200 protein-coding genes, 2 tRNA genes and 1 pseudogene are annotated in these 203831 nt (G+C 63.8%); 106 read left to right on the forward strand and 97 right to left on the reverse strand.

Going from position 1 to position 203831, the window contains the following annotated elements:
- Both AC0L27_RS24885 and AC0L27_RS24890 read right to left on the reverse strand, forming a co-directional pair.
- Nucleotides 1-980: efflux RND transporter periplasmic adaptor subunit (locus tag AC0L27_RS24885; protein ID WP_473320596.1), on the reverse strand; the 980-nt coding region annotated here is incomplete at its 3' end.
- A 231-nt stretch (nucleotides 981-1211) separates the two neighbouring features.
- On the reverse strand, nucleotides 1212-2231 hold the full coding sequence (locus AC0L27_RS24890) for an SAM-dependent methyltransferase (RefSeq protein WP_354209436.1): 1020 nt from the start codon (nucleotides 2229-2231) through the stop codon (nucleotides 1212-1214).
- A gap of 219 nt (nucleotides 2232-2450) precedes the next feature.
- Here AC0L27_RS24890 and AC0L27_RS24895 point away from each other — a divergent pair, with 219 nt between their 5' ends.
- The 4 genes from AC0L27_RS24895 to AC0L27_RS24910 all read left to right on the forward strand — a co-directional run bounded on the left by AC0L27_RS24895 (nucleotide 2451) and on the right by AC0L27_RS24910 (nucleotide 5423).
- Entirely contained in the window at nucleotides 2451-3476 is a 1026-nt protein-coding gene (locus AC0L27_RS24895; protein WP_354209437.1) for a flagellar motor protein MotA, read from the forward strand.
- 4 nt (nucleotides 3477-3480) lie between these two features.
- On the forward strand, nucleotides 3481-4509 hold the full coding sequence (locus AC0L27_RS24900) for a peptidoglycan -binding protein (protein ID WP_354209438.1): 1029 nt from the start codon (nucleotides 3481-3483) through the stop codon (nucleotides 4507-4509).
- A gap of 165 nt (nucleotides 4510-4674) precedes the next feature.
- Nucleotides 4675-5121: a GNAT family N-acetyltransferase gene (locus tag AC0L27_RS24905; protein ID WP_354209439.1), complete on the forward strand. Its 447-nt coding sequence runs from the start codon at nucleotides 4675-4677 to the stop codon at nucleotides 5119-5121.
- Between the two features lie 80 nt (nucleotides 5122-5201).
- Nucleotides 5202-5423, forward strand: coding sequence for a hypothetical protein (locus AC0L27_RS24910; RefSeq protein ID WP_027570257.1), 222 nt, complete (start codon nucleotides 5202-5204; stop codon nucleotides 5421-5423).
- A gap of 513 nt (nucleotides 5424-5936) precedes the next feature.
- Here the strand turns inward: AC0L27_RS24910 and AC0L27_RS24915 are convergent.
- Nucleotides 5937-7763: an ABC transporter ATP-binding protein/permease gene (locus tag AC0L27_RS24915; protein ID WP_354209440.1), complete on the reverse strand. Its 1827-nt coding sequence runs from the start codon at nucleotides 7761-7763 to the stop codon at nucleotides 5937-5939.
- A gap of 212 nt (nucleotides 7764-7975) precedes the next feature.
- Between AC0L27_RS24915 and rpmE the strand changes: the two genes are divergently transcribed.
- Nucleotides 7976-8203 (forward strand): 50S ribosomal protein L31, encoded by a 228-nt coding sequence (rpmE, locus tag AC0L27_RS24920; RefSeq protein WP_007599895.1) that lies wholly within the window; start codon nucleotides 7976-7978, stop codon nucleotides 8201-8203.
- A gap of 162 nt (nucleotides 8204-8365) precedes the next feature.
- Here the strand turns inward: rpmE and rcdA are convergent, their stop codons facing one another.
- Both rcdA and AC0L27_RS24930 read right to left on the reverse strand, forming a co-directional pair.
- Nucleotides 8366-8875, reverse strand: coding sequence for a protease adaptor protein RcdA (gene rcdA / locus AC0L27_RS24925; RefSeq protein WP_354209441.1), 510 nt, complete (start codon nucleotides 8873-8875; stop codon nucleotides 8366-8368).
- A gap of 514 nt (nucleotides 8876-9389) precedes the next feature.
- On the reverse strand, nucleotides 9390-9581 hold the full coding sequence (locus AC0L27_RS24930) for a DUF1192 domain-containing protein (protein ID WP_354209442.1): 192 nt from the start codon (nucleotides 9579-9581) through the stop codon (nucleotides 9390-9392).
- Between the two features lie 111 nt (nucleotides 9582-9692).
- Between AC0L27_RS24930 and AC0L27_RS24935 the strand changes: the two genes are divergently transcribed.
- Both AC0L27_RS24935 and AC0L27_RS24940 read left to right on the forward strand, forming a co-directional pair.
- Nucleotides 9693-10691, forward strand: coding sequence for an NAD(P)H-quinone oxidoreductase (locus tag AC0L27_RS24935; RefSeq protein ID WP_354209443.1), 999 nt, complete (start codon nucleotides 9693-9695; stop codon nucleotides 10689-10691).
- Nucleotides 10692-10845: 154 nt separating this feature from the next.
- The gene (locus AC0L27_RS24940; RefSeq protein ID WP_275172242.1) at nucleotides 10846-13722 is read left to right on the forward strand and encodes an EAL domain-containing protein; all 2877 of its coding nucleotides are present in this window, start codon (nucleotides 10846-10848) and stop codon (nucleotides 13720-13722) included.
- A gap of 13 nt (nucleotides 13723-13735) precedes the next feature.
- On the opposite strand, the gene AC0L27_RS24945 is transcribed toward AC0L27_RS24940, so the two are convergent.
- Complete coding sequence (locus tag AC0L27_RS24945; RefSeq protein WP_018454627.1) at nucleotides 13736-14005, reverse strand: DUF7662 domain-containing protein; 270 nt, start codon at nucleotides 14003-14005, stop codon at nucleotides 13736-13738.
- 144 nt (nucleotides 14006-14149) lie between these two features.
- On the opposite strand from AC0L27_RS24945, the gene AC0L27_RS24950 reads away from it, so the two are divergent.
- A complete protein-coding gene (locus AC0L27_RS24950; RefSeq protein ID WP_354209444.1) occupies nucleotides 14150-15646 on the forward strand; it encodes a sensor domain-containing diguanylate cyclase in 1497 nt (498 codons plus the stop codon).
- Between the two features lie 152 nt (nucleotides 15647-15798).
- On the opposite strand, the gene AC0L27_RS24955 is transcribed toward AC0L27_RS24950, so the two are convergent.
- Nucleotides 15799-16674, reverse strand: a complete 876-nt coding sequence (locus AC0L27_RS24955; RefSeq protein ID WP_007599884.1) for a UTP--glucose-1-phosphate uridylyltransferase — start codon at nucleotides 16672-16674, stop codon at nucleotides 15799-15801.
- A gap of 203 nt (nucleotides 16675-16877) precedes the next feature.
- Between AC0L27_RS24955 and AC0L27_RS24960 the strand changes: the two genes are divergently transcribed.
- Both AC0L27_RS24960 and AC0L27_RS24965 read left to right on the forward strand, forming a co-directional pair.
- Nucleotides 16878-18275 carry a lytic murein transglycosylase gene (locus AC0L27_RS24960; protein WP_473320599.1) on the forward strand — a complete coding sequence of 466 codons (1398 nt, stop codon included), beginning with the start codon at nucleotides 16878-16880 and terminating at the stop codon, nucleotides 18273-18275.
- A gap of 203 nt (nucleotides 18276-18478) precedes the next feature.
- Nucleotides 18479-20173, forward strand: a complete 1695-nt coding sequence (locus tag AC0L27_RS24965) for an SGNH/GDSL hydrolase family protein (RefSeq protein ID WP_473320600.1) — start codon at nucleotides 18479-18481, stop codon at nucleotides 20171-20173.
- 165 nt (nucleotides 20174-20338) lie between these two features.
- Here AC0L27_RS24965 and AC0L27_RS24970 read toward each other — a convergent pair whose 3' ends face one another.
- Nucleotides 20339-20713, reverse strand: a complete 375-nt coding sequence (locus tag AC0L27_RS24970) for a CsbD family protein (RefSeq protein WP_027515488.1) — start codon at nucleotides 20711-20713, stop codon at nucleotides 20339-20341.
- A 73-nt stretch (nucleotides 20714-20786) separates the two neighbouring features.
- Nucleotides 20787-21524: an SDR family NAD(P)-dependent oxidoreductase gene (locus tag AC0L27_RS24975; RefSeq protein ID WP_354063055.1), complete on the reverse strand. Its 738-nt coding sequence runs from the start codon at nucleotides 21522-21524 to the stop codon at nucleotides 20787-20789.
- Between the two features lie 98 nt (nucleotides 21525-21622).
- Between AC0L27_RS24975 and AC0L27_RS24980 the strand changes: the two genes are divergently transcribed.
- Both AC0L27_RS24980 and AC0L27_RS24985 read left to right on the forward strand, forming a co-directional pair.
- A complete protein-coding gene (locus AC0L27_RS24980) occupies nucleotides 21623-22402 on the forward strand; it encodes an SDR family NAD(P)-dependent oxidoreductase (protein ID WP_354101103.1) in 780 nt (259 codons plus the stop codon).
- Between the two features lie 191 nt (nucleotides 22403-22593).
- On the forward strand, nucleotides 22594-23481 hold the full coding sequence (locus AC0L27_RS24985; protein ID WP_027570245.1) for a TauD/TfdA dioxygenase family protein: 888 nt from the start codon (nucleotides 22594-22596) through the stop codon (nucleotides 23479-23481).
- 154 nt (nucleotides 23482-23635) lie between these two features.
- Here AC0L27_RS24985 and AC0L27_RS24990 read toward each other — a convergent pair whose 3' ends face one another.
- Nucleotides 23636-24280: a YqgE/AlgH family protein gene (locus AC0L27_RS24990; protein WP_275172249.1), complete on the reverse strand. Its 645-nt coding sequence runs from the start codon at nucleotides 24278-24280 to the stop codon at nucleotides 23636-23638.
- Nucleotides 24281-24422: 142 nt separating this feature from the next.
- Here AC0L27_RS24990 and AC0L27_RS24995 point away from each other — a divergent pair, with 142 nt between their 5' ends.
- The 3 genes from AC0L27_RS24995 (at nucleotide 24423) to AC0L27_RS25005 (ending at nucleotide 27898) form a co-directional block, all read left to right on the forward strand.
- The gene (locus AC0L27_RS24995; protein ID WP_354063050.1) at nucleotides 24423-25262 is read left to right on the forward strand and encodes a protein-disulfide reductase DsbD domain-containing protein; all 840 of its coding nucleotides are present in this window, start codon (nucleotides 24423-24425) and stop codon (nucleotides 25260-25262) included.
- A 246-nt stretch (nucleotides 25263-25508) separates the two neighbouring features.
- On the forward strand, nucleotides 25509-26876 hold the full coding sequence (locus tag AC0L27_RS25000) for an oligosaccharide flippase family protein (protein WP_473320602.1): 1368 nt from the start codon (nucleotides 25509-25511) through the stop codon (nucleotides 26874-26876).
- Between the two features lie 197 nt (nucleotides 26877-27073).
- Nucleotides 27074-27898, forward strand: coding sequence for a sulfite exporter TauE/SafE family protein (locus AC0L27_RS25005; protein ID WP_275172252.1), 825 nt, complete (start codon nucleotides 27074-27076; stop codon nucleotides 27896-27898).
- A gap of 45 nt (nucleotides 27899-27943) precedes the next feature.
- Here the strand turns inward: AC0L27_RS25005 and AC0L27_RS25010 are convergent, their stop codons facing one another.
- The 12 genes from AC0L27_RS25010 to cysG form a co-directional block, all read right to left on the reverse strand.
- Nucleotides 27944-28732, reverse strand: coding sequence for a 3-hydroxybutyrate dehydrogenase (locus AC0L27_RS25010; protein ID WP_275172253.1), 789 nt, complete (start codon nucleotides 28730-28732; stop codon nucleotides 27944-27946).
- A 1-nt stretch (nucleotide 28733) separates the two neighbouring features.
- Nucleotides 28734-29909, reverse strand: coding sequence for a patatin-like phospholipase family protein (locus tag AC0L27_RS25015; RefSeq protein WP_354209454.1), 1176 nt, complete (start codon nucleotides 29907-29909; stop codon nucleotides 28734-28736).
- Nucleotides 29910-29987: 78 nt separating this feature from the next.
- On the reverse strand, nucleotides 29988-30491 hold the full coding sequence (locus AC0L27_RS25020) for a CAP domain-containing protein (RefSeq protein ID WP_275172255.1): 504 nt from the start codon (nucleotides 30489-30491) through the stop codon (nucleotides 29988-29990).
- Between the two features lie 186 nt (nucleotides 30492-30677).
- Nucleotides 30678-31712: a sulfate/molybdate ABC transporter ATP-binding protein gene (locus tag AC0L27_RS25025; RefSeq protein ID WP_354209456.1), complete on the reverse strand. Its 1035-nt coding sequence runs from the start codon at nucleotides 31710-31712 to the stop codon at nucleotides 30678-30680.
- Nucleotides 31702-32613, reverse strand: coding sequence for a sulfate ABC transporter permease subunit CysW (cysW, locus tag AC0L27_RS25030; RefSeq protein WP_473320605.1), 912 nt, complete (start codon nucleotides 32611-32613; stop codon nucleotides 31702-31704). The genes AC0L27_RS25025 and cysW overlap by 11 nt, the downstream gene beginning before the upstream one ends.
- Nucleotides 32614-32622: 9 nt before the next feature.
- The gene (cysT, locus tag AC0L27_RS25035) at nucleotides 32623-33429 is read right to left on the reverse strand and encodes a sulfate ABC transporter permease subunit CysT (protein ID WP_210351243.1); all 807 of its coding nucleotides are present in this window, start codon (nucleotides 33427-33429) and stop codon (nucleotides 32623-32625) included.
- 66 nt (nucleotides 33430-33495) lie between these two features.
- Nucleotides 33496-34509 carry a sulfate ABC transporter substrate-binding protein gene (locus AC0L27_RS25040; RefSeq protein WP_473301936.1) on the reverse strand — a complete coding sequence of 338 codons (1014 nt, stop codon included), beginning with the start codon at nucleotides 34507-34509 and terminating at the stop codon, nucleotides 33496-33498.
- 108 nt (nucleotides 34510-34617) lie between these two features.
- Entirely contained in the window at nucleotides 34618-35346 is a 729-nt protein-coding gene (locus AC0L27_RS25045) for a phosphoadenylyl-sulfate reductase (RefSeq protein WP_354209464.1), read from the reverse strand.
- The gene (locus tag AC0L27_RS25050; RefSeq protein WP_354209466.1) at nucleotides 35343-35858 is read right to left on the reverse strand and encodes a DUF934 domain-containing protein; all 516 of its coding nucleotides are present in this window, start codon (nucleotides 35856-35858) and stop codon (nucleotides 35343-35345) included. The genes AC0L27_RS25045 and AC0L27_RS25050 overlap by 4 nt, the downstream gene beginning before the upstream one ends.
- A complete protein-coding gene (locus tag AC0L27_RS25055; RefSeq protein WP_354209468.1) occupies nucleotides 35845-37500 on the reverse strand; it encodes a nitrite/sulfite reductase in 1656 nt (551 codons plus the stop codon). Before AC0L27_RS25055 ends, AC0L27_RS25050 begins: the two co-directional genes overlap by 14 nt.
- An 11-nt stretch (nucleotides 37501-37511) precedes the next feature.
- Nucleotides 37512-37829: a DUF2849 domain-containing protein gene (locus AC0L27_RS25060; protein WP_354209469.1), complete on the reverse strand. Its 318-nt coding sequence runs from the start codon at nucleotides 37827-37829 to the stop codon at nucleotides 37512-37514.
- Nucleotides 37826-39250, reverse strand: coding sequence for a siroheme synthase CysG (gene cysG / locus AC0L27_RS25065; protein ID WP_354209470.1), 1425 nt, complete (start codon nucleotides 39248-39250; stop codon nucleotides 37826-37828). Before cysG ends, AC0L27_RS25060 begins: the two co-directional genes overlap by 4 nt.
- Before the next feature lie 245 nt (nucleotides 39251-39495).
- Between cysG and cysD the strand changes: the two genes are divergently transcribed.
- The 3 genes from cysD (at nucleotide 39496) to AC0L27_RS25080 (ending at nucleotide 44681) form a co-directional block, all read left to right on the forward strand.
- Complete coding sequence (gene cysD, locus AC0L27_RS25070) at nucleotides 39496-40290, forward strand: sulfate adenylyltransferase subunit CysD (protein WP_027515469.1); 795 nt, start codon at nucleotides 39496-39498, stop codon at nucleotides 40288-40290.
- 19 nt (nucleotides 40291-40309) lie between these two features.
- Nucleotides 40310-42226 carry an adenylyl-sulfate kinase gene (gene cysC, locus AC0L27_RS25075; RefSeq protein ID WP_354209471.1) on the forward strand — a complete coding sequence of 639 codons (1917 nt, stop codon included), beginning with the start codon at nucleotides 40310-40312 and terminating at the stop codon, nucleotides 42224-42226.
- Nucleotides 42227-42515: 289 nt separating this feature from the next.
- Complete coding sequence (locus AC0L27_RS25080) at nucleotides 42516-44681, forward strand: malate synthase G (protein WP_354256196.1); 2166 nt, start codon at nucleotides 42516-42518, stop codon at nucleotides 44679-44681.
- Nucleotides 44682-44779: 98 nt separating this feature from the next.
- Here AC0L27_RS25080 and AC0L27_RS25085 read toward each other — a convergent pair whose 3' ends face one another.
- A complete protein-coding gene (locus AC0L27_RS25085) occupies nucleotides 44780-44935 on the reverse strand; it encodes a Thivi_2564 family membrane protein (RefSeq protein ID WP_007599832.1) in 156 nt (51 codons plus the stop codon).
- 272 nt (nucleotides 44936-45207) lie between these two features.
- Between AC0L27_RS25085 and AC0L27_RS25090 the strand changes: the two genes are divergently transcribed.
- Entirely contained in the window at nucleotides 45208-47301 is a 2094-nt protein-coding gene (locus AC0L27_RS25090) for a methyl-accepting chemotaxis protein (RefSeq protein WP_354256199.1), read from the forward strand.
- 71 nt (nucleotides 47302-47372) lie between these two features.
- Here AC0L27_RS25090 and AC0L27_RS25095 read toward each other — a convergent pair whose 3' ends face one another.
- Complete coding sequence (locus AC0L27_RS25095; protein ID WP_354209474.1) at nucleotides 47373-48026, reverse strand: DUF2865 domain-containing protein; 654 nt, start codon at nucleotides 48024-48026, stop codon at nucleotides 47373-47375.
- A gap of 17 nt (nucleotides 48027-48043) precedes the next feature.
- Entirely contained in the window at nucleotides 48044-48862 is an 819-nt protein-coding gene (locus tag AC0L27_RS25100) for a L,D-transpeptidase (protein WP_354209475.1), read from the reverse strand.
- Between the two features lie 209 nt (nucleotides 48863-49071).
- Here AC0L27_RS25100 and AC0L27_RS25105 point away from each other — a divergent pair, with 209 nt between their 5' ends.
- The 5 genes from AC0L27_RS25105 (at nucleotide 49072) to AC0L27_RS25125 (ending at nucleotide 53194) form a co-directional block, all read left to right on the forward strand.
- Nucleotides 49072-50184 (forward strand): AI-2E family transporter, encoded by a 1113-nt coding sequence (locus AC0L27_RS25105; protein WP_354209476.1) that lies wholly within the window; start codon nucleotides 49072-49074, stop codon nucleotides 50182-50184.
- Between the two features lie 77 nt (nucleotides 50185-50261).
- Nucleotides 50262-50633, forward strand: a complete 372-nt coding sequence (locus AC0L27_RS25110) for an ElaB/YgaM/YqjD family protein (protein ID WP_007599824.1) — start codon at nucleotides 50262-50264, stop codon at nucleotides 50631-50633.
- Nucleotides 50634-50709: 76 nt separating this feature from the next.
- On the forward strand, nucleotides 50710-51165 hold the full coding sequence (locus AC0L27_RS25115) for a hypothetical protein (RefSeq protein WP_354209477.1): 456 nt from the start codon (nucleotides 50710-50712) through the stop codon (nucleotides 51163-51165).
- A 189-nt stretch (nucleotides 51166-51354) separates the two neighbouring features.
- Nucleotides 51355-52497 (forward strand): OpgC domain-containing protein, encoded by a 1143-nt coding sequence (locus AC0L27_RS25120; protein WP_354256202.1) that lies wholly within the window; start codon nucleotides 51355-51357, stop codon nucleotides 52495-52497.
- A gap of 88 nt (nucleotides 52498-52585) precedes the next feature.
- Complete coding sequence (locus AC0L27_RS25125) at nucleotides 52586-53194, forward strand: TetR/AcrR family transcriptional regulator (RefSeq protein ID WP_354209621.1); 609 nt, start codon at nucleotides 52586-52588, stop codon at nucleotides 53192-53194.
- On the opposite strand, the gene AC0L27_RS25130 is transcribed toward AC0L27_RS25125, so the two are convergent.
- The 15 genes from AC0L27_RS25130 to urtA form a co-directional block, all read right to left on the reverse strand.
- A complete protein-coding gene (locus tag AC0L27_RS25130; RefSeq protein ID WP_354209479.1) occupies nucleotides 53191-54858 on the reverse strand; it encodes a CHASE domain-containing protein in 1668 nt (555 codons plus the stop codon). The two genes, AC0L27_RS25125 and AC0L27_RS25130, sit on opposite strands and share 4 nt — an antisense overlap.
- Nucleotides 54859-55155: 297 nt before the next feature.
- Nucleotides 55156-55779 (reverse strand): urease accessory protein UreG, encoded by a 624-nt coding sequence (gene ureG / locus AC0L27_RS25135; protein ID WP_275172272.1) that lies wholly within the window; start codon nucleotides 55777-55779, stop codon nucleotides 55156-55158.
- 159 nt (nucleotides 55780-55938) lie between these two features.
- On the reverse strand, nucleotides 55939-56667 hold the full coding sequence (locus AC0L27_RS25140) for an urease accessory protein UreF (protein ID WP_354209622.1): 729 nt from the start codon (nucleotides 56665-56667) through the stop codon (nucleotides 55939-55941).
- Nucleotides 56648-57265 (reverse strand): urease accessory protein UreE, encoded by a 618-nt coding sequence (locus AC0L27_RS25145; RefSeq protein ID WP_473320609.1) that lies wholly within the window; start codon nucleotides 57263-57265, stop codon nucleotides 56648-56650. The genes AC0L27_RS25140 and AC0L27_RS25145 overlap by 20 nt, the downstream gene beginning before the upstream one ends.
- A gap of 14 nt (nucleotides 57266-57279) precedes the next feature.
- Nucleotides 57280-57579 (reverse strand): putative quinol monooxygenase, encoded by a 300-nt coding sequence (locus AC0L27_RS25150; protein WP_007599815.1) that lies wholly within the window; start codon nucleotides 57577-57579, stop codon nucleotides 57280-57282.
- A 142-nt stretch (nucleotides 57580-57721) separates the two neighbouring features.
- Nucleotides 57722-59437, reverse strand: a complete 1716-nt coding sequence (gene ureC, locus AC0L27_RS25155; RefSeq protein WP_354209481.1) for an urease subunit alpha — start codon at nucleotides 59435-59437, stop codon at nucleotides 57722-57724.
- A 37-nt stretch (nucleotides 59438-59474) separates the two neighbouring features.
- A complete protein-coding gene (locus tag AC0L27_RS25160; RefSeq protein ID WP_275172275.1) occupies nucleotides 59475-60014 on the reverse strand; it encodes an HD domain-containing protein in 540 nt (179 codons plus the stop codon).
- Nucleotides 60015-60071: 57 nt separating this feature from the next.
- Entirely contained in the window at nucleotides 60072-60377 is a 306-nt protein-coding gene (locus tag AC0L27_RS25165; RefSeq protein ID WP_007599812.1) for an urease subunit beta, read from the reverse strand.
- A gap of 111 nt (nucleotides 60378-60488) precedes the next feature.
- The gene (locus tag AC0L27_RS25170) at nucleotides 60489-60791 is read right to left on the reverse strand and encodes an urease subunit gamma (protein ID WP_275172276.1); all 303 of its coding nucleotides are present in this window, start codon (nucleotides 60789-60791) and stop codon (nucleotides 60489-60491) included.
- A gap of 24 nt (nucleotides 60792-60815) precedes the next feature.
- A complete protein-coding gene (locus AC0L27_RS25175) occupies nucleotides 60816-61646 on the reverse strand; it encodes an urease accessory protein UreD (RefSeq protein WP_354209482.1) in 831 nt (276 codons plus the stop codon).
- A gap of 31 nt (nucleotides 61647-61677) precedes the next feature.
- Nucleotides 61678-62373, reverse strand: a complete 696-nt coding sequence (urtE, locus tag AC0L27_RS25180) for an urea ABC transporter ATP-binding subunit UrtE (protein ID WP_007605420.1) — start codon at nucleotides 62371-62373, stop codon at nucleotides 61678-61680.
- Between the two features lie 3 nt (nucleotides 62374-62376).
- The gene (gene urtD, locus AC0L27_RS25185; protein ID WP_275172278.1) at nucleotides 62377-63138 is read right to left on the reverse strand and encodes an urea ABC transporter ATP-binding protein UrtD; all 762 of its coding nucleotides are present in this window, start codon (nucleotides 63136-63138) and stop codon (nucleotides 62377-62379) included.
- Entirely contained in the window at nucleotides 63135-64313 is a 1179-nt protein-coding gene (gene urtC / locus AC0L27_RS25190; RefSeq protein ID WP_354209483.1) for an urea ABC transporter permease subunit UrtC, read from the reverse strand. The genes urtD and urtC overlap by 4 nt, the downstream gene beginning before the upstream one ends.
- On the reverse strand, nucleotides 64310-65917 hold the full coding sequence (gene urtB, locus AC0L27_RS25195; RefSeq protein ID WP_354209484.1) for an urea ABC transporter permease subunit UrtB: 1608 nt from the start codon (nucleotides 65915-65917) through the stop codon (nucleotides 64310-64312). The genes urtC and urtB overlap by 4 nt, the downstream gene beginning before the upstream one ends.
- A gap of 84 nt (nucleotides 65918-66001) precedes the next feature.
- Nucleotides 66002-67327: an urea ABC transporter substrate-binding protein gene (urtA, locus tag AC0L27_RS25200; RefSeq protein WP_354209485.1), complete on the reverse strand. Its 1326-nt coding sequence runs from the start codon at nucleotides 67325-67327 to the stop codon at nucleotides 66002-66004.
- Between the two features lie 480 nt (nucleotides 67328-67807).
- Here urtA and AC0L27_RS25205 point away from each other — a divergent pair, with 480 nt between their 5' ends.
- The 3 genes from AC0L27_RS25205 to AC0L27_RS25215 all read left to right on the forward strand — a co-directional run bounded on the left by AC0L27_RS25205 (nucleotide 67808) and on the right by AC0L27_RS25215 (nucleotide 70196).
- Complete coding sequence (locus AC0L27_RS25205) at nucleotides 67808-69403, forward strand: DEAD/DEAH box helicase (RefSeq protein ID WP_354209487.1); 1596 nt, start codon at nucleotides 67808-67810, stop codon at nucleotides 69401-69403.
- A 23-nt stretch (nucleotides 69404-69426) separates the two neighbouring features.
- On the forward strand, nucleotides 69427-69714 hold the full coding sequence (gene infA / locus AC0L27_RS25210) for a translation initiation factor IF-1 (protein ID WP_007599789.1): 288 nt from the start codon (nucleotides 69427-69429) through the stop codon (nucleotides 69712-69714).
- 269 nt (nucleotides 69715-69983) lie between these two features.
- On the forward strand, nucleotides 69984-70196 hold the full coding sequence (locus AC0L27_RS25215) for a cold-shock protein (RefSeq protein WP_007599788.1): 213 nt from the start codon (nucleotides 69984-69986) through the stop codon (nucleotides 70194-70196).
- 100 nt (nucleotides 70197-70296) lie between these two features.
- On the opposite strand, the gene AC0L27_RS25220 is transcribed toward AC0L27_RS25215, so the two are convergent.
- From AC0L27_RS25220 to AC0L27_RS25235, 4 genes are all read right to left on the reverse strand, one after another.
- On the reverse strand, nucleotides 70297-70935 hold the full coding sequence (locus AC0L27_RS25220; protein WP_473320613.1) for a TadE/TadG family type IV pilus assembly protein: 639 nt from the start codon (nucleotides 70933-70935) through the stop codon (nucleotides 70297-70299).
- Between the two features lie 5 nt (nucleotides 70936-70940).
- The gene (locus AC0L27_RS25225) at nucleotides 70941-71519 is read right to left on the reverse strand and encodes a TadE/TadG family type IV pilus assembly protein (protein WP_354209489.1); all 579 of its coding nucleotides are present in this window, start codon (nucleotides 71517-71519) and stop codon (nucleotides 70941-70943) included.
- Between the two features lie 261 nt (nucleotides 71520-71780).
- Nucleotides 71781-72275 (reverse strand): pilus assembly protein N-terminal domain-containing protein, encoded by a 495-nt coding sequence (locus AC0L27_RS25230; protein WP_354209490.1) that lies wholly within the window; start codon nucleotides 72273-72275, stop codon nucleotides 71781-71783.
- Between the two features lie 153 nt (nucleotides 72276-72428).
- Nucleotides 72429-73256, reverse strand: coding sequence for a sterol desaturase family protein (locus tag AC0L27_RS25235; RefSeq protein ID WP_473320615.1), 828 nt, complete (start codon nucleotides 73254-73256; stop codon nucleotides 72429-72431).
- Nucleotides 73257-73516: 260 nt separating this feature from the next.
- Between AC0L27_RS25235 and AC0L27_RS25240 the strand changes: the two genes are divergently transcribed.
- From AC0L27_RS25240 to AC0L27_RS25285, 10 genes are all read left to right on the forward strand, one after another.
- Nucleotides 73517-73681, forward strand: a complete 165-nt coding sequence (locus tag AC0L27_RS25240; RefSeq protein WP_106941836.1) for a Flp family type IVb pilin — start codon at nucleotides 73517-73519, stop codon at nucleotides 73679-73681.
- A gap of 73 nt (nucleotides 73682-73754) precedes the next feature.
- Nucleotides 73755-73895, forward strand: coding sequence for a hypothetical protein (locus AC0L27_RS25245; protein ID WP_275172371.1), 141 nt, complete (start codon nucleotides 73755-73757; stop codon nucleotides 73893-73895).
- Nucleotides 73896-74014: 119 nt separating this feature from the next.
- Nucleotides 74015-74539 (forward strand): A24 family peptidase, encoded by a 525-nt coding sequence (locus AC0L27_RS25250; protein WP_275172286.1) that lies wholly within the window; start codon nucleotides 74015-74017, stop codon nucleotides 74537-74539.
- Between the two features lie 126 nt (nucleotides 74540-74665).
- Entirely contained in the window at nucleotides 74666-75463 is a 798-nt protein-coding gene (gene cpaB / locus AC0L27_RS25255; protein WP_275172287.1) for a Flp pilus assembly protein CpaB, read from the forward strand.
- An 11-nt stretch (nucleotides 75464-75474) separates the two neighbouring features.
- Complete coding sequence (locus AC0L27_RS25260; RefSeq protein WP_354209623.1) at nucleotides 75475-76950, forward strand: type II and III secretion system protein family protein; 1476 nt, start codon at nucleotides 75475-75477, stop codon at nucleotides 76948-76950.
- Nucleotides 76951-76967: 17 nt separating this feature from the next.
- Nucleotides 76968-77705 (forward strand): CpaD family pilus assembly protein, encoded by a 738-nt coding sequence (locus AC0L27_RS25265; protein ID WP_354209491.1) that lies wholly within the window; start codon nucleotides 76968-76970, stop codon nucleotides 77703-77705.
- A complete protein-coding gene (locus tag AC0L27_RS25270) occupies nucleotides 77702-78970 on the forward strand; it encodes a CpaE/TadZ family protein (protein WP_354209492.1) in 1269 nt (422 codons plus the stop codon). Before AC0L27_RS25265 ends, AC0L27_RS25270 begins: the two co-directional genes overlap by 4 nt.
- 21 nt (nucleotides 78971-78991) lie before the next feature.
- Nucleotides 78992-80455 (forward strand): CpaF family protein, encoded by a 1464-nt coding sequence (locus tag AC0L27_RS25275; protein ID WP_275172290.1) that lies wholly within the window; start codon nucleotides 78992-78994, stop codon nucleotides 80453-80455.
- 16 nt (nucleotides 80456-80471) lie between these two features.
- A complete protein-coding gene (locus AC0L27_RS25280) occupies nucleotides 80472-81449 on the forward strand; it encodes a type II secretion system F family protein (RefSeq protein ID WP_354209493.1) in 978 nt (325 codons plus the stop codon).
- A gap of 9 nt (nucleotides 81450-81458) precedes the next feature.
- Entirely contained in the window at nucleotides 81459-82433 is a 975-nt protein-coding gene (locus tag AC0L27_RS25285) for a type II secretion system F family protein (protein ID WP_275172292.1), read from the forward strand.
- Nucleotides 82434-82507: 74 nt separating this feature from the next.
- On the opposite strand, the gene AC0L27_RS25290 is transcribed toward AC0L27_RS25285, so the two are convergent.
- From AC0L27_RS25290 to AC0L27_RS25300, 3 genes are all read right to left on the reverse strand, one after another.
- Nucleotides 82508-83350: a tetratricopeptide repeat protein gene (locus tag AC0L27_RS25290; protein ID WP_354209494.1), complete on the reverse strand. Its 843-nt coding sequence runs from the start codon at nucleotides 83348-83350 to the stop codon at nucleotides 82508-82510.
- A gap of 94 nt (nucleotides 83351-83444) precedes the next feature.
- The gene (locus AC0L27_RS25295; protein WP_354209495.1) at nucleotides 83445-84956 is read right to left on the reverse strand and encodes a metallophosphoesterase family protein; all 1512 of its coding nucleotides are present in this window, start codon (nucleotides 84954-84956) and stop codon (nucleotides 83445-83447) included.
- 257 nt (nucleotides 84957-85213) lie between these two features.
- Nucleotides 85214-85417, reverse strand: a complete 204-nt coding sequence (locus AC0L27_RS25300; RefSeq protein WP_354209496.1) for a hypothetical protein — start codon at nucleotides 85415-85417, stop codon at nucleotides 85214-85216.
- A 202-nt stretch (nucleotides 85418-85619) separates the two neighbouring features.
- Between AC0L27_RS25300 and AC0L27_RS25305 the strand changes: the two genes are divergently transcribed.
- Both AC0L27_RS25305 and AC0L27_RS25310 read left to right on the forward strand, forming a co-directional pair.
- Nucleotides 85620-86993: a leucyl aminopeptidase family protein gene (locus AC0L27_RS25305; RefSeq protein ID WP_354209497.1), complete on the forward strand. Its 1374-nt coding sequence runs from the start codon at nucleotides 85620-85622 to the stop codon at nucleotides 86991-86993.
- Entirely contained in the window at nucleotides 86986-87864 is an 879-nt protein-coding gene (locus tag AC0L27_RS25310; protein WP_473320620.1) for a C40 family peptidase, read from the forward strand. The genes AC0L27_RS25305 and AC0L27_RS25310 overlap by 8 nt, the downstream gene beginning before the upstream one ends.
- Nucleotides 87865-87869: 5 nt before the next feature.
- Here the strand turns inward: AC0L27_RS25310 and AC0L27_RS25315 are convergent, their stop codons facing one another.
- The 6 genes from AC0L27_RS25315 to AC0L27_RS25340 all read right to left on the reverse strand — a co-directional run bounded on the left by AC0L27_RS25315 (nucleotide 87870) and on the right by AC0L27_RS25340 (nucleotide 96362).
- Nucleotides 87870-89507, reverse strand: coding sequence for an ABC transporter ATP-binding protein (locus AC0L27_RS25315; RefSeq protein WP_275172297.1), 1638 nt, complete (start codon nucleotides 89505-89507; stop codon nucleotides 87870-87872).
- 4 nt (nucleotides 89508-89511) lie between these two features.
- Nucleotides 89512-90693: an ABC transporter permease gene (locus AC0L27_RS25320; RefSeq protein ID WP_354209499.1), complete on the reverse strand. Its 1182-nt coding sequence runs from the start codon at nucleotides 90691-90693 to the stop codon at nucleotides 89512-89514.
- On the reverse strand, nucleotides 90693-91802 hold the full coding sequence (locus tag AC0L27_RS25325) for a microcin C ABC transporter permease YejB (protein ID WP_007605353.1): 1110 nt from the start codon (nucleotides 91800-91802) through the stop codon (nucleotides 90693-90695). The genes AC0L27_RS25320 and AC0L27_RS25325 overlap by 1 nt, the downstream gene beginning before the upstream one ends.
- Nucleotides 91799-93679, reverse strand: coding sequence for an extracellular solute-binding protein (locus AC0L27_RS25330; protein WP_354209500.1), 1881 nt, complete (start codon nucleotides 93677-93679; stop codon nucleotides 91799-91801). Before AC0L27_RS25330 ends, AC0L27_RS25325 begins: the two co-directional genes overlap by 4 nt.
- Nucleotides 93680-93693: 14 nt before the next feature.
- A complete protein-coding gene (locus tag AC0L27_RS25335) occupies nucleotides 93694-95595 on the reverse strand; it encodes an extracellular solute-binding protein (RefSeq protein WP_354209501.1) in 1902 nt (633 codons plus the stop codon).
- Nucleotides 95596-95807: 212 nt separating this feature from the next.
- A complete protein-coding gene (locus tag AC0L27_RS25340) occupies nucleotides 95808-96362 on the reverse strand; it encodes a c-type cytochrome (protein WP_354209502.1) in 555 nt (184 codons plus the stop codon).
- 220 nt (nucleotides 96363-96582) lie between these two features.
- On the opposite strand from AC0L27_RS25340, the gene AC0L27_RS25345 reads away from it, so the two are divergent.
- Both AC0L27_RS25345 and AC0L27_RS25350 read left to right on the forward strand, forming a co-directional pair.
- Complete coding sequence (locus AC0L27_RS25345; RefSeq protein ID WP_354209503.1) at nucleotides 96583-97323, forward strand: 3-deoxy-manno-octulosonate cytidylyltransferase; 741 nt, start codon at nucleotides 96583-96585, stop codon at nucleotides 97321-97323.
- Between the two features lie 21 nt (nucleotides 97324-97344).
- Entirely contained in the window at nucleotides 97345-98190 is an 846-nt protein-coding gene (locus tag AC0L27_RS25350; RefSeq protein WP_085351723.1) for a prephenate dehydratase, read from the forward strand.
- 69 nt (nucleotides 98191-98259) lie between these two features.
- Here the strand turns inward: AC0L27_RS25350 and AC0L27_RS25355 are convergent, their stop codons facing one another.
- Complete coding sequence (locus AC0L27_RS25355; protein WP_354209504.1) at nucleotides 98260-99273, reverse strand: LLM class flavin-dependent oxidoreductase; 1014 nt, start codon at nucleotides 99271-99273, stop codon at nucleotides 98260-98262.
- Between the two features lie 391 nt (nucleotides 99274-99664).
- Here AC0L27_RS25355 and metF point away from each other — a divergent pair, with 391 nt between their 5' ends.
- From metF to AC0L27_RS25375, 4 genes are all read left to right on the forward strand, one after another.
- Nucleotides 99665-100585, forward strand: coding sequence for a methylenetetrahydrofolate reductase [NAD(P)H] (gene metF / locus AC0L27_RS25360; RefSeq protein WP_354209505.1), 921 nt, complete (start codon nucleotides 99665-99667; stop codon nucleotides 100583-100585).
- Between the two features lie 6 nt (nucleotides 100586-100591).
- Nucleotides 100592-104455: a methionine synthase gene (gene metH / locus AC0L27_RS25365; protein ID WP_473320623.1), complete on the forward strand. Its 3864-nt coding sequence runs from the start codon at nucleotides 100592-100594 to the stop codon at nucleotides 104453-104455.
- A 603-nt stretch (nucleotides 104456-105058) separates the two neighbouring features.
- On the forward strand, nucleotides 105059-105847 hold the full coding sequence (locus AC0L27_RS25370) for a hypothetical protein (RefSeq protein ID WP_354062966.1): 789 nt from the start codon (nucleotides 105059-105061) through the stop codon (nucleotides 105845-105847).
- A gap of 83 nt (nucleotides 105848-105930) precedes the next feature.
- Nucleotides 105931-106938, forward strand: a complete 1008-nt coding sequence (locus tag AC0L27_RS25375; protein WP_473320625.1) for a DUF3592 domain-containing protein — start codon at nucleotides 105931-105933, stop codon at nucleotides 106936-106938.
- A gap of 196 nt (nucleotides 106939-107134) precedes the next feature.
- Here the strand turns inward: AC0L27_RS25375 and AC0L27_RS25380 are convergent, their stop codons facing one another.
- Nucleotides 107135-107764 (reverse strand): glutathione S-transferase family protein, encoded by a 630-nt coding sequence (locus AC0L27_RS25380; protein WP_354209508.1) that lies wholly within the window; start codon nucleotides 107762-107764, stop codon nucleotides 107135-107137.
- A gap of 154 nt (nucleotides 107765-107918) precedes the next feature.
- Here AC0L27_RS25380 and AC0L27_RS25385 point away from each other — a divergent pair, with 154 nt between their 5' ends.
- Nucleotides 107919-108866, forward strand: a complete 948-nt coding sequence (locus tag AC0L27_RS25385) for a threonine/serine dehydratase (RefSeq protein WP_354209509.1) — start codon at nucleotides 107919-107921, stop codon at nucleotides 108864-108866.
- A gap of 128 nt (nucleotides 108867-108994) precedes the next feature.
- Here AC0L27_RS25385 and AC0L27_RS25390 read toward each other — a convergent pair whose 3' ends face one another.
- Nucleotides 108995-109588: a GNAT family N-acetyltransferase gene (locus AC0L27_RS25390; RefSeq protein WP_354209510.1), complete on the reverse strand. Its 594-nt coding sequence runs from the start codon at nucleotides 109586-109588 to the stop codon at nucleotides 108995-108997.
- 190 nt (nucleotides 109589-109778) lie between these two features.
- Nucleotides 109779-111284, reverse strand: coding sequence for a glycerol kinase GlpK (glpK, locus tag AC0L27_RS25395; RefSeq protein WP_354209511.1), 1506 nt, complete (start codon nucleotides 111282-111284; stop codon nucleotides 109779-109781).
- Nucleotides 111285-111480: 196 nt separating this feature from the next.
- Between glpK and AC0L27_RS25400 the strand changes: the two genes are divergently transcribed.
- Nucleotides 111481-112839: an MBOAT family O-acyltransferase gene (locus AC0L27_RS25400; protein WP_354256212.1), complete on the forward strand. Its 1359-nt coding sequence runs from the start codon at nucleotides 111481-111483 to the stop codon at nucleotides 112837-112839.
- A gap of 1 nt (nucleotide 112840) precedes the next feature.
- Entirely contained in the window at nucleotides 112841-113734 is an 894-nt protein-coding gene (locus AC0L27_RS25405) for a hypothetical protein (protein ID WP_275172313.1), read from the forward strand.
- 14 nt (nucleotides 113735-113748) lie between these two features.
- Here the strand turns inward: AC0L27_RS25405 and AC0L27_RS25410 are convergent, their stop codons facing one another.
- From AC0L27_RS25410 to AC0L27_RS25435, 6 genes are all read right to left on the reverse strand, one after another.
- On the reverse strand, nucleotides 113749-114522 hold the full coding sequence (locus AC0L27_RS25410) for an SDR family NAD(P)-dependent oxidoreductase (protein ID WP_275172314.1): 774 nt from the start codon (nucleotides 114520-114522) through the stop codon (nucleotides 113749-113751).
- Nucleotides 114523-114679: 157 nt separating this feature from the next.
- Nucleotides 114680-115822 carry a pimeloyl-CoA dehydrogenase small subunit gene (gene pimD / locus AC0L27_RS25415; protein ID WP_354209513.1) on the reverse strand — a complete coding sequence of 381 codons (1143 nt, stop codon included), beginning with the start codon at nucleotides 115820-115822 and terminating at the stop codon, nucleotides 114680-114682.
- A gap of 131 nt (nucleotides 115823-115953) precedes the next feature.
- On the reverse strand, nucleotides 115954-117144 hold the full coding sequence (pimC, locus tag AC0L27_RS25420; RefSeq protein WP_354209514.1) for a pimeloyl-CoA dehydrogenase large subunit: 1191 nt from the start codon (nucleotides 117142-117144) through the stop codon (nucleotides 115954-115956).
- Nucleotides 117145-117284: 140 nt separating this feature from the next.
- Nucleotides 117285-118472: an acetyl-CoA C-acyltransferase gene (locus AC0L27_RS25425; RefSeq protein WP_354209515.1), complete on the reverse strand. Its 1188-nt coding sequence runs from the start codon at nucleotides 118470-118472 to the stop codon at nucleotides 117285-117287.
- Nucleotides 118469-120163 carry a dicarboxylate--CoA ligase PimA gene (gene pimA, locus AC0L27_RS25430; protein WP_354209516.1) on the reverse strand — a complete coding sequence of 565 codons (1695 nt, stop codon included), beginning with the start codon at nucleotides 120161-120163 and terminating at the stop codon, nucleotides 118469-118471. The genes AC0L27_RS25425 and pimA overlap by 4 nt, the downstream gene beginning before the upstream one ends.
- A 205-nt stretch (nucleotides 120164-120368) precedes the next feature.
- On the reverse strand, nucleotides 120369-122465 hold the full coding sequence (locus tag AC0L27_RS25435) for a 3-hydroxyacyl-CoA dehydrogenase NAD-binding domain-containing protein (RefSeq protein WP_275172319.1): 2097 nt from the start codon (nucleotides 122463-122465) through the stop codon (nucleotides 120369-120371).
- A gap of 128 nt (nucleotides 122466-122593) precedes the next feature.
- Between AC0L27_RS25435 and AC0L27_RS25440 the strand changes: the two genes are divergently transcribed.
- The 10 genes from AC0L27_RS25440 (at nucleotide 122594) to AC0L27_RS25485 (ending at nucleotide 134819) form a co-directional block, all read left to right on the forward strand.
- The gene (locus AC0L27_RS25440; protein WP_199198222.1) at nucleotides 122594-123460 is read left to right on the forward strand and encodes an IclR family transcriptional regulator; all 867 of its coding nucleotides are present in this window, start codon (nucleotides 122594-122596) and stop codon (nucleotides 123458-123460) included.
- A 66-nt stretch (nucleotides 123461-123526) separates the two neighbouring features.
- Nucleotides 123527-124324, forward strand: coding sequence for an ABC transporter ATP-binding protein (locus AC0L27_RS25445; protein WP_275172320.1), 798 nt, complete (start codon nucleotides 123527-123529; stop codon nucleotides 124322-124324).
- Nucleotides 124321-125034: an ABC transporter ATP-binding protein gene (locus AC0L27_RS25450; RefSeq protein ID WP_275172321.1), complete on the forward strand. Its 714-nt coding sequence runs from the start codon at nucleotides 124321-124323 to the stop codon at nucleotides 125032-125034. The genes AC0L27_RS25445 and AC0L27_RS25450 overlap by 4 nt, the downstream gene beginning before the upstream one ends.
- 12 nt (nucleotides 125035-125046) lie before the next feature.
- Nucleotides 125047-125925, forward strand: coding sequence for a branched-chain amino acid ABC transporter permease (locus tag AC0L27_RS25455; protein ID WP_007599708.1), 879 nt, complete (start codon nucleotides 125047-125049; stop codon nucleotides 125923-125925).
- Nucleotides 125926-125927: 2 nt separating this feature from the next.
- Nucleotides 125928-126947 (forward strand): branched-chain amino acid ABC transporter permease, encoded by a 1020-nt coding sequence (locus AC0L27_RS25460; protein WP_473320628.1) that lies wholly within the window; start codon nucleotides 125928-125930, stop codon nucleotides 126945-126947.
- 31 nt (nucleotides 126948-126978) lie between these two features.
- Nucleotides 126979-128214 (forward strand): ABC transporter substrate-binding protein, encoded by a 1236-nt coding sequence (locus AC0L27_RS25465; RefSeq protein WP_354209517.1) that lies wholly within the window; start codon nucleotides 126979-126981, stop codon nucleotides 128212-128214.
- Nucleotides 128215-128334: 120 nt separating this feature from the next.
- Nucleotides 128335-129561 (forward strand): ABC transporter substrate-binding protein, encoded by a 1227-nt coding sequence (locus AC0L27_RS25470; protein ID WP_354209518.1) that lies wholly within the window; start codon nucleotides 128335-128337, stop codon nucleotides 129559-129561.
- Between the two features lie 238 nt (nucleotides 129562-129799).
- Nucleotides 129800-131029, forward strand: a complete 1230-nt coding sequence (locus AC0L27_RS25475) for an ABC transporter substrate-binding protein (protein WP_275172325.1) — start codon at nucleotides 129800-129802, stop codon at nucleotides 131027-131029.
- A gap of 188 nt (nucleotides 131030-131217) precedes the next feature.
- Nucleotides 131218-132501 carry a glycerate kinase type-2 family protein gene (locus AC0L27_RS25480; protein ID WP_354209519.1) on the forward strand — a complete coding sequence of 428 codons (1284 nt, stop codon included), beginning with the start codon at nucleotides 131218-131220 and terminating at the stop codon, nucleotides 132499-132501.
- 221 nt (nucleotides 132502-132722) lie between these two features.
- Nucleotides 132723-134819 (forward strand): putative bifunctional diguanylate cyclase/phosphodiesterase, encoded by a 2097-nt coding sequence (locus tag AC0L27_RS25485; RefSeq protein WP_354209520.1) that lies wholly within the window; start codon nucleotides 132723-132725, stop codon nucleotides 134817-134819.
- A gap of 54 nt (nucleotides 134820-134873) precedes the next feature.
- On the opposite strand, the gene AC0L27_RS25490 is transcribed toward AC0L27_RS25485, so the two are convergent.
- Entirely contained in the window at nucleotides 134874-135383 is a 510-nt protein-coding gene (locus AC0L27_RS25490) for a MarR family winged helix-turn-helix transcriptional regulator (protein ID WP_275172328.1), read from the reverse strand.
- Nucleotides 135384-135559: 176 nt separating this feature from the next.
- Between AC0L27_RS25490 and AC0L27_RS25495 the strand changes: the two genes are divergently transcribed.
- Genes AC0L27_RS25495 through AC0L27_RS25505 form a run of 3 tightly spaced genes read left to right on the forward strand, consistent with a single transcriptional unit; the run spans nucleotide 135560 to nucleotide 139105 of the window.
- Nucleotides 135560-136600 carry a branched-chain amino acid ABC transporter permease gene (locus tag AC0L27_RS25495; protein ID WP_354062929.1) on the forward strand — a complete coding sequence of 347 codons (1041 nt, stop codon included), beginning with the start codon at nucleotides 135560-135562 and terminating at the stop codon, nucleotides 136598-136600.
- A gap of 7 nt (nucleotides 136601-136607) precedes the next feature.
- Complete coding sequence (locus AC0L27_RS25500) at nucleotides 136608-138377, forward strand: branched-chain amino acid ABC transporter ATP-binding protein/permease (RefSeq protein ID WP_354209521.1); 1770 nt, start codon at nucleotides 136608-136610, stop codon at nucleotides 138375-138377.
- The gene (locus AC0L27_RS25505; protein WP_354209522.1) at nucleotides 138374-139105 is read left to right on the forward strand and encodes an ABC transporter ATP-binding protein; all 732 of its coding nucleotides are present in this window, start codon (nucleotides 138374-138376) and stop codon (nucleotides 139103-139105) included. Before AC0L27_RS25500 ends, AC0L27_RS25505 begins: the two co-directional genes overlap by 4 nt.
- 236 nt (nucleotides 139106-139341) lie before the next feature.
- Here the strand turns inward: AC0L27_RS25505 and AC0L27_RS25510 are convergent, their stop codons facing one another.
- Nucleotides 139342-139965: a pyridoxamine 5'-phosphate oxidase family protein gene (locus tag AC0L27_RS25510; protein ID WP_354209523.1), complete on the reverse strand. Its 624-nt coding sequence runs from the start codon at nucleotides 139963-139965 to the stop codon at nucleotides 139342-139344.
- 120 nt (nucleotides 139966-140085) lie between these two features.
- Here AC0L27_RS25510 and AC0L27_RS25515 point away from each other — a divergent pair, with 120 nt between their 5' ends.
- Complete coding sequence (locus tag AC0L27_RS25515) at nucleotides 140086-140970, forward strand: LysR family transcriptional regulator (protein ID WP_354209524.1); 885 nt, start codon at nucleotides 140086-140088, stop codon at nucleotides 140968-140970.
- Between the two features lie 85 nt (nucleotides 140971-141055).
- Here AC0L27_RS25515 and AC0L27_RS25520 read toward each other — a convergent pair whose 3' ends face one another.
- Together AC0L27_RS25520 and pobA are read right to left on the reverse strand one after the other, a co-directional pair.
- Entirely contained in the window at nucleotides 141056-141475 is a 420-nt protein-coding gene (locus AC0L27_RS25520) for a PaaI family thioesterase (protein ID WP_275172333.1), read from the reverse strand.
- Between the two features lie 220 nt (nucleotides 141476-141695).
- On the reverse strand, nucleotides 141696-142865 hold the full coding sequence (gene pobA, locus AC0L27_RS25525; protein WP_275172334.1) for a 4-hydroxybenzoate 3-monooxygenase: 1170 nt from the start codon (nucleotides 142863-142865) through the stop codon (nucleotides 141696-141698).
- 214 nt (nucleotides 142866-143079) lie between these two features.
- On the opposite strand from pobA, the gene AC0L27_RS25530 reads away from it, so the two are divergent.
- The 9 genes from AC0L27_RS25530 (at nucleotide 143080) to AC0L27_RS25570 (ending at nucleotide 151956) form a co-directional block, all read left to right on the forward strand.
- On the forward strand, nucleotides 143080-144096 hold the full coding sequence (locus AC0L27_RS25530; RefSeq protein WP_275172369.1) for a TRAP transporter substrate-binding protein: 1017 nt from the start codon (nucleotides 143080-143082) through the stop codon (nucleotides 144094-144096).
- A gap of 133 nt (nucleotides 144097-144229) precedes the next feature.
- Nucleotides 144230-144739 carry a TRAP transporter small permease gene (locus AC0L27_RS25535; protein ID WP_195800841.1) on the forward strand — a complete coding sequence of 170 codons (510 nt, stop codon included), beginning with the start codon at nucleotides 144230-144232 and terminating at the stop codon, nucleotides 144737-144739.
- 2 nt (nucleotides 144740-144741) lie between these two features.
- The gene (locus AC0L27_RS25540) at nucleotides 144742-146061 is read left to right on the forward strand and encodes a TRAP transporter large permease (protein WP_275172335.1); all 1320 of its coding nucleotides are present in this window, start codon (nucleotides 144742-144744) and stop codon (nucleotides 146059-146061) included.
- A gap of 10 nt (nucleotides 146062-146071) precedes the next feature.
- On the forward strand, nucleotides 146072-146533 hold the full coding sequence (locus tag AC0L27_RS25545) for a DUF3237 domain-containing protein (RefSeq protein WP_354209525.1): 462 nt from the start codon (nucleotides 146072-146074) through the stop codon (nucleotides 146531-146533).
- 271 nt (nucleotides 146534-146804) lie between these two features.
- Nucleotides 146805-147614, forward strand: a complete 810-nt coding sequence (locus AC0L27_RS25550; protein WP_247283469.1) for a crotonase/enoyl-CoA hydratase family protein — start codon at nucleotides 146805-146807, stop codon at nucleotides 147612-147614.
- Nucleotides 147611-149497 carry a feruloyl-CoA synthase gene (locus tag AC0L27_RS25555; RefSeq protein WP_354062916.1) on the forward strand — a complete coding sequence of 629 codons (1887 nt, stop codon included), beginning with the start codon at nucleotides 147611-147613 and terminating at the stop codon, nucleotides 149495-149497. Before AC0L27_RS25550 ends, AC0L27_RS25555 begins: the two co-directional genes overlap by 4 nt.
- Nucleotides 149498-149522: 25 nt before the next feature.
- Nucleotides 149523-150284: an SDR family NAD(P)-dependent oxidoreductase gene (locus tag AC0L27_RS25560; protein WP_354209527.1), complete on the forward strand. Its 762-nt coding sequence runs from the start codon at nucleotides 149523-149525 to the stop codon at nucleotides 150282-150284.
- Between the two features lie 10 nt (nucleotides 150285-150294).
- Nucleotides 150295-150726, forward strand: a complete 432-nt coding sequence (locus tag AC0L27_RS25565) for an acyl-CoA thioesterase (RefSeq protein WP_275172339.1) — start codon at nucleotides 150295-150297, stop codon at nucleotides 150724-150726.
- A gap of 78 nt (nucleotides 150727-150804) precedes the next feature.
- Complete coding sequence (locus AC0L27_RS25570) at nucleotides 150805-151956, forward strand: ABC transporter substrate-binding protein (RefSeq protein ID WP_354209528.1); 1152 nt, start codon at nucleotides 150805-150807, stop codon at nucleotides 151954-151956.
- Nucleotides 151957-152146: 190 nt separating this feature from the next.
- Here AC0L27_RS25570 and AC0L27_RS25575 read toward each other — a convergent pair whose 3' ends face one another.
- Together AC0L27_RS25575 and AC0L27_RS25580 are read right to left on the reverse strand one after the other, a co-directional pair.
- Complete coding sequence (locus AC0L27_RS25575; protein WP_354209529.1) at nucleotides 152147-152875, reverse strand: glutathione S-transferase family protein; 729 nt, start codon at nucleotides 152873-152875, stop codon at nucleotides 152147-152149.
- A 39-nt stretch (nucleotides 152876-152914) separates the two neighbouring features.
- Entirely contained in the window at nucleotides 152915-153235 is a 321-nt protein-coding gene (locus AC0L27_RS25580) for a hypothetical protein (RefSeq protein ID WP_354209530.1), read from the reverse strand.
- A 113-nt stretch (nucleotides 153236-153348) separates the two neighbouring features.
- On the opposite strand from AC0L27_RS25580, the gene AC0L27_RS25585 reads away from it, so the two are divergent.
- Nucleotides 153349-154047, forward strand: coding sequence for a helix-turn-helix transcriptional regulator (locus AC0L27_RS25585; protein WP_007599649.1), 699 nt, complete (start codon nucleotides 153349-153351; stop codon nucleotides 154045-154047).
- 13 nt (nucleotides 154048-154060) lie between these two features.
- Nucleotides 154061-154384, forward strand: a complete 324-nt coding sequence (locus AC0L27_RS25590; protein ID WP_354256223.1) for a YkgJ family cysteine cluster protein — start codon at nucleotides 154061-154063, stop codon at nucleotides 154382-154384.
- Here AC0L27_RS25590 and AC0L27_RS25595 read toward each other — a convergent pair.
- Both AC0L27_RS25595 and AC0L27_RS25600 read right to left on the reverse strand, forming a co-directional pair.
- A complete protein-coding gene (locus AC0L27_RS25595; RefSeq protein WP_007599645.1) occupies nucleotides 154381-154779 on the reverse strand; it encodes a hypothetical protein in 399 nt (132 codons plus the stop codon). The genes AC0L27_RS25590 and AC0L27_RS25595 overlap by 4 nt on opposite strands.
- Before the next feature lie 300 nt (nucleotides 154780-155079).
- Nucleotides 155080-155427 (reverse strand): DUF3307 domain-containing protein, encoded by a 348-nt coding sequence (locus AC0L27_RS25600; RefSeq protein ID WP_018458457.1) that lies wholly within the window; start codon nucleotides 155425-155427, stop codon nucleotides 155080-155082.
- 402 nt (nucleotides 155428-155829) lie between these two features.
- On the opposite strand from AC0L27_RS25600, the gene AC0L27_RS25605 reads away from it, so the two are divergent.
- From AC0L27_RS25605 to AC0L27_RS25620, 4 genes are all read left to right on the forward strand, one after another.
- Nucleotides 155830-157275: a type 2 periplasmic-binding domain-containing protein gene (locus AC0L27_RS25605; protein WP_275172344.1), complete on the forward strand. Its 1446-nt coding sequence runs from the start codon at nucleotides 155830-155832 to the stop codon at nucleotides 157273-157275.
- Between the two features lie 121 nt (nucleotides 157276-157396).
- On the forward strand, nucleotides 157397-157615 hold the full coding sequence (locus AC0L27_RS25610) for a hypothetical protein (protein WP_354062908.1): 219 nt from the start codon (nucleotides 157397-157399) through the stop codon (nucleotides 157613-157615).
- Nucleotides 157616-157727: 112 nt separating this feature from the next.
- Complete coding sequence (locus AC0L27_RS25615) at nucleotides 157728-158837, forward strand: cyclic nucleotide-gated ion channel (RefSeq protein ID WP_354209532.1); 1110 nt, start codon at nucleotides 157728-157730, stop codon at nucleotides 158835-158837.
- 29 nt (nucleotides 158838-158866) lie between these two features.
- Nucleotides 158867-159652, forward strand: a complete 786-nt coding sequence (locus AC0L27_RS25620; protein ID WP_354209533.1) for an enoyl-CoA hydratase/isomerase family protein — start codon at nucleotides 158867-158869, stop codon at nucleotides 159650-159652.
- Nucleotides 159653-159712: 60 nt separating this feature from the next.
- On the opposite strand, the gene AC0L27_RS25625 is transcribed toward AC0L27_RS25620, so the two are convergent.
- A complete protein-coding gene (locus AC0L27_RS25625) occupies nucleotides 159713-160357 on the reverse strand; it encodes a glutathione S-transferase family protein (RefSeq protein WP_354209534.1) in 645 nt (214 codons plus the stop codon).
- A gap of 83 nt (nucleotides 160358-160440) precedes the next feature.
- On the opposite strand from AC0L27_RS25625, the gene AC0L27_RS25630 reads away from it, so the two are divergent.
- Both AC0L27_RS25630 and AC0L27_RS25635 read left to right on the forward strand, forming a co-directional pair.
- Entirely contained in the window at nucleotides 160441-161460 is a 1020-nt protein-coding gene (locus AC0L27_RS25630) for a helix-turn-helix transcriptional regulator (protein ID WP_354209535.1), read from the forward strand.
- Nucleotides 161461-161559: 99 nt separating this feature from the next.
- Nucleotides 161560-161793: a hypothetical protein gene (locus AC0L27_RS25635; RefSeq protein ID WP_018459448.1), complete on the forward strand. Its 234-nt coding sequence runs from the start codon at nucleotides 161560-161562 to the stop codon at nucleotides 161791-161793.
- A 68-nt stretch (nucleotides 161794-161861) separates the two neighbouring features.
- Here the strand turns inward: AC0L27_RS25635 and AC0L27_RS25640 are convergent, their stop codons facing one another.
- From AC0L27_RS25640 to AC0L27_RS25650, 3 genes are all read right to left on the reverse strand, one after another.
- The gene (locus AC0L27_RS25640; RefSeq protein WP_354209536.1) at nucleotides 161862-162809 is read right to left on the reverse strand and encodes a fatty acid desaturase; all 948 of its coding nucleotides are present in this window, start codon (nucleotides 162807-162809) and stop codon (nucleotides 161862-161864) included.
- Nucleotides 162810-162824: 15 nt separating this feature from the next.
- The gene (locus AC0L27_RS25645) at nucleotides 162825-163841 is read right to left on the reverse strand and encodes an alpha/beta fold hydrolase (protein ID WP_354209537.1); all 1017 of its coding nucleotides are present in this window, start codon (nucleotides 163839-163841) and stop codon (nucleotides 162825-162827) included.
- A gap of 154 nt (nucleotides 163842-163995) precedes the next feature.
- Nucleotides 163996-164799 carry an MBL fold metallo-hydrolase gene (locus tag AC0L27_RS25650; RefSeq protein WP_354209538.1) on the reverse strand — a complete coding sequence of 268 codons (804 nt, stop codon included), beginning with the start codon at nucleotides 164797-164799 and terminating at the stop codon, nucleotides 163996-163998.
- A 292-nt stretch (nucleotides 164800-165091) separates the two neighbouring features.
- On the opposite strand from AC0L27_RS25650, the gene AC0L27_RS25655 reads away from it, so the two are divergent.
- The 4 genes from AC0L27_RS25655 to AC0L27_RS25670 all read left to right on the forward strand — a co-directional run bounded on the left by AC0L27_RS25655 (nucleotide 165092) and on the right by AC0L27_RS25670 (nucleotide 167269).
- Nucleotides 165092-165637 carry a sigma-70 family RNA polymerase sigma factor gene (locus tag AC0L27_RS25655; RefSeq protein ID WP_354209539.1) on the forward strand — a complete coding sequence of 182 codons (546 nt, stop codon included), beginning with the start codon at nucleotides 165092-165094 and terminating at the stop codon, nucleotides 165635-165637.
- Nucleotides 165634-166281, forward strand: a complete 648-nt coding sequence (locus tag AC0L27_RS25660) for a ChrR family anti-sigma-E factor (RefSeq protein ID WP_354209540.1) — start codon at nucleotides 165634-165636, stop codon at nucleotides 166279-166281. The genes AC0L27_RS25655 and AC0L27_RS25660 overlap by 4 nt, the downstream gene beginning before the upstream one ends.
- A gap of 80 nt (nucleotides 166282-166361) precedes the next feature.
- Nucleotides 166362-166946 (forward strand): RNA polymerase sigma factor, encoded by a 585-nt coding sequence (locus AC0L27_RS25665; protein ID WP_354209541.1) that lies wholly within the window; start codon nucleotides 166362-166364, stop codon nucleotides 166944-166946.
- A 20-nt stretch (nucleotides 166947-166966) separates the two neighbouring features.
- On the forward strand, nucleotides 166967-167269 hold the full coding sequence (locus AC0L27_RS25670) for a hypothetical protein (RefSeq protein ID WP_354209542.1): 303 nt from the start codon (nucleotides 166967-166969) through the stop codon (nucleotides 167267-167269).
- 54 nt (nucleotides 167270-167323) lie between these two features.
- On the opposite strand, the gene AC0L27_RS25675 is transcribed toward AC0L27_RS25670, so the two are convergent.
- The 3 genes and pseudogenes from AC0L27_RS25675 to AC0L27_RS25685 form a co-directional block, all read right to left on the reverse strand.
- Complete coding sequence (locus AC0L27_RS25675) at nucleotides 167324-167899, reverse strand: TspO/MBR family protein (RefSeq protein ID WP_473320635.1); 576 nt, start codon at nucleotides 167897-167899, stop codon at nucleotides 167324-167326.
- Entirely contained in the window at nucleotides 167827-168228 is a 402-nt protein-coding gene (locus AC0L27_RS25680) for a DUF2177 family protein (RefSeq protein ID WP_275172357.1), read from the reverse strand. Before AC0L27_RS25680 ends, AC0L27_RS25675 begins: the two co-directional genes overlap by 73 nt.
- Nucleotides 168229-168385: 157 nt before the next feature.
- Nucleotides 168386-169182: pseudogene (locus tag AC0L27_RS25685) on the reverse strand (DUF1295 domain-containing protein).
- Nucleotides 169183-169382: 200 nt separating this feature from the next.
- On the opposite strand from AC0L27_RS25685, the gene AC0L27_RS25690 reads away from it, so the two are divergent.
- The 3 genes from AC0L27_RS25690 to AC0L27_RS25700 are packed head-to-tail and all read left to right on the forward strand — an operon-like array spanning nucleotide 169383 to nucleotide 172710.
- On the forward strand, nucleotides 169383-170696 hold the full coding sequence (locus AC0L27_RS25690) for an NAD(P)/FAD-dependent oxidoreductase (RefSeq protein ID WP_354209544.1): 1314 nt from the start codon (nucleotides 169383-169385) through the stop codon (nucleotides 170694-170696).
- 3 nt (nucleotides 170697-170699) lie between these two features.
- On the forward strand, nucleotides 170700-171482 hold the full coding sequence (locus tag AC0L27_RS25695; RefSeq protein ID WP_354209545.1) for a DUF1365 domain-containing protein: 783 nt from the start codon (nucleotides 170700-170702) through the stop codon (nucleotides 171480-171482).
- 10 nt (nucleotides 171483-171492) lie between these two features.
- On the forward strand, nucleotides 171493-172710 hold the full coding sequence (locus AC0L27_RS25700) for an SAM-dependent methyltransferase (RefSeq protein WP_275172361.1): 1218 nt from the start codon (nucleotides 171493-171495) through the stop codon (nucleotides 172708-172710).
- Between the two features lie 31 nt (nucleotides 172711-172741).
- Here the strand turns inward: AC0L27_RS25700 and AC0L27_RS25705 are convergent, their stop codons facing one another.
- Both AC0L27_RS25705 and AC0L27_RS25710 read right to left on the reverse strand, forming a co-directional pair.
- Nucleotides 172742-172990: a hypothetical protein gene (locus tag AC0L27_RS25705; protein WP_354209546.1), complete on the reverse strand. Its 249-nt coding sequence runs from the start codon at nucleotides 172988-172990 to the stop codon at nucleotides 172742-172744.
- A gap of 307 nt (nucleotides 172991-173297) precedes the next feature.
- On the reverse strand, nucleotides 173298-174668 hold the full coding sequence (locus AC0L27_RS25710) for a sigma-54 interaction domain-containing protein (RefSeq protein ID WP_473320636.1): 1371 nt from the start codon (nucleotides 174666-174668) through the stop codon (nucleotides 173298-173300).
- A gap of 225 nt (nucleotides 174669-174893) precedes the next feature.
- Here AC0L27_RS25710 and AC0L27_RS25715 point away from each other — a divergent pair, with 225 nt between their 5' ends.
- The 6 genes from AC0L27_RS25715 (at nucleotide 174894) to AC0L27_RS25740 (ending at nucleotide 180193) form a co-directional block, all read left to right on the forward strand.
- Nucleotides 174894-175727: an alpha/beta fold hydrolase gene (locus tag AC0L27_RS25715; RefSeq protein ID WP_354209548.1), complete on the forward strand. Its 834-nt coding sequence runs from the start codon at nucleotides 174894-174896 to the stop codon at nucleotides 175725-175727.
- Between the two features lie 14 nt (nucleotides 175728-175741).
- Nucleotides 175742-177367, forward strand: a complete 1626-nt coding sequence (locus tag AC0L27_RS25720; RefSeq protein ID WP_354209625.1) for an MFS transporter — start codon at nucleotides 175742-175744, stop codon at nucleotides 177365-177367.
- 122 nt (nucleotides 177368-177489) lie between these two features.
- The gene (locus AC0L27_RS25725) at nucleotides 177490-178488 is read left to right on the forward strand and encodes a CobW family GTP-binding protein (RefSeq protein ID WP_354101109.1); all 999 of its coding nucleotides are present in this window, start codon (nucleotides 177490-177492) and stop codon (nucleotides 178486-178488) included.
- Nucleotides 178489-178516: 28 nt separating this feature from the next.
- Complete coding sequence (nthB, locus tag AC0L27_RS25730) at nucleotides 178517-179239, forward strand: nitrile hydratase subunit beta (protein ID WP_354062866.1); 723 nt, start codon at nucleotides 178517-178519, stop codon at nucleotides 179237-179239.
- An 8-nt stretch (nucleotides 179240-179247) separates the two neighbouring features.
- Entirely contained in the window at nucleotides 179248-179871 is a 624-nt protein-coding gene (gene nthA, locus AC0L27_RS25735) for a nitrile hydratase subunit alpha (RefSeq protein ID WP_354062864.1), read from the forward strand.
- A gap of 40 nt (nucleotides 179872-179911) precedes the next feature.
- Nucleotides 179912-180193, forward strand: a complete 282-nt coding sequence (locus tag AC0L27_RS25740; RefSeq protein ID WP_473320670.1) for a nitrile hydratase accessory protein — start codon at nucleotides 179912-179914, stop codon at nucleotides 180191-180193.
- A 169-nt stretch (nucleotides 180194-180362) separates the two neighbouring features.
- Here the strand turns inward: AC0L27_RS25740 and AC0L27_RS25745 are convergent.
- The 9 genes from AC0L27_RS25745 to AC0L27_RS25785 form a co-directional block, all read right to left on the reverse strand.
- Nucleotides 180363-180438, reverse strand: a tRNA-Phe gene (locus tag AC0L27_RS25745).
- Nucleotides 180439-180612: 174 nt separating this feature from the next.
- Entirely contained in the window at nucleotides 180613-180795 is a 183-nt protein-coding gene (yacG, locus tag AC0L27_RS25750; RefSeq protein ID WP_354062795.1) for a DNA gyrase inhibitor YacG, read from the reverse strand.
- A 154-nt stretch (nucleotides 180796-180949) separates the two neighbouring features.
- The gene (locus tag AC0L27_RS25755) at nucleotides 180950-181579 is read right to left on the reverse strand and encodes a Maf-like protein (protein WP_007597557.1); all 630 of its coding nucleotides are present in this window, start codon (nucleotides 181577-181579) and stop codon (nucleotides 180950-180952) included.
- A 156-nt stretch (nucleotides 181580-181735) separates the two neighbouring features.
- Entirely contained in the window at nucleotides 181736-182203 is a 468-nt protein-coding gene (locus AC0L27_RS25760) for an arsenate-mycothiol transferase ArsC (protein ID WP_354209550.1), read from the reverse strand.
- Nucleotides 182204-182209: 6 nt separating this feature from the next.
- Nucleotides 182210-182707 carry a UPF0262 family protein gene (locus AC0L27_RS25765; protein ID WP_354209551.1) on the reverse strand — a complete coding sequence of 166 codons (498 nt, stop codon included), beginning with the start codon at nucleotides 182705-182707 and terminating at the stop codon, nucleotides 182210-182212.
- Entirely contained in the window at nucleotides 182704-183999 is a 1296-nt protein-coding gene (gene hisD / locus AC0L27_RS25770) for a histidinol dehydrogenase (protein WP_354209552.1), read from the reverse strand. Before hisD ends, AC0L27_RS25765 begins: the two co-directional genes overlap by 4 nt.
- Nucleotides 184000-184152: 153 nt before the next feature.
- Complete coding sequence (locus AC0L27_RS25775) at nucleotides 184153-184590, reverse strand: DUF2948 family protein (RefSeq protein WP_354209553.1); 438 nt, start codon at nucleotides 184588-184590, stop codon at nucleotides 184153-184155.
- Nucleotides 184591-184670: 80 nt separating this feature from the next.
- Nucleotides 184671-185330 (reverse strand): NAD(P)H-binding protein, encoded by a 660-nt coding sequence (locus AC0L27_RS25780; protein ID WP_354209554.1) that lies wholly within the window; start codon nucleotides 185328-185330, stop codon nucleotides 184671-184673.
- A gap of 26 nt (nucleotides 185331-185356) precedes the next feature.
- Complete coding sequence (locus AC0L27_RS25785; protein ID WP_354209555.1) at nucleotides 185357-186295, reverse strand: SDR family oxidoreductase; 939 nt, start codon at nucleotides 186293-186295, stop codon at nucleotides 185357-185359.
- An 83-nt stretch (nucleotides 186296-186378) separates the two neighbouring features.
- Here AC0L27_RS25785 and AC0L27_RS25790 point away from each other — a divergent pair, with 83 nt between their 5' ends.
- Complete coding sequence (locus AC0L27_RS25790; RefSeq protein WP_354209556.1) at nucleotides 186379-187032, forward strand: TetR/AcrR family transcriptional regulator; 654 nt, start codon at nucleotides 186379-186381, stop codon at nucleotides 187030-187032.
- A 6-nt stretch (nucleotides 187033-187038) separates the two neighbouring features.
- On the opposite strand, the gene AC0L27_RS25795 is transcribed toward AC0L27_RS25790, so the two are convergent.
- The 5 genes from AC0L27_RS25795 to AC0L27_RS25815 form a co-directional block, all read right to left on the reverse strand.
- Complete coding sequence (locus AC0L27_RS25795; RefSeq protein ID WP_275173981.1) at nucleotides 187039-187863, reverse strand: alpha/beta fold hydrolase; 825 nt, start codon at nucleotides 187861-187863, stop codon at nucleotides 187039-187041.
- A gap of 19 nt (nucleotides 187864-187882) precedes the next feature.
- The gene (locus tag AC0L27_RS25800) at nucleotides 187883-188392 is read right to left on the reverse strand and encodes a hypothetical protein (protein WP_354209557.1); all 510 of its coding nucleotides are present in this window, start codon (nucleotides 188390-188392) and stop codon (nucleotides 187883-187885) included.
- 282 nt (nucleotides 188393-188674) lie between these two features.
- Nucleotides 188675-188983 carry an EthD family reductase gene (locus AC0L27_RS25805; protein ID WP_007615494.1) on the reverse strand — a complete coding sequence of 103 codons (309 nt, stop codon included), beginning with the start codon at nucleotides 188981-188983 and terminating at the stop codon, nucleotides 188675-188677.
- A gap of 213 nt (nucleotides 188984-189196) precedes the next feature.
- The gene (locus AC0L27_RS25810) at nucleotides 189197-190903 is read right to left on the reverse strand and encodes an FAD-dependent oxidoreductase (RefSeq protein ID WP_354062778.1); all 1707 of its coding nucleotides are present in this window, start codon (nucleotides 190901-190903) and stop codon (nucleotides 189197-189199) included.
- Nucleotides 190904-190929: 26 nt separating this feature from the next.
- Nucleotides 190930-191142 (reverse strand): hypothetical protein, encoded by a 213-nt coding sequence (locus AC0L27_RS25815; protein ID WP_354209558.1) that lies wholly within the window; start codon nucleotides 191140-191142, stop codon nucleotides 190930-190932.
- A gap of 315 nt (nucleotides 191143-191457) precedes the next feature.
- On the opposite strand from AC0L27_RS25815, the gene AC0L27_RS25820 reads away from it, so the two are divergent.
- The 6 genes from AC0L27_RS25820 (at nucleotide 191458) to AC0L27_RS25845 (ending at nucleotide 197655) form a co-directional block, all read left to right on the forward strand.
- A tRNA-Thr gene (locus tag AC0L27_RS25820) sits at nucleotides 191458-191532 on the forward strand.
- A 361-nt stretch (nucleotides 191533-191893) separates the two neighbouring features.
- Complete coding sequence (locus tag AC0L27_RS25825) at nucleotides 191894-193144, forward strand: site-specific integrase (RefSeq protein ID WP_473320639.1); 1251 nt, start codon at nucleotides 191894-191896, stop codon at nucleotides 193142-193144.
- Between the two features lie 297 nt (nucleotides 193145-193441).
- Nucleotides 193442-193765, forward strand: a complete 324-nt coding sequence (locus AC0L27_RS25830; RefSeq protein ID WP_473320641.1) for a hypothetical protein — start codon at nucleotides 193442-193444, stop codon at nucleotides 193763-193765.
- Between the two features lie 386 nt (nucleotides 193766-194151).
- Nucleotides 194152-194574 carry a hypothetical protein gene (locus tag AC0L27_RS25835; protein ID WP_473320643.1) on the forward strand — a complete coding sequence of 141 codons (423 nt, stop codon included), beginning with the start codon at nucleotides 194152-194154 and terminating at the stop codon, nucleotides 194572-194574.
- 3 nt (nucleotides 194575-194577) lie between these two features.
- Nucleotides 194578-196869 carry an AAA family ATPase gene (locus AC0L27_RS25840; RefSeq protein WP_473320644.1) on the forward strand — a complete coding sequence of 764 codons (2292 nt, stop codon included), beginning with the start codon at nucleotides 194578-194580 and terminating at the stop codon, nucleotides 196867-196869.
- 339 nt (nucleotides 196870-197208) lie between these two features.
- A complete protein-coding gene (locus tag AC0L27_RS25845) occupies nucleotides 197209-197655 on the forward strand; it encodes a hypothetical protein (RefSeq protein WP_473320645.1) in 447 nt (148 codons plus the stop codon).
- 12 nt (nucleotides 197656-197667) lie between these two features.
- Here AC0L27_RS25845 and AC0L27_RS25850 read toward each other — a convergent pair whose 3' ends face one another.
- A complete protein-coding gene (locus tag AC0L27_RS25850) occupies nucleotides 197668-198351 on the reverse strand; it encodes a recombinase family protein (protein ID WP_473320647.1) in 684 nt (227 codons plus the stop codon).
- Between the two features lie 343 nt (nucleotides 198352-198694).
- Here AC0L27_RS25850 and AC0L27_RS25855 point away from each other — a divergent pair, with 343 nt between their 5' ends.
- From AC0L27_RS25855 to AC0L27_RS25870, 4 genes are read left to right on the forward strand one after another with little or no spacing between them, the layout of a single operon-like run.
- Nucleotides 198695-198994, forward strand: coding sequence for a hypothetical protein (locus AC0L27_RS25855; RefSeq protein ID WP_473320649.1), 300 nt, complete (start codon nucleotides 198695-198697; stop codon nucleotides 198992-198994).
- A gap of 2 nt (nucleotides 198995-198996) precedes the next feature.
- Complete coding sequence (locus AC0L27_RS25860) at nucleotides 198997-199719, forward strand: HK97 family phage prohead protease (protein WP_473320651.1); 723 nt, start codon at nucleotides 198997-198999, stop codon at nucleotides 199717-199719.
- On the forward strand, nucleotides 199716-199910 hold the full coding sequence (locus AC0L27_RS25865) for a hypothetical protein (protein WP_473320653.1): 195 nt from the start codon (nucleotides 199716-199718) through the stop codon (nucleotides 199908-199910). Before AC0L27_RS25860 ends, AC0L27_RS25865 begins: the two co-directional genes overlap by 4 nt.
- Nucleotides 199907-200494 carry a hypothetical protein gene (locus tag AC0L27_RS25870; protein WP_473320654.1) on the forward strand — a complete coding sequence of 196 codons (588 nt, stop codon included), beginning with the start codon at nucleotides 199907-199909 and terminating at the stop codon, nucleotides 200492-200494. The genes AC0L27_RS25865 and AC0L27_RS25870 overlap by 4 nt, the downstream gene beginning before the upstream one ends.
- A gap of 47 nt (nucleotides 200495-200541) precedes the next feature.
- Here the strand turns inward: AC0L27_RS25870 and AC0L27_RS25875 are convergent, their stop codons facing one another.
- On the reverse strand, nucleotides 200542-200919 hold the full coding sequence (locus tag AC0L27_RS25875; RefSeq protein ID WP_473320656.1) for a response regulator: 378 nt from the start codon (nucleotides 200917-200919) through the stop codon (nucleotides 200542-200544).
- Nucleotides 200920-201057: 138 nt separating this feature from the next.
- Here AC0L27_RS25875 and AC0L27_RS25880 point away from each other — a divergent pair, with 138 nt between their 5' ends.
- The gene (locus AC0L27_RS25880) at nucleotides 201058-202191 is read left to right on the forward strand and encodes a sensor histidine kinase (protein ID WP_473320658.1); all 1134 of its coding nucleotides are present in this window, start codon (nucleotides 201058-201060) and stop codon (nucleotides 202189-202191) included.
- Nucleotides 202192-202313: 122 nt separating this feature from the next.
- Here AC0L27_RS25880 and AC0L27_RS25885 read toward each other — a convergent pair whose 3' ends face one another.
- Nucleotides 202314-202589, reverse strand: coding sequence for a hypothetical protein (locus AC0L27_RS25885; protein ID WP_473320660.1), 276 nt, complete (start codon nucleotides 202587-202589; stop codon nucleotides 202314-202316).
- A 143-nt stretch (nucleotides 202590-202732) separates the two neighbouring features.
- On the opposite strand from AC0L27_RS25885, the gene AC0L27_RS25890 reads away from it, so the two are divergent.
- Together AC0L27_RS25890 and AC0L27_RS25895 are read left to right on the forward strand one after the other, a co-directional pair.
- A complete protein-coding gene (locus AC0L27_RS25890) occupies nucleotides 202733-202987 on the forward strand; it encodes a hypothetical protein (RefSeq protein ID WP_473320661.1) in 255 nt (84 codons plus the stop codon).
- Nucleotides 202988-203484: 497 nt separating this feature from the next.
- Nucleotides 203485-203831: ATP-dependent DNA ligase (locus tag AC0L27_RS25895; protein WP_473320664.1), on the forward strand; the 347-nt coding region annotated here is incomplete at its 3' end.

Consider the following 203831-nt stretch of genomic DNA (forward strand, 5'->3'; position numbering starts at 1 on the left):
ACGAACACCTCGCTGCCGCCGCCGCCATTGCGCTGGATCGCCTGCTGCGGCACCGCGATCGCGTCGCTATCGAGGCCCTGGTCGATGCGGACGCGGACATACATGCCCGGCAGCAGCTCGCGCTTGGGATTACGGAACTCACCGCGCAAGGTCACCTGACCGGTATTGGCGTCGACCTTGGCATCCGAAAAAAGCAACTTGCCGTCGAGCGAGTAGAGAGTGTTGTCGTCGAGCACGAGATGCACCTTGGCGGCATCGGGCGCGATGCGCTCGAGATCGCCGCTCTCGAAGGCACGGCGGAGCTGGTTGAGCTCGTTCACCGACTGGGTGAAGTCGGCGTAGATCGGATCGAGCTGCTGAATGGTGGCCAGATTGGTTTCGTTCTGGACCGCGAGCGCGCCTTCGCTGACCAGGGCGGCACCGACGACGCCGTCGATCGGCGCGCGCACGGTGGCATAATCGAGATTGAGCTTGGCGCGCGCGAGATCGGCCTTGCGGCCCTCGACCTCGGCATGGGCCTGGCGTTCGGCGGCAATCGCCTTCTCGTTCTCGGCTTCGGGCGCCGCGCGCTGGCTGGTGAGCGTGGCGATGCGGCGCGCCTGCTGTTGGGCCTGCATCAACGCGGCCTCGGCCTTGGCGACCGCGGCGTCGTTGGCCATCACTTCGACCTCGAACGGACGCGGATCGATGCGGTACAGCGGATCGCCCGCCTTCACTTCGCTGCCTTGGCGGAACAGGCGCTCGACCACGATGCCGGACACGCGCGGCCGCACATCGGAGACGCGTGTCGGCGCAATGCGGCCCGGCAGCTCGCGCACCACGGCGCGCGGCTGCGGCTTGACGATGACGATGCTGACGTCGGGGTCGTTGGGCTGGGCGGCTGAAATGGCGGAGCTGGATTCGTCGCAGCCTGCCAACAGCGGCGTAAAGGCCGCGAGCATCATTGCAACGCATGCCGATCGCGCGCGAAGTCCTGACATGAAGTTAAGTGCCCCGATATTGTTGAAAACTGATCACGCGCCGCGGGACCCCGTTCTGGGTGATTCCGCGCGGCCGATGCCGCCAAAATAGAGGGGACTTGCTGCGACGCAACGCACGTTGCGGGCGGCCCAATGTCACACGGTCTAAGGTGCTGGGTTAACGAGGTTTTCTGCGCCTCACCCGATTGTGAGTCCGGTTCCACCGCCGCGTGCTGCGACGGAACATCGCAATTACCCCGCCGCCTTCATCCGGTAGTGGCTGACGCCCCACTCGGTTCCGTCGGCATAACCGAACAGGCCCGAGGTTGCGAGAAAGAACCAGCGCCAGCGTCGCATCCGCTGGGCGGTCTCCTCGCCATGGATGTTGCGCAAGGCCGCCTCGATCAAAGAGCGATGCACGTCGAAATTGGCGAGCCAGTCGTTGGCGGTGCGCTGATAATGCGTGCCGCTCCACAACCATTCCTTCTCGACCGTGAAGATATCGTCGAATTGCCTGACGAGGTGATGGCTCGGCATCAGCCCGCCGGTGAAGACGTGCTGCGCGATCCAGTCGTCGCGATCGGCCCGGTCGAACAGGTGAGAGCCGGAGCGATGGGCGACGATGTGCATGAAGAACCGTCCCTCCGGCGCCAGCCACGCGCGCAGGCGCGTCATCAGCTTGCGCCAGTTCATCACGCGCTCGAACATCTCGACCGACACGATGCGGTCGAATTGCCCGTCGGGCGCGAACACGTTGATGTCCGCCGTGACCACCCGCAGGTTGAGGAGACCGCGCTGCCGCGCCTCTTCCTCGATATGGGCACGCTGCGCCTGCGAGCTCGACACCGCCGTCACCTTCGCGTGCGGAAACTGCCGCGCCATCCACAGCGACAGCGAGCCCCAGCCGCAGCCGAGATCGAGGATGGTCTGACCGTCGGCGAGAGCGGCATGCTCGGCGGTCTGGCGCAACGCCTCCTCCTCGGCCTCCCGCAACGTGGTCGCGTCGGTCTTGTAGAAGCAGGACGAGTATTTGCGGTTGGGGCCGAGCACCTTCGCAAAGAACGAAGCGGGCACCTCGTCAGGCCCGGCATCCGCGTCCTCGGCGATCGGCCGCAGCATCATCCGCCCGGCGAAGGCGGCATCGTCGGCCCCGCCCAGCGCGGACAGGCGGGTCACCGTGCGCGAGCACAGACGCTGGATCGCCGCGCGGATCACGACATCAGGCAGCGGCACCCGTTCGGCAGTCCCGATGATCGCGGACACGACGCTCATGCGACGACTCCGTCTTGGGCGGCAGATCTTGGGCGGCCGGGGGAAAAGTGCGAACTGAACCTGTGGAATGCCGACGATTTGGAAAGTACGTCCTTACCAAAGCCCGGTTTCCGCTTTGGGTTCCCCAGCTCTCCCCGAAATCGGCGCATCCGGCGCTTTTTTTGGGCTGGCGCTGTGCCATAGTGCGCCCCGCAAGCAAGTTAACGGATGATACCGGCCATGCCGCCAGGCGCCTCGCCCCGCTCTTCCATCGACATCGAATATACCAAGCTATCCTCGCCCAGCGTCTTCCTGGTGCGGATGCTGGTCTTTCTGGTGCTCTGCGCTCTGGTGGGGGTGGTGCTCTACAAGCAGATCATCCAGGCCTTCTTCGCCAATCCCGGGCTCAATGCCCTGATCGGCGGCGTGCTGTTCATCGGCATCATCCTGGCCTTCCGCCAAGTGATCCGGCTGTATCCCGAAGTCTCCTGGGTCAACAATTTCCGCATCGCCGATCCCGGCCTTGCGCCCGCCCGCCACCCCAAGCTGCTGGCGCCGATGGCGATGATCCTCGGCGGCGAGCGCACCGGGCGGATGTCGATCACCCAGACCACCATGCGGCACCTGCTCGATTCGATCGCGACCCGCCTCGACGAGGCCCGCGACATCTCCCGCTACATGACCGGGCTGCTGGTCTTCCTCGGCCTGCTCGGCACTTTCTGGGGCCTGATCGAGACGGTCGGCTCGGTCGGCAAGGTGATCGATGGGCTCAAGGTCGGCGGCGATTCCGGCGCCCTGTTCGACACGCTGAAAGAGGGGCTGGCCGCCCCGCTCGGCGGCATGGGCATCTCGTTCTCGAGTTCGCTGTTCGGCCTCGCCGGCTCGCTGATCCTGGGCTTTCTCGACCTGCAATCAAGCCAGGCGCAGAACCGGTTCTACACCGATCTCGAAGACTGGCTTGCCACCACCGTGCGCGAATATGGCAGCGGCGAGGTGGCTGTCGCCGCCAGCAGCGGTGGCGGCGGCATTGCCAGCGGCGAGCTTCAGGCCGTCGTCGAGCGCTTGCGCTCCGTGCTCGAGGAAGGCAGCGGCAGCCGCGGCACCACCGCGGCGATGGCGAGCCTCGCCGAAGCCATCCAGGCGCTGGTCTCGCATATGCGGACCGAGCAGCAGATGATCCGCGAATGGGCCGACGGCCAGGGCGAGCAGAACCGCGAGATCCGGCGCCTGCTGGAGCGCATCGCGCGTCAGCCCGAGAAGGGTTAGCGACATGGCACTGGCGCGCGGCCGCCGCGGCGATACCTCCTTCAACTACTGGCCCGGCTTCGTCGACGCGCTGTCGACGCTGGTGCTGTCGATCGTGTTCCTGCTGTCGGTGTTCCTGGTCGTGCAGTTCTTCCTGTCACAGGAGGTCACCGGCAAGGACAAGGCGCTGGAGCTGCTCAACGCCAAGATCGCGCAGCTCAACGAGCTGCTGTCGCTGGAGAAGCTCGGCAAGCTGACGCTCGACGACCAGGTCTCGTCGCTGAAAGCCGGCCTCGCTTCGGCCGAGAGCGAGCGCGACCGCATCAAGGGCCTCTATGACGGGCTCGCCGCGGCCGGCAACGACGCGCAAGGCAAATCCTCCGAGCTCGGCAAGGCACTGGACTCCGAGAAGGCGGTTTCGGCCCGCGCGCTGGCGCAGATCGAGGTGCTGAACCAGCAGATCAGCGCGCTGCGGCGGCAATTGGCGGCGCTGGAAGAAGCGCTCGACGTCTCCGAGAAGCGCGACAAGGAATCGCAAAATCGAATTGCCGATCTGGGGTCTCGCTTGAATGTCGCCCTGGCGCAGCGCGTGCAGGAATTGTCGCGCTACCGCTCGGAATTCTTCGGCCGCCTGCGCGCCATCCTCGGCAACCGCCCCGACATCCGCATCGTCGGCGACCGCTTCGTATTCCAGTCCGAAGTGTTCTTCGACACCGGACAGGCGGTGCTGCTGCCCGAGGGCCGCGCCGAGCTCGACACTCTGGCGGCCGCCCTGATCGAGCTCGACAAGAAGATCCCGAACGAGATCCCCTGGGTGCTGCGCGTCGACGGCCATACCGATGTGCGCCCGGTCAACGGTCCGAACTTCAAATCGAACTGGGATCTCTCGGCCGCCCGCTCGATCTCCGTGGTGCAATATCTGGTCACGCTCGGCGTGCCGGCCCAGCGCCTCGTCGCCGCCGGCTTCGGCGAATTCCAGCCGCTCGACACCGCCAACACCGAGGAAGCCTACAAGCGCAACCGGCGCATCGAGCTGAAGCTGACGGAGCGGTAGTGTGAGGGTCGCGCGATACTCGCCACAACGTCATGGCCGGGCTTGTCCCGGCCATCCACGATCTTCGGTCTTAGCTGATGGAAAGGCGTGGATGCCCGGGCATAGGCGAGCGGAAGCGACGCCGTCCTTCGGACGGCTATGCCCGGGCATGACGACTTTCGTAAAATGACCGCCCTCCACCTCCGTCCCTACCGACCCGAGGACGAGGCCGCCTCGATTGACCTCTGGCATCGCACCTGGCAGCAGGCCTATCCGCAGATCGACTTCGCGGCACGCCTGGACTGGTGGCGCGAGCGCTGGCGTAGGGATCTGGTGCCGAAGGCCTCGATCGTGGTCGCGGAGCAGGACGGCGCGCTGACCGGCTTCGTCACCATCGACGGCGACGGCTATCTCGACCAGCTCGTGGTCGATCCCGCGCATTGGGGCACGGACGCGGCACGGCTGCTGGTCGATGAGGCCAAGCGCCTGTCACCAAGGGGCGTGACGCTGCTCGTCAACAAGGACAACAGCCGCGCCATCCGCTTCTACGAACGCAACGGCTTTGCCCATGCCGGCGACGAGGTGAATCCGACCTCGGGCCGGCCGGTGCTGAAGATGATGTGGCGGGCGTGACGCCCGTCACGTCGGGATCCCGGGACGTCAGCTAGTCGTTGTGCCCGGAAGTTGCGCCGGCAAGCGGATGGAGATGACCGATGAAACTGAGCGATCTGGCCAAGGGATCTTCGGTCCTGCTCGGCGTCATCGTCGCCGGATATGTCTCGACGAGCTACGTCGACCAGCGGTTGGCCACGCCGGTCAAGACGACGAGTGCTCCGACGAATGGCCTTGGGCCATCGGCCTGCGTTGATGAGGACGGGAGCTGGAAGAACTGGCCATGGCCGAATGTGCCGGCGCTATCGCCGAAGTGTCGATGATCGGCGCTGTTCGCCCACTCGCCGCGACGCGCTCTCGGCTCAGGCGGAGTTCAAGATTGAACTGCCACATTTCGGCTTGGCGGATCGCGCGCTGGCTGTATTCGCGAAGCCGGATCGACTCATCGATCGCTCGCCGCGCCCGCTCCAAAAGTTCGAGAGTTTCCTTGCTGTATGGCTGGGCCATGAGGCGCACTCCCGTTGAGGCGGGAGCGCAAATCATCTCTCAGGCACCGACGCCTACGGACGAGCCTTTGGCCGGCGATACCTGATTAGGCGCCACATCTGGGGGAACTGCAAGGTCCATCCACTCGGCTAAGGGGCGTGGGCTGACCTATCCGAAGTTGCGGAAGCCTACGATGAGCAATCCAAAATCTCCGCTGTCATTCCCCGCGAAGGCGGGGAATCCAGTACGCTGCGGCTTCTCGATTGCTCGCTACGGTCTCGGAGTACTGGATCGCCCGCCTTCGCGGGCGATGACATTGTGAGTGGGGCAGCAGTCCGAACGCCTCCGCCTCACGCCCCCTCGAACTGCAGCCTCGCCAATCTTGCATAAAGCCCGTTCGCGGCCACCAGCTCCGCATGCGTGCCCTGCTCGACGATCCGGCCCTGGTCCATCACCAGGATGCGGTCGCAGGACAAGACGGTGGCGAGGCGGTGCGCGATGACGAGGGTGGTGCGGTGGCGCATCAGCTCTTCCAGCGCGGTCTGCACCAGTGTCTCGCTTTCGGCGTCGAGCGCGGAGGTGGCTTCATCCAGCAGCAGCAGCGGCGCATCGCGCAGGATCGCACGCGCAATCGCGATGCGCTGGCGCTGGCCGCCGGACAGCGTCACGCCGCGCTCGCCGAGCGGGGTGTCGAAACCTTCGGGCAGGCGGCGGATGAATTCGGCGGCGTGCGCGAGCTCGGCCGCGCGCTCGACCTCGGCGTCGGTGGCATCGGGCCGGCCGAAGCGGATGTTGTCGCGGGCGCTTGCCGCGAACACGTTGGATTCCTGCGGCACCAGCGCGATGCGCGAACGGAATTCACGGGGATCGGCGGATTTGACCGGCACGCCGTCGAGCGAGATCGCGCCGCTGCGCGGATCGTAGAACCGCAACAGCAGATGAAAGATCGTGCTCTTGCCGGCGCCGGACGGACCGACGATCGCAACCTTCTCGCCGGGGCGCACGGTGAACGACACGGCATCGAGCACATTGACGTCGCGCCGCGCCGGATAGGCGAAGCTGACCTGGTCGAAGCCGACTTCGCCGCGCGCCGGCACCGGCAGCGCGCGCGGCGAGGCGGGCGCGGTGATGTCGGGCTGCACATGCAGGATCTCGAACAGGCGCTCGGCAGCGCCGGATGCCGCCGAGATCTCGCCCCAGACCTCGCTGAGCTGGCCGAGACCGGCCGCGGCGAAGGCCGCATAGAGCACGAACTGGCCGAGCCGGCCCGGCGTGATGGTGCCGGTCAGCACGTCGTGCGAGCCGATCCAGAGGATCGCGACCACGCTTGCGAACACGATGAAGATGATGATGGCGGTGAGCACGGCACGGGCCTGCGTGGACGTGCGCGCGGCCTCATAGGCCTGCTCCACCTCGCCGCCGAAGCGCCTCTCGGCGAGGCTCTCGCTGGTATAGGCCTGCACGGTTCGGATCGCACCGACCAGCTCGCTCGCATAGGCGGACGCCTCGGCCAGCGTGTCCTGCGCATTGCGCGACAGACGGCGCACCCAGCGCCCGAAGGCGACCAGCGGCAGCACGATCAGGGGAATGGCGAGCAGCACGAAGCCCGATAGCCGCGGGCTGGTGATCACCATCATCGCCGCGGCGCCGAAGAACATCATCAGGTTGCGTAGCGCGATCGAGACCGAGGCGCCGACGGAGGATTTGATCTGGGTGGTGTCGGCGGTGAGGCGCGATACCAGCTCGCCGCTGCGCGCGGAATCGAAGAAGGCCGGCGACAGCGACAGCAAATGGGCGAAGACGTCGCGCCTGAGATCGGCAACGATGCGCTCGCCGATCGTCATCACGAGGTAGTAGCGCGCGGCGCTCGCCAGCGCGAGCACGGCGACGACGGCGATCATCACCGAGAAGTAGCTGTTGATCAGCTCGATGCCTTCAGGCGTCAGGCCGAAATCGATCATCCTGCGCACCGCGACCGGCACCAGCAGCGTGGTCAGCGCCGCGATCGTCAGCGCGACGAAGGCCAGCGCCGCGCGGCCGCGATAGCGCGCGACATAGGGCGCAAGCGCCAGCAGCGGCCGCAGCTTCGCGCGGCTCTTCGCCGGCGCCTCGATCAGGTCGGCTTCGATCGACGGGGCTTCCGCGGGCCCGGTTTCAAGCCGTTCAACTGCGCTCATGAGATCCGACCAAAAGACAAAGAGAGGTGGTCCGCTCCAGATAGGCCGGGCGAGCGGGAGTGGCAAATCCGGGATGTCCCTTAGGGGGTCGCCCGGTCCCCTACCAAGGCCCTGCAATGGCTTGTTTTACAGGGCCTCGTGGGGTATAGACCGCGCCAAATCCGTCATTCGATAGCCACTCAAGTGAGGCGCCGGGGCGCCGAGGAATTGCCATGAAAGCCGAAATTCACCCGAACTATCATACGATTAAGGTCGTGATGACCGACGGAACCGAGTACCTGACCCGCTCCACCTGGGGCAAGGAAGGCGACACGCTGAACCTCGACATCGACCCCAAGTCGCACCCGGCCTGGACCGGCGGCAACGCCCAGCTGATGGATCGCGGCGGCCGCGTCTCGCGCTTCCAGAAGAAGTTTTCGGGCTTTCTCAAAAAGGATTGATCCGGCCGCAAGGCTGGAGACGAAAACGCCCCCGGAGAGCCGGGGGCGTTTTTTGTTTTTGGGGGATGCTCGTCATTGCGAGGAGCTCTTGCGACGAAGCAATCCAGACTGTCTCCGCGGAGGGATTTCTGGATTGCTTCGCTACGCTCGCAATGACAAGGGCTACCGCTCGAACGCCGCCTTCAGTGCGTTGAGATGCGGCACCAGCGGGTTGCCGATCGAGGAATGATCGACCGGCGGGGTGTGGATGGTGGTGTCAAGGCGGCGCACGCGGGTCTGGAGGCTCATCGAGCGATTGATCAAATCCTGGAGCTGCGACGGCAGCTTCTCGATGCTGTCGGTCGAGCCGGGATCGGCGGCGGAGAGCTTGACCTTGGTTTTTTCGCGGTTGGCTTGGCCGAGCGTCATCTCGCCTTCCTTCACCGCGCGGTGCAACAGCAGCCACGAAGCGAGCTGCATCAGGCGGGTGGTCAGGCGCATGCTCTCGGTCGCATAGGTGAGGCTGACGGCGCGATCGAGCGCCTTGGCTTCGGTGCGGCCGGCGCCATCGAGATAGGCGGCGGTCTCTTCGACCAGGTCCATGCCCTCGCGGAACAGGACGCCGAACGCCGCAGAATTGGTGAACCGCTCGCTGAGTTGAACGAGAGCGCCTTCGGCTTGCAAACGTTCCATGGTTAACGCCCCTTACGCAACTGTCTGACTGCCCGGCTTTGGCGCCGGCTTATGATGAACAAATCATTGCGCGGGCGGGACGCCGAGTCCAGTGACAAGCGCGGATATGGTTTCCGCGGGTCTTTGCTCGGAATTCAACCGCGGCGAGACGCAAAAAGGCAGAGCTGGGCGCAAAAAAAGAGCCGCCGGAAAACCGGCGGCTTTGAAAGTTGATAACAGGGAGGCGTCAAACAGAGTGGACAGGAGCCACTCGGTGTCCAAACGAGGACAGTTCCCAGTCATAAACTCGAAAGCTTAATGTGGAGTAAACGAGCGATTATTTTGAGGGTTCGTTAGCCATGTCGGTCAGTGGCCGAGTGGGGTGCGCGAACAAACTTCCGTCGCCCCGGCGAAGGCCGGGGCCCATAGCCACAGGGAAAGTCGTCGCGCGAGCCGGCAACTCCGAGTCTTCGTAAAACTGCTCGCCCGGCGTATGGGTCCCGGCCTCCGCCGGGACGACAGCTATTGTGTGGCTCTACGACTTGAACACGCTGTTGGCCGCATCGCGCGAGGCGCGCTTCTTTGTTGTGGCTTCTTCCAATCTTGCGATCTCGCCCTTGAGCAGCGCGATGCGATCGGTCAGTTCCTCCACTGACAAGAGTGAGAGATCCTGTCCGATGTCATGGCTGATCTTCTTGCGCAGACGGTCGTCGTCTTCCATCGCCATCCTTGTTCCTCCTGCGTTCGCATCACAAGCGGCTGAGGCGGTTGCCAGCCTGCATTGCGCTGGCTAAGCAATGGCCTCGTTCCATCCCGCACCTTTGCTCAAGGACACATCATGGACAAGCTGCCCGCGCAAATGACCGTGGTCGCCATCTCAAAACCCGGCGGACCGGAAGTGCTGGTGCCGGAACAACGGGCGCTGCCGCAGCCCGGTCCCGACGAGATCCTGGTCAAGGTGCAGGCCGCCGGCGTCAACCGGCCCGACGTCGCGCAGCGCTCCGGCGCCTATCCGCCACCGCAGGGCGCCAGCGACCTGCCCGGCCTCGAGATCGCGGGCGAAGTGGTGGCCGTCGGCAGCAACGCCAAGCGGCACAAGATCGGCGACAAGGTGATGTCGCTGGTCGCCGGTGGCGGCTATGCGCAGTACTGCATCGCCCAGGACGGTCAGGCGATGAGCGTGCCGCCGTCGCTGTCGATCAAGGAAGCCGGCGCACTGCCGGAAACGCTGATGACGGTTTGGCACAATGTGTTCGAGCGCGGCGGCTTGAAGTCCGGCGAGACGCTGCTGATCCATGGCGGCTCTTCCGGCATCGGCACCATGGCGATCCAGCTCGCAAAAGCGTTCGGCGCCAAGGTGATCGTCACCGTGGGATCGCAGGACAAGATCGATGCCTGCCTCAAGCTCGGCGCCGATCGTGCCATCAACTACAAGGACGAAGACTTCGTCGCCGTGGTCAAGGCGGAGACGAACAATGCCGGCGCCAATCTGATCCTCGACATGGTCGCCGGCGACTATGTCGATCGCAACTATGACGCCGCCGCACTCGACGGCCGCATTGTGCAGATCGCGACCCTCAACGGGCCCAAGGTCACCGTCAACATCGCCAAGGTGATGGTGAAGCGCCTGACCCATACCGGCTCAACGCTGCGCCCCCGTAGTAATGCGGACAAGGCGGCGATGGTGGCCGCGATCGAGGCGAAGGTGATGCCGCTTTTGCGCGAAGGCCGGGTCAAGCCGCTGATGGACAGCACTTTCCCGCTGGAAAAGGCATCCGACGCGCACCGGCGGATGGAAACCTCGGCACATATTGGCAAAATTGTGTTGGAGGTCTAGGCCAACGGCCCACAGGGCAAGCCGGAAACCCTTTGATTTTCCTTGCTTTCGTGGCATCTATCGCGACGCACCGAACCATCCTGTTCCGTTCGGAAAACGCCGTGCACCGAAGAGGCTGCACCGAAGAGTTTGCGTCGAACGCGGAGAACTGACCTTGCGTCTGATCAGGTGCCTCGCGCCCATAGCGCTGGGCCTCATGATTCTCGTCTGCGCGTTCCCGGCGCGCGCACTCGACGCTGTCAGCGTCCGCGGTGACGCGCCCGCGATCGACCTCACCGGCGTGCTCGAGCATCAGCGCAGCGACGCCGACCGCATCCAGGTCTCCACCGCGCCCGGTACCGACGGCATCGTCCGCCGCATCGAGGTGCGCGCCCGCGAAGGCGGCCAGAACTGGGTGGTGTTCGCGCTCGCCAACAACACCGACGACCAGCTCGACCGCCTGATCGTCGCCCCGCATTACCGCATCGTTTCCTCGGGGCTACTGTGGCCCGACCTCGGGCTGTCGCGCATCGCGACCATCACGCCCTCGACCGGCGACCGGCCGGAGCGGCAGGAGAGTCCGACCGCCGACGTCTTCCGCATCACCCTCGATCCCGGCGCCGTCGTCACCTTCGTCGCGGAGCTGCGCACAGACAAGCTGCCGCAGCTCTATCTGTGGGAGCCGGAATCCTACAAGGACAAGGTCAACTCGTTCACGCTGTACCAGGGCATCGTGATCGGCATCTCCGGCTTGCTGGCGCTGGTGCTGACCATCCTGTTCGTGGTCAAGGGCAGCATCATGTTCCCGGCCGCCGCGGCGCTGGCCTGGGCGGTGCTGGTCTATATCGGCGTCGATTTCGGCTTCTGGGGCAAGGTGCTCGACATGTCGAACAACGCCGAGCGCATCTGGCGCGCGGCGGGTGAGGCGATCCTGGCGGCGACGCTGCTGGTGTTCCTGTTCGCCTATCTCAATCTCAGTCGATGGCACGTGCGCTATTCCCACATCACGGTGGGCTGGCTCGCGTTCCTGGGTTCTCTCGTTGCGCTGGCCCTGTTCGACCCCGCGGTGGCCTCCGGCATCGCGCGCATCTCGCTGGTGCTGATTGCCTTCGCCGGCTTCGCGCTGATCGTCTATCTCTCCACCCACGGCTTCGACCGCGCGGTGCTGCTGATCCCGACCTGGTTCCTGCTGGTGGTCTGGGTGGTCGCGGCCGGCATGACGGTCGCAGGCTCCGTCACCAACGACATCGTCGGCCCCGCCCTGCTCGGCGGCCTCGTGCTGATCGTGATGCTGATCGGCTTCACGGTGATGCAGCATGCGTTCGCGGGCGGCGGCGCCACCACCGGCGTCGTCTCCGACATCGAGCGCCGCGCGCTGGCGCTGGCCGGGTCCGGCGATTTGATCTGGGACTGGGACGTTTCCGCCGACAAGGTCTTCACCAGTCCCGAGACCGAGGCCCTGCTCGGCCTCAAGCGCGGCACGCTGGAAGGCCCGGCCGCCTCCTGGCTGGAAGTGCTGCACCCGCTCGACCAGGACCGTTTCCGCGCCGCGCTCGACAGCGTGCTCGACCAGCGCCGCGGCCGCCTGGTGCAGGATTTCCGCCTGCGCACGCCGGACGGTCACTTCATGTGGTTCGCGCTGAAGGCGCGCCCGGTGGTCGGCTCCGACGGCGAGGTCTCGCGCGTGGTCGGCACGCTCACCGACGTCACCGAGCTGCGCAACGCCGAGGAGCGCCTGCTGCACGATTCCGTGCATGACAATCTCACCGGCCTGCCCAACCGCAAGCTGTTCATGGACCGGCTCGGCGCCGTCGCGCATTTCGCCAAGACCATGCCGACGCTGCGGCCGACGCTGATGGTGATCGACCTCGACCGCTTCAAGCAGGTCAACGATTCCGTCGGCATCGCGGTCGGCGATTCCATCCTGCTGACGCTGGCCCGCCGCCTCACCCGCATCCTGAAGCCGCAGGATACGCTGGCGCGGCTTGCGGGCGACCAGTTCGGGCTGATCCTGCTCTCGGAGCAGGACCCCGCCCGCATCACCGCCTTCGCCGAGACGATCCGCAAGACCATCCGCGCGCCGATCGCCTTCAACGAACGCGAGATCTTTCTCACGGCATCGATCGGTCTCGCTTTGTCCGATCCGCAAGTTCAGCTCACGGACGAGATCATCAAGGACGCCGAGCTTGCGATGTATCACTCCAAGCGCATCGGCGGCGACCGCATCGACGTTTACAAGTCCGCGATGCGCGCGCGAAAAACCGACCGGCTGACGCTGGAGAGCGAACTGCGCCGCGCCATCGAGCGGCAGGAGCTCACGATCCTGTATCAGCCGATCGTGCGGCTCGAAGACCGTTCGGTCGCCGGCTTCGAGGCGCTGGTGCGCTGGGATCATCCCAAGCTCGGACGCATGGCGCCGTCGGAATTCATCACCATCGCGGAAGAGACCGGCCTGATCATCGACCTCGGCATGTTCGTGCTCGACCAGACCGCCAAGCAGCTCTCGATCTGGCAGCGCGCGATGCGCTCGCGCGAGCCGATCTTCGCATCGGTCAACGTCTCCTCGCGGCAATTGCTGCGCCATGATCTGATCCACGACATCCGCACCGTGCTGTCGCGCTCGTCGGTCGCGCGCGGCACGCTGAAGCTGGAACTGACGGAATCGCTGGTGATGGAGAATCCGGAGCACGCGGCGCAGATGCTGACGCGGATCCGCGAACTCGGCACCGGGCTGTCACTCGACGATTTCGGCACCGGCCATTCGTCGCTGGCCTATCTGCAGCGCTTCCCGTTCGACACCATCAAGATCGACCAGTCCTTCGTGCGCACCACCAACCGCGGCACCCGCCCGGTGATCCTGAAGTCCATCATCGCGCTCGCGCACGACCTCGGCATGGACGTGGTCGCCGAAGGCGCCGAGACCGATTCCGACGCGGTCGAGCTCTACCAGATGGGCTGCGAGTACGCGCAAGGGTTTGCCTTCGGCGAACCCATGGACGCCGACGCCGCGATGCGCCTGCTCACGGAAGTCCGTCTGGAAGCGGCGAGCTAACTTCCCCTTCGTCTCACCCAGGCCTGCGCCGGTCGCTCTTCAGCTTCGTGAACCGCACGCTCGCACCGTCCGGCATCCGCATCGCCTTGAAACCCGCGGCGAGGCAGGCTTCGCGCTGCGGCATCTGGATGTCCGGGCTGCGCAGGCTGTCCCACCATGAGGCACGATTGGCCGCGCGCGGCAGGGCCGCGCCGATGATCTCTTCGATCTGTTCATAGGTCAGCACGAATTCCGCCTGCTTCTGCCGCATCAGATAATCGCGCAACGCGTCGTAGTCGTTCACCGCTGTCCTCTTCGCTGGTCGAAGGCCCGCTTTGCCCAAAAACGTGAGCCGCGGAAACCAATTTTTAACTCATTCCGGCAGCGCCGTCCCGGCTTAAACACTACTCAAGCTTTCGGGCGCATTCACTGGTGTCGGGAGCAAACGATGTTGTCTCGATGGCGCGACGTCACGGCCCGCCGGCCATGGCGGCTTTCGGCGAAGCTGCTGATCATCTCGTCCGTGGTGACGGTGATCGGCTTTTCCGCCATTTGCGTCAACGTCATGCTGGACATGCGCCGCGGCGAGGAGGCGCTCGCCCGCCAGACGCTGGAAAACCTGGCGACGACCATCGAGTCCGACGTCAGCCGCAACATCGAGATCTACGATCTGGCCCTCAAGGCGGTCGCCAGCAACATGCTGCTGCCGGAAATCGCCACGGTCTCCAAGCCGATCCGTCACCTCATCCTGTTCGACCATGCGACCACGGCGAGGCATTTCGGCGCGATCCAGGTGTTCGACGCCGACGGCCGGCTGACCATCGACGCCTCGACGCTTGATCCCGTTGCCGAGAACCGGAGCGACGAGGATTACTTCAAGGCCCATCGCGACAATCCGCAAGCCGGGCTCTTCATCAGCCGGCCGATGCTGTTCCGCGGCGCCTATTCGATCGTGCTGAGCCGGCGCATCAGCGACACCGACGGCGGCTTCCTCGGCGTCGTCGCCGGATCGATCCGCTTCAGCTATTTCCACGAATTGTTCGAGCGGCTGAGCCTCGATCCGGACGACACCATCACCGTGCTCAAGCGCGACCGTACCGTCATGATGCGGCGGCCGTTTGATCTCGACGTGATCGGCACGAATCTGGCCGCCCGGCCGGTCTGGAAGGCCGAAAATCTGAAGATCGGCGGCGCATTCGCCGGACAGGGGCCGATCGACGGCACGCCGCGGCTCTATGTCCGCAGCAGTGGGACCGGCCCGCTATTCGTGGTCGCAGGCAAGCCCCTGAAGGCCGTGTTCGAGCTCTGGCAGAGGGAAGCCTATCGCATCGGCGCCGTGGTCCTGGCGCTCAGCCTGTTCATGCTGGCATCGACGCTGGTGCTCGCGCGCGAGATCGGCCGGCGCGCCGAGGCCGAGCGCAAGCTCGAGGAGATGGCGACGACCGACGCGCTCACCGGCCTGAAGAACCGCCGCAAGTTCGACCAGGTGATCGACGTCGAATGGCGCCGCGCGATGCGGCAGCAGACGCCGATCGCGCTCTTGATGATCGATGCTGATCACTTCAAGGCCTACAACGACACGTTCGGCCACCAGGCCGGCGATCAGGTGCTGGTCGGCATCGCCATCTGCATTTCCGACTCGGTGAGCCGCGCCGGCGACTGCGCCGCGCGCTATGGCGGCGAGGAATTCGCCGTGCTGCTGCCGGGCACCTCGGTCACGGACGCCCTCGATGTCGCCGAGAAGATCCGCACCAAGGTGCAGGGATGGTCCGACGACCACACGAGCTCGACGGTGTCCTGCGGCATCGCGAGCCTCGTTCCCACCACCGGCATGGACTGGCCGCTGCTGGTCGCCGCCGCCGACAAGGCGCTCTACGCAGCAAAAGCCGGCGGCCGCAATCAGTCGGTGGTCGCGAGCCTGCCGAAGCTTTCGCTGGTGGCTTGAGGGATTGTGCCCTCGGTGTCGTCCCGGCGAAGGCCGGGACCCATAACCACAAGGCATAGTTTAGCGAAGACCCGTCGTTCGGTACTGCCACCGGCCGCAACCGATGGATCACGCGGTATGGGTCCCGGCCTTCGCCGGGACGACTGCAATCACTACTGCCCCAGATACTTCTTCATCTCCGCGATCAGCCCGTCACGCAACTCGGGACGCTTCAGGCCGTAGGCGATGTTGGCGCGGAGGAAGCCGGGCTTGGAGCCGCAATCGTGGCGCTCGCCTTCGAACTCGACGCCGTAGAATTTTTGCGATCTGGCGAGGCCGATCATGGCGTCGGTGAGCTGGATCTCGCCGCCGGCGCCGCGCTCCTGCGTCTCCAGGATCTTGAAGATCTCCGGCTGCAGGATGTAGCGGCCGGTGATCGAAAGGTTCGAGGGCGCGGTGCCCTTGGCCGGCTTCTCGACCATGCCGTCGACCTCGAACATCTTGCCGGTGCGTTTGCCGACGCCGCAGATGCCGTATTGATGGGTCAGATGGTCGGGCACCGGCTCGACCGCGATGACGTTGGATTTTTCGCCGAGCTTGCTGGCGGTGTCGATCATCTGCTTCAGGCAGCCGGGCGAATTGAGCACGAGTTCGTCGGGCAGCACCACCGCGAACGGTTCGTTGCCGACGATGTCGCGCGCGCACCAGACCGCGTGGCCGAGGCCGAGCGGCGCCTGCTGGCGGGTGAAGCTGACGGCGCCGGCTTCGGGCTGGTTCTGCGCCAGAACGTCCTGCTCGGTCTTCTTGCCGCGCGCGGCCAGCGTCGCATCGAGCTCGAACATCCGGTCGAAATGATCTTCGATGACACTTTTGTTGCGGCCGGTGACGAAGATGAAGTGCTCGATGCCGGCTTCCCTGGCCTCGTCATAGACGTACTGGATCAGCGGCTTGTCGACGATCGTCAGCATTTCCTTCGGCATCGCCTTGGTGGCGGGCAGGACGCGGGTGCCGAGGCCGGCAACGGGAAATACGGCTTTGCGGATTTTCATGGGATTGATCGAATACCTGAGGAACACGTGAAGGGAGCAATGGCATCTTGCTAGCTTGTTTGCAGCCGCCAACAAAGGCGGATGTGGGGCCTCATCCTCACAGAGTTAAGAAAAAGGCCACCATCAAAATTTCACCTTTGTTAAGCTGTTGGCAACCGTAGCCAGGCCTCCTGAGGGCGGATTTTGGCCGGACAGGTGTGGACATGATGCAATCAATGGCAGGGCTGGCAAAACGGGGCGGGTCCGTGACCGGTGCGACGATGATTGCGGTCGCCCTGCTGTTCCCGCTTCCCGCCGGCGCGCAGGCTCAGAACGGACTGTCCAATCTGTTCGGCGGTATTTTCTCCGGCCCGAACCCGGCGCCTTCGCAAGCAGCGCCCGGGCCCAGCGGCGTTCAAACGGGAGTTCGACCCTGGACCGGCGAGGACGGCGCCTCCGGCCATCCGCTGATGACAGCCGCCGCGATCCGGGAGGCCGCCGGTAACTTCAACAATTGCGTCGCAGCCATGTGGCCCGATGCCGCACGGCGCAACATCACGCAGGAAAATTTCCAGCGCTTCACGGCTGGGCTCGCGCCCGATCTGCGCATCATGGACCTGATGGACTCGCAGCCGGAGTTCACCAAGTCGATCTGGGATTATCTCGACATCCTCGTGAACGAGAACCGCCTCGCCAAAGGCCGCGAGGTTCTGGCCAAATACAAGGCGCAGTTCGACGCCACCGAAAAAGCCACCGGTGTCGACCGCTACATCATCGCCTCGATCTGGGGCATCGAGTCCAACTACTCGACGCAGATGGGCGACCGCAGCGTGCTGCAATCGACCGCGACGCTCGCCTGCGTCGGCCGCCGCCAGGCTTACTTCAAGGACGAATTCCTCTCCGCGCTGGAGATCGTCAACCGCGGCGACCTCAGGCCCGAACAATTGCGCGGCTCCTGGGCCGGCGCCTTCGGCCCGACGCAGTTCATGCCGACCGCATTCAAGCGCTTTGCCGTGGACGGCGACGGTGACGGCCGGCGTGACGTCGTCGATAATCCCTCCGACCTGATTGCGTCGACCGCCAACAATCTGAAGAAGGACGGCTGGCAGGCCGGCCAGACCTGGGGCTACGAGGTCGTGGTGCCCCAGGGCTTCAACTACATGCTGGCCGACCGCGCCAAGGCGATGACGGTGGCGCAGTGGGAGAAGCTCGGCCTCAAGCGCCCGACCAACCAGCCCTTCCCGCATCCGGCCGAGAAGGCCTATTTGCTGGCGCCGGCCGGCGCACAGGGACCGGGCTTCCTGATGCTGCAGAACTTCCGGGTCATCATGAAGTACAATCCGGCCGAGGCCTATGCGCTGGCGATCGGCCATTTCGCCGATCGCCTCCGCGGCGGCCAGCCCTTCGTGCAGCCCTGGCCGCGGCAGGAACGGGAGCTGTCCCGGACCGAGCGGCTGGAACTCCAGCAACTGCTGGCACAGCGCGGCTTCTACAAGGGCACCCCCGACGGCCAGTTCGGCGGCCAGACCCGGGAGGCCCTGCGCAACTTCCAGGCCTCGATCGGGGTCCCCGCGGATGGATTTGCCTCCTCCGACGCGCTGGACCGGCTGCGCGGGCGGTAAAATCGCGCCGAAAGTAACCCTGAACAGGGATTTTGGCCGGCAGCCTTGACCGGGGCGGCGGTTCACCGTGTATGGGCCAATAATCTTGGGCCAAGGATCCCAGTATCTGAAGAGAATCTGAAAAGAGAATCTGCCCGTTTGGCGCCCGATTCCGTTATTATATTCGAGCCTGTCCCGATCCCCGTTGCACGTGCCGAGATCGCATGTCGAAGAAGTCCTTTTTCAAGGTGCTGACCGAGACCGGCCCGCTGATCGCGCTGGGGACGGCGCTTGCGATTCTGGTCTCGATCGCGGGACCCGCCTCGGCGCAGTTCTTCAACTTCCCCGGCTTCGGCGGCCCGCCGCAGCGCGCGGCTCCGCCGCCGCCGCGGAACGGCGGAGGTGGAGGTGGAGGCGGCGGATGGTTCGGCGGCGACTTCTTCGCGCCGTTCCAGCAGCAACAGCCGCAAGCACCGCGTCAGGACTTTTCGCGCGCGCCGGCGCCGGCCAAGCGCGACACCATTCCCGACAGGAACGTGTTGGTGATCGGCGACGCCATGGCCGACTGGCTCGCCTATGGTCTCGAAGACGCCTACACCGAGCAGCCCGACATGGGGGTGATACGCAAGCACAAGACCACGTCCGGCCTGATCAAGTACCAGCCCAAGGGTGAGCCCTCGGACTGGACGGCTGCTGCGAAGGGCATCCTCGAGAGCGAGAAGCCCAACGTGATCGTGGTGATGCTCGGCCTCAACGACCGCATCGCGATCCGCGAGGCGGCGGCGCCCGATAAATCGGATAAGGCAACGGACAAGGACAAGAAGAACGACAAGGGCGCGCGCGGCAAACCACCGGCCAAGCCCGGCGATGCCAAGCCCGGCGACACCGCCGCGAAGCCGGACGACAAGCCGGCCGATGCCGACCTGCCGCAGGATGATGCCGACAACGCCGACGCACCCGCGGTCGCAGCGCCCGAGAAGACCGCACGCAACCCGAACGGCCTCTACGAATTCCGCGACGAGCGCTGGGTCGAGCTCTACGGCAAGAAGATCGAGGAACTCGCCAACGTCCTCAAGTCCAAGGGCGTGCCGGTGCTCTGGGTCGGCCTGCCCGCGATCCGCGGTCCCAAGGGCACCGCGGACATGCTGTTCCTGGATTCGCTCTATCGTGAAGGCGCGGCCAAGGCCGGCATCACCTATGTCGACGTCTGGGACGGCTTTGTCGACGAGGCCGGCCGCTTCCTGCAGAAGGGCCCGGACTTCGAAGGCCAGATCCGTCAGCTCCGCAGCGGTGACGGCGTCTATTTCACCAAACCCGGCGCGCGGAAGCTCGCCCACTATGTCGAACGCGAGATCACCCGCCTGCTCGCCGGGCGCTCCGGCCCGATCGCGCTGCCGAGCGAACCGGCGACCCCCGACACCAGTGCCGAACCCGGCAAGCCCGCGCCGCGGCCGCTGGCCGGCCCGATCGTGCCACTGGTTGCGGCCTCGATCTCGACCGATCAATTGCTGGGTGGGCCGGGCTCACGTCCTGCCGCCGTCGATGCGCTCGCTGCGAAGACGATGGTGAAGGGCGAGCCTTTGGCTGCGCCCGCCGGCCGCGCCGACGATTATGCCTGGCCGCGCCGCGAAGTCGGCCGCGAGCAGGCCAAGGGCGATACGCCGGTCGCCACGACGACACCCGATGGTGGCACGCCGGGTGCGGCCGCAGCGATCGCCCCGCCAAAGCTTGCGCCGAAGAAGCCACCGGCGCCGCAGCAACCGGCACAGGCAGCGCCATCGATGCGTGATTTCTTCGGCTTTGGTTCGCCGCCGCCCCCGCCGCGTCAATTGGCGCCGGCGCCGCGCAATCCGAATCCCAACCCTGCGATCCCGCGGCCGCCTGGCAACGTCGGGCGATCGGCGGAAGTGTTCCGGTAATTTTCTCAGCTGAGGTCTCGTGTCCCGGACACGCTGCAGCGTGAAAGCTGCGCAGAGCCGGGACCCAGCGTGTCCGACAGCCGCAAAAAGAATGGGCCCCGGCTCAGCAACGCGGCGTTACACGCCGCACTGCGTCCGGAGCCCGATGTATATCGCGCGTTGGCTTTAGCCGTAATAGCGCCAGCGCGGCGGCGGGCGGCGCGAAGGCCGCGCCATCAGCAGCGCGAGCGCGAAGCCGATGCCGCCGGCGACCAGCAGCGCACCCATCGGGTTGTCCTGCACCTTCTGGGCAATCGCCTGCGAACCGTCGCGCAAGGTTTCGGCCGGCTTGTCATAGGCGTCCTTGGCATAGCTGGCCGCGGTGTCCGTGGCGTCACGTACCGCATCCTTAGCCTGCCCGTAGAGATTCTGCACGGTGCCGGCGGCTTCGCGTGCCTTGCCGGACGCCTGTGTCTGCGTATCGCTGGCCATATCTCCGATAGCGCCTTCCGCGCGTCCGGCGAATTCCTTGGCCGATCCGACAATCCGATCTTTATCCATGATGCTCCTCCTCGGGGGTCAGCCCAAGTAACCGATCAGGAGCGGCGCAGTTCCATCTGACTTGAAATTGGACTCAGAGAATGAGCCCGCCGTCGACGACCAATGTCTGGCCGATGATGTAGGACGACAGCGGCGATGCCAGGAACAGCGCAGCGCCCGCCATGTCAGCCGGGGTGCCCAATCGCCGCAGCGGAATGCGTGAAAGTGCACCTTCGAGCCGCTTGGGATTGTCGGTCGTCACCTTGGTCATCTTGGTGTCGACCAGACCGGGCGCGATGCCGTTGACGCGGATGCCATCCTCGGCCCAAGCCTCGCCCAGCGTCCGTGTCAATCCGACCGCGCCGGTCTTCGACGCGTTGTAAGCGGGATTGCCCATGGTGGAATGATAGGCCGCGGTCGAGGACACCATGATCAGCGATCCCTGCGAGTCCCGCAGCATGGAATGAAAGCGCGTGGCGCAGGCCATCAGGCTCATCAGGTTGACCTCGACGACCTTGCGAAAGCCGGCCATCTCGAACTCGCCGCGGCGATAGAGCACCGCGCCCTGCGCGAGCACCAGGATATCGAGCCGATCGAACGACGGCTTGAACGCTTCGACCGCTCCGGCATTGCCGACGTCGAGTTGCGCGTAGGAGAGACCGGTGAGATCCGAGCCTTCCTCTTGCGAATATTCCTTCGCGTGAGCACGCGTGCCGCAAACCGCAACTTGCGCGCCCCTGACGCGAAAGGCTTGCGCGATACCGTTGCCGATGCCGCTGGATCCGCCGACAACCAGCACCTGCTTGCCTGAGAAATCGAGCTCGTTCGTCATCGCTGGCCTCCCCGATTGTCTTGCTTGTTTGACCTGTCTGCGGATCGATGACAGCCTTGTCAATCACAACAAGAACAAGCATGGCACAGGGAAACAGCATGTCCGATTTCAAACAGCTCAGCCGGTCCGTGAAGGGCCTGACTGTTCTCGTCACCGGCGCCGCCAGCGGCATGGGACGCGCGACGGCACGCGTGTTCGCCACTGAGGGCGCCAACGTTGCCGTCACCGACTATGACGAGCAGGGTGCGCTGGCCGTGGCGAAGGAGATCGCGGCAAGCGGCGGAGGAGCGAAAGCCTGGAAGCTCGATGTTGCCGACGGCGGCGAGATCAAGCGCGTGGTCGGCGACGTCGCTGCGCATTTCGGCGGGCTCGACATCATCGTCAACAATGCCGGCATCTCCGTCCGCATCGCGATCGACGACGAGGCCTATGAGGACGCCTGGGCTAGGGGTATCGCGGTGATGCTGACGGCGCATCCGCGCATCATCCGCGCCGCGCTGCCTCACTTGCGCAAGTCGAACAGCCCCCGCATCGTTAACATCGCCTCGACCGAGGCGCTCGGCGCCACCGCATTGCACAGCCCCTATTCGGCGGCGAAGGGCGGCGTCGCCAGCCTCACCCGCTCGCTCGCGGTGGAGCTCGGCCGCGAAGGCATCACCGTCAACTGCATCTGCCCGGGGCCGATCCGCACCGCCATCACCGACCGGATCTCGGAAGAGCACAAGACCATCTACGCCAGACGCCGCACCGCGCTGGGCCGCTACGGCGATCCCGAGGAGGTCGCGCACATGACGCTGAGCCTGTGCCTGCCGGCAGCGTCCTTCCTCACCGGCGCGGTCATCCCTGTCGACGGCGGCCTGATGGCGCGCAATGCTTGAGCGGCTGTAGCCCGGATGGAGCGCAGCGCAATCCGGGGAGGTCTCTCCGCGGCACGATGCCCCGGATTGCGCTTCGCTCCATCCGGGCTACGGGCTGCCATGCGCGCCCAGCGTTGACATCGCCGGCCGCCGGAGTAGTTTTTTTCTTCAACAGAGCGGGACCAACCGCTCGCGGTTCCGGGAGAAACGTCATGACGATCGCCATCCGGCAGCTTCACAAACATTTTGTCGGCGAGGTCTCTGGCCTCGACCTGCGACAACCTCTCACCGAGGCCGAGGCGCGCGAGATCGAAGCCGCCATGGACAAATATGCGGTGCTGGTGTTCCACGACCAGGACATCACCGACGAACAGCAGATGGCCTTTGCGCTGAATTTCGGCCAGCGCGAGGACGCGCGCGGCGGCACCGTGACAAAGGAAAAAGACTACCGGCTCCAATCGGGCCTGAACGACGTCTCCAATCTCGGCAAGGACGGCAAGCCGCTGGCAAAGGACAGTCGCGCGCACCTGTTCAACCTCGGCAACTGTCTGTGGCATTCCGACAGCTCGTTCCGTCCCATCCCGGCAAAATTCTCGCTGCTGTCCGCCCGCGTGCTCAACCCGAAGGGCGGCAACACCGAATTCGCCGACATGCGCGCGGCCTATGACGCGCTCGACGACGAGACCAAGGCGGAGATCGAGGACCTCGTCTGCGAGCACTCGCTGATGTATTCGCGGGGATCGCTCGGCTTCACCGAATACACCGACGACGAGAAGCAGATGTTCAAGCCGGTGCTGCAACGCCTCGTGCGCACCCACCCCGTCCATCGCCGCAAGTCGCTCTATCTCTCATCGCATGCCGGCAAGATCGTCGGCATGAGCGTCCCGGAGGGCCGGCTGCTGCTGCGCGATCTCAACGAGCACGCGACACAAAGCGAGTTCGTCTACGTCCACAAATGGACGCTGCATGATCTCGTGATGTGGGACAACCGCCAGACCATGCACCGCGTCCGCCGCTACGACCAGTCGCAGCCCCGCGACATGCGCCGCGCGACGGTGGCGGGCACGGAGCCGACGGTGCAGCAGCAGGCGGCGGAGTAGGCGCTACTCAGCAATCGGTGTCATCGCCCGGCTTGACCGGGCGATCCAGTATTCCGAGACAGTTGTGATAGAGCCGATACGCTCCGGCGTACTGGATGCCCCGGTCAAGCCGGGGCATGACAGCGGAGGGTGATACACGACAGCGAGAATGGCGCTACGCGTGCCCGGCCTCGTTCGAGAGCATGCCGGGATCGATGCCGATCTTGCGCAGCGCGCGTCCGTATTTTTCGTCGACGTCATCGCCGAAGATCAAATCCGAATCCGCGTCGCAATGCAGCCAGCCATTGCTCTGGATTTCGGTCTCGAGCTGGCCCGGCGCCCAGCCGGCATAGCCTAGCGCGAGGATGGCGTGCTTGGGGCCGGAGCCGTTGGCGATCGCGCGCAGGATGTCGACGGTCGCGGTGAGGCAGACGCCGTCGTCAATGCGGAGCGTCGCGTTTTCGATGTAGAAATCGCTGGAATGCAGCACGAAGCCGCGGCCGGTATCGACCGGACCGCCGCGCAGCACCTTCATGCTTTCGGCATTCTCCGGCAGCTTGATGTGCTCGCCCTTGTTGATGATGCCGAGCTGCTGCAACAGCTCCGGGAAATCGATGCTGCCGGCCGGGTGGTTGACGATGATGCCCATCGCACCTTCGGCGGAGTGGGCGCAGAGATAAATCACCGAACGCTCGAAGCGCTCGTCGCCCATTACCGGCATGGCGATCAACAACTGGCCGTCCAGGTAGCCCGCCGAACTGGGCAGCGCGGGGCCGGGCTTGCGGGTGCCTTCGCCTGTCCTCTTGCCTGTGGGAGCCATCGGTGAAGCACTCCGGTTTCAATTCCTATCCTGATGTCGGGCCGGCCGGCTGTCAAATCAAGGCTTTCAGGGACTTGATTCAAGTGCGTCCATCACAAGCAATTCAATGGTTTGCCGCGGGGCGACCCTGTAAAGACGTACCATGCTGACAAGAGTTCCCCTGCGTGCGGCAATTGGCGTCGCGACAACCCTGCTCGCGTCTTCGCTGGCGCTTGCAGCCCATGCCGACGATTCATCACCGTGGCAGCGCGACGGACATTCCGCGGTGCGGTTGCTTGCGGGATCGCGCAGCGGCGCCGTCCTGCTCGGCGGTATCGCCTTCCAGATCCAGCCCGGCTGGAAAACCTATTGGCGCATGCCGGGCGATTCCGGCGTTCCGCCGCGCTTCGATTTCTCGAAATCCGACAATGTCGAAGCGGTGACGGTGATGTGGCCGGCACCACAAAAATTCGACGACGGCGCGGGCGGCCATTCGATCGGCTATCACGACCAGATCGTGCTGCCCTTGCGTATCATCGCCAAGGCGGCCGACAAGCCGGTGACGCTGCGCGCCGAGATCAATTATGCGGTGTGCGAAAAGCTGTGCATCCCCGTCGAGGCCCGCGCCGAGCTTGGCTTCAACAGCGTCGCCTCGACCGAGGACGCCAATCTGCGTGCCGCGCTCGACACCGTGCCGAAGCCTGCCACCATCGGCGATCCCAACCCGCTCACCATCCGCGACGTCAAGCGTGACGGGCCCAAGAATGTCGTGGTCGACGTGGTCGCGCCGGATGCGCGCACCGTCAATCTGTACGTGGAAGGCCCGACGCCCGATTGGGCGTTGCCCATCCCGGCACCGGTCGAGCCCAGCCCACCGGGCGTGAAGCGATTTTCTTTCGAACTCGACGGACTGCCGCCCGGCGCCAAACCCGACGGCGCAGCGCTGAAGTTCACGCTGGTCGGACCGGAGAAGTCGTACGAGTTCAACACCAATCTGGAGTAGTTGTCGTCCTGGCGAACGCCAGGACCCATTACCCCAGGGAGTAGTTTGGCGAAGATTCCTAGTATGGAACTGCTACCCGATCCCTCCCGATAGATCACGCGGTATGGGTCCTGGCTTTCGCCAGGACGACGTTTGGGGTTGCAACACACTCCACCCAACCGAATCTTAACGAATGGTTGCTAATCCCCAAGGCTAGCGCAGAAGCCTGCCGCGGCATGCGCGTGCGCGCCTTGGGGACCCTTCGAATTGGCCGTGATGGATGCAGAACCCGCAACGACCGGACCTGCCGGCCTCATCGCGCGGCTGCGCGAGAAATTGACGGGCGGGTCGAGCGAGGCATCGCTGACGCGGCGGCTGGCCGGCACCATCTTCGTCATCCGCGTGATCAGCGCGGGCCTTGCCTATTTCTCGCAGGTCCTGCTCGCGCGCTGGATGGGGACGTCGGACTACGGCGTCTATGTCTATGTCTGGACTTGGGTGCTGCTGCTCGGCAGCATGATGGATTTTGGCATCTCGGCCTCCGCGCAAAAGATCATTCCGGAATACCGCGCCCGTGGCGAGCATGCGCTGTTGCGCGGCTTTCTCTCGGGCAGCCGCAGGCTGACCTTTGCCGTTTCCGCACTGGTGTCGCTGGGCCTCGCCGGTCTCGTCAAACTATTGTCGCCCTGGATCGATCCGGCCGAAGAGCTGCCGCTCTATATTGGCTGCACGACGCTGCCCGCCTTCGTCGTCGCCAATACCCAGGACGGCATCGCGCGCTCGCATGACTGGATGCAGCTCGGCCTGATGCCGCAATTCATCATCCGCCAGGCGCTGATCATCGGCATCACGGCCTGCGCCTTCCTGCTCGGCTATCATCTCGGCGCGGTCGCCGCGATGATCGCGAGCGCCGGCGCGGTGTGGATCGCGATGACCGGGCAGATGGTGGTGCTGAACCGCAAGCTCGCCGGTCACATCGAGGCGGGCCCCAAGGCCTACGACATCGGCGGTTGGCTCGCCGTGTCGCTGCCGATCCTGCTAGTCGAAAGCTTCTACCTGCTGCTGTCCTACACCGACGTGCTGGTGCTGCAGCAATTCCGTCCCTCCGACGAGGTCGGGGTCTATTTCGCCGTGGTGAAGACGCTGGCGCTGGTTTCGTTCATCCACTACGCGATGTCGGCGACAACAGCGCATCGCTTCGCCGAATACAACGCAAGCGGCGACAAGGCGCGGTTGTCGGCTTACGTGGCGCATGCCATCAACTGGACGTTCTGGCCGTCGCTGGCGGCGACCATGGTGCTGCTCGCGCTCGGCAAGCCGCTGCTCTGGCTGTTCGGGCCGCAATTCGTGGTCGGCTACGACATCATGTTCGTTGCCGCCATCGGCCTCGTGGTGCGCTCCGCGATCGGCCCGGTCGAACGGCTGCTCAACATGCTCGGGCAGCAGAAGATCTGCGCGCTGGCCTATGCGCTGGCCTTTGCAATGAACCTGGTGCTCTGCATCGCGTTGGTGCCGCGCTTCGGCGGCCACGGCGCTGCGGCCGCGACCTCGATCTCGCTCAGCTTCGAGACGGTGCTGCTGTTCTGGATCGTGCGACAGCGGCTCGGCCTGCACGTGCTGGCGTTCGGGAAATAGGACCAGCGCCCCGGCTCTTCCACGCTTCCGCTGGGGAACAACCGTTTCGCGGCACGCCGAGGAGCGCGGCTAAACTCCTGCCCGTTCAGGAGGGACAGCAAGATTTTTCTTATTGCTTCCAGATGGTTGCGCCGCAGGGAAAGTTTATTCTACGTCATATTGCCCAACTGACGAGATAAACCTAAGATTCCCTGGACATGATCGATCCACTCTACGTCGCCTCCGGTTTCGGCGTCGGCCTGCTGGTCGGGATGACCGGCGTCGGCGGCGGTTCGCTGATGACGCCGCTGCTGATCCTGCTGTTCGGGATTCATCCATCGACCGCGGTCGGCACCGACCTGCTCTATGCCGCCGCCACCAAGACCGGCGGCAGCGTGGTGCATGGCTGGTCGCGCAGCGTGCACTGGCCGGCGGTGCTGCGGCTCGCCTGCGGCAGTCTTCCGGCGAGTGCGCTGACGCTGCTGGTGCTGTGGAAGCTCGACCTCAAGAGCGATTCCGAGCGCAATCTCGTCAACCTCGTGCTCTGCTTCGCACTGCTGCTGACTGCGACCTCGCTGATCTTCCGCAGATCGATCATGGAGCGCTATCGCCGGCGCCTGGAGCAGGTCGATGACCGCACCACGGCGATCGCGACCGTCGTCACCGGAATCGTGCTCGGTGTGCTGGTCTCGATTTCATCGGTCGGCGCCGGCGCGGTCGGCGTCACCGTTCTGCTGCTGCTCTATCCGCGCCTGCCGATGGCGACCATCGTCGGCTCCGACATCGCCCATGCGGTCCCGCTGACCCTGATCGCGGGAATGGGGCACTGGGCGCTTGGCGACGTGGATTGGGCATTGATGGGCGTGCTGCTGTTGGGCTCACTGCCCGGCATCGTCGTCGGCAGCTTCAGCGCAACGCGCGTGCCCGAGACAGTGCTGCGCCTGACGCTTGCCAGCGTGCTGTTCGTGGTCGCCGGCAAGATCATGTTCGCGGAGCTGCACCTGTCCTCGGCATTCGAGACGGCGCTGGCGTGGACGCACTGAACGAAATGGCGGAGCTCGGCTCCGCCATTCGCCGGCGGTCGCGCTCTACTCCGCGGTCCAGCCGCCGTCGATCGACAGGTTGGTGCCGGTGATCTGCGCCGCATCGGCGCCGCACAGGAACAGCGCGAGGGCTGCGACCTGCTCGGAGGTGACGAACTCCTTGGTCGGCTGCGCGTCGAGCAGCACGTCGTTGATGACCTGCTCGCGCGTGAGATTGCGCGCCTTCATGGTGTCGGGGATCTGCTTCTCCACCAGCGGCGTCCAGACATAGCCGGGGCTGATGCAGTTGCAGGTGATCTTGTGGGTCGCGACCTCCAGCGCCACGGTCTTGGTCAGGCCGGCAATGCCGTGCTTGGCCGACACATAGGCCGACTTGAAGGGCGAGGCGACCAGCGAGTGCGCGGAAGCGGTATTGATGATGCGGCCCCAGCCCTTCTTCTTCATGCCGGGCACGGCGGCGCGAATGGCATGGAAGGCCGAGGACAGGTTGATCGCGATGATCTGGTCCCATTTCTCCGGCGGGAATTCCTCGATCGGCGAGACGAACTGGATGCCGGCATTGTTGACGAGGATGTCGACCGAACCAAAACTCTTCTCGCCGAGCGCGATCATCCCGGCGATCTCGGCCGGCTTGGTCATGTCAGCCGGCGAATAGACCGCCTTCACGCCGAAATCGGACTCGATCTTGGCGCGCTCCTTCTCGATGTCCTCCGGCGAGCCGAAGCCGTTGATGACGACATTGGCACCGGCGGCGGCGAAGGCGCGCGCATAGGCGAGCCCGATGCCGCTGGTCGACCCGGTCACGACGGCGTTCTTGCCTGACAAACTACCCATATTACTCGCTCCTTTTTGCCGGGGGCGCAGTGACGTCCCCCGTGAGATCGTAGGTCACCATGGTCTCGCCGGATTGCGGCCGCTCGAGCCAGTCCTTGTGGCGCATCGACAGATGCACGTCACGCACGCCGGCTTCCCAATGCTCGACCATGGCGACATGCGAGAAATCGTAATCCTTGGACGAGGATTCGTAATTCTTGCTGCGGTAGATCAGGTGCACCACGGTAACGGTGCTTTCGCGCGATACCTTGGCCAAGAATTCCACGGAAGGGTCGTTCTTGAGATAATCGGGCAATTTGGAAATCAGGTCGCGCACGGCCCTGCGGGCGTTGTGCACCTGTTTGTTCTTGTCGGTGTTCATCCGCGTGCGGCTGGAGAAGCGGATGTCCTTCTCGCGCTCGGTCGCCTCGAGCAGCGAGGTCGGCAGGTCGCCGCGGGCGCTGAACAGGTCGATCTGGAAGATCAGGAGATCGCGGTCCGTCTCGGCGTCCAGCACATAGTCGAGCGGCGTGTTGGAGGCGATGCCGCCGTCCCAATAATGCTCGCCATCGATCACGACGGACGGAAAGCCGGGCGGCAGCGCGCCGGAGGCCATGATGTGCTCGGGGCCGATTTTCTTGCCAAGCTTCCTGAACTCGAAATTGTCGAAATATTTGAAGTTGCCGGAGGTGACGCCGACCGCGCCGACCGACAGCCGCGTCTTCAGATCGTTGATGCGGTCGAAATCGACCAGACGCTCCAGCGTCTTCTTCAGCGGCGCGGTGTCGTAATAGCTCTCGGCCTGCGGGCTGCCGGGCGGCCAGAGCGGCGCGGGCGGGATGCGCGGCGTGAAGAAGCCGGGCACGCCGAAGGTCGCGATCAATGCGGCGCTGGTCGAGTTGAACAGCTCGCGGCTATGGTCGCTCTTGCCGATCGGCTTCCACGGCACCGGCGCGGAGACCATCTCCCAGAATTCCTTGAGCCGCTTGACGCGCGTCTGCCCTTCGTTGCCGGCGATGATCGCGGCGTTGACCGCGCCGATCGAGATGCCGGCGACCCATTCCGGCTCGAAGCCGGCATGGCAGAGCGACTGATAGGCGCCGGCCTGATAAGAGCCGAGCGCGCCGCCGCCCTGGAGGACCAGGACACGTTGCGCGTTCGCGGGGATTGTTGCGACGTCTGGGCTATGATCAGTCATGCGGAAACAATAGCAGATGGCGAGCGACCGTGGCGACAGTCTGCCGCGGCGTCAATGCATCCCAGGATCAAGTCTGGCTTATCGAGAGTCCGTCGAGGCCAGGATCATGGTCCAGAACACCTTGTATTTGGTGCCGGGAGCATAGCCCGCCGCGATGCCCAATTTTGTGACACCGCTCTTGAGCATGTTGGCGCGGTGCGGGGGCGAGTCGCGCCAGCCGGAAAACGCTTCCGCCAGCGTATGATAGCCGGCCGAGACATTCTCGACCGCAACGGTCGCCGGATAGCCGCCGGCGCTGAGGCGCTTGGCCAGCGGCGCGCGGACGTCATGATCCATCTTGTTGGCCGCCGCCATGGCCTGGGACTGGGATTCGGCAAGCCGCATCAGTTCGGGGTCGATCACGACGATGCCGAGCCCGTTGTTCTGGCGGTATTGCGAGATCATGATCGCCGCCGCCTGCGCATCGAGTTTGGCGCCCGGGACGGACATATCGGCATACATGGACGGCTGCTGGACCGGCGCTTCGTTGCCGGCGCAGCCGGCGAGCAGCAAAGTGATGAGTATTGCGGCCGCGGCGCGCATGAACAGGAGCCCCCAAATCAGGGGCCGTTGTTGCATACCAACCGTGGCTGAAAGGTGAATATTGAAGAAAATCGTCGAAGTCGTTCCGGGGCGATGCGAAGCATCGAACTATGGTGCGCAATTGCGCACCTGAGAATCTCGAGATTCCGGGGCTGGTCCTACGGACCATCCCGGAATGACGGAGATCTAGCCCGCAAATATCCGGTAGCGGCGGGGCTCGAGGCCAATCGTGTCGCCGGCGCGCAGTTCCCGACCACGAGGCGCATCGATCTCGATCGTTTGCCCGCCTGACAGTGCCACCTCGGCCCGCTGCACGGGACCGAAATTCCGGACATGCTGCACGGCCCCCTCGAAGGCGCCGCTGCCGGGCGGGCCGACCAGCATGTCGTGTCGCCGCACGAACAGTCTTGACGCGCCAGGCGCAAGCCCGTCGGCCGCGAGCCGAAGCGGCCGGTCGCCGAGCGTGACGACGCCGTCGGCGATCAGGACCGGAAGCTCGATGGACTCGCCGATGAAGCCGTGGACGAAGGCGGTCGCGGGGCTCTCATAGACGTCATCGGGCGAGCCGATCTGCTCGATCTTGCCCTTGTCCATCACCACGACGCGGTTGGCGACTTCGAGCGCCTCTTCCTGGTCATGGGTGACGAAGATCGAGGTGACGTTGATTTCGTGGTGCAGCGAACGCAGCCATTTGCGCAGCTCCTTGCGCACCTTGGCATCGAGCGCGCCGAAGGGTTCGTCGAGCAGCAGGATACGTGGCTCGATCGCGAGCGCGCGGGCCAGCGCGATGCGCTGGCGCTGACCGCCGGAGAGCTGGCTCGGATAACGGTCGGCGAGCCAATCGAGCTGCACGAGATCGAGCAGTTCCTTGACGCGCACACGGATGGTCGCTTCGTCCTTGCGGATCGCGCGCGGTTGCACGCGCAGCCCAAAGGCGACGTTCTCGAACACCGTCATGTGGCGGAACAGCGCGTAGTGCTGAAATACGAATCCGACGTGCCGCTCGCGCGCGCCCTGCGCCAGCGCGTCCTCGCCGTTGAAAGACACCTCACCGGAATCGGGCCAGTCGAGCCCGGCGATGATCCGCAGCAGCGTGGTCTTGCCGGAACCTGATGGACCGAGCAGCGCGAGCAGCTCGCCGTCGTTGACCTTGAGGTCGACGCCGTCGAGGGCCGCGAAGCTGCCGAACTTCTTGACGAGATTCCTGACTTCAATGCTCACTTGCGTCATGTCCTTCGTCGAGGTGACTTTCGAGAACGGTCTTGGCGATCAGCGTGATCAGCGCCAGCATCGCGAGCAGCGAGGCGATCGCGAACGCCGCGACGAACTGGTATTCGTTGTAGAGAATCTCGACCAGGAGCGGCATCGTGTTGGTCTCGCCGCGAATATGGCCGGAGACGACGGAGACCGCGCCGAACTCGCCCATCGCGCGCGCATTGCAGAGCAGGACGCCGCAGAGCACGCCCCATTTGATGTTGGGCAGCGTGACGCGGAAGAAGGTTTGCAGGCCCGAGGCGCCGAGCGAAATCGCGGCCTCCTCCTCCTGCGTGCCCTGCTCCTGCATCAGCGGGATCAACGCACGCGCCACAAAGGGGAAGGTCACGAAGGTGGTCGCAAGCGCGATGCCGGGCACCGCGAACAGGATCTGGATGTCATGATCGCGCAGCCAGCTGCCGAAATAGCCCTGAGCGCCGAACAGCAGCACGAAGACGAGGCCCGAGATGACGGGGCTGACCGAGAACGGCAAATCGATCAGCGTGATCAGGAAGGTCTTGCCCGAGAATTCGAATTTTGCAATCGCCCAGGCCGCGACCAAGCCGAAGACGAGATTGAGGCCGACGGAAATTGCCGCAACCAACAGCGTCAACTTGATCGCGGACAGCGCCTCCGGGTCGGCCAGCGCGGCGAAATAAGCGAGGACTCCCTTCGAGAACGCCTGCGCGAACACCACGACCAGCGGCAGCACGACGAAGACAGAGAGAAAGGTCATCGCGAGCGCGATGATGACGATGCGAACCGCCCTCGGTTCGGTGCGCAGGTTGTCCCGCGCGGCCGCCGCATGAGCGCGTGCCTTGGCGTCGGGGGCCGAGAGTTGGACGGAATCTGCGATCTGCATCGTCATGATCCGCCCTCAGCGTACCGGAATCCGGCTCTGCGCCCAGCGCTGGAGCCGGTTGACGGCGAAGATGATGACGAAGGATACGACCAGCATGACCACCGCGATGGCGGTCGCATCGGCATAGCGGAATTCGGACAGGCGGATCACGATCAGCAGCGGCGCGATCTCGGAGACGTTGGGCAGATTGCCGGCGATGAAGATCACCGAGCCGTATTCGCCGACCGCGCGTGCGAAGGCGAGCGCGAGCCCGGTGAGCAGCGCCGGACCGAGTGAGGGCAGGATCACGCGAATGATGGTCTGCCAGCGGCTCGCGCCAAGGCTGCCCGCGGCTTCCTCGATCTCAGGATCCAGATCCTGGAGCACCGGCTGCACCGTGCGCACCACGAACGGGATACCGATAAAGATCATGGCGACGAAGATGCCGACCGGCGTGAACGCCACCTTGATACCGGCCGCCGCGAGCGGCGCGCCGAGCCAGCCCTTCTCGGCGAACAACGCGGTCAGCGCGACGCCGGCGACCGCCGTCGGCAGCGCAAAGGGCACGTCGACGATGGCATCGAACAGCCGCCTTCCCGGAAAGCGGTAGCGCACCAGCGCCCAGACGATGATGCTGCCCATCACGAGATTGACGCAGGCCGCCGCGAAGGCGAGCCCGAAGGACACGCGCAAGGCATTCAGGGTGCGGCGGCTGGAGAGGATGTTCCAGAACTGCTCGGGGCTCAACTCGAGGGATTTCAGGAAGAGGCCGGCGAGCGGAATCAGGATGATGATCGACAGCCAGGACAGCGTCAGTCCCATCGTGAGACCGAAGCCTGGCAATGTCCGGCGTCGTGCTACGATTGCGCTCACCAGGCCCCCTGTTTAAGCCCCGTCGACAGCGCCCGATCAGTTCTTGTAGATCTGATCGAAGACGCCGCCGTCGGCAAAATGTTCCCTCTGCGCCTTGGTCCAGCCGCCGAAAAGTTCGTCGATCGTGAACAGCTCGACCTTCGCGAAGGAGCTTTCGTGTTTTTTAGCGATCTCGGGATCGCGCGGACGATAGAAGTTGCGCGCCGCGATTTCCTGACCTTCCTTGGTATACCAATATTGCAGGTAGGCGTCGGCGGCGTTGCGCGTGCCTTTTTTATCGGCAACCTTGTCGACGATCGTCACCGGCGGCTCGGCCAGGATCGAGAGCGGCGGCGCCACGATCTCGAATTTTTCCGGACCGAATTCCTTGAGCGCGAGGTACGCCTCGTTCTCCCAGGCGAGCAGCACGTCGCCAACGCCGCGCTCGACGAAGGTCACGGTCGCGCCGCGCGCACCGGTGTCGAGCACCGGCACCTGCTGATACAATTTGCCGATGAAGTCCTTGGCCTTATCGGCCGAACCGTACTTCTTCTGCGCAAAGCCCCAGGCCGCCAGATAATTCCAGCGCGCGCCGCCTGACGTCTTCGGGTTCGGCGTGATCACGGCGACGCCCGACTTGAGCAGATCGCCCCAGTCCTTGATGCCCTTCGGATTGCCCTTGCGGACCAGAAACACGATGGTCGAGGTATAGGGCGACGAATTTTGCGGCAACCGCTTCTGCCAGTCAGCCGTCGTGAGGCCTTTGCCCGCGATGGCGTCGATGTCGTAGGCGAGCGCGAGCGTCACCACATCGGCCTGCAATCCGTCGATCACGGCGCGCGCCTGCGAACCGCTGCCGCCATGCGACTGCTTGATCTCGACGCTCTTGCCGGTTTCCTTCTGGTAGGAATTCGCGAACGCCTTGTTGAACTCGACATAGAGCTCGCGCGTCGGATCGTACGATACGTTCAGCAGATTGATGTCAGCGGCGAGAGCCGAGCTTGCCAACAAGCCTGTCACGAGCAGTCCTGCCGCGAGCGGAACGATACGACGCATCATGTCCATCTCCATTCACATCAATGACGGCGGCGTCATCGATGGCAGGCATAACTCGGGGCGAAACGCGCTTAAGTCAACGGAACCGGATTTTCTTGTTCGTAGCCGGGCAGCGTAACTTTGCTACGAAGTCTTCATCGTGTGGATGCCGCATTCCGTCTTGGCCCGGCCGCGCCAGCGACCGGCACGCTCATCCTCACCTTCGGCCGTTCTGCTCGTGCAAGGCATACACCCGACCGACAGGAATCCCGACGCAATCAGAGGATGACGCGGCAATTTGGCGCGGGCGAAGATCGCCTCGAGTTCCTCGCGCGAAACATTGGCAAAGGGATTGAACTTCAACCGCGCACCATCGTCCTCGACCACCGGGATGTCGGCGCGCGAGTTGCCCTGGAAGCGCTTGCGGCCGTTGAGCCAAGCGTCGAACGGTTTCAGCGCCCGCGCCAACGGCTCGACCTTTCGGATACGGCAGCAGGCGTCGGGATCGGAGAACCAGAGGTCGCGTTCGGGATCTTCGCGCGACAGCGTCTCCTCGGCGGGCTTGATCGAGCGGACGTCCTTCAGGCCCAGCGTCGCGATCAGCGTGTCGCGATAGGCCAGCGTCTCCTCGAACAGCCAGCCGGTGTCGAGGAAGATTACCGGGATGGCCGGATCGACATCGGCCATGACCTTCAGCAGCGTCGCCGATTCCGTGCCGAAGGACGACACCAGCGCGAGCTTGTCGCGCCCGACCGTCTTCAGCGCAGCGGCGATGATTTCGGCGGGCGAGGCATCGCGCAAGGCGCGATCGAGCTCCTCCGCCGAAGGCAGCGCAGTGACGGACGTCGAAGCCTGAGGCGCGACTACGTTCACGTGCCGACACCCTCGGAATGACGCAGTTGCATGCGCCGGTGCAGCGCCGTGATGCGGCCGTCACCGGTGGGCTGGTAGAATACCGAGTAGCGCTTCGCGGTCTGCATGAAGGCTTCGGCGTCAGCCTGCTTCTTGACGTCGAAGGAATCGAAGCCCGCGCGCAGCATGAACACGAACTGGTCCCGCAGGATCTGGCCCGTCGCACGCAATTCGCCGCGGTAATTGTAGCGTTCGCGCAGCAGCCGCGCCTGGCTGTAGGCACGTCCGTCGCGGAAGGTCGGGAACACCAGCGCGACGACCGCGATCTTGCCGAGGTACGGCACCAGCTCGGCGATGTCGCGATTGTTCGGCCAGATCACACCGACCTTGCCGGTCCGCCTGAGCAACGCGTCGGCGTCGCCGACGAAGCGCTCCGCCGGCACCAGGATGTCGCCGCCCTCGGGCAGCGGCGTGTCGACCGCGAGCTTGACGAAGCCGTCGTCGGCGATCTTTCCGCCGTTAACGAGTGGCATAAACGCGCTCCTTGAAAGGTTCGACGCCGAGGCGCTTTACGGTGTCCATGAACAGCTCTTCAGGCCGCTCGCGTAGCGCCAGATAGGCTTCCACGATGTCCTCGACGACGTCGGCGACCTCGTCGAACTTGACGCCGGGGCCGATCAGATTGCCGAGTGCGGCACTCTCGTCGGCGCGACCGCCGATGGTGATCTGGTAGACCTCCTCGCCGTTCTTCTCGACGCCGAGAATGCCGATGTGGCCGACATGATGATGGCCGCAGGCGTTGATGCAGCCGGAGATGTTGATGTGCAACCGGCCGATCAGATTGGCGAGCTCGTGATTGGCGAAGCGCCGCGTCAATTCCTGCGCGATCGGGATCGAGCGCGCATTGGCCAGCGAGCAATAGTCGAGACCCGGGCAGGCGATGATGTCGGTGATCAGATTGACGTTCGGCGTTGCCAGCCCGAGCTTGTCGAGCGCTTTCCACAGCGCGGGCAGGTCGCGCTTGGCGACATGCGGCAAAGCGAGGTTCTGCTCGTGTCCGACGCGGATCTCACCGAACGAATATCTGTCGGCGAGATCGGCGAGCGCATGCATCTGCTCGGCGGTAGCATCGCCCGGAGGCGCGCCGATCGGCTTCAGCGAGATCGTGACGATGGAATAGCCCTGGACCTTGTGCGGGGCGACCGAGTTCTTGCGCCATGCCTCGAAATCGGGATCGGCCGCGGCCTGCCGCAGTTCGTCCGGCATGTGCGGAAGCTTCTCGTAGGCGGGATAGCTGAAGCGCGAACGGATGTCCTCGACAACCTCGTCATCGATCTGGAGCGAGGAGTTGCGGATGTGCTGCCACTCCTCCTCGACTTCGCGCGAGAACTTCTCGATGCCGAGCTCGTGCACCAGGATCTTGATGCGCGCCTTGTAGATGTTGTCGCGGCGGCCGTACTGGTTGTACACCCGTAGGATCGCCTCGATGTAGCTGAGAATGTCGCGGCCATGCACGAAGTGCTTGATGGTCTTGCCGATGAACGGCGTGCGCCCGAGCCCGCCGCCGACCAGCACCTCGAAGCCGGTCTCGCCCTTCTCGTTCTTGATCAGCTTCAGCCCGATGTCGTGGATCTTGATCGCGGCGCGGTCGTGGTCCGACGCGGTGATCGCGATCTTGAACTTGCGCGGCAGGAACGAGAATTCCGGATGCAGCGTGGTGTGCTGGCGGATCAGCTCCGACCAGATGCGGGGATCCTCGATCTCGCCGGGCGCCACGCCGGCCCACTGGTCCGAAGTGACGTTGCGCATGTTGTTGCCGGAGGTCTGCATCGCATGGATGCCGACTTCGGCAAGATCGGCCAGCGCGTCCGGCAATTCGGCAAGCTTGATCCAGTTGAACTGGATGTTCTGCCGCGTCGTGAAATGGCCGTAGCCACGGTCGTATTTGCGCGCGACGTGGGCGAGCGCGCGCAGCTGGTTCGACGCCAGCGTCCCGTAGGGGATCGCGACCCGGAACATGTAGGCGTGCAGTTGCAGATAGACGCCGTTCTGCAGCCGCAGGATCTTGAACTCGTCCTCGGTGAGCTCGCCGGACAGGCGGCGCTTCACCTGGTCGCGGAATTCCGAGACGCGCTCGTTGACGAGCGTGCGGTCGATTTCATCGTAAGCGTACATGCGAGAATGCCTTAAACCTGGACCGGCTGTCCGATGGTCACACCGGTGCGGCGGATCTGTTCGCGCAGATTGCCGGGTTCGATCCTGCCGTCCGCACCGACCTGTACCGGCGCGATATAGGGACCGATCGCGCCGACGTCATCGGCAACGGACTCCGCAAGCAACGCTTTCGCCTCGTCGGAGTTGCGCACGATCGCGGCTTCCGACAGCTCCGCGGACCAGCTCTTGGCGGCGGTGCGGTAAACCACGATGCCGTCCCAGGTGCGGTTGGCGGTCACGACCGAGGGACCGGCGATTTTGATCTTCTTCTGTTCAAGCGGGGAGGTCATTCGGCTGCATCCAATAGGTCAGAGATGATTTGCTTTGGGGTTTGGCGGCGAAGCGAGCCGGCATGCCGGACCACATCGCCGATGATGAGAATGGCGGGGCCGCCATTTGTCCGTCGCACCAGTTCGGGCAGGTCGCGCAGCGTACCGATCGCACCTTGCGCATCGGGACGCGTGACGCGGGCGAACACGCCGACCGGCGTCTCCGGCGAACGGCCGGCGGCCAAGAGGCCGGCGCGTACGGCCGGCGCAGCCGTCATGCCCATGTAGACCACGACGGTCATCCTGGCGTCGGTCAGCGCCGACCAGTCCACGACTTCCGCGTCGCGCGCCTTGTGCGCGGTGAGGAAGGTGATGCGGGTTGCTTCGTGACGATAGGTAAGCGGCACCTCGAAATCGGCGGCGCCGCCGAGGCCTGCAGTGATGCCGGGAATGATCGAATAGGCAACGCCGGCCGCACGCAACGCTTCGACTTCTTCGCCGCCGCGGCCGAACACGAAAGGATCGCCGCCCTTCAGCCGCACTACGCGCTGGCCGGATTGCGCAGCCTCGATCATGCGCTTGTTGATGGCGTCCTGACCGATGCCGGGCTTGCCGACGCGGCGACCGACCGGCACGCGGCTGGTGTCACGGCGGATGCGGTCGAGAATTTCAGGCGAGACCAGCTCGTCATGGAAGACGATGTCGGCATCCTGGAGCGCGCGCAGCGCCTTGATGGTCAGCAAATCCGGATCGCCGGGACCGGCGCCGACCAGCGCGACCGAGCCCTCCGGCTTGTCGGCTCGCGCGAACGCGGATGGATCGGAAATCGCCTTGAGGGCGGCTTCGGCCTCACCCTTGCGGCCCGCAAGCAGGGATGCGCCGATCGGGCCGTCGATGACGCGCTCCCAGAAACGGCGGCGCAGCGGAAACTCGGCAATACGTTCGTTGATGGATTTGCGGAAGCCGCCGATGAACTCGGCCAACTCGCCGATCCGCGCCGGCAGCAGTGCCTCGATCTTTTCGCGCACGCGCCGCGCCACCACCGGCGACGTGCCGCCGGTGCCGACGGCGACCACGACATCGCCGCGATCGACGATCGCCGGGAAGATGAAGCTCGAATGCTCGAGATCGTCCATGACGTTGACGGGCAGGCCGAGCGCCTTGGCGCGGACCGACATCGCCACGCCGACATCGCCTGCGCCGGCGCAAACGACGGCGATGATTCCCGAGAGATCGGCGGTCAGTGGATCGGTGGCCGCGACGTCGATACGCGCGGCGTCCTCGGAGCCCAGACCCAGGTCCTGATTGCCGTCGATCGCATGCACGCGAATGCGCGCACCGGCGGCTGCGAGCACGCGCAGCTTGGCGCGCAGAAGCTCACCCGCGCCGATGAGAACCACCGGACCGGCCTTGAGATCGAGGAACACCGGCAAGAACCGCATACGATACTCGCTCCCCCCAGATCCGGGGTTGACTGGAATTATTTTCTATATATGTGTCGTTTCGAGCGCGCAAAGAGAAAATTTTTTCTTCTCTCTTGCGCCGCAACTATAGAATTTTCGCCTTCAAACGCAAAGTGGCAGAGATGCATCTTCTCAAGGACAATTCCACTGCTGTCGGCTTGGGCAGCCCGGCCGCCGCCGAGCGCGCGCGCACGCAAGAATTTTCTGCTGACCTTGCCCCGAGCATGGACCATCTCGACCAGCTCGAGGCCCAGAGCATCTACATCTTCCGCGAAGCCTTTGGCCGCCTCAAGAAGATCGCCCTGCTGTGGTCGCTCGGCAAGGACTCCAACGTCATGATCTGGCTGGCGCGCAAGGCCTTCTTCGGCCGCCTGCCGTTCCCGGCCCTCCATGTCGACACCGGCAAGAAGTTTCCGGAAATGTATCGCTTCCGCGATCACTACGGCAAGGAATGGGATCTCGATCTACGTGTCGAGCCTTGCCCGCCGATTGATGCCGTCGACCCAACGCTGCCGCCCGCCGCACGTTCCGCCGCGCGCAAGACCGAGGGCCTCAAGATGGCGCTCGCCAAATACGGTTTCGACGGCCTGATTGCCGGCATCCGCCGCGACGAGGAGGCGACGCGTGCCAAGGAGCGCGTGTTCTCGCCACGCGGCTTGGAAGGCAATTGGGACGTGCGCGACCAGCCGCCGGAGTTCTGGGATCATTTCAATGCGTCGCCGCCGCAGGGCGCCCATTTGCGCATCCATCCGATCCTGCATTGGACCGAGTCCGATATCTGGGCCTACACGAAGCGCGAGAACATCCCGATCATCCCGCTGTATCTGTCGCAAAACGGCAAGCGCTATCGCTCGCTGGGTGATCAGGACATCACCAATCCGGTCGCCTCAAACGCGTCGAACATCGACGAGATCCTGATCGAACTCGAGCAGACCAAGGTGCCGGAACGTTCCGGCCGTGCGCTCGACCACGAGACCGAGGACGCTTTCGAGCGCCTGCGTGTCGCCGGCTATCTCTGATCAAGGACGCGAGCGCGATATGAACATGATCGTCACCCCCGCTTCGCCCGCCACCCCGAACGGCACGACGCGACCGCAGGTCCGCATCGTCATCGTCGGCCATGTCGACCATGGCAAGTCGACCTTGGTCGGCCGCCTGCTGCACGAGACCGGCAGCCTGCCCGACGGCAAGCTCGAGATGCTCAAAGCCGTCAGCGCGCGGCGCGGCATGCCGTTCGAATGGTCGTTCCTGCTCGACGCGCTCCAGACCGAGCGCGACCAGGGCATCACCATCGACACCACGCAGATCCGCTTCCGCACCAATTCGCGCGACATCGTGCTGATCGACGCGCCCGGCCACGCCGAATTCCTGCGCAACATGATCACCGGCGCCTCGCAGGCCGACGGCGCGGTGCTGATCATCGATGCGCTCGAAGGCGTGCGCGACCAGACAAGGCGGCACGGCTATCTCCTGCATCTGCTCGGCGTGAAGCAGGTTGCGGTCGTCGTCAACAAGATGGACCGCGTCGACTTCGCCGCCGAGCGCTTCAAGGAGATAAGCGACGAGATCTCGGCACATCTGCAAGGCCTCGGTGTGAAGCCCACGGCCGTGATCCCGATTTCCGCCCGAGACGGCGACGGCGTCGCCGAGCGCACCGATCGGATCGGCTGGTACAAGGGCCCGACCGTCGTGGAGGCACTCGACCGGCTCGAACCGGCGCGCCCGCTGGAGGCGCTGGCGCTGCGGCTGCCGGTGCAGGCGATCTACAAATTCGACGATCGCCGTATCGTTGCGGGCCGGATCGAATCCGGCAGCCTCATCGCCGGGGACGAAATCGTGATCATGCCGGCCGGCAAGATCGCCAGGATCAAGACGGTCGAGAGCTGGCCGGTGACGCCGGTCGCGGGCCGACAGGGTGCAGGCCGCTCGGTCGGCATCACGCTCGACCGCGAGCTGTTCCTCGAACGCGGCGATATCATAGCGCATACGAACAGCGCGCCGCGCGAGACGCGACGGCTGCGCGCGAGGATCTTCTGGCTGCACGACAAGCCGCTGGCCAAGGGCGACCAGCTCCTGGTTCGCTGCGGGCCAAAGGAAAGCCGTGCCACCGTTGTCGCGATCGAGAAGGCGGTCGATCCCGGCGAGTTGTCGAGCGTCGAGAACAAGGCAATCGGCCGCAACCATGTCGGCGAGATCGACATTTCCCTTTCGAATCCGATTGCCACCGATCCCTACACGGAAAATCCGCGCACCGGCCGGCTCGTGATCGAGGTGTCCGGGCGCATCGCGGGCGGCGGTCTCGTGCTGTCGGTCGATGCCGGCCAGCGCGCCCTGCCCGTCGACATCGTGCCGGTGGAATCCGCGCTGCGGCCCGACGAACGCTCCGCGCGCTATCGTCACAACGGCGCCGTGGTCTGGCTCACCGGCCTCCCCGCCTCCGGCAAGTCGACTCTCGCAAAAGCACTGGAGCGGCGGCTGTTCAGCAATGGCGGCTCGCCGATCCTGCTCGACGGCGATACGCTGCGCGCCGGCCTCAACAGCGACCTCGGCTTCTCCGCCGCCGATCGCAGCGAGAACATCCGCCGTCTCGCCGAAGTCGCGACACATCTCGCGCGCAACGGCCACATCGCCATCGTCGCGGCGGTCTCGCCCGCCCGCGAGGATCGCGCCACCGCGCGCTGCATCGCCGACACTTCGTTCCGCGAGATTCACGTCGCGACGCCGGCCGGGATCTGCGAGGAGCGAGACCCCAAGGGCCACTACAAGAAGGCCCGCGCCGGCGCGCTCGCGTCGTTCACCGGTATCGGCAACGACTACGAGCGGCCTGAGGCCGCCGAGCTCGTGATAGACACCTCGACGCGCACGGTCGCCGAGGCCGCGGACGAGATCGAACAAATGCTCAAGACGACCGGCGTGCTGTTCGACGAAGTCGTGGACCTCGCCGCGAATATTTGAAGGCGGGCTGCTGCCCCGCTGTCGTCGCCCGGCTTGACCGGGCGACCCAGTATTCCACCGACAGCCGTGATTCAGCCGAGAGGCCGCGGCGTACTGGATTCCCCGCCTTCGCGGGGAATGACACCGTGCGTACGCCCACCCGCCTTGACATTTTGACAACTTTTGGGGGCCTTCTCACGGCCCCGATTTTGGGGCTAATAAGACCCCGAAAGCCGCTCCTTGGAGCGCATTTTGCTGCGGTCGGGTCAAAAGCAGCCAAAAACAGCCATTTCCAACAAGAAAGCCCATCATGAAACGCGTCGACGCCCACGGATTGAAGATCGCTCCCATCCTGTTCGATTTCATCGCCAAGGAAGCGGCCCCGAAGACGGGAATCGCGCCGGATGCGTTCTGGGCCGGGCTTGCCGCCATCATCAAGGAGCTGGGGCCGAAGAACCGCGCGCTGCTGGCGGAGCGCGACACGCTGCAGGCCAAGATCGACGACTGGCACCGCGCCAACAAGGGCAAAGCGTTCGACCTCAACGCCTATACCGCGTTCCTGAAGGAGATCGGCTATCTCGTCCCGGAGCCGGCGACGCAGAAGGTCGAGACCGCCAATGTGGACGAGGAGATCGGCAAGATCTGCGGCCCGCAGCTGGTCGTGCCCCTGACCAATGCGCGCTACGCACTCAACGCAGCGAATGCGCGCTGGGGCTCGCTCTATGACGCCTTCTACGGCACCGACGCGATTCCGCACGATCCATCCGAGAGCGGCAAAGGCTACAACAAGGCGCGCGGCGACAAGGTGATCGCAAAAGCGAAAGCCTTCCTCGATGCCGCCGTGCCGCTGGCGACCGGCAGTCACACCGACGTCACCGCCTATAGCGTGGTCGCAGGCCAGCTCGCGGTGAAGCTGAAGAGCGGCAACGCCACCGCGCTGAAGAACGCCGCGCAATTCGCGGGCTTCCAGGGCGACGCAGCCGCACCGAGCGCGGTGCTGCTCGCCAACAACGGCCTGCATGTCGAGGTGAAGATCGACCGCAGCAGCGCGATCGGCAAGGACGATCCGGCCGGCGTCGCGGACATGGTCATGGAGTCCGCGGTCTCAACCATTCTCGACATGGAAGACTCGGTCGCGGCGGTCGATGCCGAGGACAAGGTGCTGGTCTATCGCAACACGCTCGGCCTGATGAACGGCACGCTGTCGGCCGATTTCGAGAAGGGCGGCAAGACGCTGACGCGCTCGCTCAATGCCGACCGCAGCTACAAGACGCCTGACGGCAAGGGCGAGGTCAAGCTGCACGGCCGCAGCCTGCTCCTGATGCGCAATTGCGGTCACCACATGTTCACCGACGCGGTGCTGGACGACAAGGGCGAGGAGATTCCGGAAGGCCTGCTCGACGCCGCCGTCTCCGGGCTTCTTGCCGTGCATGATTTGAAGGGCAACTCCAAGGTCAAGAACAGCCGCACCGGCTCTGCCTATATCGTCAAGCCGAAGATGCACGGACCCGACGAGGTGTCGCTGACCTGCGAAATCTTCGACCGCGTCGAGAAGATGCTGTCGCTGCCAGAGAACACGCTCAAGGTCGGCATCATGGACGAGGAGCGGCGCACCACCGTCAACCTCAAGGCCTGCATCCAGCGCGCCTCCAAGCGCATCATGTTCATCAACACCGGCTTCCTCGACCGCACCGGCGACGAGATCCACACCTCGATGGAGGCGGGGCCGATGATCCGCAAGAACGAGATGAAGGCGCAGGCCTGGATCAAGTCCTATGAGGACTGGAACGTCGATATGGGCCTGATCTGTGGCCTGCCCGGCCATGCCCAGATCGGCAAGGGCATGTGGGCGGCGCCGGACAAGATGGCGGACATGCTTGCCCAGAAGCTCGCCCATCCGCAGGCCGGTGCCACCACCGCCTGGGTGCCCTCGCCGACCGCCGCGACGCTGCACGCGCTGCACTACCACCAGGTCAACGTCACCGCGCGCCAGCAGGAGCTCGCAAAGGCCGGGCCGCGCGCAAAGCTCGAGGACATCCTGACCATCCCGGTGTCGAAGTCGAACTGGGCGCCCGATGACGTCAAGCAGGAGATCGACAACAACTGCCAGGGCATCCTGGGCTATGTCGTGCGCTGGATCGACCAGGGCGTCGGCTGCTCCAAGGTGCCTGACATTCACGACGTCGGCCTGATGGAAGACCGTGCCACCCTGCGCATTTCCAGCCAGCACCTCGCCAACTGGCTGCACCAGGGCGTCATCACCGAAGCCCAGGTAATGGAATCGCTCAAGCGCATGGCGGTCGTCGTCGACAAGCAGAATGCGGGCGATCCCATCTACAAGCCGATGGCGCCCGCCTTCGACGGCACAGCCTTCAAGGCGGCTAGCGACCTCATCTTTAAAGGACGCGAGCAGCCCAACGGCTACACCGAATACATCCTCACCGCTCGCCGCCGCGAGGCCAAGGCGGCTGGCTGAAAAGGCCCTTGGCTGACAAGGCGGCCTGCTGATCCGACTAGAACACCAAAAGCCCCGGCTCGCGCCGGGGCTTTTTCGTTGCGGCAGCTACGCTCCCGCTAGAACACTGCCAGATATTTCAGCAGCGACACGATACCGATAATGATGACGACCACGCGCGCGATCTGCTTGGCGCGGCCGTCCATCGGCAGCATGTTGATGAGGTAAAGTACGAGAATGACGACGAGAAAGGTGACGAGGACGCCGACCAACATTGTTAGGACCCCCATTAGGCCAGTTGCTGACGCTTCTTAACGCACAACTCCCGCGCCGGTTCCATTGAGGCAACCCTCTGCAACTTCTAGTAATTCCGTACTTCTACCGTCAGCCGGCCTGCCTAAAATTTTACCCTTTTCCTTTCAGATGCAGACACCGTTTGGCCCCTGAGCCACAAACGGCATGCGATTGCCTGGTCTTGCGTGCCCCTCTTTTCCGATGTTGCCCGGGGCGATTTCACGAACTTTGTAATGGGAATTGGGGGACTTCGATGCTGAATCGTCTGACCGTATCCGCGCTGCTGAAGGCGGTGATCGCGATCACATCGATCTGCGTGGTGATCGCACTCTCGCTCACCGCCTACGAGTCCTGGGATCGCCTGAAGACCGCCAACCGCATTTCGCAGATCGCCGACACGTCCGCCGATCTGTTCAAGGCGATGCACAATCTACGCACCGACCGCTCGACCACGGTCCGTCTCCTGAACGCGACCGAGCCGATGGACGGCGAGATCGAGAAATATCTGCGCGCCCTGCGCGATGCCCAAATGCCCGCCATGGCGCGCGCGCTCCAGCTGCTGCCCAGTATGGACTTCCCGCAGTCGGGCACCCTGGTACCGGAGCTCGCGCGTCTGTTCAAATTGCTGACCGAAGAGCAGAAGCAGTTCTGGGAGGATGTCGCCAAGCCGAAGGACCAGCGCCGCGCCAGCCTGCCCAAGGAATACATGGAGACGACGCAGGGCCTGCTCGACACGCTCGACAAGCTCTCGAACACCTTGGCCACCACCGTCAATCACCTGGACGCAGCGATCGACCAGCTCCTGTCGATCAAGCAGAACGCCTGGCTGCTCCGCAACACCGCGGGCGAGGCGTCGCTGATCGTCTCGACCGGACTGGCCGCCGGCAAGATCACGCCGGAAGGCCGCTACGCTTATACCCAACATGTCGGCGGCACGAGCGCGATGTGGAAGGCGCTGGAGTTGTCGACGTCCGGCATGCAGTTGCCGGCTGGGCTCGCCTCCGCGATGGCGGCCGCCAAGACCTCCTATTTCGAGCCGCAATATCTGGCCTTGCGCGACCGTCTCGCCGACGCGCTGGTCAAGGGTGAGAAGCCCGAGATGACGGCGAACCAATGGAGCCCGCTCACGGTCGGCCGCATGGCGAGCGCGGTCGCAGTGGCAGAAGGTGCGCTCGATGCTGCCAAGATCCACACGCAGGAGCAGCGCGGCGCCGCAGAGCGCGCACTGATCGTGCAGCTGACGCTGCTGGCGCTCGCCGTGGGGCTTGCCGTCGGCGCGATCATGCTGGTCAATCGCCGCGTCATCACTCCGCTCAACACCATCCGGGACGCCATGCTGAAGGTCGCCGGCGGCGACCTTGCCGTCGATAGCGGCTATCTCGATCGCAACGATGAGATCGGCGCGCTTGCCGGCGCGCTGGAGACCTTCAAGCAGCAGGCCAACGAGAAGCTCAAGATCGAGGCGCAGGAGCGCGAACGCAATGCGGGCGCCTCCGCGCGCCAACGCGCGGTCGAGACCTATGTCGGCGAGTTCGAGGGCGCGGTGCGCAAGACGCTCGGCGAATTGAGCGAAGCCTCCGGCGAAATGCGCAAGACCTCGGGCGATCTCTCTGCGGTGTCGCGGCAGACCAACGACCGCGTGCAGGTCGCGGGCAAGGCCTCCAATGACGCCTCCATGAGCGTGGACAGCGTCGCCGCGGCAGCCGAAGAGCTCAGCGCCTCGATCAACGACATCAGCCAGCAGGCCGCGCATGCCGCAGGCATCGCCAGCCGCGCCGTGACCCAGGCGCGCGACACCGACGGCACGGTGCAGGGACTTCAGAAGTCGGCCGGCCGCATCGGCGAGGTCGTCGGCCTGATCAACACCATTGCGCAGCAGACCAATTTGCTCGCGCTCAACGCCACGATCGAGGCTGCCCGCGCCGGCGAAGCCGGGCGCGGCTTTGCCGTGGTCGCCTCCGAGGTGAAGTCGCTGGCGAGCCAGACCGCCAAGGCAACCGAGGAGATCTCCGAGCAGATCGCCGACATCCAGAAGGTCGCGGGCGACGCCATCAGCGCGATCCAGACCATCGGCGGCATCATCGGCGAAGTGAATGAGGTCGCGACCGCAATCGCTGCCGCCGTGCAGGAGCAGGGCGCGGCCACGCAAGAGATCACCCGCAGCACCCAGTTTGCGGCGCAGGGCACCAAGAACGTCTCGGACAACATCACCGGCGTCAAATCCGATGCTGACGCTGCTGCCGCCGCCGCCGACAACGTGAAGCACGCCTCCGAGATGCTGGAGAGCCAGAGCCGCCAGCTCGGCCATGAGGTCAGCGACTTCCTCGGCAAGATCCGCGCGGCGTAGAACGGGCCGTTAAAGAGAGCCGCGCCCACATCCTCGGTGTCGTCCTGGCTTTCGCCAGGACGACGTTGAGGCTACTCCTTCGCCACCACCGGCACTTGGCGGAATCTTGCGCGCACCGAATCCGGCAGCGGAGAGAAATTCATTGCGACGCCGCGGCGGTCGTTGGCATTGCGGCTGGCGACCACCAGACCGTCGGCGCCCGCGACGATGTCGCCCTTGCGCAAGGTGGGATCGTCGTCGACCTTGACCTGAGCGAGCCCGACCGGATCCTTGCCGTTGCAGGTGCAGCCTGCGACAATCTCATTGCGATAGCGGAACGCGTTGGGCAAGTCGGAATAGGATTTCCCCTTGTCCGTCGTCGCGTCGTCGATGTTGCCGCCATAGACGAGCGAGGTCTCCGAGGCCGGGCAGAAGCTCTTGCAGGATTGCGCCTTGCTCTCGGAATCATTTCCCTGCGCCGGGAAATAACGTCCGTCGCAGCCGCGCACGCAATAGGCCGTGCCGCCGCCATAGGATGCCCGCTGGCGCGGCGTGTCGTAGCGCGGCGAGTCATCGGTCTGGAACGGCATGCGAATCTCGGGCGCCGGCCGCCCGCGGAAGCCGCCGAACAGCGCCGAGAAAAAGTCCTCCGCATGGGCCGATGGCGTCAGCGCGAGGCCGAAGGAGGCAACGGCGACGAATGCCGCCGCGCCACCGGCGAGTTTGCCGATCGAACGTCTCTTCATGTGACCTCACTCGACGCTTAGTTGACGGCCGAATTCGAAATGTTCAGCGCCTGCCGGCCCGAGGGCAGCGCCGTCACGGCCGGACGCTTGCGCACGGAATCCCCGCCTTTGGCCATCAGCGGCGCGTTCTTCGGCAGCACAACGACTTTGGCGCCGACATTGACGCGGCCGAACAGGTCGGTGACGTCCTCATTTGTCATGCGGATGCAGCCAGACGAGACGAACTTGCCAATCGTGCTGGGATCGTTGGTGCCGTGAATGCGGTATTCGCTCGACCCGAGATACATCGCACGCGCGCCGAGCGGATTGCCGGGGCCGCCAGCGACGAAGCGAGGCAGATAGGGTTGGCGCGCAATCATCTCAGCAGGCGGATGCCAGTCCGGCCATTCCGCCTTGCGGCTGACGCTCTGCACGCCCGACCAGGTGAAGCCCTCGCGCCCGACACCGACGCCATAGCGGATGGCGCGGCCCTGTCCGAGCACGTAGTAAAGATAAGTATTGTTGGTATCGATCACGATGGTACCGGCCGGCTCGCTCCGATCGAAGCTGACAATCTGCTTGCGCAGGCGATCGGGCAGCGCGGCATCCTCGTCGGGCGCCTGCGCGCTCTGGCTTGCATAGCCTTGGTTTGGATAGCCTTGGTTCGCATAGACTTGGTTCGCATAACCCTGCGAATAGCCCTGGTCCTGAGGGTAGGCCTGGTCCTGCGGATAGGTGTAGCCCAGTGTTTGTGCGCTTGCGGCGCCGAACGGCACTGCCAGCAAAGCGGTTGCGAAGGCGAAGGCGGTGATGCGGCGCGGCGATAAGCGGCGTCGGACTGCAGAGAACTTCGTCATGTGCTGCCCCGTTGGATGCCCGCATCAGGGTGATGCGCTGGTTCGATCAACGCGGTCGAACCGGCACAAGTTCCGCGGCGCGATGCAGCAGCGACGTCACAGTCAAGCGAGCATCTCTTCACGAAGCCGCGATGGAACCCGCAGGAGGCTTGGACGTTCTTGTCTGGTCGTGGGCGCGCGGACCGAAGACTCCGTGCCGGAGAGGTATTGTGCGCGTCCTTCCCAGTGAACGTATGACTTCCGGCAACGGCGAAGGCACTCCGCTTCCCGAGAGCCACGGCGAACTCCCGCCGGTGATCCGCCGCACCGAGCTCGTCGCCTTCTCGCTTGCCGGACTTCTCCTCATCGCAATCGTCGCGGTGCTCTATGTCGGAAAGGCGTTCTTTCTGCCTGTGGTGATGGCGTTCGTCACCGGCACGATGCTCTCGCCGGCAGCGACCTTCCTGGAGAAACAGAAAGTGCCGCGGAGTCTCGCCGCCGCGCTAATCGTGTTCGCGGTGACCGCCGTAGTCGGCTTCATCGTCGCGCTGATTGCCTCGCCGGCGATGGAATGGAGCTCGCGCCTGCCCGAACTCGGCGCGCAGTTGAAAGACAAGGTCCACGTGTTCGACCGGCCGCTGGCGCTGTGGCGAGAGCTGCAGACGATGCTCGGCGGCTCGGAGGGATTGCCGAGCCTCCAGATGCCGAAATTCGAGTGGGTGCAGCCGACGATCGAATTCCTGTCACCGACCTTTACCGAATTCCTGCTGTTCTTCGTCACCCTGATCCTGTTCATCGCCAGCTGGCGGGACCTGCGACGGGCGATGATCATGACCTTCAGCGATCATGACGCACGGCTGCGCACGCTTCGCATCCTCAATGAGATCGAGGTCCATCTCGGCAACTATCTCTTGACCGTGACCCTCATCAATGTCGGCGTCGGCGTCGCCGCCGGCATCGTCTGCGCGCTCACCGGAATGCCCAATCCGGCTGGCCTCGGCGCGCTCGCGGCCACCCTCAATTTCATTCCGATCATCGGACCGGTGGCCATGTTCGCCATTCTGGTCGTGGTGGGACTGGTCACCTTCCCGACTGTCAGCGGCGGCCTGATGGCGGCGCTCGCCTTTGGCGGCATCACCTTCCTGGAGGGACATTTCGTCACGCCGACCATCATCGGCCGGCGGCTGGCGCTCAATGCGCTCGCGGTGCTGCTGGCGCTGGCGTTCTGGACCTGGCTGTGGGGCCCGATGGGTGCGTTCCTGTCGTCGCCGCTGCTGATCGTAGCCCTGATCCTGAAGGAGCATCTGTTGCCGGAGGATTCGCCGCAGCTCCCGCAGGACTAACGGTTTCCGTGAACGGAACTTACCCGACGACGAAACGTTTCCCGGCTGTCTCAACCGTCAGCAGCTCGGAGCCCCTGATGTCAACCACCAATGCCGAAGCCGGGATGAGAGACTGGACCGACAAAGCCACCCGAGAACGCCTCGAGAAGGATGTAGCAGCCGTGAAAAGCGATATCGCCGCCCTCACCGATCAGATCACCGACGCGCTCAATACTTTCGCCAACTCATCCGGCAAGCAGGCCCGCCGCGGCTATCGCCAGGCGCGCGAGAACGTGGATTCCGCCATCGACGACATGTCGGAGCGCGGCAGCGCGATGATGGGCGCGGCACAGGAAGCCTACGGCTCGATCGAGGAGACGCTGGAGGACGCGATCAGCCAGCGGCCGCTTGCGACCGTGGGGCTCGCGCTCGGCATCGGCTTCCTGATCGGCGCGGCCTGGCGCCGCTGAGGTCGCGAAGGGGGTATCGAGACGGTGGCGCAGCGGCGCCGCCGGTGCCGGCTTGTGGGATCTGAGGAGCAAGGCCATGTTTCAGCGCATCATTGACGGGATCAGCGCATCCACCGGCACCACTGTGCGGCTGACCTCGCTGGCAGCAGGCGCGGCGTTCGCGCTGTTCATCACCACGTGCTTCCTGTGCGCGGCGGCGTTCATTTCGGTGCTCAACAAATATGGTCCGGTGCAGGCCTGCCTCGCCGGTGCAGGCATCTTCTTTCTGCTGACTCTGACCGCGGCGGTAAGCTATTGGGTCTACAAACGGCAGCTGCGCAAGCAAGCTCATATCGCGGCCGAGCGCGCCTCGAAGTCGGCGGCCTCGAGCATGCTCGCGGACCCCATGCTGCTCGCCACCGGACTCCAGATCGTTCGCGCCATCGGGATCAAGCGGCTGTTGCCGATCCTGGCGATCGGCGGAGTCGCCCTCGGAATCATGGCGAGCCGCGCCGGCCTACCCGACGAGACCTCGGCTGAACCTGCCGAGTAGCAGCTACCGCGAGGTAGAAAATTTCGTCACAAGTCCCGCGAACGCATCTATTGAATAGGCACCGGCGGCCCTGCGCCAAGTTTGGCGCCGCCCGGCGCCGTTTGCCTGCGCCATCACGCAAACGCTACTCGGATAGGCAGGCGGTTGCCGTTAAAAGCAGCGCCCCTGATTCCAAAAGCAATTTTTTCGATGAAACCGTCCGTCCAGGCGAACCTCGCCGCATTCCATCACGACCCCCGGCTCTATTTGACGCTCGGCATCGCCAACTGGTCGGTTTTCGTCGACCACATCCCGAACAACGTCGTCAATTTGCTGACGCTGCGCAACTTCGGCTTCAGCGGCGCCGCAGACTTGTTCGTGTTCGTGGTGGGCTATGGCGTCGCGATCATTCACGGCAGGATAGCACTGGAGCGCGGCTACGTCGTCGCGGCGACGCGCATCTTTCGCCGCGTCTGGCGGCTGTATGCCGCCTATGTCGTGCTATTCGTGATCTATATCGACACCATCGCCTATGTCGCCTCGCAATCCAAGGCGCCCGAGATCATCCACGAATACAACATATCGGGAATTCTCGAGCACCCGCTGCGTATCCTGGTGCGCGGCCTCGTGCTCCAGGAGGAGCCGCTGAATCTCGACCTGTTACAGCTGATGATACCGCTGATGGCCTTCTTTCCGTTCGCGCTGTGGGGGCTGTTGCGGCGGCCGAACCTGACGCTTGCGGCATCGGTCGCGCTGTACGTTGCGGCACGCTGGTTCGACTGGAATTTCCGGGTCTATCCGGACCAGGAGTGGACCTTCAACCCGTTCTGCTGGCAGATGCTGATGGTGCTGGGCGGCTGGTTCGCCGTGACCGGTGCGTCGGGCCGCGCGCTGCACGGCCTGTCCTGGCTGCGCGTGCTCGCAGGCGCCTATCTCGTATTCGCGATGGCGATCACGCTGATGCGCCACTCGCCGGCGCTTGCCGCCTACCTACCGGACATCGTGCTCAACAACATCACGCCGACCGACAAGGAAAACCTCGCACCCTATCGCGTGGTCCACTTCCTCGCGCTCGCTTTCCTCGCGACACATCTCGTCCCGGCCGATCATCCCGGCCTGCAATGGAGATCGCTACGGGCGGTCATCAGATGCGGCGAGGAATGGCTCGCTGTGTTCTGCGTCGGCGTATTCCTGTCCTTAGCCGGCCATCTCATCCTGATCACCGGCGCCAATCTGGTGGTGATGCAGATCGCCGTGAGTCTGGCCGGCTTCGCGGCGATGGCCGCGGTCGCATATTACATCGCCTGGTCGAAGCGGCAGGACCTGCCCGCGGCCTTGCGGCAGCAGGCCTAACCCGGCACCCTCCGATTCCGCTAGGCCGGCCATCACGGCTGGGCTATGCGGAGCGGCAGCGGATTGCGCGAGGAGACCGGGCGTGGTGATGGCGAATGGCGGGGGTGAGGGAGCCGAGACCGCGCCCCGGCGCGGCCGGCCAAGGTCGATCGAGACCGCCAACGCCATTCTCCAAAGCGCCTATGCGCTGATGGCCACCACCGGCCTTGCCGCCACCACCATCGACGCGATCGCGCGCCACTCCAGCGTCTCCAAGATGACGATCTACAAATGGTGGCCGTCCCGCGAAGCCTTGCTGATCGACGCCTTCCTTCACCATGCCGCGCAGATGCTGCCGCTGCCGCCTGCAAGCTCGGGCAGCCCCGCCGCGCGCGCACGCCGCCATGCCGCGGCCTATGCCGAAGCGCTCCAGGGCGAGTTCGGCAAGGTCCAGCTCGCCGTCATCTCCGAATGCATCTCCAAGACCGGCTCGGCGGAGCTGTTCTACGCCCGCTATCTGCAATTCCGGCGCGACGTGCTGATCGAGATGATCGCCGCGGGCCAGAGCGACGGCAGCATTCTGGCGGAAGCACCGCCCCAGGATCTCTACGACGCCATCTATGGCGGCCTATTCTACCGCTACGTCTTCGGCATCGCGCCGATCACGCCGGCCTACGCGCGGACTCTGGTTGACCTCGTGCTGCGGCCGAAGATCTAGGGCGCTTTCCGCGGCGGCCGGATCGGTGCTGACAGCTTGTCGGTGCGGTCGCGCTCGGTCATGTCCTCGACCGTCTCCATCGGCGCGGTCAGCTCGTAGACATAGGAGACATCGGTGAAATAGCGCTTGGCGGTGCCGCCGAGCGCCTCGGGCGCGACGCGGTCGAGCAGGATCAGGCCGAAATCGGAATCGGGGCGGCGCGTCGCTTCGCTGGTGTTGAACTCCTCCCAGCGGAAATAGAAGACCTCGCCGGTCCCCTCGTTCGTCACCGTCCAATTGGCAGTGATGTGCGGATGCTTGCCGACCAGCGACAGGCCCTCGTCGGAATGCGAGGCGAGCTCGAAGAACAGCAGCGACAGGCTCTGCGCCGCGCGCGCGCTGACTGCGATATCAGGACCGGTAACGGCGATGCGGTCGGCATGCGGAATGGCGCGCGCCTCGAACAGGCCCTTCAGCTTGACGCCCTGCCATTGGCTCTCGCTGAGCAGTGAGACGACATTGGACATGGCGTGGATGCGGCCGATCAGGAGCTCGCGCGCGACATCGATGTCGGAGCCATGGCGCAGCGTACGGGTCACGATCGACTGGATCACCGCCAGGATGTTTTTGACCCGATGGTTGAGCTCGTCGATGACGGCCGTCAGCCGGCGCTCGAAGCCGATTCTGACCTGGATTTCCCGGCTGAGCCGCAAATTGTTGTAGGCGACATAGCCGAACAGGCCGCACACCATCGCGGTGATCGCAAAGCCGATCGCCGCCACGATGATCGCAGTCTGCTCGGCGCGGCGCGCCGAATTGGTCTTGGCGTAATAGCCGAGCTGCCAGTCGCGACCACCGAAGCTCACCGTGCGCGTCGCCGACGGCGCCGCCCCATCGGCTGCCGTCGTTCGGGCCGAGACCACGCCTTGATCGTTGGCGACGAGTTCGCCACCCTCCCGGCGCGGATCCTTCAGCGCGACCGCGAACAACGACATGTCGTCGTTGGTCAGCATCAGGGAAGAGAGCTCGTAGGAAAATGTGATGAAGCCCGCCGGCTCCGTTGCGCCCTCGGGGATGACGGGAGCGGCCACAATGATGCCGATCGGCCCGTCGCCTCGCAGGAGGGCAACCGGTTCTGAGGCAACCGATCTCTTCTCCACTCTGGCGCGCGTCAGCATGGCGCTGCGCACCTGATCCTGGTCGTAACTGCGGCCGGGCAGCCCCTTGGTCTCGTTGCTGCGCGGCTCGAGATCCAGCAGCACGTCGATCGGCTGGGTGACACCTGCCGGATCGATCGGCTTGTCGTCATAGGTGCGGATTCGCGGATTGGGGAAGCCGGCGCTCGCGATGGCGGTCTGCGCTGCGGCAAGTTCGTTCGGCTTCAGGCGGGCGACCCAGCCCGCCACCACGAAATCGGTCTTGAAGGCGTAGATGGCCGAGCGCAACGGCTCGAGCATGTTGGGCTTGAGCACCGACGGCGCCCGGAACAGGCCGGAGGCAACCCGCGCGAGCAGTTCGCGCTCGGTGAGCCGGTCCTGGACCAGGCTGGCATGGACGTCGATCGCGCGCGCCAGCGCGATCCGGTCCAGCGCCAGCTCCTGGTCGTGGACGCGATAAGCCGCAAGCCCGGAGAGCAGGGCTCCGAGAAGAGCAATGAAGCCGATGATGAAACCCAGCCTGACCACGCGACTACTCAGGCGAAAGCAGGAGGTCGGCAATAAACACGGAGCATATGGACGCCGCTCGAACGGGCACGTGCCGAAACAGGGTGAACCCCAATGGCCGAGATAATGGAGGAGGAGGCATCGATACGCAACTTGGGTCGCCTGAAAAGCTCAAATCCGCCCAGCCGATGGTCCGGCCGGGGCGGATTTGCTCCGGGCACCGGAGGTAATCAATCGCCCTGACCGAAATTTGTTCCGCGGACACGGCTCTGCCCAACGCGTTAACGGGGAAACGCCTGCGTTAGGTCGTCGCGCCGGTCAGCCGGCCCGTTTCAAGCCGCCTTTGGCCTCAATGAAGCCGATGATGCGGTCCAGCCCCTGGCTCTTCTTCAGGTTGGTCATGACGAACGGCCGCTCGCCGCGCATGCGCCTGGCGTCCGTCTCCATCTTTTCCAGGGAAGCGCCGACATAGGGCGCCAAGTCGATCTTGTTGATGACAAGGAGGTCGGACCGGGTGATGCCGGGGCCGCCCTTGGACGGGATCTTGTCGCCGGCCGCCACGTCGATGACGTAAATGGTGAGATCGGCAAGCTCCGGGGAAAAAGTGGCAGCGAGGTTATCACCGCCGGATTCGATCAGCACGAGATCGAGCCCGGGAAACTTGGCGCGCATATCCGCCACCGCGGCGAGATTCATCGAGGCATCCTCGCGGATCGCGGTGTGCGGGCAGCCGCCGGTCTCGACCCCTGCAATACGATCCGGCGTCAGCGAGCCCGAGCGTACCAGGAATTCCGCATCCCATTTGGTGTAGATGTCGTTGGTGATCGCGGCGATGTCGTAGCGCTCACGCATGGTCTTGCAGAGCAGGTCCATCAGCGCGGTCTTGCCCGATCCGACCGGACCGCCGACACCGACACGCAAGGGGCCGTGGGAAGTAGGCATTGAGTGTTTCCTATTGTCGTCCTGGCGAAAGCCAGGACCCATTACCACTGAACCCGATTGTCACGGCACGCTGGAGCCACATCTGTGCATAGCCACGCGCACTCGTGGTTATGGGTCTTGGCTTTCGCCAGGACGACGATGGAAAGCTGCGCACCCCGCTCATGACCGAAACAGCCGCGTATATTGCGTCTCGTGCCGCAGGCTGGCGAGGTCGGCGCGAAACGTCGCGCCGCCGAGATCGTCCAGCGTCGCATTCAGCGCACGATTTGCAGTCCCGGCAACCGCGGCTTCCAGCCTCACCAGCACGCGTTGGCTGTCGGTCTGGCCGAGCGGAATGAGCCGGCTGGCCGCGGAAATCCAGTTCGAGACCAGCGCATGCAGGAAGGCGTGCAGCGTCGGCGCCAGCGGCACGCCGTGCATCGCGGCGACCACGCCAACAGCAACGGGATAGACCAATGGCGTGCGGCACGACGCAAGCATGGCATCCAGCCCGTCGGCATCCCACGCGGCGCGGGCGATCTCGATGAAAGCACGGCCCTGCGATGTCGTCTCCAGCTGCCGCTCGCGCGACGGCACGAAGGCCGCGGCGAGCTCGGCGATATCGCTCAAGGTGTCGCCCTCGCCCGCTTCAGTGGCGCGATAGGCGTGGACCAGAAAGGTCGCATCGCAGAAGCCCGAGCCATCGCGAAGCATCGCATCGAGCCAGTCCGCCAGCGACGCGGTGTCGGTGATGTCGCCGGCCTCGACCGCCCATTCGATGCCGCTGGAGTAGGAAAAGCCCCCGACGGGAAACGCGGGCGACAGCCAGGTCATCAGCCGGTACAGCGCCGCCGCCTCGCGCTCCGCGAGGTCGCGGGCCGCGACCGGCTCATTTGTGGTCATGAGCATGCTTGTGGCCGTGGTCATGGTCGGGGTGATCGCAATGCTCGTCGTGGTGGTGATGGTGAGCGTGACCGTCGCCATGTGCGGCATGACCATGGTGGTGATCATGACCGTGATGATCATCGTGGCCATGATCGTGATGCGCGTGGTCGTCGTGTCCATGCGCATGACCGGCATCGGCATAGGCGCCGCCCTCGGGATCGAACGGCGCCTCGATCTCGATCACGCGCGCGCCGAGGCCCTTCACCATGGCTTCGATGACGTGGTCGCGGCGGATGCGCAGGCCCTTGGCCATGATCTGCGTCGGCAGATGGCGATTGCCGAGATGCCAGCCGACGCGAATGAGGTGGTGCGGATCGTGGCCGCGGATCTCAAGCAGCGGTTCGGCAGCGGCGACCACCTCGATCAGCCGACCGTCCTCCAACACCAGCGCATCGCCGCCGCGCAGCGCGACGGCATTCTCCAGGTCGAGCAGGAACTCGAGCCCCCGCGTCCCCGTCATCGCCATGCGGCGGCGGTGTCGATCGTCGAAATCGAGCACGACCGTATCCGCCGGCGCTTCCGCGAATCGGTGTTGTCCCCTGACCTGCGTCGCCCGGATCATGCGCTTTTACCCCGTTACCGTGTCTCGACCTTCTCGGGCGTGATCACTTCGATTTTTGGCGGCGCCGTAAAACACTTCACCGCGACGCGGCCGAACGTCTTCATGTGCTCCATGGCGCGATGCGGCACCAGCGCCTCGGCATTCTCCCACTGCTCGACGAACACCATCTTGGCGGGATCGGTGACGCTCTCATGCAGATCATAGGCGATATTGCCGGGCTCTTTCCGGGTCTCCTTGATGCAGGCGGTGGCGGCTGCAATGAATTCGGCGCGCGTTTCAGGCTTGATGGTCAAGGTGGCGACGACGTAGATCACGAGAAATCCTCCCGGCTTTTCTTCTGGGCTTCAGATACCGGGCGGGACCTTAGACCAGGCGGGATCGAACGCAAAACCCGGAAAAGCCGCCCCCGGATATGCGACCAAGACATGGTCCGGAGACATGCGTTGAGGCGCTATTTCAGTACATGAAATATCGCTGCGCCATCGGCAGCACCTCGGCGGGGGCGCAGGTCAAAAGCTCGCCGTCGGCGCGGACCTCATAGGTCTCCGGATCGACCTCGATATTGGGGGTGGCGTCGTTGTGGATCATGCTCTTCTTCGAGATCCTGCCGCGGGTGTTCTGGACCGCATAGAGCTTCTTGTCGATGCCGAGCTTGCGCGCGAGGCCGCCGGTGATGGCGGCCTTCGAGGTGAACACCACGGAGGACGCGGTCACCGCCTTGCCGAAGGCGCCGAACATCGGCTGGTAATGCACCGGTTGCGGGGTCGGAATCGAGGCGTTGGGATCGCCCATGGGAGCGGCGACGATCATGCCGCCCTTGACGACACAATCCGGCTTGACGCCGAAGAAGGCCGGCGACCACAGCACGAGATCGGCGAGCTTGCCCTTCTCCACCGAGCCGATCAGCTTCGAAACGCCATGGGCGATCGCGGGATTAATGGTGTATTTGGCGATGTAGCGCTTGACCCGGAAATTGTCGTTGTCCTTGCCCTTGTCCTGCGGCAGCGAGCCGCGCTGCTTCTTCATCTTGTCGGCGGTCTGCCAGGTCCGGATGATGACCTCGCCGAGGCGGCCCATGGCCTGGGAGTCCGAGGAGATCATCGAAAGCGCGCCGAGATCATGCAGGATGTCCTCGGCCGCGATGGTCTCCTTGCGGATGCGGCTTTCGGCGAACGCGAGATCTTCCGCGATCGAGGGATCGAGGTGGTGGCACACCATCAGCATGTCCAGATGCTCGTCGATGGTGTTGCGCGTAAAGGGCCGCGTCGGATTGGTCGAGGACGGCAGCACGTTCTTCAGTCCCGCGACCTTGATGATATCGGGGGCGTGACCGCCGCCAGCGCCCTCGGTGTGGAAGGCGTGGATGGTGCGGCCCTTGAACGCCTTGATCGTATCCTCGACGAAGCCTGATTCGTTGAGCGTGTCGGTGTGGATCATCACCTGGATGTCGTAGTCGTCGGCCACCGACAGGCAGGTGTCGATCGCGGCCGGCGTCGTGCCCCAGTCCTCGTGCAGCTTCAGCGCACAGGCGCCGGCCTTGATCATCTCGACCAGCGCGGCGGGCCGCGAGGCGTTACCCTTGCCGGAGATGCCGATATTGACCGGGAAGGCGTCGAACGACTGGATCATCCGCCCCATGTGCCACGGACCCGGCGTACAGGTGGTAGCGAAGGTGCCATGCGAGGGACCGGTGCCGCCGCCCAGCATCGAGGTGACGCCGGACATCAGCGCGTGCTCGATCTGCTGCGGGCAGATGAAATGGATGTGGCTGTCGAAGCCGCCGGCGGTGAGGATCTTACCTTCGCCCGCGATCACGTCCGTGCCGGGGCCGATGATGATGGTGACTCCCGGCTGAATGTCGGGATTGCCGGCCTTGCCGATGCCGGCGATCATGCCATCCTTGACCGCGACGTCGGCCTTCACGATGCCCCAGTGATCGACGATCAGCGCATTGGTGATGACGGTGTCCGCCGCGCCCTGCTTGTTGGTGACCTGCGACTGGCCCATGCCGTCGCGGATCACCTTGCCGCCGCCGAACTTCACTTCCTCGCCGTAGGTGGTGAAATCCTTCTCGACCTCGATGATGAGGTCGGTGTCGGCCAGCCGCACCTTGTCGCCGGTGGTCGGGCCGAACATGTCGGCATAGACGGAACGCTTTATTTTGACGGACATCACAAGCCCCGTTTGCGTTTGAATGTTGGATCGGCGCTCACAGCGAGGTCCTCGCTGTAAGCACCATGTCGTCGAATGTCGTATCGATCCAAGAGTTGTCGCCGCGGCAACCGGCGACAACCTGCTCGGCCCAGTCGGTGTAATCGACGAGGTCGTCACGTTCCTCGGCCGTCGGATCGGAATGTACGCGCGCGCCGATATTACTGATCTTGTCGGCGATCTTGATCAGCCTGGCGCCAGCCGATTTTTTCGGTGCGTCGAGCACCTGACGCCGCCGCCGCTCCGGCTTAGGCAGGCTCATATCGTCGGTGCATTCCTCGACAAGCGACGCGACACGGTCGGAGAATTTTTGCGCGAGCTCCTCGCGCGTGGTGTCGGTGTCCTCGATCGCATCATGCAGCCAGCCGGCTGCAACGAGTTCGGCGTCGGCGCCGTCGGTCGCGGTGGCTAGCAGGTTCGCGACTTCGGCGAGGTGGTTGATGTAAGGCTCATGACCGCGGCCCTTGCGCGCCATCCCGTTGTGGCGACGCGCGGCGAGTTCGGCGGCTTCGGAGACGAGGCGGACAGGTGACAGCATGGCAAAGTCCTCCGTTTTCGCCTCAACCGTGCCGCGCCACGCTCGTTCCTGTGGAATTCACAGCTTCCCCATCACGTCGCCGCGGAATCCGTAGATCGTCTTCTTCCCGGCCACCGCGACGAGCTGAACGTCGCGGGTCTGGCCCGGCTCGAAGCGAACGGCGGTGCCGGCGGCGATGTCGAGGCGCATGCCGCGGGCCTTCTTGCGGTCGAACTTCAGGGCCGGGTTGGTCTCGAAGAAATGGTAATGCGAGCCGACCTGGATCGGACGGTCGCCGGTGTTGGCAACCGTCAGCGTCACGGTCTTGCGGCCCGCGTTGAGCTCGATCTCGCCGTCCTGGATGAAGAGTTCGCCGGGGATCATTCTATCCTCCTCGTCATTCCGCGGCTCGCGCAACGAGAACCCGGAATCTCGATCAACAATTGCTGGATTCCGGGTTCGCCCTTCAGGCGCCCCGGAATGACGAATTCAAAACTACCTAATCGGTTCGTGCACGGTGACGAGCTTGGTGCCGTCCGGAAAGGTCGCCTCTACCTGGATGTCGTGGATCATCTCGGGAATGCCCGGCATCACCTGGTCGCGGTTGAGGACCTGCGCGCCCGCCTGCATCAACTCGGCGACGGTGCGACCGTCCCGCGCGCCCTCGAGGATGAAATCGGAGATGAGCGCGATCGCCTCGGGATGGTTGAGCTTGACGCCGCGATCCAGCCGGCGGCGGGCTACGATCGCCGCCATCGAGATCAGAAGCTTGTCCTTTTCGCGGGGAGACAGGTTCATGCGAAATCTCTTCCGTTCACTTCGTCAATTCAACCAGAGTCGCGGTAGCGCCGCGCCGGTGCGCGCCAATACGGCCATCATGTCACCGCGCAAGCGCGCCGCATCTTGGGCACAGAACCGCGCCATTGCAAAGCCATTCCAGGCGGATATCCCGACCTCGCCGGCGAAGGATTCCGAGGCCTCGCGGAGACGCTCGATCAGGGCCTCGTCGCCGGGCACGATCAGCGCCGTGCCGATCGCAGCGCCGCCCTTGGCCACCGCCGATCGCGCAAGCTTGGCGCCGATATTGCCGTCCAGCCTGACCGTCTCGGCGAACACCAGCTTGCCGCCGCGACGCAGCCGCCAGCGGTCGACGAACTCGCCCTGCTCCATCCGTTCACCCATCGCGGTACGGCCGAACACCACGATCTCGCACAGCAGGAGCGAGGCAGTCGCATCGAGGTCTATGTCGAATCGACGCCGCACGCGCGCCCGGTCGAACAGGATCGTCTCCTGCGGCAGCCAGCCGAGATGTGCGCCTGCGGCAACCTTCAGCGCTATATTGAGCTCCGCCGCCTGCCCTGGCGCGCGGTAGACCTTTTCCGCGGCCGCCGTCGTCAGCGTCAGCTTCGAGCTATCTGCGGCCGCGATCTCGATGTCGAAGCGGTCGCCGCCGGCGACACCGCCGGCCGTGTTGACGAACACGCCGGAGAGACCCTCGTCCTCCGGCGAAGGGAAGCGCACGCGCAGGGAGCCGGACTCATGCAAGATCCCGCGCCGCGTCACACCGTCGCGCGCGTGAACGTCGAAGCGCACCGCGCCGCGGGCCCGGTTGGCGTCGAACACCGAAGATGTCGCTAGAACGTCGCTGCGCATCCGCCTCCCCAGCCGGTCGCGGCAGAATGGCCTACAGCGCCATCTGGCGGCTGATTTCGCTCGCGTCCAGATTGGAGCGGTCGCAGGTGAACTTCACCGCGCCGCGATCCATCACCGCAAAACTGTCGCCGAGTTCGCAGGCAAAGTCGAGATATTGTTCGACCAGCACGATGGCGATGTTGCCGAGGTTGCGCAGGTACGAGATGGCACGGCCGATGTCCTTTATGATCGAGGGCTGGATGCCCTCGGTCGGCTCGTCGAGCAGCAGCAGCTTTGGCCGCATCACCAGCGCGCGCCCGATCGCGAGCTGTTGCTGCTGGCCGCCGGAGAGATCGCCGCCGCGTCGTCCGAGCATGGATTGCAGCACCGGGAACAACGAATACACGTCGTCCGGAATGTGCTTGTCCTCGCGCCTGAGCGGGCCGAAGCCGGTCTTGAGATTCTCCTCGACTGTCAGAAGCGGAAAGATCTCGCGCCCCTGCGGCACGAAGCCGATGCCCTTGCGCGCACGCTCATAGGGCTTCAGGCCCGTGATATCGCTGCCGTCGAGCACGATCGCGCCCGACGAGATCGGGTACTGCCCGACCATGGCGCGCAGGAGTGAGGTCTTGCCGACGCCGTTGCGCCCGAGCACGCAGGTGACCTTGCCGGGCTCGGCCGCGATCGAGACGCCGCGCAGCGCCTGCGCCGCGCCGTAGAACAGGTTGATGTCCTTGACCTCAAGCATCGCTCAGCGCCCCAGATAGACTTCGATGACCCGCTCGTTGGACGAGACCTGGTCGATGGTGCCTTCCGCGAGCACGGTACCCTCGTGCAGGCAAGTGACCTTGACGCCGAGCTCGCGCACGAACGTCATGTCGTGTTCGACCACCATCACGGTGTGGGTCTTGTTGATTTGCTTGAGCAGCTCGGCGGTGAGATGCGTCTCGACGTCGGTCATCCCAGCGACGGGCTCGTCAACGAGAAGCAGTTTCGGATCCTGGGCCAGCAGCATTCCGATCTCGAGCCACTGCTTCTGGCCGTGGCTGAGGCTGCCGGCGAGACGGCTGCGGGCATCTGTGAGGCGGATCGTCTCCAGCACCTTGTCGATCTGTTCGGATTCCGCCCGGCTGCCGCGCCAGAACAGCGTGCCCTTGACGCTGTGGTCGACATTGAGCGCGAGCAGCAAATTGTCCTGCACGGTCTGGCTCTCGAACACGGTCGGCTTCTGGAATTTGCGGCCGATACCAAGCTCGGCGATGCGGGTCTCGTCCAGCCGCGTCAGATCGGTGACGCCGTCGAACAGCACGGTGCCTTCGTCGGGCTTCGTCTTGCCGGTGATGATGTCCATCATCGTGGTCTTGCCGGCGCCGTTCGGGCCGATGATGGCGCGCATCTCGCCGGGCTCGAGCGTCAGCGAGAGGTTGTTGATGGCGTGGAAGCCGTCGAACGAGACGTGCACGCCGTCGAGATACAGCATTGCGGAGGTAGCGCGGGTGTCCATGACGTTCATTGCGCCTCCTCCGCCATTTTGGGTTCGGTGACGCCGTCTTCGGCCGCGGCGCTCGCAATGGTCGCGGCGTCGCGCCTTTCCTTCGACGAGTCCCACCAGGCGTTGAAAGTGCCGACGATGCCCTTGGGCAGCAGCAGCGTTACCAGGATGAACATGGCACCCAGCATGAACAGCCAGTAGGGCGCGAGCATGCCGGAGGTGAAGAACGTCTTTGCGTAGTTGACGACGACGGCACCGAGCGCAGCGCCGACCAGCGTACCGCGGCCGCCGACCGCCACCCAGATCACTGCCTCGATCGAATTGCCCGGCGCGAATTCGCTCGGGTTGATGATGCCGACCTGCGGCACATAGAGCGCGCCGGCGACGCCGGCCATGCAGGCCGATACCGTGAACACGAACAGCTTGTAGGATTCGACGCGGTAGCCGAGGAAGCGCGTGCGCGATTCCGCATCGCGCACGGCGATCAGCACCTTGCCGAGCTTGGACGAGACGATGGCGCGGCAGATCAGGAAACCGGCGATCAGCGCCAGGCAGCTCAGCGCGAACAGCGCAGCACGCGTGCCCTCGGCCTGCACGTTGAAGCCCAAAATGTCCTTGAAGTCGGTCATGCCGTTGTTGCCGCCGAAGCCGAAATCATTGCGGAAGAAGGCGAGCAGCAGTGCATAGGTCATCGCCTGCGTGATGATCGACAGATACACGCCCGTGACGCGGGAGCGGAAGGCGAGCCAGCCGAAGCAAAAGGCCAGTAGACCCGGCACGATCAGCACCATCAGCGCGGCAAACCAGAACATGTCGAAGCCGTACCAGTACCAGGGCAGCTTCGAATAGTTCAGGAACACCATGAAGTCCGGCAGGATCGGGTTGCCGTAGACGCCGCGGCTGCCGATCTGCCGCATCAGGTACATGCCCATCGCGTAGCCGCCAAGCGCGAAGAAGGCGCCGTGGCCGAGCGAGAGGATGCCGCAATAGCCCCAGATCAGGTCGATCGAGAGCGCCAGGATGGCGTAGCAGACATATTTGCCCCAGAGCGCGACGAGATAGGTCGGCACTTGCAGGAATGAGCCCGCGGGCAGCAGCAGGTTGGAGAGCGGGATGAGGATGCCGCAGGCCACGACGACGGCAAGGAAGATCGTCGCGCCGCGGTCCAGCGATCGCGTCAGCATGTGAGGGGTCATGCTTCCACCGCACGGCCCTTGAGCGCGAACAGACCGCGCGGCCGCTTTTGAATGAACAGGATGATGAGAACGAGGATGGCGATCTTGCCGAGCACGGCGCCGGCGACCGGCTCCAGGAATTTATTGGCGATGCCGAGCGTGAAGGCGCCGACCAGCGTGCCCCAGAGATTGCCAACGCCGCCGAACACCACGACCATGAAGCTGTCGATGATGTAGCTCTGGCCGAGATTGGGGCTGACATTGTCGATCTGCGACAGCGCCACGCCGGCGATGCCGGCAATGCCCGAGCCGAGGCCGAAGGTGAGCGCATCGACGCGCGAGGTGGCGATGCCCATCGAGGCCGCCATGCGGCGGTTCTGCGTCACCGCGCGCATCTCGAGCCCGAGCGCCGTGTAGCGCAGCATCGCGAGCAGGATCGCGAACACCGCGAGCGTGAAGACCAGGATCCAGAGCCGATTATAGGTGATGGTGATCTGGCCGAGCTCGAACGCACCGCTCATCCAGGAGGGGTTGCCGACCTCGCGGTTGGTCGGACCGAACATGGTGCGCACCGCCTGCTGCAACACGAGCGACAGGCCCCACGTCGCCAGCAGCGTCTCCAGCGGACGGCCATAGAGAAAGCGGATGATGCTGCGCTCGATCACGACGCCGAGCGCACCCGCCACCAGGAAGGCGAGCGGCACCGCGATTAGCAGCGAGTAGTCGAACAGGCCGGGATAGCGCGTGCGGATCACCTCCTGCACCACGAAGGTGGTGTAGGCCCCGATCATCACCATCTCGCCATGGGCCATGTTGATGACGCCCATCACGCCGAACGTGATGGCCAGCCCGATCGCGGCAAGCAGCAGCACCGAACCGAGCGAGAGGCCGTACCAGGCATTCTGCACCATCGACCAGACCGCGAGCGAACTCTGGATCGAGCCGATTGCGCTCGCGGCAGCCTTGGTCACCGAGGCCGGCTGGTCGCCCATGCCGGTGAGCAGCGCCATCGCCTCCTGGTCGCCGCGCGCCTTGATGGTGGCAACAGCTTCGAGCTTCTCCACCTCGGTGGCGTCAGGCTTGAACAACAAGATCGCCGCACGGGCGTCGCCGAGCGCAGCCTTGACGGATCGGTTGGTTTCCTTGGCGAGCGCGCCATCGACGGCTTCGAGCGACGTCTCCTCATGCGACTTGAAGACGGATTGCGCGGCCTGGAGCCGCGCTCCGATGTCCGGTGACTGCAGCGTCAGGCTGCCGATCGCGGCATCGACGCTGCGGCGCAGGCGGTTGTTGAGGCGGACCGCGCTTGCACTGTCGGGTACGCTGGCCACGGCCTGACCAGTCGCGGCATCAATCGACTTGCCGTCCGCGCCGGTGACGTAAACCTTCTTGCTATCGGGATCGGCCATGAGCCGGCCGTCCTGGAGCGCGCTGATGATCGGAAAGGCCAGCGTATTGCCGCTGCTCGCGACGACGCCGATCGCTTCTTCCGTGTCGGAATAATCGTCGTTGGCGAATTTGGCGACCGCATCCTCGAACGGGCCGGCGAAGGCCGGCAGTGCGAACGCGATCAGGAACAACGAGAGCAGGAGCGAACAGACGCGGGCGGACAAATTGGCTGGCACTGTGAAAGACCCCGGCAGAAAAGGGTGGAGAAGGCGGCGGGATCGCCGCCTTCTCCGATCTTGCAATGGAGCGTCAGATCCGGATCAGGAGCCCGAACCGAGACACTTGTTCGTCTTGGTGTTGAAGTTACCGCACTTCTTGCCAACCCAGTCGCCGACCAGGTCCTTGGAGCCGTCGAGTTCCTTCGACCAGGCATCGCCCGCGACAAGACCCGGGGTCTTCCACACCACGTCGAACTGGCCGTTGGCTTTGATTTCGCCAATGAACACCGGCTTGGTGATGTGATGGTTGGGAAGCATCTTGGAGGTGCCGCCGGTGAGGTTCTTGGCTTCGATGCCCGGGAGCGCATCGATCACCTTGTCCGGATCGGTCGACTTCACCTTCTCGACCGCCTTGACCCACATGTCGAAGCCGATCACGTGCGCTTCCATCGGATCGTTGGTCACGCGCTTCGGATTCTTAGTGTAGGTCTGCCACGCCTTGATGAACTTCTCGTTCTCCGGCGACTTGATCGACTGGAAGTAGTTCCAGGCGGCGAGATGGCCGAGCAGCGGCTTGGTGTCGATGCCGGCGAGTTCTTCCTCACCCACCGAGAACGCGACGACCGGGATGTCCTTCGCCTTGATGCCCTGGTTGCCGAGCTCCTTGTAGAAGGGAACGTTGGCGTCGCCGTTGATGGTCGAGACCACCGCGGTCTTCTTGCCGGCCGAGCCGAACTTCTTGATGTCGGCCACGATCGTCTGCCAGTCGGAATGACCGAACGGCGTGTAGTTGATCATGATGTCTTCCTGGGCGACACCCTTGGACTTCAAATAGGCTTCCAGGATCTTGTTGGTGGTGCGCGGATAGACGTAGTCGGTGCCCGCGAGCACCCAGCGCTTCACCTTCTCGTCCTTCATCAGATAGTCGACGGCGGGGATCGCCTGCTGGTTCGGCGCGGCACCGGTGTAGAACACGTTGCGCTCGCTCTCCTCGCCCTCGTACTGCACGGGGTAGAACAGGATGCTGTTCAGCTCCTTGAAGACCGGGAGCACCGACTTGCGCGACACCGAGGTCCAGCAGCCGAACACGACCGAGACCTTGTCCTTGGTGATCAGCTCGCGCGCCTTCTCGGCGAACAGCGGCCAATTCGAAGCGGGATCGACCACGACGGCTTCGAGCTTCTTGCCGTTGACGCCGCCCTTCTTGTTCTGCTCGTCGATCAGGAACAGGATGGTGTCCTTCAGCGTAGTTTCGCTGATGGCCATGGTGCCGGAGAGGGAATGAAGCACGCCGACCTTGATGGTGTCGTCCGCGGCTTTCGCACCAGAAATGGAAGCCAGACCAAGCATCAGTCCGGCGGTCGCGGCGAGAACGCCACGGCGGCTAAATGGCGCCGCCGCTATATCGTGAGTGGATTTGCTTTGCATGAGTGTCTCATCTCCCTGACGCAGACGTGAAAAACGCTGCGAAACGGCCCCAACGGCCGCCTGCGATTAACGGATTCGCAAGAACCGTGCCATGGATTAGACACCTATTAACGCGTTGATTTCGCTTAAAAAATTGAGATAAAAAGAAGGGCCGCCATGGCCAGGCCGCCTAAACATTGAGCAATTCAAATGTATGCGAATGCGGCAGGCAGGTTAATTTCTAAGCAAATTTCTCGCCCTGGCTAAATTTCCGGCATAACTATTTCTGCACCGCGATCGCCGTTTGTGTGGGGTGTGCCTTGAAAGCGCCGCCTCAATGTTCCATATGGAAGCCGAGGCCTCCTGCGAATCAGGAGACCGTTGCGAGCCGCGTGTTCTTAAGCCCTTGCGGGCGTCTGGCTTGCCCCACCCCATCAAGCCATCCGACACCCCAAACACGCAGGTGTCCCTCTCGACACCCTTTTGCGCGCGCCGCGCTGAATGCGCCGGGCGCCCGCTTTTGACATGGAAAGAACCCATCTTTTGACTTCGTTTCAGGATTTCGGCCTCGCCGAACCCATCGCGCGTGCTCTCACCGAAGAGAACTACGTCACCCCCACCCCCATCCAGGCCCAGACGATTCCGACCGCGCTGACCGGCCGCGACGTCGTCGGCATCGCCCAGACCGGAACCGGCAAGACTGCGTCCTTCGCGCTGCCGATCCTGCACCGCCTGCTTGAGAATCGCATCAAGCCGCAGCCGAAGACGGCCCGCGTCCTGGTGCTGTCGCCGACCCGCGAACTGTCCGGCCAGATCCTCGACAGTTTCAACGCCTATGGCCGCCACATCCGCTTGTCCTCGACGCTCGCCATCGGCGGCGTGCCGATGGGTCGTCAGGTCCGCTCGCTGATGCAGGGCGTCGAGGTGCTGGTCGCCACCCCCGGCCGTTTGCTCGACCTCGTGCAGAGCAACGGACTGAAGCTTGGAAGCATCGAGTTCCTCGTGCTCGACGAGGCCGACCGCATGCTCGACATGGGCTTCATCAACGACATCCGGAAAATCGTCGCCAAGCTGCCGATCAAGCGGCAAACGCTGTTCTTCTCGGCCACCATGCCGAAGGATATCGCCGAGCTGGCCGACGCCATGCTGCGCGACCCCGCCCGCGTCGCGGTGACCCCGGTCTCCTCGACCGTGGAGCGCATCCAGCAGCGCATCATCCAGGTCGACTTCTCCGCGAAGCCGGCGTTCCTCGCCCAGCTGTTGAAACAGGAGCAGGTCAACCGCGCACTGGTTTTCACCCGCACCAAGCACGGCGCGGATAAGGTGGTGAAGACGCTCGAGAAGGCCGGCATTCCCGCCAGCGCCATCCATGGCAACAAGTCGCAGAACCACCGCGAACGGACACTCGCGCTGTTCCGCACCGGCGAGATCCGCACGCTCGTCGCCACCGATATCGCCGCCCGCGGCATCGATGTCGACGGCATCACCCACGTCATCAATTTCGACCTGCCCAACGTGCCGGAGACCTATGTGCATCGCATCGGCCGCACCGCGCGCGCGGGTGCCGAGGGCACCGCGATCTCGCTGGTCGCAGGCGGCGAGGAGCTCAGCTATCTCCGCGACATCGAGCGGCTGATCAAGGTGGCGCTGCCGCGTGAGGATCGCCGCACCGACGCCGGCCGCCGCGATGCGGGCCCTCCCCCGCAGCAGCAACGACAGGGTCGGCCGGGCCGCCCGGGCCAGCGTCCGCAAGGCGCAAGGCATGGTGAGGGACGCCACGGTGACGGTCGCCGTGCCGACGAAAGGCATGCGGACGGGCGACACCACAGTGCCGCCAAGCAGGGCGACGGAAGGCCCGGCGAGGGACGGCATGGCGACGCCAGGCGTGCTGACGCACGGCCCGGGAGTGGCCCGAAGGCTTCGAAGGCTCCTCGTCGCGACCACGCCGGCGGCAAGGCGCATTCTTCGCCAAACGGCCGTCCGGAACAGCGTTCCGCGCATAGCGCCGGGGCGTCTGATGGGATACAAGGCGTTGCCTTTTTGCGCCGCGAGAGTCGGCCGAACGGCCAACCGAACCGCAAACCCCATTCGCACTAGCCGTCCACGACCTGGAGAAATTCATGGCTAAGGAAGAGCTGATCCAGTTCGAAGGACTGGTCACCGAAATCCTCCCCGACGCGCGCTACCGCGTGCAACTCGACGCCGGACACGAGATCGTCGCCTACACCGCCGGCAAGATGAAGAAGAACCGCATCAAGACTCTGGCGGGCGACCGCGTGACGGTGGAGATGTCGCCCTATGACCTCGAAAAGGGCCGGCTGATTTTCCGCCACAAGGACGAACGTCCGAGCGGGATGGGCGGACCTCCGCGTCCCGGACAGCGCGGCGGCCAGTTCCGCCGACGCTAGTCGGGGCCCAGCGCGCGAGCGCGGACCTGAAATTCCGACCTGTATGCTGATCCGCCGTGACCATCACGGCGGATCAAAAAATCGTGCACGTCAGCATTGTTTTGGGGCTCTGTTTCCAATAAAATGAATTAATCGATTTTCGGCCGGACGACATTAGCATCCACCGGTACAGCCGGTTCAGACACGCTGACGACCCTTCCAAAAATTCGATCTAACCTGTCCGCGCAAGCGGGCTCTGACATTGTGTTATCTGAGAAGGGACTACCCCCATGAGCATGGGAACCGTGAAGTGGTTTAACGCGACCAAAGGCTTCGGCTTCATCCAGCCCGACGATGGCGGCCAGGACGTGTTCGTCCACATCAGCGCTGTGGAGCGTGCAGGCCTCGGCACGCTGCGCGAAGGTCAGAAGATCTCCTACGAGATCGTGGCCGACCGCCGTTCCGGCAAGTCGGCAGCGGACAATCTCCGCTCCGCCGGTTGAGCCTACCGCTTACGGGCCCCGATCGGCTCGAGCGAACAAATCAAGGAAAGGGCCGGGCGCGACGCCCGGCCTTTTTTCAATCAGGATCTGCTCTCGTATTTCAGCACGGCGACACTACACCGGTGTAAGGAACGCAGGTGACCTGGCGCGGCCGCGTGTAGGAGACATCGCTCAGCGTGATGCCCGACTTCAGGACGAACTTGACAGAAGGTGTGTAGACGTAGCTCGCCTGGCTGAAAATGAGGTAGGTCGACGGGATCAAGAGCGTCGGCGGAATCATCGAGGTGACCGTGGTACCCTGAGCCAGAGCCGGGGGCGGAGCCGTCAGCGTGGCCTGCGTCGCACCGTTCGCAATGGTGGCGGACTTGCTCCATTGAATCTTGGCGACACTGCTTGAATCGATTTTGATCTGAACCACCGTGCCGTTCACAAGCGTAGCGTCGTAAGGCATGATCATCGATATGCTTGCCGTGAACGTGTCCTGCATGTCGCTATTGTCGACCGACGTTGACTGCGACGTCAAATCGGACAGAGTCCGTGCAATCATTGTGACTTTGCGATTGATCGCCACGGCCGACGAAAATTCGACGGTGCCGAAGAACATCACCAGCATCAGCGGCACGATGACCGCGAACTCGGTCGCCGCGATCGCACGCCTGTCGGCGACGAAGTCGCGCACGGAGCTACGGGCATTCCTCCAGATATTCGCAATCGCCTGCATCGGTGCGCTCGGATCCATCTGTCTCAAAAGGGTTCATTCTTGAAGGCCGCGGTCGCCACCAGCAGCCGCTTGTTGCTGCAGCCCATGTTGAAGCCAAGGCCAGTGACGAAGAGCGGCCACTGATAGAACAGCCGCACCACGACGACCTGGCCGCCGCTCCCGGCAACGTACTGCACGCCGGTCGGGTTGAAGCTGCAGGAATTGCCATAGTTGGTGAGGCTTAGCGCGCCGAAGGAATTTGTACTCACGACGTCGACATAGAGTTTGGTGCAATCAAACAGCGCCGGGATCTGGCTGCAGACGTAAGCCTTGAACGTCGTTTGCGTGCAGGGTTTGCTCACGCCGGACACCGCGCAGGCCGCCAGCGAGCCGGATTGCGCCTGCGCCTGCCCGGTCAGCAACGCGCGCGCAGAATTCTGCGAGACACTCTCGAGCACCTGGCTCGCCAAGAACATCAGCGCCGTCTCGATGACGGCGAACAGCAGTGCGAAGAACATCGGTGCGACCAGCGCGAACTCGACGGCTGCGGAGCCGCGGCGGCTGCCGCGAAACCGGCGCAGCGTGGCGAGGAGCGTAAACCTCGTAGGTGCAGGCGAAGGCATCAAATTCCTCAGCGGCAGCAGCAATGATCTGCCATGTTCAGTAGCGGAAACTGATTGTTTAAGTGTTTCAGGCGATCCGCACGGGGCGGCCCGGGCCGTTAAGGGCCGGTTAACCGCGAAAGACCCAGGGCATGGAGACGAGGACACGGAGACGAGGACACGGAGAGAGAAACTCGCGCGCGAGCGTCGGGCGGGGACGATCCTTGCCCCGGCAAATCCGTCAGTCAAACTCGCTGGTTGGTTTTACTTAGTTGGCCTTATTTAGTTGGCCTTGGCGCCCGCACCGGCACTGCCGCTGGCCGAGCCGCTTAACGAACCGGCCTGGCTCATCGCGCTGTTGAAGTAGGTGTCGCTGTCGCCGAGCGTCACGCGGCGCTGGCAAAGCGGCGCGCAGCTGTAGGACTCCCGGTCGATCCCGCGATAGACGGTCACGAGCCGATCGCTCGGACCTTCGACCTGGATCTGGCGGTCGACCAGGATCTCGCCGCCCCGGTCGAGCGCGATGAAATTGGTGGCGCCATAGCCCTTTCCGGTGACGACGATCATGCCGCCGGGCTGGAGCGTGACGTCGGCGATCAGGGGATTGCCGACCACGATGGTTGCCACCTTGCCAGGCAGCCGCACCAGCTTGGCCTGGTCGACGTTGACGGCGATGGTATCGGCGGACTCGGCAACGACGGTAGCCGGCGACGCCAGCACCGCGGCCGCAACCAGAAGACAGACGCGCGCATGACGGCGCAGAAGTTGTTTACGCATACTCTTACCCCCGGGACGTGACAAACCGGCAGAAGCGATCAGATAACAGCCGAGCCGGTGCCCGACCCGGCTAACCTGCCCTCAATTCGTGAACGTTCCGCAAATTCGCCGACTATTGTTTGAACGGACTGGCGTTTCGCGGCCCTTGAGAACCTAGCGACGGAACGGATAGGCAAGCTGCCCTCCGATTTCCTTCGGCATGGTGGCTTCATCCTTGCCGTAATCCTGCGGCAGTTGCCCCTCGGGCATGCGGAAAGTGCCGAACAGCACGTCCCAGATCGGGAACGTGCCGGCAAAATTGGTGTCGCCGCCCTCTGCGAGCGAGGTGTGGTGCCAGCGGTGGAACACCGGCGTCGCCAGCACATATTTGAGCGGCCCGAAGGTCCAGTTCAGGTTGGCGTGCACGAAGGCCGAATGGAAGGTCGTGAACGGGGCGAGCCAGACCATGGCGTTCGGCGAAATGCCGGCCATCAGCAGCACGACATCGACCGCGATCGTACCGAGCACGAGATTGACGGGATGGAAGCGGGCCGCAGAAATCCAGCTGATCTCCTCCGAGGAGTGATGGATCGCGTGGTACTTCCAGAACCCTCCGCCGTGAAACAGCCGGTGCAGCCAGTACAGCATGAAATCGGACAGCACCAGGAACAGCACGGCCTGAACCCAGAGCGGCAATAGCGGCAGCGGGCCGTGGCCATTGTCGTAGAAGGCGATGAGCCCGTCGGCATCATGGATGTTGAAGACGAAGCTCGCGCCGACGATCAGAAGGCTGATCCGCATGACGCGCGCGAACACCGGAACGACAAACCAGTAGCAGATGTCCGTGACGATCTCCCGCTTACGCCACCAGGGCACACCGGGATTGCAGGCCCAGACATGCTCGAGCACGGTGAAGACCACCGCGAGCGCGAAGGTCGTGGGGATCACCTTCGCGATGGTCTCGCCGAGCATCAGGGCGATTTCCATGGGCAGGCTCGACATTGTCGCCTCTCTTGCGAATTGCAGGTCCCGCCTACGCGTACTCCCCCAAATTTAAGGGACGGTGAAGCCGGTGCTGCGCTTGCTGCACATCCGGAACCGGAATGAATCGCAGCTCGCACCTTAAGGCGAAATTCACTCTGGCCAGCGGCAGGCGGGTTTGCCCGATCGAATTAACTCTCCCGAAAGAGCTCGGATCTCATGGTTATTGCGTCAAGCACAACGCCGAACGAGGCGATCCCACCCCAGATGGAGTTTTGTTCATGAAGAACCTGATTGCGCGTTTCGCGAAAGATGAATCCGGCGCCACCGCCATCGAATACGGTCTGATCGCCGCCGGCATCGCGCTGGCCATCATCACCGTCGTCAACAATCTCGGCACCACGCTGAACGCCAAGTTCACCTCGATCAGCACCTCGCTGAAGTAAGCGATCGACGAACGACTGCAAAAGCCCCGGACTTCCGGGGCCTTTGTTTTTCAGACGGCGAGTTCCAGTGGCGTTGAGCAAGTACAGAACCGATGCCGCGGTCGCGGCCAACGTGGCGGAGGCGGCGCAGACCGGCTCGCCGGCTTACTGGGTCTGCCTTGCCCTGCTGCTTGCGACGGTCGCGCTCGCCGCACGCATCGCCCTCCTCTGGTGAGCACGCTTTCGGCGGGTTTCGCTCCTCGAGACCGCCGCCGTTTTCGGTTTGTTTAGCACTGCCGGCTACAATCTGGCGACGCCAGCTCCGCGGCAAACCCAGGCCTCAAGACGCAGCCCATGATCCTCGACCTTGCGCGCCTTCTGCTCTTCCCTGCCCTGATGGCGTTTGCCGCCGCGAGCGATCTCTTCACGATGACGATCTCTAACCGCGTATCGCTGGCGCTGGTCGCTGGCTTTTTCGCGCTCGCTCTCGCCGGTGGCATGGCACCTTACGAGATGCTGAGCCATGTCGGCGCCGGCGCGCTTGTCCTGGTCGTGGCCTTCACCTGTTTTGCGATGGGCTGGGTCGGCGGCGGCGATGCCAAGGTCGCGGCCTCGGTCGCACTCTGGTTCGGGTTCGCGCAGCTGATGAATTTCGTGCTCTACGCCTCGCTGTTCGGCGGGGCGCTGACGCTACTCCTGCTCCAGTTCCGGCAGTGGCCGCTGCCATACGGGCTCGCGGGCCAAGCCTGGCTCGCGCGGCTGCACGCCAAGGAGAGCGGCATTCCCTACGGCATCGCGCTCGCACTGAGCGCGCTGATGGTCTACCCGGAGACCGAGTGGGTGAAGGCGATCGACCTCGCTCACCTCGCATTGCGCTGAACGCATCGGGTAACCCGGCGTTAAGGCGATTTAGATACGCCTCATTAACCATGCTTTGACGAATAGCTGGTCAACTGCCGATTACGGCGGCGTCAGCGTCGCAGCGTTTGTTGGAAAGTGAAGCGTATGAATAGGGCACGCATTGTCGTCCTGACGGTCGCCATCTGCGCCGGCGGTGTCGCCGCGTATCTGGCGAGCGGCTCGGACAATTCTGCACCGCCTCCGGCTCCGGTCGCGCAGCTTCCCACCGTCGACGTCCTGGTTGCGAAGAACGACATCGGCCTCGGCCAGACCGTCAAGCCGGAAGACGTGCAATGGCAGACATGGCCATCCGCGACCGCCAGCGCCACCTTCATCCGCCGCAACGAGCGCCCCGAGGGGGTAACCCAGGTCACCGGCTCGATCGCACGATCCCCGTTCATCCAGGGTGAGCCGATCCGCGACCAGAAGCTGGTCAAGGCCGAAGGCTCCGGCTTCATGGCGGCAATCCTGCCCACCGGCATGCGGGCGATTTCGACAGAGATCTCGCCCGAGACCGGCGCAGGCGGCTTCATCCTGCCCAACGACCGCGTCGACGTGCTTCTGACGCGCCGTCTCAAGAACCCTGACCAGACCAGCGGCGCTCCTGATGTGATCACGACCGAGATCATCCTGGCCAATATCCGCGTCCTGGCCATCGACCAGGCGCCGAAGGAGAAGGACGGGCAGAACGCGGTGGTCGGCAAGACCGTCACCCTCGAGCTCAATCCTGCGCAGACCGCGACGCTCTCCTCCGCACGCCAGAGCGGCACGCTCTCGCTGGCGCTGCGTAGCATCGTCGACGTCAAGCTGAGCGAGATCACGCTCGACGATTCCGCGCAGAAGCGCGAGGGCGTTTCGATCATTCGGTACGGTATCCCAAGCTCGACGGCGAAGGCACGATGAGGACTGTCGATATGAAATGCAGGGCGAAGTTGGCGACGATGCGAACCCCTGTGGTCCGCGCCCTGTCGTTTTCGGCCGCCGTCGCGCTCGCGCTCAACCCGGTGCTGACGCCAGCGGTCGCCGCCGACTATCGCCCTGTGGCGCAGGCTGCGGCCGACGGCCAGATGAACGCGCGATTTCTCTCGCTCGGCGTCGGCAAGTCGATCGTGATCGACCTTCCGCGCGACATCAAGGACGTGCTTGTCGCCGATCCCAAGATCGCCAATGCGGTCGTCCGCTCGGCGCAGCGCGCCTACATCATCGGCGCCTCGATCGGCCAGACCAACATCGTGTTCTTTGATTCCGCCGGCCAGCAGATTGCGGCCTATGACATCGCGGTCAAGCGCGACCTCAACGGCGTGCGGGCCGCACTGAAGCAGGTCCTGCCGAATTCAGACATCCAGATCGACGGCCTGGGGGACGGCATCATCCTGACCGGTTCGGCCGCGAATCCAGTCGAAGCCCAGCAGGCCAACGACCTCGCTGCGCGCCTCGCCGGCGGCCCCGAGAAGGTCGTGAACTCGATCGTGGTCCGCGGCCGCGACCAGGTCATGCTCAAGGTGACCGTCGCCGAAGTGCAGCGCAGCATCATCAAGCAGCTCGGAATCGACCTCACCGCCAACCTCAGCTACGGCACCTCGGTCGTCAGCTTCAGCAACTCCAATCCGTTCACGGCTCTCGGCCACAACCTCGTCGACGGCAACAACCTGACCACCAAGTTCGGCGGGGCCCCGTCGGTGCAGGCCACGCTGCGTGCGATGGAGACTGCGGGCGTGATCCGAACGCTGGCCGAACCGAACCTGACCGCGATCTCCGGTGAATCGGCAACGTTCATCGCCGGCGGTGAATTTCCGGTGCCTGCGGGCTATGCGTGCGACCCCACCACGCACGTTTGTACCACCCAGATCAGCTTCAAGAAGTTCGGCATCTCGCTCAACTTCACCCCCGTCGTTCTCACCGAGGGCAAAATCAGCCTGCGGGTGATGACCGAGGTGTCCGAGCTCTCGAACGAAAACGCGATCACGCTGTCCCAGGCCGTGACCTCGACCTCGGTCAACTCGCTCACCGTGCCCTCGATCAAGACCCGCCGCGCAGAAACCTCGCTGGAAATTCCCTCCGGCGGCGCGATGGCGATGGCCGGCCTGATCCAACAGCAGACCAAGCAAGCGGTCAGCGGACTGCCGGGTCTGATGCAGCTCCCGGTCCTCGGCACGCTGTTCCGCAGCCGCGACTTCGTCAACAACGCGACCGAGCTGGTCGTGATCGTGACGCCCTACATCGTTCGCGCAGTTGCGCAAAAGGATCTGTCGCGGCCGGATGATGGCTTCTCCGCGCCTGCGGATCCGCAGGCCGAGCTGCTCGGCAACATCAACCGCATCTACGGCGTGCCCGGCCGGACCGAACCGGCCAAGAACTATCGCGGCACCTACGGCTTCATCACCGACTGAGGCGGAACGGGGACTTCATGACGATCACTAGACCACCCCAGATTCGCAGACGCGCCATCCACCTCGGCGGTGCGCTCGTCGGCATGGCGCTCGCCCTTGGCGGCTGCCAGCATGACGAAGCGGTCACGGCCTCCATTCCGGACGACTACAAGCAGCGCCATCCGATCGCGATCGAGGAGCAGAATCGCTCCATCGTCGTCTTCGTCGGCCATGCCCGCGGCGGCTTGACCGCCGCCCAGCGCGCCGACGTGATGGGCGTCGCGTCGGCTTGGATGCACGAAGGCACCGGCGCGATCCGGATCGACGTGCCGTCCGGCACGCCCAACGCGCGTCCAGTCGCGGACACGATGCGCGAAATCCAGGCAATGCTGTCGGCGGCGGGCGTTCCGCCGCGCGGCGTCCTCGCCCGCTCTTACCAGCCGGAAGACAGGCGCTTCCTGCCGCCGATCCGGCTCACCTATTCCAAGATCGCCGCGGTCGCGGGTCCCTGCGGCCTGTGGCCGGAAGACATCGGACCTTCGATGAAGAACAAACGCTGGTTCGAGAACAAGGACTATTACAATTACGGCTGCGCCTATCAGCGCAACCTCGCGGCGATGGTCGACAATCCTTCGGATCTCGAGCAGCCGCGGCCTGAAACGCCGTCCTACACGGCGCGACGCACCGCCGCGTTCGAGAAATATCGCAAGGGAATGCCGACGGCGGTCGCCTATCCTGAGGCCGACAAGGCCAAACTCAGCGACACCGGCAGATGATCAGCTACGCTCGCCAGCCCCAAGAAGAGCAGTCCGAGGCATCGCTCCCGCCGGTCGAGGAGCATATTGCGCCTGCGCCGCGCGTTTCCGTCCAGGCTTTCTGCGAGACCGTGGAAACGGCGGCCGCCGTGCAGTCGGCCGGCGAAGACCGCCGTCTCGGCAAGGCCCATCTGAAGATCCAAATGGGCGGTATGGCGGCTGCGGTCGAAGCCTATCGCTCGGCACCCACGCCGAACGTGATCGTGCTCGAAAGCGACGGCCGCAACGACCTCCTGGGCGGCCTCGACCATCTCGCGACCGTCTGCGACGCCGGCACCCGCGTGGTCGTGATCGGCCGCATCAACGACGTCATGCTCTACCGCGAGTTGGTCCGCCGCGGCGTCAGCGATTACGTGCTTGCGCCGGTCGGCGCGATCGACGTCGTGCGCTCGATCTGCAACCTGTTCTCGGCGCCGGAAGCCAAGGCCGTCGGCCGCATCATCGCCGTGGTCGGCGCCAAGGGCGGCGTCGGCGCGTCAACCATCTCCCACAACGTCGCCTGGGCGATCGCCCGCGATCTCGCGATGGACGCGGTCGTCGCCGACCTCGACCTCGCCTTCGGCACTGCCGGGCTCGACTATAACCAGGATCCGCCGCAGGGTATTGCCGACGCCGTGTTCTCGCCCGATCGCGTCGATACCGCCTTCATCGACCGCCTGCTGTCGAAATGCACTGACCACCTCAGCCTGCTGGCGGCGCCGGCGACGCTCGACCGGGTCTATGATTTCGGCGTCGACGCCTTCGATGCCGTGTTCGACACGCTGCGCTCCACCATGCCCTGCATCGTGCTCGACGTTCCACACCAATGGTCCGGCTGGACCAAACGCGCGCTGATCGGAGCCGACGACATCCTGATCGTGGCGGCGCCCGACCTCGCCAATTTGCGCAACACCAAGAACCTATTCGATCTCCTGAAGGCCGCGCGCCCAAACGACCGTCCGCCGCTCTACTGCCTGAACCAGGTCGGCGTGCCGAAACGACCCGAAATCGCCGCGGCGGAGTTCGCCAAGGCGATCGAGAGCCAGCCGGTCGTCTCGATCCCGTTCGAGCCGCAGATCTTCGGCTCGGCGGCCAATAACGGCCAGATGATCGCAGAGATCTCGGCCAACCATAAGTCGATCGAGATGTTCCTTCAGATCGCCCAGCGCCTGACCGGCCGAAGCGAAACGAAGAAGCAAAAGTCGTCCCTGCTTTCACCCCTGATTGAGAAGTTGCGGGGAAAATAGGTCGCCGCATGGAGTTCTTAAGTGTTCGGTAAGCGTAGCGGAACAGACACCGACCCTCGGGCCCCAAAGCCCGGTGCCGTGTCGCCAGAGCCTGCCCAGGCTTCGGCGCCGACAGTGTCGCGCGTGCCGCCGCCGCCGGCAGTCTCCTCGCCGCCCCTTGCCCCGGCGAAGCCTGCGCCGACCATGGAAGCCCGCCGCTCGGACAATTATTACGAGGTCAAGGCGACCATCTTCGGCGCGCTGATCGAGGCCATCGACCTCGCCCAGCTCGCCAAACTCGATTCGGAGTCCGCGCGCGAGGAAATCCGGGACATCGTCAACGAGATCATCGCGATCAAGAACATCGTGATGTCGATCGCCGAGCAGGAAGAGCTGCTCGACGACATCTGCAATGACGTCCTCGGCTACGGTCCGCTGGAGCCGCTGTTGTCGCGCGACGACATCGCCGACATCATGGTCAACGGCGCCGACACCGTTTACATCGAGGTCGCCGGCAAGATCCAACGCACCGGTATCCGCTTCCGCGACAATCAGCAGCTCCTCAACATCTGCCAGCGTATCGTCAGCCAGGTCGGCCGGCGCGTCGACGAATCCTCGCCGATCTGCGACGCGCGCCTGGCCGACGGGTCCCGCGTCAACGCCATCGTGCCCCCGCTGTCGATCGACGGCCCCACGCTCACCATCCGCAAATTCAAGAAGGACAAGCTGACGCTCGATCAGCTCGTCAAGTTCGGCGCAATCTCGCCGGAGGGCGCGGAAATCCTACAGATCATCGGCCGCGTCCGCTGCAACGTGCTGATCTCCGGCGGTACGGGCTCGGGCAAAACCACGTTGCTCAACTGCCTGACCAACTACATCGAGCACGACGAGCGCGTCATCACCTGCGAAGACGCCGCCGAACTCCAGCTCCAGCAGCCGCACGTGGTGCGACTGGAGACCCGCCCGCCCAACATCGAGGGCGAGGGCCAGGTCACCATGCGCGAGCTGGTGCGCAACTGCTTGCGTATGCGTCCCGAGCGCATCATCGTCGGCGAAGTCCGCGGACCCGAGGCGTTCGACCTGCTCCAGGCCATGAACACCGGCCATGACGGCTCGATGGGCACGCTGCACGCCAACAATCCGCGCGAGGCGCTATCGCGCTGCGAATCCATGATCACGATGGGCGGCTTCTCCCTGCCTTCACGCACCATCCGCGAGATGATCTGCGCCTCGATCGACGTCATCGTCCAGGCCGCGCGCCTGCGCGACGGTTCGCGCCGCATCACCCACATCACCGAAGTGATGGGCATGGAAGGCGACACCATCATCACCCAGGACGTCTTCCTCTACGACATGGTCGGCGAGGACGCCAACGGCAAGATCATCGGCCGGCACCGGTCTACCGGAATCGGCCGCCCGAAGTTCTGGGAACGCGCCCGCTATTACGGCGAAGAGAAGCGCCTTGCCGCGGCGCTCGATGCCGCGGAAGTGGCGCCCACGACGTGAGCAGGTCAGCGCAGCCATGAACATGCAAGTCCTTGCCCTCGCCTTCCTTGCCACCGCCGCTGTCGGCGGCCTCGCCTGGGTCTTCCTTTATCCGATGCTGTCCGGGGAACGGAAGGCCGAGAGCCGCCGCGCCTCGATCTCGCGCGCCGAGGCGCCCACGGCCCGCGCGGCCGAGAAGACGCAGCGCTCGCGCCGCGAGCAGGTCGAGACCTCGCTCAAGGATCTCGAGGCGCGGCGCCAGCAGGAGAAGAGCGTACCGCTCAGTGTTCGCCTGTCGCAGGCCGGCCTCGACTGGGCGCCGCAGAAATTCTGGATCGTGTCCGCCGTCGTGGCGGGCGTGCTGTTCGCAGTCGCCTTGTTCATTGGGGGCGGCCTGCTCGGTGCCGCCGGCCTCGCTTTTGCCGGCGGCTTCGGTCTGCCCCGCTGGGCGCTGAGCTTCCTGAAGAAGCGCCGCGAAGCCAAATTCCTGAAGGCGCTGCCCGACGCAGTCGACGTCATCGTCCGCGGCATCAAGGCGGGCCTGCCGCTGTTCGAATCAATCAAGGTCGTCGCCGCCGACGCGCCGGAGCCGCTGCGCTCCGAGTTTCTGTCCATCATCGAAACGCAGGCGATCGGCATGCCGCTCGGCGAGGCCTGCACGCGACTCTATGATCGCATGCCGCTGCCGGAGGCAAATTTCTTCGGCATCGTCATCTCGATCCAGCAGAAATCGGGCGGCAATCTCTCCGAAGCACTCGGTAACCTCTCCAGGGTGCTGCGCGACCGCAAGAAGATGAAGGAGAAGATCCAGGCGATGTCGATGGAAGCCAAGGCCTCGGCCGGCATCATCGGCTCGCTGCCGCCGATCGTGATGTTCCTCGTCTACCTCACGACGCCGGGATACATCTCGATTCTTTGGACTCATCCCACCGGCCAGCTCATGCTGGTCGGCTGCGTCGTCTGGATGTCGATTGGCATCATGGTGATGAAGAAGATGATCAATTTCGACTTCTGATGGTGCCTTATGGTAGAGTTCCTCGTTGCGAAACTTCACGACGTCCACTTCATGACGATGCTGCTGGCGGCCATTGCCGCCAGCGCCACCGTCTATACACTGGTGATGCCGCTGTTCGCCGGCGAAGGCCTTTCCAAGCGCATGAAGGCGGTGGCGAACGAACGTGAGCGCATCCGGCAGCGCGAGCGCGAGCGCCTCCACAAGAGTGAAAAGGTCTCGCTGCGCCAAACGCCGAAGCAGCTCGTCTCGAAGGTCGTCGACGACTTCAACCTGACCAAATGGCTCGCGCAGGAAGCTGCGCGGGACAAGCTCATCATGGCGGGTTATCGAGGCCAGGCGCCCTACATCACCTTCCTGTTTGCCCGCCTGGTTGCCCCGATCGTGCTGTTCGTCGGTTCGATCGTCTACGTGTTCCTGATCGCGCATATGCAGCAGTCGATGCCGATCAAGATCGGCATCTGCGTGGGTGCGGCCTATCTCGGACTTCAGGCACCGATGCTGTTCCTCAGGAACGCGATCTCCAAGCGTCAACTCTCGATCAAGCGTGCCTTTCCCGATGCGCTCGACTTGCTCCTGATCTGCATCGAGTCCGGCATGTCGGTCGAGATGGCATTCCGGAAGGTCGCGGTCGAAATCGTGGGCCAGTCGATCGCGCTGTCGGAGGAGTTCACCCTGACCACGGCCGAGCTGTCCTATTTGCAGGACCGCAAGGTCGCCTACGAGAACCTCGCGCGGCGCACCGGACTCGAGGGCGTCAAGTCGGTATGTCTAGCGCTCCAGCAGGCGGAGCGTTACGGCACCCCGCTCGGCCACTCCCTGCGGGTGATGGCGCAGGAAAACCGCGACATGCGCATGAACGAAGCCGAGAAAAAGGCCGCAGCACTGCCGCCGAAGCTGACGGTGCCGATGATCCTGTTCTTCCTGCCGGTGCTGTTCGTCGTCATTCTCGGACCGACCGGCATCAAGGTCACCGAGATGCAATGACGTTAGACGCGGACCGCGCACGGTCCGCGGCTGCCTTCAAGATTGAACGATCAAGATTGGAAGATCACGTCTGATCAGTCGGGCTGGCCCAGCGAGGCGACCGGAGTCCGCTTCGGCGCACCCCGCCTGACGTCGCTGCGGGTCAGCATTTCCTTGAGATAGGCGACATTGGCCGCAGCCTGGTCCGGCGGCAGGTCCGACTTCACGATGGTCTCGGCTTCGGCGAAGCGGCCCTGGAGACCGACGACCAGACCGAGATTCTGCCGCACTCGCGCGCTTGCGTGCGGTGAGGCATAGGCCTGCCGCAGCGCATCTTCGGCCTTCGGCAGGTCTCTCGACAGCATGTAGGACAGGCCGAGATTGGAGAGCACGCCGGGATCGCCAGGCGCGATCTTGAGCGCGCTCGCATAATAGGAACGCGCTTCCTCGTGACGGCCCATCTGATCGAGCGCGGTCCCCTGCACCGAGAGCAGGCGCCAATCCGGATTGTCGGGCGAATGCGCCTTCGTCAGCACGTCGAAGGCTTGCTGAAAATTGCCGTTGTCGGAGAGCGCGCGGCCGTATTGCGCCATCAGCGCCTTGTTGCCGGGATTGGCGATGGTCGCCTGCTCGAGCACGGCGGCGGCCTGGGCGCGCTGGCCGTTGGCGCGCAGGGCTTGGCCGTAGGCGAGCGCCGCGTCGGCGTCCTTGGGATTGGCACGATAGCGCTCGCCATAGACTTCGGCAGCGCGCGCGGCATCGGTAGGAGCGGCTTCCGCCCGCGGCCCGACCGAGCCCGTGACGTCGGAGAGTTTCGACATCGCCGTGCAGCCGCCGAGGCCCATGGCCAACGCCGCGACCAGCGAGGTGGACGCAAGAAGCCGGGCAAGACTGAGCCGTCCAAGACTGAACCGGTCAAGACTGAACCGTTGACGCATGACGCTTTGACTCTCGAGCCGATTGATCGAGCCGAACGCGCCAGCAATAGACTGTTAACCCTAACGGCCGGTTAATGCCCCCGCCCCGCGCCCATCACTGCGGCGCCTGCGGCGGCATCTCGCCGCCAAGATCCGCATCGAGGCCGAGCGCCTTCGCCTGCTCGTTCAGGTCCCGCAGCAATTGCAGACGTTGCCGCGTCTCGATCTCCACATCGATGCCCGGGCGCGCCACCCACGGCAATTCGCGCCGAAGATCGTCACGATTGATCAGACGCCTCGCGCGGAGCTCGTCGAGCTGAAAATCGTCGATGCCGAGCACATTTGCGGATTGCTCGATCAACCGACGCAGCAGCGATGTCACCACGGCCACGGCGTCGACGTCATGCTTGCGTGCGGATCTCGAGAACTTGCTTTCGAGATCGGCCCAGACGTGAGAGGTGACGAGATAGACGTGAAGCAAATCGGCCCAATCCACCTCGCCGTCGGCATAGAAGGCGCGGCGCAGCAGGAGCCGGCGGGCGAATGCTGCGACCTGATCCCTCTTCAGCGTCGTGCATGCGTCGATCTCGATGCCCGACTGGACGGCCGGATCTCGGGAAAAATCCCGCCCGGCCGGCAGCCTGACGACGCCGTGCGGCAGGTTGGAATCGAGCGGCCTGAAGGCACCATCCTTGCGCGGACGTGAGTAGCGGGCGATCGCAAAGCGGTACTCGATGCGGCCGCCATGGGACATCGGGTGGGACATCGGGCCGAAATGGATGACATTGAAGCCGGCGTCGTCACCGGCCTGCCCCGTCGATGACGGACAGGACAAGACGTAGATCGTGCGCCAGAATGCTTCATCGCTCTCGCTCGTGGCGCGCGGATCGGGAATCGAATAGCGCGTCAGTCCTTCGACATGTCGGTGTCCGTGCAGAACCAGATCGACGTTGAGCGATGTCGCCGCTTCGAGGAAGGTCGCGGGCGCAGCGAGATACATCAGCGGCTCGTCGGGCACGCCGAGAAACCGCTTTCCTTCTCCGGTCGCCTGCGGCAGTGGATGATGGTGCAGCGCCAGCACGCGCACGAGGTTTTCCACCGGCTCGGCATAATCGGCGCGGCCGCCCGACCCGAGGCTCCCCGCGAGTTCGACGCTCAGCCGCGCGGACGCCGAAACTATGGCATTATAGGCTCTCTGGTCGACGTTCCCGCTCGCGAGCGTTGTGAGGCTCGCGCGGTTGGAATCCAGCAGCACCAGATCGAGGCCGGCCTGACGGTAGTAGACGCTCTTCGAGGTCCGCGGCAAGTGCAGGTAATCATAGACGTCGTGGCGGCCTGCACGCTGGCTCGGTCGCTTGACGTCGTGATTGCCGGCGATTGCCTGGATATCGGTGAACAGCCCGGTCTGTCGGAAGGACGCAATGACGGCGAGCGCTTCGTCGAGCGCGGGTGGCGTCGGGTCGTCCACGATATCGCCGGTGATCAGCAGGATGCGATCAGGAATGTCCGCGAAGTCCGCCATCCTCTCGCGAATGGCGGCATTGAGCGTCTCGATCGTCGCAAGCAGCCGACCCGACCCGTCCAGATGCAGGTCGGAAATCTGTACGATGACGAACGATCTATCCATTTTGCGCCGCTTGTTTGCAAATGCCGCGCCGCCCAAACGATAAGAGAAATGCCTTCGAGGATAAGGTTCTCTCCAGTCTCAACCCGGGTCGTGATGAGCCAGGGTAAGAATTGACTCACGTTGCGTGCACAACCGCACGATACAATCTAAAATATCGGCCAATAATGCCACAACCCCAGCGCTAGTAAAGCCCTGCGGCAGCTCGCGTGAACCGCATGAGATACGGGTTCCGCCCGATGATGGTTTCGCTCATCAGCTCAATATTCGATGGCGAGCCGCTTGCGGATTTCGTCAATGCGCTTGTCGAGCGCATCGAACCGCGCGTGAACGGAGCGGTCGTGGAGATAGAAGACGTAACCACCGGCAAGGAACGCGAATATCCAATGATGATGCTCGACATAGCCAAAAATCGCCTCGACCGCCTGGCCGATGAATGTGACCGCGCTCCACACAAATTCCATTGCATTTCCTCCCGGCCGGCTTTGTCGTCGGCCGCCGGAGATCTCCGCACCCGACGGCCGTTGCCGGAACCTAGCATGGCCCCCTTACTGCGAGTAGCGAATCGCTGAACGATGGCAGCAAAGCTGATTGCGGCGGCGACGAAACTCTGCGAAATCTCGTCCGCTCGTATGACCCGCTCGATCTGACGATCCGGACCCGCCAATGCCTTCTGTCTTCGAGACGTCGCCTACCGCCATCCCGATCACCTTCGTCACCAAATCGAGCTGGGATCAGGTCGCCGAGGGGCTACCGGCGGCGCAACGCCAGTTTGCCACTGCGAGCGCGTTTACCGCAAAGCCGGGTGGCTATCTCGCGCTGCCCGCGCCCGATGGCGCGATCGCGCAAGTGCTGTTCGGGCTCGAGGACGAAGGTGCAAGATCGCGCGACCTGTTCCGACCGGGCGCCCTGCCCGGCCTGCTGCCACCAGGCATTTATCGCTTCGCCAATGCGCCGCACGATGCACGGCTCGCCGCGCTCGCCTTCGCGCTTGGCAGCTACCGCTTCGCCCGGTACCGCAAGGCCGATCGCCCCGAGGTCCGCCTCGTGCCACCCGACGGCGTCGACGCGACCGAGATCAACCGCATGGCGGACGCCGCAATGCTGGCGCGCGACCTCATCAACACGCCGGCCAACGACATGGGGCCGGAGGAGCTGGCCGCAGCCGCGCAAGATCTCGCCGCCGAATTCGGCGCAAGCTTTGCCTGCACCATCGGTGACGACTTGAAGACGAATTTTCCGCTGATCCACGCCGTCGGCATGGCCTCGGACCGCGCGCCGCGGCTGATCGACATCGGTTGGGGCGACCCGGCTCATCCCAAGGTGACGCTGGTCGGCAAGGGCGTCTGCTTCGACACCGGCGGGCTCGACCTGAAGCCGTCGAGCGGCATGCTGATCATGAAGAAGGACATGGGGGGCGCCGCCAACGTGCTGGCTCTGGCGCGCATGGTGATGGATGCGAAGCTGAAGGTGCGGCTGCGCGTGCTGATCCCGGCCGTGGAGAACGCGGTGGCGGGGAATGCCTTCCGCCCGCTCGACATCTTCACCTCGCGCAAGGGCATCACTGTCGAGATCGGCAATACGGACGCGGAGGGGCGGCTGGTGCTCGCCGACGCGCTGGCGCTTGCGGACGAGGAAAGGCCGGACCTGCTAATCGATCTCGGCACGCTGACGGGAGCGGCACGCGTCGCGCTGGGGCCGGATTTACCGCCCTTTTACACCAATGATGAGACGCTTGCCGCCGACGTCGCACGATGCGCGGTGAAGGAGAACGATCCGTTGTGGCGCATGCCGCTGTGGCCGCCTTACGATGCGTGGCTGGACTCTAAGACGGCCACCATCACCAACGCACCGTCCGGCGGCTTTGCCGGCTCGATCATCTGTGCGCTGTTCCTGCAGCGCTTCGTCGAACAGGCCAAGAGCTGGCTGCATGTCGACATCTACGGCTGGACGCCGTCGGCGAAGCCCGCACGCCCCGAGGGCGGCGAGTGCCAGGCCGCGCGCGCGATCTACGCATTGCTGAGCGAGCGCTATGCGTGATCCAGGACTCGATCCAAAATACGATCCAAGCCACGATCCAAGGCTGACACCCGCGCGCGGCGACCTCGCCGCAAAGTATCTCGAAGGCAAGGTGCAGGCGGAGCGCTTCGTCACGGGCGAGGAATTCGAGATAATCGAGGCGATCGCGCCCGTGCGCGAGCAGCCGTCGCCGAACGCGATGCTGATGACACAAGCGTTGCGCGGCGAGCGTGTCACGGTCTACGACCGCAACGGCGAAGGCTGGGCGTGGGGTCAACTTTCCGGTGACGGCTATGTCGGGTGGCTGCCGGACGCAGCGCTGATGAAGCCCTCGGCTGCCCCGACCCATATGGTCGTTGCGCTGCGAACCCTTGCCTTCCCCGGTCCCTCGATCAAGCTGCCGCCGGCAGACACGCTGGTGATCGGATCGAAGATCGCGGTTGCACGCGAGGACGGCAGCTTCGCCGTGACGCGCGACGGACAATATCTGCCGAAGGCTCATCTCGTCCCGCTCGGTCATCGCGAGCCGGATTTCGTCGGAGTCGCCGAGCGTTTCGTCGGCACGCCCTATCTCTGGGGTGGAAAGAGCAGCCTTGGCGTCGATTGCTCCGGCCTCGTCCAGGTCTCGCTGACATCGGCGGGGATCGGCTGCCCGCGTGACAGCGACATGCAGCAGGCCGGGCTCGGCCGCGCGCTGGAGCCGCATGAGCAGATGAGCTTGCTGCGCGGCGATCTCATTTTCTGGAAGGGCCACGTCGCCATCGTCAGCGACGCCGGCACGATGGTTCACGCCAATGCGTATCACATGGCAACGGTGATCGAACCAATCGAGCCGGCCATCGCACGGATCAAGCAAGCCGGCAGCGAGGTCACCGCGATCAAGCGGCTCTGACGGCGCTAAGTCGCCGCCGATCCGTTCCCCGCCGTCTCCAGCCGGAACGCCGCCGCAAACAGCGCGCGCGTGTAATCCGTCTTCGGATTCTTGAAGAGCTCGGCGGCCTGGCCTTCCTCGACCACCTTGCCGCCGCGCATCACGATCAGATGGCTGGCGAGCGAGGCAACGACGCGCAGATCGTGCGAGATGAACATGTAAGTGAGATCGCGACGGCGCTGCAATTCACGCAGCAGATCGACCATCTGCGCCTGAATCAGCATGTCGAGCGCACTGGTCGGCTCGTCCAGCACGACGAAATCCGGCTCCAGCACCACCGCCCGCGCGATGCTGATGCGCTGGCGCTGGCCGCCGGAGAATTCATGCGGATAACGGTTGCGGGTATCCGGCTTCAATCCGACGTCCTCGAGCGCCTTGACGACGCGCTCCTCACGCTCGCCGCGCGAGAGCTGCGGCTGATGCACGGTGAGGCCTTCGGCGACGATGTCGGCGACCGACATGCGCGGGCTGAGCGAGCCGAACGGATCCTGGAACACGATCTGCATGTCGCGTCGGAACGGCCGCATCTCCTTGAAGCGGAGACCCTGGATATCCTTTCCCAGGAACACAATGCGTCCGTTCGAGGAGATCAGCCGCAGCAATGCGAGCCCCAGCGTGGTCTTGCCCGAGCCGGACTCGCCGACGACGCCAAGCGTCTCGCCCTTGCGCACGGCGATGCTGACGCCGTCGACCGCTTTGATGTGACCGACCGTCTTGCGCATCAACCCGCGCTTGATCGGAAACCAGACCTTGAGGTCATCGGCCGACATCACCACCGGCGCATCCGGCTGCGGCGGCGCCGGATCCGGCTTCGGTTCCGCGGCGAGCAAGTCGCGCGTATAGGGATGCTTCGGGCTCTTGAAGACCTGCTCAACCGGCCCCTGCTCGACGATCTCGCCGCCCTTCATGACGCAGACCTGGTCGGCGATGCGGCGCACGATGCCGAGATCGTGGGTGATGAAGAGCAGGCTCATGCCGAGCCGGCTGCGAATCTCTGCGAGCAGCGTCAGGATCTGCGCCTGCACGGTGACGTCGAGCGCCGTGGTCGGCTCGTCCGCGATCAGGAGGTCCGGCTCGTTGGCGAGCGCCATCGCGATCATCACGCGCTGGCGCTGGCCGCCGGAGAGCTGGTGCGGATAGCTCTTCAGCCGCGTTTCGGGCTCGGGAATGCCGACCTGCGTCAGCAATTCCAGCGTCCGCCTGCGCGCCTCGGCATTGCTGGTCGGATTGTGCAGCTGGATGATCTCGCCGATCTGCGCCTCGATCGTGTGCAGTGGATTGAGCGAGGTCATCGGCTCCTGGAAGATGATCGAGATGTCGCTGCCGCGAATCTCCCGCATCTCCTGCTCCGACCGGTCGATCAGTTCCTGTCCCTTGAAGCGGATGCTGCCCGAGGGATGCGAGGCGTTCGGATAGGGCAAGAGTTTGAGGATCGAAAGCGCGCTGACCGACTTGCCGGAGCCGGACTCGCCGACCAGCGCCACGCACTCGCCGCGCCTGATCTGGAACGAGACCTTGTCGACCGCGAGCGTGGTGGCGCCGCCCTGGTGGAAGGCAACCGAGAGCTCGCGCACGCTGAGCAAAGGCTGATTGATCGCGTCCATTGGCCTACCTGAACGTCTTGCGCGGATCGAAGGCGTCGCGCACGGCCTCGCCGATGAAGATCAAGAGCGACAGCATGATCGCAACCGAGAAGAAGCCGGAGAAACCGAGCCAGGGCGCCTGCACGTTGGACTTGCCCTGCGACAGCAACTCGCCGAGCGACGGCGAGCCGGGCGGCAATCCGAACCCGAGGAAATCGAGCGCCGTCAGCGTCATCACCGAACTCGACACGATGAAAGGCAGGAACGTCATGGTCGCGACCATCGCGTTCGGCAACAGATGCCGGAACATGATGACCTTGTTCGACACGCCGAGCGCGCGCGCCGCCTGGATGTACTCGAAATTGCGCCCGCGCAGGAATTCCGCGCGGACGAGTCCGACCAGCGACACCCAGGAAAACAACAGCAGGATGCCGAGAAGCACGAAGAAACCGGGTACGAGCACCGACGACAGGATTAGCAACAGATAGAGCGAAGGGATCGCAGTCCATATCTCGATGAAACGCTGAAACAACAGGTCGATCCAGCCGCCGAAATAACCCTGTACCGCGCCGGCCGCGATGCCGACGACGGAGGAGACGATGGTCAGGCAGAGGCCGAACAGCACCGAAATGCGGAAGCCGTAGATCAGCCGCGCGACCACGTCGCGGCCCTGATCGTCGGTGCCGAGCCAGTTGTATTCGAGATCGCGGCAGCTCTTGAGGCCTTTCTTCTCGACCACAGGCTTGCACTGCGCTTCCGTCAACATCCAGGTCGGCCGCGACGGCGCGGGCGTCGGCAGATCGAGATTGTGGGTGTCGTAGGAATAGCGGATCAGCGGCCAGACGATGCTGCCACCCTTGTCCTTGATCAACTTCTGCAAATAGGGATCGCGATAGTCGGCTGCCGTTTCGAAGTCGCCGCCGAAAGTGGTTTCCGAATAGGTGACGACGGACGGCCAATAGAGGTGGCCATCATATTTGATCAGGAACGGCCGATCATTGGCGATCAACTCAGCGAACAGCGATACCACAAACAGGATCAGGAAGATCCAGAACGACCAATAGCCGCGCCAGTTCGCCTTAAAATTCTGCCAGCGGCGCCTGTTGAGCGGCGATGGCACGAACGGTTTGCGCGTCATCGGCACGGCGTCGCCGAGCGGCGATTTCGCAGTGGTTTCGATCGGCGTGGTAGGGGCGGCCAGTGTCATCAGACCTCCCGCGCCTCGAAATCGATCCGCGGATCGATCCACATATAGGTCAGGTCAGAGATCAGGTTGATCACGAGGCCGACGAGCGAAAAGATGAAGAGCGTACCGAACACGACGGGGTAGTCGCGGTTGAGAACGCTCTCGAAACTGAGCAGTCCCAGCCCGTCCAGCGAGAAGATGGTCTCGATCAGAAGCGAGCCCGAGAAGAAGGCGTGAATGAAGGTGCTGGGAAAGCCGGCGATGACGATGAGCATCGCGTTGCGGAAGACGTGACCATAGAGCACCCGATTCTCGCTGCAGCCTTTCGCGCGCGCGGTCATCACGTATTGCTTGCGGATCTCGTCCAGAAACGAGTTCTTGGTCAGGAACGTCATGGTGGTGAACGCACCGAGCCCCATGGCGATCAGCGGCAGCGTCAAATGCCAGAAGTAATCGATGATCTTCCAGTACCACGGAAACTGCGACCAGCCGTCTGACGTCAGTCCGCGCAGCGGGAACCAGTTGAAGAACGAACCGCCGGCAAACAGGATGATCAGCAGGATCGCGAACAGGAAGCCGGGAATGGCATAGCCGAGCACGAGCACGCTCGAGGTCCAGGTGTCGAAGCGCGTCCCGTCCCTGACCGCCTTGCGGATGCCGAGCGGAATCGAGATCAGGTAGGTGAGCAGCGTCAGCCAGATGCCGAGCGAGATCGAGACCGGCAACTTCTCCTTGACGAGCTGCAGCACGCTGACGTCGCGGAAATAGCTCTTGCCGAAATCGAAGCGGGCGAAGTTCCAGACCATCAGCGCGAAGCGCTCCGGCGCCGGCTTGTCGAAGCCGAACTGCACCTCCAGCTTTTTGATGAAATCGGGATCGAGGCCTTGCGCGCCGCGATATTTCGAATTGATGGCATCGCCGCCCGCGCCCAGTTGCCCCGGGGCGCGCTGCGCAAAGTCGCTGCCGCCCGAAATGCGCGAGGTACCGCCGGTGTCGGCACCCGAGAGCTGCGCGATCACGCGCTCGACCGGGCCACCCGGCGCGAACTGCACGACGATGAAGGAGACGAAGAGGATCCCGAGCAAGGTCGGGATCATCAGCAGGATACGGCGGGCGATATAGGCGCTCATGGCTGTTTCGCCTGCTCGAGCTTGGCGGCCTTGCCGCCATCATGCCACCAGATGTCGGGGGCGCCGACTCCGTTGGCATAACGCGGCAGCTTCTGCGGACGGCCGAACTGGTCCCAATAAGCAAGCCGGTGCGTCTTGTTATACCATTGCGGCACCCAATAACGGCCGGCACGGAACAGGCGATCGAAGGCGCGGCAGGCGACGGTCAATTCCTCGCGGGAGTCAGCCGCCATGATCTTCTCGATCATGGCATCGATGGCAGGACTGGCGATGCCCGCGAGATTGTACGAACCCTTCGTTGCCGCGACCTGCGACGAGAAGAACGAGCGCATGGCATCGCCCGGCGTCGCCGACATGCTGAAGCGTTGAATCGTCATATCGAAGTCGAAATCTTCCTGGCGCGCCTTGTGTTGTACGGCATCGACGAGGCGCACGCTCGCTTCGATGCCGAGCGTCGCGAGATTCTTGATGTAGGGCCCATGGTGCGGCTGGAATGAAGGCTCGTCCAACAGAAATTCGATCCTGAATATCTCGCCGTTCGGCAGCACCCGCTTGCCGTCCTTGATCGGCAGGCCGGCGTCGCTGAGCAATTGCTGCGCCTTGCGCAGCAGGCTGCGGTCCTGCCCGGAGCCGTCTGAGACCGGCGGCGTGAACGGCGCGGCGAACACCTCGTCGGGAATCTGGCCGCGAAACGGCTCGAGCAGCTTCAACTCTTCCGGCGGCGGAGGCCCGCCGCTGGCCATGAGGTCCGAGTTCTGAAATGGCGACACCGTGCGGGCATAAGCACCGTACATGATGGTCTTGTTGGTCCACTCGAAGTCGAAGGCGTCGATCAGTGCCTCTCGTACCCGAGGATCCCTGAACTTGTCGCGCCGCGTGTTGATGAACCATCCTTGTGCACCGGACGGCGTGTCGTCGGGTACGACCTCCATCTTGACGCGACCGTCCTTCACCGCAGGGAAGTCGTAGCGCGTCGCCCAGAGACGGGAGGTGAACTCCTCGCGGTAGAGATAGTTCTTGCCGGTGAAACCTTCGAAGGCGACATCGCGGTCCCGGTAGAATTCGTAGCGTACAACGTCGAAATTGTAGCTACCGCGACAGGGGGGCAGATCGGCAGCCCACCAATCCTTGACGCGCTCGTATTCGATGTAGCGGTTGACCTCGAACTTGCCGACCTTGTACGGGCCCGAACCCAACGGGATCTCCAGAGACGTTTCGTCGAACGGACGGGAGGCATAGTAGGCTTTCGAGAAGATCGGCAGGCTCGCCACATAGAGCGGCACGTCACGCGCGCGTCCCTTAGCAAAAGTGACGACAAGCGTCGCCTCGTCGACGGCTTCCGCGCGGACCATGTCGCGCATCTGCACGATGATCAATGGGTGCCCCTTGGCCTTCAGCGACGTCAGCGAAAACGCCGCGTCGTGAGCGGTGAGCTTGGTGCCGTCATGGAATTTCGCCTCGGGCCGTATCGTGAAGCGGTAGACCAGCCTGTCCGCCGATATATTTACAGATTTCGCGGCAAGCCCGTACATCCCGTCCGGTTCGTCGTTGGCTCGCACCATCAGCGGCACAAAGGTCATATCCATGCCCTGCGCGCCGTCGCCTTTGAGGATGAAGGCATTGAGCGAGTTGAAGGTCTGGTAGGACTGGTTGTAGGCGCGCACCGACGGGATCAGCGAAAAAGTGCCGCCCTTCGGCGCGTCGACATTGACGTAGTCGAAGTGATGGAAATCGGCGGGATATTTGAGGTCGCCGAACGCCGACATGCCGTGGGCCTCGGCGGGCATCTCGGACGCTGTCGCGCCCCGCAGCCGGGCGGCGCTGAACGCGCCACCGACACCCAGGGCCAGCACATGCCGGCGTGAAAGCTGCGTCATGCGAGAAATGCCCCTCACGACTTCTTTGCGATCCGCGCCGCCTTGTCCGCGTCGTACCACCAGATGAACGGAAAGCCGGACTGACCGTATTTGGGCAATTCCGCCGGCCGACCGAAGCGATCCCAGCGCGCGGTGCGCACCTTCGTATAAGTCCACTGCGGCACGACGTAGTGATTCCACAGCAGCACGCGGTCGAGTGCCTTGGTTGCCGCGACGAGATCGTCGCGACCCTTGGCGTAGATCACCCGCTCAATCAGCTTGTCGACCGCCGGATTCTTGATGCCGGTAATATTGCGTGAACCGGCGATGTCGGCCGTCTTCGATGACCAGAATTCGCGCTGCTCGTTGCCCGGCGACTGCGACTCGCCCCAGGAGTTGGTGACGATGTCGAAATCCCACTCGCGCGTCCTGTTCTCATACTGGGTGGGATCCACTGTCCGCACGCTGACGGCAATGCCGAGCCGTTCCAGCGACGGCTTGTAGAACAGCGTGATCCGCTCAAAGCTCGGATCCGAGTTCAGCAGCTCAAGCGAGAACTGAGCGCCGGTCTTGACGTCGATCAGCTTGCGGTCGCGCACCTCGTAGCCGGCTTCCTTGAACAAGCGCAGTGCCTCGCGCAGATTGTCGCGCACGGCTTCCGGACTGCCGCCGACTGGATTGGTATAGGCCGTCGTGAAGACTTCGGGCGGGACCTCGGCGCGGACCGTCTGGAGGATCTCGAGCTCCTTGCCCTGCGGCAACCCGGTCGCCATCAGCTCATCGATGCCGTCGAAATAACTGCTGATGCGCTTGTATTGGCCGTAGAAGATCTGCTTGTTCATCTCCTCGAAGTCGAACGCGTAATTAAGCGCGCGTCGCACGCGCGCATCTTTGAACTTGGCGCGGCGCAGGTTCGGCACGAAGGCCTGCATGACGCCCGAGCTGCGATTGGCGAACTCCTCGAGGATCACGCGCTTTTCGGTGACGGCCGGGAAGTCGTAGGCCGTCGCCCAGTTCTTCGCGCTGTTCTCGGTGCGCCAATCGACCTGATCGGCCTTGAAGGCCTCGATCGCCACGGTGGCGTCGCGGAAATACTCATAGCGCAGCTCGTCGAAATTATTTCGGCCCACATTGGCCGCGAGGTCGCGCCCCCAATAATCCTTCACGCGCTCCAGCGCGATCGACCGTCCGGCAACGAATTCCTTGACCCGGTAGGGGCCCGACCCCAGCGGCACTTCGAGCGTGGTGGCGGAGACATCGCGCTTCCGGCCCTGCGGGTCCGTTCCTTCCCACCAATGCTTCGGCAGGACCGTGAGCTGCCCGACAATCTGCGGCAGCTCGCGATTGCCCGGTGCGTCGAACACGAATTTCACCTCGCGCTCACCGACCTTCTCGGCCTTCACCACATGGCTATAATAGGCCGAGTACATCGGGTGGTGCTTCTTGAACGAATCGAGCGAGAAGATCACGTCGTCCACGGTAACAGGCTTGCCGTCATGCCATTTGGCTTGCGGCCGCAAGCGGTAAGTCACGGAGGAGAAATCATCCGGATGGCTGACGGCCTCGGCCAGCGCGCCGTATTCGGTCGAGACTTCGTCGAGCGAGGCCGTCGTGAGGGATTCGTAGATGAATGCCACGGCACCGGCGACTTGCCCCTTCACACCGGAGACGACGATGTTGAAATTGTCGAATGTGCCGACGGCGATCTGGCGTGCGACGCCGCCTTTGGGCGCTTCCGGATTGACGTAGTCGAAGCGCTTGAAGTCGGCGGGGTATTTGACCTGTCCGAACAGCGACAGCGCGTGTCGCCAGGTCAGCTCACTGGCGGATTGCGCGTGTGCCGCGCCGACGACGGGAAGGCCCCCTACGGAACCAAGGACGGGGAGCGCTGCGGCAGCGGTGCCGGTGAGCAGGAGATCGCGTCGGGTAATGGCCAAATCCACATTCCTGTCTTGAAGGAGGCTACTCCTTTAAGTTCCCAATATAGGCGAGGTTTCGACGGAATATGTTGCTTTTTCCTCATCTTGGAAGCCCGGCCGCTCCATCCGGTGCGGCCAAACGCCCTGATAACGTCACCGCGCGGCCCGGATATAAAAACGGCCAGGCTTTTCAGCCCGGCCGCATAGTCCAAGATGGGGTTTCGAGGCTTTTACTTTGAGGCCGTCGGCAGCGGCTGCGGATGCTCCGAGAGCGAATTCAGATAGGCAATGACGTCGGCACGCTCGGAATCCTTGGGAATGCCGGCGAAGCCCATTGCGGTGCCGGGGATGAAGCCCTTCGGGCTGGCGATGAACTTGTTGAGATCGTCAAACGTCCAGGTGCCGCCCTTGGCCTTCATGGCAGCCGAGAAGTTGAAGCCGCCACGGCCCTCGCCCCGCTTCTCGCCGACGACGCCATAGAGATTAGGACCGACACGATTCGGGCCGCCCTTCTCGAAGGTGTGGCAGGCGCCGCACTTTTTGGCGGCGGAGGCGCCCTTCTCGACCGAGGCGGTCTGGAGCAGCTTTTCGATCGGCTCGGCAGCCGCGGCGGCAGCGCCGCCTTCCTTGCCGTGGCCGGCGTCTTCCTTCGCGGCGATCTCGAAGCCCGGCTTTTCCGGCATCTTGGGCGAGAACAGCGCATTCGCGGTGAAGCTCGTCACCAGCAGAAGGAGACAGGTGCCGAGCACGGCACCGAGAATCTTGTTCAGTTCGAAAGAGTCCATTTCCGGCCAGGCCCCACACCGCAAGAAGGATCGAGCGGCCCAAAGCGGCCGCCAGGACGAGCCTCGAAGAATCAACGTTCCTTAATTGTTTCCCCGAGTTTTGCCATTGAGATATCGGTTTGCCCGGGGTCTGGCAACCCGTATAAGCGAGCGGGCTTCACGCCCGTCCCCACCCCATTTCCCGGCGCGGAAAACGCCCCGTTTCCAGGCCCTTGACCCGATGACCGATCCTCGCATCCTGGTGCTGATCCCGGCCCGCATGGCCGCGACCCGCCTGCCCGGCAAGCCGCTCGCCGATATCGCGGGGCAGCCGATGATCGTGCACGTGATGCGCCGCGCCGAGGCCGCCGGGATAGGCCGGGTCGCGGTCGCAACCGACACCGCGGAGATCGCGTCCGTCGTGACCGCCCATGGCGGCGAGGCCGTGATGACCCGCCCGGAGCACCCCTCCGGCTCCGACCGCATCCACGAGGCCATGCAGAAGCTCGATCCGGACGGCAAGGCCGAGATCGTGGTCAATCTCCAGGGCGATTTCCCGACCATCACGATCGACAATATCCGCGAGGTACTGCCGCCGCTGCAAGACCCCGCCGTGGATATCGCAACGCTGGCTTCGCAAATCCACACCGAGGAGGAGGATCTCGCGCCGAACGTCGTGAAGGCGATCGGGACCTCGCTCGGGGGCAGACGCATGCGCGCACTTTATTTCACCCGCGCAACCGCGCCGACCGGCGACGGGCCGCGTTACCACCATATCGGCCTCTACGCCTATCGCCGCGCCGCGCTGGAGCGCTACGTCTCACTGCCGCCTTCGCCGCTGGAACTGCAGGAGAAGCTCGAGCAGCTCCGGGCGCTCGAGGCCGGAATGCGCATCGACTTCACCATTGTCGATACCGTGCCCCGCGGGGTCGACACGCCGGCGGACCTGGAAACCGCCCGCAGCATCCTTTCCAAATCCTGAGCCGCTGTTACAAGGCCGAGCATGAGCAAGCTGAAAATCGCATTCCAGGGCGAGCCTGGCGCCAATTCCCACATCGCCATCGTCGAGGCCTATCCCGACGCCGAGCCGATGCCCTGCGCCACCTTCGAGGACGCCTTGTCGGCGATCTCGTCGGGCGAGGCCGATCTCGGCATGATCCCGATCGAGAATTCGGTCGCAGGCCGCGTCGCCGACATCCATCATTTGCTCCCGGCCTCCGGCCTCTTCATCATCGGTGAATGGTTTCTGCCGGTCCGGCATCAGCTGATGGCGGTGAAGGGGACCAGGCTCGAAGACATCAAGAGCGTCGAGAGCCATGTGCACGCGCTCGGCCAATGCCGGCGCATCATTCGCAAGCTCGGCATCAAGCCCATCGTGCACGCCGACACCGCCGGCAGCGCCCGCGACATTTCCGAGCGTAACGATAAGTCCGTCGCCGCGATCGCCTCGCGCCTCGCCGCGCAGATCTACGGCCTCGACATTTTGGCTGAGGACATCGAGGACGAGGCCCACAACACCACACGCTTCGTGGTGCTGGCGCGCGAACCGAAATGGGCCGCACAGGGCTCCGGTCCGCTAGTCACGACTTTTGTGTTTCGGGTGCGCAATTTGCCGGCCGCGCTCTACAAGGCGCTCGGGGGCTTTGCCACCAACGGCGTGAACATGACCAAACTCGAGAGCTACATGGTCGACGGCAATTTCTTCGCCACCCAGTTTTACGCCGACGTCGACGGCCACCCCGAGGACAAGGGCCTCGCTTTCGCGATCGAGGAGCTGAAATTCTTCTCGCGCGAATTCCGCATCGTCGGCGTGTATCCGGGTCACCCGTTCCGCGCGACGATGGAATAGTTTCGTGTCCCGGACGCGCGAAGCGCAAGCCGGGACCCAGAGGCTGCGAGGCGCAGGGGCACGAGTGCCTTATCCGACCGCCTTAAGCCCGAACGCCTCCGCCAGCAGCGAATAGGATTTCTTTCGCGCCTCGTGATCATACACGGCGGTGATCACCATCAACTCGTCCGGCTTGCTCGCATCGATCAACGGCTGGAGCGTTGTCCGCACGGTTGCCGGGCTGCCGACGAACAGACGGGAACGGTTGCGCCGCATCGAGGTGCGCTCCGAGTCGGTATAGGGATAGGCCAGCGCTTCTTCGACGCTCGGCAACGGAAGATACTGGCCGCGATCGCGGCGCAGGCGGTTGAGGTCGAAAGACGCGGCGAGCTTTTCGGCTTCCTCATCCGTGTCGGCCGTGATGACGGCGACCGCGAGGATCGCGCGCGGGCTCGCGCTCCAGGCCGAGGGCTGAAAACGATTGCGATAATGCACCATCGCATCGATCGCATCGTGGGACGCAAAATGATGCGCGAATGCGAAGCCCATGCCGACCTGCGCGGCGAGCTCCGACGAATAATCGCTCGAGCCGAGCAGCCAGATCGGCGGCAACGGCGTATCGTCGGGCATCGCGACGACGTTGTGGTAGGGATGGCCCGAGGGGAATTCCCGGGTCTGCCACAGGATCAATTCGTGCAGCCGCTCCAGGAAATCGTCGCCTTCGCGACGGTCGAGCCGGCTGCGCAGCGCATAGGCCGTGGCACCGTCGGTGCCGGGGGCGCGACCGAGGCCGAGATCGATGCGGCCGGGAAACAACGCCTCCAGCATCTTGAAGCGCTCGGCCACGACCAGCGGCGCGTGATTGGGCAGCATCACGCCGCCGGAGCCGACGCGGATGTGCTTCGTCACCGCCGCGATCTGCCCGATCATCACGTCGGGCGCTGGACTCGCGACCGAGGCGAGGTTGTGATGCTCGGCGAGCCAGTAGCGGACATAGCCGAGCCCGTCGACATGGCGCGCCAGGTCGATGCTGTTGCGCAGCGCCGCGGCGGGCATTGTGCTTGTTGTGACGACGGAGAGGTCGAGGACTGAGAGCGGGATCATCGCGCGCTAAGGTAGCGGAGGGCGGCGCAGCGGCAATGGCAGGGCGCGCAGGTCTGACGTGCAGGCCAGGGGCTCGCGCGACTTCGCCGCGGCGTTGGGACAGAGGTCACGCTGATATCGCAATTTTCATACTGCCCACCTCACGATCTCGTGTCAAGTAGCCCCACATCACCATTATACACCTGATATATCTATAGTTTCAACTGACTGCTCTCATCCCACCTCTATCTGAATCTGCAGGTAATTTTCTATTGTCTAAATGAAAGTGGGCAATTTCCCATCCCTGATGGGCTGTCGAGTGCGACCGCTTTGGCTTATCTTGACCTCTCCCAATCTAGACCTGACCGCCGGCCGCCAACGACCCTGCGAGCCCTTGGAGTGAGTGGTGCCCATGACTGACGCGACGATGCCTGCCCATACCGACGGGCAAGACGGGCACCTGAAGCGGCCTGCGATTTCGTTCGAGTTCTTTCCGCCCAAGACGGAAGATATGGAGCGCAATCTCTGGGACACCATCAACCGGCTGGCCCCGCTCGACCCGAAATTCGTCTCGGTGACCTATGGCGCCGGCGGCTCGACCCGTGAGCGCACCCACGCGACCATCTCGCGCATCCTCAAGGAGACTGCGCTGCTGCCGGCGGCGCATCTGACCTGCGTCGGCGCCTCGCGCGGGGAGATCGACGAGATCGTCGACCGCTATCACGAGGTCGGCGTCCGCCACATCGTCGGCCTGCGCGGCGATCCCGCGGGCGGCATCGGCACGGCCTATTCCAGCCATCCCGACGGCTACCAGAGCTCCGCCGACCTCGTCGCCGGCATCAAGAAGCGGCACGGCGATATCGAGGTGTCGGTCTCGGCATACCCTGAGAAGCACCCCGAGGCGCGCGACTTCGACGATGACATCGACACCCTGCAGGCCAAGGTCGATGCGGGCGCGACCCGCGCGATCACGCAGGTGTTCTTCGATAACGAGCTCTATTTCCGTTATCTCGACCGCGTGCGCGCGCGCGGGATCAACATCCCGATCGTGCCGGGCATCATGCCCATGCATAATTTCAAGCAGGCGCGAGCCTTCGTCACCCGCGCCGGCACCTCCGTGCCGGACTGGTTCGCCGCGAAGTTCGAGGGGCTCGACGAGGACGCCGAGACCCGCAAGCTGGTGGCGGCCACCGTCGCCGCCGGCCAGGTGCAGAAGCTCGCGAAGCACGGCGTCGACACCTTCCATTTCTACACCATGAACCGCGCCGATCTCGTGTTCGCGATCAGCCATTTGCTCGGCATTCGCGCCAAGAGCGCGCAGAAGGCGGCTTAAGACACCATGACCGTATCCACCTCTCCCAAGCGAACCGCCCTGCTCAACGCCGCGCGCGAGCGCATTCTCGTGCTCGACGGCGCCATGGGCACGATGATCCAGAATCTCCAGTTCGACGAGGTTGCCTTTCGCGGCGAGCGCTTCAAGACCTTCCATCGCGATTTGCGCGGCAACAACGACCTCTTGATCCTGACCCAGCCGCAGGCGATCGAGGACATCCACGCCGCCTATCTGCGTGCCGGCGCCGACATCGTCGCCACCAACACCTTCTCCACGACCTCGATTGCGCAGGCCGATTACGATCTCGGCGACATCGTCTACGAGATGGCGCGCGAAGGCGCCCGCCTCGCCGGCAACGCCGCGCGCCGCGTCGAAGCCGAGGACGGCAAGCCGCGCTTCGTCGCCGGCGCCATCGGACCGACCAACCGCACCGCGTCGATCTCGCCCGACGTTTCCAATCCCGGCTACCGCGCCGTCACGTTCGACGATCTGCGCAAATCCTATGGCGAGCAGATCAACGGCATGCTCGACGGCGGCGTCGATCTGCTGCTGGTCGAGACCATCTTCGACACGCTGAACGCCAAGGCGGCGCTTTACGCCATTGCCGAGATCACGGAAGAACGCGGCATCGACATGCCGGTGATGGTGTCGGGCACCATCACCGACAAGTCCGGCCGCCTGCTATCCGGCCAGCTGCCGGAAGCGTTCTGGCATTCGGTACAGCACGCCAAGCCCGTCACCATCGGCTTCAACTGCGCGCTCGGTGCGGAAGATCTGCGCGCGCATATCGCCGATATCGGCCGCGTCGCCGACACGCTCGTTTGTGCTTATCCCAATGCCGGCCTGCCCAACGAGTTCGGCCAGTATGACGAGACCCCGGAATACATGGCCCGCCTGGTCGGCGAGTTCGCGCGTGATGGTTTGGTCAACATCGTCGGCGGCTGCTGCGGCACCACGCCGGACCATATCGCTGCGATTGCCGCTGCGGTCGCGCCGCACAAGCCGCGCATCGTGCCGGAGATCGGACCTCGCTTGCGGCTCTCCGGCCTCGAGCCGTTCATCCTGACCGACGCCATTCCTTTCGTGAACGTCGGCGAGCGCACCAACGTCACCGGTTCCGCCCGCTTCCGCAAGCTGGTCACCGCCGGCGACTACACCGCCGCGCTGCAGGTCGCGCGCGACCAGGTCGAGAACGGCGCGCAGATCATCGACGTCAACATGGACGAGGGTCTCCTGGACTCGGAAGCCGCGATGGTGACCTTCCTCAACCTCGTCGCCGCCGAGCCCGACATCGCCCGCGTCCCCGTCATGGTCGACAGCTCGAAATTCTCTGTGATCGAGGCCGGCCTGAAATGCGTGCAGGGCAAGCCGGTCGTCAACTCGATCTCGATGAAGGAAGGCGAGGACAAATTCATTCACGAGGCCAGGATCGCCCGCCGTCACGGCGCGGCCGTCGTGGTGATGGCGTTCGACGAGGTCGGCCAGGCCGACACGTTCGCCCGCAAGACCGAGATCTGCAAGCGCGCCTACGACATCCTGGTGAACCGCGTCGGCTTCCCGCCGGAAGACATCATCTTCGATCCGAATATTTTCGCGATCGCGACCGGCATCGAGGAGCACAACAATTACGGGGTCGACTTCATCGAGGCGACGCGCTGGATCCGCAAGAACCTGCCGGGCGCGCACATTTCTGGCGGCGTGTCCAATCTGTCGTTCTCGTTCCGCGGCAACGAGCCGGTGCGCGAGGCGATGCACTCGGTGTTCCTGTATCACGCCATTAAGGCCGGCATGGACATGGGCATCGTCAATGCCGGGCAGATGATCGTCTATGACGACATCGATCCGGAATTGCGCCAGGTCTGCGAAGACGTCATTCTCAACCGCGACCCCGGTGCGTCCGAGCGTCTGCTGGCGCTCGCGGAACGATTCCGCGGCAACAAGACCCAGACCAAGGAAGCCGATCTCGCTTGGCGCGAATGGCCGGTGGCGAAGCGGCTGTCGCATTCGCTGGTGCACGGCATCACCGAGTTCATCGAGCAGGATACCGAAGAGGCCCGCAAGGCTTCGAAGCGCCCGCTCGACGTGATCGAGGGACCGTTGATGGCCGGCATGAACGTGGTCGGCGATCTCTTCGGTGACGGCAAGATGTTCCTGCCGCAGGTGGTGAAGTCGGCCCGCGTGATGAAGCAGGCCGTCGCCTGGCTGATGCCGTTCATGGAAGAGGAGAAGGCGCGCAATCTCGCCAACGGCATCGGCACGGAAGGCTCCTCGTCCGCCGGCAAGATCGTGCTCGCGACCGTCAAGGGCGACGTCCACGACATCGGCAAGAACATCGTCGGCATCGTGCTCCAGTGCAACAATTACGAGGTCATCGACCTCGGCGTGATGGTGCCGGCGGCCAAGATCGTCGAGACCGTGAAGGCGGAGAAGGCCGACATCGTCGGGCTGTCAGGCCTGATCACGCCATCGCTCGACGAGATGGCGTTCTTCGCCGGCGAATTGCAGCGCGAAGGCCTCAAGCTGCCGCTGTTGATCGGCGGCGCGACGACGAGCCGCGTGCATACGGCCGTGAAGATCGACCCGAGCTATCGCGCCGGCCCCGTGGTGCATGTCAACGACGCCAGCCGCGCGGTTGGTGTTGCGTCTGCTCTGCTGTCGCCCGAGAGGCGCGAGGCCTACGCCGCCGAAGTCCGCGCCGAATACGCAAAGATCTCGGATGCGCATATGCGCGCCCAGGCCGACAAGAAGCGGCTGAAGCTGGCGACCGCCCGCGCCAACCGCGTGCCGGTCGACTTTGCCGCGAACAAGCCGGTGAAGCCGACCTTCCTCGGCACCAGGAGCTTTGACGACTACGATCTCGCCGAGCTCGTGCCCTATATTGACTGGACGCCGTTCTTCCAGACCTGGGAGCTCGCCGGGCGCTTCCCCGCCATCCTCGACGATGCCAAGGTCGGCGAGGTCGCGCGCTCGCTCTACGACGACGCGCGCAAGATGCTCGACCTGATCGTCGAGGAAAAATGGTTCCGGGCGCGGGCCACCGTCGGCTTCTGGCCGGCGAACGCCGAGGGCGACGACATCGTGCTCTATGCCGACGAGAGCCGGACCAGGACGATCGCGACGCTGCACACGCTGCGCCAGCAGCTCGAGAAGCGCGAGGGCCGTTTCAACGCCGCGCTGTCCGACTTCGTCGCGCCTGCCACCACCGGCGTGCCCGATTATGTCGGCGGCTTCGTCGTCACCGCCGGCATCGGCGAGGATGTGGTGGCCGATCGATTCAAGATGGCCAATGACGACTACTCCTCGATCCTGTGCAAGGCGCTGGCCGACCGCCTTGCGGAGGCCTTCGCCGAGCGCATGCATGCCCGCGTCCGCCGCGAGTTCTGGGCCTATGCGCCGGACGAGGCGCTCTCGACCGACGAGTTGATCCTAGAAAAGTACCAGGGCATCCGTCCCGCCCCCGGCTATCCCGCGCAGCCCGATCACACCGAGAAGGCCACGCTGTTCGAACTGCTCGACGCCGAGAAAACCGCAGGCGTGAAGCTGACCGAGAGCTTTGCGATGTGGCCGGGCTCTTCCGTGTCGGGGCTCTATCTCGCCAGTCCCGAGAGCTATTATTTCGGCGTCGGCAAGATCGAGCGCGACCAGGTCGAGGATTATGCCGCGCGCAAGGGCATGAGCGTCGCCGAGGCCGAGCGCTGGCTCGCGCCGATCCTGAACTACATCCCGGTGCGAGAGGGCGCGAGCGACAAGGCGGCATTCGCGGCAACGCCTGCGAACGACGAGACGTCGAAGGAGCTTGCCTCGCATCCGCCGGGCTGCATCTGCGCGGTGCATTTGGTCTGGCAGAAGAAGCGCGCGGGCGCGGGTTAGGCGCCTCCAAACAAAAAGCGAAAATCAACCCCATGCACAGTAGACATGAGGTTGAAAAGGCTCAATCATTTTCGGTCTTGCCGAAATGGCTTGCGGCGTCGGGCAAAACACCTGTATGAATGCATGATCGCCGACCGCGCCCGTTTGACACTCGCTGCCTCGTCCGTCGCGATCATGGGCGCGTGCCACACGTTCGGTGTCGTCCGTTCGGTGTCGTCCTGGCGAAGGCCAAGACCCATACCGCGTGATTCATCGATGACGATCGCTGGCAATACCGAACGACCAATCTTCGCCAAGTGACCCGGTGGGGGTAATGGGTCCCGGCTTTCGCCAGGACGACGGTGCAGCAAATGCTCAACCTGTACCGGAACGACGCAACACATCGAACAGCTGCAGATGCGCCCTCGCAAGAATCGGACGCGTGTGAACTCGTTCACTTGTCCGCTCAACCTTGGTTCGCTACTCTCTCGGCCTACTACCTTCAACCGACGATTTGCTTGGGATCGAACATATGAAGCAGTTCATTGCACCGTTCGTCGCCGCGATCGCTCTCGTCGTGCTGCCCACGATTGCCGCGGCGGACTGTCCGAAAGGCTATGTGCCATGCGGCGAGAAAAATCAGTTGTGCTGCCCGGGAAAGTAGCAAGCCGCAAATGGCTTTGGCTCGGTAGCGGGGTCTTTGTCGCGATCGGCCTCGTGATGGTCGCGGTCTTTGTCGGCTTCCCGCGAAAGAAGCAAACCATCACGGCCATCCTCTCCGAGACCGGATATTTCGAGGTGGTGCCGCCAAGCACGTTCGGCGGCCCCGGCACGATCAACACGATCGAGTATCTCAGCAACGGCCGGCTGGAGCTGCATCCGACTTGCGAGGTCGATCCAACGCTGCTGACCGGCAAGATCCAGAAATCGCGGACCGTCGACCGGGACCTGAAGCAGTCGCTTGAGAAAAAGCTCGACGTGTCGGCCCAGGTCAGGGACAAGCTGTCGGCTGTCGCCGGAATGCAGCAGGTCGAGGCCGTCAACCTCAAGCTCGAGAACGCCAACATTCTGCTGATATCGGACGAGTCGCTGATCTCTGCCCGCAACGCCTTGCTCAAGGCCGAGTGTGAGGACGCGGTCACCCAGAACGTTTCGAGCGGCGCCGTCGTGTGCCAGACGCGGTCCGTGCTGGAGGCCGACGTCGTCTACGAGATCAAATATCAGAATACGATTTCGATGGAGGAGCGGGCCAAACTGACATCCGAGATCGCGACGAAGCTCGATCTTGACGTCCATGAGGGGGCGAACGACAAGGTCTCCGGCTCCCAATTGTTCTTTGGCATCAGACTGTCGCCAAATCCGATCGTGATGCACTCTGCCTCGGGCGAGATCAAGCCCTGCACGAGGAGATAAAATCCGCGCCGTCCCCCTGCCATGAACGCAACGCGCGCTGGCTGCGACCAATGGCGGTCGCCGCCGAAGCGCAGGGGAATCGGATGCTGAACGCCCAACAATTGATGTGGACCCAGATTGCCGCCGGCGTCGCCGTGCTGCTGTTTGGATTGACGCTGTTCAATCTGGTCCGCATGTGGGGCCGGATGGTCGCGGTGCGGAGCTGGGACAGAGTGGAGGGCATCATCACGGTTTCCCGGGTTGACCAGCCGGCGGCACACGGCTCGGACGATCGGAATGACGCCAAGCCCATCATCCGCTATCGCTATCAGGCCGGCGGCCAGGAGCTGGAAGGCGACAAGGTCTTTGTCGGCGGCACCGTCATCACGACAAGGGTCCTGGCCGCAAAACTGACCGGACGATATCCGGTCGGTGCCCATGTCGACGTCCATGTCGATCCGAAGCAACCGACCGAGGCGCTGCTGGAGCCCGCCGCCGCGCAGAACGTCGCGGCACTGGTGGCGTTCACAATGGTGTTCGGCATCATCGCCGCCACCCTGACCGTGCATTCGTTCGCAGGCCACGTGCTCTACGCCGACAAGGGCGTCCCGCTATTCGCGTTCGCGGTGCCGATCATCGTGCTCGTGGGCGGGGTGTTCCTCGCCGCCGATTATGTCCGGACGCGCCGGCTGGCGAGCGCCAGCCTGCGCTGGCCGACCGCGTCGGGCAGGGTCATCCATTGCGACGTGATCGAGGAAATCGTCGAAGAGAAGACCGAGCACGACAATCGACCGACGACGTCAAAGCTCGTCCCCCGCTATCAGGTCGACCTGCGCTACGCCTACAGGGTCGGCAAGCGCGACTTCATCGGCACCGAAGTCGATTGGAACGGCACCATGATCTCCGGCCTGCGCGAGGTCGCCGAAGAGGGCGCGGCGAAATACCGGCCCGGGAAGAGCGTTAAGGTCTATTACGATCCGGACCGGCCGGGGCAGGCCGTGCTGGAGCCCGCAAGCCGGAAAGGCGCGCTGGGGCCGCTGATCGGTGCCGCGGTCTGCGCGGTCGTCGGCGGCCTGTTCCTGATGATCCTGATCAAGGTCGGGTTCGCGTAGCGGCGCCGCGACGCGTCGTCTGTCGATCGAGTGCAAAGGCGGCGCCACACTCTCCGTCATTGCGAGCAAAGCGAAGCAATCCAGACTCTCTCAGCTGTCGACAGACTGGATTGCTTCGTCGCTTCGCTCCTCGCATGACGAGCTTGGGGCGCAAGCTTTCCATTCGGTCGGCGCCGCCGCCCGCATGCAAGCGGATTCACCCTTTCGGCGGTGCCAGCGGTTGCACGATCTCCCGGAACGGCGCCAGCGCCTCGCAAGCGTCGGCGTGCGCCGACAGCGCCGGATAGCGCGACGGTTCGAACAGAAGCGGGTGCGCCTCGCGGGTGAAGCGGACGACGCAGGCCACCGCGATGTCGGCGTGACCGATGCGATCACCCAACCAGTACGGCGTGCCCACCTTGGCGCGCTCGGCCTCCAGCGCTTTCAGCACGTCCGCGATCTGCGCCTGGCAACGCTCGACCCACAGCGCAAGCTGCTCCTTCCGCAACACGCGCTCGTAGAGCAGACTGACCGCCTTGTCACCGAGGCCGGAAGCGAGCGCGCAGATCCGCAAATGGCGCCGGCGCTCGGCGCCGGAGCGCGGCAGCATCGCCTTCTCCGGCCCTACCAATTCGTCGAGATAGTCCAGGATGACCGTGCTCTCGATCAGCGCCTCGCCGTCGTCGAGCACCAGCGTCGGCACGCGTCGCAGCGGATTATAGGGCGCGATCTTGTCGGCGTCGCCGAAGGTCGACCACGGCCGGTGCTCGAAGGCGAGCCCGTAAAGCCGCAGCGCGATCGCGACGCGGCGGACGAAGGGGGAATCATATTGGCCGATCAGGAACATGGTTATGCGCTCTTCTGGCTTTGGACGAGGCAGGGCCGATCAGTTTCCACGGCAAGGCCGCAGTAGCGCAAGCAAAATCATGGAAGTGGAGCATTGCGCCGGATGCAACGGCGCCGCGACAGCGTCTCCCGGATGCGCTATCAAGGACGGCATCATGACAGCAACAATGGACATTAATCGGGAGCGGATCGCGGTGACCGAGGCCGTCATCCGCCCGCACATCCGGCGCACGCCACTCCTCCAGGCCGATCTCGCCGATTTTGGCCTGCCGGCTTCACCCGTCATTTTCAAGCTCGAGATGCTGCAGCATTCCGGATCGTTCAAGGCGCGCGGCGCCTTCGCCAACCTGCTGTTGCGCCAGTTGCCGGAGGCCGGTGTCGTCGCCGCATCGGGCGGCAATCACGGCGCGGCGGTGGCTTATGCGGCGCAGCGGCTCGGCGTTCCCGTCACGATCTTCGTGCCCGACATCACCTCGCCGGCCAAGGCCGAGCGCATCAAAGGCTATGGCGCGAAACTCGTGATTGCGGGCAGCCGTTATGCCGACGCGCTCGCCGCAAGCGAAACCCACGTCGCGCAGACCGGCGCCATGGCCGTGCATGCCTACGACCAGGTCGAGACCTTGCTCGGCCAGGGCAGCGTCGGCATGGAGCTGGAGCAGGATGCAGCGGGCATCGACACGGTGCTGGTGGCAGTCGGCGGCGGCGGCCTGATCGGTGGTATGGCAGCCTGGAGTGCCGGCAGGACGCGCATCGTCGCGGTCGAGCCGGAGCAATCGCCAACGCTTCACGCCGCCTTCGCGGCGGGCGCGCCGATCGATGCGCCCGCGGGTGGCATCGCCGCCGATAGTCTCGCCCCGCGACGTGTCGGACAATTGATGTTTCCGATTGCGCGGGCCCACGTCGAAAAGGTCGTGCTGGTCACCGACGATGCGATCAGGCAGGCGCAGGCGGCATTGTGGTCGAGCCTGCGCCTGGTGGCCGAGCCTGGTGGCGCGGCCGCATTTGCCGCCTTGCTCTCCGGTCGCTATCGTCCCTCACCCGGCGAGCGGGTCGCGGTGCTGATCTGCGGCGCCAACACCACGGCAGTCAATTTCAACAGCTAGCGAGCTTCGCGGTGCCGGCGCTCCGTCATTGCGAGCGCAGCGAAGCATCCAGTATCTTTCCACGGAAACAGTCTGGATTGCTTCGTCGCAAGGGCTCCTCGCAATGACGGTGGGGAGGCAGCTGCGCACTAGCCGATGATCGGCACATGCTTCGCCGCCGTTCGCGGAGCGGCGCCATCGAGGCGCGGATCGTCGGCAATCTCGATCTGGCGGCGGAACGGGCGGAAGCCGGAGCGCTGGTAGAATGCAACGGCGGACGGATGATCGAAGGTGCAGGTGTGCACCCAGACGCGGGACAGGTCGCGTGACCACGCGATTTCAAGTGCACGGTTCATCATAAAGCGGGCGGCACCGCTCCCGATCAGTTTTGCGGTGACACCGAAATACACGAGCTCGCACTGGCCGGCTTCGCGAAAGTCCAGCTCCAGCAGGCCTTCATCGCGGCCGTCCAAGACAAGCGCATAGACCTCGACGCCCGGTGCGTGGATGATTGCGGCGAGCTCGGCGTCGTGCATGCGCGTCCGCGAAAACCACAACCACTCCTCGCCGACGCGGCGATGGAGGTCGCGATACCAATGAAGCGCGTGGGTATCGACCTTGCGCAGGATCCAGGCGCCGGGCGAATCGTCACGGCGCGGAGGGGGCGTGGTCATCTCGAGATGGGTGACGACGGCAGCGATCTTGCCGGGGGAAATGTCGGAATAACCGTCGGGGAGGATCATTGCGTTCCTGTAGCGCGGAGTGCGACTTACGCATTCTATGTCGTCCCGGCGAAGGCCGGGACCCATAACCACAGGGAGTGGTTTGGCGAAGATTGGTCGTTCGGGATTGGCACTAGCCGCAATCGATAGACCTCGCGGTATGGGTCCCGGCCCCCCGTGCGCAATTGCGCACTAGGCCGGGACGACTAAGCTACCCCTCGCCCTCATCGCTCGCGAGCACGCCCTTCACCGCCCTCGCCCAGCCCGCCAGCTTCCGCTCGCGCGTCGCCTGGCTCATGTTCGGCTTGAAGCGGTGCTCGAGGCGCCAGTTGTCGGCGAACTTGGTCGGTTCGGGATAGACGCCGGCCTGGAGGCCGGCGAGATAGGCGGCGCCCAGTGCCGTCGTCTCCTGGATCACGGGGCGATCGACCGGCGCGTCGAGCAGGTCGGCGAGGCGCTGCATGGTCCAGTCGGACGCGGTCATGCCGCCGTCGACGCGGAGCACGACGCTGGCCACCTCCGAGCTCGGCCAGTCGGCGCGCATCGCGGCCCAGAGATCAAACGTCTGGTAGCAGACGCTTTCGAGCGCGGCGTGGGCAAGCTCGGCCGGGCCGGTGTTGCGGGTGAGGCCGAACAGCGCGCCGCGCACGCGCGGATTCCAGTACGGCGCGCCCATGCCGACGAAGGCCGGGACGAGATAGACGCTCTGCATGGAGTCCGACTGATCGGCAAGAGGTCCGGTCTCGGCCGCGTGCTTGATGATGCCGAGGCCGTCGCGCAGCCACTGCACCGCGGAGCCCGCGACGAAGATCGAGCCTTCGAGCGCGTAGGTGCGTTTGCCACCGAGCTGGTAGGCGATGGTGGTGAGCAGCTTGTTCTTCGAAGCCACGGGCGTAGTGCCGGTGTTGAGCAGGGCGAAGCAGCCGGTGCCGTAAGTCGACTTCATCATGCCCGGACGGAAGCAGGCCTGGCCGATGGTCGCGGCCTGCTGGTCGCCGGCGATGCCGGAGATCGCAATCGCGCCGCCGAACAGGTCCGGCGTGCTCTCGCCGAAACGGGCGGAGGAATCCTTCACCTCGGGCAGCATCGAGCGCGGCACCCCGATGATCTCCAAGAGCTCGTCGTCCCACTGGCCGGTGTGGATGTTGAACAGCAGCGTGCGCGAGGCGTTGGTGGCGTCGGTGGCATGCACCTTGCCGCCGGTGAGGCGCCACAGCAGATAGCAATCGACGGTGCCGAACATCAATTCGCCGCGCGCGGCACGCGCACGCGCGCCGGGGACGTGGTCGAGAATCCAGGCGACCTTGGTGCCGGAGAAATAGGGATCGATGATCAGGCCGGTCTTCTGCGAGATCACCGGCTCGCGGCCGTCAGCTTTCAGTTTCGCGCAGATGTCGGCGGTGCGGCGGTCCTGCCAGACGATGGCGCGATGCACGGCCTGCCCGGTGGCGCGGTCCCACACCACGGTGGTCTCGCGCTGGTTGGTGATGCCGATCGCGGCAATGTCCTTTGCGCTGATGCCGGCCTGCGCGATCGCGTCGCGGCAGACCGTCACGGTCGAGATCCAGATGTCCTCCGGCTCGTGCTCGACCCAGCCCGAGGCGGGGAAATGCTGCGGAAACTCGGCCTGCGCCTTCGCGGCAATGGAAATGTCGCCGCGAAACACGATCGCGCGCGAGGAGGTGGTGCCCTGGTCGATGGCGAGGACGAAAGACATGGCGGCGAACCTTGATGTTTTCTTTGGCGTTGTCTTTGACGTTGTCCCGTGAGGGGATCATTGTGTCGGCCCAAAAAGGAGCGGATTGGAGGCGGAAGGTCAAGCCCACCGCGCTCGTCGGGCCAAGCGGCGCGTGCGGAGGGGCTAGGACAGAGAATGCGAAAATGCTACATGCCGGGCGGGCAAATGGGGCGGCATGACCTTCACGTCTTTTCAGTTCGGCATCTTCGTCGCGATCGTGTTCGGCGTCTATTACCTGCCTTCACTGCGCGGTTTCCAGGTCCCGCTGCTCGTCCTCGCAAGCGTGTTCTTCTATGGCTTCGGTCAGCCCGAGCTGCTGCCGCTGCTGCTCGTCGCGGTCCTCGGCACCTATCTCTGCCTCGTGCTTGCGTTTGATAACCGAACTTTCTGGATGCCGGCCGGCATCGTTTTCAATCTCGGCCTGCTGGCGTTCTTCAAATACAAGTTCCTGTTCGTTGACGCCGCCGCGGCCCATCTCACCAGCGTCGGGCCGATCGACTTCCTGCTGCGGCTGCCGCTGCCGATCGGCATCTCGTTCTTCGCGTTCCACAACATCAGCCTGTTGGTCGACCTGACGCGCGAGAAACGCACCGTCCGCTTGCGCGAGGTGTTCCTCTACATCATCTTCTTCCCGCAGCTCGTGTCCGGCCCGATCACGCGCGCGGCCCAGTTCATGCCGCAGATCATTCCCAAGCGGCTTGGTGACGTCGCCTTCGTCGAGGCCGCGAAGTGGATCCTGGTCGGCTATTTTTTCAAGCTGTATGTGGCGAACAATCTCAACGAGATGACGTCCTACATGGACTTCCCGCTCTACGAGACGCTGCGCACGCAGGATCGCTGGCTGCTGGTGTTTCTCTACAGCTACCAGATCTACGCCGATTTCTTCGGCTACTCGGCGATTGCGCTCGGCCTCGGCCTGCTGTTCGGCTATCGCCTGCCCGTGAACTTCAACCTGCCCTACATCTCGACCTCATTCTCTGAGTTCTGGACGCGTTGGCACATCTCGTTGTCGAGCTGGCTCAGGACCTATTTGTACATTCCGCTCGGCGGCAACCGTCATGGACCGGGACGAACCTGTCTCAACCTGATGATCGTGATGACGCTTGGCGGACTCTGGCATGGTGCCAGCCTGAGCTACGCTCTGTGGGGCATGGCGCACGGGATCTTGCTCGTGATCGAACGACCGTTCCTGAAACTCATGGGCGATGGAAGCCCCGCGGTGCGGGTGATCCGGATGGGCATCGTCTTCTTCTGCGTCACGATGCTCTGGATCTTCTTCAAGCTGCCGAACTTCGACCACGCGCTCAGCTATCTCAAGGGAATGTTCATGGCGACGGACGCGCCCAATCCGCCAAAACTGTTCACCAATCTGGCTTTGCTCTATGCCTTGCCTGTTATCATCCAGCATGCGGGCATCGGCGCGCTGATCGAAGGCCGGTTGCGGCGATGGGAGCCCTATCTCTATGGCGCGCTCGCAGCGCTTGCCTGTCTCGAAGCGGGGCCCGACAGCACTTTCATCTACTTCCAGTTCTGACATGCCGCAGGATGTGACGCTTTCATGGCTGGTCAAGTGCGCTGCTGCTGCAACCGCGCTGCTGCTGGCCTGCGCCTTCACCACGGCGCGCTTCGGCTCGGCCCTGCAGCAGCCGGCGGTCACGACCCGCGGCGGCAGCCTCGTCAGCCTGAACCGCTATGTGCAGGATCCCACGCCTGAAGTCGTGCTGGTCGGCAGTTCGGTCGCCTGGCGTCTCAAGGAGGAGTATTTCTCGCCGCCGCGCGTCCGCAATCTTTCGTTGGCGGGCGGCTCGCCGGTGACAGGTCTCGAGATCGTCGCGAACCGGCCGAACCCGCCGAAGATTGTGCTGATCGAGACGAATGTCCTGACGCGCGAGTCGGACAGCGCGCTGATCGAGAAATTTTCCGGCGGCGCGCGCACGGAAGCGCTGCTGTTGCGCCCGGTGCGAACAGCGATCGCGGGCTATGAGACGTGGAAACACGGTGAACCTGATCCCGCCCGGGCGCGCGCCGAGCGGGATCGCCTGCTCAGCCAGCCGCCGGGCACGTTCGACAACAAGGTCTATCTCGACCGTGCGCTGGAGCAGATGAACGAAGCTGACCCGACCGTGCCGGTACGCGCGAATGTGGTTCGCATCAGGCAGCTCATTGACGAGCTCCAGCGGCGCGGCACCCGCGCGTTTCTGATCCATGTTCCCTTTGCGCCGGAAATCGAAGGCTCCCGCATGGTCCGGATCACCAACGAGATCGTCGACGAAGCTTTCCCGGATCGCGCGCTTTGGCTGCCGATCGATCCGCCGCGACGCGAGCTGCGTTGGGACGACGGCGTGCACCTCGACGAACGTTCGGCCCTGATCGTCGTACGCGCCATCGAAAGCGCCATCGAACGCACCTTGGCCGAGCGCCGCCCGTAGCAGAGGACCGGCGACTACGGCGCCGCCGTCGTCACGCCGCCGTCGATGACGATGGTCTGTCCGGTCATGAAGCTCGACGCATCGGAGGCGAGGTAGGCGACTGCGCCTGCGATTTCGTCGGGCTCGCCGATGCGGCGGAGCGGGGTGGTGGCGGTGCGGCGTTTCAGATTCGCTTCGTCTTCCCACAGCGCACGGGCGAAATCGGTCTTGACGAGGCCGGGCGCGATGCAATTGACGCGGACGCCTTTCGGGCCCCATTCGCCGGCGAGCGAACGGCACAATGCGAAGTCGGCGGCTTTCGAAATGCCGTAGGCGCCTATCACGGTCGAGCCGCGCAGGCCGCCGATCGAGGAGATGATGACGACGGAGCCGTTGCCGCGCTCGGCCATTTGCGGGATCGCCAGCGCGGAGAGCCAGATGTTGCTCTTGACGTTGCTGCCCATGATCTTGTCGAAGGCCTCGTCGGTGATGTCGAGCAGCGGGCCGTAATACGGGTTCACCGCGGCGTTGCAGACGAGGATGTCGATCTTGCCATAGTGCTTGGTCGCACCCGCGATCAGCGCCTCGACCTCTTGCTTGCGCGCGATGTTGCAGGGGATGACGGCGGCCTCGCCACCGGCCGCCTTGATGCCGTCGGCGACCTCCTGGCAGGCGTCCGCCTTGCGCGAGGAGACCACCACTTTGGCGCCGAGCTTTGCGAGCAGTTCGGCGGAGGAGCGGCCGATGCCGCGGCTGGAGCCGGTGACCACGGCGACCTTGCCGGTGAGATCGAACGGGGTGTTTTTCATTGTTGTTGCTCCCTCTTCTGATTCAGCTCGCTTGCTTCATCGTCATGGCCGGGCTTGTCCCGGCCATCCACGCCTTTGTCTCGCCGCCAAGCCGTGGATGCCCGGGACAAGCCCGGGCATGACGATCTTTATGCGGCTGCCGCCTCGCGATCCGGCACTAGATCAACCCGCCACCGTCCGCCACGCGGCGCTGGTGGTAGTCGGTGTCGCCGAACGAGTTCTCGATCATGGTCAGGCGCTTGAAGTAATGGCCGATCTTCGCCTCCATGGTCATGCCGATGCCGCCGTGGAGCTGGATCGCCTGCTGTCCCACGAACTTTAGCGACTTGCCGATCTGCACCTTGGCCGCGGCAACGGCGTTGCTGCGCTCCTTGGCGTCCTCGAAATCGGCAGCCATGGTCGCGAACATCGACATCGATCGCGCCTGCTCGGCGGCGACGAACATGTCGGAGGCGCGGTGCTGCAGCGACTGGAACGAGCCGATCGCGACACCGAACTGCTTGCGCGTCTTGATGTACTCGACCGTGGTCTTCAGCGACTCGTCCATCAGGCCGACCGCTTCGGCGCAGAGCGCGATGCGGGCTTCGTCGACCACACGCTCGATCAGCGCGAGCGAATCGTCGGGATTGCCGAGCGCCGCATCGGCACCGACCTCGACACCGGTGAAGGTGATGTCGGCGGCGTGCAGGCCGTCCTGGGTCGGGTACGACTTCTTGGCGACGCCCTTGGCATCGGCCGGCACCAGGAACACGCCGATGCCGCTCTTGTCGCGGCGCTCGCCCTTGGTGCGCGCGGTCACGATGAGGGTGTCTGCGTTCTCGCCGTTGAGCACGACGAACTTCTCGCCGTCGATGACCCAACCGTCGCCCTTCTTCTTCGCCGTCGTCGTGACGTCGAAGAGATCGTAGCGCGAGTTCTTCTCGAGCTGGGCAAAGGCGAGCGTCTTGCTGCCGTCGACGATGCCGGGCACATGCGCGGCCTTCTGCGCATCGCTGCCCGCATGGCGCAGGAAGCCGCCGCCGATCACGACGGTGGCGAGATAAGGCTCGAGCACCAGCGCCTTGCCGAGCGCTTCCATCACGATCATGGTCTCGACGCCGCCGCCGCCGAAGCCGCCATCGGCCTCCGCGAAGGGCAGACCGAGCAGGCCTTGCTCGGCGAGCTTGCCCCACACGGTTTTGCTCCAGCCGCCCTTCTCCTTCATGTACTTCTTGCGACTCTCGAAATCGTAGGAATCGGTCAAGAGGCCGTCGATGCTTTCCTTGAGAAGCCGTTGCTCCTCGTTCAGATCAAAATCCATGTTCTTTGCTCTCCGGTATCGATTTCGTCATGCCCGGCCTTGTGCCGGGCATCCACGTTCGTCGCAGCGCTAGGCGTGGATGGCCGGGTCAAGCCCGGCCATGACGGTGAGTGCGTGTTGATAGTGTAGGATCACAGCCCCAGCACCGCCTTGGCGATGATGTTGCGCTGGATCTCGTTGGAGCCGCCGTAGATCGAGACCTTGCGGTTGTTGAAGTAGCTCGGCGCGATCTGGGCGGTCCAGTCCATGGCTTCGTTCGAGCCGTCGTCGCCGTGCACGTCATAGGGTGCTGCGAACGGGCCGATCACTTCCATCAGCAGCTCGGTGGTGGTCTGCTGGATCTCGGAGCCCTTGATCTTCAGCACCGAGGAAGCCGGATTGGGCTTGCCCTTGCCGTGTTTGCCTTCGTCGGCGACGACGCGGAGCTGCGTGAGCTCGAGCGCCTTGAGCTCGATCTCGCAGGCCGCCAGCTTGTCGCGGAAGGCCGCGTCCTGAATGATCGGCTTGCCGCCGGATTCGACCTTGGAGGCGAGATCGCGGATGCGGCGCAGCCGCTCCTTGGAGACGCCGACGCGGGCGATGCCGGTGCGCTCATTGCCGAGCAGGAATTTCGCGTAGTCCCAGCCCTTGTTCTCCTCGCCGATCAGGTTCTCGATGGGCACCTCGACGTCGTCGAAGAAGACCTCGTTGACCTCGACGCCCCCGTCGATGGTCTGGATCGGACGCACGGTGACGCCCTTGGACTTCATCGAGAACACGATGAAGGAGATGCCCATCTGCTTCTTGGCGGTCGCATCGGTGCGGCACAGGCAGAAGATCATGTCGGCGTGCTGGGCGAGCGTCGTCCAGGTCTTCTGGCCGTTGATGATCCACTTGTCGCCCTTGCGCTCGGCCTTGGTCTTCAGCGAGGCGAGGTCGGAGCCGGAGCCGGGCTCGGAGAAGCCCTGGCACCACCAATCGTCGACATTGGCGATGCGGGGCAGATATTGCTTCTTCTGCTCTTCATTGCCGAAGGTGTAGATGACAGGACCGACCATGCTGACGCCGAAGGCGAGCGGCTGCGGCGCCGGATAGGACTGCAGCTCCTCGTTGAAGATGTAGTGCTGCACGGAGGTCCAGCCGGTGCCACCATATTGCTTGGGCCAGTGGCTGACGCCCCACCCCTTCTTGTTGAGGATGCGCCACCACGTCACCATCTCGTCCTTCGAGAGGTGGCGGCCCTCGACCAGCTTGCGCCGCGTATCCGGCGGCACGTTGTCGCGGAAGAATGACCGCACTTGCTCGCGAAACGCCTGCTCTTCTTTCGTGAATGCGAGATCCATCGGATCCTCCTGTTTCCTCGTCGTCCTGGCGAAAGCCAGGACCCATTACCACCCGCCTTCGTTGTGCGAAGGCAACTGCTGTCTGAGCACCACACTCCGGCTGCGGAGTATGGGTCCCGGCTTTCGCCGGGACGACGCAACTACTGCAACACCTCAAAAAGCCCCGCCGCGCCCATGCCGCCGCCGACGCACATGGTGACGACCGCGTACTTCGCCTTGCGGCGGCGGCCTTCGATAAGAGCGTGGCCGGTGAGGCGCGCGCCCGACATGCCGTAGGGATGGCCGACCGCAATCGCGCCGCCGTCGACGTTGATCTTGTCGGGGTCGATGCCGAGCTTGTCGCGGCAATACAGCACCTGCACCGCGAAGGCTTCGTTCAGCTCCCACAGGCCGATATCGTCGACGGTGAGGCCATGACGCTTGAGCAGGCGCGGCACGGCGAACACCGGGCCGATGCCCATCTCGTCCGGCTCGCAGCCGGCGGAGACGAAGCCGCGGAAGATGCCGAGCGGGTTCAGCCCGCGCTTGGCCGCTTCCTTGTCGCTCATGATCACGCTTGCGCTGGCCCCGTCCGAAAGCTGGCTGGCATTGCCGGCGGTGACCGAAAATCCCTCGCCGCGCACGGCCTTGAGGCCGGCAAGACCTTCAGCGGTGGTCTCGGGGCGCGGGCCCTCGTCCTGAGAGAGCGTGACGTCCTTGAACGAGACTGCACCGGTCGCCTTGTCGGTCACCGCCATTTTGGTGGTGATCGGTGCGAGCTCGTCCTTGAACTTGCCGCCCTGCTGGGCCGCGGCCGTGCGGCGCTGGCTTTCCAGCGAATATTCGTCCTGCTTCTCGCGCGAGATGCCGTAGCGCTTGGCGACGATTTCGGCGGTGTCGATCATGGGCATGTAGACCTCGCCCTTGATCTCGAGCAGCGCCGGATCCTGCGCGTGGAAGCCGTTCATCTTGTCGTTCTGCACCAGCGAGATGGACTCTCCGCCGCCGCCGACCGCGATCTCGACGCCGTCGAAGATCACCGAACGCGCGGCGAGTGCGATCGCCTGCAGGCCGGAGGCGCATTGCCGGTCGATGGTGGTGCCGGCAACGGTGACGGGGAGACCAGCACGGAGCAGCGCCTTGCGCGCGATGTTGCCGCCGGTCGCGCCCTGCTGCAGCGCTGCGCCCATCACCACGTCCTCGACCTCCTTGGGGTCGATCTTGGCGCGCGCGACGGCCTCGCCGATGGCGTGGCCGAGCAGGGTTGCGCCCTCGGTGGCGTTGAGCGCGCCGCGATAGGCCTTCCCGATCGGGGTGCGGGCTGTGGAAACGATGACGGCGTCGGTCAAGAGCGATCTCCTGATGCAAGTCGGGTGGCAAGTTGGGCGGATTGTGATGGTTTCTGCTGCTGACGCAACTCATGGCGCGACAGCTTTCCGACCGGCGTGCGCGGCAGATCGTCGACGAATTCGACCTCCGCCGGCAATTCGTGCTTGCCGAGCTTGCCGGCGAGCTGCGCGCGCAGCTCGTCAAGCGAGAACGGCTTTGCATCCGGCTTCAGCTTGATGAAGGCTTTGGCGGCCTCCCCGCGGTACTGGTCGGGGATGCCGAGCACGATCACCTCGTGCACGCCTGGTATGGTGTAGATCGCCTGCTCGATCATCTGCGGATAGACGTTGAAGCCGCCGGAGATGATCATGTCCTTCTTGCGGTCGACCAGGAAGAAATAGCCGTCGGTGTCGACATAGCCGATGTCGCCGGTGAGAAAGCGGCCGTCGACAAAGGCCTCGGCCGATCCCTCGGGCTTGTTCCAGTAGCCTTTGGTGACGTTCGGGCCCTTGATGCGGATCTCGCCAACTTCACCCGGCGGCAGCACCTTCGTGGGATCGTCCAGGGCAACGACGTCGAGTTCGATGCCGGGCAGCATCAGTCCGATCGAGCCAGGCTTCTCGGGACCTGTGGGCGGATGGCCGGTGCCAGGCGAACAGGTCTCGGTCATGCCCCAGCCGCTGCGGAGCTTCTTGCCCACCTTGCGCTCGAAGAAATTCGCGATCTCCACGGGCAGCGGCGCGCCCCCGGAGCCGATCGTCGCCAGCGAGGAGAAATCGCGCTTGTCGAGATCGGGAAGGGCTGCGATCGCAATCCACATCGTCGGCACGCCGGGAAAATAAGTCGCGCGCTTGATTTCGATGTCGCGCATCACCGCTTCGACGTCAAAACGCTGATGCAGCGAGATCAGATTGCCACGCCTGAGCGAGGACAGCAGCACGACGGTGAGCGCATAGATGTGGAACAGCGGCAGCACGCAGATCACGCGCTCGACGACGTCGCCGCGCGTCGCGCGCGACGGCTTGCCCCAGACGTCGTAGATCGACACGGCCGAGGTGAGATTGCCATGGGTCAGCATCGCGCCCTTGGGCAGCCCGGTGGTGCCACCGGTATATTGCAGCAGCGCGACGTCGTCCGCCGTCACCGACGGCCACTGTGCCGGCGCGGTAGCGCCCTCGACGAAGGTCTTGAAGGTGACGATGCGGGGATCATTGGGGACCGCGGCCTGCGGCGTGCCGACCTTGCCCCAATTGTCGTCCTCGCAGACGACCAGGCGGTCGATCAGGCCCTTCTCCAGGAATTTCAGCGCGGTCGGCAGCAGTGCCGCGAGGTTGGAGGTGACGAGCAGGCGCGAACCGGAATCGGAGACCTTGTGGGTCAGCGCGATCTCGCCGTCGAGCGGTGATAGATGCGCGACGCGGGCGCCGGCCTTCAGCGCGCCGAAAAAATTGACGGGATGATCGGGCGTGTTGCCGAGGAACAGCGCCACCGAGCTGTTCTTGCTGCAGCCGGCGCGGAGGAATGCAGCCGCCGCACGCTCCGCCATCGCGGCGAGTTCGGTGTAGGTGATCGGACGATCGCGGAATTCCAGCGCGGTGCGCGGGCCGTACTCGGTCGCGGCTTTTGCCAGCAGGTCAGGCAACGAACCCTGGACGATGGTGTCGTCCCAGCGCACGCCCTCGGGATAAAACTGTTCGCCGGGATGGGTCATTAACGATCAATGCTCTGCAAACGTAAAGCGGGCATAGACAGACGGGCTCCCTTCCCCCTTGTGGGGAAGGGTTGGGGAAGGGGGTGCCACGAACTTGGACCTCGCCTGGGGCCACCCCCCTCCCTGACCCTCCCCCACAAGGGGGGAGGGAAAGGAGAGAGCGTTGCCTTGGCAAAGGTGTTCGCAGTCACCGAGCCCAATCCAATCACGCTGCTTTCGAGCCCGCCGCGAGTGACGCGAAGGTCTTGCCTTCTGCCGCCAGCTTCTTCAGCAGTGGCGCGGGCTCGAGGCTGGGGTCGTTGGTCTCCTTGGCATAGTAGGAGAGACGATCGGCGATGTGCTTGAGGCCGACGGTGTCGGCCCAGAACATCGGGCCGCCGCGGTAGATCGGCCAGCCATAGCCATAGAGCCAGACCACGTCGATATCGGACGGGCGCGCGGCAATGCCTTCTTCCAGGATCTTCGCGCCCTCGTTGATCATCGGATACATCATGCGTTCGAGGATCTCGTCGTCGCTGACGATTCGCTTCTTGCGGCCGAGGCGCAGCAGCGTCTCGTCGATCAGCTTCTCGACCTCGGGATCGGGCAGCGCCGCGCGGGAGCCGGCTTCGTATTTGTAATAGCCCTTGCCGGTCTTCTGGCCAAAGCGACCGGCTTCGCAGAGCGCGTCCGCGATCTCCGACTTGATGCCGCGGTCCTTGCGCGAGCGCCAGCCGATGTCGAGGCCGGCGAGGTCGCCCATCGCGAACGGCCCCATCGGCATGCCGAATTTCGTGACCACGGCATCGACCTGCTGCGGCAAGGCGCCTTCGAACAGCAGCTTTTCGGACTGCTTGCCGCGCTGGGCCAGCATGCGGTTGCCGACAAAGCCGTCGCAGACGCCGACCACGGCCGGCACCTTTGCGATCTTGCGCGCGATCGAGACCGCCGTCACAAGGGCATCCGGCGCGGTCTTGTCGGCGCGCACGATCTCGCACAATTTCATGACGTTGGCGGGCGAGAAGAAGTGCATGCCGAGCACGTCCTGCGGGCGTTTGGTCGACTTCGCGATCTCGTCGATGTTCAGGTACGAGGTGTTGGAAGCGAGCACGGCACCCGGCTTGACGTACTGGTCGAGCTTGCCGAACACTTCCTTCTTCACCGCCATGGTCTCGAACACGGCTTCGATGACGAGGTCGGCATCGCCGACGTTCTCGATGCCCACGACGCCGTTGATCAGCGCCATGCGCTTGGCGGGCGCATCCGCCGGGATACCGCCGCGCGCCGCGGTCGCTTCCCAGTTCTTCTGCATGATGCCCATGCCGCGCTTGAGCTGCTCCTCGCCGGTCTCGATCAGGGTGACGGGAACGCCGGCATTGGCAAAGGACATCGCGATGCCGCCGCCCATCGTGCCGGCGCCGAGGATGGCGACGCGGTTCACGGGCCGCGGCTTGGTCCCTTCGGGAACGCCGGCGATCTTGCTGGCCTCGCGCTCGGCGAAGAAGGCATAACGCTGCGCCTTGGACTGATCGCTGGCGACGAGCTTCAGAAAGCCTTCGCGCTCCTTCTTCAGACCTTCGTCGAACGGCAGGTCGATGGCGTAGCCGACCGCGTCGGCCGCCGCGAACGGCGCTTCCAGGCCGCGCGACTTCTTGGTCATGGCGGCAACCGCATTGGTGAAGATCGAGCGGTCGGCCTTGGCCGCCGCGATCTTGGAATCATCGTCGCGCAGACGGCGCAGCGGACGCTTTTCAGCCAGCAGCTTTCGCACGAAGGCTTCGCCTCCGGCGGCCGGGCCCTCGACGATCTCCTCGATCAGACCGTTCTTCAGCGCTTCCGCCGCGCCGATCGGATCACCGCCGACGATCATCTTGACCGCAAGCTCCGGTCCGACCGCGCGCGGAAGGCGCTGGGTGCCGCCGGCGCCCGGCAACAGGCCGAGCTTCACCTCGGGCAGGCCGAGCTTGGCTTCCTTTACTGCAACGCGGAAATGACAGGCGAGCGCGACCTCGAGGCCGCCGCCGAGCGCGGTGCCGTGGATCGCGGCCACGACCGGCTTCGGCGAATTCTCGATCTCGGAAAGCACGTCGTTGAGGGCGGGCGGCTTCGGCGGCTTGCCGAATTCGGTGATGTCGGCGCCCGCGATGAAGGTGCGGCCGGCACAGGTCAGCACGATGCCCTTAATTGCGGGATCGGCGACCGCGGCCTTGATGCACTCCAGAATTCCGCCGCGAACCGCCGCGCTCAGTGCATTCACCGGAGGGCTGTCGACCGTGACGATCCCGACTTCGTCATGACGCTCAAGCTTGACCACTTCGCTCACGGTGTTCCTCCTTGGTGGGGTAACTTTTGTTCAATTTCGCACTGCGGAATTTAATTCCGCATCTTGACGGCAGGGTTATTTTGAAGCACGTGGCTTGTCAACGACTCCGCGCAAGAAGCAGATCAGGGATGAAGCGTACAGGAAAGAAGCCAGCGACCGATCGGAATTTCGTCGTCGCGCTTTCCCGCGGACTAGACGTATTGCGCGCATTCCAGCCCAGCGACGGACTTCTTGGCAATCAGGAAATCGCGGCCCGCACCAATTTGCCCAAACCGACCGTTTCGCGGCTGACCTATACGTTGACCAAGCTCGGCTATCTGACGCCGGTTCCCCGCTTCGAGAAATATCAGCTTGCGCCGGCCGCGATGGCGCTCGGCTACGCCGCGTTGTCCAATCTCGGCGTTCGGCATTTGTCCGAACCATTCCGCGAGGAAATGATGCGCGCCACCGGAGGGGCCGTTGCCGTCGGCGGCCGCGACCGTCACAGCATGATCTATTTCGGGCAAAGCCGCGGCAGCGAGACGGTCGGCGTTCAACTTGACGTCGGCTCCCGCGTGCCGATTGCAACCAGCGCGATGGGCCGCGCCTATTTCTGGGCGCTCGAGGAAAACGATCGGGCGGAACTGTCTCGTGTCTTGCGCGAACATTACGGCAGCCGCTGGCCCAAGATGCGCGACGGGCTGGAACGTTCCGGCGAGACGGTCGCGAAATACGGATTTGCGATTTCGGTCGGCGACTGGCACGACGACATCGGCGCCGCCGGCGTCGCGCTCAGGCTCAACGACGGAACCGGTCCTTACGCATTCAATTGCGGCGCGCCCGCATTCCGCTTCACGGAAGAGCGATTGATCAACGACATTGGACCGCGTCTGCTTGCGATGGTAAGGAACATCGAAGCGGCACTTGGGGGTCTGATGCCGCATTCCAAAAAAGACGTCAGCAAAAAGCTGAAATCAGGAGGGAAAGTTGCGCGTGTGGCCGAGGGGATCAGATAGCCTTTGTCGTCATCGGGAGCGGTTCACATCGCCCCTTCGCTCACCGAACAGAGTGGGCGAGACGAGATGACGCAGGCACAGCTCGCGCAGGGGACATCGCCCCTGCTCGCGGTTCGCGACGTCAGCGTCGTGTTCGGCGGCATCGTCGCGCTCAACGGTGTGTCCTTTGACATGCACAAGGGCCAGATCCTCGGTTTGATCGGCCCCAACGGCGCCGGCAAGACTACGCTCTTCAACTGCCTCTCGCGGCTGTACCAGCCGTCGTCCGGCAACATCCTGATGGAGGGCGCGAGCATCCTGACGCGCCCGCCGCACCGGATCGCTGAGATCGGCATCGGCCGCACCTTCCAGAACGTGGCGCTGTTTCCGAACCTCTCCGTGATGGACAATGTCCGCGTCGGCACCCATGCCCGCACCTCCAGCGACATCATCAGCGACTCGCTGCGTCTGGCCTGGATTCGCCGCAGCGAGAGCGAGGTCAACAAGAAGGTGCACGAGATCCTCGCCTATCTCGACCTCGAGGACGTCGCCCACACCGTCGTGTCCGGCCTGCCGTTCGGCACGCAGAAGCGCGTCGAGCTGGCGCGCGCGCTCGCTGCCGATCCGAAGATCCTGCTGCTCGACGAGCCCGCCGGCGGTCTCAACCACGAGGAAGTCTACGCGCTCGGCGATCTCATCCGCCGTATCCGCGACGACCGCCACATGACCGTGCTCCTGGTCGAGCATCACATGGGTCTCGTGATGTCGATCGCCGACCACGTCGTCGCACTGAATTTCGGCAAGAAGCTCGCGGAAGGCACGCCGGCCCAGGTGCAGGCGGATCCCGAAGTCATCAAGGCCTATCTCGGGAGCAAGGACCAATGACGACGCTGCTCAACGTCAAGGACCTGCGCGCCTATTACGGCCAGGTCCAGGCGCTCCACGGCCTGTCCTTCTCGCTCAGCGAGGGATCGCTGACCACGCTGCTGGGAGCCAACGGCGCCGGCAAGACCACTACGCTGCGCGCGATCTGCAACATGGTGCGCTCGACCGGCGGCATCGAGTTCGACGGCAAGCCGCTGAACAACCGCTCCACCGAGAGCATCGTGCGGTTCGGCATCGCCCATGTGCCGCAGGGCCGCGGCACCTTCACCACCATGACGGTGGAGGAAAACCTCCAGCTCGGCGCCATCACCCGCAAGGACAGCGCCGGCATCATCTCCGACATCGAGCGCATGTATGCGCATTTCCCGGTGCTCAAGCAGCGGCATACCCAGCAGGCCGGCACGCTTTCGGGCGGCGAGCAGCAGATGCTCGCGGTCGCCCGCGCCCTGATGCTGCGGCCGCGGCTGATGCTGCTGGACGAGCCTTCGTTCGGCCTGGCGCCGCTCGTCGTGCGCGACCTGTTCGGCATCCTCGGCAAGATCAATCGCGAGGACAAGGTGTCGATCCTGGTGGTCGAGCAGAACGCCCAGCTCGCTCTTGAGCTCGCCGACCAGGCCTATGTGATCGAGACCGGACGCATCGTGATGTCGGGCAACGCCAAGGACATCGCGAACAACGAAGAAATCCGCAAATCCTATCTGGGTTACTGAGGAGCCGGCACGATGGAGCTGTTCACCAACCAAGTGCTGGCCGGCATCGCCACGGGCGCGATCTACGCCTGCATGGCGCTCGCCGTGGTCATGATTTACCAGGCGATCGATCATCTCAACTTCGCGCAGGGCGAGATGGCGATGTTCTCGACCTTCATCTCCTGGCAGCTGATGCAATGGGGCATCCCCTATTGGGCCGCCTTCGTGATCACGCTGGCGTTGTCCTTCGTCGGCGGCATCGCGATCGAGCGCATCCTGTTCAAGCCGCTCGCCAAGGCGCCGGTGCTGACCAATGTCGCCGGCTTCATCGCGCTGTTCGCGATCATCAACTCCTCGGCCGGCCTGATCTGGGACTTCACCATCAAGCAGTATCCGACCCCGTTCGGCTCCTCACCGTTCCTCGGCAGCCAGCTGATCTCGACCCACCAGGCCGGCATGATCGGCGTCACCGTGCTGCTGCTGCTCGGCCTCTACTTCTTCTTCCAGTACACCAAGATCGGCCTCGCCATGCGCGCGGCCGCCTCCGTGCCTGAATCGGCCCGGCTGGTCGGCATCAACACGAGCTGGATGATCGCGCTGGGCTGGGGCATGGCATCCGCGATCGGTGCGATCGCCGGCATGCTGATCGCACCGGTCGTGTTCCTCGAGCCCAATATGATGGGCGGCGTGCTGATCTACGGCTTCGCCGCGGCGGTGCTCGGCGGACTGACCAGCCCGTTCGGCGCCGTGGTCGGCGGCTTCCTGGTCGGTGTCTTCGAAAACCTCGCCGGCACCTACATTCCCGGCGTCGGCAACGAGCTGAAGCTTCCGATCGCGCTCGCGCTGATCATTTCCGTCCTGGTCGTCAAACCCGCTGGCCTGTTCGGCCGGCAAATCGTCAAGCGAGTTTGATCATGAGCGCTGCAGAAGAAGTCGTTGCAGAAGGTCATCAAGCGGTCGAGGCCGTTGCGAAGCGGGCGATGACGCTGGGCACGGGCACTTCCCTGTTGGTGCTGGCGGTGCTGTTGATCGTGCCGATGTTCGTCAAGAACTTCATCATCTTCCAGATGACGATGCTCCTGATCTACGGGCTCGCGGTGCTGGCCTTGAACATCCTGACGGGCGGCTCCGGCCAGTTCTCGCTAGGCCAGAGCGCCTTCTACGCCGTGGGTGCTTATACGTCGGCGGTGCTGATGGAGTACTTCAACGTCAACTATGCGCTGACAATTCCGATTTCCGCGGTGGTCTGCTTCGGATTCGGCTACCTGTTCGGCAAGCCGGCGCTGCGGCTGTCGGGCGTCTATCTCGCGCTCGCGACCTTTGCCCTTGCCACCGCGATGCCGCAGCTGCTGAAGCTGAACTTCCTCGAGCACTGGACGGGCGGCGTGCAGGGCCTCGTCGTCACCAAGCCCGACGCGCCGTTCGGGCTGCCGATGTCACAGGACACGTGGCTCTACTACTTCTCGCTCGCCGTCGTGCTCGCGATCTACATCTTCTCGGTAAACCTGCTGCGCTCCCGGTCGGGCCGTGCCTTCATGGCGATCCGCGACAACGAGATCGCGGCCTCCTCGATGGGCGTCAACGTCGCACTGTACAAGACGCTGGCCTTCGGCGTGTCCGCTGGCATCACCGGCGTTGCCGGCTCGCTTGGCGCCATCGCCGTGCAGTTCGTCGCGCCCGACAGCTATACGATCACGCTGGCGATCTCGTTGTTCCTCGGCATGGTCGTCGGTGGCGTCGGCTGGCTGCCAGGCTCGTTCGTCGGCGCAGCCTTCATCATCTTCGTGCCGAACATGGCGGAGGGCATCTCCAAGGGCCTCTCCGGCGCGGTGTTCGGCGTACTCCTGTTCGCCGTCATCTACCTCGTGCCGCACGGCGCCAGGCAGATCGCGATCATGGGCCAGCAACTCGTCGGCCGGCTCAGGAAGAACTGAAAGTCCGTTAATTAAGCCAAGGAGACCCGAATTGCTTTTTGAAAGAACACTGCGAACCGCTGCGCTGGTCACGGCAACGGCGGTCATCACTCTCACCTCAGGCGCCGCATTCGCCCAGAAAAAATATGACACTGGCGCGTCCGATACCGAGATCAAGATCGGCAACATCATGCCGTACAGCGGTCCGGCGTCCGCCTATGGCATCATCGGCAAGACCGAAGAAGCCTATTTCAAGATGATCAACGACAAGGGCGGCATCAACGGCCGCAAGATCAACTTCGTCACCTATGATGACGGCTATTCGCCGCCGAAGGCCGTGGAGCAGGTCCGCAAGCTGGTCGAGAGCGACGAAGTAATCGTCGTGTTCAACCCGCTCGGCACGCCCTCGAACAGCGCGATCCAGAAGTATTTGAACGCCAAGAAGATCCCGCAGCTGTTCGTCGCCACCGGCGCCACCAAGTGGAACGACCCGAAGAACTTCCCCTGGACCATGGGCTGGCAGCCCTCCTACCAGAGCGAAGCGCAGATCTACGCGAAATGGCTCTTGAAGGAGAAGCCGGACGCCAAGATCGCGATCCTCTATCAGAACGACGATTTCGGCAAAGACTACCTCAAGGGCACCAAGGACGGCCTGGGCGCCAAGGGCGCGTCCATGATCGTCATGGAAGAGAGCTACGAGGTGTCGGAGCCGTCGATCGATGGTCACATCGTCAAGATCAAGGCCGCCAATCCCGACGTCCTGCTGATCTACACGACGCCGAAATTCGCGGCCCAAACCATCAAGAAGACCGCCGAGCTGAGCTGGAAGCCGCTGCAGATCCTCACCAACGTGTCGATCTCGGTCGGCAGCGTGATGAAGCCGGCCGGCTTCGAGGCTGCGCAGGGCGTGCTGTCGGCGGCCTATGCCAAGGACTCCACGGACCCGCAGTGGGCCAACGACCCCGGCATGAAGAAGTGGAACGAGTTCGTCGACAAGTACATGCCGGGTGCCGACAAGTCCGACACCAGCATGGTCTATGGCTACGGCGCGGCGTCGACGCTGGCCAAGGTCCTGGAGATGTGCGGCGACGATCTGACCCGGGCCAACATCATGAAGCAGGCGGCTTCGTTGAAGGATTTTGCACCGGACACCCTGCTGCCCGGCGTCAAGATCAACACCGGCCCGACCGACTTTGCCCCGATCGCGCAGCTTCAGATGCAGCGCTTCAAGGGCGAGAAGTGGGAACTCTTCGGCGAGATCATCAGCGGCGACATCGCCACCGAGTGACACCCTGACGCTATAGTCCAACGCTTCAAGAAGCCCCCGCGAGTCATCGCGGGGGCTTTTTGTTGACGTCTTGCATCAATCTTGTTCAATGCGGCGACGATCCGTTCCGGGTGGAGAAAGATGACTGCCGTTCGATTTCAGGTTGCGGCCGTTCTGGCTGCATTCGCGTTGTGCACTGCGATGAGCGGCCCGGCACTGGCCCAGAAGAAATACGACGCCGGCGCTTCCGATACCGAGATCAAGATCGGCAACATCATGCCCTATAGCGGCCCGGCGTCCGCCTATGCGGCGATCGGCAAGGCCGAGGAAGCCTATTTCAACAAGATCAATGCCGAGGGCGGCATCGGCGGCCGCAAGATCAAGTTCATCTCCTACGATGACGGCTATTCGCCGCCGAAGACGGTGGAGCAGGCCCGCAAGCTGGTCGAGAGCGACGGGGTGCTGCTGATCTTCGGCTCGCTCGGCACCTCCACCAACGGCGCGATCCGCAAATACATGAACGAGAAGAAGGTTCCGCAATTGTTCGTGGCGAGCGGCGCTTCGAAGTGGAACGATCCGAAGCAATATCCCTGGACCATGGGCTGGCAGCCGAGCTACGCGAGCGAGGCGCGCATCTACGCCAAGTACATCATGAAGGAGAAGCCGGACGGCAAGATCGGCGTGCTCTACCAGAACGACGATTTCGGCAAGGACTATCTCAAGGGGCTGAAGGAAGGCCTAGGCCCTAAGGCCTCGATGATCGTGCTGGAAGACGGTTACGACACTTCGGAGCCGGCAATCGACGAGCACGTCGTGAAATTGAAGGCCTCCGGCGCCGACATCTTCGTCAGCATCACCACACCGAAATTTGCAGCGCAAGCGATCAAGAAGGCGGCCGAGATCGGCTGGCATCCGGTCCACATCATCTCCAACGTCTCGGCCTCGGTCGGCGGCGTGCTCGAGCCGGCCGGGCTCGAGGTCTCGCAAGGCGTCCTGTCGGCGAGCTACACCAAGGACGGCTCCGACCCGCAATGGAATGCCGACGACGGCATGAAGAAGTTCTACAACTTCCTCGCCAAATACGATCCCAAGGCTAACAAGCTCGATGCCGGCGTAGTGTTCGGCTATGCCGCCGCGCAGACCATGGTGAAGGTGCTGCAAATGTGCGGCGACGACCTCACCCGCGACAACGTCATGAAGCAGGCCGCCAGCCTGAAGGATTTCGAACCCGACACCCTGTTGCCCGGCATCAAGATCAACACCGCAGCCGATAATTTCGCCCCGATCGAGCAGCTCCAGATGATGAGGTTCAAGGGCCGGAAATGGGAGCTGTTCGGGGACATCATCTCGAGCGAGCTCGGCCACTGAAGCCGCGCAACTCAAACTCGCTCCTGATCGGTTGATCAACTCAGACGGATGCACCTTCTCGCAGTCGCACACGAGCGGGCGGGCGCCCTGACTACTAAAGAAGCAGCTCCTGCGACCCCGCCGCAGGGGCTTTCTGTTGTAGGCATCAGGTAAATCGTATTGAATTGCGGCTGCGTCACCAAAAACGAGCAACACAAGAAAAGGGACGCACACACACCAAGAAAATAGGGAGATAGGAATGCCCGCTGTCACCGGCAAACTTGCGGCCGCGTCACTTGCGCTCGCGCTCATTGCGGCCTCGGCCTCCACTGCATCGGCCCAGAAGAAATACGATACCGGCGCGACCGATACCGAGATCAAGATCGGCAACATCATGCCCTACAGCGGCCCGGCCTCCGCCTACGGCATCATCGGGCGGACGGAAGCCGCCTATTTCAAGAAGATCAACGACGAAGGCGGCATCAACGGCCGCAAGATCAACTACATCAGCTACGACGACGCCTACTCGCCGCCGAAGACGGTGGAGCAGGCGCGCAAGCTGGTCGAGAGCGACGAGGTGCTGTTCATCTTCAACTCGCTCGGCACGCCGCCGAACTCGGCGATCCACAAATACATGAACTCGAAGAAGGTGCCGCAGCTCTTCGTCGCCACCGGCGCCACCAAGTGGAACGATCCGCAAAACTTCCCGTGGACCATGGGCTGGCAGCCCAACTACCAGAGCGAGACGCAGATCTATGCGAAGTGGCTCTTGAAGAACAAGCCGGACGCCAAGATCGCCGTGCTTTACCAGAACGACGATTACGGCAAGGACTATCTGAAGGGCCTGAAGGACGGCCTCGGCGCCAAGGCCGCGTCAATGATCGTCATGGAGGAGAGCTACGAGACATCCGAGCCGACCATCGACAATCACATCGTCAAGCTGAAGTCGACCGGCGCCGACGTCTTCATGAACATCACGACGCCGAAATTCGCCGCGCAGGCGATCAAGAAGAACGCCGAGATCGGCTGGAAGCCGCTGCACTTCCTCAACAACGTCTCGGCCTCCGTCGGCAGCGTGATGAAGCCCGCCGGCTTCGAGAACGGCCAGGACATCATCTCGGCCGATTATCTCAAGGACGTATCGGATCCCGCTTGGACCAGCGATCCCGGCATGAAGGACTTCTTGGCGTTCATGACCAAATACTTCCCCGAGGGCGACAAGCTCGATAAGGGCACCATCGTCGGCTATGCCGTGGCCCAGACGCTCGTTCAGGTCTTGAAGCAGTGCGGCGACGATCTCACGCGCGCGAACATCATGAAGCAGGCGGCGAGTCTGAAGGACTTCCGCACCGAGGCGCTGCTGCCGGGCGTGAAGATCAACACCTCCCCGACCGATTTCGCGCCGATCAGCCAGCTCCAGCTCGAGAAGTTCAAGGGCGAGAAGTGGGAACTGTTCGGCGACGTGATCAGCGCCGACGTGGGCGGCTAGCCGGCTCGACCATACGACGACGAGAGCCCCCTGCGAGATGATCGCAGGGGCTTTGCTGTGCCGATTATGATCACGCGATTGCACAATCGAATGATGGCGAAGCCGGCTTACGCTTTGGCGCATGATGCGGTAGGCAGGTGAGCGGCGCGTTTGCCGCCAGTCTTTCCTGTCCGCCAAGGCCTTTCGTCATGACCGACCGACGCCCCCTGCTCCGCGCGCTCTACGACGCCGCCGTTGCCGCCGCTCATCCGAGCACGATTCTGGCGCCACACCTGCGGCCCGCACCGAGGGGACGCGTGATCTGCCTCGCCGCCGGCAAGGGCGCGGCCGCGATGGCCGCCGCCGCCGAGCGGCATTATCTCGACACGCTCGGGCTCGCACCGGAACGCCTCGTCGGCATCGCCACCACGCGCCACGGCTACGGCGTACCGACCCGCCGCATCCGCGTGGTCGAGGCCGGTCATCCCTTGCCTGACGAAGCCGGCCTGAAGGGCGCGGCCGATACGCTCGCGCTCGCGGCCGAGGCCGGGCCCGACGATTTGCTTCTGGTGCTGCTGACCGGCGGCGGCTCGGCGAACTGGATCGCGCCCGTCAACGGCATCAGCTTCGCGCAGAAGCAGGCGGTCAACAAGGCGCTGCTCCGCTCCGGCGCGCCGATCGGCGAGATGAATGTCGTGCGCAAGCACCTGTCGCGGATCAAGGGCGGCCGGCTGGCGCGCGCAGGCAGAAATGCCGCCGAGATCGTGACGCTTGCGATCTCCGACGTGCCGCATGACGACCCCTCCGCGATCGCCTCCGGTCCGACCGTGCCCGATCCGACCACGCTCAATGATGCGCGCGCCATCGTCGCCAAATACAAGCTCGACATCGACGATGCCGTCCGCCGCGCGCTGGACGACCCCGCCAACGAGAGCTGCAAGCCCGGCGACGCCGCGTTCGCGCGCGCGCATTTCGAATTGATCGCGCGTCCGAAGCAATCGCTCGACGCTGCGGTGAAACTCGCGCATGAAGCCGGTTACGAGACAATCGATCTCGGCGCCGACCTCGAAGGCGAGGCCCGCGACGTTGCCGCCGATCACGCCAAGCTGGCGCTTCAGGCCCGCGCGCAGGGCAAGCGCGTCGCGATCCTCTCCGGCGGCGAGCTCACGGTCACCGTGCGCGGCAATGGCCGCGGCGGCCCGAACCAGGAATACGCGCTGGCGCTCGCGGGCCTCTTGAAGGACACGCCTGACATCTCCGCGCTCGCCGGCGACACCGACGGCGCCGATGGCGGTGCCGGAAATCCCACCGACCCCGCCGGCGCGCTGATCGACGCGGCGACGTTCGCGAAGATGACGGCGCAGCGGCTGCATGCGCAGACCTATCTCGACAACAACGACGCGACGACGTTCTTCGAGGCGACGGGCGACCTGTTGCTGCCGGGTCCCACGCTGACCAACGTGAACGACATCAGGGTAATCCTGATCGACTGACCCAGCGGCATCGCTATCCCGCCGGCTCAGCGCGCGGTTCGGCGGGACAGCATGGTTAATGATCTCTGAGTTCTCGTCGGCGTCCTCTTTTCCAGGGGCCGCCATTGCCGCTTTTAACCTCGCGTTCGCTGCAGTTTCAGGAATGCGCCCTGAAATCGGGCGAATCATTGGGCTCATTCACCACCGCCTGCTCTAATCGCGTCGTCCCGGGGGCAACGCGCATGGCGCAGAGTGATCAGGAGGTCGCAAGCATTGATCCGCTCGTGCTCGGCGAGCTGCTCAAGTGCGCCGCCAATAATCTGTGGCTCGGCATCATCCTCTTTGGGAGCGACCGCAGGGTCATTTTCTGCAATCCGCGTTACCGCGAAATGTACGCGCTCTCGCCCGAGCAGGTGCACCCGGGTACGCCGATCAAGGACCTGATCCAGCATCGGCTCGAACTGGGCCTGAACATCCGCGGAGAAGCCGGCGCCTATGTCCGCGCCCGCACGGAGGGTTCGGTCGTCAGCGAGCAGACGGTCCAGCAGTTCGCCGACGGACGAATCATCGCCTACACCATCCATCCCCTGCCCGACGGCGGCGGCATGGCGACGCACGAGGACATTACAGAGCGCGAAGAGCTCAGTGCGCGGCTACAGGAACGCAATTTTCAGTTCGACATTGCGATCAACAACATGTCGCAGGGACTTTGCTTCTTCAGCGCCGACCATCGGCTGCTGGTCTGCAACACGCACTATATCGAAATGTACGGCCTGCCGCCCGACCGCGTTCGTCCGGGCACGCCGCTCCAGGAGATCCTCGACATGCGCTTCGAAGCCGGCAGCGTGCCGGCCATGACGCGGGAGGAATATGCTAGATGGCGGACCGATGTCGCCACATCAGCCGAGGCCATGGACAGCGTCGTCGAGATGCGGAACGGGCGAACCTTCAAGATCAGGCATCGACCGATGCCCGATCTCGGATGGGTCGCGACCCACGAAGACATCACCGAGCAGCGCAAGGCGGAATTGAAGATCGCGCATATGGCGCACCACGACGCGCTGACGGACCTCGCCAATCGCGCCCTGCTCGGTCAGCGCCTCAAGCAGGCGCTCGAACAGAGTGGGATGTTCGCGATCCACCACATCGATCTCGACAAGTTCAAGGCCGTCAACGACACCCTGGGCCATCAGGCCGGCGACATCCTGCTGCAGGATGCCAGCCGCCGCCTCAAGCAGCTCGCGCGCGACAGCGATACGATCGCGCGCATGGGTGGCGATGAATTCGTGATCCTCCAGACCCCGATTTCCAATTCGAGCGAAGCGGACGCGCTGGCGCGTGATGTTGTCAGCACGCTGAGTGCTCCGTTCGGGCTCGACGGACACCAGACCATTGCGGGCGCGAGCATCGGGATCGCCATTGCGCCCGGCGACGGCTCGACGCCCGAACAACTCCTGCACAATGCCGATCTGGCCCTGTATCGCGCAAAAAGCGGCGGCCGCGGCATGCACTGCTTCTTCGAACCGGCCATGGGCGAAGAGGCGCAAAGCCGTCGCGCGCTGGAGCAGGACCTGCGCAACGGCCTTGCCGCCGGCGAGTTCGAGCTGCACTACCAGCCGGTCGTGAAGACCGACGGCGGCGAGATCAGCGGCTTCGAAGCCTTGATCCGTTGGCGACATCCACGGCGCGGACTGGTCGCGCCGAACAGCTTTATCCCGCTTGCGGAAGAGATCGGCCTGATCGTGCCGATCGGCGAATGGGTGATCCGGCAGGCCTGTGCCACTGCAAGCCGGTGGCCGGACCATCTGCACGTCGCCGTCAATATCTCGGCGGTGCAATTCCGTCAGCCGGGCCTGACGGAGGTGATCGTCGGCGCGCTGGCGGCCTCCGCCCTCGATCCGCGGCGGCTGGAGATCGAGATCACGGAAAGCGTTCTGCTGCAGGACAGGCATGGGACGCTGACGACGCTGCACCAGCTCCGCGCACTGGGCATCAAGGTCGCCATGGACGATTTCGGCACCGGCTATTCGTCACTGACCTATCTGCAATGCTTTCCCTTCGACAAGATCAAGATCGATCGGTCTTTCGTCAGCGGCGTGGAAAACAATGCGGCATCCCTCAGCATCGTGCGAGCGGTGGCGGCGCTGGCGCGCGGAATGGGCATGACGACGACGGCGGAGGGCGTGGAGACCGAGGAGCAAAGGGACCGGATCGCAGCGGAGGGCTGCACCGAAATGCAGGGCTATCTGTTCAGCCCTCCCTTGCCCGCCGTGGAAATCGAGCGCCGCTTCCTGTCCGCGGACGCACCTGCCATGCCCGACCGGTTCGCTGCAGCCTAACCGCCGCCAGCCCGCCCGCGGGTTCGATGCTCCGTCGCCGGCGCAACGAATCCGTCAAAACTCGTTGGCGATCTTCGAGAGCATTCCGAGCAGGGCTTCGCGGTTGGACGGCCCGAGCAGCTCGTTCAGCCGGGCCTCGTGCTTGGTGGCGACGAGCTTCTTGGCACGGGCCAGCACGGCCTTGCCCTTATCGGTCAGCACCAGGATGTGCGAGCGGCGGTCGTTGGTGGAGCGGATCCGCGCGCAAAGATCGCGGCTCTCGAGATTGTCGAGCATGGCCACGAAGTTCGGGCGCAGGATGCCGAGGGTGGAGGCGATCTCGGTCTGGTTACGGCCCGGGTTTTTCTCGACCAGCAGCAGCACGGAGAACTGCGCCGGCGTGAGCTGGAGCGAGGCCATGCAGCGCAGGAAATTCTCGAACACCTTGAGCTGTGCCCGCTTCAGGACATAGCCGAGCTGCTCCGAGAGCTCGCCGAGCTGGAGGGCTTCGCCGGGCCCTTCGGCCGCGTCCTTGCGGCCCTTGGCTGTGTCGGCGGATTTTTCAGCGGTTTTGGAAACGGTCATCGCCTCATGCTCGCAATCCCGTTAAGTTCGGGAGGATCGTTCGCCACACTTGATGTTATATTTGATAATTGTTATGGACCATATCAAATATCGTCAGCGCTGTTCAATGGCTGTGAGCGGACCGTCCACCACAATCAGGGGACCGGTCCTGAATCTTTGAGGGGGGGCGTCCGGTCTTGAATACCACCATCATGCTGTTCCTGCTGCAGGACGGCATCACCAATGGCGCGATCTATGCGCTGCTCGGCCTGGCGCTGGTGCTGGTGTTCGCCGTCACCCGCGTCATCCTCATTCCGCAAGGCGAATTCGTCACCTATGGCGCGCTGACCTATGCCTCGCTGGCCGCGGGCCAGATGCCGGGCACGGCAAAACTCGCGCTCGCCCTGGGCATCGGCGCCTTCGCCTTCGACTTGTTCGCGGCGCGCAAGGCGCTGCACGGGCGCCTGATCCTGCGCAGCACCGTCACCAATATCGTACTGCCGGCCATCGTGCTGGCGCTGACCGTCTATTTTGCCGCTCAGAAGCCGCCGGTTGCGGTCTGCATCGCGCTGTCGCTGGTGATCGTGGCGATGATCGGCCTGTTTCTCTACCGCATCGCATTCCAGCCGCTGGCGCACACCTCGGTGCTGGTGCTGCTGATCGCGTCGGTGGGCGTCCATCTCGCGCTTCAGGGACTAGGCCTTTTGTTCTTCGGCGCCGAGGGCCAGCGCGGACCTGCCGTGCTGTCGGGATCTTTCACCGCCGGCGCGCTGCGCTTCACTGGCCAGAGCATTACGGTCTATGGCATCACCATCGCCTTCATCGTCGGGCTGTGGCTGTTCTTCGGGCTCACGCTCTACGGCAAGGCGCTACGCGCGACCGCCGTGAACCGGCTGGGTGCCCGGCTCGTCGGGATCCGCACGACGCTGTCCGGGCAGATCGCCTTCCTGCTGGCGTCCGTCATCGGTGCGCTGTCGGGCATCATGATCGTGCCGATCACGACGCTCTATTACGACTCGGGCTTCCTGATCGGCCTGAAGGGCTTTGTCGCTGCCATCATTGGCGGGCTTGTCAGCTATCCCCTCACGGCGGTCGCGGCGCTGGTCGTCGGCATCGTCGAGGCGTTCTCGTCCTTCTATGCCTCCAACTACAAGGAGGTGATCGTTTTCATGCTCTTGATTCCCGTGCTGCTGTTGCGCTCGCTCGCGGCGCCTGCGGTCGAGGAAGAAAAGGACTGACGCCAAGATGCAGAGCCGGCTCCCCATCCTCATCTTCGCGCTGATCATGGCGGCGATCCCGTTTGTTCCGGGCATGCCCCCGTTCTGGATCGTGCTGCTCGACAATATCGGCCTCGCGGCCCTCGTCGCGATGGGCCTCGTGCTGCTGACCGGCGTCGGCGGCCTGACCTCGTTTGGACAAGCGGCCTTCGTCGGTTTCGGCGCCTACACCACCGCGGTGCTGTCGACGGCCTACGGCATGTCGCCCTGGCTGACACTGCCGTTGTCGCTGGTGGTCAGCGGATTGTTGGCGGTGCTGCTCGGCCTCGTCACGGTCCGTCTGTCCGGCCACTATCTGCCGCTCGGCACGCTCGCCTGGGGGCTCGGCTTGTTCTATCTCTTCAGCAAGCTGGAATTTTTGGGAAGAAACGACGGCATCTCGGCGATCCCGCCGCTGTCGATCGGCTCGTTCAAGATGCTCTCGCCCGGCTCGATCTACTACGCGATCTGGGTTGCCGTGATCCTCTCGGCGCTGCTCACGATGAACCTGCTGGACTCCCGCACCGGCCGCGCCATCCGCGCGCTCCGGCGCGGCCATATCGCGGCCGAGGCGTTCGGCGTGCACACGCCGCGGGCGAAAATGCTGGTGTTCATCCACGCCGCCGTGCTCGCCGGTCTCTCCGGCTGGCTCTACGCCCATCTTCAACGCGCGGTGAACCCGACGCCGTTCGGCGCGCAGGCCGGCATCGAATATCTCTTCATCGCCGTGGTCGGCGGCGCCGGCTATGTCTGGGGCGGCGTCCTGGGCGCGGCGCTCGTCGTGGTCCTGAAGGAAGTGCTGCAGAGCTATCTGCCGCTGATCCTGCCCGGCTCCGGCCAGGTCGAAACCATCGTGTTCGGCATCATGCTGGTGGCGCTGCTCCAGCTCGCACCCGGCGGCGTCTGGCCCTGGCTGATGTCGTTCCTGCCTCAGCGTACCAGTGGCAAAAAGCCGGACACCTCGCTGAAACTGGAGCAGCGCACCCGCTCACCCGGCCAATCCAGCGTCCTGCTCCAGGTCGAGAAGGCGCGGAAGCAATTCGGCGGCGTGGTCGCGGTGAACAACGTCTCCTTCGACGTTCAGGCCCGCGAGATCGTCGCGTTGATCGGCCCCAACGGCGCCGGCAAGAGCACCACCTTCAACCTGATCACCGGCGTACTGTCGGCCAGCTCGGGCTCGATCTCCGTGCTCGGCAACAAGGTCGACAGGGCGCCGCCGCAGGAGATCGTCAAGCTCGGCATCTCCCGCACCTTCCAGCACGTCAAGCTGGTGCCTGATATGACCGTGCTGGAGAACGTCGCGATCGGCGCCCATCTGCGCGGCCATTCGGGGCCGATCTCCTCGATGCTGCGGCTCGACCGCGCCGACGAGGCAAAGCTGCTCGCCGAAGCCGCCCGCCAGATCGAGCGGGTCGGACTTGGCGAGCAGATGCATCAGCTCGCAGGCTCGCTGTCGCTGGGACAGCAACGGATCGTCGAGATCGCCCGTGCGTTGTGCGTCGATCCGATGCTGCTGCTGCTCGACGAGCCGGCGGCCGGCCTGCGCCACATGGAAAAGCAGCAGCTCGCGACGCTGCTGCGGGAGCTGCGCGACGGCGGCATGAGCGTCCTGCTGGTCGAGCACGACATGGGCTTCGTCATGAACCTCGCCGACCGCATCGTGGTGCTCGATTTCGGCACCAAGATCGCGGAAGGAACGCCGGCCACGATCAAGACCAATCCCGAAGTGATCAAGGCCTATCTCGGAGTGGCGGCATGAGCGCACTGTTGTCCGTCGCCGACGCCCATGTCGCCTATGGCAAGGTCGAGGCCGTGCGCTCAGTCTCGCTCGAAGTCGGCCAAAACCAGATCGTCACCATCGTCGGCGCCAACGGCGCCGGCAAGACCACGCTGCTCTCCGCCATCATTGGCATCTTGCCGCTTAAGGGGCGCGTTTCATTCGCAGGTCAGGATCTGTCGCGGCTCGACATCGAGGACCGCGTCGCCATGGGGCTTGGCCTCGTTCCCGAGCATCGCGAATTGTTCGTGACCATGAATGTCGAGGACAATCTCGAGCTGGGGGCCTTCCGCATCGAGAGAAGCAAGGCGAAAGCCTCGATGGAGCGGGTCTACACGCTGTTTCCACGGCTCAAGGAGCGGCGCAAGCAGCTCGCCGGCACGCTCTCCGGCGGCGAGCAGCAGATGCTCGCGATGGGCCGCGCACTGATGGGTGAGCCAAAGCTCCTGATGCTGGACGAGCCGAGCCTCGGCCTCGCCCCGATCATCGTCGCCGACATTTTCCGCATCGTCACCGAACTGCGCGCTGCCGGCGTCTCCGTGCTGCTGGTCGAACAGAACGCCCAGGCCGCGCTCAAAATCGCAGATCAGGCCTATGTCATGGAGCTCGGCGAGTTCGTGCTCAGCGGCAAGGCCAGCGACATCGCGGCGAACGAGCGCGTCGCCGCCAGCTATCTCGGCTTCCAGCACGAAGGCGCGAGCGGGCTGTAAGTTCGGGAATTGTTGGCGCCGCACACTCGGTCTTCTTCCCTTCTTCCCTTCTCCCCTTGCGGGAGAAGGTGGCGCGAAGCGCCGGATGAGGGGTTCTCTCCGCGAATGACGATGTGGGACCATCGCCTGCGGAGAGAGACCCCTCACCCGTCTCGTCGCTCCGCGACGAGCCACCCTCTCCCGCAAGGGGAGAGGGTGCACCGTGCAAGCCGCTCCAGCTTCGTTGACAGGTAAGCTCAACTTTTCCCCTTCTCCCCCTTCATCGCCGCCACCTCCGCCTCCAGCTCCGCAATCCTCGCATCCCTTGCCGCCAGCGCCGCTGCCACATCCGTCGCGTCGAACTTCTGCGGGATGTGCTGCGGGCAGTTCGTGTCCCACGCTTCGATCTTGAACAGGATCACCTGCTCCGGCCGGGCACGATAGCCTTTCGGCATCAGCGATGCCGTCAGCGCCTCGTCGTCCTCGACCACGCGCGCCTCGCCCCAGATCTTCACCCGGCGGCGATGGGCGTAGTCCATCACGAAGATGTAGGCCTTGGGATTTTCGGACAGGTTTCCCTGGGTGATGTATTGCCGATTGCCGGCGTAGTCCGTGAAAGCCAGCGTCTGCTTGTCCAGCACCTTCAAAAAGCCCTTCGGGCCGCCGCGATGCTGGATGTAGGGCTGGCCATTGGCCGAGGCGGTGGCAAGATAAAAGCTGTTGGCGTCGGCCAGGAACGCCGCGAGGTTTTCATCGACCTCGGTGCGCCAGCCGCGCTGCTCGGCATGGGCATAGCCTTCGCGTGATCCTTTTCGGGTCTGGATCGACTTCACCGCCGGCGTGAATGCCACGTCGCTGGCATAGGTGTGAGTTGCCGTCATCGGACCATCTCCTGAAATCCCGGCGCATCCCTGCGTCTTCGCGATCTAAAATGGACCTCCCGGCGACTAAAACAATCAGGCCGCTTGACACTTCATCATTGCGGCATATGCAATAATGCCATGGACCGCCTTGAAGCCATGCATGTTTTCGTCACCGTCGCCGACCTGCGCGGCTTCGCGCCGGCGGCACGAAAGCTGCGGCTGTCGCCCTCCGCGGTGACGCGGCTGATCGCAGCGCTGGAGGAGCATCTCGGCGCGCGGCTGTTGCAGCGGACCACCCGACAAGTGACCCTGACCGACGTCGGCACGCGCTATCTGGAGCGCGCGCGTCGGATCCTGGCCGATGTCGAGGAGGCCGACGGCTCGGCACGGGAGGAGCGCAACCGGCCGAGCGGGCGGCTGGTGGTGTCGGCCCCGGTCGGCTTCGGCCGGCTCCATGTCGGACCTGTCATGATCGCCTACCTCAAGCGCTATCCCGAGGTCGCCTGCGAATTGCGGCTGTCGGACAACCTCGTCAATCTGGTGGAAGACGCCGTCGATGTCGCGGTGCGGATCGGCCATCTCGCCGACTCCTCCCTCGTCGCGCGCCAGGTCGGCGAGATGCGGCGGATCGTGGTGGCGACGCCAGGCTATCTGAAGCGCCATGGCGAGCCGAAGACGCCGGAGGCACTGCTCGCGCACCAGACCATCGCTTTCGGTCCATCCGCCAGCTGGCGCTTCGTGCAGGACGGCCGCGACATCGAGGTGGCGCCGAATCCACGCTTCGCCAGCAACAGCGCCGACGCCGCCCTGCAATATGCCGAGGCCGGCGGCGGCGTGACCCGGGTGCTGGCCTATCAGGCCGCCGAGGGCTTGCGGCGCGGGCGGCTCAGAATCGTGTTGGCGAAATACGAGCAGCCGGCGCTGCCGATTCACATCGTCTACCCGACCTCGCGCCTGCTCTCCGCCAAGGTGCGCGCCTTCGTCGATCTCGTGGTGGAGACCGCGGAGTGGAGGTTTGGGTGACAACTGTCATTCCGGGGCGGTCCGCAGGACCGAACCCGGAATCTCGAGATTCCGGGTTCTCGCTTCGCGAGCCCCGGAATGACAACTATCCTTTCTTCGGCACGACGCGAAAGGTGCCGCTGGCGCGCGCGATCACGGCGTCGTCGGCCTTCGCGAGGCACTGCGCGAAACAGATCGTGCTGCCGGTCTTGATCGCCTCACCCTCGACCGCGAGCCATTGGCCGATCTCGCCGGCGCCGACATAGTCGACCGACAGCGAGATCGTGACCAACGAGGTCGCCCAGCCCGTCGCCTGCGCGCAGCTGTAACCCATGGCGGCATCGGCCAACGCGGCGATCAGGCCGCCATGGATCAGCCCGCGTGCATTGGTGTGCGGCTTTGCCAGCCGCAATCCCACGGTGACGCCGTTGTCGGTCTTCCTGGAGTAAAGCGGCTCCCAGGGGTCGGTGAGTGGGGCCTTGCGAAAATGCGGCTCGAAGCCGGCGGGAATGTCGGTGCTGGTCATGTCTGTCTCGCGTTGGTGGCTGCCGCCATTGAACGCGAGGGACGTGACGGTTGCATCACCTACAAAGTTTTAAACGGAATTTGCGCGGGTGTTTGAAATGGTCTCCCCCCTGTCATTGCGAGGAGCGTAGCGACGAAGCAATCCAGTCTCCCACTGCGGAGGGATTCTGGATTGCTTCGCTACGCTCGCAATGACGGGGGTATGCGGTACGGGCCGCGCCCTAAAACGGCAGCCCCACATAGTTCTCCGACAGCGATGTCATCGCTGCCTGCGACTGCGTGACGTAGTCGAGTTCGGCGAGCTGGATGCGCGCGCCGATCGTGCCGGTGTCGGGGAATTTGTGCAGCATCGAGGTCATCCACCAGGAGAAGCGCACGGCTTTCCAGACCCGCGCCAATGCCTTCGCCGAATAGGCGTCGATGCCGGCGCTGGATTTTTCGTCGTAGAACTCGCGGAATGCGCTCGACAGATAATGCGCGTCGCTGGCCGCCAGGTTCAGCCCCTTGGCGCCGGTCGGCGGCACGATATGGGCGGCGTCGCCGCACAGGAACATTTTGCCGAAGCGCATCGGCTCGGCGACGAAGCTGCGCAAGGGCGCAATGCTCTTCTCGATCGAGGGGCCCGTGATCAGGCTGTCGGCGGCGTCCTGGTCGAGCCGGCGCCTGAGCTCGTCCCAGAAACGGTCGTCCGGCCATTGGTCGACATGGTCGTCCAGCGCGCACTGCACATAGTACCGGCTGCGTTTGGTCGAACGCATGGTGCAGAGCGCAAAGCCGCGGGCGTGGTTGGAATAGATCAGCTCATGGCTGACCGGCGGCGTATCCGAGAGGATGCCGAGCCAGCCGAACGGGTAGATGCGCTCGAACTCCTCGATCGCCGAAGCCGGAACGCTGGCGCGGCTGATGCCGTGAAAGCCGTCGCAGCCGGCGATGAAATCGCAATCGATGGTGTGGGTGACGCCATCCTTCACGTAGGTTACGCGCGGGTGACTGCCGTCGAAATCATGCGGCTGCACGTCCCTGGCCTCGTAGACCGAGGTGAGGCCGGCGGCGTTGCGCGCATTCATCAGATCCAGCGTGACCTCGGTCTGGCCGTAGATCATGACCGTCTTGCCGGTCGCAGCCTTCATGTCGATGCGGTGCCGGCGCCCCGAGAAGGCGAGCTCGATCCCTTCATGCACCAGCCCTTCGGCATGCGCCCGCGCGCCGGCGCCGATCTGGTCGAGCAGCGCAACGGTTCCCTCCTCCAGCAGCCCGGCACGGATGCGGCCGAGCACATAATCGGGGCTCTGCCGCTCCAGAATGACATTGTCGATGCCGTAACGGTGCAGCAGTTGCCCAAGCAACAATCCAGCCGGCCCTGCCCCGATGATTGCGACTTTTGTCCGCAATACTTGCTCCTCCCGATCCTGTAGGCTTTCGTCGCGGCTCGCTTGTCGCAGCCGTCCGCGCACGATAATTATATCATATAACGGTTGGGCAAAAGGGAGTGCGCGGCGGCACGTCGCGCCAGTTCCGGCTTGAACGCGCCGGCCAATTAGATAACATGTTAATTAACGAGACCGGGCCATCGAAGCCCGCCGTCAAAAGAGGGAGAGACGCGTGATGAGGAAAGCCTGTCTGGCGTTGCTGCTGGCAGCAAGCGTGAGCCCTGCGTTCGCGCAGGACAAGACCTTCGATTTGAAGATCTCCCACTGGGTGCCGGCCTCGCATCCGCTGCAGAAATCGCTCGAGGACTGGGCCGCCGCGGTCGAGAAGGATTCCGGCGGCACCATCAAGGGCAAGGTGTTTCCGGCCCAGCAGATGGGCAAGGCGTTCGATCATTACGACATGGCGCGCGACGGCATCGCCGACGTCACCTATGTCAATCCCGGCTACCAGCCCGGCCGCTTCCCGATCATCGGCGCCGGCGAGCTGCCGTTCCTGATCTCGGATGCCAAGGGCGGCTCGATGGGGCTGGACGCCTGGTATCGCAAATACGCCGAGAAGGAGATGAAGGACGTCAAATACTGCCTCGCCTTCGTCCACTCGCCCTCCTCCTTCCATTCCAAGACCAAGAAGATCGTGATGCCGGAGGACGTGAAGGGCCTGAAGATCCGCCCCGCTCACGCCACCATGGCGAATTTCGTCACCTCGCTCGGCGGCACCAATGTGCAGTCCTCCGCGCCCGAAGTGCGCGACATCATCGAGCGCGGCGTCGCCGACGGCGTCACCTTCCCCTGGGGATCGCTGGTGCTGTTCGGCATCGACAAGGTGACCAAGTACGACATGGAGGCGCCGCTCTACACCACGACGTTCGTGTTCGTGATGAACAAGGACAAGTACAATGCGATGTCCGACAAGCAGAAGGCCGCGATCGACAAGAATTGCACGGTCGAGATGGCAGGCGTCGTCGGCGAGCACTGGGGCAAGTTCGAGGATGCCGGCATCGACAAGGTCAAGGCGGAGACCAGCCACGAGGTCTACAAGCTGACGCCTGAGCAGACCGCCGCCTGGAAGAAGGCCGCCGAGCCGCTGGTGAAGACCTGGAGTGACGGCGCGAAGAAGACCGGCGCGGATCCGGACGCGGCGCTTAGCGAGCTGAAGGCCTCGCTGAAGAAGTACAACGCGCTGGCGGAGTAGCTCTTCGTCGAAACACATGCGGCGGCGGGATGCATCTCGCCGCCGTTGTTCTGCAAGCGGGTCGAGACGCGAGGAACGCATTGCGCGTACTCTCCCTCTCCCGCCCGAGGATGGCATCTCTTAGGAAGCTCCCATGAAGCGCGCCTGGATGGATCGCATTATCGATTCGATCGAATGGATTGCCGCGGCTTTCGTCGGCATCGTCGCGCTCGACATCTTCCTGTCGGTGCTGCTGCGCAACACGCTGAACTATGCGATTCCGGATAGCTTCGACATCGGCCGCATGCTGCTCGGCATCCTTATCTTCTGGGGTATCGCCGCAACCTCCTATCGTGGCACCCACATCACGGTCGACCTGGTCTGGGGCAATGTCGGGCCGCGCTACCAGCGCTGGATCGACGTGTTCGCGACTCTGGTGCTGCTGTTCGTCGTGACCGTCCAGACCTGGACGCTGTTCGACAAGGTCCGCGGCACTTACAACGACAACGTCCAGACCTTCGACATGCACATGCCGACCTGGCCTTTCTTCGCGATCGCATGGATCGGCGACGTCTCCGCCGTGCTGCTGATCGCGATCCGCACCTACCGGTTGATCTTCCATCCCGAAGAGATGCACGACCCCAAGCTGAAGGCGACGGAGTAATCATGAGCACCGATGCCGTCGCCGTTATCGGCTTTGTTTCCCTGTTCGCCCTGATGCTGCTGCGCGTGCCCGTCGGCATGGCCATGGGCCTCGTCGGCGTCTCCGGCTTCTCCTATCTCGTCGGCGCCACGCCGGCGCTGAAGCTGGTCGGCCAGACCTCGATGCGCACGGTGACCGACTACACCTTCGGCGTCATTCCGATGTTTTTGCTGATGGGCTCCTTCGTCAGCAATTCCGGCATGAGCCGCGAGCTGTTCCGCGCCGCCAACGGCTTTGTGGGCCATTTGCGCGGCGGACTCGGCATCGCCACCGTCGGTGCCTGCGGCGGCTTTGCCGCGATCTGCGGCTCCTCGGTCGCGACCGCAGCGACCTTCTCCGCAGTCGCTTATCCCGAGATGCGCCGCTTCGGCTATCCGCAATCGTTTGCCACCGGCGTGATCGCGGCCGGCGGCACGCTGGGCGCGATGCTGCCGCCTTCCACGGTGCTCGCCGTCTACGGCATCATCACCGAGCAGGACATCGGCAAGCTGTTCATCGCCGGCATCATCCCGGGCATCCTGGCGATGACCATGTACATGATCACGATCTTCCTGATCGGCTATTTCCGGCCCGACTTCCTGCCCAAGGGCAAGGTGACGCCGTGGCGCGAGCGCTTCGCCGGCCTGAAGGACATCTGGGCGCCGGTGCTGCTGTTCGTGTTCGTGATCGGCGGCCTCTACGGCCTGCCCTATCTGCCGCGCTTCACGCCGACGGAAGCCGGCGGCGTCGGCGCTGCCGGCGCCTTCATCATCGGCGTGGCGACCGGCCGCCTCGACCGCGAGAAGATACTTGCCTCGCTGCTCCAGGCGACGCGCACCGCGGCCGCCGTGTTCACCGTGCTGATCGGCGCCCTGATCTTCGGCTATTTCCTCACGGTGACGCAGACCCCGCAGAAGGTGACGGAATTCCTCACCGGCCTCGGTCTCGGCCCCTACGGCGTGCTGGCGCTGATCATGGTGATGTATCTCGTGCTCGGCTGCCTGATGGACGCCATGGCGATGATCATCCTCACCGTGCCGATCATTTTCCCCGTGATCATGCATCTCGGTTTCGACCCGATCTGGTTCGGCGTCATCATCGTCATGACGGTCGAGCTCGGACTGATCCATCCGCCGGTCGGCATGAACGTCTTTGTCATCAAGAGCGTGGTGAAGGACGTCTCCTTCTCCACAATTTTCAAGGGCGTGATTCCGTTCGTGGCGACAGACCTCGTGCGCCTGGTGATCCTGATCGCCTTCCCGTTGCTGGCGACTTGGCTGCCGACGCGGATGATGGCGCATTGAGAGGCAAGCGATGACCATACCCGTACTGGAAACTAAATACGTCTTGACCGTCACCGCACGCATCGGCGACGTCGTCACCGCCGGCGAGACCGGCATCGGCATTCGCCGCATCATCCCGATCATCGGCGGCGAGGTGACGGGCGCGATCACCGGCAAGGTGCTGCCGTTCGGCGCCGACTTCCAGACCATCCGCCCGAACGAGCTGATAGATCTCGAAGCGAAGTACGCGTTCGAAACCGACGACGGCGCCATCGTCTATGTCGAGAACAAGGGCATGCGCTTCGGCCCGGTCGAGCTGTTGCAAAAGCTCAAACGCGGCGAGCCGGTCGACCCGAAGCAAATCTATTTCCGCACCGTGCCGAGGTTCGAGACCGGGCACGAGAAGTACCGCTGGCTGATGGAGCACATTTTTGTGGGCTCAGCAGCGCGGCATGCGGATCGCGTCGTGATCGACGTGCATCAGGTGATGTGAGAACACAGGCCTTAGGGTCAAGTCGGCGCCACATACTCCGCTCGTCGTCCCGGCGAAGGCCGGGACCCATACCGCGGAATCCATCGATTGCGGATGGTCTGAGCACTTAACGACTGTCGTCGCCAAACTTCTCCCGGTGGATTATGGGTCCCGGCCTTCGCCGGGACGACATAGTATCTTGGAGCAAGGCTCTACCGACCCTGAACTGCCCTTCCCTCCTTGACTCCCCCTGAATTCGTTATACAACATAACTATTCTGACAAGGACGCAAATGACACAGGGAAACGCCGAGACCGCTGACGCGGGCGCCTCCGGGCTTTTGAGGATCGAGCGGGCGGACCGGGTTTTGACCGTCGGTCTGAATCGGCCGGCCAAGCGCAATGCACTCAACGACGGCATCATCCTGGAAATCGGCGAGTGTTTTGCGTCACTGCCCGAGGATATCGGCGCGGTCGTCATCCATGGCATCGGCGACCATTTTTCCAGCGGTCTCGACCTCTCCGAACTGACCGACCATGATGCCACCGGCGGCCTGCTGCATTCGCAGATGTGGCACCGGGTGTTCGACCGCATCCAGTACAGCCGGGTGCCCGTGATCGCGGCGCTGAGGGGCGCCGTGATCGGCGGCGGGCTGGAGCTCGCCTGTGCGGCACATATCCGCGTCGCAGAACCCTCGACCTATTTCGCGCTGCCGGAGGGGCAGCGCGGCATCTTCGTCGGTGGCGGCGGTTCGGTGCGCCTGCCGCGGCTGATCGGTGTCGCCAGGATGATGGACATGATGCTGACCGGCCGCGTCTATTCCGCGACCGAAGGCACCTCCTACGGCTTTGCGCAATATGTCACGGAAGCCGGCAACGGACTCGGCAAGGCGATGGAGCTTGCGACCAAGGTCGCCTCCAACGCGCCGCTGACGAATTTCGCCGTGCTCCAAGCCCTGCCGATGATCGCGGAGGCCAATCCGCAGACCGGCCTGTTGATGGAATCGCTGATGGCGACGGTGGCGCAGAGCGACAAGGAAGCAAAACGCAGGATCCGCGAGTTCCTCGAGCACAAGACCGCAAAGGTAAAGCCGAAATCATGAGCGCGCAGCCGTCGTCCTCTTCCAGCATGGAGCGCGGCGCGAGCACTTCCCCGCTGCGGCCCATTTCGTTCGGCGATCCCGTCGTCAACATCGAGCGGCGCGACGACGGCACGATTTATCTGCGGCCCAAACAGCCGCTCGGCGATTATCCGACCCGCATCACCGACCGCCTGCATCACTGGGCGAGCGCGACGCCGGATCGCGTCTTCATGGCCGAGCGCGAAGGTGGCCGCTTCTGGCGCAAGATCAGCTACGCCGAGCTGCTCGCCGCGAGCCGGCACATCGCCTCAGGGCTCATTGCGCGCGGATTGTCGGCGGAGCGGCCGGTCGTCATCCTCTCCGGCAATTCGATCGACCACGCATTGCTGGCGTTCGGAGCGTTCTATGCCGGCATTCCGTTCTGCCCGGTGTCGCCGGCTTATTCGCTGGTATCGAAGGATTACGGCAAGCTCTCCTATCTGATGAAGCTGCTGACGCCCGGCCTCGTCTTCGCCGAAGATGCCGACAAATTCGCCGATGCGCTCGCCGCCAACGTCTCGCTCGGCACCGAGATCGCCGCATCCTACGGGCGCGTGCCGGGCCGCGACGTCACCTTGCTCGCCGACCTCATGGCGACGCCGATCCGCGGCGATCTGGACGAGGTCCACGGCAAGATCGGCCCCGATACCGTCGCGAAATTCCTGCTGACCTCGGGCTCGACCGGCAACCCGAAGGCGGTCATCAATACCCAGCGCATGATCTGCGCCAACCAGGTGATGCTGCGCGAGACGCTCGCCTTCCTCAAGGACGAGCCGCCCGTCATTATCGACTGGCTGCCCTGGAATCACACTTTTGGCGGCAACCACAATATCGGGCTGACGCTCTACAATGGCGGCTCGATGTATCTCGATGCCGGCAAGCCGGTGCCTGGAGGCATCGAGGAAACGGTGCGCAATCTCCAGGAGATATCGCCGACAGTTTATTTCAACGTGCCCAAGGGCTACGAGTCGCTGCTGCCTTATCTGCGCGACGACCAGGGCCTGCGCGCGAAATTCTTCGACCGGCTGCACGCGATGTTCTTCTCGGGCGCGGCTCTGTCGCCGTTCGTCTGGAACAGCCTCGACGAGCTCGCGGTGAAGGAAAAAGGCTACCGCGTGCCGATGCTGACAGGCCTTGGCGCAACCGAGACCGCGCCGTTCTTCATGTCGGTCAACCCGCGCACCAGCCGCTCCGGCCATGTCGGGCTTCCCGTATCCGGCAACGATGCCAAGCTGGTGCCGAACAACGGCAAAATGGAAGTTCGTTGCAAGGGGCCGAACGTGATGCCCGGCTACTGGCGCCAGCCCGACATCACCGCACAATCGTTCGACGAAGAAGGCTTCTACAAGCTGGGCGATGCGCTCAAGCCTGTCGATCCCGACGATCTCAACGCCGGCTTCGATTTCGACGGCCGCATCGGTGAGGATTTCAAGCTCGGCAGCGGCACCTGGGTCAGCGTCGGCCCGTTGCGCGCGCGCTTCGTTGCGGCCTGCGCACCGCTGGTGCGCGACGTCGTCATCGCCGGCATCAACCGTGACGAGGTCTCCGCGCTCGTCGTGCTCGATCTCGACGGCTGCCGGCTGATCAACCCGACGCTGCCGACCGACGACCTCGTCGTCGCGACCCGCGACCGGCTGGTGCGCGAGGCATTTCGCGAACGGCTGACCCGCTTTCTCGGCGCGGCCACGGGATCCTCGACGCGGATCACGCGCGCGATCCTCATGGACACGCCGCTCTCGATCGACAAGGGCGAGGTAACCGACAAGGGCTCGATCAACCAGCGCGCGGTGCTCGAGCATCGCAGCCTGCTGATCGAGGAGCTCTACGCTGCCAATCCATCGGACCGTGTGATATCGGTCGGGTAAGAAATATCGCACCAGGGAGAACGCCATGTTGTTGAAGGATCAGGCTGTCATCGTCACCGGCGGCGCGTCGGGACTTGGTGCGGCGACTGCGCGAAAGCTGGCGGCGCAAGGCGCCAAGGTCGCGGTGTTCGATCTCAATGCCAAGCTCGCCGAGACTGTTGCCGCCGAGATCAAGGGCGTCGCGGTGGCTTGCGACGTCTCCGATGCCGCTTCGGCGGAAGCTGCGATCGCGCAGGCGACCAAGGCCCATGGACCCGCGCGCGTGCTGGTCAATTGCGCCGGCATCGGCGTAGCCAAGCGCGTCGTCGGCCGCGACGGCCCGATGGCGCTCGCCGATTTCGACAAGGTGATCAAGGTCAATCTGATCGGGACCTTCAACATGCTGCGCCTTGCCGCAAACGAGATGTCCAAGCTCGAGCCGCAGGCGACCGGCGAGCGCGGCGTCATCATCAACACGGCTTCCGTTGCCGCTTATGACGGCCAGATCGGGCAATCGGCCTATTCGGCCTCAAAGGGCGGCATCGTTGGCATGACGCTGCCGATCGCGCGCGAGCTGGCGCAGTTCGGCGTCCGCGTGCTGACGATCGCGCCCGGCCTGTTCCTCACGCCGCTGCTCGCCAACCTGCCGCAGGAAGCCCAGGACTCGCTCGCCGCCGCGATCCCGTTCCCGCGCCGGCTCGGCCACGCCGACGAGTTCGCGGCGCTCGCCCTGCACATGGTCGAGAATTCGTACCTGAACGGCGAAGTGGTGCGCCTCGACGGCTCGCTGCGCATGGCGCCGAAATAGGACGCGGCCTATGTTCGTGAACCGGCGCGACGTCCAGATCCAGTGGGGTGACTGTGACCCCGCCAACATCGTCTATTACCCGCGCTATTTCGCGATGTTCGACGATTCGACGTCGACCCTGTTCGAAGTCGCCGGGTTCTCCAAGCAGGACCTGGTCCGCAAATACGGCTTGGTGGGCATTCCCATGGTCGACACCCGCGCCAAGTTCTACATCCCCTCGACTTATGGCGACTGGATCACCATCGAAACCAAGGTCGAGAGCATCAAGCGCTCGAGTTTCGAGGTGAAGCACAGCGTCTACAAGGGCGAGGCGCTGGCGCTCGAGGGTTTCGAGACCCGCGTCCTGGTCGGCCGCGACCCCGTTAACCCCGACAAACTGAAATCGGCACCGTTTCCTGCGGAAATGGTAGCCAAATTCACGGGGAGCGATGCCCGGAGCTAAATCGCCACATCACCAAAAGAGGGGGCTGAATTACCCCCCGATTTCTGCTTTCAAAGAAACACATAAAGGGAGGAATAGATGAAACGCTTTTACCTGACCGCCGCCGTCACCGCGGCCGCGCTTGCGCTGCCGGCCGTGCCCGCGCTGGCCCAGACCGCCGAGGTCACCATCGGCATCACCACCACCACGACCGGCCCGGGCGCAGCGCTGGGGATTCCCGAGCGCAATGCGCTGGAGTTCGTGCCGAAGGAGATCGGCGGCGTGCCGCTGAAGGTGATCGTGCTCGACGACGGCGGCGATCCCACCACCGCGACCACCAACGCCCGCCGCTTCGTGACCGAATCCAAGGCCGATATCATCATGGGCTCGGCGCTGACGCCGCCGACCATCGCGGTGTCCAACGTCGCCAACGAAGCCGGCATTCCGCATTTCGGCCTGGCGCCGTTCCCGATCACGCCGGAGCGCATGAAGTGGTCGGTGGCGATGCCGCAGCCGATCCCGATCGTGGGCAAGGTGCTGTACGACCACATGAAGGCCAAGGGCGTGAAGACGGTCGGCTATATCGGCTATTCCGACTCCTATGGCGACCTCTGGTTCAACGATTTGAAGGCGCAGGGCGTGCCGATGGGCATGACCATCGCCGACGAGGAGCGCTTCGCTCGTCCCGACACGTCGGTGACCGGACAGGTGCTGAAGCTCGTGGCTGCGAATCCCGACGCCATTCTGGTCGGCGCTTCCGGTACCGCGGCCGCGCTGCCGCAGACCGAGCTGCGCGAGCGCGGCTATCAGGGCCTGATCTACCAGACCCACGGCGCCGCCAGCATGGACTTCATCCGCATCGCCGGCAAAGCGGCGGAAGGCGTGCTGATGGCCTCTGGTCCCGTCATGGATCCCGAGGATCAGCCGGACGAAGCCGCCACCAAGAAGCCGGGCCTCGCGCTCAACTCGGCCTATGAAGCCAAGTACGGCCCGAACAGCCGCAGCCAGTTCGCCGGTCACTCTTACGATGCGTTCGAGATTCTCAAACGCATTATCCCGACGGCACTCAAGACGGCGAAGCCCGGCACGCCGGAATTCCGCGAAGCGATCCGCCAGGCGCTGCTGTCGGAGAAGGAGCTTGCGGCGAGCCAGGGCGTCTACAATTTCACCGAAAAGGACCGCTACGGCCTCGACGAGCGCTCGCGGATTTTGCTCACGGTGAAGAACGGCAAGTACATGCTGGTGAAATAGACGCAGCGGCAGGATTGAGACGACGAGAGCCGGCCCGATGGGCCGGCTCTTTCTTTTGGCTCCTAGAATGGCATTGCCATATTATCGTCATGGCCGGGCTCGTCCCGGCCATCCACGCCTTGCCATACGGCGCGAAGAACGTGGATGCCCGGGACGAGCCCGGGCATGACGAAGAGAATACGCCGCGTTCCTACGCCGCCTGTCGCAGCGGGGTCCAGGCGAACTCCGGATAGTAATTGTCCATCATCCGGTCGACATAGGCGGTGAGGTTCGGAAATCCCTCGGCGCGACGGCGCAGTGCGGATTCGAAGAACGGCGTCAGGATGCCGGCGAGTGCACCGAAGGCGGTGGCATCGACGCCGCAGGGCTTGTTGCCCATCAGATAGGACTTGTCGCCGAGTTGCACCGAGAGCGCAAACAGCGAGCGCACGGCGAGATCGACGTCGTCATCGGGCGCGTGCCGTCCGAGTCCGGAGAGCAGGTAGTTCTCGGCGACACGGAATTGCGCGTCCTCGCGCAACTTCTCGCGATTGTGCTCCGGCGCGCCGTCGAAGAAATGCGCAGGCCCCTTGGCGAAGTTGACCGGGTCGACCCAGCGCGCCCCGACCAGCGCAAAATAAACGTGATGCTCGATCATACGCTCGAATGCCCAAGCTTGTGCGCGCTCGGCAAGCGACAGGCCGGCGTCGAAATCGAAGCCATAGCGGCGCTCGATATGGGCGCGGATGAAGGTGGAATCGGCCACCGCCTCACCGCCATCGTCGATGAAAGGCAGCTGTCCCTTGGGAGAGGCGGGCGGCATCGCCCGCTCCTTACGGTAGGGCAATCCCGCCATCTTGAGCTGCACCTCGGTCTTGGTGACGAAGGGGCTGATTTCCGGCAGGCCGAAGCCGGTGCCAAAGCCGTAAAGCGTGATCATGAAGGCTCTCCTGAAAACGACCGAAAGAGTTGAGGGAACTTAACCGCGGGCTGCTGCCACCATGGTGGCAGCAGCCGTGATATCTTCTGCGAAACGGGCCCCCCGCCAGGCGCGGGCCATGACATGATGGACCAACGCGTCCGCGGCCTCGACCAGGAAGCGGGCCACCGCGGTCGCGAGCGCAAGGCGGAGGTCGACGACCATGAGATCAAGCGATACGAGGCGGCCGCACACCCATGCGTACCAAGCTCGGACTTGCAAACGCAGGACTTGCAAACGCAGGACTTGCAGAGGCTGGACCCGTAAAGGCTGGGTCCGCCACAGCGCCGCGGCCGGGCCGAAATGAGTTGGAATGATCATGGACAAATCCTCTTCAGTCGACGTGTTGACCCGGTATAGAACTCCCCTGCTGCCAACATCCTGTCAGCAGCCGCGCGCCGCCTTGTGAAAAAACCACCGACAAGAGACCCGTCATGAGACGCGCCGACCGGCTGTTTCAAATCATCCAGGTGCTGAGGCGCACGCGTAAGCCGCTGACGGCGGACGCCATCGCGGCCGAGCTCGAGACCTCGAAGCGCACGATCTATCGCGACATCGCCACGCTGATCGGCCAGCGCGTGCCGATCCGCGGTGAAGCCGGCATGGGCTACATCCTGGAAAAGGGTTTTGACCTGCCGCCTTTGATGCTGACACCCGACGAGATCGAGGCGGCGGTGCTGGGCGCGCAATGGGTCGCCGGCCATGCCGATCCCGCGCTGGCGCGCGCGGCTGAAGACTTGATGGCCAAGATCGCCGACACTGTCCCCGAGCGCCTGCGCCCCTTCGTGCTGGAGCCGGCAAGCCGGGCCCGGCCGAGCTGGAACAGGGAGCCGGACCGCCTGGACATGGCCCGCACGCGCACCCAGATCCACGAAGGCAAGAAGATCATGCTGCGCTATCGCGACGAACAGGGCCGCGCCAGCGAGCGCATGATCTGGCCGATTTCGATCGGCTATCTCGAAGCCGTGCGCCTGCTCGCGGCCTGGTGCGAGCTGCGCGGCGACTTCCGCAGCTTCCGCACCGACCGCGTGGTGGATGCGAGCTATCCCGACGAGAGATATCCTGAAAGGCGCGACGTGCTGCGCGCGAAATGGCGGCAGAGCCTGGTCTGGGGCCCGCCCAAGGATACCTGAAGGACACGTGACGATGGACGAGAACGCCCCCATCGACCTGTCGAGCTGCTGCCAGAGTTGCGGCGCCTGCTGCGGCTATTCGGCGAACTGGCCGCGCTTCTCGATCGAGAGCGACGAGGAGCTTGCCGGCATTCCCGAAGCGCTCGTCAACGACCGTCAATCCGGCATGCGCTGTGAAGGCGATCGCTGTTCGGCGTTGCAGGGAGAGATCGGACAAGCGACCGCGTGCGGCATCTACGCAGTGCGGCCGGAGGTGTGCCGCACATGCATGCCGGGCGATGCCGAATGCGCCATGGCGCGGCGGAAATTCGGACTGCCAATTATCGCGAGCGTTTAGGCGGGGACGGCTTCGCTGATCTCGTCGTCGATCTCGTCGTCCAGCGGCGCGAGCACCGAGAGCGGCTTGGTCGACAGCGTGATCGGCTTGCGGCCACCGGACAGCGACGGCGAGGATTTCGCCGCGCCTTCGCGCGCAAGCGCGTAGAGCGTCGAACCGACACGGCCGCCGTTCTCGATCAGGTCGCGCTCGTTGCAGCTGCCAGCGATCGCGACCGCCAGCGAGTGCAGATGGCTGCGGCGATAGCAGAACAGCGCCAGCCTGGCGCGCGCGTCAGGGGAAACACTTTCAACCAGCCTCGGCAGGCCACTCTCGCTGGCGCGGTACATCTCGCCAAGGAGTTCGTCGCGGACCGGGCACGAATCGCCTTCAAAGGTATCGCGGCTTGAAAACATTGCAGTTCTCCCTCTTGTGGGAAGATGCAGTGCAATTCTCTAACGAAAGGTTAACCACGCGGCCCGGTAGTCACCCGGGGTCCTTGCGCCCTGGCAGCGAATCAATGGCCGGAAATGCCTCCACAGCGTCATGGCCGGGCTTGTCCCGGCCATCCACGGAAGCCGAGAGGCGCAAAGAACGTGGATGCCCGGGCCTTCGCCTCGCCGAAGCGGCTTCGGCCGCGCAGGCGGGACAAGCCCGGGCATGACGACCTCTTGTGGACGCCGATGGACGACTACCTACGCCGAGACCGCCGTCCTTCAGTTCGCCGCCATGAAGATGGAGAGGCCGAAGCCGGTCAGATGGTGCAGGGCCTGGTCGACACCGATCAGGGTCCAGAACCAGGGATGCGCAAGATCGACACCGAAATTGGCCGAGACCAGGCCCTTGGCGCGGTCGATCGTGATGTGGATCACGAAGTCGATCAACGCCACAAACCAGAATTTCGGCGCCACGATCAGGATCAGCGGAAGCGCAACCGCAAGGTGAACCAGGCAGTGCACCAGGAGCGGCAGGGCCCAGCCGTGCTTCTGGTCCTTGCCGTGCGCCATCCAGGCAGTCTGGAGCACGAAATCGGCGATGATGTGCTTGAACGTGAGCAGCAACATCCAACCAATGAGGGCTTCGACCGGAACCGCCGATGACAGGGGTGGAAACGACAAGGCGCCCTCATTGACGTGACAAGAAGAATTGGAGCGTTCAGCGCAATCTCTTCCTGGACCGGTCAAATCGCCGGGACGTGCGATTTATGACATCTCCCGCGACGGAATGCAGCCGGGGGGAACCGGAAAATCGCCAACTGTGGCTAACCGGTGATAGGATGACCAATCGCCACGGCCGAGCTGAGTAAGGTTACCTTCGGCTCGGAATTTGCTTTCCGCAGCCTGCGCGCTATCATTGCCGGTAGAGAATATCTTTCTTTTTTCAGACGTTTACGAATTACAGGGCGACCGCAGCGATCACATCCGCGATGCCGCCCGCCACCGGAATCATAAGGCCAGAGTGCTGCCATGAGTACTGAGGGCCCTACCTCATCGCCGATCGAGCCACCGCCCCGGCGACCCAAGGTGATCAAGACCAACCAGCAGCAGGTCTTCCTCTACGTCGTGCTGACCCTGCTGTTGTCGCTTGCCACCGTCTGGGGCGGCCGCATGCTGGTGCACAATTCGGAGACGCTGACCTTTGCCGTCGGCGCCCCCAACAGCGACGAGGCGCTGTTCGCAGCCAAGCTCGCCGCGGTCCTGAAGAACAACGCCTCGCGCTTTCGGATCAAGATCGTCAACAACGCCGACAACGCCAAGGCGATCGCCCAGTTCGATCGCAAACAGGCCGACCTCGCGGTGCTTCGCACCGACGCCAAGGTGCCGTTGCGGGCACGCACGCTCGCGATCCTCGAGCACGATCTCGTGCTGCTGCTCGGGCCCGGAAACAAGAAGATCAAGTCGCTCGCCGAGCTGAAGAAGAAGAAGGTCGCCGTCCTCGCCGACAACGAATCCTCGCTCGCCTTCGTCCGCGGCATCCTCGACATTCCCGACGGTGCGGACGCGGCGAAGATCCAGATGGCGCCGCAGGGCGCAACGCTCGACAAGCTGTTCGCGCCGGCAAGCGGCTTTGGCGCGGTCGTCGCCATCGTCCACGCCTCGCGGGCGGTGCGGGACAAGGCGTATGAGCAGGTCGCCAGGCGCGGCGGCTTCACACTGAACGCGATCGACGAGGCGAAAGTGCTGGCGCGCAAGATCCCCGGCATTTCCAGCGAGACACTGACGGCGGGCATGCTGTCCGCATCACCGGAAATTCCCGACGACGATCTCGACACGATCGGGCTCGAATGGTTGCTGGTCGTCCAATCCAGGATGTCGCCGACGGCGGCCGGGGATCTCGCGCGCATCGTCTACGAGAACAAGTCCGCGCTCGGGCTCGACGGCGGCTTTGCCAGCAGAATCGAGCCCGCGTCCGTCGAGAAGGACGCCTTCGTGATCGCGCATCAAGGGGCGGCCGACTACATCAACGACGACACCAAGTCGTTCATGGATAAGTACAGCGACCTGATGTATCTGGGCGCTGCCGCGCTCAGCGTCATCGGCTCGATCTTCGCCGCGATCTACGCCAAGATCACCCGGATCGCGCCGGAGAAGGCCAGCGAGCTCGCCACCGCGATCCTCGACGTCGGCGAGCGGATCGAACACGCTCATTCGCTGGACCAGCTCGAATGTCTCCAGGACGAGCTGGAAGGCATCTTGCGTGGCGCCGTCATCGGCTTGCGAGACGGCACGATCAGTAGCGACGGGCTCGACACATTCAAGCTCGGCTACGAATTCGTCCGCGACGAGATCGGCATGCGCCGCGACTACCTCAAGCGCCATGCGGGCGAGAGCGGGAAGGCCGCTCACGATGTGGCCCCTCCCCAGCACGACGAGAGCAATGTCGTGGTGGTGAAGACAGCTCAGAGTGCCTGACCTGTCGGTTTGAGGGTCTGCGGCGACGCCTTGCCGGCACGTCCGCGGGCGACCGGGCTTTAGTCCGGGAACCGTGCTCGTCCACAACCGTTTGCTCCCGGGTACAACCGGAGACCGCGCGATGCGTGCACTCCTCATCATCTTCCTGCTGGGCATGCTGGCGGCGGTAGGCTATTTCGCCTATTCCGCGATGGCGGTCGACGGCGAGCCGATCCCGACGGAAGGCTATGTGGCGCTGGCGCTGGGAGCCGGATTTTCCGTTCTTGTCGGCATCGGCTTGATGGTGCTGCTGTTCTTCAGCAGCCGTCGCGGCTACGACGAACCGCCGCATTTCAAGTAGCGGCGCGTGGCCCGTGGCCGCGCCTGTCGTTGACGGCCTCGGCCCGGGCAGGCACTTTGGCACCGAGGTTCCAGCCGGGGACCGCAAAGACAAAACCGAGCCGCCGTCCCGCATGTCCAAGCCGCTGATCTCCGCTCTGGCCCAGTTCGCGGCCGCCACGGCCGGCCGCAACATGACCAGGGCGGCCTATGTGGCAGTCGGCGTCGGCGTGCTCGGCATGATGCTCCTGACGGTCAATCCGGCCTATGAGACGGCGCATCGCTGGGTCGATGCCCTGCTTTGGACCTGCCTCGTCTACTTCGTGTTCGAATGGGTGGTCCGGCTGCGCCATATGGCGCGACAGGGGCGCCTTGCACTCTACATGTCGTCCTCCGCCGGGCTGGTCGACGCGGTCGGAGCGTTGGCCGTGCCGGCCGCGCTGATTCTGGGGATCGAGCCGAGGACGGCGTGGCTGCTCAGTGTGCTCTGGGTCCTGAAGGTGGTGCCGGGGATTCCCGGCCTGCGGCAGCTCCGCCGGGTGCTGGTGCTGGAATCGGGGCCGCTGCTCAGCGTGCTCGTGATCTTCCTGATGGTGGTCTTCCTGGCCTCGGTCGCCGAATATTTCCTGGAACGGGACGTGCAGCCGCAGACGTTTGGCAGCGTCCCGGCCGCGCTGTGGTGGGCCGTCGCTACCCTGACGACGACGGGCTATGGCGACGTCGTGCCGGTGACGCCGCTGGGCCGCATGGTGGCGGCGCTGGTGATGATCTCCGGCCTCGGTGTGTTCGGCCTCTGGACCGGTATTTTGGCGACCGGCTTTGCCGCGGAGACCCGGCGCGACAATTTCCTCAAGACCTGGGAATCCGTCAGCAAGGTGCCGTTCTTCGCGGCGCTCGGACCGGCGGCCATCGCCGACGTCACCCACATGCTGCGCACCATGGAGCTGCCGGCGCGCACCATGATCATCCGCAAGGGTGCGCAGGGCGACTGCATGTATTTCATCGCCGCCGGCGAGGTCGAGGTCGACCTGCCCGGCAAGAAGGTGCGGCTCGGCGATGGCGCGTTCTTCGGCGAGATGGCCTTGCTCGGCAACAATTTGCGCGGCGCCAATGTCTCGACCACTAAGGTGTCGCGGCTTCTTGTGCTCGACCTCGTCGACTTTCGCGTGCTGATGGCGCGGCATCCCGATCTCGCCGAAACCATCGATGCCGAGGCGAAGCGGCGCACGCTCGAAAACAAATGATGGCGACAAGCAAGTAAATGGAGACACGAATGTCGGACTCAGCCGACGCAGCCACTGGCCCGGTGCTCGAACTCATTGGCGCACGCGCCACCATCCGCCTCAACCGGCCCAAACATCTCAACCGGCTTCAGGCCGAGGATCTCGGCGAGCTGGTCAAGCTGTTCGACCGGGTCGAGGCCGATCCTGATATCCGCGTGCTGGTACTGACAGGCACGGGGCGCGCCTTCTCCGCGGGCTATGACCTCAACTCCGTTGCCGAGCGCGCGGTCAGCGCGAGCGAGCAGCAGAGCGCGGGCTCGGCCTTCGAGGTGGTCGTCAACCGGCTGGAGGATCTCGGCGTACCCACGATCTGCCGGCTCAACGGCGGCGTCTATGGCGGCTCGACCGACCTCGCGCTCGCCTGCGATTTCCGCATCGGCGTCGACACCGCCGAGATGTTCATGCCTGCGGCCCGGCTCGGCCTGCACTATTACAGCAGCGGCATCAAACGCTATGTGACGCGGCTCGGCGTCGACAATGCGAAGAAGCTGTTCCTGACCGCGCAAAAGATCAGCGCGCCGGAGATGCTGCGGATCGGCTATCTCACCGATATGGTGGCGGTCGAGTTTCTGGACGAGGAGGTCGATAAGCTCGCCAACATCCTCGCCGGCAACGCGCCGCAGGCGATGCGCGGCATGAAGCGCGCCATCAATGAATTCGCCCGCGGCGAACTCGACGAGCAAGCCGCCGACCAGCGTCACCGCGACAGCATGCGCGGCGACGAAATCAAGGAAGGCATCCAGGCGTTCGCGGAAAAGCGGCCGCCGCGGTTTTGAGGGAGATGGACATTATTGCGCAACAGCGCGCCACACCCTCGGTGTCGGTCCTAGTGCGCCTTACCCACCAGCCGCCGCAGCATGCTGCGCCGCCATCTCATCATCCGCCGCGTTGATGCGTTGGAATGCGGGCCGCACCGTCATGCGTTCGGCATAGCGGACGAACACGTCCTTCTTCGGCACAATACCGAACATCATCGTCCAGCTGAACGCGACGCCCCACAACACATCTGCGGCCGTCATGCGCTCGCCGAGCAGATACGGCCCCTTCGACAGCTGCGCCTCGAGCGCACCGAGCATGGTGTCATAGTCGGCATAGGGCGATTGCGTAATCGGTGCCGGCTCGCGCTGCATGAACTTGTCGATCAGGGCCGGTTCGAACGAAGCACCGTAATAGGCGATCCAGCGCAGATAAGGGCCGCGCAACGGATCGTTCAGCGCGGGCGTCAGCCCGGCCTCCGGAAACAAATCGGCGAGATAGATGGTGATCGCGACCTGCTCGGTCACGAGCTGCCCGCGGTGGTGGATCGCCGGCACCTTGCCGAGCGGGTTGATGGCGAGGTAGGCCGGCTGGCGCTGCTCGCCGGCCTTCATGTTGAGGACGTGAAGATCATAGGGCGCCCCCAGCTCCTCCAGCAGCACCCGCGTGCCGGTGGCGCGGCTTTGCGGCGAATAATACAGCGTGATGCGGTTCGGATCGGTCATGGCAGGTCTCCATCTGGCCGGCTGGCGATGGCGTTGTAGCGGATCATACCTGACATCCTGTGTCAGGTATGGTTTAAAGGATCATGCGCGCGAGCCGGATGCTGTCGATCCTCACCACCCTCCAGGCCAAGGGGCAGGTCACCGCGCCTGAACTCGCGGAGGCCTGCGAAGTCTCGGTGCGCACGATCTACCGCGACATCGACGCGCTCGCGGCGTCGGGCGTGCCTGTCTATGCCGACCGCGGCGCGGAGGGCGGCTATCGCCTGCTCGACGGTTATCGCGTGCGGCTGAACGGTCTGTCGCAGAGCGAGGCGGAAGCGCTGTTTCTGGCGGGATTGCCGGGCCCGGCGGCGGCGTTCGGGCTGGATGCGGCGATGATCGCCGCACAGAACAAGCTGATGGCCGCGCTGCCCGCCAATTTGCGCGAAGACGCCGGACGGATGCAGGAGCGTTTTCACCTCGACGCGCCGGGCTGGTTCGGCGAGGCGGAACAACCAAGGCACCTGCGCACCATCGCCGGCGCGACCCTGCGCGGGACATTGATCAAGATCCGCTACCAGAGCTGGCGCGCCGAGAGGCAGCGCCGCGTCGCGCCGCTCGGTCTCGTGCTGAAAGGTGGCAGCTGGTATCTCGCAGGTCTGGTCGACGGCAGCGTGCGGACCTATCGCGTCGCGCGCGTGCTCGACTGCACCGCGCTCGACGATCGCTGTGAGCGGCCCGCCGGCTTCGATCTCGCCGGCTATTGGCGGGACGCAACGCTGCGTCTCGAGGCGGAGATGCATCCCAATGTCGCGATCGTTCGGCTGTCGCCCTTCGGCGTGAAACTGCTCGATGCACTGAGCCAGCCTTACGTCAGGGCGCGGACGCAGTTCGAAGAGACCGCAGATGCAGACGGCTGGCGCATTGCCAGAGTGCCGACCGGCAAGACGTCATGGCATGCCGCGGCCGAATTGTTGCGGCTCGGGCCAGAGGCCGAAGTGCTGGAGCCGGCCGATCTGCGCGAGAAGATGGCCGAGCTGACGGAGGCGATGGCCGTGCGCTATCACGCGGCGCGGAAAACAGGACGGCGGCGCAATCCGCCGCGAGCGACGAAACACTCCTGAAACACGATTCTCCCCGCGCCGCGTGAACGCATCCGCGTTTCGGCTCGACCGAGATGCAGGGACACAACAACGGCCCCTGCGCCACACTGGAGAATGAAGATGTTTCGTAAGCTTGCACTTGGTCTGATCGCCGCCGGTTCGCTCGGCGTTGCCGCTCTCGCCCCGACCGCCGCGTCGGCCCACGGCTTCCACCATCACTGGGGTCACGGCTGGGGCTTTGGCGGCGTCTATGTCAACAGCGGCGTCAACAATTGCTATCAGGAGCGCGTCGTCCAGACCCGCCACGGCCTGCGCGTCCGCGTCGTGAACGTCTGCGCGTACGGGATCTACTGATATCTCGCATTCACGACAAAGCCCCGATCGCACCGCGATCGGGGCCTTTGCGCGTCAAATTTTTTCCACTAGCCGGCCTGTCTATGCCGCCGAAACCAGGCCCAGGTCTCACGCGTCGTCCTGATGTAGCCGCGGCCACGATGGACGATTTCGCCGTCGACGATCCCGTTCAGCTTCGGCAGCGCGTGGAACGGGATCGAGGGATAAGCGTGGTGCTCGACATGGTAGGGCATGTTCCACGCGATCCATTTGACGATTGCGCCGGTGTAGGTGGTGCGAGTGTTCTGGAACGCGCTGCGGGTGCGCTCGCAGCCGGTGTGCTCCGCATAGAGATAGGGCCGCAAGAAGAACTGCCCAATGATCAGTGGCACGATCCAGACCCAGAGCAGCAGCGCCGACGAGAACCACAACGACAGCACGAGCAGCGCGACATAGAATCCGGCATAGACGCGCGCCTCGGTCACGATGACCGCACGCTTGTTTTCCGGGATCCAGGGCACGGTGACCTTACCACTGATGGCATGGCCGAGCATCAGCCAGAGACGGCCGGCGACCTGCAGCACGCCGCTATAGGCGAGCGCGAGCTGGGTGTCGGATTTCGGTTTGACGCCGACGACCAGCTCGGGGTCCTTGTCCGGATCCTGGGTGTAGCGATGATGGTCCCAGTGAAACAGGCAGTAATATTCGTAAGGCAATCCGATGACGAAACCCGAGAGATAGCCAACCACGAGATTGAGGCCGCGGCTTTTGAACGCGGTCTTGTGCGCGGTCTCGTGCACGGCCATGAACAGGAAGGCGACGAGATAGCCCTGCACCGCCATCAGCGGCAACGCCCAAAAGACACCCCAGGTCGAAGAGACCCTACAGATCAGCGCGCCGACCAGTACAACCAGGCCGTAATGGCTGAGGCTTTGCGCGGCACCCCTGAGATTGGAGCGCACCGACAATTCGCGCAGCATCGCCGGCGTCAGCGGCTTCAAGCGATGGCTGGACTCTGAAATCGTTGCGTCGCTCATGATCGGATGTCTGCCCTACTTGCCGAGAAGCTCTGCGATCTCGGCCTTGATGAAAGCCCGATCGCGCGGATTGTTGACGGGGTTGCCGGCGCGATGGCCATGCAGCGACGGGATCGGATGCAGCACCGCAGAACGCGCGTTGACCAGCCGGCCGAGTTCGTCCTCGTTGTCGCGAACGTCGAAATAGCGATCGGTCGCGCCCGGCATCAGCAGCATGTGCCCCTTGATCGCACCGAGCGCGCGATCGAAATCGCCGTCGAAGGTCGTGCAGCGACTGATATCGCCATTCTGCCAGATGCCGATCTGCGCCAGGAGATCGTTGGCATCGCGCCGGGCAAACGCCGCGTCCCAGGTGCGGACGAGATAGTCGTCCAGCGAGGTGAAGCCTGCTTCGCGCCAGATCTCGTCGCGATAGAAGCCGTGCGACATCGCCCAACCCGCGTAGACGCGCCCCATGGCGCGATAGCCTGCGACGGGCTTCTCGACGAAGCGGCCGTCGCGGAAGGCCGGATCTGCCGTCAGCGCGGCCTTCACGCTTTCCAGGAAGACGTAATTATAGGGCGCGCAACGGGCACTGCCGCAGACGACGGCCGCCCGCTCGACCATATCGGGATGCAGCGCCGCCCAGTGATAGGCCTGCATGCCGCCCATCGACCAGCCATAGACCAGGGCAAGCTTCGAGATGCCGAACTGCTCGGCAAGCAACCGATGCTGGACCGCAATGGCATCGTGATAGGTCGGGATCGGGAATGGCGCGGCGCTATTCGACGGCGAGGACGACAGGCCGTTACCGAACAGGTTCGGGATCACGATGAAGTAGCGTGTGGGGTCGAGCACGCCGTCGGGGCCGATCAGCCACTCGGTGTCGGTGTGCTGCGCGCTGAACGAGGTCGGGTAGAGAATGACGTTGTCCTTGTCCGGACTGAGCGTGCCGTAGGTCTTGTAGGCGAGCTTGAGCGAAGGGACGACGGCCCCGGACCGGAGCGTGACGTCGCCGGCCTCGAAGATCTCGTAGTCGCGCCCTGCCGTCATGGACCGAACTCCCGCTCACGCGACAAGCGCGCCGCGGAAACAGCGATGCATCGATCATGCCGGTCCCGCAGACGCATCATTGCGTCACGCTTAATAACTGTACTTATAGTCCATTTATTGTGAATCAGCAAGATAAATCCGGTCGCAAGCCGGCTCAGGCGATGGCGGCCAGATAGCGCGCGACAGAGGCCGCGAATGCGGCCTTGGCGCCTGCTGCGATGTCGCGACCCCACCAGGCACCGTAGATGCGGTCGAACGCCAGCGGCTCGACGGCCGCCGCAATCCGTCGCACCGCGGCGGCATTGAGCGGCATGTAGTTCGGATAGGAGTACATGAAACTGACGAAGCGGCGATCCATCGTCACCTGCGCGATATCGCCGGCGAGCAGCGCACCCCTGCTGTCCGCACCGCGCGCATAGTGCAGTATGGTGGCGCCGGGGAAATGACCGCCGGTGCGCAACAGCAGCAAATCGTCGGAGATGCGATGGCTTGCGGCGGTCCAGTGCACGATGGACGCATACGGACGCGTCACCCATTGGCGATCATCGGCGTGCAAATAGACCGGCACCCCGCCGAACGCCTCGCTCCAGTCGGCGAGCGCGCCATAGTAATGCGGATGCGAGATCGCAATCGCCTTCAGGCCACCGCGTGACCGCACATGCGCGATCGCCTCCGGCGTCGCCAGCGGTACGCAGTCCCACATCAGGCAGCCGTCCGCGAGCGGCACCAGCAGCGCCCGCTGACCGATGGCAAAGCTTGGCTCGAGTGCGATCCCAGTCAGGCCGAGATCGTCGCGCCAGACGATGCGGTGACGTTTCGAGAGCGCCTCGCGCGTGAGGAAAGTCTGCCCCTTCCAGCCGACGAATTGCCGTTCGTCCTCGCAGATCGGACAGGACGCGGGGGGATTTTTGCCATCCGGGAATTGCGCGCCGCAGGTTTCGCAGGTCCAGAGGGGCATGCCCTACTCCCGACAGAGACGATCCAGCGTCAATAAGGAATTGCTGGCCATGACTGCAAGGCCCACGGTCGGCCAGACCTGCGTGCGGACGGCCCCGGAACCTGTCGCAATGATCATTCCACGGTGATCCAGGACCTGTCTCCGTTCGTTCCCAGACCCACAGGTCGCTTGTCGAGGCGCTATGATCGCTGCTATCCGAGCTTTAGATGCGCCAATCCGGGCGAAGGCTGGTTTTCCCCGGAGGCTTGAAGCGCGGCTGTCGACTGGCACGAGCAAAGGGCCGAACACAAAGGTGGATTGGGCTGATCTGATCGGACGCGTCGCCTCGACCCGGGACCGGGAGGCCTTCAAGCGCCTATTCGAGCATTTCGCGCCGCGCATCAAGGGACTGATGCTGAAGGCCGGGTGCAGTTCGGACGAGGCGGAGGAGATTGCTCAAAATACCATGATCGCCGTCTGGCGGAAGGCAGGCCAGTTCGATCCTGCGACGGCCGGGGCCGCGGCATGGATATTCACCATCGCGCGCAACTTGCGCATCGATTTGTTCCGCAGCAGGACGCGGGCAGACCGCCTGCGGGGCACCTCTGAGCTTCTCGAGACGCCGGATCCCGCCGAGCCCGCGGATGCCGTCATGTCCCGGGTGCAGGATGCCGCGCGGATCAATGCGGCCGTCAAGCAGCTCTCGATGGAGCAATCCATGGTGGTGAGGTTGTCGTTCATCGAGGAGAGGCCGCACCCGGAAATCGCGAGCCTGCTCGGCATTCCGCTCGGAACGGTGAAGTCGCGGATCAGGCTGGCGATGAACCGCCTGAGAGACATATTGGACGAAGAAGCATGACGATCAGCCATCATCCACCGGAAGATCTTCTGGCCGACTTTGCGGCCGGCAGGTTGGAAGAAGCCCATCAATTGGTGGTGGGGGTGCATGTTGCCGGTTGCGCACGGTGCGGCCGGTTCGTGCAGGCCATCGAGCAACTTGGCGGCTTGGCGCTTGAAGATGTCGAGCCGGTGCCGGTCGCATCGGATGCGTTCGAGCAGGTGATGTCACGCATTCACGAGGCTCCTGAAAAACGAGCGGCGCCGACTGCCGAGGTCGCTCGCGGCAACGAGCAGGATGTTCCGGCGGCGCTGCGAAACTACCGCATCGGCAAGCGCAGGCGCATCGCTCCGGGTCTGAGCATGCGGCCGATCGAGTTGTCCGGTTCGGGGACGGCGCGGGCCTTTCTGCTTCGCTCCGCTCCGGGGAGCCGCATGCTCGAACACACGCACACCGGCACCGAACTGACCCTCGTGCTCGAGGGCAGCTTCAGCCACGAGGGCGGCCGGTTTGGTCCGGGTGATTTCGACTATGGCGACGACGAGGTCGATCATCGGCCTGTGGTGGGCGACGAGGGCCCATGTGTTTGCCTTGTCGCAATGACGGGCGACCTGCGCATGAACGGCCTGCTCGGCAGGCTGATCGGGCCATTCGTGCGGCTTTGATCCGTTCGCCTCCTCCTTCCGCCGGGTGATCCGAACGCGAGCCCGGAGCGTTTCGAAGGAAACGCAAGGGGAGACAGGCCATGGCCGGTTTAAGCCTGACACGACAGGCGCAGAGCGAAACATTGCCCGAACTGCTGGCATGCGTTTCGGCGGGCGACACCCGGGCCTTCGCAGCGCTGCATATGCTGACACGGAGCAGGCTGCGCAGGACTGCGCTCGCCGTCGGAACTCCGCCCCACGACATCGAGGACATTCTTCAGGAAACCTATCTGAAGATCTGGCGCAACGCTTGTCGGTTCGACAGCGGCCGCGCTTCGGCGATGACCTGGATGTCAGCCATCGCCCGGAATACCGCCATCGACCATCTGCGGGTCAGAAGACTGCCGACTCACGAGCTGGACGAGGCGCTTCTGATTCCGACAAGTGCTGATCAGCCGGCGATGGACGATTTCGACTACGCCCGCGCCGAACCGATCGCACGCAGCGTGCTGGCTCGTTTGCCGGAAGACCGCCGCAGGCTGGTGGCGCTGGCCTATCTCGAGGGTGAGAGCCGCGCGAGCTTGTCGCGGCGCTTCGGTGTGCCGGTCGGCACCATCAAGACCTGGCTGCACCGAACCCTTCTGGCGGTACGCAAGGACTGCCTCGCCGCATCCGCTGCAGCCTGACGCGGGCGAGGAACCCGCGGGTGCCCGCAGAGATCATCGAATTTCCCAACCGAGGACACCAGGACCCGCTGGTGTCCTCCGTTGCGAGACTCGAGCAGATGGTGAGAGAGGTCGAGCATCTGGCAGCGGACCAGTCCGCGGAAGGTCTCGATCATTTGCTCGCTGTCATGGAGCGCTTCGGCGATCGTCTGGTCGATCTTGCGCACCTCGTGCTTGACGACGATGCCAGGCGGAGTGTCCAGATCGCATTCACGTCGCTCTCCGACAAGATCGCGGTGACCCGAGACGCCTTTGACGAGTGCGATGGAGCGACAGATCTCTGAATTCGGCGCGACGCTCTCCCATTCGACGCCATGAAATCAGCTCTGCGACTGATCTTAATTGAGACGGAGCAACGAGATGTTCAGCAAGGTCGCAAAACCCACCCAGCCGGCGTAGGGAATGAAAAGCGTCGCTGCCAACCGATCGTTCGCCCATTGACGCCAGACAAAGGCAAGGATCGCGGCGAACAGCGCAACAATGACGCCGAGCGCCACGTCCATGCGATGAAGCGAAAAGAAGATGGGAGACCATGCAAAATTCAGGATCATCTGCAGGCCCCATAATCTCATCGTCGTTCCGCGCGGCTCCGCCTCGAAGGTGCGGAAGCCCGCCACGGCGATCATCAGGAACAGAGCCGTCCAGACCGGCGCGAAGACCGCATCCGGCGGATTGAAAGATGGCTTGTTGAGCGCCGAGTACCACGCTCCCGGACGGTTCAGAACCCCGATCAGAATCCCCGCAGCAGGGACCAGAAACAGGAAAGCGGCGCATCGGTACCACCTGCCGGCCTTACGATCGCCATCTTGCCGCAGCGCTCCGTTGTGCGTCCCATCCATGATCAATGCGCCATTCGTTGAGCGACGAGAAATCCGGTCCAGGCGCTGACACCGGCGAGGAAGGATCCCCAGCACACGTCCGCAACAGTGAGCCCCGTCGACCAATTCCTCAGCGTTGCCTGGTTGGTCAGATCGTAGGTCGCATAAGTGAAGCAGCCCAGCATCACGCCGGACGTGAAGGCGCGCAGAGCGCCGCCATCCTGCTGAGACGGCAGCACCGCGAACCAGATCAGGCCGACGGGATACGCCAGATAAAATACTGCCGCGGCTGCGAGGTCGGGCTCCGAGCGCAACATGTCGCCCAGCACCGGCCGGTAAAGCCTCTCAACCATGGTCTTGAGCCAGATCATGTCGAGCGCGACGAAGGTCGCAGCGACCGACAGATACGTAAAGAGCAGGCTCATGTCCGGTCTCCTCTCCGGTGGTGTCGCAACCGGCATGGCAAAGGCAACGCCTGGAAACGACGTGAGCCCTTCGCTGGATCACGTTGCGCCCTCGTTCCGCCTTGCCGCGCAACCTTGTCAGGCCCTTGAACCAGATCGTGCGGCGCGGGAGTTCCGATCATTCCGGCGCCTTCTTGGGCGCTCGTGGAAAGAAAGCGCTGGTGCGTGCCTGATAGTCTCGATACCGGCGGCCGCGGGATCGAAGCATCTGAGCTTCGAGCGGGGGAATTCCGGTCACGTGCACGAGTATCCAGCCGGCGCGATCAGGCTCGCCCAGCCCCATGCGTAGCCCGGCGACAGTGCGATGACCGGGTAGGCCAGCCATCCGAGCCATTCGAAGAAGTAATTCGGATGACGCGACCAGCGCCAAAGCCCGACATCGCAGACCAGGCCCGAATTTGCCTTGTTGCGTTTGAAGCCTCGCAATTGCTCGTCGGCGATCGCCTCGCCTGCAACGGCCGCAAGCATGATGGCGGCGCCAACATAGTCCTGAACGCCCAGGGCAGCCCGTGGCGCGTGTGCAGCCAGGAAGACAGCGAATGGCAGCGGCACCGAGGCGAAGGCCTGCGACTGCAGGAACGCGAACATGCGAAGCGGCGCCTGTGAGCCCCATTCCTGCGCATAGCTCGCATATCGCGGATCGTCGATACCCGCCGCGGCGCGCCGGGCGATATGCGTCCCGAGCCTCACCGACCAAAGCAGCACGAGCCCGCCCGCGAGCATCTGGCGCATCGGCAGCGCCTCGCCAAACGGCAAAAGGGCCGCCACCGCCCCAACGAGGCCGACGGAGTAGGTCCAGATCGTATCGACCCACCCGGAATTGCCGGTTCGCTGCTGAACGATCCAGGCCAGCCCCATCAACAGCGAAAGCGCGAGAGCGATGCCGGCGACGATCAGTATTTGCAGGAAATCCATGCCTCACCATACGCAAACTCGGATCCTTACGTCCGCCCCAGGCCCCGGTTTCACGGGTGATCCACGCTGTCCGCTGGAACGTTTCCTCAGGCGTGTGTGGACGGGTCAGCTATGAGAGCTGTCCTGAGCCGGCGACGAACGACATTGGCCCGAAACCGGATGTTCCGGCCGTCGCTGGTGGTATTGGGGGGCGACAAAGCATGCGTTTGGCGGTGATCGGGACGGGAATTGCCGGCAATGCCGCCGCATGGCTCCTGTCCGAACGTCATGCCGTGACCGTCTACGAGCGCGAATTGCGGCCGGGTGGACACAGTCATACAGTACGGGTTGACTACGATGGCGAAGAGATCGACGTCGACATCGGCTTCATCGTGTTCAACGAGCCGAACTACCCGGAATTGACGTCTCTGTTCGCGCACCTGGGTGTGAAGACCGAGGAGACATGCATGAGCTTCGCGATGTCGGCCGACCATGGCCGATTTGAATGGCGGGGTGGCGGCGAGACCTTCCTGCAGGTCGCCTCCGGCCTGTTTGCCCAGCCGCGCAACCTCTTCTCCCCGTCGTATTTTCGCATGCTGGCCGAGGTCCGACGCTTCAACAAGGAAAGCGTCTCCGACTTGCGGGCTGGCCGGCTCCAGAACCTGACACTCGGCGAATATCTGCGCCAGGGAGCGTTCAGCCCGCGCCTGTTCAGCGATTATCTGGGACCGATGGGAGCCGCCATCTGGTCGTCGCCCTCAGCCGAGATCCTCGCCTTTCCCGCGGAAAACTTCATCGCGTTTTTCGACAATCACCGGCTGCTGCATCTGGATCGGCCGCTCTGGCGGACCGTCCAGGGAGGCAGCCGGCGCTATGTCGAGAAGCTCACGGCCAGGTTCAAGTCCAGCATCCGGCTCGGCTGCGCTGTGACGTCGATCCATCGCACCGAGCACGGGGTGACGATCGGCGACAGTCACGGCAATCAGGACTCCTACGACGCTGTCGTGATGGCCTGTCACAGCGATCAGGCCCTGGCGATGTTGTCGGATGCCGACCCACGCGAGAGATCCATTCTCGGCGCGATCCGCTACGCTCCAAACACGGCCTATCTGCACCGCGACCTCAACCTCATGCCGAAACGCCGCAATGCATGGGCATCCTGGAACTTCTTGCGATGGCGACGCGAAACGCCTGCCCAGAACGATGTCGCGGTGACCTACTGGATGAACCGGCTGCAGGGCATCGACGACAGCAAGCCGCTATTCGTCAGCCTCAATCCCCCTTTTGAGCCGGCGCCTCATCTCACTTTCGGCAAGTTCACATTCGCGCATCCACAATATGACGCGGGCGCGTTTGCCGCGCAGAGGAACCTCCCGCAAATCCAGGGACGCCGCCGCACCTGGTTTTGCGGCGCGTGGACCGGCTACGGATTCCACGAGGATGGCCTGCGCTCCGGCATCGCCGTCGCCGAGGCACTTGGCAGTTCGATGCCGTGGCGACAGTCCGGCGCGTTGCTGGCCCAGGCTGCCGAGTAGAAGATGTTGCAACCGGGCGCTCCAGAACGAACAGCGACGTCATCTGCAGCCGCGCTCTATCTGGGCAGGGTGATGCACGCACGCATGCGGCCCGTGCACCACAGGTTCACTTACCGGGTGATGAACCTGCTCATCGACCTCGACCGGCTTGATGAAGCGGATCGCCAGTCTCGCCTGTTCGGCGTCAATCGCGCGGCAGTCTTCAGCTTTCACGAATCCGATCACGGCAAGCGTAGCGGCGCATCCTTGAGCAGCCATGTGCGACGCCTGGCCGAGCAACGCGATATCGATCTGTCGGGAGGGCGGATCCTCCTTTTGTGCTATCCGCGGCTCTTCGGCTACGTGTTCAATCCGCTTTCGATCTACTTCTGCTATGGCAGCTGCGGCAATCTTGCGCTGCTGATCTACGAAGTCCGCAACACTTTTGGCGAAATCCATTCCTACGTCCTTCCGGTCGAGGACGCTGCTGGCGGCGGTGCCATACGACAATGCCATACGAAGGAGTTCTACGTCTCGCCATTCATGGAGATGCAAACGAAGTATCGTTTCAGCATTGCCCCGCCCGATCAGCAAGTGAGGGTCAGAATCGTGCAGACCGATGAGCACGGTGCTATATTTACGGCCGCATTCTTCGGGCAACGTCGCCCGCTGACCAGCCGCTCACTGTTGGCGACGCTCGTCACGCTGCCACTTCTCACCTTCAAGGTCGTCGCGGCCATCCATTGGGAAGCGATCCGGCTTTGGCTGAAAAATGTTCCTTACGTTCCCCGTCCGAACCAACGCTGAATGTGAAGCCATGGACCTCGCAGCCACTCACCAGACTGCTCGCTTCGATGACGTTCCCTTGCTCGCGCGGCTCGCGCTGCGGCTTGCCTCGCGGCTCAAGCTCGGCACCGTGGATGTTCGCCTTCCCGACGGCAGAACGGTGGTGTTGCGGGGAACGCATCCGGGTCCGTCCGCGACCATCGAGCTCAACAGTTACGCCTTCGCGCGAAGCCTGGTCCTGGGCGGCGATATCGGCATGGCCGAGGCTTACGTTCGAGGCGATTGGAGCACACCGGATCTCTCCCAGCTGCTTTACGTGTTCTGTCTCAACGACGACCTGGTCGATAGCGCCTTCGCCGGCAATGCATTGGTCCGGCTTTGCCGGCGCGCGCTGCATCGGCTGCGCCGAAACACGCGGCTGGGATCGCGGCTGAATATCCACGCCCATTACGATCTCGGCAACGCGTTCTTTGCGGCCTGGCTCGATCCGAGCATGACGTACTCGTCGGCATTGTTCTCGCCCGAGGCGACCGACCTGCTCGCTGCTCAACGGCACAAATACGAACAACTGGCGAAAGCGATCGAACTGCGGCCCGGCCATACCCTGCTCGAGATCGGCTGCGGCTGGGGCGGCTTTGCCGAATATGCCGCCAAAGCTTGCGGCGCCAAGGTCTTGGCGCTCACCATCAGCAAGGAGCAGCACGCATTCGCCAGCCGGCGCATCCACGAAGCCGGGCTCAGCGAGAACGTCGAGGTCCGGTTGCAGGATTATCGCGATCAGGACGGGCAGTTCGACCGCATTGCCTCGATCGAGATGATTGAGGCTGTCGGCGAGCCGTTCTGGCCGACATACTTCAATCAACTGCATCAACGGCTCAAGCCGGGCGGTCTTGCCGGCATCCAGGCGATCACCGTCCGAGACGAGCTCTTTGACAGCTACCGGCGCCGCGTGGACTTCATCCAGAGATACATTTTTCCGGGCGGGATGCTGCCTTCGCCGAATGTCCTGCGCTCGCTCGGCGAACGCGTGCAGATGCCTCTGATCCGCGAGCGGGTCTTTGGACAGGACTACGCCAAGACGATCGCGGTCTGGCGAGCGAGTTTCGGCCATGCCTGGACGGACCTGACCTCACTCGGGTTCGACGAGCCGTTCCGGCGGCTGTGGGAATATTACCTCTGCTACTGCGAGGCAGGTTTCAGGGCCGAAAAGATCGACGTCCGACAGCTTGTATTCGCGCGCCGAAGCTGACGTCGCTGACGTTTCCGGTGTGAACGAACCCTCAGGCAGCTTCCGACGTTGATCGCGCACGCTGCTCGAGCAGGCCGATCGTCGAGACCAAATTGTCACGTCGCGCGCGAAGATTAAGCGCAAGCAGCGGGTATGTCGGCTGCAGCACGTCAAACACCCCTGCTCTCGCCTCTTCCTCGAGAATGTCTGTGTTCATGAGCCGAACGCGCCACCACAAATCGGCGACCAACGCATCGAGCCGGAGTTCGCCAGCAGCACCAGAACGGGACACTTCCTGCATCACTTGCCTCAACCTGAAACGGCCTCGCTACCAAGGCCAGACTTTGGTCCTGGCTGAGCAAGCAGAGTGCCAGCTATGGGCGGCGCGATCTGGTTCCGGAACGGAGTGCTGCGCGAGCCCGCTGGTCAAGGCTTGGCGCTCAAGGCTTGGCGCTGGGGAAGTGTTGCCCGTGGAGGGCGAAAATGGTGCCCAGGAGGGAATCATACGCACCCTCGACAGGACAAATTGCTGTTTGCCCTCAATATGGCGGTGTGAGTCCCCCGGCGCGGTGGCAGAGATTCGCTCCATCGCCAAATCCGCTACCGAGTTAATCCCGCGCTTGATTTGGATCAGAGGCTTGCTCTTTCATAAGCCGATACAAATGCCCGCGACTGATGCCGAGCAGCCCTGCTGCTTGGCGCTTGTTACCGCCGGATCTCTCCAACGCGGCCCGAATTTCCGCTGCGGTTTGGGACCGGATGCGTTCCTTCAACAATCCGGACACATTCTCCGCTTCCGGCTTTGGCAGAGCATGTGCGGTGAGCACCGGCAATTGACCGGTCACGATGAAGCGAGTGAGCACGTTTTCCAGCTCCCGCACATTTCCAGGCCACCCATGCGCGCCTAGGGACGCTAACTGTTTTCGCGATAGATCCCTGGTCTCGCTGCCCAACCGCTCTCCAATCCGGGTGAGCAATTGTCGGGCGAGAAATTCCATATCGTCCCGGTCACGGAGCGACGGCACGTTGATCGGCAACACGCTCAGGCGGTAATAGAGATCCTGCCGAAAGCGGCCGACCTGGGCCAGTTCCGGAAGTGATTGATTGGTTGCGCAAACAATTCGGACATTGACCCCAACCGGAGTTGTGCCGCCTACCCGCACCATCTCATTCGTCTGAAGCACCCGCAGCAAACTGCCCTGCAGATGCAGCGGCATATCTCCGATTTCGTCCAACAACAGGGTGCCCCCGGAGGCAAGCTCGAACTTCCCCGGCTTTCCCCGGCTTCGGGCGCCCGTGAACGCGCCCCCTTCATAACCAAACAATTCAGCTTCAATCAGTTCGCCCGGGATTGAAGCACAATTAATCCAGACAAAGGGGCCCTCGGATCGGCTCGAATTCGTGTGAATCGCGTGGGCGGCCAGCTCCTTGCCGGAACCGGTCTCTCCCGAGATCAACACGGGAAGGTCGTGGCCGGCGACGACCTCGAGCGAGTGCCGGTACGCGTCCATGAGCCCGCCTTCGCCAACGATGTCGCGCATGCTGAAGCGGGAGCGCCATTGCTTGTTCGCCTGCGGCAGTGCCAGTTCGGCTTGCGCGACCCGGCGAAACGTCCTCTTCAAAGCACCGAGATTCGAGAACAGGGCCAGACCGACCGCGCCAATAATGCGGCCATCCTGAAGCACTGGGACCTGTCGCGTAATGAGTTGGTGTCCACGCACTTTCAGGGGATAACCGATATGGCTGCCTTCGCCGCGCGCCACGAGATGGAGCTTGGTTTGTGGACCAACGACATCGGTAATATGTCGCCCAATGAAGTCGTCCGCCTGGCCTTCTAGCAATCTGCAATACGGCTGGTTGATCAATACGATTGTGCCTGACGTATCAACCGCGACCAAGCAGTCCGAGACATGATCGAGGACAAGCTTCAGGAAGCTCGCTTCCTCGGACGACCCGGCGATCCACTGGGACAGAACCATTTACGGAAACCTCAGATCAGCAAACGTTACGGTTGCGCGACATACTGTCTCGCAAACGCGACACTAGCGTCACGTTCGGAAAGCGTCAAACCGTAAGGGCCGCTCCCCGCCGCACGCGTTTTGGCAACGAGAACAATTCATTAGCTGCCCCCGTGCAGCGGGGCGCGGACATGGCACGGCGCTTGCGATCTTACTGTGATGGAATCGACCTCGGGAGGGAGCGAAATGACGACCACAAGAACCATCGCAGTCGGCGATACCGTCGTGCAGGTGTCCGGAGCAGGAATGCCGATGGTGTTCGTGCACGGCTTTACGACAACAGCGGAATTCTGGCGTGAGCAGGTCGAGCCGTTCTCGACCGGTTACCAGATGATTCGCATCAACCTGCCCGGTCACGGTCGCTCACCACGCCCCGTAGATCGAAAATATACGATCGCCGCCTTTGTCGAGGACGTGCTCGGAGTGTACCGCGCATTGTCCATCGAGTCGGCCATTCTCGTCGGCCTTTCGATGGGCGGAACTGTGGCCCAGAGCCTCACGCTTGCCCACCCGAAGTACGTGCGGGCGTTGGTGCTGGTGGGAGCCACGCCTCATGGATTGGGCGCAGATGTCAATGTCGACAACGTACGCAAAGCCATTGACGAACTGGGTGCGGCGACGGCGAGCCAGAAGGTGATCGAACGATCCTTCGGCTCCGCCGCGAGCACCGAGCTCATCGACTTTGCCAGGAACGAGGTCACGCGGACGCCGGCCTTTGTCGCGCGCCAGGCGATTGCCTCGCTCAACGCCTCGGATAGCCGCGCGAAGCTTGGCGAGATCTGCGTGCCAACGCTGGTCCTCGTCGGCGAGGAGGACGTCATCACCCCACCGAGAGAATCGCAAACCTTGGCGGACGGCATTCCGAATAGTCGCCTTCACATCATACCATCGGCGGGCCATTTCCCGATGCTTGAGCAACCAGATACTTTCAATCGCTTGCTGAACGAATTTCTAGCGCAGCAGGACGTGCCGCCACGCCCGACCGAAGACGCGTCGTCTTACACACACCAAGCCGTTTGATGCTGGAGGATCGAATGTCCATTCAAGCTATCGAATCAGAAACCATCCTCGCGTCCAACGGCCTCGATCGCGATACCAAGCGCATTGTCTTCGCGGCCGCCCTGGGCACCGTTTTCGAGTGGTACGATTTTTTTGTCTACGGCTCGTTGGCAGCGTTTTTCAGCACGCTGTTTTTTCCGAAGGGAAATGACACCGCGGCATTGCTCGCAGCATTGGCGACCTTCGGCGCGGGCTTCGTTCTACGCCCACTCGGCGCCATCGTGTTCGGACGCCTCGGCGATCTCGTAGGCCGCAAAAAGACATTCCTCGTAACCATGCTGGTGATGGGCCTCGCTACCGCGGCGGTCGGCCTGCTGCCCTCATTCGAGACTTTCGGCTGGTGGGCGCCGACCATCTTGGTCGGATTGCGCCTGCTGCAAGGGCTCGCCGTTGGCGGCGAATTCGGGGGTGCGGTGACCTACGTTGCCGAGCACTCCGATCCGGACAAGCGAGGCTTCACGACAAGCTGGATCCAGATCACGGCGACGCTTGGGCTGTTTCTCTCGCTGGCAGTGATCATTCTTTGCCGTTCTTCGATGTCGGCGGAGAGCTTCTCGAGCTGGGGCTGGCGAATTCCATTCATCGGATCGATCGCGCTTCTGATCCTCTCTTTGTACATTCGGCTGAAGCTGCACGAGTCGCCGGTGTTCCAGCAGATGAAGGCCGAGGGCAAAGGCTCGAAAAATCCTATCGCTGACACATTTGGTGACAGGCGCAATCTGCGTTTGGTGCTCGTGGCCATCTTTGGAGTCGTAGCGGGGCAGGCGGTGATTTGGTACACGGGGCATTTCTACAGCCTCTATTTCATGACCACCGCACTGAAGATGAGCCAGGATCAGGCCAATTTCTACCTTCTGGTCGCGCTCATTCTCGGCACACCGTTCTTCCTGTTCTTCGGCTGGCTCTCCGACAAGGTGGGGCGCAAGTGGATCGTCGTCACGGGATGCGCGCTATCAGCCCTGCTGATCATGCCGTTATTCCAGAGTCTGGCGACTTACGGCAATCCTGCGCTTGCAGAATTCCGCGCCAAGACTTCGGTGGTCGTGCACGGCGACGATTGCAGCGAGGATCAGTCATGGATTGGCCAGCTATTCCGCCCGCAAGCGACGAAGGAATGTACGCGCGCGAAGGCATTCCTGACTGCGAATGCCGTTCCATACGTCGTGAAGGCCGATACTGCTTCCCTTAGCGTCCAGATCAACGACGATCCGGCGACCGCCTTCGATGGAGCCAAGCTTCTAAAGGAGCTGACCGAACGAGGCCTCCCATCGGCGAAGGCGCCGGCTCAACCCAACGGTCCGATGGTGATCGCCATCTTGTTCGCTTTGGTCTTCCTGGCGACCATGGTTTACGGGCCGCTTGGCGCTCTTCTGGTCGAGCTCTTTCCTGTCCATATCCGCTACAGCGGCGTGTCCGTCGCACTGCAGCTCGGTAACGGCTGGATCGGCGGTTTTGCTCCATTCGTCGCAACGACAGTCGTCATCGCGAGCGGCGACATCTTCGGCGGGCTTTGGTACACGATCGCGTTTGCCGGTTTGACCGCGATCATCGGAGCACTCTTTCTGCCGGAAACCCGTGGTCGCGATATCCGCGGGCAATAGCGCGATCGCATACCTGCGGCGCCGAGTTTCGCCGTCGCAGGTCTTCGTTGGGATGCGCCACTCGAGCGGCGCATCCCACTGCATCAGACATGCGACAGGCGTGGAACAATCTGGCGGCAACAATGGCAACATCACAAAAAATTCCGGTCACTATCCTCACGGGCTTCCTCGGATCCGGCAAGACGACGCTGCTGAATCAATTGCTCGAAAGCGACTTGATGGCCGAGTCAGCGGTCATCGTGAATGAGTTCGGAGCCATCAGCATCGACGCCGAGCTGGTCGTCGGCGTTGACGAGGAGATTCTCCAGATCAACAACGGCTGCATCTGCTGTACGGTCCGCTCGGATCTTGTTTCGACGATCACCAATCTTCTCTCAGGAACAAGGCCCATCCGCCGCATCCTCATCGAGACCACAGGGTTGGCCGATCCAGCCCCCATTATTCAAAGCTTTATTGTCGACGAGGTGCTTTCTGAGGTCACGGCGCTCGATGCAGTCGTGACCGTGGTCGACGCCATCAATATAGACCGGTGGCTCGCCGATCAGGGCTCCGGCGAAAACGTCGCGGCCGAGCAGATCGCCTTCGCCGACGTCCTGGTGATAAGCAAGCTGGATCTTGTCGACCAAGACGCACGCGCCAGATGCGAGGCGACTATTCGGACCATAAATCCCATGGCTCCGATGGTCGGAGCGATCGACAGTCGGATAGACGTCGCCTCAATCGTCGACGTCAAGGCCTTCGATCTGAAAAACTGCTTGTCCATTGAACCGCTGCTGCTCTCTGAGCTCGAGCACGAGCATGATCCCTCAGTGGTCAGCGTCGAAGTACGCGCAGAACGCGCCCTCGACGGGCCTCGATTCTTCCGGTGGCTCAATGTGTTCGTCCTGGAGAATGGTGAGACCCTTCTACGCTGCAAGGGTGTCCTGTCGCTGGCGGGCGAGGCCCGGCGTTGGGTTTTCCATGGAGTCCATATGACGCTCGAAGGTCGACCAGGCAGGGCCTGGGCCTCGAATGAGCACCGCGCCAGCGCGATCGTCTTCATCGGAAGAGGGCTCGACGCAACGCGAATTCGAAATGAAATTTCGGATCTGACCTCGTCGGATACCAGCCTGGTCACGTGATCAAAGCCAGAAGAGGGGCGCTGTAACAATGAAGTTGCAACACTATCTAGGAGGCCTCGAAGGTCTCGATCCGATCTCGCTTGAAACGCGGGTGTTCGTGGAAGCTTGGGAGGAGAGGATCTTCGGCATCCACACGGCGATGATGGCACTGAGTTCGCAACTCGATCTCGAAGCAACACCGAGTACATTCAACACCGAATGGACCTGGGCCGACCTGCGCAAGGGCGCAGAGTCGATGAATCCGTTCGATTACTTCAAATTCCGCTACTATGAGAAGTGGCTGGGCGGAATCTCTGCGTATTTGGTCGCGAAGGGTTACATCACTCAGACGGAACTCGACGCGCGAACCGAAACCTTCTTGACGTCAGCCCCAGTCATGCCGAAAGGCGGAGACGCCGCTGTGGACGCTCGCGTGCGGAAATATCTGCTGATCGGCGACGATCCGAAACGGGAGCGCTCGACCCAACCACGCTTCGCGCCCGGCGAGGCGGTTTGCGTCGCCGATCCGAAATCGGTCGATCACACTCGCTTGCCAGGGCATCTTCGGAACAAGGCGGGCATTATCGATAGCGTGTATCCTGACGCTTACACCTATCTTTGCGAGATCGGGCCGGACGGGATCGGCAAAGCAATGCCCGTCTACTGCGTCAAATTCGATCCCGAAACTCTGTGGCCAGGAAATACCGAGCAGAATTTTACCTTTTACGCAGACCTGTTCGAGGCCTATCTCGAACCGGCCATCGCATCCTGAGGAGCCACATGATGCAACGTTTCGAGTATTCCACGGATCGAGAAACGGTGAACGCGGCGCGCGTCCGCGCGCTGGAGGCTCTGCTTATCGAGAAGGGAGTCATCACGCGCGAGACTGTCGACAAGATCATGGCAATCTTCGCGACTGAAATGGGCCCGTTCAATGGCGCCAAGCTTGTTGCGAAAGCGTGGGTCGATCCGGCATTCAAGAAGGTTCTGGCCGAAGACACCATGGCTGCTGTCGAACAGATGAAGTTTGTGACCGGGGGAGCCGGCGCCGAAGGCGAGCATATGCGAGCGGCGATCAACACGCCGGAGGTGCACAATCTCATCATCTGCACCCTCTGTTCCTGCTATCCTTGGCCGATTCTGGGCCTGCCGCCCTATTGGTACAAGGATCCTTCGTTCCGCGCGCGAGCTGCACGCGAGCCCCGCAAAGTGCTGAGCGAATTTGGACTGAACATTGGGCCGGAAAAGGAAATCAGGACCTGGGACAGCAGCGCCCAGATCCGCTGGTTCGTTGTCCCGGAACGACCGGCGGGCACCGACACCTTCAGCGAAGAGCAGTTGACAGCTCTTGTCACACCTGAGTCGATGATGGGCGTCGCGATCGTCAAGCCGCCGAGCACCTGAAGCGATGCAAACAAACTTCGAGCATTTCGCCCTGGGAAGCATGTTGGGGAAGACCGACATGCCACCCAAGGATAACGGAAGCCTTTGCTTCGGCGCGCCCTGGGAGCGTCAGGCATTCGGCCTGGCGCTTGCTCTCTCCAAACAAGGCTTGTTCGAATGGGAGGATTTCCGCTCGGAAATGATATCAAGCATCGCCGCTTGGGAGGCCACCCACGACAAGACCGACCCAACCTGGGACTACTACGAGATCTGGCTCACCGTAGTTGAGCAGATGGTGCAACGATCCGGCTTGATCGAGCAATCGGCCCGGTCGTCTTTCTAGGCGCCTCGATGTCGGGTCGATGCAGCGGGGCCCCAGAGCGCGGCGGGCTGGACTTGATCGTACGTACACTTAGCGAGCGCTAGGGAGATAGATCTGCGGGGACCTTCGCGCCGATCATCTGGTGAACGTAGCCGTACGAATCGTGCCCCAGCGCACAAAATCGTGGATTTGGTGCCCAGGGGCGGAATCGAACCACCGACACTGCGATTTTCAGTCGCATGCTCTACCAACTGAGCTACCTGGGCGTGCTCCAAAGAGGGGCCAAAGCCCATCGAGCGGGCGGTTTATAGTGGGCTGAAGGCTGCCTGTCCACCCGGCTTCGCCAAGTGGCTTCGCTGGGCGCGGCCCGGCTGTGAACAAAACTGCCGCGGGAGCGCAAGTCGGGCAATTTCTTCAATTAACAAATTGATAAACCGCAATTATTCCTCTCCATCTGCCTCGTCATCCCGGCCGGGGATGACGTAGGAGCCTTTCAGCCAGCGGTTCAGATCGACGTCGCGGCAGCGCGGGGAGCAGAACGGGCGGGTGGCCTCGGACTGCGGCTTGCCGCAGATCGGGCAGGTTTTGAGGGGGCTTGCGGGCTTTTTCACCTGGTTGTCCATGAGGTGCTCAGCTTACACGAGGTGAGAGAGTTCAAGAGCCTGTCGCCAAAGGGGTTCCTCCGGCGGAAGCGCAGGTGTCCCGGCCAGGCCACGCGGAGCGGTTCTACTGTGCATGGGGTTGTTTTCGCGATTTTTGCAGGAGCGGCTTTTCGGCTCACACGGCGGTGGCGTTGAGCCAGCCGAAGCGGATCGGGAAACCTTCGCCGCCGAGCAGCGTCGTGGTCTCATAGAGCGGCAGGCCGACCACGTTGGTGTAGGACCCCACCATCTTGACCACGAACGACCCGGCGATGCCCTGCACGGCGTAGCCGCCGGCTTTGCCGCGCCATTCGCCGGAGCCGATATAGGCTTGGATGTCGTCCTCCGAGAGGCGCTTGAAGCGGACGCGGGTCTCGACCAGGCGCTGGCGGAAGGCCTCCCGCGGCGTCACCAGAGTGATCGCGGTGTAGACGCGGTGGTTACGGCCCGACAGCAGCCGCAGGCACTGCGCGGCCTCGTCGACGAGGTTGGCCTTGGGCAGAATGCGGCGGCCGACCGCCACCACCGTGTCGGCGGAAAGGATGAAGGCGCCGCGCAGCTCGTCGTCGAGCTGCACCGATTTGAGCGCCGCATCCGCCTTGGCCCGCGCGAGCCGGTTGGCGCAGGCGCGCGGCAGCTCGCCCCGCTTCGGCGTCTCGTCGACGTCGGCGGGCCGGAGCGCGTCCGGCTCGATGCCGGCCTGGTTGAGCAGCGACAGGCGCCGCGGCGAACCGGAGGCGAGAACGAATTTGGGGCGGCCGAGCATCAGGTGATTTGGGGAATGAAGCAGGGGGTGAATTGCGCGCGGAACCTATCGGACGGGGGCTGATTTCACAACCCGGGAACCCGGACTTTACTGATTCGACGGGTACAGGATGCGTGTGCCCGCAGTCTGTGACGCGGGTGTTACGGGCGCCGAATGCTACCCGTTCGCCGCGCCCACCTTCGAAAATCGTCGGCGGATGCGCAGCAGGAGCTGGTCGCAGATGTCGCGGTAAGCCGCTAACTTCTGATCGCGGCTGCCTTCCATGGTGGTGGGATCAAGCGTCGGCCAATACTCGACGTCGGCGGCGAGCGTGCGGGTGAGCTCCAGCGCTTTGTGATGCGCCTCCGGCGAGAGCGTGATGATCAGGTCGAAATTCAGCCCTTCCCAATCCTCCAGCTCTTCGAAGGTCTGCGGCTTGTGGGTGGAGATGTCCTGGCCGAGTTCGGCCATCACAGACACCGCGAACGGATCGAGCTCGCCGCGCCTGGCGCCGGCCGACTTCACGTAGAGGCCTTGCGGAAACATGTGCCGCAGCAGGCTCTCGGCCATCGGCGAGCGCACGCTGTTCATCGCGCAGGCGAACAGCACCGATTGCGGATCGCGTGCGCGTGGGGGCGCAGCCATCCGCGTTTAACCCTTCCAATGCAGGACAGTAATGAGCGTGAACAGCCGGCGCGAGGTCTCGAAATCGACCCGCACCTTGCCTTTCAGCCGCTCCTGCAGCGTGCGCGAGCCCTCGTCATGGATGCCGCGGCGGCCCATGTCGATGGCCTCGATCTTGTCCGGCGTCGCCGTGCGGATCGCCTGGTAGTAACTGTCGCAGATCATGAAATAGTCCTTCACGATCCGCCGGAACGGCGTCAGGGACAACAGATGCGCGACCACCGGCGTGCCGTCCTCGCGGCGGATGTCGAACATCAGGCGGCTGCCGGTGATGCCGATATGCAGCGTGAACGGCCCCTTCCCGTCGGCGCCCTCCGGCGCGAACAGATTCTGCTCGATCAAATCGTAGATCGCGATCGCGCGCTCATGCTCGATGTCGGGCCCGGAACGGCCGATCGAGTCCTCGTCGAGCGTGACGCCGACGATGCGATTCTGCGAGTCGTCCTGATCGGGCGGCTGGGTCATGACAAATTGAGGCGCAATCCAATCGAGCGCGAATGGGCATCTAGCCCCTCCGCCTTGCCGAGAATCATCGCGGCCGGACCCAGCGCACGCAGCTGGTCCGGGCCGCATTTCAGGATCGAGGTGCGCTTGAGGAAATCGTGCACCGAGAGGCCCGAAGAGAATCGTGCCGAGCGCGCCGTCGGCAGCACGTGATTGGATCCGCCGACATAGTCGCCGATCGCCTCCGGCGTGTGCGGCCCGAGGAACACGGCGCCGGCGTTGCGGATCCTTGCGGCCAGCGCGTCGGGATCTTGCGTCATGATCTCGAGATGCTCGGCGGCAATCGCATCCGCGAGCGGAATGGCGTCGTTGAGGTTCTTCACCATGATGATGGCGCCGAAATCGGCCCACGAGGCGGTTGCGATCGCAGCGCGCGGCAGCGTCTTCAACTGCGCCTCGACGGCCTTTTCGACATCGGCGGCAAGGCGCGCGGAATCGGTGATCAGGATCGACTGCGCACTGGCATCGTGCTCGGCCTGAGCCAGCAGGTCGGCGGCAATCCAGTCGGCATTGCCGGTGTCATCGGCGATGACAAGCACCTCCGAAGGACCGGCGATCATGTCGATGCCGACCTTGCCGAACACCAGCCGCTTTGCCGCGGCGACATACGCGTTACCGGGTCCCACGATCTTGGCGACCGGCGCGATCGTCGCGGTGCCATGTGCGAGCGCGGCAACCGCCTGCGCACCGCCGACGCGATAGATCTCGGTGACACCGCCAAGCTTTGCCGCCGCCAGCACCAGCGGGTTGAGCTTGCCGTCGGGCGAGGGCACCACCATGACGAGACGCGTCACGCCGGCGACCTTTGCCGGCACCGCATTCATCAGCACGGAGGACGGATAGGCCGCGGTGCCGCCGGGCACGTAGAGGCCGGCGGATTCGATCGCGGTGTAGCGCCAGCCGAGCTCGACGCCGAGCGAATCGGTGAAGCGTTCGTCCTTCGGCAGTTGGCGGCTGTGATAGGTCTCGATGCGATCGCGCGCGAGCTTGAGCGCATCCAGCGTCGCGGCATCGCAGGCTTTCACCGCGGCCTCGATCTCGGCGGCGGTGACGCGCAGGCCGGAGGCATCCAGCGTCAACCGGTCGAACTTTGCCGTGGCCTCGAGCAGGGCGGCATCGCCCCGCTTCGCCACGTCGTCGACGATGACACGCGCGGCCGCCTCGACGTCGGCCGAGGCCTCGCGCTTGGCGGCGAGGAAGGCCCCGAATCGCTGGTCAAAATCGGCGCTGCTGCGGTCGAGACGAACGGGCATCTTGGCTTCTAACTGGTTTTTGGGGGCGCGGCTTGGCTCACCAGGCCCCCTGCTCAATGGCGCGGCGGGGAAGCTGCGTCAACCCTTGGGCCGGGCCGTTCCCCTCCGCCGTCGTCCTGGCGAAGGCGGAATGCGAGGCCTTGGCATGCCACCTCACCCCTCCCCTTCAGCCTCCAATCCCGTCCCCAGCTGATCCGCCCCCAGATCCGTCAGCTCACATTCCAGGCATTCGACGTCGAGGCGGATGGCGCCGCCTTGGGCAAACAGGAGCAGCGCGCTCCCGCCGGGGGCGTCCTGGCCGTGGAATTCGATGCCGACGAGGTCCAGGACAGTGTCCGGCGCGTCGAGGTCGATGTCGCGCGACTTGCACGCGAGCACGCGGTCGAAACGGAGGGCGGCCACCAGCCTGCGCGGCTCGGCCTGGCCGTCCAGCGTCTGCTCCCAGTCCAACCGGCTCATGCCGACCACCAGCCGCTTTTCGCTTTGTCGCCAGATGATGTCAGAGGGCTGCACGCGGGCGTCCTGGACGTGAGCCGAGATCACGGAGAGGTCGTCGGCGTCGAGTGCGATCAGTTTGAGTTGGGGAGACATCGACGGCGCTTCTCCTTCGGGCGGACAGGGCTCAACGCGCGCGGGCGGGGAAATTTCCTTAGAACTAATGCCCCACTGGACTAGAGGCTATTGATATCCTCCATCTCCAGCACCTTCTTGGGATAGCCGGCGCGGACGACATGGATCATGGCGCGGCCGATCTGCTCGGTCGAGGTGACGAGCCGCGGCGAGAGCCGGCGCAGCACCGGCCACAGTGGCCGGGTTGCTGCATACACGGCCTGCACCCACGCGGTCTTGGAGCGGGCACCATGGAGCGGCTGGATCGCTCCAGGCCGGAACATGTAGGCCGCCTTGAACGGCAACTTGAGCAGATCGTTCTCGGTCTTGCCCTTGATCCGCGCCCACATCCGCGAACCCTGCTCGGTGGAATCGGTGCCGGCACCTGTGACATAGACGAATGTCATCTGTGGATTGAGCCGTGCCAGCGCGGTCGCCGCTGCGAGCGTGAGGTCATAGGTGAGGTGACGGTAGCGCTCCTCGCTCATGCCGATCGAGGAGACGCCAAGGCAGAAGAAGCAGGCGTCGAAGCCGGTGAGCTGCGCTTCGATGGCCGAGTAGTCCGTGAAATCGCCGTGCGTGATCTCCGTGAGCTTGGCGTGGCGGACGCCGGTCGGGCTGCGGCCGATCGCAACCACGCGGCCGATGCCGGCATCGACCAGGCATTCACGCAAGACGCCCTGCCCGACCATGCCGGTCGCGCCGAAGATGATGATCCGCATCGGGAGCTCCCCGACAGGCTCGCGGCTCATGCGGCGGCCGCGATCTCGTCGAAGGATATACCGGTCAAAGTCGCCGAGACATCCCACAGCATGGCTGCCGAGGCTAAATCCTTTGCCTGCGGCATGATCTTCGCCGACCGCGGCGGCCCTTTCAATTCGTAGAACCCGTTCGGACCGTAATAGCCGCCGGGCTGCGCCGCCGGCGAGGTCGCCGCCAACAAGATCGGCAGCGCGCCTTCCGCGGCAGACTGGCTGATGAAAGGCTGCAGCCACCGGCTCACACGCGACTGGAACGTGTTCGCACCCGGCCCGTTCGCAATAAGGTCGGTCCGCGCGTAGCCGGGATGTGCGGCAAGGCTGGTCAGACCCCAGCCTGCGGCGAGACTGCGGCGCTGCAATTCCAGCGAAAACATCAGCATCGCCAGCTTGGACTGACAATAGGCCCGCCACGGACGATAGGAATGCCTAGCCTGCAAATCGTCGAAATTGATCGCCCCGGAGCGGTGCGCAAGGCTCGAGACGTTGACGACTCGAGCCGCCTTCGCCCGGCGAAGCTGCGGCAACAGCTGCGCCGTCAAGGCGTAATGACCGAGATAATTGGTGCCGAGCTGCATCTCGAAACCGTCCGCCGTCTGCTGCCGCTTCGGCAGCGCCATCACGCCGGCATTGTTGACGAGCAGGTCGAGCTGCTCGTTGCCGGCGGCAAAGCGCCTGGTAAAATCGGCGACGGAGGCGAGGCTGGCGAGGTCGAGATGCTCGTAGGCGATCAGCGCATTCGGAAAGCGCTCGCAAATGCCCTCGATCCCGCGCAGACCCTTTGCGTCGTTGCGCCCTGTGAGTATGACGATGGCCCCGGCGCCTGCCAGCGCCATGGCTGTCTCGTAGCCGAGGCCGCCGGTCGCTCCGGTCACGACGGCAGTCTTGCCGCTGAGGGAGGGGATGTCTGCCGTGGTCCAGTCGGTCATGCCATAGCTCCGTCGGGGCTGGGAAAAGCCCCGCGACGGTTCTAAATGTGCACTGGGTGCAACTTTGCAAGTGGTGAAATGATTTGAAGCTTTCCAAGGTCGCCGGGAAATCAATCAACAGGCGCACCAAGCCATTGCCGGCAGGAGCAAAGTCCGCCGATGGTCCCGGCCTGCGCCAGCGCAAATTGCAAGAGACCCGCGAGCGGTTGACCCGCGGGGCGATGGCACTATTCCTGGAGCGCGGCTTCGAGGCCACGACCATCGACGACATCGCGGCCGCGGCGGACGTGTCGCGACGCAGCTTCTTCCATTACTTCGCCTCGAAAGAGGACGTGGTCGCGGCCTGGCAGGAAGGCGCCGCCGCCGCGCTGGTCGCGGAGGTCGTGGCGCGGCCGGCGGGCGAAACCATGCTGACCGCGGCGGAGAACGCGATCGCGGCGGCGCTCAAGCGGATCGATCCGGCTGAGGCTGCGGCAATGTCGCGGCTCAAGCGCGACAATCCCGCGCTTCGGGCGCGCGATCAGCTCAAATACGAGAAGCTCGAGCGGGCGCTGGCCGAAGGGCTCGCCCAGCGCGCCAGAAACAAATCGGAGCAGTTGAAGGCGCGGCTCGTCGCCATGATCGCCACCGGCGCGATGCGCGTCGGCGGCGAGAGCTGGATCGGCGGAGGGGCGCGGGAGAAGCCAGAAGTTTTCGTCAAGCGCACCTTCGACGCGATCAGGGCGATATTGGCGTGATGCCGCTCACTCCTTGAAAAACGCCAGCAGGTCCGCGTTGATGGTCTCGGCGTGCGTCGTCGGCATGCCGTGCGGAAAACCCTTGTAGGTCTTCAGCGTGCCGTTCTTGAGCAGCTTGGCCGACAGTGGCGCGGAATCGGCGTAAGGCACGATCTGGTCGTCGTCGCCGTGCATCACCAGCACCGGCACACTGATCTTCTTCAAATCCTCAGTGAAGTCGGTTTGCGAGAACGCGACGATGCCGTCGTAATGCGCCTTCGCGCCGCCCATCATGCCCTGGCGCCACCAGTTCTGGATCACCGCTTCCGACGGCTTTGCGCCGGGACGATTGTAGCCATAGAAGGGGCCGGCCGCGATGTCGCGGTAGAAGCTGGCGCGGCCGGCAGCGAGCTGCACCTGGAAATCATCGAACACGCTCTTGGGCAGGCCGCCGGGATTGGCCGCGGTCTGCAGCATCAGCGGCGGCACTGCGGAGAGGATCGCGGCCTTCGCCACCCGGCTCTCGCCATGGCGCGCGATGTAATGCACCACTTCGCCGCCGCCGGTGGAGTGGCCGACATGGATCGCATTCTTGAGGTCGAGATGGGCGGTCACGGCCGCGAGATCATCGGCATAATGATCCATGTCGTGGCCGTCGGCGACCTGCGACGAACGGCCATGGCCGCGGCGATCATGCGCGATGACGCGATAGCCATGGGTGACGAAGAACATCATCTGCGCGTCCCAGTCGTCAGCCGATAGCGGCCAGCCATGGCTGAACACGATCGGCTGGCCCGAGCCCCAGTCCTTGTAGAAGATCTCGACGCCGTCCTTGGTGGTGATGATAGGCATTGTCAGGCTCCTTGAATGATCAGGCGAACGCCATCGGCTTGAAGCGGCGCCAGGCGCCGATGGTGAGCACCACGAAGAACACCAGCACGAGGCCCTGCACTACGGCGAACACGGGGCCTCCGGGCGGCGCCGGCGCCACGGCGGGTGCGAGCGCGGCGAGCGCCGGCACCTTCAGGAACGACTGGATCACCAGCACGAAGACGTTGAAATACAGCGAGATCATCGCGGTCACGATGTAGATCGGGCGCCAGACACCAGCGAGCTTCATGCCGTAGAGCGCGAGGCAGGCGATCGCGAGCAGGACCAGCGAGATGATGCCGATGATATGCGACGGCAGCAGCTCCTTGAACGGAAACAGGAAGCCGGTGGCGCTGGTGAGGATCGTGAACAGCAGGAAAATCGCGGTGAGGCCCGGCATCGACTTCGAGCCGAGCAGGCCGAACATCACGACGAGGCCGGCCGCGATGCCGATCAGGCTGATGATGACATGAACCAGCGTGAAGGCGGGCAAGCTCAACCCAAGAACCATGACATCTCTCCTACTCTCCGCATTGAGATCGGGATTGATATTACGGTCCTCATCGAATTGCCACATGCGCTGGTGTCACACATGCGTGCGCAGCCATGCGGCATCGTGCGAATCGAAAAACGCATGGCTGAATTTTTTGCAACGCTGTCACAAACGACGGCAATTTGTGGTGCGTAGCTCGGATGGAGCGATAGCGTAATCCGGGATTCTCGCATGCAAATGCAGCGGCCCCGGATTACGCTACGCTCCATCCGGGCTACACGACATACGTCGAATCGCGGCTCACACTTCCTTGGTGTCGAAGATCAAGAGGTCGGCGCCGCCGCTGGCGAATTTCGGCACGTCAGCGCCGGTCGCCTTACCTTCCGGGCTAGCGAATGCCGCCTGGATGTCGGCCGTGCTGTCGAAGGTGAGAATGGCAACGAGATGGATTCCGGAAGGTCCGGCGGGGGAGCCGACCGGCCCCTTGCTGATGGCGTACTTCTTCAGGCCTGGAAGTTTCTTCGCGAGCGGAATGTGGGTCTCGGCATAATATTTGTCGAAGGCCGCAGCATCCGTGGGCGTTTTATACAGCACGACGATTTCAGCCATTTAGTCCTCCCGTTAAGCGTTTTCTTTGTCGATCCTCATGGTGAGGAGGCGCGCGAGCGCCCCTGCGGACGATGCAGGCCCGGCTGTTGCATCCGGGCCTTCATCCTTCGAGACGCGCGCAATGCGCGCTCCTCAGGATGAGGAGATAGTCACGCATCACCCGGCAAGATGGCAAGCCTCAATCGACTTGCCATTTACTTGTCTTGTCCTTGACTAAAGCGCCGGTTTTGCAGCGTCGCCGAGATAGCCGTGCAGGGAGGCAACGACCTGCGCGCCTTCGCCGATGGCGCCGCCGACGCGCTTTACCGAGCCGGAGCGGACATCGCCGACGGCGTAGACGCCGGGCACCGACGTCTCCAGCGGGGCCACCAGCCGGCCCTGGTTCTGCTCGGACTGCGCGCCTGTCACGACGAAGCCGCCGCGATCGAGCGTCACGCCGCAGCCGTCGAGCCAGTTGGTGGCGGGATCCGCGCCAACGAACAGGAAGAGATTGCGGATGTCGGCAAAATCCTCGTCGCTCGAGAGCCGGCTCTTCCAGCGGATGCGCCGCAGCAGCGAGGCCTCGTCGCCTTCGAGCGCCGTGATCTCGGTGTTGAACATCAGTTCGATGTTCGGCGTGGCTTCGATGCGCTCGATGAGATAGCGCGACATGCTGGCGCCGAGGCCGCCGCCGCGGATGATCATCAGCACTTTCTTGGCGTGCCCCGAGAGGAAAACAGCGGCCTGCCCCGCGGAGTTGCCGGCGCCGACCAGCGCGACCTCCTCGCCGGCGCACAGCTTCGCCTCGACCGGCGAGGCCCAATACCAGACGCCGCGGCCTTCGAATTTATCGAGGTTCTCGATCTCGGGCCGGCGATAGCGCGCGCCGCTGGCGACCACCACCGCGCGCGAATGCAGCGGGTCGCAGCCGTCAAGCGCCACCGAAAACGCGCCATCCTTGCGCGTGCAGTCGAGCGACTTCACCGTGACCGGGATCATGATTTCCGCGCCGAACTTTTGCGCCTGGTTGAAGGCGCGCGCGGTCAGGGCCTGGCCGGAAATTCCGGTCGGAAAGCCCAGATAGTTTTCGATGCGCGCGCTGGCGCCGGCCTGGCCGCCGAAGGCGCGGGTGTCGAGCACGGCGACCGAGAGGCCTTCGGATGCGGCATACACGGCGGTGGCGAGCCCGGCCGGCCCGGAGCCGACGATCGCGACGTCGTAGATACGGTCGTTGCGCGGGCCGCCGATCATGCCGATCGCGCGTGCAAGCTCGGTTTCGCCGGGATTGCGCAGCACCGCACCATCGGGGGTGACGACCAGCGGCCAGTCGTCCGGCTTGGGCGAATAACGCGCGATGACGTCGGCTGCGTCGCGATCGCGCGCGGGATCCAGCAGATGATGCGGCTGGCCGTTGCGGGTGAGGAAGCCCTGCAGCCGCACCACACCTGCCGAATGCGACGGGCCGATCAGCACCACGCCGCCGACGCCGCCCTGGAGCAGATTGACCCGGCGCAGGATCAGCGCGCGCATGATGCGCTCGCCGAGCTCGGCCTCGGCGACCAGCAGCGCGCGCAGCCGCTCCGGCGGCAACAGCAGCGTCTCGACTTCGCCTTCGGCGCGGCCGTCGACCAGCGCCGGCCGTCCCGAGAGCTGGCTGAGCTCGGCCAAAAATTGCCCCGGCCCCTGGTCGATCAATGGGGTGACATGGCCAAGGCCGTCGCGCTGGGTGATGGCGACGTGGCCCTTCAGCACGACGAACATGCCGGGCCCCGGCTTGCCGGTCTCGAACAGGAATTCCCCATCGGCATAGTTGCGGACCTCGCCGAAATGTCTCATCCGCTCGATCTCGGCCGATGTCAGCGTCGGAAAGGTCTGTTCAGGGCGGGTGAACCGCGACATCTGCGCGTCACCGTCGGGTCGTTGCGATTCGTCCTGCCCCATTGCCACGTCATGCACTCCAAAAAATTCTAGTCGCCGGTCTTGCCGGCCATCTCGCCGGCGGTCCCCTCATTTAGGGAATCATCTTCGTTCTGCGAGGGGCCGCCACTTGTGGCCCGTTCGCGCGCCTGCATCTTTCGCCGTTTCAGGTTTTCGCGCAGCGCCGATTTGAGCCGGTCGTCGCGGGACGCCCTCGCCTGTCTCGACTCCTGTCGGTCGCCCTTGTCGTTCTCGTCTGCCATCGGGGTCCATTACAGCGATCGGCGATAACATGCCCGAGGAATAAGGCAGCTCAAGAGGCCCGCGCGATCCGATCGTGCGAAAATCGAAATGGATCGAATCCGGCGCATCCGGCAACTGGCCAGTTGGGTGGGGATATCGGAACCGAATCCGGGGAAAGTCGGCCGTTTCGAGCCAAAACAGGCATTTTGGCCTCGATACCGGCCCGATTTTATCGGTTTGGCGGAGCTAGCAAGCTTGCACAGGAGGGGGGCTTGTGGCAGATATCGGCCCGCTTGGTAGGCCCCTCGTGGCGGCCGATTCTTACCCCAGCACATGCTGCCGTAGCTCAGTGGTAGAGCACTCCATTGGTAATGGAGAGGTCGACAGTTCAATCCTGTCTGGCAGCACCATTCCCTGGCTCAAATCACACGTGAAGCAGCCTTCTCGCGGCATGAGATGCCCGAGTTTTGCTTCTACCTTGACCCTCTTCTGTGAAGAGGGCGCAGGGAAGACCGGGTGCCGGCTGGCACCCGCGGTCCGCTGCGCGAAAGTGTAGCGCAAAAAGACCGCACAGCAGCATACAGGTGACGCCGAACACTCGGCCTTCCCTGCGCAGGGGAAAAACGTGAGTCCTATGGAGCGTCGTGGATCGCTGTAGAGCGGCCCTAAGCCATTGATCGTCCGCAATTATCCCGCTTATATTGGCGCAGGCCTTTCGCAGGCATTCGCCGGCAGCTTCGCGACACATCGCGAGAGACAGGGACACGATCAATGGCACGCAAGGTCAGCTTCAGCGCACTGGAAAGCCGCAGCGCGCGGCTGCGTTTGAGAGTTCGCCGCGCTCCGTATCCTGGGCCGACTCTCGCGCGCGGGATCGCGCTGATGTATCGCCGCAACAAGACCAACGGCACTTGGGTGCTCAAGGCGAGCGACGGTCATGGTGCATATTGGACCAAGGGTTTCGCGTTCGCTGACGATTTCGAGGATGCCGACGCCAAGACCGTCCTGACCTTTCACGAGGCGCAGGACGCGGCGAAGAAGCTCGCGCGCGGTGAGGACGGCAGCGCCGACTCCGCACCAATCACTGTGGATGGTGCCCTGAAGGCCTACAGCCGTGATCTGGTTGCACGCAATGCCAACCCGTACAATGCGGAGCATCCCCGCCTGCACCTCACCAGCGTGCTGCTTTCGAAGCCGGTCGCGCTGCTAACGTCCAAGGAGTTGAAGGCTTGGCGCGACGGGCTGATTGGCACTATGGCCGCCAGCACCATCAATCGGCTGTGCCGCTGTGTTTGCGCGGCGCTGGCACTGGCGGCGCAGCACGATCAACGCATCAGGAACAGCGACGCATGGGAGGTCGGGCTTGCCGGGCTTCCTGACGCCACCGAGGTGCGCAACGTCATCATCTCCGACGACAAGGTGCGCGCGTTCGTCGCGACAGCTTACGCGCTCGATGCGAAGTTTGGCTTGCTCATGGACACGCTGGCGGTGACCGGCGCGCGGCCGAGCCAAGCCGTGCGGTTGCGCGTTGCGGATCTGCATGACCATCCGACCAAGCCGAAGCTCATGATGCCAAAGTCGGCCAAGGGCGGTGGCAGGAATCGGAGTCAGAGAAGGATCGAGCGTTACTCGGTGCCGGTCACCGCTCAGCTCGCTGCCAAGCTTAAGCTGGCGGCAAAGGACCGCGCTGAAGGTGCGCCGCTGCTGATGCAGAGTGACGGCCGCCGTTGGAGCGAAAGCCCCGGCCAGAACTGTCACCGCAGTGTTGACAGGACCGTCGCGGCTATCGGACTCGATCCGGCGGAGGTCACGATGTACGCCCTGCGGCATTCGAGCATCGTCAGGATGCTGCTGCAGAACGTCCCGATCCGGGTCGTGGCGAGCTTGCACAACACCAGCACCAGTATGATCGAAAAGCACTACTCCAAGTTCATCACCGAGCACTCCGATGACGTCTCCCGGCACGCGCTGTTGCAGCCGGCGCCACCAAGCCGCGACAACGTCGTCGCACTAGCGAGCTGATCAGCTACCGCGACTCACTTGCTACCCCGGCTAAGCCAGTGGGTGCACGTTCCGACGATGTTCTGTTGCGCTAGTCCTATGTTGAGCAACGCCTACCAGCTCAGTCTGAAAATAATTTTAGCACCTGTCAGCTCCAGCCTAGCTTTTCACGCCCAAAAATTTCTCAGCCGATTGAGGCGCTTAGGAAAATTAGAACCCGCTTAAGGCATTGATTGTGAATTACTAATTTTACTGAAGCGGTTTGACAGCAGCCCGGACTCCTCCAAGTTATGGCTTGCGATGTGGAGGAGTAAAACGATGGCCCGTCAAGATGCCAGGAGGCACCAGCAACCGCCGCCGTTGGCGATGACAATTCCAGAGTTCTGCACGGCTCACAGAATTAGCCAGTCCATGTTTTTCAAAATGAAAAAGCAGGACAAGGACTCGACGCCGCGCGAATTTAAGTGCGGCTCGCGAATTCTGATCTCTTTCGAAAGCGCGGCCGAATGGCGTGCCGCACGCGAGGCAGCGGCTGCATCCGACAAAGTGAACCCCGTGCCGCAAGCTCCGTCTAAGCGATCGGCATCGGCTAAAGCCAAGCTTCCGCGCGCTGCACGTCGCACCGAAGGCGCTGCGGCTTAGCAAATCGGCCGCGCAGCAGGCACTGCGCGACCGGAGAGCTGACGTATCTGATGGGTCATCGAACAGCCGATCAATAACACGTCAGCTTTTAGGTTCCTAGTGCCCGCCGCGCGACCTCCAGATCAAAGGTCCGCGCTCATGTTGTCAGATCAATCATTCTACCGGCTGTTGCGCCTCGCGCAGATGCGCGCGCGCCAGCCACACTTAAGAATCACTGGATTCTGCCCGTGCTCGATGAGTACCAACGCCAGCGCTTGCTCACGTCGCCGGCCAAGTCATCGTGCACGACGATCGCATCGCCGCCGTGCGCGCCTCACGCGCGGCAAATCGTCAGATCCCGACGACGGTAGTAATCCCGACATCGTCAGTTTGCGGAGGGCGCAGCCATGACGCGCCCGCTGAAGCAGCGTGCCTGGACGAAGCGCGACCAGGAAGAATGGTTGGCCCGCATGCCGGTCGTGCTGTGCGAACCGATCAAACACGTCGATGGCGGTCACTGGCTGTGGCGGCACTGGTGCCCGTGGTGCAAGGGCCACCATCACCACTCGCCCGCACCGGGACATCGGGACCCGCATTGCACCAACGCAAACTCGCCGTTCCATCATACTGGCTACATCCTGAAGCTCGATCCGCAATTCGCGGAACGCGATCGGCTCTGCCAGCTGGAGCGCAGTGAGGCTACGTGGCGATCGGAAGCGGTTGCCGCGCGCAAGGCGGCGTGGCTCGCGTCGCCTGAAGGTCAGGCTGCGCTTGATGAGAGCAACGTCACCATGGGCGCGAGCAATAGCCGTCGCGGATGTGGAGATTGAGTGATGCACACCCAGCCCGAGCGCGACGATCACATCAATCGAGATTCCGGCGGACCGACCAGCGATATCGATACCCGCACGTTGACGGTGACGTTTTTTAGGGATGAAAAAGCTCAGGCTAAGCGCATCAAGAGAATGACCCTGCGCGAGTTGGCCACGCGCATCGAGCAGCAGACCGCGGCTGACAAGGCCGGCCTTGACTGGCTCAAGCTTGCGACGTTTGGAAATAAGCGGACAGGGAAAAACTGCCTGCGCAACAACGACAATGTGCTGGAGGTCTCCGGCGTCGAAGGCGATCACGACACTGGAAAGCTGGCGTTCGCCGATGCGGTCGCGATCATGCGCAAGGCTAATATCCGCAGCGTACTCTACACGTCGGCATCGTTCGTGCCGGTCGAGAAGGAAAAATGGCGCATCCTGGTGCCGCTGTCGCAGAACCACCCACCTGACAGCCGCGCCAAATTTCTCGCCCGCGTCAACGGCCTACTCGGTGGTTATCTGGAAGGTGAAAGCTTCACACTGTCGCAGTCCTATTACTATGGCCATATCGAAGGCGCGGCCTACCACGTCGAGGTGATTGATGGTGACTTCCTCGACCTGCGAGACGACACCCATCGCGGCAGCATCTTCAAGGACGGCAGCAAGATCGGCGACAGTGTTGATGGTGCAAGACCGCCACATGTGAACGGTCAGTCGCAGCATCGCTCGCGCGCCGATGACGATCCAGAGCCCGTCCCGTTGCTCAAGATCCAGGCCGCGCTCGGTGCCTTCGGCAGTAATTGCAGCTATGAGAAATGGCTCAAAGTTGCTGCCGCGCTCCACAACGAACGCGGCGAGAGCGGCTTCGAGCTGTTCGATACTTGGTCGGCCAAAGACACCGGCACGGTGACTCTGAACGGGAAGCCAGAGCCACGCTACACACCGGAGAAAGCCAGCAAGCGGTGGCAGGGTGCGCGCTCGATGCGCGACATCACCATTGCCACACTGTTTCACTACGCCGATGAGGCCGATCCGGAATGGCGCGACCGATATGAGGAGGCCGAGAGAGAGCAGATTTACACAGAGATGGCAGCTGCCGTGCGCGGCAAGGTTGCCAGCCCACCAACGGAAACAACCACCACTACCGGCACCACCATCGCCGTTCCGCTCCAGAATGAACCGCTCGGCTGGGATGCTGGCGAGGACGATACGATCCCACCGCCACGCGGCTGGCTGCTGGGCACCAGCTTCTGCCGTGGCTTTGCTTCATCCTTGCTCGGCGACGGCGGCGTCGGCAAGACCGCGCTCAGATACGCGCAGATGTTGTCGCTGGCCAGCGGGTCCCCGCTCACAGGCGAACACGTCTTCCAGCGCTGTCGGGTATTGATCCTCAGCTTCGAGGACGGCCCCGACGAACTCCGCCGCCGCCTGCTCGCCGCCCGGCTGCATCACGAGATCAGTCAGGAGGACCTGAAGGGCTGGCTGTTCATGGCGGCGCTCGGCAAGAAGGACGGCAAGCTGATGGTGCTCGACAACCATAACCGCCCGGTTATGGGCCCGCTGACCGCCAGATTGGAGCACACCATTGTCACTCGCGGGATCGACGCCGTCATGCTGGACCCGTTCGTTAAAACCCACGCGGTCGGGGAGAACGACAACAACAATATCGACGCCGTGGCGCAGATCCTCACGGACATCGGCATCAAGTACAACATCGCGGTCGACGTGCCTCACCATATGGCGAAGGGTCCGGCCGATCCGGGTAACGCCAACAAGGGACGCGGCGCTTCGGCGCTGAAGGACGCGCTGCGGTTGGTCCGCACCGCCACCGCGATGACGCCAGACGAGGCCAAGCTCTTCAACCTGAGCGAGGCCGAGCGTCGCAGCTTGATCCGGGTCGATGACGCCAAGCTCAACATCACGCCGGCTGCGGATGCCAGATGGTTCCGGCTGGTGGGCGTCGATCTGGGCAACGGCAACGACCTCTACGCCAAAGGCGACAACGTCCAGACGGTCGAGCCCTGGAGGCCGCCGGAGCTGTTCAAGGACGTCAGCGTCCCTTGCATCAACCAGATCCTCGACGAAATCGACGCCGGGTTCCCGGACGGCAACCGCTACAGCGACGCCGCTAAGACCGACCGGCCGGCGTGGCGGGTGATCGAGAAACACTGCCCGGGCAAAGGCGAGGGTCCCGCCCGGCTAATGATCCGGACATGGGTCAAATCCGGCCTGCTGATGGTGCAGGATTACGACAACCGGACAACTCGAAAACCCGCCAAAGGACTCTGGGTCGACCACGCCAAAAGACCGTCATGAAGGTTGCGCCATCACCTCGTTTTTGGTGGCGCAACGGTGGCGCAAAAGAAGTTTGCGCCACCATCAATCGGTGCCCTCCAGGGGGTGGTGGTGGCGCAGGCCGTCCACCACCCCTCCTTTGACGGCGCACCGATGGCGCACTGGCATCTCTCCTGCAGCAGGATCAAGGTTACGGTGCGACCATGGTTTGTCGGCAGCATCATGGGTGATTTTGAGTAGTTGGGCCGGTGCAAGTTTTCCAAAGCAAAGGGCGGCGGACGATGCTCTCGCTTAGGGCGGCGGTCGGAGATATGGTCGGATGTCCTGACTCCATCCTCTCAGAGTAAGGAAATTTGAGGCATGCCAACCTCCGACGACCTCGATCTGACTCCGATCAATCCAAAGCGGCCAACCCAGCCCCATAATCGACGGCCACCGCCGGGCAGAGGTCGCGTCAAGGGAAAGCCGAACTTCTTCACGCGAGATGTTCGCGCTGCGATCACGCAGGCAGCGAACAACGTTGGGTCTGACGGAAACGGCCAAGACGGCTTGGTCGGCTACATGGAAGACCTCGCGCGATATCACAAGAAAGCTTTCGCCAACTTGCTGGGGAAAGCGTTGCCGGCGAACGTCGGCCTCGACAATCCGAGCGCCGTCATGGTCGGCACGATCAACATTGTCGGGATTCCGCACGGCCAAACATATGACGGTCAGGCGATGTCGGATCTGTCGCCATCGTTCGAGCATCAACTGCGTCCGGCTATGCGCGTCGTCGAGCCCCTCAAGGTCGGGCCGGCTGAGGATTGACCGGGCCCGCGTTTATTGCCGACCCATCTGTTCGAGAAGCCGCGCGATCTGAGCGGCATTCCAAGTGCCGCCGCGTGCGGTAGAGATACCTTCGGCATTCAGGCCCGCCGCAATGGCCCGTAGCGACGTAGCGCCGCCTTCCTGGAGCCTCCGGACCGCTGGCGCCAGATCAGCGGCCCGTGCCGCCACGCGCGCCTGGATGGCCTCCGCAGCAGCCTTGTGAGCACGCCGCGACGGGACCTGACCACGATCGCCACCGAGGGGTTTCTTTGAGCGAGCCAGCGCCGCTTTCGTCCTGCTGCTGATGAAGCCCGCCTCAAGCTCGGCAACGGCGACCATTTGGGTCAACATGAACCGGCCGGTAGCTCCCTCGATCTGCGGCAGGTCAGCAAAGCGCACATCGACTCCGGCTTCCAACAAGCGGCTCAGAAACGCCACCGAGCGCGTCAAGCGATCGACCTTCGAGACCACCAGCGGACAACGATGCAGACGCGCTGCGGCCAGCGCTGCGTCGAGCTGCGGCCTATCGGAACGCTTGCCGCTCTCGTGCTCGGTGAACTCGCCAACGATCCGCCACTTACCGCCGTTCAGGTAAGTCTCGACAGCCTGCCGCTGTGCAGCCAGACCGAGTCCGCTGCGGCCCTGTCGCTTGGTCGAAACGCGATAATACGCGACGAACTTGCCGAGCGATGTCATTTTGCTACCTTAACCGGTCAACGAGCGTTGACGCGTATGTGACAGCCGATAACGACTGGGTCAACCGGTTTTCGGTAAATTCCCTAGGGAGGGGGAGGCCCTGTGAAACTGAGGGCTCGAAATTGGAGCGCGCACGACCTCACAGGTGAGGCGTGCACGACCTCACAAGTTTTCCAGAAACCTCCCTGTTGCAGTACAGCGCGCGTATCACGCCCATCGTGCACCAAGTTCGCTTGATCTCGCCACAGCCGTGATAATATTCGCGCGGTCAAGGTGGTTCGCGACGGCACGCGACGTTGCCCAACCAGTCGCCCGGCTTCTCACTAGCGCACAGCGGAGGACAATGATGGCCACGCGCAAGGAAGTTCCGCAACGCGGGTCGTTCGTCATTGCGGAAGGCGGCCGTGCCGAGATCCATGACAAGCGCAGCCGGATTCAAAAAGGCCAGTTCATGACGGTCGACGCCGTCGTCGATCGGCCTGCAAAGCTCGAACAGCAATTTCCGATGATGGCCGACCAGATCAAAGCCGCCGGGCCGCTCGGCGGACATGCCTTCGAACGCGAGAGCGCCGCGATTCTGGAGCTGGCGCGGCGGCTGCGGGCGGTCCGCGAGCAACTCCAGGCGACACGGAAACGGAAATAGCAATGCGTGGGTTCGAGCTGAAGCAACGCCTTGCGGAGCTTGCCAAGCGGCACAACGTTGCGCCGGTCGAGCGGCCGGCGATGCCTCTGCTCTCGCCCGTTACCGTTCCGCAGATCGTCGAAGGCATCGCTGCGGCGCCGGATGTTGATAGCGACCGGATGAGCTTCGCGCTGGGCTCGCTGAGTTGGCCCGCTGATCTCAACCAGTTGCCGTTCCTGGTGCGACACGATTCCAACCGCATTGCAGGCAGGTTGCGGCAAATGACCTATGATTCAGCCGGCCGGATTCACGTCGTGGCCGAAGTCACCCATGCCGAAGCCTGCCGCATGGGTGGATTCTCGATCACTGCGGTCGTGATCGAGAGCGAGGTTCATGATGAGCACAGTCTCGCGTTTCATGCCGTCATCCGTAAAGCCGTCATCACGGAAATCAGCTTGACGCCGCAGCCTGCGAACGCCGCCGCCACCGTCACGAGCCGTCGCGCTGTCACCCCGCTCGACCTCACGCACGATGCCGCCGTCGCGGCCATCACCAGGTTGCGCAAGCATCTCGATGATTACGCTGCCGTCGCTCTCCAGGTTGCGCCGGCGTCACGGTCGGCGCGCCCGTCGATCGGTACCGCACCGGCCCACATTCTCGGAACGCTTCCTGCAGCGGTTCTGAAGCCCCGCCGCAGCGAGTTCTCGCGCCTTGTCGCACGTCTGCCAACCGGAGACGGACCATGAGCCCAGCCAACATCCGCAGGGTTCAGGCCCGCGCCGCGCTCTATCTTTCCGACGAAGTCGCGGCCGTCGCCGGCCTCGACCTCGACCAGCTCAAGCAATTTTCGCTCGGCAAGATCTACGCCATTCCCAACCAACAACTCGTTGCGCTGGCAAGGCGCATGGGTCTCCACCTCCAAGGAGAACCGCAATGAGCATGTTCAACCATAAGCCACCCGAGCCCAAGATCAGCGGCACGCAAGCCCTGAGAGATCGTCTTCGCTCGCGCATCGAGCGGCCGAGCGGCACGACCTATGCCAAGGTCGCCGCTGACATTTCTGACACGCTCAACGAAGCCGCCGCTAAAGCCAAGGCGCGCAGCATCGCGGAGACCATGGCACCGCGCGGCGACGAGATTGCGATCAAGGCCTTGGCAAGTTCGCTGCTTGCAACGCTCGCCGTCACCGGCATCGTCGTCACCGGGCAACAGCTGGAGATTTTTGTTGCGGGCGCAGACCTCCCGGCCACGATTAAGAATGAACTCGCGCTTTACCTCAATGCCGGTCACTGGATGTTCGATGCCGATCACGATGCGCTGGTGTCAGCGTATAGGCATGAACCAAGATCGATGGGCATTGCGCCAACGCCTTATGTCCACCCGAATTCGACCATTGCCAAAGCGCAGGCCGACCTGAAAGCTGCGATGCTTGCAGCTCGCGGTCCGACCCCGCTCCGAGCACCAGTTCCGCCAAAAATGCCGTCCATGGCCAGCACCAAGCCGCGGCCGGGGTGGTTGTGACTACCCTGCAGGGCGGAGAGCTTGTCTCGAAGATTGATCCGCGGCGATTAAAGGAAACCGCTCATCTCCCGGACCGTCGCTACGACTTCGCCGGCGCTGTATGGCTTGGAGATAAACCGACTGCCCGTGGGCAAGTCGTCTTTATTGACCTTCGCCTTTCCAGACGTCGCAATGATCGCGATAGGCGGCCAGCGGCCCCTAACGGCAGCAGCGAGTTTGAGGCCATCCATCGAACCGGGCATGTGTATGTCGGTGAAGACAATCGTGATGTCGGCTCGGCGTTCGAGAATGGCGATGGCTTCGTCGGCATTTGCAGCTTCGACGACTTCAACCCCCACGGACTTGATCATATCGACCGCATCCATGCGGATCAGAAGCTCGTCCTCTACAATGAGGACAACCGGCCGCACGTTATCTAATTTCACTGAATAAATGTCTCCATGACAGGATACGCGGGCCTACCTGGGATGGTTCCTCGCATACCTCCCTTATTCGAAAACAGATAGACATTGACGACCGTGAAGTGCACGGTAGCGGATTAGGCAGTAAAATCAGAGATATCGTTGAAAGCTGACCTGCACAGGGCCGAAGAATCTCGTCTTGGCGCCCTTCGGCGCTATGCCATCCTCGACACCCCGCGAGAGGCCGATTTCGACGAGGTCGTGAAGGTCGCGTCCGCCGTCTGCGGTACACCGATTTCCGTGATCAACCTGATCGACCAGGGCCGCCAATGGTTCAAGGCGGAGGTCGGACTGGGCGTCCGCGAAACGCCGCTCGACAGCTCGATTTGCGCACATGCGATCCTGCAACCCGGCCTGTTTGTCGTACCTGACACCACGCTGGACCGCCGTTTCGCCGATAACCCGTTGGTTACGGGCGACCCGCATCTGCGTTTTTATGCTGGCGCACTCCTTGAGACGCCCGAAGGCTTCCCACTCGGAACTGTCTGCGTGCTCGACTACAAGCCGCGTGAGCTTGACGAGACCCAGAAGGCCTTTTTGCGGTTGATGGCCAATCAGGTGATGAAGCTGCTCGAACTTCGCCGGATCAACGCTGCCGAACATCTCGCCAGAGTCGAAGCCGAGGACCTGGTCAGGGAAAAAGAGACGTTGATGCGCGAAGGCGATCATCGACTCATGAACTCATTGCAACTCGTTCAGTCGATCCTCGCGCTTCAAAGCCGCAGCGCACCGAGCGACGAAGCGAGGGCTCAACTCGATATGGCCAGCAATCGTGTGCTCGCCATTGCGACCGTTCACAAGCAGCTGCATCTGACAGGCAGTCAGGAAGAGATCGAGATCGATACTTTCCTGCGCAGGCTCTGCGAAAGCCTCAAACACACCGCGCCCGCTCAGATTACCGCGGTTAATGTTGACGCGGAGAATGCCCGACTTCGGTCGGATGTCGCGAGTGGATTAGGTCTTCTGGTGGCGGAATTGGCCACGAATAGTTTCAAGTATGCATATGCGCCGGGTGAACGTGGGTCGGTTGACATAAGCTTCAGAACAAGCGCGGGCGGATGGATTTTGGAAGTGTCCGATCAGGGGCGAGGATTACCAGCGGGATTTGATATCGATCGGAGTAAGGGCTTCGGCATGCAAGTCGTGAAGGCATTCGTGCAACGGCTAAATGCAACAATGACCGTATCGTCGCGCCCAGGACATACCGCATTCGAAATTGTCCGCGCGGCCAATTGATATTGGCGGCGGCTTCTGGCCCATCTCGGACCTCGCGACTGATACTGGTGATGCCGGCTCGCGCTGCTTACCAGAACTCGAAAACTAAGGCCGCGCGTGACCTATCGCGGACTACGCTCGATCTAAATCCACGAGATATGCGAGGACCAAGTCTTCTGTCTGAGCTTTGAAAGCGGCGTCTCGATAGATGACAATCTCCGCTTCGCCAGCTCTGCAAACGTCAACTTCGCCGTCGACGAGCAAAGTGGCACGCCGTTCGATGTCATTGTGGTCAGGTCCTCACGAACCCAGTCCTCTTTGCATAACTCGAAAGCTTCTGAGAAATTTTTTGCTTCGAAGGCGAACGCAGCTTTGCCGTCAACGTCCATGACGAATATGGAGCCAGAGAAAACGGTCATTGACACTCACTCTCATCAACATGGGACATTCGTGGGCTGGATTGCAGAGGCGTACCCACAGACATCTCCCGCGTAAAGGTCGGCACAATAGCTTGACTCGTTGTTCTCTATTTGTTCTATTGGGAGAAATTCCAGGTTTGGTCATGCCCACACTCGGATATGTCCGCTCGGAAATCGAGCGCATGCGCTCGCAGGTCAGTCGCCAGCGCAAAGAAATCATGCAGCTTCAACGGGCGGGGTTATCGACCGCCTCGGCTGAGACCCTGCTTCAGCGGATGTTGAGCAAGGTTGATGACCTTTGCGCCGAGCGAGACCGGCAGGTGTTGGCTGCAAAGCAAAGCCCGACATATGCCTCCGGCAAGCCAATAAGGGGCACTCCGGCGAACCGAAGGATGTGATGGATAACCTTCGGCGGTTTCCGGCGCCGTGGGTGATGGTGGAGGAGGAGCAATGTTTCCGCGTGAAGGACGCGAACGGCTTCTCCGTTTGCTCCGTGCCTCACCGCGAAGACCTTCACCGGCGCCCGTACCAGTACGCCGAACAATTCCTAACCCGTGACGAGGCGAGGCGGATCGCAAAGGCAATCTCGCGGCTGCCGAAGCTTTTGAAGAGGCCCCAGTATTAAGCGTGTTCCTCCTGAAGAACGCTCTATCACATCGCGTTCCCTAACTGTTCGGCGGCCGTTCTAGCTTACGTTGAAAATACAACCTGGAAATCGCGGTTGCGGTTGTATGAGAGAACGCGTGGGAACGCCCGTTTGGCTTCGCGGTTAGAGAGTCCTAAGTAAGGTAGGTAGACTGCCCCGCCGTCGGCTCCCCCACCGACGGCGGGCTTTTTGTGAGTTGCGTTAGTGGCAAAGCGTACCCAAGCACCGGCCAAGAAGCCGCAAGCTTCCATGCCGGGCTTTATCGGCCCCCAGCTTGCGACCCTGAAGATGAAAGCGCCTTCAGGGGCTCAGTGGATTCACGAAGTCAAATACGACGGCTACCGCATCCAGCTCCACATCGACGGCGACAGCCGGAAGGCCTTCACCAGGAACGGCCATAACTGGGTCGACCGGTTCTCGGTCATTGCAGGTGCCTTCGACATCGAAGGGCAAGCTATTGTCGATGGTGAGGTGGTCGTCATCCACGAAGAGCGCACCAACTTCTCCGAGCTGCAGGCCGACCTCGGCAGAGGCGACCAGGACCGCCTCGTTTTCTTCGCCTTCGATCTCCTGTGGCTGGACGGCGTAGACCTCCG

This window comes from Bradyrhizobium sp. Ken51 (genome assembly GCF_055807435.1).

Coding starts and splice junctions, on each gene's coding strand:
- AC0L27_RS24980 (WP_354101103.1), top strand. CDS start 21,623: ATGTCCGATTTCAAACAGCTCAGCCGGTCCGTGAAGGGCCTGACTGTT.
- AC0L27_RS25240 (WP_106941836.1), top strand. CDS start 73,517: ATGAAGAACCTGATTGCGCGTTTCGCGAAAGATGAATCCGGCGCCACC.
- pimA (WP_354209516.1), bottom strand. CDS start 120,163: ATGACCCATCCCGGCGAACAGTTTTATCCCGAGGGCGTGCGCTGGGAC.
- AC0L27_RS25540 (WP_275172335.1), top strand. CDS start 144,742: ATGAGCACCGATGCCGTCGCCGTTATCGGCTTTGTTTCCCTGTTCGCC.
- AC0L27_RS25890 (WP_473320661.1), top strand. CDS start 202,733: ATGCCCACACTCGGATATGTCCGCTCGGAAATCGAGCGCATGCGCTCG.
- AC0L27_RS24915 (WP_354209440.1), bottom strand. CDS start 7,763: ATGAGCGCAGTTGAACGGCTTGAAACCGGGCCCGCGGAAGCCCCGTCG.
- AC0L27_RS25665 (WP_354209541.1), top strand. CDS start 166,362: ATGGCCGGTTTAAGCCTGACACGACAGGCGCAGAGCGAAACATTGCCC.
- AC0L27_RS25825 (WP_473320639.1), top strand. CDS start 191,894: ATGGCACGCAAGGTCAGCTTCAGCGCACTGGAAAGCCGCAGCGCGCGG.
- AC0L27_RS24930 (WP_354209442.1), bottom strand. CDS start 9,581: ATGGCGATGGAAGACGACGACCGTCTGCGCAAGAAGATCAGCCATGAC.
- AC0L27_RS24985 (WP_027570245.1), top strand. CDS start 22,594: ATGACGATCGCCATCCGGCAGCTTCACAAACATTTTGTCGGCGAGGTC.
- AC0L27_RS25860 (WP_473320651.1), top strand. CDS start 198,997: ATGCGTGGGTTCGAGCTGAAGCAACGCCTTGCGGAGCTTGCCAAGCGG.
- AC0L27_RS25805 (WP_007615494.1), bottom strand. CDS start 188,983: ATGGCTGAAATCGTCGTGCTGTATAAAACGCCCACGGATGCTGCGGCC.
- AC0L27_RS24890 (WP_354209436.1), bottom strand. CDS start 2,231: ATGAGCGTCGTGTCCGCGATCATCGGGACTGCCGAACGGGTGCCGCTG.
- AC0L27_RS25640 (WP_354209536.1), bottom strand. CDS start 162,809: ATGAGCGACGCAACGATTTCAGAGTCCAGCCATCGCTTGAAGCCGCTG.
- AC0L27_RS25450 (WP_275172321.1), top strand. CDS start 124,321: ATGACGACGCTGCTCAACGTCAAGGACCTGCGCGCCTATTACGGCCAG.
- AC0L27_RS25470 (WP_354209518.1), top strand. CDS start 128,335: ATGACTGCCGTTCGATTTCAGGTTGCGGCCGTTCTGGCTGCATTCGCG.
- AC0L27_RS25235 (WP_473320615.1), bottom strand. CDS start 73,256: ATGTCGAGCCTGCCCATGGAAATCGCCCTGATGCTCGGCGAGACCATC.
- AC0L27_RS24990 (WP_275172249.1), bottom strand. CDS start 24,280: ATGGCTCCCACAGGCAAGAGGACAGGCGAAGGCACCCGCAAGCCCGGC.
- cysC (WP_354209471.1), top strand. CDS start 40,310: ATGAACATGATCGTCACCCCCGCTTCGCCCGCCACCCCGAACGGCACG.
- AC0L27_RS25005 (WP_275172252.1), top strand. CDS start 27,074: ATGATCGATCCACTCTACGTCGCCTCCGGTTTCGGCGTCGGCCTGCTG.
- AC0L27_RS25595 (WP_007599645.1), bottom strand. CDS start 154,779: ATGTTTTCAAGCCGCGATACCTTTGAAGGCGATTCGTGCCCGGTCCGC.
- AC0L27_RS25140 (WP_354209622.1), bottom strand. CDS start 56,667: ATGCTCATGACCACAAATGAGCCGGTCGCGGCCCGCGACCTCGCGGAG.
- metH (WP_473320623.1), top strand. CDS start 100,592: ATGACCGTATCCACCTCTCCCAAGCGAACCGCCCTGCTCAACGCCGCG.
- nthA (WP_354062864.1), top strand. CDS start 179,248: ATGATGCAACGTTTCGAGTATTCCACGGATCGAGAAACGGTGAACGCG.
- AC0L27_RS25060 (WP_354209469.1), bottom strand. CDS start 37,829: ATGACCTCCCCGCTTGAACAGAAGAAGATCAAAATCGCCGGTCCCTCG.
- AC0L27_RS25095 (WP_354209474.1), bottom strand. CDS start 48,026: ATGAAGAGACGTTCGATCGGCAAACTCGCCGGTGGCGCGGCGGCATTC.
- AC0L27_RS25755 (WP_007597557.1), bottom strand. CDS start 181,579: ATGCTCGGCCGCCCCAAATTCGTTCTCGCCTCCGGTTCGCCGCGGCGC.
- AC0L27_RS25785 (WP_354209555.1), bottom strand. CDS start 186,295: ATGACCGACTGGACCACGGCAGACATCCCCTCCCTCAGCGGCAAGACT.
- AC0L27_RS25225 (WP_354209489.1), bottom strand. CDS start 71,519: ATGCCTTCGCCTGCACCTACGAGGTTTACGCTCCTCGCCACGCTGCGC.
- urtE (WP_007605420.1), bottom strand. CDS start 62,373: ATGCTTGAGGTCAAGGACATCAACCTGTTCTACGGCGCGGCGCAGGCG.
- AC0L27_RS25350 (WP_085351723.1), top strand. CDS start 97,345: ATGAGCAAGCTGAAAATCGCATTCCAGGGCGAGCCTGGCGCCAATTCC.
- AC0L27_RS25810 (WP_354062778.1), bottom strand. CDS start 190,903: ATGGGGCAGGACGAATCGCAACGACCCGACGGTGACGCGCAGATGTCG.
- AC0L27_RS25320 (WP_354209499.1), bottom strand. CDS start 90,693: ATGACACTGGCCGCCCCTACCACGCCGATCGAAACCACTGCGAAATCG.
- AC0L27_RS24895 (WP_354209437.1), top strand. CDS start 2,451: ATGCCGCCAGGCGCCTCGCCCCGCTCTTCCATCGACATCGAATATACC.
- AC0L27_RS25115 (WP_354209477.1), top strand. CDS start 50,710: ATGTTTCAGCGCATCATTGACGGGATCAGCGCATCCACCGGCACCACT.
- AC0L27_RS25090 (WP_354256199.1), top strand. CDS start 45,208: ATGCTGAATCGTCTGACCGTATCCGCGCTGCTGAAGGCGGTGATCGCG.
- AC0L27_RS24965 (WP_473320600.1), top strand. CDS start 18,479: ATGTCGAAGAAGTCCTTTTTCAAGGTGCTGACCGAGACCGGCCCGCTG.
- AC0L27_RS25370 (WP_354062966.1), top strand. CDS start 105,059: ATGCGGCGAGAAAAATCAGTTGTGCTGCCCGGGAAAGTAGCAAGCCGC.
- AC0L27_RS25390 (WP_354209510.1), bottom strand. CDS start 109,588: ATGATCCTCCCCGACGGTTATTCCGACATTTCCCCCGGCAAGATCGCT.
- AC0L27_RS25795 (WP_275173981.1), bottom strand. CDS start 187,863: ATGCCTATCATCACCACCAAGGACGGCGTCGAGATCTTCTACAAGGAC.
- AC0L27_RS25160 (WP_275172275.1), bottom strand. CDS start 60,014: ATGCTGTCACCTGTCCGCCTCGTCTCCGAAGCCGCCGAACTCGCCGCG.
- AC0L27_RS25285 (WP_275172292.1), top strand. CDS start 81,459: ATGGTAGAGTTCCTCGTTGCGAAACTTCACGACGTCCACTTCATGACG.
- AC0L27_RS25580 (WP_354209530.1), bottom strand. CDS start 153,235: ATGATCATTCCAACTCATTTCGGCCCGGCCGCGGCGCTGTGGCGGACC.
- AC0L27_RS25560 (WP_354209527.1), top strand. CDS start 149,523: ATGTTGTTGAAGGATCAGGCTGTCATCGTCACCGGCGGCGCGTCGGGA.
- AC0L27_RS25355 (WP_354209504.1), bottom strand. CDS start 99,273: ATGATCCCGCTCTCAGTCCTCGACCTCTCCGTCGTCACAACAAGCACA.
- AC0L27_RS24950 (WP_354209444.1), top strand. CDS start 14,150: ATGTTGTCTCGATGGCGCGACGTCACGGCCCGCCGGCCATGGCGGCTT.
- ureG (WP_275172272.1), bottom strand. CDS start 55,779: ATGCCTACTTCCCACGGCCCCTTGCGTGTCGGTGTCGGCGGTCCGGTC.
- AC0L27_RS25605 (WP_275172344.1), top strand. CDS start 155,830: ATGAGTACTGAGGGCCCTACCTCATCGCCGATCGAGCCACCGCCCCGG.
- AC0L27_RS25010 (WP_275172253.1), bottom strand. CDS start 28,732: ATGGGTAGTTTGTCAGGCAAGAACGCCGTCGTGACCGGGTCGACCAGC.
- AC0L27_RS24970 (WP_027515488.1), bottom strand. CDS start 20,713: ATGGATAAAGATCGGATTGTCGGATCGGCCAAGGAATTCGCCGGACGC.
- metF (WP_354209505.1), top strand. CDS start 99,665: ATGACTGACGCGACGATGCCTGCCCATACCGACGGGCAAGACGGGCAC.
- AC0L27_RS25040 (WP_473301936.1), bottom strand. CDS start 34,509: ATGGAGATGGACATGATGCGTCGTATCGTTCCGCTCGCGGCAGGACTG.
- AC0L27_RS25050 (WP_354209466.1), bottom strand. CDS start 35,858: ATGCCACTCGTTAACGGCGGAAAGATCGCCGACGACGGCTTCGTCAAG.
- AC0L27_RS25740 (WP_473320670.1), top strand. CDS start 179,912: ATGTTGGGGAAGACCGACATGCCACCCAAGGATAACGGAAGCCTTTGC.
- AC0L27_RS25490 (WP_275172328.1), bottom strand. CDS start 135,383: ATGACCGTTTCCAAAACCGCTGAAAAATCCGCCGACACAGCCAAGGGC.
- pimD (WP_354209513.1), bottom strand. CDS start 115,822: ATGGATTTTGATCTGAACGAGGAGCAACGGCTTCTCAAGGAAAGCATC.
- AC0L27_RS25550 (WP_247283469.1), top strand. CDS start 146,805: ATGACACAGGGAAACGCCGAGACCGCTGACGCGGGCGCCTCCGGGCTT.
- AC0L27_RS25705 (WP_354209546.1), bottom strand. CDS start 172,990: ATGCAGGAAGTGTCCCGTTCTGGTGCTGCTGGCGAACTCCGGCTCGAT.
- AC0L27_RS25585 (WP_007599649.1), top strand. CDS start 153,349: ATGAGACGCGCCGACCGGCTGTTTCAAATCATCCAGGTGCTGAGGCGC.
- AC0L27_RS25270 (WP_354209492.1), top strand. CDS start 77,702: ATGATCAGCTACGCTCGCCAGCCCCAAGAAGAGCAGTCCGAGGCATCG.
- AC0L27_RS25720 (WP_354209625.1), top strand. CDS start 175,742: ATGTCCATTCAAGCTATCGAATCAGAAACCATCCTCGCGTCCAACGGC.
- infA (WP_007599789.1), top strand. CDS start 69,427: ATGGCTAAGGAAGAGCTGATCCAGTTCGAAGGACTGGTCACCGAAATC.
- AC0L27_RS25400 (WP_354256212.1), top strand. CDS start 111,481: ATGACCTTCACGTCTTTTCAGTTCGGCATCTTCGTCGCGATCGTGTTC.
- AC0L27_RS24995 (WP_354063050.1), top strand. CDS start 24,423: ATGCTGACAAGAGTTCCCCTGCGTGCGGCAATTGGCGTCGCGACAACC.
- AC0L27_RS25555 (WP_354062916.1), top strand. CDS start 147,611: ATGAGCGCGCAGCCGTCGTCCTCTTCCAGCATGGAGCGCGGCGCGAGC.
- AC0L27_RS25375 (WP_473320625.1), top strand. CDS start 105,931: ATGCTGAACGCCCAACAATTGATGTGGACCCAGATTGCCGCCGGCGTC.
- AC0L27_RS25845 (WP_473320645.1), top strand. CDS start 197,209: ATGCCAACCTCCGACGACCTCGATCTGACTCCGATCAATCCAAAGCGG.
- AC0L27_RS25080 (WP_354256196.1), top strand. CDS start 42,516: ATGAAACGCGTCGACGCCCACGGATTGAAGATCGCTCCCATCCTGTTC.
- AC0L27_RS25695 (WP_354209545.1), top strand. CDS start 170,700: ATGTTGCAACCGGGCGCTCCAGAACGAACAGCGACGTCATCTGCAGCC.
- AC0L27_RS25515 (WP_354209524.1), top strand. CDS start 140,086: ATGGACCGCCTTGAAGCCATGCATGTTTTCGTCACCGTCGCCGACCTG.
- AC0L27_RS25575 (WP_354209529.1), bottom strand. CDS start 152,875: ATGATCACGCTTTACGGCTTTGGCACCGGCTTCGGCCTGCCGGAAATC.
- glpK (WP_354209511.1), bottom strand. CDS start 111,284: ATGTCTTTCGTCCTCGCCATCGACCAGGGCACCACCTCCTCGCGCGCG.
- yacG (WP_354062795.1), bottom strand. CDS start 180,795: ATGGACAACCAGGTGAAAAAGCCCGCAAGCCCCCTCAAAACCTGCCCG.
- AC0L27_RS25455 (WP_007599708.1), top strand. CDS start 125,047: ATGGAGCTGTTCACCAACCAAGTGCTGGCCGGCATCGCCACGGGCGCG.
- AC0L27_RS25015 (WP_354209454.1), bottom strand. CDS start 29,909: ATGACTGATCATAGCCCAGACGTCGCAACAATCCCCGCGAACGCGCAA.
- urtC (WP_354209483.1), bottom strand. CDS start 64,313: ATGACCCCTCACATGCTGACGCGATCGCTGGACCGCGGCGCGACGATC.
- nthB (WP_354062866.1), top strand. CDS start 178,517: ATGAAGTTGCAACACTATCTAGGAGGCCTCGAAGGTCTCGATCCGATC.
- AC0L27_RS25885 (WP_473320660.1), bottom strand. CDS start 202,589: ATGACCGTTTTCTCTGGCTCCATATTCGTCATGGACGTTGACGGCAAA.
- AC0L27_RS25125 (WP_354209621.1), top strand. CDS start 52,586: ATGGCGAATGGCGGGGGTGAGGGAGCCGAGACCGCGCCCCGGCGCGGC.
- AC0L27_RS25085 (WP_007599832.1), bottom strand. CDS start 44,935: ATGTTGGTCGGCGTCCTCGTCACCTTTCTCGTCGTCATTCTCGTACTT.
- AC0L27_RS25700 (WP_275172361.1), top strand. CDS start 171,493: ATGGACCTCGCAGCCACTCACCAGACTGCTCGCTTCGATGACGTTCCC.
- AC0L27_RS25690 (WP_354209544.1), top strand. CDS start 169,383: ATGCGTTTGGCGGTGATCGGGACGGGAATTGCCGGCAATGCCGCCGCA.
- AC0L27_RS24955 (WP_007599884.1), bottom strand. CDS start 16,674: ATGAAAATCCGCAAAGCCGTATTTCCCGTTGCCGGCCTCGGCACCCGC.
- urtD (WP_275172278.1), bottom strand. CDS start 63,138: ATGAACGTCATGGACACCCGCGCTACCTCCGCAATGCTGTATCTCGAC.
- AC0L27_RS25570 (WP_354209528.1), top strand. CDS start 150,805: ATGAAACGCTTTTACCTGACCGCCGCCGTCACCGCGGCCGCGCTTGCG.
- AC0L27_RS25830 (WP_473320641.1), top strand. CDS start 193,442: ATGGCCCGTCAAGATGCCAGGAGGCACCAGCAACCGCCGCCGTTGGCG.
- AC0L27_RS25610 (WP_354062908.1), top strand. CDS start 157,397: ATGCGTGCACTCCTCATCATCTTCCTGCTGGGCATGCTGGCGGCGGTA.
- AC0L27_RS24905 (WP_354209439.1), top strand. CDS start 4,675: ATGACCGCCCTCCACCTCCGTCCCTACCGACCCGAGGACGAGGCCGCC.
- AC0L27_RS25230 (WP_354209490.1), bottom strand. CDS start 72,275: ATGCGTAAACAACTTCTGCGCCGTCATGCGCGCGTCTGTCTTCTGGTT.
- AC0L27_RS25840 (WP_473320644.1), top strand. CDS start 194,578: ATGCACACCCAGCCCGAGCGCGACGATCACATCAATCGAGATTCCGGC.
- cysG (WP_354209470.1), bottom strand. CDS start 39,250: ATGCGGTTCTTGCCGGTGTTCCTCGATCTCAAGGCCGGTCCGGTGGTT.
- AC0L27_RS24975 (WP_354063055.1), bottom strand. CDS start 21,524: ATGACGAACGAGCTCGATTTCTCAGGCAAGCAGGTGCTGGTTGTCGGC.
- AC0L27_RS25165 (WP_007599812.1), bottom strand. CDS start 60,377: ATGATCCCCGGCGAACTCTTCATCCAGGACGGCGAGATCGAGCTCAAC.
- AC0L27_RS25625 (WP_354209534.1), bottom strand. CDS start 160,357: ATGACCGATCCGAACCGCATCACGCTGTATTATTCGCCGCAAAGCCGC.
- AC0L27_RS25480 (WP_354209519.1), top strand. CDS start 131,218: ATGACCGACCGACGCCCCCTGCTCCGCGCGCTCTACGACGCCGCCGTT.
- AC0L27_RS25800 (WP_354209557.1), bottom strand. CDS start 188,392: ATGGTTCTTGGGTTGAGCTTGCCCGCCTTCACGCTGGTTCATGTCATC.
- AC0L27_RS25780 (WP_354209554.1), bottom strand. CDS start 185,330: ATGCGGATCATCATCTTCGGCGCGACCGGCATGGTCGGGCAGGGCGTC.
- AC0L27_RS25760 (WP_354209550.1), bottom strand. CDS start 182,203: ATGGCTGCGCCCCCACGCGCACGCGATCCGCAATCGGTGCTGTTCGCC.
- AC0L27_RS25300 (WP_354209496.1), bottom strand. CDS start 85,417: ATGGAATTTGTGTGGAGCGCGGTCACATTCATCGGCCAGGCGGTCGAG.
- AC0L27_RS25530 (WP_275172369.1), top strand. CDS start 143,080: ATGAGGAAAGCCTGTCTGGCGTTGCTGCTGGCAGCAAGCGTGAGCCCT.
- AC0L27_RS25100 (WP_354209475.1), bottom strand. CDS start 48,862: ATGACGAAGTTCTCTGCAGTCCGACGCCGCTTATCGCCGCGCCGCATC.
- AC0L27_RS25175 (WP_354209482.1), bottom strand. CDS start 61,646: ATGCGCAGCGACGTTCTAGCGACATCTTCGGTGTTCGACGCCAACCGG.
- AC0L27_RS25650 (WP_354209538.1), bottom strand. CDS start 164,799: ATGCCCCTCTGGACCTGCGAAACCTGCGGCGCGCAATTCCCGGATGGC.
- rcdA (WP_354209441.1), bottom strand. CDS start 8,875: ATGGAACGTTTGCAAGCCGAAGGCGCTCTCGTTCAACTCAGCGAGCGG.
- AC0L27_RS25280 (WP_354209493.1), top strand. CDS start 80,472: ATGAACATGCAAGTCCTTGCCCTCGCCTTCCTTGCCACCGCCGCTGTC.
- AC0L27_RS25660 (WP_354209540.1), top strand. CDS start 165,634: ATGACGATCAGCCATCATCCACCGGAAGATCTTCTGGCCGACTTTGCG.
- AC0L27_RS25055 (WP_354209468.1), bottom strand. CDS start 37,500: ATGTACGCTTACGATGAAATCGACCGCACGCTCGTCAACGAGCGCGTC.
- AC0L27_RS25715 (WP_354209548.1), top strand. CDS start 174,894: ATGACGACCACAAGAACCATCGCAGTCGGCGATACCGTCGTGCAGGTG.
- AC0L27_RS25835 (WP_473320643.1), top strand. CDS start 194,152: ATGACGCGCCCGCTGAAGCAGCGTGCCTGGACGAAGCGCGACCAGGAA.
- AC0L27_RS25855 (WP_473320649.1), top strand. CDS start 198,695: ATGATGGCCACGCGCAAGGAAGTTCCGCAACGCGGGTCGTTCGTCATT.
- AC0L27_RS25510 (WP_354209523.1), bottom strand. CDS start 139,965: ATGACGGCAACTCACACCTATGCCAGCGACGTGGCATTCACGCCGGCG.
- cpaB (WP_275172287.1), top strand. CDS start 74,666: ATGAATAGGGCACGCATTGTCGTCCTGACGGTCGCCATCTGCGCCGGC.
- AC0L27_RS25475 (WP_275172325.1), top strand. CDS start 129,800: ATGCCCGCTGTCACCGGCAAACTTGCGGCCGCGTCACTTGCGCTCGCG.
- AC0L27_RS24900 (WP_354209438.1), top strand. CDS start 3,481: ATGGCACTGGCGCGCGGCCGCCGCGGCGATACCTCCTTCAACTACTGG.
- AC0L27_RS25340 (WP_354209502.1), bottom strand. CDS start 96,362: ATGGACTCTTTCGAACTGAACAAGATTCTCGGTGCCGTGCTCGGCACC.
- AC0L27_RS25410 (WP_275172314.1), bottom strand. CDS start 114,522: ATGAAAAACACCCCGTTCGATCTCACCGGCAAGGTCGCCGTGGTCACC.
- AC0L27_RS25290 (WP_354209494.1), bottom strand. CDS start 83,350: ATGCGTCAACGGTTCAGTCTTGACCGGTTCAGTCTTGGACGGCTCAGT.
- urtA (WP_354209485.1), bottom strand. CDS start 67,327: ATGCAAAGCAAATCCACTCACGATATAGCGGCGGCGCCATTTAGCCGC.
- AC0L27_RS25865 (WP_473320653.1), top strand. CDS start 199,716: ATGAGCCCAGCCAACATCCGCAGGGTTCAGGCCCGCGCCGCGCTCTAT.
- AC0L27_RS25680 (WP_275172357.1), bottom strand. CDS start 168,228: ATGAGCCTGCTCTTTACGTATCTGTCGGTCGCTGCGACCTTCGTCGCG.
- AC0L27_RS25170 (WP_275172276.1), bottom strand. CDS start 60,791: ATGAACCTGTCTCCCCGCGAAAAGGACAAGCTTCTGATCTCGATGGCG.
- AC0L27_RS25110 (WP_007599824.1), top strand. CDS start 50,262: ATGTCAACCACCAATGCCGAAGCCGGGATGAGAGACTGGACCGACAAA.
- AC0L27_RS25505 (WP_354209522.1), top strand. CDS start 138,374: ATGAGCGCACTGTTGTCCGTCGCCGACGCCCATGTCGCCTATGGCAAG.
- AC0L27_RS25520 (WP_275172333.1), bottom strand. CDS start 141,475: ATGACCAGCACCGACATTCCCGCCGGCTTCGAGCCGCATTTTCGCAAG.
- AC0L27_RS24960 (WP_473320599.1), top strand. CDS start 16,878: ATGATGCAATCAATGGCAGGGCTGGCAAAACGGGGCGGGTCCGTGACC.
- AC0L27_RS25565 (WP_275172339.1), top strand. CDS start 150,295: ATGTTCGTGAACCGGCGCGACGTCCAGATCCAGTGGGGTGACTGTGAC.
- AC0L27_RS25590 (WP_354256223.1), top strand. CDS start 154,061: ATGGACGAGAACGCCCCCATCGACCTGTCGAGCTGCTGCCAGAGTTGC.
- AC0L27_RS25725 (WP_354101109.1), top strand. CDS start 177,490: ATGGCAACATCACAAAAAATTCCGGTCACTATCCTCACGGGCTTCCTC.
- AC0L27_RS25385 (WP_354209509.1), top strand. CDS start 107,919: ATGACAGCAACAATGGACATTAATCGGGAGCGGATCGCGGTGACCGAG.
- AC0L27_RS25850 (WP_473320647.1), bottom strand. CDS start 198,351: ATGACATCGCTCGGCAAGTTCGTCGCGTATTATCGCGTTTCGACCAAG.
- AC0L27_RS25205 (WP_354209487.1), top strand. CDS start 67,808: ATGCGCCGGGCGCCCGCTTTTGACATGGAAAGAACCCATCTTTTGACT.
- AC0L27_RS25500 (WP_354209521.1), top strand. CDS start 136,608: ATGCAGAGCCGGCTCCCCATCCTCATCTTCGCGCTGATCATGGCGGCG.
- cysW (WP_473320605.1), bottom strand. CDS start 32,613: ATGACGATGCAGATCGCAGATTCCGTCCAACTCTCGGCCCCCGACGCC.
- AC0L27_RS25330 (WP_354209500.1), bottom strand. CDS start 93,679: ATGACGCAGCTTTCACGCCGGCATGTGCTGGCCCTGGGTGTCGGTGGC.
- AC0L27_RS25220 (WP_473320613.1), bottom strand. CDS start 70,935: ATGGATCCGAGCGCACCGATGCAGGCGATTGCGAATATCTGGAGGAAT.
- AC0L27_RS25145 (WP_473320609.1), bottom strand. CDS start 57,265: ATGATCCGGGCGACGCAGGTCAGGGGACAACACCGATTCGCGGAAGCG.
- AC0L27_RS25120 (WP_354256202.1), top strand. CDS start 51,355: ATGAAACCGTCCGTCCAGGCGAACCTCGCCGCATTCCATCACGACCCC.
- AC0L27_RS25645 (WP_354209537.1), bottom strand. CDS start 163,841: ATGACGGCAGGGCGCGACTACGAGATCTTCGAGGCCGGCGACGTCACG.
- AC0L27_RS25765 (WP_354209551.1), bottom strand. CDS start 182,707: ATGACCCAGCCGCCCGATCAGGACGACTCGCAGAATCGCATCGTCGGC.
- AC0L27_RS25325 (WP_007605353.1), bottom strand. CDS start 91,802: ATGAGCGCCTATATCGCCCGCCGTATCCTGCTGATGATCCCGACCTTG.
- AC0L27_RS25215 (WP_007599788.1), top strand. CDS start 69,984: ATGAGCATGGGAACCGTGAAGTGGTTTAACGCGACCAAAGGCTTCGGC.
- AC0L27_RS25020 (WP_275172255.1), bottom strand. CDS start 30,491: ATGCGCGCCGCGGCCGCAATACTCATCACTTTGCTGCTCGCCGGCTGC.
- AC0L27_RS25775 (WP_354209553.1), bottom strand. CDS start 184,590: ATGTCTCCCCAACTCAAACTGATCGCACTCGACGCCGACGACCTCTCC.
- AC0L27_RS25535 (WP_195800841.1), top strand. CDS start 144,230: ATGAAGCGCGCCTGGATGGATCGCATTATCGATTCGATCGAATGGATT.
- AC0L27_RS25635 (WP_018459448.1), top strand. CDS start 161,560: ATGTTTCGTAAGCTTGCACTTGGTCTGATCGCCGCCGGTTCGCTCGGC.
- AC0L27_RS25630 (WP_354209535.1), top strand. CDS start 160,441: ATGCGCGCGAGCCGGATGCTGTCGATCCTCACCACCCTCCAGGCCAAG.
- AC0L27_RS25315 (WP_275172297.1), bottom strand. CDS start 89,507: ATGGACGCGATCAATCAGCCTTTGCTCAGCGTGCGCGAGCTCTCGGTT.
- ureC (WP_354209481.1), bottom strand. CDS start 59,437: ATGTCCGTCAAAATAAAGCGTTCCGTCTATGCCGACATGTTCGGCCCG.
- AC0L27_RS25615 (WP_354209532.1), top strand. CDS start 157,728: ATGTCCAAGCCGCTGATCTCCGCTCTGGCCCAGTTCGCGGCCGCCACG.
- AC0L27_RS25260 (WP_354209623.1), top strand. CDS start 75,475: ATGAAATGCAGGGCGAAGTTGGCGACGATGCGAACCCCTGTGGTCCGC.
- AC0L27_RS25710 (WP_473320636.1), bottom strand. CDS start 174,668: ATGGTTCTGTCCCAGTGGATCGCCGGGTCGTCCGAGGAAGCGAGCTTC.
- AC0L27_RS25305 (WP_354209497.1), top strand. CDS start 85,620: ATGCCTTCTGTCTTCGAGACGTCGCCTACCGCCATCCCGATCACCTTC.
- AC0L27_RS25345 (WP_354209503.1), top strand. CDS start 96,583: ATGACCGATCCTCGCATCCTGGTGCTGATCCCGGCCCGCATGGCCGCG.
- AC0L27_RS25310 (WP_473320620.1), top strand. CDS start 86,986: ATGCGTGATCCAGGACTCGATCCAAAATACGATCCAAGCCACGATCCA.
- AC0L27_RS25815 (WP_354209558.1), bottom strand. CDS start 191,142: ATGGCAGACGAGAACGACAAGGGCGACCGACAGGAGTCGAGACAGGCG.
- AC0L27_RS25870 (WP_473320654.1), top strand. CDS start 199,907: ATGAGCATGTTCAACCATAAGCCACCCGAGCCCAAGATCAGCGGCACG.
- AC0L27_RS24935 (WP_354209443.1), top strand. CDS start 9,693: ATGGACAAGCTGCCCGCGCAAATGACCGTGGTCGCCATCTCAAAACCC.
- hisD (WP_354209552.1), bottom strand. CDS start 183,999: ATGCCCGTTCGTCTCGACCGCAGCAGCGCCGATTTTGACCAGCGATTC.
- AC0L27_RS25620 (WP_354209533.1), top strand. CDS start 158,867: ATGTCGGACTCAGCCGACGCAGCCACTGGCCCGGTGCTCGAACTCATT.
- AC0L27_RS25380 (WP_354209508.1), bottom strand. CDS start 107,764: ATGTTCCTGATCGGCCAATATGATTCCCCCTTCGTCCGCCGCGTCGCG.
- AC0L27_RS25600 (WP_018458457.1), bottom strand. CDS start 155,427: ATGTTGCTGCTCACGTTCAAGCACATCATCGCCGATTTCGTGCTCCAG.
- AC0L27_RS25460 (WP_473320628.1), top strand. CDS start 125,928: ATGAGCGCTGCAGAAGAAGTCGTTGCAGAAGGTCATCAAGCGGTCGAG.
- AC0L27_RS25445 (WP_275172320.1), top strand. CDS start 123,527: ATGACGCAGGCACAGCTCGCGCAGGGGACATCGCCCCTGCTCGCGGTT.
- AC0L27_RS25295 (WP_354209495.1), bottom strand. CDS start 84,956: ATGGATAGATCGTTCGTCATCGTACAGATTTCCGACCTGCATCTGGAC.
- cysD (WP_027515469.1), top strand. CDS start 39,496: ATGGACCATCTCGACCAGCTCGAGGCCCAGAGCATCTACATCTTCCGC.
- AC0L27_RS24910 (WP_027570257.1), top strand. CDS start 5,202: ATGAAACTGAGCGATCTGGCCAAGGGATCTTCGGTCCTGCTCGGCGTC.
- rpmE (WP_007599895.1), top strand. CDS start 7,976: ATGAAAGCCGAAATTCACCCGAACTATCATACGATTAAGGTCGTGATG.
- AC0L27_RS25485 (WP_354209520.1), top strand. CDS start 132,723: ATGGCGCAGAGTGATCAGGAGGTCGCAAGCATTGATCCGCTCGTGCTC.
- AC0L27_RS25250 (WP_275172286.1), top strand. CDS start 74,015: ATGATCCTCGACCTTGCGCGCCTTCTGCTCTTCCCTGCCCTGATGGCG.
- AC0L27_RS25440 (WP_199198222.1), top strand. CDS start 122,594: ATGAAGCGTACAGGAAAGAAGCCAGCGACCGATCGGAATTTCGTCGTC.
- pimC (WP_354209514.1), bottom strand. CDS start 117,144: ATGGATCTCGCATTCACGAAAGAAGAGCAGGCGTTTCGCGAGCAAGTG.
- AC0L27_RS25545 (WP_354209525.1), top strand. CDS start 146,072: ATGACCATACCCGTACTGGAAACTAAATACGTCTTGACCGTCACCGCA.
- AC0L27_RS25265 (WP_354209491.1), top strand. CDS start 76,968: ATGACGATCACTAGACCACCCCAGATTCGCAGACGCGCCATCCACCTC.
- AC0L27_RS25405 (WP_275172313.1), top strand. CDS start 112,841: ATGCCGCAGGATGTGACGCTTTCATGGCTGGTCAAGTGCGCTGCTGCT.